We start from the raw sequence: 222,614 nt of genomic DNA on the forward strand, positions 1-222,614 counted from the left end.
AGGCCGGAGGTCTTCAGCATGGAGTCGATGATCTCCAGCGCGCTCATGCCGAAGCCCGGATGCTCGGCGCCGACGCGGCGGGCCAGCTCGGAAATCACCCAGTGGTTCTCGCGCGATTCGAACTGCGGCTCGATCACCTTGCGGCCGATCAGGATGTGCATCTGCCCGCCGCCACGGTAGAGGTCGTCATGCTCCAGGAAGGTGGTGGCGGGGATGACGATGTCGGCCAGCTGCGCCGTGTCGGTCATGAACTGCTCGTGCACCGCCACGAACAGGTCGTCGCGCAGGAAGCCGCGGCGCACGCGGGCGCTGTCCGGACAGATCGCCGCCGGGTTGGTGTTCTGGATCAGCATGGCGGTGATGGGCGGACCACTGGCGATGTCCTCCCCGGTCAGCACCGCGCCGATGCGCGACTGGTCGAAGCCGCGCACCGAGGTGTCCAGCCGGTCCAGCCCCTCCGACAGGGTGCGGTCGATGCTGTAGATGCCCGACGAGCAGTAGAGCGCCCCGCCGCCCTTGTGCGCCCAGGCGCCGGTGACCACCGGCAGGCAGGACACCGCGTGCATCTGCGCCGCCCCGTTGTGGGCGCGCGTCAGCCCATAGCCCAGCCGCAGATAGCTGCGCTTGGTGGTGCCGTAGAGGCGGGCGAAGCCGACGATCTCCTCCACCGTCAGGCCGGTGATCGCCGCCGCCCATTCGGGCGTGCGGGTGGCGAGATGCGCCTCGAACCGATCCGCCCCGGCGGCGTAGCGGTCGAGATAGGCACGGTCGGCCAGACCCTCGCGGAACAGGACGTGCATCACCGCGCAGGCCAGCGCCCCGTCGGTGCCGGGGCGCAGCATCAGATGCAGGTCCGACACCTCCGCCGTGCCGGTGCGGTAGGGGTCGATGGTGACCAGCTTCGCCCCGCGGCCCTTGCGGGCGCGGCTGACGTGGGTCATCACATTGACCTGGGTCGCCACCGGGTTGCCGCCCCAGTTCACGATCAGATCGCTGTCGGCCATCTCGCGCGGGTCGGCGCCGCGGATGTCGCCGTGGCCGGCCAGCCAGCCCGTGTTGGCCGGCGTGTCGCAGACCGTGCTGATCTGCCGGGAATAGCCCTTGGCGTGGCGCAGCCGCTGGATGCCGCCGCGCTGCACCAGCCCCATGGTGCCGGCATAGAAATAGGGCCAGACGGCTTCCGCGCCGTGGACCCGCTCGGCGTCCAGGAAGGCGTCGGCGATGCGGTCCAGCGCCTCGTCCCAGCCGATTTCCGCCCATTGGCCGGACCCCTTGGGGCCGGTGCGCCGCAGGGGCGTCCTCAGCCGGTCGGGAGAATGGACGCGCTCGGCGTAGCGGCTGACCTTCGCGCAGATGACGCCCGCCGTGTAGCTGTTGGCGGCGGCTCCGCGGACCTTGCCGATGCGGTCCGGCGCGACCTGTTCCACTTCGAGGGCGCAGGTGCTGGGGCAATCGTGCGGGCAGGCGGTCGGCAGGAAGACGGAGTTCACGGAAGGACGCCTCGGCGGGGGAAAACGGGGATCAGCTTATGTCCGGCGTTCGGCTTTCCGCAACCGGTCAGGATTGTTTAAGGACTGCCATCAGATTTCAATATTGCAGCCCTATCCTTGTGGAGGTGCATCGCGGAAAGATGTATGTTTTCAGAAAAATACTCGCATAAGGCGGCCTGTGCGCCGGCGCGAGCGCGGAACGACACAGCAAGGGGAAGCCGTATGATCGCGACTGTTGCCGGGGGCGCCCGGCGGACGCTGCGGGCCGGGGTGTTCGCCAGCCTGTTCGGAGCCATGGTCGGGGCCGTTGCCGGCATGGCCGCTCCGGGGATCGCCACGGCGCGGGCGGACGGGGTCAAGCTCGGCTATGTGGAATTCCCGCCCTACACCCAGACCGACGGCGGCGTCGCAAAGGGCAGCCTGATCGAGGCGTTCGACAAGGCCGCCAAGGCCGCCGGGATCGCCTACACCGCCGAATCGGCCCCGGCCCGCCGCCTCTTCTCCGGCATCGCGGACGGCGAGTTCAACATCTTCCTCGGCATCCGCACGGTCAAGGAATTCGACGGCTCCACGCTGATCAGCGCCGCCCCCATCGCCCGGATCGAGCTGAACGCCTACGGCATCGGCGAAGCTCCGGCGGTCAAGGCGAAGGAGGATCTGTCGGGCAAGGCGGTCATCGCGTTGAACGGCTATTCCTACGGCGGCTGGCGCGCCTGGATGGAGGACCCGGCCAACAAGGTGCAGATGGTCGACGCGCGCACCGCCGATCAGGCGCTTCAACTGCTCCAGGCCGGGCGGGCGCCGACGCTGCTGCAATACTCGCTGCCGATGCAGCAGGCGCTGGGTGGGAAGACGCTTTCCGACCTGAAGGCCACGTCGGTCCAGAGCCTGGACGTCTATATCGTCGTGTCGAAGAAGACCCCGGACGCCGCGGCGGTTCTGGCGAAGCTCGAAGCCGGGTTCAAGGCGACCCAATAGCGCCAAGGCGGGCGCCGACCGTTCGGCAACCGATTGTTCAGCAAGAGAAAAGGGCGGATCATGACGGTCAGCGGCGCGGCAGACGGGACGCGGGACAGCGGGAATCAAGGCGGCAGAAATGTAGGCGGCGGTCTGGGGCTGCGCCTGCGGGCGTTGCTGCTGATCGGCGGCGTGCTGCTGGTCTATCAGGTGCTGGCCATCGCCTGGGGCGTGCACAGCTCGGCCAACCAGGCGACGGAGACGCTGGCGGCGCGCGCCGACATGGTGGCGTCGCTGCAGGCCCGCGCGGCGGCGATCCCGCTCTTCGACTTTGACACCGAGCAGGTGCGCGAGGTCGCCAAGGCGCCGTCGTCCGACCCCGATTTCCTCGGCGCCCAGGTGCGCGACGACAAGGCCAAGGTGGTCGCCGAGGTCGGCGACACCAAGGCCGCGAAGGGCTTCATCGAGGTGGTGAAGCCCATCGTCGGCGGGCAGGCCGGGCAGCGCAAGACCATCGGCGAATTCGTCCTGCGCCTGCGCACCGACCGGGTGGAGGCGCGGGTGACCGCCGACGCGGCGACCCAGATCGCCGTCGGGGCGGTCGCTTTCCTCGCCATCATGGCGGCGCTCTACCTCGTCGTCTCGGCCATCACGCGCCCGCTGATGCAGATCACCGCGATGGTCGGGCGGCTGGCCCAGGGTGACTACGCGGTCGCCGTGCCCGCCCTGGAGCGCCGCGATGAGATGGGCGCCATGGCCCGCACCATCGACATGCTGCGCCAGAACGCCCAGCACCGCCAGCAGCTCGAAGCCGAGAAGCTCGCCCGGCAGGCGGAGGAGGCGCAGCGGGGCGAGCGGCTGACCCGCCTTGCCGCCGCCTTCGACCGCTCGGTCCAGGCGACGGTTGGCGAGGCCTCTACCGCCGCCTCGCAAATGAAGGGCAGCGCCGGCAGCATGCTGGAGAGCGCGCTGCGCGCCGACCAGTGCAACGCCTCGGTGGCCGGCGCCGCCGACGAGACCAGCCGCACCGTCCAGACCGCCAGCGCGGCGGCGGAGCAGCTCACCCAGTCGATCCGCAGCATCGCCGAGAGCGTGAAGCAGTCGGTCGCCATGTCCGCCCAGGCCATCGACCGCGCCGACGCCAGCCGCAAGACGGTGGAGGCGCTGGCCGCCGGCGCCGCCAAGATCGGCGAGATCACCAGCCTGATCACCTCCATTGCCGGGCAGACCAACCTGCTGGCCTTGAACGCGACCATCGAGGCGGCCCGGGCCGGGGAGGCCGGCAAGGGCTTCGCGGTCGTGGCGTCCGAGGTGAAGAATCTGGCCAGCCAGACTGCCAAGGCGACGGAGGAGATCGCCACCCAGATCGGCGCCATCCAGTCGGTCACCCAGGAGACCGTCTCCGCCATCGGCGCCATCACCGAAACCATCGGCCAGCTCAGCCAGCGTTCGGCGGAGATCGCCGCGTCGGTCCAGCAGCAGTTGGCCGCGACGGGCGAGATCGCCGAGAAGGTCCGCACCGTGGCCGGCGAGGCCGACACCGTGACCCGCAGCATCGCGGTCGCCTCCGGCGCCTCGTCGGAGGTGGCGACGGCGGCCCGCGAGTCGGTGGAGGTCGCCCAGACCCTCCAGGCGCGCTTCGTCGATCTGCGTGACGAGGTGCAGAGGTTCCTGGCCTCGATCAAGGCGGCGTAAACGGCCCGCGGCGACACGCAACTTGCCTGCGATGGGCGCGCATGCCCGCCGCGGGCAAGTTGCGTTTCCGCTTTTCGCCTCGCCGCACTAGGATGCCGCTCCCGAAAGGCGAGGATGATATGGACGACGGATTGAAGTGCCCGAAATGCAACTCCGAGCATGTCTATCAGGACGGCATGCTGTGGATCTGCCCCGAATGCGCCCATGAATGGAACCCGCAGGCCGAGGGCGGCGCGGGCGCGGGCGCGGAGGCTGCGGCGGATCAGGGGGTGCGGGACGCCAACGGGAACGTGCTGAGCGACGGCGACGCGGTGACGGTCATCAAGGATCTGAAGGTCAAGGGCTCGTCCCTGGTCGTCAAGGGCGGCACCAAGGTGAAGAACATCCGTCTGGTCGACGGGGCCGACGGCCACAACATCGCCTGCAAGATCGACGGCATCGGCGCGATGAACCTGAAGTCGGAATTCGTCAAGAAGGCCTGACGTTCATCGGCTCCCCCGGAAAAGGAAAACCCCTCGTCGGATCGCTCCGGCGAGGGGTTTTCCTTATGGGCTTTTGCCCGGCAACGAGGGATTACATCATCCCCAGCGCGCGCGGCAGCCAGGTGGAGATGATCGGCACGTAGGTGATCAGCACCAGGAAGCCGAGCATCGCCAGCAGCCACGGCCAGACGGCCACGGTCAGTTCGGTGATGCCCATCTTGGTGATGCCCGACGCGACGTAGAGGTTCAGGCCCACCGGGGGGTGGCACATGCCGACCTCCATGTTCACGACCATCATGATGCCGAAATGGACCGGGTCGATGCCCAGCTTCATGGCGACCGGGAACAGGATCGGCGCCATGATCAGCACGATGGACGACGGCTCCATGAAGTTGCCGGCCATCAGCAGGAGCAGGTTGGTCACCAGAAGGAAGGCGATCACGCCCAGACCCTGGCTGACGATCCAGTCGGCGATCGCCTGCGGGATGTTCTCCGAGGTCAGCACGAACGAGAACAGCACCGCGTTCGTGATGATGTAGAGCAGCATCGCCGACATGCTGGCCGAGGACAGCAGGACCTTCGGCACGCCGCGCAGCGGCATGTCCTTGTAGACGAAGACCGCGATGATGAAGGCGTAGACGGCGCTCATCGCCGCGGCTTCGGTGGGCGTGAAGACGCCGGAATAGATGCCGCCGATGACGATGACGATCAGCGACAGGCCCCAGATCGCTTCGCGGAAGGCAAGGCCTTGAAGCGCTCGCCCAGGCTGGCCTTGGGCAGGCGCGGATAGCCGAACTTGCGCGCGCGGTACCAGGTGACGCCGCCCAGCACGAAGGCCAGCATCAGGCCGGGGATGACGCCCGCCATGAAGAGCTGCCCGACCGAGGCGGAGTGCGCAGTGCCGCTGGTGGCGACGCAGTACATCACCATCACGATGGACGGCGGGATCAGGATGCCCAGCGCGCCCGAGGTGGTGATGACACCGGCGCCGAACTGCTTCGGGAAGCCCTGAGCGACCATCGCCGGAAGCACGATGGAGCCGATGGCCACCACGGTCGCCGGGCTGGAGCCGGACACCGCCGCGAACAGGGCGCAGCCCATCACGCCGGCAAGGCCGAGGCCGCCGTGCCAGTGGCCGACCATCGCCGTGGCGAAGTTGATCATGCGCCGGGCCACGCCGCCGTGCGTCAGGAAGTTGCCGGCCAGGATGAAGAACGGGATCGCCATGATCTCGAACTTCTCGATGCCGGTGAACAGCTTCAGCGCCACGGCCTCGATCGGCACATGGGTCATGGTGAAGAGGAAGGTCAGAACCGTCAGGCCCAGCGAGATCGAGATCGGCATGCCGGTCAGCATCAGAACCAGCAGAAGGCCGAAGATGATGGCGGCGTTCATCGGTCGTTCTCCTTCGGTCCCTTACCAATGACAGGGCCGTTGCCGGGCTTGCGGCCCTCGTGATGGGCGATGTCGTGCGGGTGCAGGTTGTCGTCCATCTCGTACCAGTTGACGTCCTGCGCGGCGCGCTGCGGGTCGGTGGTGTCCTCCTCCAGACCCTCGACATGGCCGTGGTCGTGGTGCGGCAGCTCGCCGGTGCGCAGGAAGTTCACCATCACCTGAAGGAAGCGGAAGCACATCAGGTAGGAGCCGAGCGGGATCGCCAGATAGATGATCCACATCGGCCATTCCAGGTCGGCCGACACCTGCTCGGTGTCCGACATGTGCCAGACGAAGGTGGACCCCATCGTGCCGACCACGCCGGTGAACGTGGCGCCGGCCAGCAGGCCGAACACGATGAATTTCGCGCGCAGGGGCGTGGACAGCTTGTTGATGAGAACGTCCACACCCACATGGATGCCGGTGCGGACACCGTAGGCGGCGCCGAACTTCGCCATCCAGACGAACATGTAGATGCACAGCTCCTGCGCCCAGGCCAGATTCCAGTGGAGGATGTAGTCCTGGATGATGGGGAAGCCGGCGGCGTAACGGTGGGCGACCGAGATGAAGATGATTATCGTCGCCGCTGCCATCAGGAAGGCGATAAGAATCTCCTCCAGATGGTCTAGGATTTTCATGGGCATGGTGGCTCCGCGCGCAGGAGGAAGCGCCCGCGTCAAGTGAGCGGGCGCTTGCCGAGGGCTGTGCGTTGGTCTTGCTTGATTGGACCGGGCGGCGGTGCCGCCCGATCAGACTCTCGTGATCACTCGCACTTGGCGGCGTCGGTCTCGGTCTTGATGCTCGCCAGCAGTTCCTTGCCGACGCGCGACGCCATGTCCTCGTGGACCGGCAGCATGGCCTGGCGCCACGACGCGCGCTCGTCCTTGGTCAGCTCGTAGAACTTGGTCTTGCCGGAGGCCTTCATCGCTTCCAGGGACTTGTCGTTCTCTTCCTGGGCGATGTTGTTGGCGTACTCGGTCGCCTCCTTCATCGCGCCGTCGAGCTGGGTGCGGACGTCGGCCGGCAGACCGTCCCAGAACTTCTTGTTCACGATGACCGCGTAGCCCAGATAGCCGTGGTCGGAGAGCGTGGCGTTGCTCTGCACCTCGTGCATCTTCTGGGTGTACATGTTGGACGGCGGGTTCTCGGTGCCGTCGACGACGCCGGTCTGCAGCGCCTGATAGACCTCGGAGAAGGCCATCACCTGCGGCAGGGCGCCGAGCGCGCGCATCTGCGCGTCCAGCACCTTCGACGACTGGATGCGCATCTTCAGGCCCTTGAAGTCCGCCGTGGCGTGCAGCGGCTTGTTGGCGCTCATGATCTTGAAGCCGTTGTCCCAATAGGCCAGACCGGTGATGCCCTTGTTCTCCAGCTTCTGGAACAGCTGCTTGCCGATCGGGCCGGTGGTGACCTTCACCAGGGCGGCCTTGCAGGGGAAGATGTAGGGCAGATCGAAGATCTCGAATTCCTTGGCACCCAGCGGGCCGAACTTGGCCAACGACGGGGCCAGCATCTGCACGGCGCCGAGCTGCAGGGCCTCCAGCTCCTCCTTGTCCTTGTAGAGCTGGCTGTTGGGGTAGACCTCGACCTTCACCTTGCCGGCGGTGCGCTGCTCAGCCAGCTGCTTGAACTTCTCGGCGCCCTTGCCCTTCGGGGTCTCCGGAGCGACGACGTGGCTGAACTTGATGACGATCGGCTCCTGCGCGGTGGCGGCGGTGGCGGCCATCAGGCAGCCGGCGGCGACGGTGGCGCACAGCAGCGAAACGAACCTCATAGGGGTCATCCTCCACTTGTTGTTGGTCAGACTGATGGTCCGGCCTTTGATATTCTTTCATTGTTCGATAATTTCTCCCCCGACGCTATTGTGGAAATCCGTAGCTGTGAACGTGACATATTGGTTGCCGTGCCAACACCTCTCCCCCCCATGACCGGCGGTGCGGCCAGCGCCGCCCATGGCCTTGGCCAGCGCGGCCCGGTGCAGGCGATGCCCATCGTGGCGATGGCGCTGGTCGTCCTTCTGTTCGGCGTCTTCCTGTGGGTGCTCCACCGCAGCGAGCGGGAGGAGGAGACGCTCACCCTCATCAAGGACGTGCTGTGGGTGGAGCAGAATCTCCACTTCCAGCTCACCTCCGACGAGGAGAAGCTGCAGTATCTCGCCGAATCGCTGGGGCGCGAGGACACCACACCGGTGAACTACTCGGTGATGGCGCGCCACATCGTGACGGTGAATCCGGCGATCCAGCGGGTGGTGCGGCTGGACCCGCAGGGCCGGCCGGTGCGGTCGGAGCCGCCGGTGGACGACGGCCCGGCGCTGGACGACGCCTTCGGACCCAGCCCGCGCGCCGACGCCTTCCTGATCGCCCGCTCCTCAGGCCGCCGGGCCTATTCGGCGCCCTACCGGCTGGGGGCCGCGGACACCGCCTTCGAGATCGTCATCCCCATCTTCCGCGGGGAGGAGTTCGCGGGCGCGCTCGCCGGTGTGCTGTCGATCGACGCCCTGCTGACCCATCACGTGCCCTGGTGGTTCGCCCAACGCTACCAGTTGGAGGTCATCGACCCCTACGGGGCGGTGCTGGGGACCAAGTCGCGCATCGCCATGCCGGAGCCGCGGCGCAGCCACGTCGTGCCCTTCGATCCGCCGGGGCATGGGCTGGCCCTGGTCGCCACGCTGCATCAGCTGTCCGGCAACCTCGGGCGCAACATCCTGATCGCGGCGATCTTCGCGCTGACCGTCTCGGCCCTGTGGAGCCTGTGGGCGGTGCGCCGCCACATCGCCCGGCGCATCCGGGCGGAGGAGGCCCTGCGCGCCGAACACGCCTTCCGCAAGGCGATGGAGGACAGCCTGACGGTGGGCATGCGCGCCCGCGACCTGGACGGGCGCATCATCTATGTGAATCCGGCCTTCTGCCGCATGGTCGGCTGGTCGGCGGAGGAGCTGGTGGGGGCCGGGCCGGTCATGCCCTATTGGTTGCCCGAGGATCTGGTCCACACCGAAGAGGTCTTCCGCGCCGTGCTGGCCGGCAACGCGCCGGCCAACGGCTTCGAGCTGCGTTTCCGCCGGGCCAACGGCGAGCGGTTCGACGCGCTGATCTACGAGGCCCCGCTGATCGACGCCAAGGGGCGGCACACCGGCTGGATGGGCTCCGTCCTCGACATCACCGAGCGCAAGCGGGCGGAGGAGCTGGCCCGCCAGCAGCAGGAGCGGCTTCAGCAGACGGCGCGGCTCATCACCATGGGCGAAATGGCCTCGACCCTGGCGCATGAACTGAACCAGCCATTGTCGGCCATCGCCAGCTACTGCACCGGCTGCCTCAACCGACTCCAGGCCGGCAGCATCCGGCCGGACGAGCTGGCGACGGCGCTGGAGAAGCTGTCCGGGCAGGCCAAGCGGGCCGGCCAGATCATCCGGCGGATTCACGACTTCGTGCGCAAGAGCGAGCCGAACGTCGCTCCCTGCTGCCTGTCGGAGATGCTGGAGGACTGTGTGGCGCTGATGGAGGCCGATGCCCGCCAGCAGGGGGTGAAGCTGGTGCTGGAATTGGGGCGCGGCCTGCCGGCGGTGATGGCCGACCGCATCCTGTTGCAGCAGGTGGTGATGAACCTGATGCGCAACGGCATCGAAGCCATGGCGGCGACCCGTCGCGACCGCCGCCGCCTGAGCGTCACGGTGCAGGCGATGGACGGGGCGGTCCTGACGCGCATCCAGGACCGCGGTTGTGGCATTTCGTCCGAAAATGCGGAAAAACTGTTTTCTCCCTTCTTCACCACCAAGACCGAGGGCATGGGCATGGGCCTGAACATCTGCCGGTCCATCATCGAGCACCATCAGGGGCGCCTGTGGTTCGAGCCCGCGCCGGATGGCGGCACCGTGTTCCTCTTCTCCCTGCCGGTCCTGTCGGAGCCGCCGATGACCGGCGTGGCGAATTCCCACGACGAGAGAGCCGCCGATGTGTGAGCCGAAGCTGCACATCGTCGATGACGACGAGGCGATCCGCGACGCCATGGGCTGGCTGTTCCAGTCGCGCAACGTCCCGGTGGCCTCCTGGCCGTCGGCAGAGGCGTTCCTCGTCGACTACGACCCTGCGATGACCGGTTGTCTTCTGCTGGACATCCGCATGGAGGGGATGAGCGGGCTGGAGCTTTTCGACCGGCTGACCGCCATGGGCTGCCGGATGCCCGTTCTGTTCCTGACCGGCCACGGCGACGTGCCCATCGCCGTGTCGGCCTTGAAGAAGGGCGCCCGCGACTTCGTGGAGAAGCCCTTCAACGACAACGACCTCGTCGACCGGGTGATCGAGGCGCTGGCCTTCGACGCCGGGGAGCGGGCGCGGCAGGCCGGGCAGGCCGGTGTGGCCGCCCGGCTGGCGACCCTGACCCAGCGCGAACGGCAGGTGATGGGTCTGGTGGTGGCCGGCAAGCTGAACAAGGTCATTGCCGACGAGCTGGGGATCAGCATGCGGACTGTCGAAGTGCACCGCGCCCATGTCTTCGAGAAGATGGGGGTCAAAACGGCGGTGGAACTCGCCCGGATTCTCGCGGCGGTGGGGTAAGCGAGGGGGGACGGACAACTCGCGGGCTTGACAGGCGGGCGGATGCGGGCGACCCATTGGTGGGGGAAGCGCTCCGCCTTTCCCCTTCCAGTCCGAACGCCATTCCGTTTCCGTCAACGGTCGGAGAGTGTCTTGCGACTGCCCTCATCGACGCTTGGCCTGGGGCTCGCCGCCATCGCTCCGCTGCTGGTGTTCCTGGTGGTGGTGGTCTGGATTCTGGATCTCCGGCAGCAGGACGTGCTGGCGGCGGAACTGGCGGCGCAGGCCCGTTCCGTGATGGTCGCCATCGACCGGGACCTGGAAAGCAAGGCCCGTCCTCTTGAGCTTCTGGCCGCGCTGAGCCGCAAAACGGTGAACGATCTCGCCTTGCTGAAATCGGAAGCCGCGGAGGCCGTGCGCAGTCAACCCGGCTGGCTGGCGATGGGACTGGTCAGGGTGGAGGACATGTCCTTCCTGTTCCACACCCAGTACCCGCTGGGCGCGTCCCTGCCACCGCCACGGCTGGACGATGTGACCCGGCAGGCGGCCGACCTGCGGCGGATGGTGCTCGGCGGTGTCCTGCCGCCGGGCGGGCCGCCGGGGCGTCCGGCGCTGATCGTCCGCGCGCCGATCCTGGACCCGGGCACTCCCGCGGAAACACCGGTCCGGCATGTGCTGTCGCTGGCGGTCGGGCTGGACGGGTTGGACGCCGTGCTGCGCGGGTCCGGAATCCCCGCGGCGTGGACGGTGTCGGTCGTCGACCCCGCCATGGTCATCGCCGCGCGGTCCCACGATCCGGATCAGCATGTCGGCCAAAGGGTGAGGGACATGATGGTGCCCCGGCTGATGGGGCAGACTCCGGGGCTGTTTTCGGCAACGACGCGGGAGGGGCACGAGGCGCTGGTTCTCGTTCACCGGTCGCAGCAGACCGGCTGGTCGATCATCATGGCCGTCCCGTTCGAGCAGATCAGCAGCCAACTGAACCGGACGCGCACCACCATCCTGGCCGGTGCGGCGGGCGCCGGTCTGGCGACGCTGGTGCTGTCGCTGGTGGTGACGCGCCACGTCCGCCGCCGCCGCCACGCGGAACGCGAGGCCCGCATCGCCCGCGAGGCCATGCTGGCGGAGCAGCGCCGCCGGCTGGAGGCCGAGAAGGATCATGCCGAGGCCGCCAATCTGGCCAAATCCGATTTCCTGGCCAACATGAGCCACGAACTGCGCACGCCGCTGAACGCGATCATCGGCTTCAGCGAGGCGCTGCTGTCCGGACTGTTCGGCCCAAGCCCGCCGAAGCACCAGGATTACATCGCCAGCATCCATGCCTCCGGCCAGCATCTGCTGTCGCTGGTCAACGACGTGCTGGACATGGCGAAGGTCGAGGCGGGACGGCTGGAACTCTATCCGGAGCCGGTGCGCGTCGCCGTGCTGTTGGGGGAGTGCCTGGAGTTGATGGAGGCGCTGGCCGGTCAGAAGGGCGTGCGGGTCGAGAGCGCGCCCGTCGAAACCGGCCTGACGGTGATGGCCGACGCCATCCGTCTGCGGCAGGCCGTGCTGAACCTGCTGTCCAACGCCATCAAGTTCACGCCGGCAGGCGGTTGCGTGCGCGCGGATGCGGTGCGCGACGAGGGGGGCTGCGTGGTTTTGACCGTCGCCGATTCCGGCATCGGCATGTCCCCGGAGGACATCCAGATCGCGTTGGAGCCCTTCCGTCAGGTGAACAGCTACATGACCAAGGCCCATTCCGGCACCGGGCTGGGGCTGCCGCTCGCCAAACGCTTCGTCGAGGCTCATGGCGGGCGGCTGGACCTGTGCAGCGCTCCCGGAGAGGGCACGGTGGTGCGCATCATCCTGCCCGGCGCGCCGGCTGCTGCTCCGGCGGCCGGACAGGGGACCGTCGTGCTGCTCAAGACCGATTAAATCGGCCCGGCCGCCGCGGTCAGGCCGCCACGCGTTTCAGGCGGGCTTCCATGCCGTCGAGGCCGTCGGCCAATTCGGCGGCAGCCTGATCGGCAATTGCCCGCGCAAAGGTCCAGGCGTCATCCGTGGCGCCGCGCGCCGCCTCGACGCGGGCGGACAGCCTGTTGTGCTGGCCGCGCAGGGCGTCCAGCGTGCGCTCCAACTCGTCCCGGCTCATGCCCTCGTGACCTTCAAGACCGAACCGCTCCACCTGCGACCGCAACCGGTCCAGCCGGTCGGCAGTCGCCTGAAGCAGGGTACGGCATTTGGCGTCATGGGCGTGCCGGTTGCGGCGGCTCATCTCTCGCTTCTCCCTTCTGATTGCCCGGGCCTTCGGATTGCTCCGGGACCCTTCGACTGGGCGTCCGATCGGTGTTCCAGGTTGGCGCCTTGCGTTGGGTTCCTGTTTTCAAAAAGTATGTGCATTGCAAAAATTCATTGCTGCGGCGCCAAAATAAGGAATCAATCCGGTTGCTTTTCATAGACGTATGAAAAGCAATTCCAGTTCCAGACGACTTGTTTTTTTGTGTGTCCCGTCCAGTCAGGAGCGCTCCATGCCGCTCCGAATGCTTCGGATTTCTTGAATCCGGGTTGGACTCTTTCTGCACGATCGGCCCCGCCCCGTCAAGCGGGCCAGGGGTATAAGTCTATGGCGATTTGTCGCAGCCAAAAGGAAGGGGTGAACCGCTATCGAACGGAAGAAAAAGGCGCGAAAAGGCTGTTCCGTTCCGAAATAATTCCATAGCGCCCCGGATTGAAAGAGCACTCGGCGGCAATCGGGCGGCGATTGCTGTGTTTCAACTGAGCGGAACTGCGGGGGTTATCGAAATAACTTGGTGGGGTGGGAAAGGGCGAGGCCCATCACTCCGCTGCGATGCCGTAGGGGAAGCTTTCGGCGTTGGCTGGCTCCGGCAGCAGGACAGGCTGCTGCGTCGCGGCTTGGCTGGGGCAGGCCTGGCACTGGTTTGCGCAATGGCTTTGGGCCATCTCCCGCATCATCGGAACGCATTTGCCGCACTGAACCTGACGCTCGTAATGCCGGAAGACGGAGGCCGGGGTGCGGGCGCCATTCTCCAGCGCCTTGGTAACCTGCTTGTCGTTCAGCGCGTGGCAGATGCAGACGTACATGGGCCCCCGGCAGCGGTGCGTGTTGTGCGGTCTTGCTGGGGGCCAATGTGCTGCGACTGAGAATGATTGTCAATTGATCTGAATCATGACAGCCAAATTTGAGCGGATTGCGGCGGAATGTCACAGCCCTGGCGAACGGGGGATGCGGCTACCTCCATCGTCGACGCCTTTCTTCAAGCGGTGGGAGGATGCGGTGCTGCGAATGGGGTGGCTGCCGATCGCTGGGGTCGTGGTCCTTTGGGCGGGCGCTGCCGCGGCGGAGGTGGGCATGCGCGCGCTGGCCTTCACCGACCCGGCGGACGGCGGCATGACCCGCGCGGTGGTCTGGTATCCGACGGACGCGCCGGAAACGCCGGTGCGGCGCGGCCCCTTCACGTTCCAAGTGGCGGAGGGCGGGCCGGTGGCCGAGGGGCGCCACCCGCTGGTGGTCGTGTCCCACGGGTCCGGGGGGAGCGCCTTCGGCCACGCGGACACCGCCATGGCTCTGGCCCGGCGGGGCTATGTGGTCGCGGCAGTTCATCACCGGGGCAACGCCTTCGACGACGACCGGGACGCCGGCACCGAGCGGATGTGGCGCAAGCGCCCGGCCCAGCTGTCCGCCACGCTCGACCATCTTCTGGCGGAGCCGGAACTGGCCGACCGCCTCGACGGCGAACGCGTCGGCGCCCTCGGCTTCTCGGCGGGCGGATACACGGTTCTGGTGGCCGCCGGTGGGGTGGCGGAGCTGGGACGCATCGCCGCCCATTGCCGCACCCCGCCCGCCGGTGAGCGCTTCTGCCATCTTGGGAACGAGGAGACGCAGGCTCGTGTCGACGCGCGCGACCCGCGCATTCGTGCCGCCGTCCTGATGGCGCCGGTCGGCGTTCCTTTCTCCAAGGACGGCCTCGCCGGGGTGACGATCCCCATCCGCCTGTACCGGGCAGAACGGGACGAGCAGATCGCGGCTTCCCAAGTCGAGGGCCTGCGTGACCGGTTGCCCATGCCACCCGAATACGAGGTCGTGCGCGACGCCGGGCACTTCGCCTTCCTGATGCCCGTTCCGGCCGCCATCGCGGCGGAGGTCGGGCCGCCCGCCTGGGACCCGCCGGGCTTCGACCGGACGGCCTTCCACAAGCGACTGAACACGGAGATCGCCGATTTCTTCGACCGCGCTCTTGCAATCGAACGCCAGGGGCGCTAGCCCCTCGGCATGAGCGACTCATCCGACACCTCGTCCGCCCGCGCGACCCCGGCGCAGACCCCGCTGGGGCAGACCATCTATCTGGCGTCCGAGGGCTTCGTTCAGGACCTCGTGGCCGAACTGGGCGACGTGGCAGCGGTGGAGGACCGGCTGGTCTTCGCCGACGGGCCGGCGCGTCCCGCCGCCTGGGCGCAGAACATCTGGCACGACCCGGTGCGGATCGAGTTCGCGTCGATCAAGGAGGGGGCGCGGGCGCTCCGCTCCATCCAACGCAACTGGGCGCTCTGGACGCTGCGCCATCACCGCCGGGCCAGCCTGATCCAGGAAAACCTGCCCCACGTCTCGGCCAAGCCGGTGGTCTTCCCGTCGCCGCTGCCGACCGCGCCGCTGGGCTCCTGGACGCTGCTGGACGAGAACACCATCGTCGCGGCGGCGCGCTGTTCCAGCCCCTACCGCCATGGCGAGGTCACCTTCGTCGAGAACCGCACGGTGCCGCCCAACCGCGCCTATCTGAAGCTGTGGGAAGCGCTGACCCTGTTCGGCGAACAGCCGGGGCCGGGCGACCGCTGCATCGACCTCGGCGCCTGCCCCGGCGGCTGGAGCTGGGTGCTGCACGAGCTGGGCGCCAGCGTGGTCAGCGTCGACAAGGCGCCGCTCGACCCGGCCATCGCCGCCCTGCCGCGCATCGAGTTCCGCCAGGAGAGCGCCTTCGGCCTGAAGCCGCAGGATGTCGGGCCGGTGGATTGGCTGTGCTGCGACGTGATCTGCTACCCCACGCGCCTGCTGCGGCTGGTGAACCAGTGGATGGAGAGCGGGCTGGCCAAGCGCTTCATCTGCACGCTGAAGTTCCAGGCCGAGACCGACCACGAGACGGCCCGCGCCTTCGCCGCGATCCCCGGCGGGCGGGTGCTGCACCTGAACCACAACAAGCACGAACTGACCTGGATGTGGCCGGCGGCTCCCGTCTGAGCGCAGCTATGCCCGGCGCAGGGCCAGTTCCAGCGCCGGCTTGAGGATCGAGGCGGCGCCGTAGCCGATCTCCACCACCTCCTCCGCGCGGTCGAACTCCAGGATGCCGATGTGGGCGAGGCGGGGCGCGATCAGCACGTCCGGCGGCTCGCCGGCGAGGCGGGAGCGGGTGATGCGGTCCTGCATGATGTCGATCGACCCGGCCATCACGTCCATCACGTTGGGCGGGACGTTGGAGGCCGGTGCGCGCGTCAGCTGGTCGGCGAGGAAGCGCGTACGCGCCGCCGGGCGCCGTCCCATCCAGGAGGCGATCTGCGAGGTCAGGGTGGAGAAGACGGGGGAGGTTGCATCCCCCGCCGGCGCCATCGCCACCTCCGGCACGGGCTGGGTCTGCTGCATCCGGGCCTCCTGCATCTGAGACGCCTGCATCTGGGCAGGCTTCGCCTCCGCCGCCTTGCGCAGCTTGGCGGCGCCGCGGCCGGAGGGGCGGCTCAGCGGCGACAGCTCGCTGTTCAGGTTGACCGCGATCACCACGTCCGCGCCCAGCGCGCGGCAGAGCGACACCGGGACCGGGTTGACCAGCGCGCCGTCCACCAGCCAATGATCGTCGCGCCGCACCGCCGGAAACAGCCCGGGCATGGCGGCGGACGCCTGCACCGCGCTGAGCATCGGCCCGTCGCGCAGCCAGATCTCCCGCCCGGTGCTGAGGTCGGTGGCGACCGCGGCGAAGGGCTTGCGCAGCTGATCGATGGTGACTTCGGTCCGGTGGTTGCGGAAGCGGTCGAAGGTGCGGTCGGCGGCCAGCAGCCCGCCGCGGCGGAAGGTCAGGTCGATGATGCCGAGCATGCCGAGCCAGCCCATGCTCTGTGCCCAGGCCTGCAACTCGTCCAGCTGGTCCGTCAGGTAGGCCGCGCCGACCACCGCGCCGATGGAGGTTCCGCAGATCACGTCGGGCTCGACCCCGATCTCCTCCAGCGCGCGCAGAACGCCGATGTGCGCCCAGCCACGCGCCGCCCCGCTGCCCAGGGCCAGTCCGATCTTCAGTCCGCTCACCGCCAGCACCTCATGTCTTGTGGGCTTGGTCAGGCTTGTCCGGCGCCGACGCGTCGATGGGTGTCCAAAGGGATTTGGGGCATCGGACCGTCGGTGGAAACCCTTCCATCCGGGGGACGCGGGTCGCGCCCGGGGGCCTCCTCATGGGGGATGCCGAAAATTGTACCCGCTTTTGCCCTCTATTTGACTTGCATCAGTTTTTCTTCCGATTACCTGTGGCATTGCGATGGATGAAAGAGTTTCCGGGCGACGTTAACCAAACATCAACTGGAAGCGTCCAATGTCGCTCTCAACACGGACAGTCAGGGATGGCGGAGGTTGCCATGGCCCAGGATCTCAAGAGTTTCAAGAAGGATTGGCAGCGCTGGTCGGCGGCGGAGAAGCTGACGGCGGTGGCCATTCTGATCGTCGCCGCGGTCGCGTTGGGCGGCCCGGTGACAATACTGTTCTGATTTGCTCCGGGTGACCGGCGTATCCCGTCCCCTTACAGGAGGGAGGCGAGGGCTGCGATCCCGAACACTCCGAGCACCGCACCCGAGACGCGGTTGATCCACAGCATGGCGGCGGGCGTGACCCGGCGCCGGAACGCCCCGACCGAGGCGCTGAGCCCCAACCACCACATCGCCGACCCGGTGAAGACGCCCGCGACGAGCAGGGCGGCCACGCCGGTGCTGCTCCCGTCCCCCGCCGATACGCCCAGCCCGCCGAACACCGCGGCGAAGCTGAGGATCGTCGCCGGGTTGGCGAGGGTCAGCGCGAAGGTGGAGGCATAGGCCCCGGCCAGGCCGCCACCGCCGCGGGCGTCCGCGGCGTGCTCCGCCGGGCGCGCGCGCAGGGTGCTCCAGCCCAGCCACAGCAGCATCAGCCCGCCGACCAGCTTCAGCGCCACCTGCGCGCCCAGCAGCGCGTCGGTGATCAGAACCACCCCGAAGCCGGCGATGGCGCCATAGACCGCGTCCGCGCTGGCAGCACCCAGCCCGCTGACGAAGCCATGCGCCGGCCCGTCGGCCAGGGTGCGCCGGATGCACAGAAGCCCGATCGGCCCGACCGGGGCGGCGATGCTGAATCCGATGATCAGACCCTTCAGCAGGGCAGGCAGCGTGTCCATGGCGGGTGCTCCGGGTGGGTCAGTCAGACACGATGGGAAGGATCGGCGTTTCCTTGACCGAGGAGAGCGCGATCACGGTGTGGGAGCGCACGACGCCGGGCAGTGCCTTCAGCCGGTCGGACAGGAAGCGCTCCAGCGCCTCGGTGTTCGCCACGCGCACCTTGAGCAGATAGGACCAGTCCCCGGTGACGTGGTGGCACTCCTGGACCGCCGGCGTGGTGCGCATGGCGTCGCGGAAAGGCGCGTCATGCTCCGGACGGTCGAGCAGCACCTCGACGAAGGCCAGCACGTCCAGCCCGGCGGCCTTGGGCGACAGCCGCGCCCCCCAACCCTGGATCACGCCATTGGCCTGCAGCTTCTTCAGCCGCTCGTTCACGGCGGACACCGAGAGTCCGGCCGCCGTCCCGATGTCGGCGTAGGAAGCGCGTCCGTCTTGCTGGATGTGCGCGATGATTTTGCGGTCTGTATCGTCCATAACGGCAATAATTGCCGATCATGGAGGTCATGGCAAGGTCAATTTTCCGATCAATCGCCCATCCGACGGAAATCCGGCTTGCCGGCGCCGCAGCGTGGGCAGAACCAGTCCGCCGGCAAATCCTGGAAGGCGGTGCCCGCCGGTGCGCCGTGCTCCGGGTCGCCGTCGTGGGGGTGATACTCGTAGCCGGGGCAGTCGCCGCCGCCGCACCGCCAGATTTCGGACAGGCGCGGGTCCTCGGCCCGCGTGGGGCGGACGAACAGGGCGAGGATGGCGGCGGGGATCAGGCGCAAGGCGTCCCGCCGTCGAAGGGGGCGGGGAAGGGTGGGCATGGCGGACCGTCCGGCGGATCGAGGTGCCGCACTATGCCCCGCGATCCTTTGCGGGATGATGACGTCGTGGAGCGAAGGGAAACGAAGGGAAGCGGCTCAGCGCCGCCGCGGCGCCTTGCCCTTGAGATGGGCGCGTTGGAGCTTCGCGCCGGCCAGATCCGCCCCGTCCAGGTCGGCGTTCTCCAGATCGGCGTCGGTCAGGTTCGCCTGAACCATGCGGGAGTCGGTCAGCATGGCCTGCCGCAGGTCGGCGCCCATCAGATTGGCCGCCCAGGAGCGACCCGTGGGACGCCCGCTGGGGTCCTTGATCTCCGCCGGGCCGAGGTTGACCCGCGTCAGGTCGGCCCCGGTCAGACGGGCGAAGCTGAGGTTGGCGCCGGACAGGTCGGCCCCCATCAGGTTCGCGCGCTCCAGATTGGCGCCGGACAGGTCGGCCATCATCAGCCGGGCGCCGGTCAGCGCCGCGTCGGACAGGTTGGCGCCGCGCAGCGAGGCCGCGCTGAGGTTGACGCCGCGCAGGTCGGCGCGGCTGAGGTCGGTGCCGTCCAGTTCGGCGCGCTCCCCGCGCTGGCCGACGCTGTCGATCCAGCGCTCATGGTCGAAGATCGCCCGCTGGATTTCCGACCCCATGCTGTCGATCGGGCGGGTCAGGCAGGCGGAGCCGAGCTTGGCCTGCGAGAGGTCGCAATCGACCATTCGCGTCCCGACCAGATCGGCGTTGTCGAAGGTGCAGCCGTCGAGCAGGGCGCCGGTCAGGTTGGCCCCGTTCAGCCGCGCGCCCGACAGGTTGGCGTCGGTCAGCACCGCGCCGGACAGGTCGGCGTTCTGGAGCACCGCGCCGCACAGGTCGGCATCGGTCAGGTTGGCGCCGGCCAGCACGGCGCCGGTCAGATCGGTCGGGATTCCACCCTCCGCCGTGACGCCGCCCTGAAGGCGGGCCAGGGCGGTCCGGTGGGTTTGCCGGGTGGCTTCGGCGTCCTGGACGTCTGGATGGGCGTCCGGACCGGCGCCGCGGCGGGCGGTGCCACCCGGCTCCATCGTTCCGGCGCGCAGGTCGGCGTCGCGCAGATTGGCGTTCGAGAAATCGGCGGAGCGCAGCCGGGCGCCGCGCAAATCCGTCTGCATCAGATTGGCGCGGGTGATGTCGGCGTCCCGCAGGTCCACGCCGAACAGATCGGCGCCGGCCAGATTGGTGCCGCTGAGCCGGCAGCGCGCCAGCTTGGCCCCGACCAGCCGCGCACCGCGCAGGTCGCGCTGCGACAGATCGGCGCCTTCCAGGTCCGCCAGAGCCAGATTGGCGCGCGCGCCGCCCGGCTGTCCCTTGATCCAGCGGGCGTGCCGGTCCAGAACCTCGGCCAATTGATCGGGCCGAAGATAGGAGGGTGCCGGCGCAGGGGCTGTGGCGACGGGGGACACGGGCAGGAATTTGACGGGGGTTGTTTCCACTATCCAAACTATGGGGGTAGATTCCTTACCGAAGGCTAAACGGTAAAGATCGCGGCAGTACCTCTTATGGTTGCCGTTTTTTGCCCTGACCTTGTCACGACCGGTTCCGGCGGGGACTCGGGCGAATCGGAAGCGCGCTCCGCTGTGTTTCATCCTTGTAACGCACTCCGCCGCCTTCCCCGCCGTCCTATGGCCGCCCCGGCAAGCCCAGCAAGTCTGGGCGTTTTAAAGACGTTAACCATTGGTTTCTTGACAGAAGCGGGGGCTCTGCCGCCAAAAGTCATCGGACAAAAAGGGGGTGCTCTATGCGCCGCCCCGTTCGGGACCCCATGGAGGCATGATGACCGAGGCCAAATTCCAACCGACCCCAGCAGCCAAGCTCGGCCGGAGGGAACTGTTGCGCATCGGTCTGGCGACGGCCGCCGCCGGGATGGTGATGGCCCCGGAGGTGTCGGAGGCGGCGTTGCGCGCCCCGCCGCGGCAGTTGGTCCTCCTCAACCTCCACACCGGTGAGCGGGTGCGGGCGGAATACTGGTCCAAGGGCCGCTACCAGCGCGACGGGCTGCGCGAGATCAACCACTTGCTGCGCGACCACCGCACCGGGGCCGTGCATCCCATTGACCCGAAGCTGCTTGATCTGCTGCACGCCCTGACCCGCAAGGTCGGCGGCAAGACGCCGGTGCACATCATCTCCGGCTACCGCTCTCCCGAATCCAACGCCTGGCTGCGCGAGCAGGACGGCAGCGGCGTGGCCCAGAACAGCTTCCATATGCAGGGCAAGGCCATCGACCTGCGGGTGCCCGGCCTGCCGTTGCGCACGCTGCAGCGCGCGGCGCTCAGCCTGCGCGGGGGCGGCGTTGGCTATTACCCGGACAGCAACTTCGTCCATGTCGACGTCGGTCCGAAGCGCCAGTGGGCGTCCTGACCGGCGTCCTTTGTGGGGTCCGGCATAACGTTTGATTTCACCCATCGGGACAATCTGGCGACCGCCATTCCCCGTCCATAGCTGTCCTGCCGGCCCGCCAACTCACTCATCGGTTCCGGACACGATGGAGCAGCGCGATGAATTCCTGCCGGTCGAGGAGTTCATCGTGATTGGTGTCGGCCTGCTTGAAGGCGGAATCGACGATTTCGAGAAACTCAAGAGTGTCGATCTTGCCATCGGCTCCGGCGATGCTCGCGAACACGTCGGCCGGCAGAAATGTCTCATCGGCGGTCAGGGCCAGGTCCTTGTTGCGATCCAGAATATAGAACACCAACATTTGGTTGTTCTTGAACTCCATCATGGAGACGCTGCCGTTCTGATCGTCGTCGAGAAGTTCGAAAATCCTGGCGTCGCGCGCATTTTCCACGGAAGCCGTCGCAGCGGCCGCCGTCATGGGCGTGAGCGCCGCCAGAATCACAATCGCCGTCAGAGCCACAGTCAATATGAACGCCATTCGCACCTTTGCGGCCATGGCCGATCTCCCCTTTCAGAGCTTCTCCCCGTCGGCCATCTGCGGCGGTGGAATGGCAAGACCGGCCTTGCGCAGGCCGTCAACGATCCGGACGATGATGTCCGGGTGGATGTTGCGACGTTCGAATTCGGCAATCACCTTGATCGGGAAGTTCGGGTCGAGCCGCAGGATTTCGGAGACCTCTTTCGCCGCCTCGGCCCGGTTTCCGGTCTGGCCGTGTATCATCGCCAGCGCGACATGGCCGAGAATGACCTCGCGCCCCAGATTGGCCCGCCGCATCTCTTCGAGCGCGTCGTCGTAGCGACCATTCATATAATGATAGGTGGCGATCACGATGCGGTACCAGCTCGGCTGCGCCGGGTTGCGCGTGAAGGCCTCGCGGATCAGCGGAATCCCGCGCTCCCACTCGCCGGTCAGGCTGTAGCAACGCCCCAGGTCGGCGAGGATCGCGCTGTCGTTCGGGTTTAGCGCGAGCGCCTGCTCGTAGGCGGCGATGCTGCGCTGCGGCTCTCGGCGCAGCCACCAGGCAAGCCCAAGCGCCTGATGCGACAACGCGCTGTCCGGGGCCAACGCCACCGCGCGTTCGGCCAACCGCAGCCCGTCATCGATCGGGTTGGGCCGGGCCGGACTGGGGTTGAAGCCGAGCCGGGCCTCGTCGATGGTGACCATGGCGAGCGCCGCCCAGGCCTCCGGATAGCCGGGGTCGCTCCTGGTCGTCCGTTCGAGGCAGTCCCTCACCTCGGCGTGAAGGGCGGCGCTGAACTGGCGCCAATATTGACGGGTGCGCAGAAGGCAGGCGTAGGACGACAGATCCTGTGGCGCATGCTCGCCGCTGGCCCGCGCTTCCTCGCGTTCGATCACGCCGTCCGATTGCGCCAGGGTGCGGGTGACCTGAACGGCGATGTCGTGGCGCAGGTCCAGCAGCTTGGTCGGCGTGGCAGCGCGACGGAAGCTGTCCGACCACAGGTAGCGATGGTCCTTGGCCGCGATCAGCGTGGCCGTCACCTGGATGTAGTCACCGGTCTGAGTGACGCTGCCCTTCAGAAGATAGTCGACACGGGTGGTCGGCACGGCCTCGCGCAACGCCGGTGCCGACGGGTAGCGGAAGCTTGTGTCGGCGCCGAAGACCAGAAAATCGTCGAAGCGGACGAGCGCCGCGACGAGATCCTCGGTGATGCCGTCGGCGACGAGGTCGAGCGTCGGGTCGCCGGAGCCGTTGGTGAACGGCAGAACCAACAGGGCCGGACCGCGCACCGCGCGTTGTGGTGCGGCCGGCGCCGCGGCGCGCTCCAGGGCGCTCCTCGACGGGTCGGGAGCGACGCCGCGCCACCCGGCGAAGAGTTCCAGACCGGCCACGGCCAGAAGCAAGAGGGCCAGACCCATGACTGTGGCCGCGATGGCCAGCCAGCGGAACGGGAGGTCGATGCGGCGTCCGAGGATCAGCGGCGCGCGAGGCAGGGTCAGCCTCGCACGGGTTGGCACCGATGCCGGACTGGAGGCTTCGTCCGGAAGGTCGGCGCCGGCCGTGACCGGCACCAAGGAGAATTGGGGGACGTAGCCGCCCTTGGGAATGGCGATGCGCAGGGGGTCGGCGGCGCCTTCGGTCAGATAATAATGCTCCAGGGCGCGGCGAAGGCGGCCAGCCTGGATGCGGACTACCGGGTCGAGCAGCGGGTCGAAGCTGGCGTCGCGGTCGAACACGTCCATGGCGATGGTGTAGGCCTTGATGCGGTTGGCGCGCCCGGCCAGAGCCTCCTGCACGATGAATTGCAGAAAGCGGCGGCCACGGGCGGAACCACGCAGGCTGCGGCTGACCAGCACGCGCGCCAACGCCGCATCGATGAGCGGTGCCGTGATGGCGGAGGCTGGTAAATCAGTGGCCTGCGGTTCCTCGGAGGCGTGAAGCACGAGCGCCCTCCTTCCGTTAAGTCCATCCGGCAACCGTGCCCACAGGGCAAGGGGTTGCTACACCATGCGGTCCATGCCGGGACGGTCTACATTGGCCAGGCGCTGGGGCCAGGCACTGGAAGCTGTAGACGTCATGATCACGAGGCGCACGACGCAAGATCGAGAAAATTCGTTCGAATACAAAACAAGTTTCTGGTCATGAGCGGTGGGTGCGATCATTGCAGAAACCCATGCCGGACAAGGGCAGGGTGCAGTTTATTCCTAAGAAATGGAGACTGGAACACTCACTGACGGTATAGCCGTTTCACGCCCACGCCCTGGCTTCATTACTTCGTCCGGAATGATAGCCCTTACCTTTTTCGTGACGCGCACAAAGCCGTTCTTTTTGCCTGTTACGGTATCAAAGCCAACCGTTTCACCCTTCAAGGCGGCGGACGATCCGGTGCAGGTTGGTCAAGAGCAAAGTCCGGAACAAGGCAGGCACCCCGGCGCTCTTCCAGAACCGGGGAGACTCGCCCATGTCGGACAAGCTGCGGCACGTCGTGGAGCGGTTCCCGGATTTGGAGGAGATGATCAAACAACACAGCGCGGACAACCGGTTCTTTCGCAGTCTCTGCGAAGACTACGGAGAGGCCGTCGAGATTTTGCGGGGTTGGGAGGCGTCGAACAGCGGGCGACGCTCGAAACGCACCGCCGCGTGCCGCGCGCTTATCGCGGATCTTGAGCAGGAAATTCTGCTCGAACTCCAGAGCCGGATCGATGGTGTATGACCATCCGCCAAGCTGCCGCCAAGTCTGTTCGCCGTTTTCTGCTCGCCGTTTCTGCCAATAAATCGCCAGTCCCGTCACGGATCACACCCAAAACCCGTCCGCGAGGATGATGAGCATGGCAAAGAAGCTGAAGACCGCCCATCGCGTGGAGTGCGCGCAACCAAAGCTCAAGCGGCGGGACTATGAAAGTGCGCTTGCGGAACTTCATGTCGAACTGGTGAAGCTGCAACAGTGGGTTGTTCACAAAGGCATGAAGGTCTGCGTCGTCTTCGAGGGGCGCGACACCGCCGGCAAGGGCGGAACCATCAAGGCCATCACCGAGCGCGTGAGTCCGCGCGTGTTCCGTGTTGTCGCCTTACCCACCCCGACCGAGCGCGAAAAGTCGCAAATGTACATTCAGCGCTACATCCCGCACCTGCCCGCCGCCGGGGAGGTCGTCATCTTCGACCGGAGCTGGTACAATCGCGCCGGAGTCGAGCGGGTGATGGGCTTCTGCACCGAGGAACAGGCGAAGCGGTTTCTCGACGCCGTCCCGAGCGTGGAGAAGGCCATCATCGAGTCCGGGGTGGTTCTGCTGAAATACTGGCTCGAAGTCAGCCCGAAAGAGCAGACGCGCCGCCTTGAGGCACGGATCAACGACGGGCGGAAGGTCTGGAAGCTGTCGCCGATGGATTTGAAGTCCTACGGCCACTGGTACGACTATTCGCGCGCCCGCGACGACATGTTCGTGGAGACCGACACCTCCTGGGCGCCGTGGTTCGTCGCGCGGTCGGACGACAAGAGGCGGGCGCGCCTGAACATCATCCGCCACATGCTCGACCATATCCCTTACGAAGAGCTGCCCAGGCAAACCGTGAAGCTGCCCAAGCGCCAGGACCCGGACGGCTACGAGAAGCCCAACTACCCGTTGAAGATCATTCCGGAGCTGCAATGGCCCACGGAGTGAGGCCGGCCGGTCATCCTCGGTCAGCGCCGCCGCCGAACAAGCCACAGGCGAACCGACCACAGGCCGGCGGCGAGAAGTGCGGCCATCACGGCTCCGAGAAGGGTGATGCCGCCGACACCCGGCCGTGGGAGACGACCGCCCTCCCACGCCGCGCGGACCTTCTCCAAATCCTCCCTCAGCGAGGGGAGGGGGAGCGCGGCGAGGTCGTCCACGGGGAGGGACCCCAGAACGCGCCGCGGGTCCGCCGCCGACCGCCACCGGCTGTCCAACGGCAGGCTCGCGGCAAGCCGGCCGACCTCGCCTGTGTCCGTGAAGAATTGCGGATCGAGCGTCAGCGGGAACAGGGTCGTTTCGCCCCGCATGCGCAGTTCGATCATCGCGTTCACGTCGTTGCAGACGCCCAGCGCGTAATAGCCGCCGAACGGTAGCTCCGGATGGCGCCGCTTGATCACATCGTAGGCGCGCACAATGACGCCGGCGAGGCGGATCACCTCCATAGCCTCCTCCCCGCGGTAGCGGTGCGCCACCCTGCCCATGACCCAGGCCTGATCGCGCGTCACGCTCGGGCGGAACACGGCCTGGCCGTCGATTCCGAAATAGAAGGACAGATCTGCGTTGACCACCGGGCCGCGGACGATGAGTTCGTGCTGGGAATGGCTGACCGGAACCAGAAGGTTGCGGTCCGTCCCGGGGACCGGCAGGCGGGTGTCGATCCAGAACGGCGTCAGGACGTCGCGGCCATGGTAGATCAGGTCGCCGAAATTGGCGAAATACCGTGAATCGCGGACCTCCACGTCGTGGCCGTTCCGCGCCAACGCTTCCATCAGGGCGCGGGGCGTGTCCAACCTCCGGCCGTCAGTTTGGCCTTCAACAAGGACGACCCGGTACCGCTCTCCGCCGCCCGGCGCGTTCAGGGAAAGGCGGTTGAGCAGTTCGGCCAGGCGCAGGCCATCGGCGTAGCGTTCGGCCAACGCGGGATCGACGCGGTCGCCGGCTTCCAACCCAAAGCCCAGCGGGCGCAGATAGGCATCCGGCGCCGGGGGGGTGCCGACGGCGGGAATGCCCAGCCCTTCCTCGACCATCTCCTTGGCCATTTCCTTGGCCGTCTGCTCGGCCGTCTGCTCGGCCGTCGCGGGATCTGGTGGGAGGTCATCATCGCTGGACCGGCTCAGCATGGCTCCGGCAAGCCGCACGGACCGGCCCATTCCCTGGACCGTCAGCCCGGGAAACCGGTCCAGCCCTTCGAAATCCTTGCCGAGGATCATTTCGCGCAGCCGCTTGATCTCGTCCGGTCCCAGAATGCCGCCCGCCTTCGGATCGCGCCCCAGGCGCCGGTACAGGGCTTCCACGAACTCGGGGTTCCGGGCCAGTTCGGACATGACCTGCGAGACGGGGAGCCATGGCGCCTCATCCGCACGCTGGTCCGCCCGCGAAGGCGCGGAGCAGAGCAGGGCGCCGGACAGGATAAGAGCGGAAACGGCGCGTCCCAGGCCCATCATGGCAAGAAGCCCATCATGGGGGCCACCGTCAACGGGTCCGGCTCGCGACGCGCGGGGCGCCGGCGCCCGGTGGTCCACACTCATTGCGTTTCGTGCAGGACTCATCCCAATGGAGGAGAAGGATGCGGCGCACCTCCTCGATCGTGCGCGGGTCGGACTGCGTCGAGTGGCCCGACCGCACGATGTACTCGGACTCGACCCCGTCGATGTGGGCGCTCTTGTACTCCACGACGCCGTCGTCGCCGGTTTCGACCGGCCCGTCGCCGCGCACCGCGATGATCGAGTGCGCCTTGACCCCCGCGGCGATGGGCGTGCGCGCCAGGGTCTGGACCAGCAGGCTGCCGGGGGTCATGGCGTGGACGCTGCCAAACCCCGTCTGTCCGGCAAGCGTGGTGCTGGCGTCGTCCAGCTTGCCGATTTCCGAACTCACTCTCAGCAGGCGTCCCGGCAACCGCACCAGACTTGCGACGAACTGGCTGATCCGGTTGCCGGCGACGTAGCTGCCGCCGTGCGGCGTGGCGATGAAGACGAGGCGTTTGACCGACGGAACCGGCTTTATGAACAGGGCGCGCGTCAGCAGGTCGCGCGTTTCCGGGTCGAGCTGAAGCTGGTCCGGCGGCTTGCGGAACGCCGCGTTCCACAGCCGGGCACCCGTGTCCACCGCCGTCAATTTGGTCAGCAGGCCACCCTGGCTGTGTCCGATGACGACCATCTCGTGCAGCGCCGGATCCCGCCCGGACGGGTCCAGGGTGGACACCGCCTCCTGCAGCGCGTCGCGCAGGAGAAGGGCGGAGTAGGGAACGGGGTTGCCCGTTTCGTAGCTGAAGAACCAGAACTGGAAGCGGTCGCGGATGCGCGGGTCGCTTCTCAGATCGTTCAGCATCTCGGCCCAGCGCACCGGGCTCGATGCCGTCCCGTGGACGAAGACGACGGGAATGCGGCCGGACCGGTACGGCTCCAGCGCGACGAGGCGGGACGGCATCTTGTCCAGCAGGCCGCCGCGCAGGAAGCCGCCGAACTCGAATTCCCAGACCGGCATGCCGTCCAGCATGTAGGCCAGCGTGGCGGTGTGCTCGACCTCCAGCGGCACCGGTTGGCGGTCGATCAGCACCGCTTCGGTTTCGGACGCGGGATAGAGTTCGAGTTGCGCGCGCACCTGCCCGCCCATGATCTGGCGCCTAGGATCGGGGATGCGCAGCAGCGCGGTCACGGGGGTCTTGACGCGCGGGGCGACCTGGAAGCCCTTCGCCAGGGTGCCCTGCGTGGTCCCCGCCGCCAAGGGAGCGCCGATGCCGGGTTGGCGATAACGGGCGTCGAGGCCGTGAACCTGCAGTTCGGCGACCGGAAAGAAGCCGGTCAGCTGGCGCCCGCCCCACACCAGTTCCCGAGAATCGAAGGCCACGTCCAACTCACCGAACGGCAGCGGGTGGCGGGCCTCCCGAATGGCGATGCCGGTTCGGTCCTCCGTCGCCAGCCCGGAGGTCAGGCTACGGTTGTACAGGTCGGTGGCCAGCCGGAACCGGGGATCGTAGGGGCTGGGCGGCTGGTCCAGTCCTCCCGGAAAGAGAAACGCGTAGGCGTAGAGGGCGGACGCCAGATAGTAAGGCGGCCCTCCCCGCTCCTCGGCGTGCAGGAACGACATCTCGGCCAAGGCGAAGATCTCGTCGGCGCCGCCATGCCCCTGCGTGACCAGCGCGCGGAGGTCGGCCATGGCGTTCTCCGGCTGCGTCAGGAAGCGGTCCGTCAGGGACCACCGGCGCAGCACGTTGTGGGTTGGATCGCTGAGCGCGTGCGCGGACAGAACGTTGTGCGTGAGCTGCTGGTGGACGGTGCCGTGGTCCACGCGTTCGACGCTGACCGCCGTCGCGCATCCGCCGGCAAGAAGCGTCCAGACCAGCAGGACCGCGACGGCGAAGCCCCTCGGAAGGGGCGGGTGCCTCATCCCGCGGGCTCCTGCGCCGCCCGTCGCCACCGGCCGGGCATCCTGGCTTGCGTGCACTCCCATGCCCTCCGCCCGTGCTTCTTGGCCCCGCCACTTCGACTGCGTTCGCGAGAACCGCCGTTCAGAACCAGCTCTTGCGCGCCGGCTCGATCGACACCGCGAGGGCTTCGCTGACGACAGCGGTGATCGTGTCGCCGACCTTCAGCGAGGGAAGCTTCGCCTGACGGGCGGGGTCCGTCACGTTGACGGTGTAGACCTCGCCGCCGTTGGGATTGACGAGGTCGATGCTGTTCGCGCCAAGGTCGATGCCGACGACCAGCCCGCTGAGCCGTGTCACCTGCACCCCGATGCCACCCGGCGCCTCGACCGAGCGCGCGACCGTCTGCTGGATCTCGTCCTCGGGCACGGGCGCACCGGGTTGGGACACCATGAAGGCCACGGAGCGGTAGAACTGCGCGTCGACGGTGTCTCCCACCTTCAGCATCTCCAGGCGCACCGCCGGCCCGGCCATGACGGTGACCGGCGTGCCCGACCGTCCGGCCAGCGTGACCTTCCGCTTGGCCGCATCGATGGCCGTGATTTTTGCGTGGAGCGTGACGGCGGCACTTTCCGGAATGACGTTCGTCAGAACGGGCCTGTCCTGCGCCGACGCCGGGTGCGGAACGGTGCCCGGCACCAGGAGTACGCCGCAGAGGATGCCCACTGCGGTGGCGGTGGCCGTTGGCAAGGTTGCACGACGCTTCATGCTGTCCTCCTGTTTTGCCTGGCATACCCCAGCGCCGTCTTCGAAACGCGAAGTTGGGGTGCGGAACTGGGGTCGTCCGGTGTGGTGCGTTGTCGTCCACAGCCAAGTCCTGTAGCCTGGGACGCCGTCTTTGACGAGTATTCTACGGTAGCTTGGCTTTCGCTGATCCCTGCCGCTGGACCGACTGTTCAGGACACACCCGGCCCGATGACGAGCCTAAGCATCGGACGGCTTTCGCGGTCTCGGTTACCGTAATGGATGTTACGGTAGCGTACTTGGCGCACTCGCCGTGGTCCGCCCAACAGGGCCTCGACCGGCTCCGGGCGCACCGGCAATTTGGACAGCGTTACCGTAGCGGCCTGCATCGACCGTGGCTGCTACTTTCAATGGTTCCGTTCCACGCGGCTCAATGACTCCAGGCCCCTCATCAATGCCGCCGGCGCAGCGTCCGGGGCAGGAAGCGGGGCAGGAGGGATGTCGATGAACGGACCCAGGTGGCTGATACGGTCGGCGCTGTGCCCGGCGCTCTGCATTTTCGCCCTGGTCGGGCCGGCTTTCGGGACCGAGGCGCCGCCGTCCGACAACCCGCCGCAAGCAGTCGAGCAGGACGAGCCGGATGACTCGCCGATCGACGACGAAGCGATGACCGTCCTGACGCGCATGGCCGACACGCTCGCCCAGGCCCAGCGCTTCACCGTGACCATCCGGGCCAGTTACGACGTGGTTCAGGACACGGGGGAGAAGATCACGTTCGGCGAGCGGCGCGCCCTCACCCTGAACCGTCCCGACGGGCTGCGGGTCGAAGCGCAGGAGAGCGACGGGAAGCGGTCGTTGGTGACGTTCGACGGCAAGGCGATCTCCGTGTTCAATGCGGACGAGAACGTCTATGCCCAGATCGAACGGGCCGGCACCATCGACGACGCCGTGCGCTATCTGGTCCAGGATCTTCAGGTGCGGCTGCCGCTGGCGCTGCTGCTGGTCAGCACGTTGCCGGATGAGTTGGAGCAACGCCTTCAAACGCTCGACTATGTGGAGCGGGACATGCTCACCTCGGTGCCGACTGATCACCTGGCGGGGCGGACCGAGGATGTCGACTTCCAGATCTGGATCGCCACCGAAGGCCCGCCGCTGCCCGAGCGTGTGACCATCACCTACAAGGGTGACGAGGGCGAGCCGCAGTACCGGGCCGACTTTTCCGATTGGAACCTCAACCCGGACGTCCAACCGGCGCAGCTCGCCTTCCATCCTCCCGACGGCGCGGAACGCATTCCGGTCATGATCCGTGTCCGCCGCAACGCGGCCGGTGGTTCGGAAGGAGCGCCGAAATGAACAGGTCGTCGTCACGGCAATCGTCACGGATTATCTTTTCCATCGCCGCATCCCTGTTGCTGGTGGCCGGATCGGTCGCGGATGCCTATGCCCGCGGCGGTGGTCGCGGTGGAGGCGGCGGCCGAGGAGGAGGGGGCGGCGGGGGATTCTCCCGATCCGGCCCGGCGGCGGGGGGCGGCTTTTCCGCTCAACGTTCCTCGGCGGGACGATCCACGGCGGGAGTGGGAGCCCGGCAGGCCGGCGCCACCCAGCGGTCGAGCCAGCGGACGGCCTCCGCGCAGACGGCGTCCCGGCAGTCCGGCGCTACGGAGCGTTCCGCGCAGCGCGCCGAGACGAAGCAGACGCGCACGGAAGCCCGGGCCGACACGCGGACTTCGGGCCAGCAGGAGCGGACCGAGCGGCAGGGCCAGCGCCAGCAGGGCCAGACCGAACGCACGGAAGCCCGCCAGCAAGGCCAGACCGAGCGCACGGAATCGCGGGCCTACGCGGCGCAGAACATCGCCAACGACTGGGACGGTCATCACTACTACGACGACGACGACGATTGGGGCTGGGCCCTCGCGGGTGCTGCGGTGGGAGCGACCGCCGGCTACATCGCCGGTGCGGCCACGGCGGGTCCCAACTACGTGACGGTGCTTCCCTGCACCCCCACCGTCGTGCCGTATGGCGGCGTCAGCTACTACGGCTGCAGCGGAACCTGGTACAACCGCAGCTATGTGAACGGCAGCGTCACCTACGTCACCGTCACGCCGCCTCCCGGTTACTGACCGTTTGGAGCGTGATCCGCCAGCTCGATCATGTTCCGGCCGTCAGGGTTTGAATGCGTGCGATGACGTGGTCGACATGCGGCCGCACCCCCAGCGCGAGATCGCTCCAATCCTCCCGCTCCTCGCCGAGATAGGCCGCTCGGGCGTGCGCCAGAACGCGCCGGTGCTCCTCGGGCAGACGCGCGAGCGCCCAATCGGCGGCCTGATCCTTCGGGAGGATTTTGCCGGTCGTGAGCGTCGTCCAGATGCGCGCCAGGGTCAGCAGCCCGTTTCGCCTGTCGTCCCCCTCTTCGATGCCCGGAATCAGGATCGGCACCATGTCCACCATGGCCCGGACGAGGTCTGCGCGCGGCACCGGATCGAGGACCGCGGCGACGGGCGGGCCGAAGAGCGGCAGGGCTCCGCGGCGGGCCGTTTCGATCAGGACAGCGACGTCGGGGTCTCGGCATGGCCATTCGGGCATGTCGCCCCGCTCGAACTCGGCGCGCATCCATTCGCCATACTGAAGCTCAAGGCAGCCGGGGTGGCGCCATGGGATCAGGGCCGGGCGGGCGAGGATGGTGAGTTCGATGGGGCGGCCCGGCACGCCAACGGTGGCGCTTCCCGAGATCGGCAAGAGCTGACGGATGATCGCGAAGCGCTCATTGTCAGACAGCGATCGCTCGGTGACGACGAGGATGTCGAGATCGCTGTTCGGGCGCAGGCCACCCGCGACCGCCGATCCGTAGAGCCACGCGGCTGAGGCGGCGGCGCCGAGAACGTCGCGGACAACCGCCGCCGCGGCGACGGTCTGCTCGCAGGATCGTGGTTCATGCGCCAGGAACGGTATCATCGCCATCAGAATGCCAGCCACGTCGCAGCATAGCAACGTCACGGCGTGACAGCGGCCGGCCAAGCTTCGCGATCGTCCTTTGCGCGGTCGTTGGCGATGCCCGTGACGAGGGCGCGCCTGCCATCCAGTGGGATCGGCGGCATGGCGAGAGCGTCCCCGTCGGCGCATGAAGGGTCACTGGGTGCCGCTTCGCTGGGTGGACCCCTGCTGGACGCCGCGCTGGTAGGCCGAGGCCTCGGTCCGCTTGTGATAGTCGTAGAGCAGACCGCCGGCCAGACCGGCGCCGGCGCCGATGGCCGCACCCATGCCGGCGTTGCCGGCGATGGCGCCGATCAGCGCTCCGCCGGCAGCGCCTCCGGTTGTGCCGGTGAGCGCGCGCTGCTGGGTCGGTGACATGTCGGAGCACGCCGCAAGGGGAAGCGCGACGATGGCGACGCGGAGGATTTGTGTGGGTTTCATGGTCTTTCCCATCCTGATTGGCCCATCCTGGTTGGCCTTTGATCGAAGGCCGTGGACCGCGGGGGAGGAAGCGGATGCCGGCGGGATCAGGCGCGGCAGGGGTAGCGCTGGGACAGGAAGCGGAACAGCCCATCCACCGGCGGCGTGTCCATCAGCTTGGGATTCTGCTTTGCCCAGGTGACGAAAGCGGAAACGGTGTCGTTGCGCGAGGGCGGTGGCGTCGGCGCGCACACCAGCTGGCGCTTGCCTTCGGCGGCCGTCACGACCTGATGGTATTGATAGGCGCCGATGGCGAAGCCGTGGCAGAAATGGAGCGCCGCGATGCCGGTCGGGTCGTTTGGCGTGGCTTCGCACAGCCGCACAAGGTCGCCCGTGGTCCGGACCTGAAAATTGGTTTCCGTGGGGGCCGGCGCCATCTGCGCGTTCGCGGCGGTGATCACCGTCGCCGTGAGGGCAACGGCCAGAGCGACCTTGGTTCGGTGTTTCATGGTTTGCTCCCAGCGCTTTTTGTGGGCGGCTTTTCGTACGCGGATTTTCAGGGACAGGAGACGCTTCCCCGACGAACCGGCCGGCCCGATGCGAAATCGATGGACCGCCGATCGGATGGACGGGGTGCACAGGTCGGGGCGAACTTAACTCGCAAGACATTGTGCTTTGGAAGGTAGCATTCCTCCAAGCCAAAGCGCAGTCATGCTACAGTAACGCCCACCGTAACGGTCATGTGAAGAGGGTCGTGTTCTGATTGAAGTATTGATGAGAAGACAGAATTTACCCCCTTGCAAGTGTCTTATTTCTTAATAAAAGAAGAATTATATAAAATAATTAAGAAAAATTGTACAAAGATCCGCCGAGTTGGGTTTCCCAAAATCCAAATCTCATTCAAGGAAAATCCAAGGCCCAAACCCCCACCGGAAGCTGGGAGCGCCGCATTGTTTCGGGAATGAGCCACCAAGGGAACGCGGCCTGATACGGTAACAGTGCCAACAGTTGCATGCTTCAACGCGGCGGATGATGCGGTGCAGTATTTCCCGCGTCTAAAGCCAGCGCCTTGGCCCCTCACATTCTCATCATGGGTCGGTATCCGCAGCGCCGGCGTCGCAACGCCTTCGCGGATGCAAAAGAAGCCGGTCGGCACAGCAACGCACAGCCGGCGCAGGAGCGTACAGCCAAAGAGGACATGTGATGAAAAATCGGCGGGTGCGTCCCCTGACGGAACAGCAGCCTCTGGCGAGCTGGTTTTCCGCCTGGACCGCAGCATTTCCCTTTCTCGGCCCCTTCGTCGAACCCGCAGAAAACGGGACCGCACTAAAGTCTGCAGGGACAAAATCAGCAGGGGCGAGACAGGCTGAGGCAAAGCCGGTCGAAGAGACGGCGGCCGGGAAAGGCGCGGATGGTTGGCAGACGCCCGCATTCCCCAACCCGTTCAATCTTCCCAACCCGTTTCAAGACGCTTTCGACTATGGCGTCGATGCCATGCAGCGCTGGGTCCTATTCCTGGATGTCCTGCGGCGCCGCGGCGACCAGTTCATGGACCATGCCGATAAAGGAAAGCCGCCCGTCCTGACCTTTCCCTACGAGGTCGTGATGGAAGGGCGGAAGTTGAAGCGGCCGTGCAATTACATGCTGCTTCACATCCTGCCGGACCCTGCTGTCGGCACGGACCCGGCCAAGCGCCCGTTCGTGATCGTCGATCCGCGCGCCGGTCACGGACCCGGGATCGGTGGGTTCAAGCCGGACAGCCAGATCGGCACCGCTCTGCGCGCCGGCCACCCCTGCTACTTCATCGGTTTCCATCCCGAACCGGAGCCGGGCCAGACCCTCGCCGACGTGGGTGAGGCGGAGGCCTTCTTCATCGAGCATGTCGGAAAACTGCACGACAATGCGGGCGGCAAGCCGTGCGTCATCGGCAATTGCCAGGCTGGCTGGGCGGTGATGGCGCTGAGCGCGGTCCGGCCCGACCTGATGGGGCCGATCATCATCGCGGGCTCCCCGCTGTCCTACTGGGCCGGCGTGAAGGGGCGGAACCCGATGCGCTACCTCGGCGGTCTCTATGGCGGAGCGTGGCTTGCCGCCCTGGCGAGCGATCTCGGCAACGGCCGCTTCGACGGGGCGCATCTGGTCGGCAACTTCGAGAAGCTGGACCCGGCCAACACCTATTGGAAGAAGGCGTACAACCTGTACGCCCATATTGACACGGAAGCGGACCGGTACCTTGAGTTCGAAAAGTGGTGGAGCGGTTTCTTCCTGATGAACGGGGAGGAGATCGAGGCCATCACCGACGAGCTGTTCGTCGGCAACAAGATGACCAGCGGCGGCATCGTCCGGAACGGGCGCCGGCTGGATTTGCGCAACATCCGCTCGCCCATCCTGGTCTTCGCGTCCTTCGGCGACAACATCACGCCGCCGCAACAGGCTCTGGGCTGGATCCTCGACCTCTACAGCGACGTCGAGGACATCCGGGCGCACGAGCAGACCATCGTCTACAACCTCCATCACGACATCGGGCACCTGGGCATCTTCGTGTCCGGCCGCGTCGCCCGCAAGGAGACGTCGGAGTTCGTCGAGAACATCGACTTCATCGACCTGCTGCCGCCCGGTCTCTACGAGATGATCCTTCAGCCGAAGGACCCGAAGGTCCCTGGTGCCGATCTGGTCGCGGGCGACTACGTGACGCGGTTCGAGCCGCGCACGCTCGACGATATCCGCGGGCTTGGCGGCAACACGCCGGAGGACGACCGGCGCTTCGCCGCGGTGGCTCGCATCTCGGACATCAACAAGGGCCTGTACGCCACCTTCGCCCGGCCCTCGATCCAAGCGACCGTCAACGAGCCCTTCGCCGAATGGCTGCGGATGATGAACCCGGCGCGCAGCCAGTATTACCTGTTCTCGCACCTCAACCCCTTCATGGCGCCGGTCGGTCCCATGGCCGACTGGGTGCGCGAGCACCGACGCCCGGTAAGCCCGGACAACCCGTACCTGAGCGCGCAGAACCGCGTCTCGGACGAGATCGTGCAGGGGCTCGACCGCTGGCGGGACGCGCGGGACGGCGCCGTCGAGCGCCTGTTCATGGGCCTCTACAACGCGCCGCTCCTTCAGGCTCTGGTCGGGCTGGCCGCGCCGGGCGAGGACGCGCGGCCGCCGCACGTCCGCGATGAGGCGTTCGAAGCCCTGGTCGAGAAGCGGATGGCCGAGATCATGGGCCGCGTCGAGGAGGGCGGGATGCGGGAGGCGCTGTTCCGCGTCCTGATCCACGCGCGGCGCGGCGAGGGCGCCCTCGACGAGCGCGCCTTCCAGATGCTGCGGAAAATCCGCGAGGAGCATCCCGGCACCCAGCACCTGTCCGTGGACGCCGTCCGCGCGGTCTTCCGCGAACAGGTTTTCCTGATGCTGATGGACGAAGACACGGCGATGAGCGCGCTGCCGAAGCTCCTGCACGGCGAGAAGGAGCGCAAGGAGGTGATGGCGCTGGCGGAACGCGTCCTGGAGGCCTCCGGGCCGCTGACCCCCGACCAGCGTGCCCGGCTCCGGCAGGTGGACGCCCTTCTGCACAACAAGGAGGAGCGCATCGAGGCCGAGCGCGAGCCGCCCCTGCGCGTGCTGCCTGGAGCCGGCGGAGCGTCGCTGGCCAAGGCCGCCTCCGACATCAGCCGGGCGGACGCGCCGCCCAGGGCGATGGGCACCGCGAAGGCCAAGTGAACCCGGCGCCGAGACAAGAGGCTGACAAGCAACAAGGGGAACGCGTCATGAGCAACATGGACCAGACCAGGGCGACCACAGCCGCCTCCGACATCGGTGACGACCTGATCTCGCCCGACGAACTCCGGAAGCTCGGCGAGGAGCATGAGATGGCACTGCTCCAGGAAGCCCTGGAGCGGGAAAAGAAGCACATGAAGGAACAGGACACCGTCCGTGAAGCCTTCATGAACCAGCACGTCCGCCCCGACGCCAAGGAGCGGTTCACGCGCGCGGTGCGCGACGCCGCGTCGCGCGGCGTGAAGGAAATCCAGGTGGCGCGCTTTCCGAGCAGCTACTGCACCGACGGCGGCCGGGCGATCAACAATTTCGAGCCGGACTGGCCGGATTCCCTGACCGGCTACGCCCGCGAAGCCTACGAGGTCTTCGACAAGAATCTGAGGGCCAAGGGCTACAAGCTGCGGGCGCAGATCCTGGACTATCCCGGCGGAATGCCGGGGGACGTCGGGCTGTACCTGCGCTGGTGAGGAGGGCGCGTCATGGCCGGCAGCCCGCCACCGTCCGCCCATCGGCATGAAAAGTACGAGCGGCTGGTCGCCGCCTGCCGCGAAATCCCCGCCGTCTCCACGGCGGTGGCGCATCCCTGCGACGCTTCGTCCCTGGGCGGCGCCGTCGATGCGGCCCGTCAGGGCTTCATCACCCCGATCCTGATCGGTCCGGCCGCGCGCATCCGGGCCGTGGCGGACGAGGCCGGTATGGACATCGCCCCGTACGAGATCGTGGACGTGCCGCACAGCCACGCCGCCGCCGCCACGGCGGTGGAGATGGTGCGCCAGGGGCGCGCCCAGCTCCTCATGAAGGGAAGCCTGCACACGGACGAGCTGCTCCGCGAGGTGGCCCGGAAGGACAGCGGGCTGCGGACGGAGCGGCGCATCAGCCACGTCTTCATCATGGACGTGCCGACCTACGCCAAGCCGCTGTTCATCACCGACGCCGCGGTGAACATCGCGCCGACCCTGGAGGACAAGCGCGACATCATCCAGAACGCCATCGATCTGGCGCGCGCTCTGGGGAATCCCCAGCCGAAGGTGGCGATCCTGTCGGCGGTCGAGACCATCAACCCGAAGATCCCCTCCACCGTCGAGGCCGGCGCGCTGTGCAAGATGGCCGACCGGGGGCAGATCACTGGCGGCCTGCTGGACGGGCCGCTGGCGCTCGACAACGCCATCAGCCCGGAGGCGGTGAGGATCAAGGGCATCGCGTCCCCGGTCGCCGGGCAGGCCGACATTCTCGTCGTGCCGGATCTGGAGGCGGGCAACATGCTCGCCAAGAACCTGACCTTCCTGGCGAACGCCGATGCCGCCGGCATCGTGCTGGGCGCGCGGGTGCCCATCGTGCTGACCAGCCGGGCCGACAGCGTCATGACGCGCATGGCTTCCTGCGCCGTGGCGGCGCTGTACGCGCACCGGCAGCGGATCGAGCAGCCGGTGAAGGGGTGAGGTCGCCATGACCGAGATGAGCATGACCGAGACGATCCTGGTCATCAACGCCGGTTCCTCCAGCATCAAGTTCCAGCTGTTCGACGCGGCGGACGGAACGCTGCCGGTGCGCCTGCGCGGCCGGATCGAGGGGATCGGCACGACGCCCCGGCTGATCGTTCAGGAGAGCGGCCAGGACGGCAGCCGGGACGGCGGCGTGCCCTTGCCGGCGGAGTCCGGCGACGGGGTTCCCGGCGCGCTGGCCTTTCTCGGCGCGTGGCTGCGGGAGCGGCTGGGCGGCGCCATGCCGGTTGCGGTCGGGCATCGGGTGGTTCACGGCGGGCCGGCCTACGACCGCCATGTGGCGGTGGACGACGCGGTGATCGGGACGCTGGAGACCTACGTTCCGCTCGCCCCGCTCCACCAGCCGAACAATCTGGCGCCGATCCGGGCGATCCGGAAACTCTTGCCGGACGTGCTTCAGGTGGCCTGTTTCGACACGGCCTTTCACCGCCACCATTCCGAACTGGCCGACCGCTACGCCATCCCGGACACCCTCCACCGGGAGGGTGTGCGGCGTTACGGCTTTCATGGCCTGAGCTACGAATACATCGCCAGGCGCCTGCCGGACCTCGCCCCTGGGATCGCCGGCGGGCGGGTCGTCGTCGCGCATCTCGGCAGCGGGGCCAGCATGTGCGCCATCCGGGACGGGCACAGCATCGACAGCACCATGGGCTTCACCGCGCTGGACGGTCTGCCGATGGGCACGCGGCCGGGGCAGTTGGACCCTGGTGTGGTCCTCTACCTGATGGACAAGGGCATGGACGCCCGCGCCATCGAACGGCTGCTCTACCACGACTGCGGCCTGAAGGGCCTGTCCGGCATCAGCAACGACGTCCGCGACCTGCTGGCCAGCACCGACCCGCGCGCCAGGCTCGCGCTGGACTGCTTCGTCTACCGGGCGAGCCTCGCCATTGGGGCGCTGGCCGCCGCCATGGAGGGCATCGACGGGCTGGTGTTCACGGCCGGCATCGGTGAGCGGGCACCGGCCATCCGCAAGGCCATCGCGGAGCGGGCGCGCTGGCTCGGCGTCGACCTCGACGAGGCGGCCAACACCGCGAACGCGCTGTGCATCACGACGCCGGACAGCCGGGTCAAGGGCTGGGTCATCCCGACCGACGAGGAACGGATGATCGCGCTCCACACCCGCGCCATCCTCAGCCGCCACCGCTCTGCGTGACACGGTCCCGAGAAGGAGAGAGGCACCATGTCCTGGTCATCCGGTTTTGGGTCATCCGGTTTTGGGTCTTCCAGATCGGCGGTCCTCGCCGGCCTCCTGCTTCTCGGCTGCGAGCAGCCGACGCCGCCGCCGGCCGAGGCGACGCTGATCCGCGCCCTGCCGGTGCAGGTGAGCCAGTTCGACCGCACCGCCGCGCTGACTGGTGAGATCCAGGCCCGCCACGAGAGCAATCTCGGCTTCCGCGTCAGTGGCAAGGTTGTCGAACGGCTGGTGGAGGTGGGGCAGACGGTCACGTCCGGCCAGTTGCTGGCGCGGCTGGACAATCAGGACCAGACCAACGCCGTGAGGTCCGCCGAGTCCGATGTGGCGGCGGCGCAGGCCGCTGTCGAGCAAAGCCGGACGCAGGAGGAGCGCCAGCGCTCCCTGCTCGCCAACGGCTTCACCACCCGGGTCCAGTACGACAACGCCCAGAAGCGCTTCCAGCAGGCGCAGGCCGAGCTGAACTCCGCCGAGGCGCAGCTCGGCTCGGCCCGGGACACGCTGTCCTACACCGAACTGCGGGCCGACCGCGACGGGGTCATCACGGCGAAGGCGGCGGAGCCCGGCCAAGTGGTCGCCGTCGGCCAGCCGGTGCTGCGGCTCGCCGACCCGAATGAGCGGGAGGCGGTCTTCCAGGTGCCGGGCGCCAGCATCCGGCTGGAGGGGCGGGAGGGCCTGCCGCCGGTCGAGGTGCGGCTCGTCAACGATGCCAAGACCGTCACCGAAGGAACGATCCGCGAGGTGTCTCCGGGGGTCGATCCGGTGACCCGGACCTACACCGTGAAGGTCTCCCTGCCCAACGCTCCCGACGCCTTCCTGCTGGGCTCCTCCGTCGTCGGGCGTGCCAAGCTGCCGGCGCGGCCGGTGGTCAATCTGCCGTCCTCGGCCCTGTTCCAGACGGGGAACGGGGAGCCGGCGGTCTGGGTCGTGGCACGGCCGGCCGACACGGTGAGCCTGCGCCCCGTCTCCGTCCTGCAATACGACACCGGCACGGTCACCGTCTCCAGCGGCCTCAGCGATGGCGATCTGGTGGTGGTCGGCGGCGTCCAGAAGCTGCGGCCGGACCAGAAGGTCACCATCAAGCAGGGGAGCGGCGCATGACCCGCATCGCGCGACCAACCACGCGGCTCCCAACCCTGCGGCCCCCAACCATGTGGCGGCCACCCGCGAAGCCGCTTCTCGTCGCGCTGCTGGCGCTGGCCCCGGCGCTGGCCGCCTGTCAGCCGCAGGGCGGCCATCACGCCGACGCGGCGCCGGTGATCCGCCCGGTGCGGACCGTCACCGTGGAGCCGGTGACCTTCCGGATGGGCGGTTCCGCCACCGGAACCATCGAGGCGCGGGCCGACGCCGACCTTGGCTTCCGCATCGCCGGAAAGCTGGTCGAGCGCAAAGTCGATGTGGGCAGTCTGGTCAAGGCCGGCGACGTGCTGGCGCGGCTGGACGACCAGGACCAGCGCAACGCGCTGCGGACCGCCGAGGCGAACCTCGCCTCCGCCAAGGCCGATCAGGTGCAGGCGCGCAACGAGGAGTCCCGCAAGCGGGAGCTGCTGGCCAACGGCAACGCCCCGCAGGCGCAGTACGATGCGGCGCTGCTGGCGATGCGCACCGCCGACGCCAAGGTCGTCGCCACGCAGGCGGCGCTGCAATCGGCCCGCGACCGGGTCGGCTACACGGAGCTGAGGGCGGACCGGGACGGCGTGGTGACCACCATCGGGGCCGAGCCCGGACAGGTGGTCGAAGCCGGACAGATGGTGGTGCGCGTCGCCCAGCCGGAGGAGCGCGAAGCCGTCTTCAACGTCGCCGAAACCGGCATCCGGGCGGCGCCGAAGGACCCGGTGATCGACGTCTCGCTGGCCGGCGCACCGGACATCGTGGCGGTGGGCCGCGTCCGCGAAATCTCGCCCCAGGCCGATCCCGTCACCCGAACCCACACCGTCCGGATCGCGCTGGACAACCCGCCCGACGCCCTGCGCCTCGGCGCGACCGTCGTCGGCCGCCTGAAGCAGCCGCCCGCCCCGGTGGTCGAGCTGCCGGGAACGGCGCTGTTCGAGGAGGCCGGGCGGAGCTTCGTCTGGCTCGTCGACCCGAAGGCCCAGACCGTCCGGCGCCAGCCGGTCGCGATCCGGCCCAGGGATGGTGATGGCCCGGTCATCGTCACCGAGGGCCTGACCCGCGGCGACGTCGTGGTCACCGCGGGCGTGCACAGCCTGAGCGAAGGCCAGCGGGTCCGGTTCAACCAAAAAATCGAAACGGCGGCGGCACCATGACCGGCTTCAATCTCTCCGAGTGGGCTCTGCGCCACCGCTCCTTCGTCTGGTACCTGATCATCTCGCTGACGCTGGCGGGCGGCATGGCCTACATGCGCCTCGGCCGCGAGGAGGACCCGGCCTTCACGATCAAGACCATGGTGGTCCAGGCCAACTGGCCCGGCGCCACCATCGAGGACACCATGAAGCTGGTGACCGACCCGATCGAGAAGAAGCTGGAGGAGATCCCCTATCTCGACTACGTCAAGAGCTACACCAAGCCCGGCATCTCGGTCGTCTACGTCAACCTGAAGGACTACACGCCTGCCGAGGCGGTGCCCGACCTGTGGTATCAGGTCCGCAAGAAGATCGCCGACATGAAGTCCACCCTGCCGCAGGGCGTGCAGGGGCCGGCCTTCAACGACGAGTTCGGCGACACCTTCGGCACGGTCTTCGCCTTCACCGCCGACGGCTTCAGCTACCGCGAGCTGAAGGACTACGCGGAGACCGCGCGGGCCGATCTGATGCGCGTGCCGGACGTCGGCAAGATCCAGTTCGTCGGCGTCCAGAACGAACGGATCTACCTCGACTTCTCCACGCGCAAGCTGGCCGCGATGGGGATCGACCGCGAGCAGGTCATCGCCGAGCTTCAGGCGCAGAACGCCGTGGCCCCGGCCGGCGTGGTCCAGGCGGGCGACGAGAAGATCTCGGTCCGGGTCAGCGGCGCCTTCACGTCGGAGGACAGCCTGCGCGCCATCAGCCTGCGCGCCAACGACAAATTCTATCGGCTGGCCGACCTAGCGGACATCCGGCGCGGCTACGCGGACCCGCCGTCGCCGCTGTTCCGCTACAACGGGCAGCCGGCCATCGGGATGATCATCTCCATGGCGGCCGGCGGCAACGTGCTGACCTTCGGCGAGGGCATCCGCGAGCGGATGCGGCAGGTCGAGGCGAACCTGCCGGTGGGCATCGGCGTCCACCTCGTCGCCAACCAGTCGGTGGTGGTCGAGGAATCGGTCGCCGGCTTCACCAAGGCGCTGAAGGAGGCGGTCGTCATCGTCCTGGTGGTCAGCTTCATCAGCCTGGGCCTGCGCGCCGGGCTGGTGGTGGCGACCTCCATCCCGCTGGTGCTGGGCATGACCTTCATCGGCATGGAGTTCTACGGCATCACGCTCCAGCGCATCTCGCTGGGCGCGCTGATCATCGCGCTCGGCCTGCTGGTGGACGACGCGATGATCACCGTGGAGATGATGATCACCAAACTGGAGGAGGGCTTCAGCCTCGATAAGGCGGCGACCTTCGCCTACACCTCCACGGCCTTTCCCATGCTGACCGGCACGCTGATCACCGTGGCCGGCTTCATCCCCATCGGCTTCGCCCAGGGCGGTGCGGCGGAATACTGCTTCACGCTGTTCGCCGTGGTGGCGATGGCGCTGCTGTTCTCCTGGATCGTGGCGGTCCTGTTCGCGCCCCTCATCGGGGTGAACGTGCTGCCCAAGACCATGAAGGCGAAGCATGGCAGCGAGCCGGGGCGCCTGATGCGGATGTTCCGGGGCAGCCTGCGCCTGGCCATGCGGGCGCGCTATGTGGTGATCGTCGCGACGCTGCTGCTGTTCGGCCTGTCGGTCTTCGGCCTGCGCTTCGTCCAGCAGCAGTTCTTCCCCGCCTCCGACCGTCCGGAACTGCTGGTCAATCTGACCCTGCCGCAGACGGCCTCGATCCGGTCGACCGAGGAGGTGGTGGATCGCTTCGAGAAGGTGCTGGCGGCCGATCCCGACGTCGATCGTTGGAGCTTCTACGTCGGCCAGGGTGCGGTGCGCTTCTACCTGCCGCTCGACGTGCAACTGGCCAACGACTACTTCGCGCAGGCCGTGGTGGTGACCAAGGGCTACAAGGTCCGCGAGGCTGTCCGCGCCCGGCTGGAGAAGGTGCTGAACGAGAACTTCTCCGATCTGAACACGCGGGTCAGCCCGCTGGAGATGGGGCCGCCGGTCGGCTGGCCGATCCAGTACCGCGTCTCCGGACCCGACGTGGGCGAGGTGCGGGCCATCGCCGCCCGGATGGCCGACACCATCGGCACCAACCCCTACACGCTGCTGATCAACTACGACTGGAACGAGCCGTCGAAGGTGGTGCGGGTCGATGTGGACCAGGACAAGGCCCGCCTGCTGGGGATCAGTTCCAAGTCGCTCAATCAGGCGCTGAACGCCACGGTGTCGGGTGCCGCCTTCACGCAGGTGCGCGACGACATCTACCTGATCGACGTGGTCGCCCAGGCGACCAACGCGGAGCGCAGCTCCATCGAGACACTGCGCAACCTCCAGATCGCCATTCCGGACGGCCGCACCGTGCCGCTGGGCGAGGTCGCGACCATGCGCTACGACCTGGAACAGCCGGTGGTCTGGCGGCGGACGCGCCTGCCGACCATCACCGTCCAGGCCGATCTGGTTCCCCCGTTGCAGGCCGCGACGGTGGTGCAGCAGCTGGCCCCGGCGGTGGACGAGCTGCGGCGCAGCCTGCCGCCCGGCTACACCGTCGAGGCGGGCGGCACGGTGGAGAACAGCGCCAAGGGCATGGCCTCGATCACCGCCGTTTTCCCGATCATGATCTTCGTCATGCTGACCATCCTGATGATTCAGCTTCAGAGCTTCCAGAAGCTGTTCCTGGTCATCAGCGTGGCGCCGCTCGGCCTGATCGGCGTCGTCGCGGCGCTGCTGCCGACTGGCACGCCGCTGGGCTTCGTCGCCATTCTGGGCGTGGTCGCGCTGATTGGGATGATCGTCCGCAACTCGGTCATCATGATCGCCCAGATCGACGAGCATCTGGAGGCCGGGGAGCATCCCTGGGACGCCGTCATCAACGCCACCATGCACCGCGTGCGGCCGATCCTGCTGACGGCGGCGGCGGCCAGCCTGGGCATGATCCCCATTGCGCCCGAGGTCTTCTGGGGTCCCATGGCCTACGCGATCATCGGCGGCCTGATCGTGGCGACCCTGCTGACGCTGCTCTTCCTGCCGGCGCTCTACGTCGCTTGGTTCCGGATCCGGGAACCGGCGGCGGAGGAGCGCGCCAAGCCCCGCTACGACGAGGCCATGCACCCGCCGGGCCCGGCGCCGACCAAGGGAGTGACGAGCGGCGTGTGACCACCCGATGATTTTCCGCAAGACCGGCGGTGCTCGGACCAGCGCGCGCTGAAGGGGACAGAAGCCATGGCGGACTTCATTCACGACCGGTTCATGCCGCAAGCCGACGCTTCGGAGGTTCCGGAGCGGCACGAGATGAGCTATGTCCGCAAGGCGCTCGTCCTGTCCATGATGCTGGTCCTGCTGATCGGCTGCTTCGTCGTGTTGCGCCCGTTCATCGCGGCGATTCTCTGGGCCATCATCCTGTCCTTCAGCACATGGCCGCTGCACCGGCGCATCGAGCGCGCGCTCGGTGGGCGCACGACGCTGGCGGCGGCGATCATGACGCTGGCAATCATGGCGATCCTCGTCGGCCCCCTGGTCGCGCTTGGAATAAAGCTGTCGGAAAATGTCGTCCGGGTCTTCGAAACGCTTCACGCGGCCATGGACCGGGGGCTTCCACCCCTGCCGGACTGGCTGGTCGGCCTCCCGATCCTGGGGGACCGGCTGCAGGAGATGTGGAGCGTGCTGGCGAGCGGCGAGTCCAACCTGCGCACGACGCTCCGGCCCTATCTCGGCCAGATCCGCGACGGGGTGCTGGCGAGCGGCGGGCATCTTCTCTCGGGGACGTCGCTGATCGCACTGAGCGTCCTGATCGCCTTCTTCCTCTATCGGGACGGCCGCACCGCCGTGCGCCGGCTGCACAGCATCGTGGGGCGGATCGCCGGTGCCCGTGCGCGGCAATCCCTCGACGTTGCCGCGGATACGATCAACGGGGTCGTCCATGGCGTGCTCGGCACCGCGCTGGTGCAAGCCATCGCCGCCACGGTGGGCTATTGGATCGCGGGGCTTCCCGGCGCCCTGCTTCTCGGCTTCATCACCTTTTTCCTGACGCTGGTGCCGATGGGGCCGGCGGTGATCTGGTTGCCCGCCGCGATCTGGCTGGCCAGCCAGGGCCGCACCGGCATGGCGATCTTTCTGGTGGCCTGGGTCGGCCTTCTGGTCGGCAGCCTCGAAAACATCCTGCGCCCGATCCTGATCGGTCGAAGCAGCGATCTCCCCTTCATCATCATTTTTCTGGGCATCGTCGGCGGTCTCGTCGCCTTTGGCCTGATCGGTATCTTTCTCGGCCCGACGTTGCTCGCCGTGGCCTACGGCCTCATTCGGGAATGGAGCGGGGGAAACGAGCCAGGCGATGCCGTGGCGGAGTAGGCGTCCGCAGCCGAAGCCATCGATCACCGGTGCGCAGGCCGAGGTGACGGTCGAGACGGGGCCGCGCAGGGGGATCGCAGCCTCATAGGCGGGAAGCCGGCCCGCCGCCTGTCCGATGCCGAGGAAACAGCGTTGCCGCCCCTGCCGGTCAGCCACCAGCCAGACGGCATCGCCGCCGATCCCGCAGAAATGCAGCGTGACGACGGACAGGCCATCTCTTTTCTCACGTGTGAAACCCGGCCGCTGTTCCGGCCGGGCTTCGTCCTGCGATCAGTCGGCCTTGTAGGCGAGCTTGCGGTCAGCCGCCGGCGGCAGGAACTGGCGGGTGAAGACCTGTTCCGGCTTGGGCGTGGCGGTCAGCTGATAGCCTTCGACCATGATGCCGATCGAGCGGGCGAGGCGGGCGTCGTCCACATCGCCAAGGCCGAGCCGGTCGACTTCGGGCGACAGGATGAGCTGCTCGTAGGAGAACTTCATGCGGGCGCGTTCAAGCTCTTCCTTGGCCAGATTGTCGTAGGCAAGGACCGCCTTGACCCCGGCCTCGGCGTCCACGCCGATCTCCACCGCCGCCTTGTTGACCGCGCGGACGAGGCCGGCCACGGCGTCCGGGTTCTCCTTGATCAGCTTCTGGGACACCATCATGCCGTTGGAATAGAGGTCGAGGCCGAATTCGCCGAACAGCAGCCAGTTGTAGTCCTTGGCGGGGTCCTGGCGGTTGTTGATCAGGTTGAACCAGCTGGTGATGTTGAAGACCAGGGCGCCATCGATGTCGCCCTTGATCAGCATCGGCTCCTGCAGGTTCGGCCCCATGTTCTCGATGGCGACCTTGGTCATATCGACCTTGTTGAGCGTGCCGAGCACAGTGACGAGGCGGGTGGTCGGGGTGCCCTGGGCGCCGCCCAGCTTCTTGCCGACGAGATCGGTAGGCTTGGTGATGTTGGTCGCCTTCTTCGAGACGATCGCAAAGGGCGGCTTGTTCCAGAGCTGATAGACCATGATCGGCACCTCGCCGGGGCGGGTCGCCGCGTTCTGGATGATCGCGTTGATGTCGCCGAAGCCGGCGTCATAGGCGCCCGACATGATGCGGGTCACGGTGGCCGCCGACCCTTCGCCCTGGTCGATGGTGACGTTCAGCCCTTCGGCCTTGAAGTAACCCTTCTGCTGCGCCAGCAGGAAGGGAGCGTCGGAGCCCTGGGTCTTCCAGCCGAGCGTGAACTTGATGTTGGTTTCGGCCAACGCCGGCCCGCTCAGGCCCGGCCCACTCAGACAAAGACCGAGCGCAAGCGTCGAGAGAAGCTTTTTCAACATGGTAGGCTCCGATTCGGGATGAAGGGTCAGGCGGAAGCAAAGCCCTGGCGACGGGTGGCCCAGCCGGTGACGCGCGCCTCGACCAGCGAGAAGGCGACGTAGAGCAGGATGCCGAGGGCGGCGAGCAGGAAGAGGCCGGCGAAGACCAGCGGCACGTCGAAGTTCGAGGAGGCCGTCATCATCACGTTGCCGATGCCCTTGTTGGAGGCGACGGTTTCGGACAGCACGCTGCCGACGAAGGCGAAGGTGACGGCGATCTTCAGCGAGGCGAAGAAGAAGGGCATGGTGCGGGGCAGCCCGACGTTCCACAGGATGTCGAGCTTGCTGGCGCCGAGCGACTTGAGGACGTCCTCCAGCTCCGGCTCGGTGGTGGCGAGGCCGGTCGCGATGTTGACGACGATCGGGAAGAAGCACATCGCCAGGGCGGTGAGGATGGCCGGAGTCGCGCCCGATCCGAACCACAGCACGAAGATCGGCACCACCGCGACCTTGGGGATCGAGGAGAAGCCGATCAGCAGGGGATAGACCGTGTCGTAGGCGGTGCGGGAGACGCCGACGGCCGCCCCGATCACCACCCCGACGGTGACGCCCAGGATGAAGCCGATCATCGTGGTCCAGAGGGTCTGCAGCACATGGGGCCAGAGGATGCCGAGGCGGGAGATCAGCGTCGCGAAGACCTGGGTCGGGCGGGGGAGGACCAGATCGGAGACCTGAAGGGCGAGGCAGAGGAATTCCCAGGCCGCGAAGAAGCCGAGGATGAGGATGGCGGCCCAGAGGCGGCGGCGCAGTTCGTAGCTCATGGCTCAGGCTCCGCGGATGGCGGTGTCGGTGCGCGCGTCGATGATGAGGTCGCGCAGGCGCTGATTGAGGGCGACGAAATCCGCATCGAAGGTCATCTGGATCGTGCGCGGGCGGGGGAAGTCGACGGCGCTGTCGTTGATGATGCGACCGGGGCGGGCGCTCATCACGCAGACGCGCGAGGCGAGGAACCCCGCCTCCTTCAGGTCGTGGGTGATGAGCAGGACGGTGGGTTTGCGCTTCAGCCACAGGGATTGCATCGTCCCCCACAGCTCCTCGCGCGTGAATTGGTCGAGCGCGCCGAACGGCTCGTCGAGCAGCAGCAGGCTCGGTTCATGGATGAGGGCGCGGCAGAGGTTCGCGCGCTGCAGCATCCCGCCCGACAGCTGCCAGGGATAATGGCCGGCGAACTTATCAAGCCCGACATCGGCCAGCAGGGCATGCACGCGGTCGCGGTATTCCGTCTTGCGCTTGGCGCGATAGTCGGAGCGGAAGGGCCGCACAATCTTCAGCGGCAGCATGACGTTCCGCTCGATGGTGAGCCAGGGCAGCATGGTCGGATTCTGGAAGGCCATGCCGATGCGCAGGGCCTTGGCCGCCACCTCGCGCCCGCCGACGAGGACGGCCCCCTGGGTCGGTTGCAGCAGGCCGGCGGTCAGCCGCAGGATCGTCGACTTTCCGCAGCCTGACGGGCCGACCAGAGCGACAAACTCGCCATCGGCAATCCGAAGGTTCGTCTCCTGCAGGGCTGCGAACGATTTGCCCGGCGCGCCGAACGAAACGGCGGCCTGGGAAAGCTCGACGGCGATGGCGGAACGGCCTTGCTGGATGGCTTGGGATGGGGACATGCGGCGCACCTCGTGACGGACTGGTAAACTGTATGCAACAGATGCGCCAGTTTCTGGGGCGGGCTGCGCGCCACGTCGGGGGTGGCCGGCTTTTGGCGAGAAAAAGTGTGTACAATTATTGCATGCATTTGATTTGTGCAGGGTGATGAGGCTGTTGCATTCAAATGCGGCACTTGGCGAGTTGAATTCCCGCCTGACCTCCCTTATGCAGAGCGGGATAGGAGAGGGCGGCGATGGTCGAGGAAAAGCGTTCGAGGAAAACCGGAGGCGACCGTGTCGCGGTGATCTGCACGGCCTTGCGGCGTGCCATCATCGAACGGGCGCTTTCGCCGGGCGACCGACTGCCGGAGGATTCGCTGGGCGAGCGCTTCGGCGTCAGCCGGACCATCGCACGCAGCGCGCTCGGGCAGTTGGCGGCGGAAGGCCTTGTCGATCTGCGCCGGAACCGCATCGCCGTGGTCGCCGTGCCGTCCTTCGAGGATGCACGGGACATCTTTGACATCCGGGTCGATCTTGAGCGTCAGGTCGTCCGGCATCTGGCCGGCAAGTTGACCGAGGCCCAGGTGAAGCAGCTGAAGGCCATCGTCGAAGCCGAACATCAGGCCCGGCATGGCGCCGAGGGGATTTCGATCCGCCTTGCGACGGAGTTCCATGTCCGGCTGGCGGAAATGACCGGCAAGCCCGTTCTGGTCCGCTATGTGACGGAGATCTGCTACCGCGCGGGACTGTCGCTGGCGGTCTTCAGCCGGCCCCATTCGTCCGAATGCGCGGTGAATGAGCATCTGGAACTGATCGAGGCGATCCGGACCGGCCCCGCCGACAAGGCCTGCGCCCTCATGGACGAGCATCTGGAGGCTGTGGCCGCCCGCGCGCTTCTGCAAAGCTCGGGCGCCAAGAGCCGCGACCTTATGGACATCCTGGCGCCCTACACCGAATAAGGGCGCCAGGCATTCATGTCAGGGCATTCAGGTCAGCGGGCGCAGGAGGGGTCGAGAATCCATTCGGCGCTGTCGTTCCAGACATCGGTTTCGACGATCAGCCCGTCCCGCACCACGAAGCGGTCGACGTAGCGGTTGTTGTCGAAGGGCGTGCCGTCCGGCCAGGCGCCGTACAGGAAGCCGAGGCTGTAGACGATGGTTTCCGTCTCGCCCGGCACCACGTCATAGCGCTCGATTCTCTTCTTCACCCACTTGTAGCGGGCGGCGTTGAAGCCGGTCGGGCCGCTCGGCGTGTCGAAAATGCGGTGCCCGGTGAAGCGGCAGACGAAACCCGGAGCCACATGCTTCGCCGCGCGCACGGGATCGGGGGCCATCGACGCATCCAGGTAGTCCTTCACGGCCTGCAGATCGCGTTCGGTCATCTCGCTCATTGGGAACTCCGCAAGTGTGGTCAGTCTGGCATTGAAAGTGCATACTGTTTATGCATGCAAATGTCACGCCGGATCTGAAATGCCGCAGAACCAGATTTTCGACCTTCTCCTGCGTAACGCCCGCCTGAGGGGAGGGCAAACCCTGCAGGATATCGCGGTCAGGCAGGGACGGATCGCCGCCATCGGCCCGGCCTTGACGGGGGCCGCCATCGTTGAGGCCGTCGTCGAGGAGGACGCCGGTGGGCGCTTGGTCTTGTCGGGGCTGGTCGATACGCACATCCATCTCGACAAATCCTGTCTGCTCTGCCGGTGCCGCGATGCCGGTGGTGGACTCAAGGGGGCAATCGCCGCGGTGTCCCGCCTGAAAAGAGATTTCACGATCGAGGATGTCTACGAACGCGGTGCCCGCACCCTGGAGCGCGCGATCACGCAGGGCACCATGCACATGCGGACCCATGTGGAACTCGATCCACTGGTCGGCCTGCGCAGCTTCGAGGCCATGAAGCGGCTCAAGCGGGAGTATGCCTTCGCCATCGACCTGTCGATCTGCGTCTTCCCGCAGGAGGGGATGACCCATGACCCGGCGGTCGAGCGGTTGTTGACCCAGGCCTTGGCGGAGGGGGCCGATCTCCTGGGCGGTTGTCCTTACACCGATGCCGATCCTTCCCTGCACATGGAGCGGATTTTCGCCCTGGCGGTGGCGCACGACGTCGATCTCGATTTCCATCTGGATTTCGATCTCGATCCCAGCTGGTCCCACTTGGAAGAGATTTGCCGGAGGACGATGGCGGCGGGCTGGCAGGGGCGGGTCGCCGTCGGCCATGCCACCAAGCTCGCCGCCATCGATGATGCGGCGCTGGAGCGGATGATCGCGCTCCTGGCCGATGCCGGGGTGGGGGTGACGGCGTTGCCGGCAACGGATCTCTATCTCAACGGGCGTGACGCCAACCATCGCGCCCCGCGCGGGGTGGCGCCGGTTCACCGGCTGGCGGAAGGCGGCGTTGCCGTCTCGGTCGCGACCAACAACGTCCTGAACCCCTTCACGCCCTTTGGCGACGGCTCGCTGATGCGGATGGGCAATCTCTACGCGAACCTCATGCATCTGGGGCCTGAGAGCTTCGGCGATTGCCTTGATATGGTCTCCAACGGGGCCGCCCGGCTGATGCGGATCGCGGACTATGGCATCGCGGTTGGCGGACAGGCGGACTTGATCGTGCTCGACGCCGACGACGAGGCCGAGGCCTTCGGCGGAATAGCCGCACCTCTCATGGGGTTCAAGCGCGGCCGCAAAAGCTTTGTCCGACCGGCAGCAACGCTGCTGAGGTAGCGCGGGCGTCCCTGCTGCCCGCAGGCGGTAAAAAGCCCCCGTCGCTAGGACGGGGGCTTTTTGTTTGGTGAACCGCCTTACTCGACGGTGACCGACTTGGCGAGGTTGCGCGGCTGGTCGACGTCGGTGCCCTTCAGCACGGCGACGTGGTAGGCCAGCAGCTGGACCGGGATGGCGTAGAGCAGCGGGGCAACCAGTGGATCGCAGGCCGGCAGCTCCAGCGACCAGCGAACCTTGTCGGACAGCTTGTCGATGCCCTTCTTGTCGGCGATCAGCAGCACCTTGCCCGACCGCGCGCAGACCTCCTGGACGTTGGACACGGTCTTCTCGAACAGGTTGTCCGACGGCACCAGGACGATGACCGGCACGCTCTCGTCGATCAGCGCGATGGGGCCGTGCTTCAGTTCACCCGCCGCGTAACCTTCGGCGTGGATGTAGCTGATTTCCTTGAGCTTCAGCGCGCCTTCCAGAGCCAGCGGGTACATGGCGCCACGGCCCAGATAGAGCACGTCGCGGGCTTCCGCGACCTCCTGCGCCAGCTCGTGCAGGCGCTCGTCGTGGGCCAGCACGTCGGCGGCGCGGGCCGGCACCTCGCGCAGGGCCTGGGCGATCTGCTGCATCCGCTCCGCCGGGATGACGCCGCGGTCGTGACCGACCGTGACCGCCAGACAGGCCAGCGTGGTGAGCTGGGTCGTGAAGGCCTTGGTCGAGGCGACGCCGATCTCCGGACCGGCCATGGTGTAGAGCACCGCGTCGGATTCGCGCGCGATGGTGCTTTCCGGCACGTTGACGATGGACAGGATCTTCTGACCCTGGCGCTTGCAGTAGCGCAGTGCCTCCAGCGTATCCAGCGTCTCGCCCGACTGGCTGATGAACAGGGCCACGCCGCCCTCGGGCATCGGCGCTTCGCGGTAGCGGAACTCCGAGGCGATGTCGACCTCGACCGGCAGGCGGGCCAGCGTCTCGAACCAGTATTTCGCCACGACGCCGGCGTAATAGGCGGTGCCGCAGGCGACGATGGTCAGCTTCGTCGCCTTGGCGATGTCGAAGCTGGTCTCCGGCAGGGTGACGCGGCCGGTCTCCGGGTTGATGTAGGCGTTCAGCGTGTCGCCGATGACCTGCGGCTGCTCATAGATTTCCTTGAGCATGTAGTGCCGGTAGCCGTCCTTGCCGATCAGCGCGCCGGACAGGGCGGTGGTCTTCACCGGACGCTCCACCACCGCGTCGGTGGCGTCGTGGATCACGGCGGCGGCGCGGGTCAGTTCCACCCAGTCGCCGTCCTCCAGATAGCAGATGCGGTTGGTCAGCGGCGCCAGCGCGAAGGCGTCGGAGGCGAAATACATCTCCCCCTCGCCGTAGCCGACGGCCAGCGGCGTGCCGTGGCGGGCGCCGATCAGCATATCCTCCTGGCCGGAGAACAGCAGCACCAGCGAGAAGGCGCCGGTGAAGCGCTTGAAGGAGGCGGCGGCGGCCTCGACCGGACCCAGCCCTTCCTTCTCCATGTAATAGGTGACGAGGTGGGCGATGACCTCGGTGTCGGTGGCGCTTTCGAAGACGTAGCCGTGCTCGATCAGCTCGGTCTTCAGCTCCTGGTAATTCTCGATGATGCCGTTGTGCACCACGGCCACACGGTGGGTGGCGTGCGGGTGGGCGTTGTTCTCGGTCGGGCCGCCGTGGGTGGCCCAGCGGGTATGGCCGATGCCGATCACGCCCGGCAGCGGCGCCTCGCGCAGCTTGGCGTCGAGGTTGATCAGCTTGCCCTCGGCGCGGCGGCGCTCGATGCCGCCCTTGACCAGCGTGGCGACGCCGGCGCTGTCGTAACCACGGTATTCGAGGCGGCGGAGACCCTCGACGAGACGGGGGGCCGCGTCATGCGTGCCGATGATGCCGATGATGCCACACATGAACCTGCAACTCCTGAATGATGGCCGGGGCCGGGTGAACGGTCAACCGGGGCAATCTTACGCCTTTTTCGCTTTCTCGTTTTGCTTCCGTTCGCGGAAACGCTTGGCCCAGCCGGTGTAAGCCTGCTGGCGCCCGCGCGCAACGACCAGAGCGTCGCCCTCCACGTCGGTGGTGACCACGCTGCCCGCTCCGACGATCGCGCCGCCGCCCACCCTGACCGGAGCCACCAGCGCGGTGTTGGAGCCGATGAAGGCCCCGGCCCCGATGTCGGTGTGGCTCTTGGCGTAGCCGTCGTAATTGCAGGTGATGGTCCCGGCGCCGATGTTGGCCTTCGCCCCCACCCGCGCGTCGCCGATGTAGGTGAGGTGGTTGACCTTGGCCCCGGCCTCAATCTTCGCGTTCTTGATCTCGACGAAGTTGCCGATGTGGGCGTCCGGGCCGATCTCCGCCCCCGGGCGCAGGCGGGCGTAGGGGCCGACCTGGGCGCCGCTGTCCACCCGCACCTGCTCCAGATGGCTGAAGGCCTTGATCTCCACCCGGTCGGCGACGACCACGCCGGGACCGAACACCACGTGCGGGCCGACGATCACGTCGCGGCCGAGACGGGTGTCCACGCAAAAGGTGACGCTGTCCGGGTCGGTCAGGGTGGCGCCGTTGTCCATGGCGGCCTTGCGCAGGCGGCGCTGGATCAGCTTCTCCACCTCCGACAGCTCGGCGCGGGAGTTCACGCCGACGACCTCCGCCGGGGCGGCCTCCACCACCGCGCAGGCCATGCCGTTGCTGCGGGCGATCTGCACCACGTCGGTGAGGTAGTATTCGCTCTTGGCGTTGCTGTTGCCGATGCGGTTGATGAGGTCGAACATCCGCGCCCCGTCGAAGGCCATCAGCCCGGCGTTGCACAGGGTGACCTGGCGCTCCTCCTCCGAGGCGTCGAGATACTCGACGATCTTCTCCAGCCCGCCGCGGGCATTCAGGATCAGGCGGCCATAGGCGCCGGGATCGTCGGGCCGCATGCCCAGGACAACGACCGCAGGGTCGTTCGGCTGGCGCCGCGCGGCGACCATGGCGCGCAGCGTGTCCGGCGTGACCAGCGGCGTGTCGCCATAGAGCACCACAACGTCGCCGTCGAAGCCCTCCAGCAGGCCGAAGGCGGCGCGCACGGCGTCGGCGGTGCCGCGCTGCTCGTGCTGGACGGCGGTGGGGTAGGGGGCGACGGCGTCGGCCACATTGTCCATTCCGGGGCCGACCACCACGACCACATGGTCGGGGTCGAGCGCCCTCACCGCGGACAGGACATGGCCGACCATCGGCTGGCCGGCGACGCGGTGCAGGACCTTCGGCAGGTCCGACTTCATGCGGGTGCCTTTGCCGGCGGCGAGAATGACGCAGGCGAGCGGGCGGTGCTGAGTCATCGGATATCCCTGCAGTATTGGAAACGGGTTATGGCGGACGGGCGGAAAAGCATGCGCATCAAAATCCGGACAATACGTCTGTCTTCAGCCATTCAGTGCCACATCCGGTGCCGGGACCCCAAGTCAACTTTTGTGTCAATCTGACATACACAAATCGCGGCTCGAGGGTGTACGCACCCCGCGCCGCCGGCACCGAAGGGCCTATGCCGGCGGTGGATTGCGGGAACGGGGGCTCGCCGCCGGGGGAAGGCCGTGCTATCGAAAGGGGTATCCGCCCGTCTTCGACTTGCCATGGGACTTCTGCCGATGTCTGCCGCGCCCGCTGCCATTCCCTTCTCCGCGGTCGTCTTCGACCTGGACGGCACGCTGATCGACAGCGCGCGGGACATGACCCGCGTCCTCAACCGCACCCTGTCCCGTTTCGCGCGGCCCACCCTGACGGAGGAGCAGGTGCGCGGCATGGTGGGTGACGGATCGGCCGCCCTCGTCCGGCAGGCCTTCGCGGCGACCGGCGACGCCCTGGCCGAGGATGCTCTGAAGACGGCCCTGGCCGACTATCTCGACGCCTATTTCCAGGACGACGAGCCTCCGGTGCTCTATCCCGGCGTCCAGGAAACCCTGGCGGTGCTGGCGGAGAACGGCGTGAAGCTGGGGCTGTGCACCAACAAGCCGGAGCGGATCACCCGCAAGCTGCTGGACGCGCTGGGCCTGTCGCCGCTGTTCGGCGCTTTGGCCGGCGGCGACACGCTGCCCGTGAAGAAGCCGGACGGGCGCCATCTGTCCTGGGTGGTCGAGGCGCTGGGCGGCGGCAGCGCTGCGATGGTGGGGGACAACCGCAACGACGTGAAGGCCGCCCGCGCCGCCGGGGTGCCGGTGGTGGCGATGACCTACGGTTATCCCCGCATGCCGGTGCAGGAACTGGGCGCCGATATCCTGCTCGACCGCATCGCCGATCTGCCGGACGCCCTGCGGCGGCTGGGCGCCTGAGTGCCGGCCGCGCGGCCGGGTCCAGCGAGGGCTTCGCCGTAGGTCTCCTTCTTGTCATGGTTAACGAGAGATTAACAGTGGCTAACGAAAGGTAAATGTAGTTGGATGGGTGCATCGAATGGTGGTGAGCGAAGGAGACACCCGATGGCCCAGATCCTTGCCTTCCCCGGTAAGACCCAGACCGGCAACACCCTCTCCGCCGACGTTCTGTCCATCGAAGGCCACACCGCCAATTTTACCCCGGCCAACAGCCAGATCGACTCGGCCACCGCCGACTTCGACCGGATGATGGCCCACCACAGCGACCTCCAGCGCAAGATGGCCGAGTTCAACCGCCTGTGCGAACAGGCGCTGGCCGAGCGGCCGATGGCCGAACTGCTCTATCATCCCACCGCCTGCAGCGGCAGCGTCGGGCGCGCCTGACCCGTCAACGAAGCGGTGACGGCGCCGGTTCGGCGGGACGCTCCGCCGTCTGATCGGTCTTGCGGGCGGCGATGAGGTGGACGACGACCCCGCCGAATCCGCTGTCGGTCTCCAGCCGGACGGGCAGGGGCGGGCCGGCCCCCTCCACCGGAGCGATCCACAGATCGACGGGCGGGCGCTCCTCCCGGCCTCCGCCACGCTGCCAGAAGGGTTGGCGCGGCGTGCGCTCGTAGCCGGCGATCGGCTTGTGGGACACCCGGCATTGCCGGGCTGCGCCCGAGAACACCGAATGGCGCGATGCCCCGACCGTGGTCATTCCCCGGTCCGTGAAGATCATGTCGTACCGGCGGCGCCCGTCATAAATCGGCACCGTGCGCTGGCATCCCTCGCCGTGAAGTCCGGCCAGCAGCAGTTCCACGACTCCGCTCAACGGATCGCGGGTCTGACGGGTGAGGTCCTCGGGGACGGGATCGCGGTCCTCCTCCTCCGGGGGCGGGGAGACCTGCGTGCGGACGCGGCCGGCCGGCCCATAGTCCAAGGTGACGGTCCGCGGGGAACCGCGCAGAACGCCGGACTGGGTGTGGCGGATCGGGGCGACGCCATCCGGGCCGACCGTGCCGACGCTCAGGGATTGCGTTTCCCAGGGAAACAGGCGCCCCAGAAAGCCGTCCGTCGCGGCGTTGACCTGGACGCTGTAGCGGCCCTCGGTCAGGATCAGTTCTGCCCGCGCGTCGAGCACGGCCACACCGCCGACATGGACGCGGTAGTCCAACTGCCAGCGCTGCGCCAGGGCGGGCAGGGGGAACAGCCCGGCGAACGCCGCGCACATTCCTGCGATGAGGGCGGCGACGAGGGCGGCCGGGGGGCGCTTGGCGGGAAACTGGGTGGGAAGCGCGGTCCGGTGCGTCATGTCCATTGGCTCATCGGGGGCTCCGGGCGGAAGGGCTTCTTTGATATTGGTGTGAAACAGGTGCTTGACAGGAGGGGGCGGGGCCTTTAGAAACCCGCCTCACCGCAGCGGCGGCAACGACGCGACAGCGAAACGAGCCTGATGCCGACGCGGTTTTACTGGGATGGGCGCATAGCTCAGCGGGAGAGCACACCCTTCACACGGGTGGGGTCGTAGGTTCAATCCCTACTGCGCCCACCATCCCAAAGTCCGGTGGTTCGAGGGCTTTGCGGATGGTACCATCCCTTCCACCATATGGGCCGGTCAAGATCGGGGTCCGTCGGGCTCCGCGTTGTCGTCTCTGTGGTGCGTCAGCGGTTGTTTCTTTGGGATGGGCGCATAGCTCAGCGGGAGAGCACACCCTTCACACGGGTGGGGTCGTAGGTTCAATCCCTACTGCGCCCACCATCCCAAACACCGCCTCTTCTCCCAGACATCGTTGAAATTCGCCAGTAATGGGTCGTCGCGCCGGTTGCGTGGCCCTGTGCTTGGACGCAACACCACAAAATACCTTTGCCCAGTCGCGTGTGCCTTTTTGAGACGAACGCCACCGCAGTTGATTCAGATCAGCTACAGCCCGTGGGGTTTTCGTTTATCGCTTCCAGCATCCGATTTGCTCAATCATCTGGAAGCAGTGACATGGAAGATACGCGCGTGACCCTTCTCGCCCTCGGCCTGCTGGTCGTGGCGCTCGTCGTGATCCTCGGTTCGGTGGTCCTGTCTCCGGCCACCCTGGTCCTCCTGGCCACGCTCGGCGCCTGGGTGAACCTGACCTATCTGGTCGTCGTCACGCTGATGCGTTGACCCGCCCGCGGGCGGGGTGGGCTTCGCGGTCCGACCCGCCCGCAGGATGGAAAAATTTCAAATTCGGGCTCGCCCGGTTAATTCCATGACTGGACAGCGCCGATCCGGCGGTTTATCCCAGCGCCGTTTATGACGCCTGTGGAGCACCCGCCATGACCTCCCTCGCCGCCGCCCGCCTGCCGGAGTCGGAACAGCCCCTGCCGGTCGTCCGCAGCGTGGACGATCTCCGCGCCCAGGTCTCCACCTGGCATCGCGACGGCAAAACGGTGGCCCTGGTGCCGACCATGGGGGCGCTGCACGACGGCCATCTCGCCCTGGTGCGCCGCGCGCGGGAACTGGCCGACCAAGTGGTCGCCAGCGTCTTCGTCAACCCGACCCAGTTCGCCCCGCACGAGGACTTCGACCGCTACCCGCGCGACGAGGCCGGGGATTCGCGCAAGCTCGCCTCGGCGGGCTGCCATCTGCTCTACGCCCCCACGGTGCGCGCGATGTATCCGGAGGGGTTCGCCACGGCCATCTCGGTCGGCGGCCCGGCGGAGGGGCTGTGCGGCACCTTCCGACCGCAGATGTTCGGCGGCGTCGCCCTGGTCGTGACCAAGCTGTTCCTGCAGGCCCAGCCCGATGTGGCGGTGTTCGGCGAGAAGGACTACCAGCAGCTCATGGTCATCCGCCGCTTCGCCCGCGATCTCGACATCCCGGTGCGGGTGGAGGGGCTGCCGACGGTGCGCGAGGCCGACGGGCTCGCCATGTCCTCGCGCAACGCCTATCTGTCCGCCGACGAGCGCGCCCGCGCGCCGGAGCTGAACCGCGCGCTTCGCGACGCCGCCACGGCGCTGGCCGGCGGGGCGGAGGCCGCCACGGCCCTGGAGGCGGTGCGGACGCGCATCACCGCCGCCGGATTCGGCTCCATCGACTATGTCGAGCTGCGCGACGCCGACACGCTGGTGCCGGTGACCCGCGCGGAGCGTCCGGCTCGCCTGCTGGCCGCCGCCTGGATGGGCAAGGCCCGCCTGATCGACAACGTGCCGGTCCTTCCGGCGTAAGTGCCGACCTCTCTTCCCCGGTCCGCGCGGCCTGCCCACACAACGGGAAGGATCGCAGAGCGGGCGAGGTGCCCTATACTCTCTGCCGAACGCGCGGCCGACCGCGAGGCCGCGCGCAAGAAACGAGGGAAGGAAGGCACCATGCCGTATGATTCCGTGGACACCGCCCGCCGTCTTGGGTTGAAGGACGCCGAGCTGCTGCGCTTCCAGTGCTTCGTCGATGGCCGGTGGATCGACGCCGACAGCGGCAAGACCGTGGAGGTGACCAACCCTGCCGACGGCAGCGTCCTGGGCAGTGTGCCGATGATGGGCGCGGACGAGACGCGCCGCGCCATCGACGCCGCCGAGCGCGCTTGGCCGGCCTGGCGCGCCCTGACCGCGAAGGAGCGCGCGAAGACCCTGCGGACATGGTTCGACCTGATGATGGCGAACCAGGAGGATATCGCCCGCATCATGACGGCGGAGCAGGGCAAGCCGCTCGCCGAGGCGCGGGGCGAGGTGGCCTACGCCGCGTCCTTCATCGAATGGTTCGCCGAGGAGGGCAAGCGCGTTTACGGCGACACCATCCCGCAGCATTTGCCGGGCCGCCGCATCGTCGTGACGAAGGAGCCGATCGGCGTCACCGCCGCCATCACGCCGTGGAACTTCCCGGCGGCGATGATCACCCGCAAGGCCGGTCCGGCGCTGGCCGCCGGCTGTCCGATGGTCATCAAGCCGGCGACCGCGACCCCGCTGACCGCGCTCGCCATGGCGGTGCTGGCGGAGCGGGCGGGCATTCCGGCGGGCATCCTCAGCGTCGTCACCGGCTCTGCCCGCGCCATCGGCGGCGAGATGACCGGCAACCCGACGGTGCGCAAGCTGACCTTCACCGGCTCCACCGAGATCGGCAAGGAGCTGATGGCCCAATGCGCCGGCACGGTGAAGAAGATCTCGCTGGAGCTGGGCGGCAACGCGCCCTTCCTGGTCTTCAACGACGCCGACCTCGACGAGGCGGTGAAGGGCGCCATCGCGTCCAAGTACCGCAACACCGGCCAGACCTGCGTCTGCGCGAACCGGCTGCTGGTGCAGTCCGGAGTCTACGACGCCTTTGCGGCCAAGCTGGCCGAGGCGGTGAAGGCGCTGAAGGTCGGCCCCGGCCTGACCACGGAGGGGGCGCAGCAGGGGCCGCTGATCGACATGGCGGCGGTGGAGAAGGTCGAGGACCACATCCGCGACGCCACGGAGAAGGGCGCCCGCGTGGTGCTGGGCGGCAAGCGGCACGAGCTGGGCGGCAGCTTCTTCGAGCCGACCATCCTCGCCGACGTGACTCCGGCGATGAAAGTGGCCCGCGAGGAGACCTTCGGGCCGGTCGCCCCGCTGTTCCGCTTCGAGACGGAGGAGGAGGCCGTGCGCATGGCCAACGCCACCGAGTTCGGTCTGGCCGCCTACTTCTACAGCCGCGACATCGGGCGCGTCTGGCGGGTGGCGGAGGCGCTGGAATACGGCATCGTCGGCATCAACGAGGGCATCATCTCCACCGAGGTCGCTCCCTTCGGCGGCATGAAGGAAAGCGGCATCGGCCGCGAGGGTTCCAAGTACGGCATCGAGGATTACTTGGAAATCAAGTATTTGTGCATGGGCGGCATCGGCGGCTGAAGGACGGGCGCTGATTTCAAGTAAAAAAGCGGGGCTGGTCGCGCGACGCGCTTTGACCGGCCCCGTTTTTTTATCTAGGATAAATCATCGTTAAATATGCCCATGCCCCATCCAGGGGAATGATGGGGGAAAGGCGGCCCGTGCGGTTCCTGCTGCGGCGCTCCGATGGGGAATCGGTGTCGTTGATGCCCGTCCTCGTCGCGGTGTTTCTGGTGCTGCTCGCCGCGCTGGGCACCTGGACGGTGGTCTCCGGCACATCCGGCACGCGAAGCGCCGGTGGCGACCGCAAGGCGCAGAAGACCTACGCGTCCCTGCCGACGATGACCTTCACGCTGGGCGGCAGCGACGCGCGTCTGGTGGACATCCGCATTCTGCTGGAGATCGAGCCCACGGGGGACCCGAACCCGGCCACGCCCTTCGTCCCCCGCATCGCCGACCAGATGGCCGACCGTCTGCGCCAGATCGAGCCTGGCCAGTTGAACGGGGCCGAGGGCGCCAACCTGATCAAGAGCACCGTGGCGAGCGTGATGAAACGCGAAGCGCAGGCCATTCGCGTGCGCGAGGTGCTGCTGGAGCGGATGGTGGTGCGGTAGGAGAGGGCGCTGCCCCCACCCTCCCACGCTTGCGCGTGGGTCCCTCCCTCCCCCGCTTCGCGGGAGAGGGAAAGTTGACCCCCTCTCCCGCGAAGCGGGGGAGGGTCGGGGGAGGGGGAAAATCGCCCCCAGGGAAACGCCTTACTCCGCCGCGGCGCGGCGGTCGGCGTCGCGCTTCAGGCGGGCGCGCTTCAGCTCTTCGGCCAGCAGGAAGGCCAGCTCCAGCGCCTGGCTGGCGTTCAGCCGCGGGTCGCAGGCGGTGTGGTAGCGCAGCGCCAGCTTGTGATCGGTGATCGCCTGGGCGCCGCCCGTGCACTCCGTCACGTCCTGGCCGGTCAGCTCGAAATGGACGCCGCCGGCGTGGGTGCCCTCGGCCTCGTGGACCGCGAAGAAGTCACGCGCCTCCGACAGCACCTTCTCCACCGGCCGGGTCTTGTAGCCGCTGGAGGACTTCACGGTGTTGCCGTGCATCGGGTCGCTGGACCAGACGACGACGCGGCCCTCGCGCTGCACCTTGCGCAGCAGGGGCGGGAACTTCTCCGCCACCTTGTCGGCGCCCATGCGGACGATCAGGGTCAGGCGGCCCGGCTCGTTGGTCGGGTTCAGCAGGTCGATCAGGCGGATCAGTTCGTCCGGATCGGTCGTCGGGCCGCACTTCAGGCCGATCGGGTTCTTCACGCCGCGCAGGAACTCCACATGCGCGCCGTCCAGCTGGCGGGTCCGGTCGCCGATCCACAGCATGTGGGCCGAGACGTCGTACCAGTCGCCGGTGGTGCTGTCGACGCGGGTCATCGCCTGCTCGAACGGCAGCAGGAGCGCCTCGTGGCTGGTGAAGAACTCGGTCTCGCGGATCTGCGGGGTGGTCTGGGCGGTGATGCCGCAGGCCGCCATGAAGCCCAGTGTCTCGTCCAGCCGGTTGGCGATCTCGCGGAACTGTTCACCGGCGGGGGAGCGCTCGACGAAGCCCAGCGTCCACTGATGGACCTTGTGCAGGTCGGCGTAGCCGCCCTGGGAGAAGGCGCGCAGCAGGTTCAGCGTGGCGGCGGCCTGGGTGTAGGCCTGCATCATGCGCTCCGGGTCGGGAACGCGGGCGTCCGGCGTGAAGTCGAAGCCGTTGATGATGTCGCCCCGGTAGGACGGAAGCTCGATCCCCTCCAGCACCTCGGTGTCGGCGGAGCGCGGCTTGGCGAACTGCCCGGCCATGCGGCCCACCTTGACCACAGGGATGGCGGCGCCGAAGGTCAGCACGACGGCCATCTGCAGCAGGACGCGGAAGGTGTCGCGGATGTTGTTCGGGTGGAACTCCGCGAAGCTCTCCGCGCAGTCGCCGCCCTGCAGCAGGAAGGCGTTGCCGGCGGCGGCGGCGGCGAGGCTGTCCTTCAGCCGGCGCGCCTCGCCCGCAAAGACCAACGGGGGATAGGAGGACAGGCGCTGCTCGACCGCTTCGACCTTGGACGGGTCCGGATAGGTCGGAAGCTGCTTCGCCGGCTTCGACCTCCAGCTGTCGGGGGACCAACGCTCAACCATGACGCCCGCTCTTTCCTTGTGCTAAGGGTTCCTCTCGATGGCCGGATGGCGGCCAGAGGGGTACTCTGTATAGCGGTCGCCGGGAAATTTTTCCATAGTTTCGACCGCAACTTCCGCAATGGATGATGCGGCGTCGCGCCCGAAAAAGCGCGCTGGCCGGGGCGTCCGGCTGGAGCTTATACAGACGGTTACGCAGGTGTGCGGAAGGGTTGAGCGGGTGAAACCATCCTCCTGGGGTCAGGCGGCCTCCGTCTATCTTGACCGGCGCGTTCTGGCCATTCTGTTCCTTGGGTTTTCCGAAGGGCTGCCGCTGGCGCTGACCGGGTCCACCCTGTCGATCTGGCTGCGCGAAGGCGGCATCAGCAAGACGGCCATTGGCCTGTTCGCGCTGGTCACCATGCCCTACGCCCTGAAGTTCGTCTGGGCGCCGCTGATCGACCGGCTGCGCCTGCCGGTGATGACCCGCCTGTTCGGACGGCGGCGCGGCTGGGCGCTGGTGGCGCAGGCCGGGCTGATGGCGGCCCTGATCGGGCTGGGCAGCACCAACCCGGTCACCGACCTGTGGTGGACCGCCATGCTGGCGGTGGTGGTCGCCTTCTTCTCGGCCAGCCAGGACATTGTGGTCGACGCCTACCGCGTCGAGGTGCTGGAGGAGCACCAGCAGGCCGCCGGTGCCGCCATCCTCGTGCTCGGCTACCGCTTCGGCATGCTGGCGGCGGGGGCGGGGGCCTTGTACCTCGCGGAGTTCTTCGGCTGGCACGTCGCCTACTACGTCATGGCCGGGCTGGTCGCGGTCGGTATGGTGACAATCCTGCTGAACCGCGAGCCGAAGGTCGCGGACACCGCGGAGTCCAAGGCGCGGGAGCAGCATGTGGCCGACTGGCTGGCCGCCCGCCCGCACCTGACGGGCTGGAAGGCGGACCTGCTGGCCTGGATTTACGGCGCCGTCGTGGCGCCCTTTGTGGAGTTCATGACGCGCCCGGCCTGGGCGGCGGTCCTGCTGTTCATCGCCTGCTACAAGCTGGGGGACGTGCTGGCCGGGGTGATGTCGGCGCCCTTCTACGTCGATCTCGGCTTCGAGAAGACGGAGATCGCCAACGTCACCAAGCTGTTCGGCCTGTGGGCGACGATCATCGGAGGGCTGATCGGCGGCGTGCTGGTCGGGCGCATCGGCGTGCTGCGCGGGCTGCTGGTCGGCGGGCTGATGCAGATGCTGTCCAATCTCGGCTACGTCATGCTGGCGCAGGTCGGGCACGACGTGTCGGCGCTGGCGGTGACGGTGGCGCTGGAGAATGTCTGCGGCGGCATCGCGACGGCGGCCTTCGTCGCCTATCTGTCGAGCCTGTGCAACACCGCTTACACGGCCACGCAATACGCGCTGCTCAGCAGCTTCTACAAGCTGGGCGGGGACCTGTTCGGGGCGTCGTCCGGCTGGCTGGCGGAGCGGATGGACTGGAGCAGCTTCTTCCTGCTGTCCACCGGTGGGGCGGTGCCCGGGCTGCTGGTTTTACTGTGGCTGATGACGCGGCCAAGGCGGGATGAGGCGGTTGTGAAGGTTTAGGTGGGGAAGTCGGCAATCCAACACTTGCCCCCACCCTGACCCTCCCCCGCTGGGCGGGGGAGGGGAATTGGGACGGTAGGGGTTACTTCACCGGGGTCATCTTGCCGGAGCCGGGGCCGGCGCCGAGGTCGGCACCCGTCACCGGGTTCACGTCGGTGCGCGACATGGTGCGCTTGGCGGCCTCGTTGACGGCCTTCATCTCTTCGGCCGCCAGCCGGACCGAGGGGTTGCCGTCACCGCCGCTGACCGGGCCCTGGTCGGGGGTGACGTTCACGAACTCCCACTGCTCGCCCTGGTTCCACGGGCCGCGCATGTCGCCGTCGCCCTGGCTCATGTTGTAGTACTTGTCGGTGTATTCCGGGTTGCCCGGCAGCTTGCCCGGCGGGAAGTTGTTCTCGATGGAATAGAGCGCCTTCTCGAACATCTTCTGGTGCGCCACCTCGCGGGTCATCAGGAAGGTCAGCGCGTCCTTGACGCCCGGGTCCGGGGTGATGTTGATGAGGCGCTCGTAAATGATCTTGGCCCGCGCTTCCGCGGCGATGTTGGAGCGCAGGTCGGCGGTCGGCTCGCCGATGCTGTCGATGTAGCCGGCGTTCCAGAGCTGGCCCGCGGAGTTGGTCAACGCCGGGCCGCCGCCGTAGAGCAGGGCCAGCGTGTGGCTGCCGTTGCCCTTGGCGATGTCGGCGTAGAGGTCGGTGACCTCCTCGGCGCCCTCGGCCAGCTTACCCTTCACGCCCTTGGTCAGCATGGCGACGATGCTGCCGATGATCTCCAGATGGCTCAGTTCCTCGGTCGCGATGTCGATCAGCATGTCCTTGCGGCCCGGGTCCTCGTCGGAAAGGCCCTGCGTGAAGTAGCGCAAGGCCGCCGCCAACTCGCCCTGGGGTCCGCCGAACTGTTCCAGCATCAGGCTGGCCAGCTTCGGGTCCGGTTCGGCGACGCGGACGGTGTACATCAGGTTCTTGTTGTGCATGAACATGCGTAGGAGCCCTCCGGGAGCCTTGATGAAGGATGGAAGGCGGTGGCTTCCGCGGGGGTGCTTGACCGCCGCCGTGAGTGCCGCCGCCATCGTCGTGTGCCCTCAACACAGGCTTCTTAGAAGCGTTCCAGGAAATCGGGCTCCTGACCTTTGGTTTTATGTCCGATCGTCAGGACACCTTCTCGCGCATCAGGACGAACTCTTCCGCGGTAGAGGGATGGAGGGCGATGGTCCGGTCGAAATCTCTCTTCGTGGCGCCGCAGTTCAGGGCGATGCCCAGCCCCTGGACGATCTCCGGCGCGTCCATGCCCATCATGTGGCAACCGAGCACGCGCTGGCTCTCGCCGTCCACGACCAGCTTCATCAGGACGCGCTCGTCGCGGCCCGACATGGTGTGCTTCATCGGGCGGAAGCCGGCCTTGTAGATGTCCACGGTGGCGTACTTCGCCCGCGCCTCCGCCTCGGTCAGGCCGACGGTGCCGAGCGGCGGGATGGAGAAGACGGCGGTCGGGATGTTGGCGTAGCTGATGCTGGTCGGGTTGTCGTTGAACAGCGTCTCCACGAAGGCGCGCCCCTCGGCGATGGCGACGGGGGTCAGGGCCATGCGGTCGGTCACGTCGCCGACGGCGAAGATGTTGTCCACGCTGGTGCGCGAATACTCGTCCACCCGGATCGCCCCGGCGTCGTCCAGCGCCACGCCGGCGGCCTCCAGCCCAAGGTCGCGCGTGTTCGGCCGGCGCCCGGTCGCCGCCATGACGAGGCCGGCGGAATGCTCCCGCCCGAGCTGGTCGGTGACGGTGAAGCCGCCGGGGCCTTCCTCGACCTTCACCGGCTGGGTGCGGGTGAGGATGGTGATGCCGCGCTTGCGCATCTCCTGTGCCAGCGCGACGCGGATGTCGTCGTCGAAGCCGTTCAGCAGCTCCTCGCCGCGGATCATGATCGTGACCTCGGCGCCCAGGCCGCGGAAGATCCCGGCGAACTCCACGGCGATGTAGCCGCCGCCGAGAATGATGACGGAGTGGGGCAGGGTGCCGAGCTGCAACGCCTCGTTGGAGGTGACGGCGTGCTCGATGCCCGGAATCTTGGGCAGCGCCGGCCAGCCGCCGGTGGCGACCAGGATGTTCTTCGCGGTGTAGCGCTGGTTCGCCACCTCCACTGTGTGGCGGTCGATCAGCCGCCCGAAGCCGGTGTGCAGGGTGACCCCGGAGTTCTCCAGCATCTTGATGTAGATGCCGTTCAGCCGGTCGATCTCGGCGTCCTTGCGCCCGATCAGCGTCGCCCAGTCGAAGGCCGGCATGGTGGTGGACCAGCCATAGGCGCTGGAGTCCTCGAAGGCGTCGCGGAACTGGGCGGCATAGACCAGCAGCTTCTTCGGCACGCAGCCGCGGATGACGCAGGTGCCGCCGACCCGGCTGCCTTCGCAGATGGCGACCTTGGCCCCCATGGCCGCGGCCCGCCGGCTGGCCGCGACGCCGCCGGAGCCGGCACCGATGGTGAACAGGTCGAAATCGAACTCGGCCACGGCCGTCTCCTTGCAATCCCAAGATCCGAACGGGAGGGGAGTGTTCCCCATTCCGGCTCCCCTGTCGAGCGTTGGAGGGCCGGCATCGGCATGGGCGGAGCGGGCCTTCCGTCAGCGCATGACGAGTTCCTGGACCAGCACCTGCCGGATCTTCATCGCGCCGAGTTCCTTCGCGGCGGTGCGCATCACCGCGTCCTTGATGTAGAAGGCGCCGTTGCGGCCGCGCAACTCGCCGGGGTCGGTTTCCAGCATCACGTTGGTCATGGCGCTGGCGATGCGCGGCCCATAGCTCTCCACCGTCTTGGCGGGGGCCGTCGGCTCCATGTCGAGCACCACGCGGACCCGCAGCTCGCGCAGCCGGTCGCCGTCGCTCAGCGTGAAGATCATCGCCGGCAGCCGCGCGTAGTTGGCGGCGGTGCGCAGCGTGTCCCCCACCACGCGCCCGGCCTGCGCCGTGCCGGGCTTCAGCAGGAAGGCGCCGCCGGTGCCCGCGGCGGCCAGACCGGCCATGGTGCAGAGAAGCCCGACCACCACCCGCCGGCTCAGGCGATCCAGCGTCGAGGGGGCTGCCGTCGAAGGACCCATCGTCGAGGAGCCTGCCGCAATGTTCGGCGCGTTCTGGCGGATTGTCCGGCTCATGCCGACCTCGTCGCTTTTCCCGGCACCGGAAGGGGGTGGTGCCTGTTCTTGGGTGTATGGTGGATGGGTAAAAGAAAGCCGTCAAATACAGGTATTTTATACTTTTTGGTGACAGCGCATTACAGTCAGGAATTGCGCATCTCTTCTCAGCTTCTTTGTGTTTGAAATGCGCCGGATTTCGTAGTGTATTTTCGGTAAATCACCATTGCTTGCGGCGGTTGGCCGAAGCGGATGAAGCCTCTTCCACCGGAGGGCCGGGGCGTATAATGCTGGTTTCTCAGTCGGATTGCCGTTCTCCCGCCGCGGGGGCGGCCTCCGGATGGGGCCATCGTGAAGGGCAAGAGCGGGAAGACAAGGACATCGCCATGGACGAGACCAGGAACCAGCCGCCGGCCAGTCACACGCCCGCCAGCCATCCGCCCGCGTCGGCCATCACCGAATGGACCGACACCTATTTCAAGCGGACCAAGGAGGCGGTCGGGAAATTCGGTGACAAGAAGGTCACCTACGCCATCTTCATGCGCCGCCCGGTGGTCTGCGCGCCGCGACTCGCCATCGAATGGCTGGAGGCGGTGGCGCGGGAGCGCGGGTTCGACCTCGACATCGTCCTGAACTATCCGGAAGGAAAGTGGGTCGGTGCGGGCGAGCCGATCCTCTACATCACCGGCTCCTTCTACCATCTGGTCGACACCGAGACGATCATCCTGCAGAAGCTCGGCCCCGCCTGCGTCGGCGCCTACAATGCCTTCACCATGTGCGCCGACCTGCCGAAGACCGCCTTCCTCGCCATGGAGGCGCGCCACTGCGCCGGCACGGAGATGGAGGAGATGATGGCCTACGCCGCCTCGGTCGGGTCGGACCGGGCGAAGCGCAAGGTCGGCGCCAAGGGCTTCATCGGCAACGCCACCGACGCCACCGCCCATTTCTTCGGCCAGAAGAAGGGCATGGGCACGATGCCGCACGCGCTGATCGGCTATGCCGGATCGACCGTGCGGGCGGCGGAGATGTTCCACGAGACCTTCCCCGAGCTGCCGCTGACCGTCCTGGTCGATTACTTCGGGCGCGAGGTGACCGACGCGCTGGAGGTCTGCCGCCGCTTCCCCGGTCTCGCCGCGCAGGGCAAGCTGGCGGTGCGGCTCGACACGCCGGGCGGGCGCTTCCTGGAAGGGCTGGACCCGCCGGGTTCCTACGCGGTGCTGGAGCGGCACGCGCCCCATTCCATCCGCGGCTACCGCGACGAGACGCAGCTTCGCTACCTGATCGGCACCGGCGTGTCGGCCGCGGCGATCCATTTCATGCGCGAGAAGCTGGACGAGGCCGGATTCCCGGCGGTGAAGATCGTCGCCAGTTCCGGCTTCGGCCCGGCGAAATGCCGCCTGATGGCGGAGGCCAACGCCCCCGTCGACATCATCGGCACCGGCAGCTATCTGCCCGAGCGCTGGACCGAGACCTACGCCACCGCCGACATCATCGAGTACGACGGCGAGAAGCGCGTGAAGGTCGGCCGCGAGTTCCTGTTCCGCAAGTAGCATCGTCGTTTCGCACACTGTCGTTCCGCAAGGAGAACGCCCCTCCGCCGGCTATGCCGCGGAGGGGCTTTTGCGTTCAGCCTTTGCGTTCAGCGGGTCAGCACCATCACCAGCCGTTCGACCGGCGTGTTGTTGACGAGGTGCGAGTTGACGATCTCGTCGATGTCGGCGGGCGTTTCCGGGCGGTACCACAGCCCCTCCGGATAGACCACCATCAGCGGCCCGGCGGAGCAGAAGCCGAGACAACCGGTCCAAGCCATGCCGACGTCCAGCAGCCCCTTGGCCTGGATGCGCTGGCCGAGCTGCTCCCACAGCGGGTGGGCGTTCTTCGCCGCACAGCTCCCGCGCGGGTGGCCGGGCGGGCGCTGCTGGGCGCAACAAAAGACGTGGTGGCGGAACACCTGAGGCAGGTCGAGAGACATCGAAGGCTCCATAGGCCATAATTTAATTATGGTTATAGAGCTTGCTGCGGTGCAGCGCTACCGTTTAAAACGATTCCAATGTCTCGGCTGTCCTATTCATCAGGCATCCTCTGCCAGCCGCAGGCCGGTGAAGGACAAACGGGATTCCGGCCGCAGGTAATGCCGGGTCGTCGGGTTGGCGTGGTCGAAGGGGGTGACGCAGCTGCCGCCCCGCAACACCATGCGGTTGATCATGAAGCGGCCATGGACGGCCTCGTCCACCCCGTCCGGCAGGCGGTAGCCGGGGTAGGGTGTGAAGGGGCTGCGCGTCCATTCCCACACGTCGCCGAACAATTGCCAGGGGCCGTCGCCGTGGCAGGTGCTGGGGCGCGGATGGCGGTGGCCGGTGCCCAGCAGGTTGCCCATGCTGTCGCAGCGCGACGCCACGGCCTCCCATTCGGCCTCCTCGGGCAGGCGCTTGCCGGCCCAGCGGGCGAAGGCGTCGGCCTCGAACCAGCTGACATGGCAGACCGGCTCGGCGGGATCGAGCGCGCGCATGCCGTAGAGGGTAAAGATCTGCCACGCGCCGTCGCGCCATTCCCAATAGAGCGGGGCCTGCCAACCCTCGGTCTGCACCGCCTCCCAGCCGTCGGCGAGCCAGAGCGAGCGTTTCGCGTAGCCGCCGTCCTCGATGAAGTCGCGGAAGGCGCCGCAGGACACCGGCAGGGCGGCGAGGCGGAAGGGCTCCAGATGGACGCGGTGGCGCGGCCCCTCATGGTCGAATCCGGCCCAGTCCTCCGTCCGCCCGATCTCGACGAGGCCGCCCTCATGCTCAATCCAGCGTTCCGGCTGCGGCGGGGCCGGCACGGCCTGCGGCGGCTGGTCGTAGGCGGGGCGCAGCGGGTTGCTCCAGAAGGCGTGCTTGATGTGGGTCAGCAGCCGTTCCTGGTGGCGCCGCTCGTGGGTGATGCCGACGATCACACGGTCGGCGATCTCCGGCAACTCTGTCTCGTCGGCTTGGTTCAGCAGGTGCAGCACCGCGGCGTTCACATGGTCGCGGTAGCGCATCACCTCCGCTGCGTTGGGCCGGGAAAGCAGGCGCAGGGTGGGAGAGGGAAGCTGGTGGCTGCCGAACCGGTCGTCGCGCGCGGCGAACAGCGTCAGGAAGGCCGGGTCGAAGGGGCGGTAACCGGGGTTGCAGGGCACCAGGACGGTGGTTTCGAACAGCCACGTCGTGTGGGCGAGGTGCCATTTGGCCGGCGCGCCATCGGCCACCGACTGGACCATCAGATCCTCCGGCGACAAGGGGGCCGCGAGTTCGGCGGTGCGGGCGCGGATCTTCTGGAAACGGGTGGAAAGGGCTTGGCGAAGGGCGTCGCCGGACGGCTGGGCGTGCGTGGCGAGATGGGTGTCGGGCACGGGGGAACCTCCCTGCGGGAGCGGGTTTTCCGCGGCGGGAACGGCGCGGGAACGCGCCCGGACTCCGCCGGAGAAACAACAGGTCCATTGTGCCGCATGGTCCAACCATCCTGGGTGGCGCATCGGAGGGGGGCTTTCTCCGAATTCGCGCATCGCACCCGCGGTGGGCTTGGGGTCAGGCGTCCACCACCAGATGCGGACGGAAGGCGCCTTCGAGCGTCAGGAGCAGGCGCAGATACACGGCGACGCGCCGCGATGTCGTCGTCCGCTGTTCCAGGCAATCGCGGAGCTGGTTGGCGAGCGCCACATTCTCCGCCGTCTGTCCGGGCGGAAGCGCCGGATGAGTCGGCGCCGCCATGTCGACGATGTGGTCGTGATCGACCGAGTGGGCCGCGACGGCCTTTTCGAGGAGTTCCGCCGCGATGCGTTCGATGTCCTCGTCCGCCGGCGGCGGCTGGGCAAGGTTGGGGGCGAGGTGCGGCGGCGGACGGCGGTTGGCGAGCTGCGCGCGTAGATTCTGCTTGATGCGCGCCCGCTGCCCGGCGTTCAGCGTGTCCAGCTCATCGATCTCGTCGAACAGCAGGTCGTAGAGGCGCCGCCGCTTGTGGTTGGCCTCGTCCTGGTCGCGGCGCTCCTGCTGCTCGCGTTCCTGCTGTTGCAGGTCCTGCCGATTCTGTCGCCGTTTCCTGCGGTCGGTCGCGCTGCCGGTGCGCTCCACCACGCCAGCCGAGCGGACCAGGGGTTCCGGGCGTCCGATCGATCCGTCGGTCATGGCGACCTCCACGACAAGTGGCTGGGACTGTTCAGTGTACCAACTGTCGTGATTCTGTCAAGGTGACGCTTTGGCCTGCGGCGGAGGCCCGGTTTCAGATGAGCGTTGCTCACCCGAACACGCGGCGTACTCGTTTGTCAGGGGCGTGGCTCGGGCTCGACAGTGGGGCATCCCAAACGCAGGACAAAAGGAACGCGCCATGTCCCTGACGACCAAACACGCTGACCCCGCCAACCCCGTGCTGTGCGTCACCGCCGGGGGAATCGCCACCCTCACCCTGAACCGCCCAGCCAAGCTGAACGCCATCAGCACGGCGCTGGCCGCCGCCATGCTCGACACGCTGGACGCGCTGGAGGCCGACGCGGCGGTGCGGGCGATCATCGTCACCGGCGCCGGGGAGCGGGCCTTCTCCGCCGGGGCGGACATCGCGGAGTTCACCCCGGCCGTCCGGCGGGGACCGGAGGCGGCGGTGCGCGCCTTCCGGCCCGGCCAGACCCTGTGCGCGCGGATCGAGGCCTTCCCCAAGCCCATCATCGCCGCGGTCAACGGCATCTGCTACGGCGGCGGTTGCGAGATCCTGGAGGCGGCACACCTCGCCGTGGCCAGCGAGCGGGCGACCTTCTCCAAGGCGGAAATCAAGCTCGGCATGATGCCGACCTTCGGCGGAACGCAGCGGCTTCCCCGCAACGCCGGGCGGAAGCGGGCGCTGGAATGGCTGCTGACCGGCGACGCCTTCCCGCCGGCGACGGCGCTGGCGGTGGGGCTGGTCAATCAGGTGGTGGCCCATGACGCGCTGCTGCCCGCGGCCTTCGAACTGGCCGGGCGGATCGTCCGACACTCCCCGGCGGCGGTGTCCGGCATCCTGGGGGCGGTGACCCGTGGGCTGAACATGACCATCGGCGAAGGGCTGGCGGTGGAGACGGAACGCTTCGCCCGGCTGGCGCCGGGGGCAGACCTGCGCGACGGGCTGGAGACGTGGCTGGCGCGCTGAATTACGCTCCTTCCGGGGGATCGTCCGGCGTTTCGGTTTGCGCGGGGGCGTGCCGGTGTGCAGGATGCGGGGGTGGATGTGGACCGCTCCGCCCCCTATCTTCCGGGGCCGGGGCTTTTTGGCGTGGATGGCATGAGCGACGAGAACACCCTGTCGGAGAGCGGCGAGTCCCTGGAAAACCGGCGCAAGCGGCTGCGCTTCCGGTCGTGGCACCGCGGCATGCGCGAGATGGACCTGCTGATCGGCAGCTTCGCCGACGCTCACGTCCCGGACTTCGACCACGCGCAGCTCGACCGCTACGAGGCGCTGCTCGAACTCAGCGACCCCGACCTCTACAACTGGTACGCCGGGCGCGAGCCGCTGCCCGCCGAGCATGACACCGACGTCATGCAGCTGTTGACCAAGTTCCGCTACACGCCCCGTCAGGGGTCCTGAGGCCCGATCCTTGCCCAGCTTCGAACAGTTGCAGCCGGGACGCTCCGGCCGCCTTCTGGTTGGCGGCGCCCCCGCCGGCCATGACGCCCGCGTCCTCGCCGACCTCGCCAAGCGGGCGGGGAGCGCCGGACTCCTCCACGTCGCGCTCGACGACACCCGCGCCGCCCAGCTGGCGGAGGCGCTGGCCTTCTTCGCGCCGTCGCTGGAGGTGCAGGTCTTCCCGGCCTGGGACTGCCTGCCCTACGACCGGGTGTCGCCCAACGGCGGCATCGTGGCGAAGCGCATCGACACGCTGACCCGCCTTATGGCGCGCAAGGCGGACGCGCCGCCGCTGGTCGTGCTGACCACCGTCAACGCCATGGTGCAGAAGGTGCCGCCCCGCGCCGCCTTCCGCGACGCGGTGTTCTCGGCGAAGCTGCGGGACCGGATCGATCTGGAGAAGCTGCAGCGCTATCTGGCCGGCAACGGCTACACCCGCGCCCAGACGGTGCGCGAGCCGGGCGAGTTCGCCGTGCGCGGCGGCATCGTCGACCTGTTTCCGCCGGGCACCGACGAGCCGCTGCGCCTCGACCTGTTCGGCGACGAGCTGGAGGCCGTGCGCAGCTTCGACCCGATGTCGCAGCGCACCACCGACAAGCGCGACGGCGTCGATCTGAAGCCGATGTCGGAGGTCTTCCTGGACGAGGCCGGCATCGCCCGCTTCCGCTCCGGCTACCGGGAGCTGTTCGGCGCCGTCACCGACGACGACCCGCTTTACGAGGCGATCAGCGCCGGGCGCAAGTACGGCGGCATGGAGCATTGGCTGCCGCTGTTCCACGAGACGATGGAATCGCTGCTGGCCTACATGCCCAAGGCCATCCTGTCGCTGGACCATCAGGCGACGGAGGCGCGCGATTCGCGCATCGCGCAGGTGGTGGACTTCCACGCCTCCCGCGAGAGCATGATCGTCATCGAGAAGCGGACGGGCTCGCCGGTCTACAAACCGGTGCCGGTCGGCATGATGTTCCTCGACGCCCAGGCCTGGGACGACCTGTTCGCCGCCCACGCCGTGGCGCAGCTCCAGCCCTTCGGCACGCCGCCGGGCATCAAGGGCACGCTGGACGCCGGCGGGCGGCGCGGCCACGACTTCGCCGAGGAGCGGGCGCGGCCCGACGTCAACGTCTTCGAGGCGGTGAAGGACCACATCCGGGCGCTGCGGGCCGACGGGCGGCGCGTGCTGGTGGCCGGCTATTCCGCGGGCTCCCGCGACCGTCTGATGACGGTGCTGGGCGACCACGGCATTCCGGGGCTGGAGCCGGCGGAGAGCGTCGAGGACGTCCGCCGCTTCGACCGCCACGTCATCGGCATGATCGTGCTGGGGATGGAGCACGGCTTCACCTCCGCCGATATGGCCGTCATCACCGAGCAGGACATCCTCGGCGACCGCCTCGTCCGCCCGGCGGCGAAGAAGAAGCGCAAGGCCGCCAACTTCATCGCCGAATACACGGCGCTGGCCTCCGGCGACCTCGTGGTGCACATGGACCACGGCATCGGGCGCTACGACGGGTTGGAGACGCTTGAGGTGTCCGGCGCGCCGCACGACTGCCTGCGGCTGATCTACGAGGGGGGCGACAAGCTCTACGTCCCCGTCGAGAATATCGAGGTGCTGACCCGCTACGGGTCGGAGGACGCGCACGCGCAGCTCGACAAGTTGGGCGGGGCCGGCTGGCAGGGCCGCAAGGCCCGCGTCAAGAAGCGCCTGAAGGACATGGCCGAGGCGCTTTTGAAGATCGCCGCCGAGCGCATGCTGAAGAAGGCCGATCCGGTCTATACGCCGGAGGGCGTCTATCAGGAGTTCGCCGCGCGCTTCCCCTATCCGGAGACGGACGACCAGCTGAAGGTGATCGAGGAGGTCTTCACCGACCTCGGCTCGGGCCGTCCCATGGACCGGCTGGTCTGCGGCGACGTCGGCTTCGGCAAGACGGAGGTGGCGCTGCGCGCCGCCTTCCTCGTCGCCATGAGCGGCCAGCAGGTCGCCGTGGTGGTGCCGACCACGCTTCTGGCGCGCCAGCATTTCAAGACCTTCACGACGCGCTTCGCCGGGCTGCCGCTGCGCGTCGTCCAGCTGTCGCGCATGGTGACGCCCAAGGAGCAGACCAAGGTCAAGCAGGAGCTGACGGAGGGCACCGCCGACATCGTGATCGGCACCCACGCGCTGCTCGGCAAGGGCGTGCAGTTCAAGCAGCTCGGCATGGTCATCGTCGACGAGGAGCAGCATTTCGGCGTGAAGCAGAAGGAACGGTTGAAGGAGCTGCGCGCCGATGTGCATGTCCTGACGCTGACCGCCACACCGATCCCGCGCACGCTCCAGATGGCGCTGAGCGGCGTGCGCGAACTGTCGCTGATCGCCACACCGCCGGTGGACCGTTTGGCGGTGCGCACCTTCGTCCTGCCCTACGACCCGGTGGTGGTGCGCGAGGCCATCCTGCGCGAGCATTACCGGGGCGGCCAGACCTTCTACGTCTGCCCCCGCGTGGAGGACCTGCCCAAGGTCGCCGAGCGGGTGCGCGAGCTGGTGCCTGAGGTGAAGATCGTCACCGCCCACGGCCAGATGCCGGCCAGCGAGCTGGAAGAGGTGATGACCGCCTTCGACGAGGGCAAGTTCGAGGTGCTGCTCGCCACCAACATCATCGAGAGCGGCATCGACATCCCCAACGCCAACACGCTGATCGTGCACCGGGCGGACATGTTCGGCCTAGCCCAGCTCTACCAGATTCGCGGGCGCGTCGGCCGGTCGAAGGTGCGCGGCTACGCTTACCTCACCTACGCGCCGAACAAGCCGCTGACCGGCACGGCGCAGCAGCGGCTGCACGTCATCGAGACGCTGGACAGCCTGGGCGCCGGCTTCCAGCTGGCCAGCCACGACATGGACATCCGCGGCGCCGGCAACCTGCTGGGCGAGGAGCAGTCGGGCCACGTCAAGGAGGTCGGCGTCGAGCTGTACCAGCACATGCTGGAGGAGGCCGTCGCCAACGCCCGCGCCAACATGGACGGGCAGGTGCCGAGCGGGGCGGAGGACCAGCCCTGGACCCCGCAGATCAACCTGGGCACGCCGGTGCTGATCCCGGAGGAGTATGTTCCCGACCTGACGGTGCGCCTGTCGCTCTACCGCCGCATCGCCGAGCTGGTGGACCGGGCGGAGATCGACGGCTTCGCGGCGGAGCTGATCGACCGCTTCGGCAAGCTGCCGGGCGAGGTGGAGAACCTGCTGGACGTCGTCACCATCAAGCAGCTCTGCCGTCAGGCGGGGGTGGAACGGGTGGACGCCGGGCCGAAGGGCGCCGTTCTGACCTTCCGCAACAACAGCTACGCCGAGCCGGCCAAGCTGCTGACCTACATCAGCCAGCAGATGAGCCTGATGAAGCTGCGGCCCGACCACAAGCTGGTCTACACCCGCGAATGGGCCGATGAGGCCCAGCGGGTGCGCGGCGTCAACCGGCTGATGAGCGATCTCGCCCAGATGGCCGGCGGTGGCGCCGTGCCGAAGGGCGAGGCGCCGCCACCCCCGCCGCCGCCTCCGCCGCCGCGCCCCAGTGCGCTGAAAGTCGGGTCGAAGTTCGGGCGGAATATCCCCTCGCGTCCCTTCGGGCGGCGCTGAGGCGATGAAAAAGGATGGGGGGCTGGCGAAGGCCCTGGCGCTCGGCGGTGACCGTCGAGCATTCGGTGACGTGCCGACGGTGGCGGAGGCGGTGGCCGCCGATCCCGCCCGTTTGCCCGAACTGGTCGCCTGCCTGTTCGACGGCGACGCCGGGGTGCGGATGCGCGCCGCCGACGCCCTGGAGCGGGTGTCGCGCGGCGATGCGCGTCCGCTGGACGCTTTCGCGGAACGGCTGCTGACCGACGCCGCGGCGATCGAGCAAGCGGAGGTGCGCTGGCACTTGGCGGCCGTCCTTCCCCGCCTGACCCTGACGGAGGAGCAGCGCGGGCGCGCTGTGGCGCTTCTGGAAGGCTGGTTCGAGAACCGGGCCAGCCGGATCGTGCAGAGCGCCGCGCTTCAGGCCATGGTCGATCTGGCGGCGGACGATCTGGAGCTTCGCCCGGTCGCGGCGGACATGCTGGGCCGGGCCATGCGCTCGCGCATCCCGTCGCTGGCCGCACGGGCCAAGCGCATTCTCAAACCGTTCGAGGTGGACCGCGCCACGCTGGACGCCGCCCTGCTGCCGGAAACCAAGCCGCTGACCCTGTCGGTCCTGCCCGACCGGCTGGCGGTGGCGCGGCTGGCGCCGGGGGACGGGATGCCCGGCTGGCTCGACTGGACCGACCCGCTGGTCAGCGCCACCCGCACGGGGGAGGAACTGTCCATCCTCTGCCGCGAGTCCCGCGTGCCGGAGGGCGTGACGGCGGAGCGGGGATGGCGCGCCTTCAAGGTGGAGGGGCCGCTGGACTTTTCCCTGTTCGGGGTGCTGGCGCGCATCGCCGTGCCGCTGGCCCAGGCGCGGGTGCCGATCTTCGCCATGTCCACCTACGACACCGATTACGTGCTGGTGCGTGACGAGGACGTGGAGCGCGCGGCCGACGCGCTGAAGCGCGTCTGCACCGTCGTGGCGCCGTCCTGACGTTCACGCCTGCGGGGCCTTCTCCGCTTCGACGGCGGCGAGCACGCCCAGCTCCTCCAACTGCGTGACGGCGCCGGTCAGGCTGGTGGCGACGCGGTCGGCGGTGGTCTGGGAGATGGCGTGCTCCGGCGCGTCCGCTTCGGGATGGGCGCTCCACAGGCAAAGCAGGATCGGCACGTTCGGGCCGAAATGCAGGCGCAGCCGGCGCACCAGCCGCCGGGCGTGCGACAGGGCGGACGGGTTCAGGTAGGACAGCACCACCGCCGACACGCCGGTCGGGGCCAGAGCGGCGATGGAGCGGACGGACACCTTCTCGCAGGGGATCACGTCGGCGCGCAGCCCGCGTGGGCGCAGCATGTGGCCGAGCAGAGCCGCCGCCGCCTCGTCCAGGTCGTTGCGGGCGCCGATGCACAGGACCAGCGGCGTGTCTTCCGCGGCAGGCGGCGAGGACTCCATCATCTCGTCCAGCAGCGTCGTCATGCCCTCGGCCACCGCCTGTCGCCCTTCCGGATTCAGGCGGTTGCGCTGGCGGTCCTGCTCGGCCAGCGACAGGGTGGGAATCAGCAGGCCGTGTCCCGCCTCGACCAGCCCCCCCTTGCTCATCTTCTCCTCGGCGATCTCCATGGCCTCGATGGGGTCGCGGGCGAGCAGACGCTGGTACAGCTTGGCCTCGTCGGGCAGGACCGGCCGGTCGCCCAGCATCACCTCCAGGAAATGAAGCTGCGGAACGTGCCGCCCCAGCACGACGAGGCAGACGGTCAACGGCGTCGCCAGCAGCAGCCCGACCGGCCCCCACAGCGTCGTCCAGAACACCGCCGCCACGATGATCGCCAGCGACGACAGGCCGGTGGCCGATCCGTAGAGCCAGGGCTCCACCACATTGTTGGAGAACAGCTCCACCGCCACGAACAGGGCGATGCAGAGCAGCGGCAGGGTCCATCCCGTGTCGACCGCGAAGGACAGCAGGATCGGGAAGGCTGCGGCGATCGCCGGCCCCAGAAAGGGGATGAAGCGCAGCACCGTCGCCAGCATCCCCCACAAGAGCGGGTTCGGCACGCCGAGCAGCCACAGCCCGATCCCGATGGGCAGGCCGTAGGTGACGTTGACCACGCACTGCATCAGCAGGTAGCGGCTGACCCGCTCGCCCGCGTCGTTCATCGCCTCCGTCGTGCGGCTGAGGTCGCCGGACCCGGCCAGCCGGATCAGCCGGTCGCGCAGATCCTCGCGCTGCAACAGCATGAAGATGGTGAAGACCAGCACCATGCCCGCCGTGGCGACCGGCGCCATGGCCGGCCCCAGCACGTCGCTGATGATGGTCAGCGCGTCGGAGCCGTCCTGCTCGATCCGCACCGGCACCGGCTCCCGCGCGGCGCCGGGGGTTGGCAGGGCGCTGGCCGGAGCCGTGGCGGCGGGCGGGGTGTCGCCGGTCACCTGCTCCAGACCCTGCTTCAGGTCGCGGAAGGCTTCGGTGGCCTGCTGCACCACCCCGCCGCTGCCCGCCGACGTGGCGCGGGAGCGCAGCGAATCCAGCTTGTCATGCACATTCTTCTGATAGCTGGGCAGGTTGTTGGCGAGGTCGGCGATTTGCCCGCCGACCACCATGCCGAAACCGGCGATGCCCGCGAAGACCAGCACCACCACCGCCAGGACCGAGGGCACCCGGCCCAGACGCAGCCGCTCCAGCCGGCTGACGATGGGCGCCAGGACGAAGGTCAGCAGCACCGCCAGCGCGATGGGGACCAGGATGTCGCTTCCCAGATACAGCGTCGCCACCACCAGCGCGATGACCAGCAGCGTCGTCTGGGTGGAGGCGGGAGGGGCGGCCTTCGGCACCGGAATGGGGCGGGCCTGCAACCGGCGGGCGGTGTCTTCGGCCATGATCTGCGGAGCCTCGGGGGAGAGTTGAGAGAGTGCAGAACGCGGCCGGACGCGGCGCGTTCCGGCGCGTCGGGCGTGATCGCCGCAAGACACCGTGACGATTGCGGTCGACGGCCTGTTTAAACCCGCGTGGTTATCTCGTCAGAAGGAGGGGGCTATGCGTAAGGTTGCTGTTCCGGTCCTGTCGGCGGTCGCGCTTTTGGCTTTGGGGGGCTGCGCCGAGACGTCGAGCTGGTTCGGTGGGGGAAGCGAGCAGGCATCCCGCCCGATGTCCGAGCAATCGCTCCAGACCGCCTCGCGGATCGAGCCGCAGGCCATGCTGGGCAAGTCGGTCGTCGCCTATGACGGGCAGAAGGTGGGGCAGGTCGAGGACGTGCTGTTCAACCGCAGCAACCGTCCGAGCCAGCTGGTGGTCTCGACCGGCGGCATCATGGGCATCGGCGGGCACAACGTCGCGCTGGACATCGACAACGTCCGCTACAACCAGCAGCAGGACGCCCTCGTGGCGACCCAGTTGACCAAGGACCAGTTCGCCAACCTGCCGGAGTTCCAGTATGGCGGGAACATGGTCTCGCTGAACCGTCAGAAGACCCCGCACTAAGCGGCGTCAGTCCTCCGGCTTGCCGGAACGCAGACGCTTGATGTCCGACCGCTGACCCTTGGCCTCCAGGCGACGCTTCTTGGAGCCAAGGGTCGGCTTGGTCGGGCGGCGGCTCTTTGGCACCACCGTCGCGTCGCGGATCAGGTCGATCAGCCGCTCCCGCACGTCCTCGCGGTTGCGCAGCTGGCTGCGGTAGGTGTCGCCGACGATGATCAGCACGCCCGCCGCCGTCATGCGCGAGCCGGCCAGCCGGACCAGCCGGGCCTTCACGTCGTCCGGGATGTTCGGCGAGGCCGCCACGTCGAAGCGCAGTTGGACGGCGCTGTCCGTCTTGTTGACGTGCTGGCCGCCGGGACCGGACGCGCGGATGAAGCTTTCCTGAAGCTCGCTCTCGTCCAGGCTGATGCGCGGGGTGACCCGGATCATCAATCGGCCGCCGCCGTCACGCCTTCCTGCTCCTCGACCCCGAGGTCGAGAAGCGGGAGGAAACTGGCGGGCTCCTGCGCGCCGGACAGCGCATAACGCCGGTTGAAGATGTAGCAGGGCACCGCCTGAAGGCCGAGCTGGCGCGCCGTGGCGTCGGCATTGAAGACCGCCGTGGTCTCCGCATCGCCGTTCAGAAGATTTTTGATCTCCGTGAAATCGAAGCCCAGGCCGGCGGCGGTCGCGGCCAGCGTGTCGCGGTCGCCGATGTCCAGCCCGTCCACGAAATAGGCGTGGAACAGCGCGTCGGCCATCCGGTCGCCCAGCCCGTGGCGGGTGGCGATGCGGATCAGCCGGTGACCGTCGAAGCTGTTGGGCGTGCGCCGGATGCGGTCCAGCCGCAGCGGCAGGCCGTCGCGCTCCGCCGTTTCCTCGACCACCAGATGGATCTGCCGCGCCCGCTCCGTGCCGCCGAACTTGGCCGCCAGATAGGCGCTGCGCTCCATGCCGCCCGCCGCCATGTCCGGGTTGAGCTGGAAGGGCTGCCAGCGCAGTTCCACCTGGACGCGGGGCCGGTCGGCCAGGGCGCGGGCAAGCCGCCGCTTTCCGATGTAGCACCAGGGGCAGATCAGGTCGGCATAGGTTTCGATCAGCATAGGCCCACTATCCCCCATTCCCGCCCCGCCGCGCAACCGCCCTGCCCATGGGGCGCCCTGCCGCGTTCGGGCAACCGCCTTTGCAACCCTTTGTTAACCCTTGCCGCCGGAAAGTCGCCCTGTTGCGCGGATGAGCGTCCGCGGCGGTCGGAGGCGTGTGGCGATGGCGAATTCCTATGTGGACGGCAAGGTGCGCGACGCGCTGGTGGCGGCCAAGGGGAGCCGGGCGACCGCGCAGAAGCTTCTGATGGCCTGGGCGGTCGAGGACCCGCAGCTCCTGCTGGGCATCTCGCAGCCTTTCCTGAAGGCCATCGCCGCGGCGGCGATCGAGCGGGGCGTCCGCCCGTCGGCGCCCAGCCGGTCTGCGCCCGCGCAGCCGGGCCGGTCCCGTGGTTCCGCGGATTCGGCGCTGAGCAAGGAGGCGCTGGCCGACGTGCTGAGCCGCCTCGGCCGCGATCCCGGTGAGGACGCACCGGCGCCGCGTGGCCGCGCCGGTTCACCCGCTCCGGTGAAGTCCGCCACCATGGTGGTTCCCGCCGGCAAGGGCGGGCAGGGCGGCGTCAGCCATGAAAAGGCGATGATGACCCTCGCCAAGGCCTTCGTGGCGAAGAAGATGCGCTGAGGAACGGCGCGGGGGCTTACTCCGCCGTCATCCGTTCGATCCAGCCCGGCTGCCGCGGTTCCGGCCGGATGTCCGGCGGCGGGCTCGCCAGGGCCGTGTGGCCGTTGCGGTGGGGGTCGGGGATGTGGTGGCAATCCACATCGGCCAGCGTCTTGTAGCAATAGACACGGGAACGGTCGACGTACACCTTCTCCGGGCAGTAATGCCCGGTTTCCGAGAAGGACACGGACGAGCAGTCGCGCCCGGTCGCGGCGGACACCAGATGATCGCCGAGCGTCTTCTTGGTGCTGGTGACGGACGCCAGATCGGCGCCGAGGCTGGCGACCATCATCGGCCCGCCGCAAGCGCCGAGCGGGACCACCGCCAACGCCAGCAACGCGATTGACTGAGCGAGCCTCATCACCCTTCACACCCCGTTCCGTGTTCGATCCGATTCCAGGCGAACCTCATTAAGAAGCCGTGAATCAGCGCAGCAGCGTGCAGATTCGCGACCGGCACTGCACCAGCACGAAGGTGTCCTTGTCCTCCGTGCAGCCCACCTTGAACACCGTCTGGCCGGAGCGGCCGGTGACGTAGCTCATCACCTCTACCTTGGCGGGCGTGCAGTTGCCCAGCGACTTGGCGGCCTCCTTCGCCTCGGCCTGCCCGGCGGAGACGTTGGCGGCCTGGACCGCCGGCGACGCCGACAGGCACAGCGCGAGGGCGCCGAGGGCAGCGAGGCGGAGAGCGATGACGCGCATGGCCGGATCGGTGGGCTGGTGGGTGCTGAGGGAGTTTATGGCACGGGTGTCGCGAATTCGGCTGTGCAAAAGTGGTAACCGCGGACTCACGCGCTTTTTGCGGGCTCGGCGTGCCGGTGAGACAGGAAGAAGCGCAGCATCTCCCGCGCGGCGTCCGGCCCCTGCGGGTCGGTGTAGGTGCCGTCCGGGCTGCCGCCAGACCAGGCGTGGCCGCTGCCGTGGACGATCCACTGCTCGAACAGCGTTGCTCCATCGCGGTCCTTGTGGACGGTGCGGGTGAAGCCGCGCCCGCCGGGTGCCTGTCCCTCCTCGGTCTTCGCGGTCAGCCCCTCTGCGTTGGCGGTGGCCTGCGCCATCACATGGTCGCCGTTGCGCGGGTGCACGACCTTGTCCGCGTCGCCGTGGAAGACGATGGCCGGAACCACCGGAGCCCCCGCCGCCGGGCGTTGGCCGGCCGAGGAGCCGGCCTTCATCGCCAGCAGGGCGGACGGCACGCCGCTGGCCGAGCCGTAGGGCAGGCCGGAATGGACGCCCACCGCGGCGAACAGGTCGGGGTGGGTCGTCACCAGGACCATCGCGGCGGACCCGCCCGCGGAAATCCCAGCGACGTAGACGCGCTGCGGGTCGGCCCCTTGCTCCGCCAGGACCTGCCGGGTGGCTCCGGCGATCAGCGCCGGTTCGCCGCGCTCGCGGCGCTGGTGGTCGGGGTTGAACCAGTTCCAGCACTTCTTGTCATTCGCCGCGGGGGTCTGCTCCGGATAGAGGACGAGGCAGCCGGCTTCCTCGGCCAGACGGTTCATGCGGGTTCCGACGGCGAAGTCCTCCGGCGACTGGGTGCAGCCGTGCAGCATGACCAGCAGTGGGCGGGGGCCCGCCGCCACACCCTTCGGCACGAACAGCCGATAGGCGAGCGAGCCGGAGTCGCCGGTGAAGATCCCGGATTCCATCGGCTCCGTCACGGGGACGGGCTTCGGCGGGGGCGGAGGGACGGGCGCGCCGCGGCGGAACAGCTTGCCGGCGAGGCGCCGGAGGAAGGCTGCGGCGCGGGCCAGGGCCGGGCGGGGCCGGGTGGTGTCGGTCACGATCGGCGGCTCCGGGATCGTTCGGGAGGGAAGGCGGCGGATGGTACGGGACGGAGGTGGCGGAGGACAACCGCCGATCTGCACTCCGGTCTGGCAACTCCATGGCGGTTTGCGCCGGGGCGCCAACTGCGCTAACCATCCGGTTCCGCAAGCGCCCGTCCGCCAAGCGTCGCCCAATACCCGCAAGCGCCCAGGTGAGCCGACCGTCATGAGCACCGACATCACCCTCGTCCTGGGCGGCGCCCGCTCCGGCAAGAGCCGCTACGCCGAGGGGCTGGTGACCGCATCGCCCGGCCCGCGGGTCTACATCGCCACGGCCCAGGTCTGGGACTCCGAGATGGCCGACCGCGTCGCCCGTCACAAGGAGGACCGCGGCCCCGGTTGGACGACGGTGGAGGAGCCGCTCGACCTGCCCGGCGCGCTGCGCCGCCACGCCGGTGCCGGGACGGGCGTGCTGGTCGATTGCCTGACGCTGTGGCTGTCCAACCTGATGATGGCCGATGCCGACGTGCCCGTCCGCTCCGCCGAGCTGCTGGCCGCTTTGGCCGGTGTGGAGGGGCGGGTGGTGCTGGTTTCCAACGAGGTGGGGCTGGGCATCGTGCCGGACAACGCGCTGGCCCGCCGCTTCCGCGACCATGCGGGGCGGCTGCATCAGGACATCGCCGCCGTGGCCCAGCGGGTGGCCTTTGTCGCCGCCGGGCTGCCGCTGCTGCTGAAGGGAGAGACACCATGACCGAAGACGCCGACCAGAACGAGCGCCACGCCGAGAAGATGAAGCGGCGCAAGGCGCTGCACGACCGGGTGATGGCCAGCAAGACGCAGGAGAAGGGCCTGCTGATGGTCAACACCGGCAACGGCAAGGGCAAGTCCACCGCCGCCTTCGGCCTGATCCTGCGCGCCGCCGGGCACGGCATGCGGGTGGGGGTGGTGCAGTTCGTCAAGGGCGCCTGGTCCACCGGCGAGACGGTGGCGCTGGAGCGCTTCGACGACCTCGTGGACTTCTTCACGATGGGCGAGGGCTTCACCTGGGAGACCCAGGACCGCGAGCGCGACATCGCCGCCGCCAAGGCCGCCTGGGCCAAGGCGCAGGAACTGATGGCCGACCCGAAATACAGCCTCGTCGTGCTGGACGAGCTGAACATCGTCCTGCGCATGGGCTATCTGCCGGTGGAGGAGGTGCTTCCGGTGCTGACCGGGCGGCGTGAGGGGTTGCATGTGCTGGTCACCGGCCGCACCGCCAAGCCGGAGCTGATCGAGGCCGCCGACCTCGTGACCGAGATGACGCTGGTCAAGCACCCCTTCCAGGCGGGCGTCAAAGCCCAGCCGGGCATCGAGTTCTGAGCCATGCCGCGCGCGATCATGCTCCAAGGCACCGGCTCCGACGTCGGCAAGTCGCTGCTGGTGGCCGGGCTGTGCCGGGCGCTGGTCCGTCGCGGCCTGACCGTGCGGCCCTTCAAGCCGCAGAACATGTCCAACAACGCCGCCGTCACCGCCGACGGCGGCGAAATCGGGCGCGCCCAGGCGCTCCAGGCGCGGGCCTGCGGGGTGGCGCCGTCCGTCCACATGAACCCGGTGCTGCTGAAGCCGCAGTCGGACGTCGGGTCCCAGGTGGTGGTGCGCGGCGTCGTGGCGGGCACGGCGCGGGCCGGTGACTACCAGTCGCGCAAGGGGCAGCTTCTCCCCACCGTGCTCGACAGCTTCGAGCGCCTGAAGGCCGAGGCTGACGTGGTGGTGGTCGAGGGGGCGGGCAGCCCGGCCGAGGTCAACCTGCGGGCCGGCGACATCGCCAACATGGGCTTCGCCACCGCGGCCGGCGTGCCGGTGGTGCTGGTCGGCGACATCGACCGCGGCGGGGTGATCGCCAGCCTCGTCGGCACCCACGCCCTGATTCCACCGGAGGAGCGGGCGCTGGTCGCCGGCTTCCTCATCAACAAGTTCCGCGGCGACGTGCGGCTGTTCGACGGTGGCCTCTCGGTCATCACGGAGCGCACGGGCTGGCCGAGCTTCGGCGTCGTGCCCTGGCTGGTCGATGCCGCCCTGCTGCCGGCGGAGGACGCGGTGGCGCTGGACACCTGGAAGACCCGCTCCGGGGGGCGGTTGCGCGTCGCCGTACCGATGCTGTCGCGCATCGCCAACTTCGACGATTTCGACCCGCTGGCCCAGGAGCCGGACGTGGCCCTGTCCATGGTGCCGCGCGGCCAGCCGCTGCCGGGCGACGCCGATCTGGTCATCCTGCCGGGCAGCAAGGCGACCATTGCCGATCTGGCGGTGCTGCGTGCCCAGGGCTGGGACGTCGATCTCGCCGCCCATCGCCGCCGCGGCGGGCGGGTGCTGGGCATTTGCGGCGGCTACCAGATGCTCGGCCGGCAAATCGCCGATCCGGACGGCATCGAGGGGCCGCCGGGCGAAGCCGAGGGGCTGGGCCTGCTGGAGGTGGACACCGTGCTGAAGGGGCCGAAGGTGCTGGAGGAGGCAACCGGGACGGAGGCCGCCACGGGGGCCGCGGTCGCCGGCTACGAGATGCACATGGGCCGCACGGAGGGGGCGGACCGCGCCCGCCCGATGCTGACCCTGGCGAACGGTCAGACGGATGGCGCGGTGTCCGCCGACGGGCGGGTGATGGGCTGCTACCTGCACGGTCTGTTCGGGGCGGACGGCTTCCGCGCCGCCTTCCTGACGGGGCTGGGGGCCGAGGCGTCCGGCCAGTCCTATGCGGCGACGGTCGAACAGGCGCTCGACCGCATCGCCGCCCGGCTGGAGGAGCATGTGGACATCGACACCCTCCTGGCCGCCGCCCGGTGAGCGGCAGCTTCATGAAACGGATTTCATGATCCCGCAACGCTGGAGTCAGGCGGGCGACGCTACAACTGCAGTCATTGACGACGTTTGATTACTGGCGAGTCATCCACCGGCGGTTCCCGCCGCCGGCCACACACGATCCGGAATGTTCCCGCATACCCTCGGATCGTTTCTTGCGGCGGTGTGCATTGGGTTTTTGCCTTGGATCGGCGTCCCCCGCCCAGGCTTCCCCCCAAACCCTTGCACACCGCCGTCTTCTTTTCCCTCTCCGGCCTTTTTCGGAAACCGCCGCGCTTGACGCGGAGCCCCCTCGGCGGGCTTGAATGGGTGCCACAGGCCCCCGTATCCCCGCTGCCGAGACTCCATTCCCGTGCGTCCCGTCGTTCTTTTCCCCCTGTTCCGCCCGGTGACGGCGCTCCCCGGCCTCGGTCCCCGGCTGGGCAAGCTCGTCGAAAAGCTGGCCGGTCCGCAGGTCGTCGACCTGCTGTGGCACCTGCCGTGCGGCGTCATCGACCGCCGCTACGCCCCGAAGATCGCCAAGGCGCCGAACGGGCGGATCGCCACCATGACGGTGTGCATCAATTCGCACGCCGCCCCGCACAATTCCCGCCATCCCTACAAGGTCCGCTGCACCGACGAGACGGGCGTGCTGGAGCTGATCTATTTCCATGTGAAGGGCGATTGGCTGGAACGGCAGATGCCGGTCGGCAAGACGGTGGTGGTGTCCGGCAAGGTCGAGTGGTTCCACGACACGCCGCAGATCACCCACCCCGACGCCGTGGTCCCGTTGGAGTCGAAGGACGAGATCGAGGCGGTGGAGCCGGTCTATCCGATGACCGCCGGGCTTCCGGCCAAGACGCTGCGCAAGGCCGTGCGCGCCATGCTGAACGACGTGCCGGAACTGCCGGAATGGCAGGACGCCGCGTGGCGGTCGCGCAACGGCTGGCCGACGTGGCACGAGTCGATCCGCCGCGCCCACACGCCGGAGGACGAGGCCGACCTCGCCCCGACAAACCCGATCCGCCGCAGGCTGGCCTATGACGAGCTGCTGTCGAACCAGCTCGCCCTGACGCTGGTCCGCATGCAGCAGCGCCGCCTGTCGGGCCGCGTCATCCAAGGCGACGGGCGGCTGCGCGCCAAGGTGGCCGCGGCGCTGCCCTTCTCGCTGACCAACTCCCAGGCCACATCCTTGGCGGAGATTTACGAGGACATGGCGGCGGAGCGGCGGATGCTGCGCCTGCTCCAGGGTGACGTCGGCAGCGGCAAGACGGTGGTCGCGCTGATGGCGATGCTGAACGCGGTGGAGGCCGGCCATCAGGCCGCCCTGATGGCGCCGACCGAGATCCTGGCCCGCCAGCACGCCGAAAGCCTCGCCCCGCTGTGCAAGGCGGCGGGGGTGGACCTCGCCCTGCTGACCGGGCGCGACAAGGGCAAGGCGCGGCAGGCTGTGCTGGACCGTCTGGCCTCGGGCGAGCTGCCGCTGCTGGTCGGCACCCACGCGCTGTTCCAGGAGGATGTTGCCTTCAAGGACCTTGCGCTGGCGGTGATCGACGAGCAGCACCGCTTCGGCGTCCACCAGCGGCTCCAACTCTCCGCCAAGGGGCGGGCGGTGGACGTGCTGGTGATGACGGCGACGCCGATTCCGCGCACGCTGACGCTCACCGCTTACGGCGACATGGACGTGTCGCGCCTGACCGAGAAGCCGGCGGGGCGCAAGCCGATCCAGACCGTGACCATCGCGCTCGACCGGCTGGAGGAGGTGGTCCATGGCATCCACCGTAAGGTGCAGGAGGGCGCGCGGGTCTACTGGGTCTGCCCACTGGTCGACGAATCGGAACAGACCGACCTCGCCGCCGCGACGGAGCGTCACGCCTTCCTGCGCGCCACCTTCGGCGACCGGGTGGGGCTGGTCCACGGCAAGATGCGCGGGCCGGACAAGGACGCGGTGATGGCCGCCTTCCAGGCCGGCAACCTGGACGTTCTGGTCGCCACCACGGTCATCGAGGTCGGGGTGAACGTGCCCGAGGCCACCGTCATGGTGATCGAGCACGCCGAACGCTTCGGCCTCGCCCAGCTTCACCAGCTCCGCGGCCGGGTGGGGCGCGGCGAGAAGCCGTCCTCCTGCCTGCTGATGTTCGACCCGCAACTGACCGAGACGGCGCGCGCCCGGCTGAAGACGATGCGCGACACCGAGGACGGCTTCGTCATCGCCGAGGAGGATTTGCGGCTGCGCGGCGCCGGCGAGGTGCTGGGCACCCGCCAGTCAGGCCTGCCGGAGTTCCGCATGGCCGATTTGGCGGTGCACGGCGACCTGCTGGCGGCGGCCCGCGACGACGCGAAGCTGATCGTGGATCGCGATCCCGATCTGGCTGGCGAGCGCGGTCAGGCGCTGCGAACGTTGCTGTACCTGTTCGAACGGGACGCGGCGGCCAAGACGTTGCGGTCGGGGTAAGTAAAGCGTGTCAGGACATTCTCACGCCCGCTTGCGCTCGTCCAGAAGCGCGGCCTTCACCTCGCGGGGCTTGCGGTCGGGTGGGGTGACGATGCCGCCGGACATCACCAGCTTCAGCCCGTCCTCCACCGTCATGTCCAGAACGGTCACCTCGCGCCGCGGCAGGATCGCCAGATAGCCGGCGGTCGGCGGGGCGCAGGGGATGAAGACGTGCACCATCTCCTCTTCGGAGATCTTCTGGATCTCCGGATGGGCGCCGCCGGTGATGAAGCCGAGCGACCACATGCCGTGGCGCGGGAACTCGACCAACACCACCTCGCGGAAGGCCTTGGACTTCTTGGCGAGCACCGTCTCGACAATCTGCTTCACCGCCCCGTAGACGGAGCGGACGACCGGCATGCGCTCCACCACGCCCTCGCCGATGCGCACCACCAGCCGCCCGACATAGCCGGCGGCGAAGGCGCCGATCAGGGTCAGCACGATGATCAGCGTCAGCACCCCGATGCCGGGGATCGAGAAGGGCAGGTAATTCTCGGGATTGTAGGCGGAGGGGATCAGCGGGCGCACATGCCCGTCGATGAAGGCCAGCAGCCACCAGCCGAGATAGACCGTGACCGCGATCGGCGCCGTCACCAGAACACCCGCCAGGAAATAGGCGCGCAGCCGCCCCATCAGCCCGATACCGGCGGGCCGGTGGGACGTGCTCTCGTCCGCCGCGCTCTGGCTGTCCTGCTCGTTCCGATCCACCGCCCCACCCCCGAAAATCCGACGCCCGCTATAGTGATACAGGACATGGCTCCCGCTCAATCCACAACGACGTATCGGACGACGGGAAAGAGTCGTCGGGGAGAAAGCGAAGGAACTCCCTCCGGAGGGCTGGTCCGCCACCCCCGCGCGCATCACATCGCTGAGAATGACCCACACCCCCCGCATCCTCTCGCTCGCCACGGCCCTGCCGCCCCATCGTCTCGGCCAGGACGAGGCGCTCGGCGTCGCGCGGGCCGTCTTCGGGCCGCGAATGCGCGACTTCGAACGGCTGGTGCCGGTCTTTGCCAACACCGGCATCGAAACCCGCCACGCGGTCATGCCCATCGACTGGTACATGGAACCGCGCGGCTGGCCGGAGCGCACCGCCGCCTTCCGAGACGGCGCTCTGGCCTTGCTGGAGGAAGCGGCGGGGCGGGCGCTGGCCCATGCCGGCCTGAGGCCGCAGGACGTGGACGCCATCGTCTGCGCCTCGACCACCGGAATCGCCACGCCCAGCCTGGAGGCCCTTCTGCTGGAGCGCATGGGCTTCCGCCCCGACACGGTGCGTCTGCCGCTGTTCGGGCTGGGCTGCGCCGGCGGCGTGCTGGGGCTGACCCGCGCCGGGCAGATCGCCCAGGCGATGGCGGGGCGGACGGTGCTGTTCCTGGTGGTCGAGCTTTGCACACTGGCCTTCCGCGCGGCCGAGGCGACGCCGACCAACGTCGTCGCCAGCGCCCTGTTCGCAGACGGCGCGGCGGCGGCGGTGCTGCGCGCCGATGCAGAGGGAGAAGAACCGCGCCTCGTGGATGGGGCGGAACACACCTGGCCGGGAACGCAGGACGTAATGGGCTGGCGGGTCGAGGATGACGGTCTCGGCGTGATTTTCAGCCAGAGCATCCCGGCGCTGATCCGCAACCGGCTGGAATCGGTGCTCGACGGCTTCCTGGATCGGCGGCGGCTGGCCCGCGGCGATCTCGTCGGGCTGATCGTCCACCCCGGCGGCGCCAAGGTGCTGCACGCGCTGGAGGAGGTCTGCACCCCGGTGTCCGCCGGGCTGGACGACGCCTGGGCGGTGCTGCGCCGCTGCGGCAACATGTCGGCGGCCAGCGTGATGTTCGTGCTGGAGCGGCGCATCGCGTCCGGCGCCCGCGGCCCGCATCTGATGACCGCGCTCGGCCCGGGCTTCACGGCTGCGATGGCCCAGGTCGACCTCTAGGAGCGCTTGGAATGGAAACGCTGCCGCTGGGCTGGCCCCACGTCATCCTGCTGCTGGTCGCCGCCCAGCGCTTGGGCGAACTCGTCGTCGCCCAACGCAACACGCGCCGCCTGCTGGCCGAGGGAGCGCAGGAGGTCGGGGCCGCCCATTACCCGCTGTTCGTCGGGCTGCACGCCGGATGGTTGGCCCTGCTGTTCGCCGTCGTTCCGGCGGACGCGCCGGTCAACGGCTGGCTGCTCGCCCTGTTCGTGCTGCTCCAGGCCGGGCGGGTCTGGGTGATCGCCACGCTGGGGCGGTTCTGGACCACCCGCATCGTCACCTTGCCCGGCGCGCCGCTGGTGCGGCGTGGGCCGTTCCGCTGGGTCCGCCACCCCAACTATCTGGTTGTGGCGGGCGAACTGGCCGTGCTGCCCCTGGTCTTCGGGGCGTGGTGGATCGCGGTGCTGGCCACGCTGCTGAACGTGCCGCTGACCCTGCACCGCATCCGTGTCGAGGACGGCGCGCTGTCCGGACGGCGCGCGCTCAGGTCAGCAGGAAGCACAGCATCGTGACGCAGCCGGCGATGGCCGCCCCGTCGAGATGGTTGGGGAAGGCGTGCCAGAAGGATTCGCGGGACTCGGGTTCCTCGCGGTCCATCTCGTCCAGCCACAGGCCGGCGGGCAGCCCGCCGTTGGCGCGCTCCGCCAGGGCACCGGACAGATGGGCCATCGACACCGCCAGATAGCAGAACTTCACGAAGTTCAGGACGAAGTACATCGGCCCGCCGGCCTCGGCGATGGGATCGGTCACGCCGCCCATCGCCGCCACGGCGGTCGCCATGGCGATGGCCGCGGCGAAGGGAATGGCGACGACCGACAGCAGGCGTTGCGAATCCACGCGGCCGGCGTAGGGGATCAGGCTGCGGGGAACGGGGCCGGAGGGCAGTTGGAACGACATGGCTCTCTCAATTCCGGTGGGCGCGTCCCGTCCGTTCTGCCGCTTTCAGGGTTAACGGGACGTTAGCGCCACCCGTTGGAGGGAGACGGTTCCACCTTTGCGCAGGCCCGGCTATGCTCCGCGCTGCGCTTGAGGGCGGTTGTCAGAAAAGGATGCGACCCCGTGCCTGCCGACGCTGGAGCTTCCCGGCTGGATGAAATCACGCTTCTCAGCCCGCTGTCCGCGGAGGAGCGCGCCGCCGTGGCACGCCAGTGCCGCTGGCGCCGCTTCCACGCGAACGAGCAGGTCATCGACCACCAGGGCGAGTCGCGGGACGTCGCGCTGGTGGTCCAGGGGCGCGTGCGGGTGTTGAGCCATTCCCCGGCGGGGCGCGAGATCAGCTTCGACGACATCGAGGCCGGCGGCTTCCTGGGCGAGATGGCTGCCATCGACGGGCTTCCCCGCTCGGCCTCCGCGATGGCCTTGGAGGAGGGGACGTTGATCGCCTTCCTGGCGCCCCGGCCCTTTCAGGAACTGGTGTCCGGTCACCCGGACCTCGCCATGGCGGTGATGAGGCGGCTGTGCCGGGTCGTCCGCATCGCCACCGACCGGGTGATGGAACTGTCGACGCTGGGCGCCAACAACCGTGTTCACGCCGAACTGTTGCGGCTCGCCAAGCGGGGGCGGGTGGAAGGGGCGACGGCGGTGATCGCTCCGATCCCCGTCCATGCCGACATTGCCAGCCGGGTCAGCACCGCGCGCGAAACGGTCGCCCGCGTGCTGAACGACCTCGCCCGTGATGGGTTGGTGGAGCGGCGGGCCGACGCGCTGGTCGTCCGCGACCTGGACCGGTTGGAAGCGTTGGTGGAGGACGTCCGGGCCGGCGCCTGACGGAACGCTGCCTGGAAACGGCCCCTCAGTCCTCCCGCCCCAGAACGGTGAGGATCAGGGCGCGAAGCGATTCGGGATCGTAGGGCTTGGGCAGGAAATGCCAGCCCGCGGCGCGGATCTCCGCCTTGGTGGCCACGGATTCATCGCCGGTGGTGATGATGACGGGCAGGGCGGAACCGACGTCCGCCAGAACCTCCCTGACCGATTCCGGCGCCTTGCCGTGACGTCCCAGATGGTAATCGGCGACCAGGATGTCGGGGAGCGCCCCGCCGTTCAGCGCGTCCAGCAGCGCGGCTGGCGTCGGGGCGCTGACCAACACCATTCCCCAATCCTCGAACAGGGTTTCCATGCACAGGCACAGCACCATGTCGTCCTCGAGAAGGGCGACGGTCAGTGTGCCGGAGCTTGCGGATCGGCCGGCGAGGGGGGCGTCGGTCATGCGTTATCCAATGAACAGCGGGGAAACCGGTGAACAGCGGGACGGCGATGCCGGTTGCCCGATACCGCCCGTCCGGCCTGTTTGGGAAAGCTGTTGCGGGGGTGGCCGCTGTCCGCTCCGTGGTCCGTCTGCTTGGTTATCTGTGCAGGTAATTAAGATTCTATATCGAACGGCGCGCCGACGCATTGTCATAGGTTAATCGGAAGGGGATATCGAAGAGGATCGCAAATCCGATCAGTCCCCCGCGCGCTTCCGGTCGGACTTGGCGTCCAAGGCGTGCTCCAGCTGTTTGGGCGCCTGGATCAGATGCAGGTACAGCTCGTCGAACTGGCCGACCGAGGCGAGCTGCTTCACATCGTGGACGGTAATCTGTTGCCCGGCCAGATCGATCAGCCCGATGTCGCGCAGCCGCCGGAGCGTCCGGTTGATGTGGACGATGCTGAGCCCCAGCGCGTCGGCCAGGATTTCCTGGGTGACCGGCAGGGTGAAGCGCCCCTCCTCGACCAGCCCGACGATGCTCAGCCGCCGCAACAGTTCCACGATCAGGTGGGCCGTGCGTTCCAGCGCGGTGCGGCGCCCGACGCTGAGCAGGCGTTCGGCGATGATCGCTTCCTCCTTGGCGCCCGACCAGGCGAGGGCGGCGGCCAGACGGGGGAAGAGCTTGAACAGTTCGATGATTCGTTCCGGCTGGAAGTTGGCGACCTCCGCCGGGGTCAGGGTGGTGACGCCATGGTCCGCCGTCTCGAACAGGTTGCAGTAAAAGCCGATGATATCCCCGGGCAGGACAAAATTGACGACCTGCCGCCGCCCGTCGGGAAGCGCTTTGTGACGGATTGCCCAACCTTTGCGCATCACCCGCACGCAACCGTAGCGTTCTCCCTGCTGAAGAAGATCAGAACGCGAACCGTGCCGGGTAACATTGCGCTCCAACTCGTTGAGGAAACTCTTCTCCTCGTCTGTCAGGCTCATGTAACTGGTTATCTTGCGCCCCAGTGGAGATGACGGTATGTTGGCCTGGGCGCGGGTCATTTCTGTTCCAGCCTTTGATCGTCCAATTGTTATGGCCCCGAAGCGAGTGCCACTGCCAGCCCAATTCCGGGCGGCCTCGAACGATTAAGCCAAACGATAAAACCATCTATAACATAGGTTAATGGGGGTTAGATTTTCTCGACCGGACAGGTGAGGGATCATATACAAAACTGTTGGTGGCATTGGCCGTATGGGGTTTTGAACGGCCGTCGGTGGTAACAGATGAGTGCGGGGGGCGGCATGGCGGCGGAGCGGGATGCGGCGGGACTGGCTGCCCTCTCGATTTGTGAATCCCTTATGCTCGCATTGGTGGAACGCGGTGTCTTACGGCTCGAGGAAGCGCATGCAGCGCTCGAGGACGCCGCTGCCGCCCACCAAAATCGCGATCCAAAGGGCGAGGACCCGAACCTGCATCGCTTGGCGTTGCAGATCGTCGAGCGCCTGATGATTCAGGTGAACGCCACCCATCCCGCATCGGTGCAGATCGGGATCGGGCAGATGGCAGACGGCGGTTCCCAGGACTGAGAACGCGCACGGGACGCCTTTCCGGGCGAAACGGAGAGAGCCCCGCCATTCCGGCGGGGCTCTCTTCATGCTTGCGATCCGGGCCGATGATCCGATGGGTGGGTGTGGTCAGTCCGCCCCGGCCTTGGCGGCTTCCGTGGGCTCCGGCCGTTGCTTGCCCAGCCCGATGTTGGGGAAGGCGTTGATCAGGGCGGTGATGAAGGCCGACAGGTAGGGCAGCGACTGCACGACCAGCAGGCCCGACCACATGAAGGCGTCGCGGTTCTCGTGACCGAACACCACCACGATGGCCAACGCGGCGCCCCACAGGCCCAGCAGCAGTGCGATCTCCTCCCGCGCCATCAGGAAGGCCTGCATCAGCGCCGGCTGGTTCTCGCACTTCGGCGTGCGGACGAAGGGGCGCCCGGAGGTGAGCATGCCCAGCCACATGGCGCGACCCACCGTGTGGGTCAGCGCCATGCCGGCGATGGCCGCCCCCACCTTGTCCCAGAAGCCGCACTTCACGCGCGCCTCGTACAGCCAAAGCGAAGCGCCGACCTTGAAGGCAAAGACGCTGAGCGTCGGGATCATGAAGACGCTGGGCGGGAACTCGAAATACTTCGGGAAGGCCAGCAGGCCGAGCGACCAGATGATGCCGGCGATGCCGAAGATCATGTGGGCGGCGTCGGCGAACCAGGGCAGCCAGCCGGTGACGAAGTGGTACTTCTGCCCGGCGGTCAGGCGCGTACCGCCCGGCAGCAGATCGCGCCAGTGGTGCTTGAGGATCTGAACGGCGCCGTAGGCCCAGCGGAAGCGCTGCGTCTTGTAGGCGGAGAAGCTGTCGGGGACGAGGCCCTTGCCGTAGCTCTCCGGCATGTAGACGGCCTCGTACTTGTGCTCGAACAGGCGCAGGCCAAGGTCGGCGTCCTCGGTGATGCACCACTCGCCCCAGCGTCCGACCTCCTCCAGCGCCGACTTGCGGATGATGGTCATGGTGCCGTGCTGGATGATCGCGTTGCGCTCGTTGCGCTGGATCATGCCGATATGGAAGAAGCCGGCGTATTCCCAGTTGATCATCCGCTGGAACAGGTCGTGGCTCCAGTCCCGGTAGTCCTGCGGGGACTGCACGAAGCCGACCTCCGGCCGGTCGAAATGCGGGATGGTCGCCTTCAGCCAGTCGGGATGGACCTGATAGTCGCTGTCGATGACGGCGATGTGCTGGGCGTCCGGCGCCGTCTGGGCCAGCCCGAAGTTCAGCGCGCCGGCCTTGAAGCCCGGCCAGTTGTCCAGGTGGAAGAAGCGGAACTTCGGCCCCAGCTTGCGACAGTACTCCTCGACCGGGCGCCACACCGCCGGGTCCTTGGTGTTGTTGTCGAGCAGCAGGACTTCGTAGTTCGGGTAGTCCAGCCGGGCCAGCGCGTCCAGCGTCTCCATGACCATGTGCGGCGGCTCGTTGTAGCAGGGCACATGGATGGACACCTTCGGCGCGTTGGGCAGGGGGGCGGCCGAGCAAGGCTGGAACTTGCGCTTGAAGCGGTCCTGCCAGACGACCTCCGTCAGTTCGAGCCCGTCGATCAGCATGACGGCGAGCAGGACGAGCTGGCAGAAGACCAGGATGCCCCAGGCGATTTCCGTGGTGGTGGCGAGGCCGGCGACGCTGGCCGCGGTGAAGGTGAAGACCAGCACCGACGACACGCCCTGGATCATCGCGCCGTAGAAGACCTGTCCGCCGAACTTCAGGTCGCCGCCGCGGCGCCACAAGAAGAAGACGAGCGGCAGGAAGCCCACCGCGATGGAGATGCCGCAGAGCAGCGGCCAGTTCCGCAGCTCCGTCACCTCGCCGATCATCGGGAACTTCGGCTTGCGCCACGCGTCCCACAGGCCCCAGCTGGTGCCGGCGGTGCCTTCGATCTCCCGCTTCCAGGGCTGGTCGAAGGCCTCCATGATGAAGTAGTCGAGCTTGTTCTGAGCCGCGACGTTCAGGAAGGTGCGGATGAACTTGGCCTGGTTGACCTGGCTCGCCTCGGCGCCGCGGCGCCACGGGCCATCGGCCGGCCAGCCGATTTCCGAGATCAGGATGTGCTTGTTCGGAAACTTGGTCTTCAGCTCGTTGTAGCGGAACATGGCGTAATCGACCGACTGGTCGGCGGGCACGCCTTCCCAATAGGGCAGCAGGTGGACGGCTAGGAAGTCCACCGCGTCGGCCAGTTCCGGATGCTCCAGCCAGACGTGCCACGGCTCTGCAGTGGAGACCGGGACGTTGACCTTCTTTTTCACGCGCTTGATGTATTCGATGGCCTGCGGGACGGTGACGTCGGCGCGCAGGATCGCCTCGTTGCCGACCAGGACGCGGCGGACGTTGTTGTTGTCGCGCGCCAGCTTGATCAGGCCGTTGATCTCCGGCTCGTCGATCTCCGGCTTGCCGGCGATCCAGGCGCCCGCGGTGATCGGAATCCCGTACTTGCGGGCGATGGGCGCCGTCTGCTCCGACCCGTCGGTGGTGGAGTAGATGCGCACGCCCTTGACCGACCCCTCCAGGGCCTTCATGTCCTTCTCGATGTCTTCCGCCGAGGCCTTGTCGCCCTTGGACGGGCTCTTGTCCGGGTGGAAGGGCGTGTAGCCGACGCCGCTGATGGCGCCGCCCCAGGACCGTTCGGCGACCGGGCGGTTCCACAGCGCCCAGACTCCGATGTTGCCCAGGATCACGAGAAGAAGAGCCGCGATCGCCGACTTGCGCATGACCGTCTTTCTTTGTCCCAAACGTCTGCCGGCCGTCCTGGCTTTGTCCGCCCCGGCCGGGCATCTTTCAATTCAGCGAAGGGGTTCAACCGGATCGGCACGCAGGGGACTCGCCGCCCCGACACCGCCTTCGGACCGAACACCCGTACCCACCACCCTGGTTGCAGGACACGCCTCAATCCGCCGCGCGATCCGTATAAGCCGGAAGACCGAACGCCTCCGACCGGAACATCACCGGACCGAATAAAGATCGTGCGGCAGTTTATACATTTTTCCTAGTCCCGCAACCAGTCCCACTCCGACGCGCCGGTGCCCAGACCTGCAGCGGCAGCAATCCCCACTGGACGAAGACCCCACTGGACGAACGTGCCGGATGGGCGTTTTCTTCCCCGGACACCGCAAGGAAATCCTTACGGGCCGAAGGGAAGTCAGCACAGGGAAGACACGGGACCCCATGACGATGTTCCATCTCCACGACCGTTTGCAGGCCGATACCGCCCCGATCGCCGAATGGCCGCTGTGCCGTGTCCTTTTGATGGACAACCGGGTGTGGCCCTGGCTGATCCTGGTTCCCGCCCGGCATGGCTTGACGGAGATCCACCAGCTGTCCCGAGAGGACCAGCACCGGCTGGTGGACGAGATCGCCCAGGCCTCGCGAACGCTGGAAACCCTGTTCAGCCCGGACAAGATCAACGTCGGGGCCCTGGGCAATCTGGTTCCGCAGCTTCATATCCACGTCATCGCCCGCTCCAGGACGGACCCGGCGTGGCCGGGGCCGGTTTGGGGGTCGGGCTTCGCGGAGCGCTACAGCCCGGAGGAGCGGGACAGGCTTATCCGAAAGATCGGGGAGGGGTTGGGCCAAAAGTGAGGCCAGACAAAGCCGAACGCGACGGTACCCTCTCCTTTTGCGATCAAGCGAAGGCGTGACGTTTCTCCTGCGGCCCTGTTTACGGTCGCTGAAACATTCACCGATCAAAGGAGAGGGCACCATGAACACCGATCGCATCACGGGTGCCGGCAAGGAGCTGAAGGGCGAAGTCAAGAAGCAGGCCGGCGACCTGACCGGCAACCGGGATCTGAAGGACGAGGGCCGCGCCGACAAGGCCGAGGGCAAGCTGGACAAGGTCGTCGGCAAGGTGAAGGACATCCTCAAAGGCGACAAGTGATGGGCACGGAGGAGCGGGGGCATCGCAAGGACGATGCCCCGTCCGACGCCGCGCAGCGGATTGAGGACAAGCTCATCAAGGAAACCGGGCAGGCCTCGGGCGACCCCGACAAGCCGGTCCAGGAGAAGTTCGACGAATTGGGCGAGAAGCCCGATATCAAGAAGAAGAGCTTGCGGGACTAGGAATCGCCCCCTTCCATCCGGAAGGGGGTTTTTCTTTGTCATTCATTTTTCTTTGTCAATCAACGGTGATCCGCGCCTCGACCCGCACCGGGAAATTCACCGAATTGGCGATGAAGCATTTCTCATGGGCCTCGTGGTGCAGGGCCACGGCCTTGGCGGAATCGCTTCCGGGGGCGAGGGTGACCTGGGGGCGCAGGACGACGTCGGTGAAGCGGCCCCCGCCGTGCGCCTCCTCGGCCATCGTTCCGCCGGCATCGTCCGTGTAGGCGGTCACGCTGACGCCGTTCACGGCGCACAGATGCAGGTACCACAGCATGTGGCAGGCCGAGAGCGAGGCCACGAGCATGTCTTCGGGGTTGTAGCGCGCGGGATCGCCGCGGAAGGCCGGGTCGGACGAGCCGGGGATCGGCGGCTTGCCGGGCGTGGTGATCTCAAGATCGCGGCTGTACGCCTTGTAGCCCGAGGTTCCGGTTCCCTGGTTGCCGGTCCAGGTCACCGTCGTGCCGTACTGGTGTTCGCGCCCTGACATTGGTCCCTCCGGATGTGTTTCCGGGAGGGTAACCGCGGTCACCGCCGCTGAAAAGAAAACGGGCCATAAAAAAGCGGGAGGGCCGAAGCCCTCCCGCGATCTCAACACTGCCTTGCCCGTCAGCCTCAGCTGGCTTCGGCGGCGCGGGCGTGACGCTTGCGCTCGTTCGGGTCGAGGTAGCGCTTGCGCAGGCGGATGGACTTCGGCGTCACCTCGACCAGCTCGTCGTCGCCGATGTAGGACAGGGCGCGCTCCAGCGTCATCTGGATCGGCGGGGTCAGGCGGACCGCCTCGTCCTTGCTGGTGGTGCGGATGTTGGTGAGCTGCTTGCCCTTGATGACGTTGACCTCAAGGTCGTTGCCGCGGGTGTGCTCACCGATGATCATGCCCTGATAGACCGGAACGCCCGGATCGATCAGCATCGGGCCGCGATCTTCCAGGTTCCACAGCGCGTAGGCGACCGCGGTGCCGTCGGCGTTGGAGATCAGCACGCCGGTGCGCCGGCCGGCGATCGTGCCCTTGTAGGGGGCGTAGCCGTGGAACAGCCGGTTCATGATGCCGGTGCCGCGGGTGTCGGTCAGGAACTCGCCCTGGTAACCGATCAGGCCGCGCGACGGGGCGTGGAAGACGATGCGGGTCTTGTTGCCGCCCGACGGACGCATCTCGATGAGGTCCGCCTTGCGCTCCGCCATCTTCTGCACGACGGTGCCGGAGAACTCCTCGTCCACGTCGACGACGACTTCCTCAATCGGCTCCAGGCGCTGGCCGTTCAGCGGATCGGTCTTGAACAGCACGCGCGGGCGGCTGATGGCCAGCTCATAACCCTCGCGGCGCATCGTCTCGATCAGGATGCCGAGCTGCAGTTCGCCGCGGCCGGCCACCTCAAAGGCGTCGCCGCCCTCGGTGTCGCTGACGCGCAGGGCGACGTTGCCTTCGGCCTCGCGCATCAGGCGGTCGCGGATCATGCGGCTGGTGACCTTGTCGCCCTCGCGGCCGGCCAGCGGGCTGTCGTTGACCGAGAAGGTCATCGCCAGGGTGGGCGGGTCGATCGGCTGGGCGGCCAGCGGCTCGGCCACTTCCGGCGCGCAGATGGTGTCGGCCACGGTGGTGGTGGTCAGGCCGGCCAGGGCGACGATGTCGCCGGCGTGCGCCTCGTCCACCGGAACGCGCTCAAGGCCGCGGAAGGCCAGCACCTTGCTGATGCGGGCGTTCTCGATCAGCTTGCCGTCGCGGCTCAGCGACTTGATGGCCATGTTGACCTTGACGCTGCCGGTCTGGATGCGGCCGGTCAGGATGCGGCCCAGATAGGGGTTCGCCTCCAGCGTGGTCGCCAGCATGGCGAAGGGCAGGTCCTCTTCCACCTTGGGCGGCGGGACGTGATCGCGGATCAGCTCGAACAGCGGGGTCAGCGTCTCGCGGGCGCCGTTCTCCAGGTCCGTGGTCGCCCAGCCGTTGCGGCCCGAGGCGAACAGGGTCGGGAAGTCGAGCTGCTCGTTCGAGGCGTCGAGCGAGGCGAAGAGGTCGAACACCTCGTCATGCACCTCGTGCGGACGGCCGTCGGGACGGTCCACCTTGTTGATGACGACGATCGGGCGCAGGCCCAGCTTCAGCGCCTTGCCCAGCACGAACTTGGTCTGCGGCAGCGGCCCTTCGGCGGCGTCGCAGAGCAGGACCACGCCGTCCACCATGGAGAGAATGCGCTCGACCTCGCCGCCGAAATCGGCGTGGCCGGGGGTGTCCACGATGTTGATGCGCAGGTCGTTCCACAGGACCGACGTGCACTTGGCCAGGATGGTGATGCCGCGCTCGCGCTCCAGGTCGTTGGAGTCCATGGCGCGTTCGGCGACCTGCTGGTTCTCGCGGAACGAACCGGCCTGCTTGAGGAGCTGATCGACCAGGGTCGTCTTGCCGTGGTCGACGTGCGCGATGATGGCGACGTTACGAAGATTCATGTGTCGGGGACTCTTAAATCCGCTCTGGGGCTTCCGTTGCGCAATGCCGCCCCGACACCGCGGCACGTCGGCCGCGCACAACAAAAAAACCCTCCGAGATCGATCGGGGGGCTCTGCCGGGGAAACTGTTGCGACGCAATATAATGATCCGGCTTCATAACGCAAGCGGCGTGGTGGGGGAAACTCGCCCAAAGCGCCTATGCGGAATTTCCTTGCGCCGCGGCGACCGAATCATTGGCGTCTGCGTCTCGGAATCCCACATGGTCCGGTGATGACCAGCCGCGTTTCCGCTTCCCGCCTCGCCGTCATTCTCCTGTCCAGCGCGCTCGTCGCCGTGCCGGGCGACCCGTTGCGCGCGCAGGACCCCGTTCAGGAGGCCGCTCCGCCGCCCGCGGCGCAGGACGGTTCCGGGCAGGATGACCCCACCCCCGACGCCCCCGGCCCGCAGATCCCCTACGAGGTGGAGTTCACCGGGCTGGAGGACGACGAACTGCGCGACCTGCTGCGCGACAGCTCCTCGCTGGTCAGCCTGAAGAACGATCCGCCGCCGTCGGTGCTGGGGTTGGAGCGGCGGGCCGACAACGACCGGGAGCGCCTCCAGACGGCGCTGCGCTCCGCCGGCTTCTACGACGCCGTGCTTGACATCCGGGTGGACGCGGCCCGGACGCCGGCCAAGGTGACCGTGGCGGTGACGCCCGGCACACCCTACCGCTTCAAGACCATCACCATCGCCTCCACCGACGGCGCGCCGCTGCCGGGTGGGGACGTGACGCCCGGCGACATCGGCCTGCCGGTCGGGGAGCGGGCGCGCGCGCCGCAGGTGGTGGACGCGCAGTCCACGCTGCTGCGCCGGATGACCGACCGCGGCCACCCCTTCGCCACCGTCGCCGAGCGGCGGGTGGTGGTGGACCACGACGACCACAGCATGGACGTCACCTACTCGGTCGATCCCGGCCCGCTGGTGATGTTCGGCGACACCAAGATCGACGGGCTGGCCAGCGTCGACGAGGGGCTGATCCGCGGGCGCCTGCCCTGGAAGCAGGGCGACATCTACAGCCCGGCCAAGGTCGACCGGGCGCGCCAGCAGATCGCCCAGCTCGACGTGTTCGACACGGTGCGGGTGCGGCTGGCCGAGGAGCCGGGGCCGGGCGGCGTCACGCCGGTGGACGTGACCCTGGCCGAGAAGCTGCACCGCTTCATCGGGGCCAGCGCCTTCTACTCGTCGGAGGATGGCGTGGGCGGCTCGGCCTATTGGGGCCACCGCAACCTGTTCGGCGGGGCGGAGCGGCTGCGGCTGGGCGTCGAGGTCGGGCGAATCGGCGGCGACAACGGTGCCGGGCAGGGGCCGCGCGGCAGCCTGGACCTCCCGGATATCCGCCTGTCCGCCAACTTCCGCAAGCCCGACTTCCTGGCGCCGCGCCAGTCGCTGATCCTGGATTTCCAGGTCGCGTCGGAGCAGCCGCCGGCCTACGACCGGGTCGCCACCATCGGCTCGGCCTCGCTGGAGCGGCAGGTGACCGACCAGCTCAAGATCTCTTACGGCGTGTCTGGAGAGCGGGGGCGAGTCCGCAACAACCTGCGGGAGTACCAGACCGGCTTCATTGGCGTGCCGCTGGGCATCGCCTGGGACGGTTCGGACAATCTGCTGAACCCGTCCAGGGGCTACCGAGCCTCGCTGCTCGCCACCCCCTGGTTTCCGTACGCCGGGGATACGGACTCGATCTTCACCAGCTTCCAGATCAACGCGTCGGCTTACCGCGATCTGTCCGACGACGGGCGCTACGTCGCGGCGGCGCGCATTGGCGTCGGCAGCACGGTGGGGGCGTCGCTGGACCAGGTTCCGCCGGACCATCGCTTCTACGCGGGCGGCGGCGGGTCGGTGCGCGGCTATGGCTTCCAGAAGGCCGGGCCGCGCGACATCTACGGCGACCCGACCGGTGGACGGTCGCTGTTCGAAGCCGGTTTGGAATTGCGCGTCAAGGTGACCGAGACCGTCGGCATCGTGCCTTTCGTCGATGCCGGCACCGTCTTCGACAGCGCCTTCCCGGACTTCAAGGAACCGTTGAAGGTCGGTGCGGGCATCGGCGCCCGCTACTACACCGATTTCGGGCCGCTGCGGGCCGACGTCGCCTTCCCGCTGAACGCCGATTCCGGCGATGCGAAGTGGCAGCTCTATCTCAGTCTGGGTCAGGCCTTCTGATTCGTCCTTTCAACCGGTGATGCCGGGCCGGGTCGCATTTTTGCCACTTGGATCGGGATCGCCCATGCTCTTTCCCGTTATACCATTCGGGGAATGCCGCAACGGGGTGCGTGGTGTCGGGTCTGCGTCGTCTGATCGTCCTTCTTCTGGCCTTCGCCGTCCTGACCGGGGCGGTCCTGACGGAGGCCGCCCGCGCGGCCGACACCGAAGGGGGCGGCTGGGGTCCGGCCAACGCCGTCCGGCGCTGGATCGCCCAGACCATTGAGAAGGTGGTGAACGGCCCCGACCTTCAGGTCCGGATCGGCACCATCGGCGGCGCGGTCCCCATCAACTTCACGATTTCAGACGTCACCGTCGCCGACCGCGAGGGCGTGTGGCTGCGGCTGGAGGATCTGCGCGTCAACCTCGCCCCGACCGCCCTGCTGACCGGGCGGGCCAAGGCCGACGCCATCGAGGCGCAGCGCGTCGTCGTGGAGCGCGCGCCGCTGCCCACCGAGGGGCCGGAGCCGCCGCCCGACCAGGGGCCGACCTCGCTGCTGCCCAGCCTGCCGGTGGGCGTCGCCGTGGACAAGCTGGCCATCGCCGAGTTGGTCCTGGCGGAGCCGCTGATCGGGCAGGAGGCGCGGCTGAAGATCGACGGGTCGCTCGACCTCGCCTCGGGCGGGTCGTCGCTGGAAGCGCATCTGAACGTGGACCGTCTGGGCGAGCAGCCGGGCACGGTGGCGCTCGACGTCGCCTTCAACCCCGACGACAAGCGGCTCGACCTGAACCTGAAGGCGTCGGAGCCGGCGGGCGGGCTGATCGCCACCGCGCTGAACATCCCCGGCGCGCCGCCGGTCAGCGCCTCGTTGGACGGGCAGGGCTCGCTGGACGACTGGAAGGGCACCTTCACCGCGGCGGCGGAGAACGCCGCCCGGCTGGCCGCCGACGCCACGATCAAGGCGGTGCCGGAAGGGCACGCCGTCTCCATCGCGGCGAGCGGCGACGTGGCGTCCCTGCTCGGCCCCGACATCGCGCCGCTGGCCGGGCCGCAGCCGGCGCTGAAAGGCACCGTGGTGGTCGCTCCGGACGGCGCCCTGACCCTGCAGCCGGTGGCCGTCGAGACCGCCGCCGCCACGGCCAATCTCTCGGGGCGTGTCGGCGCCGACCGCCGCAGCCTCGACCTGCGCTACGAGGTCCAGGCCGGGCCGGACTCCACCCTGCACGGCTTCGCCCCCGGCATCGCTTGGCGGGAGGGCACCGTGTCGGGCACCGCCCAGGGCACGCTGGACGCGCTGACCGTGGTGGTGGAGGGGCTGATCCACGACCTTGCCGCCGACGATCCCGCCTTGGCCTCGGTCGCCGGGCCGGAGGTGCGGCTGGACGGGCGGGCGCGGATCAACGCCGACACCGGGGCGGTGGGGATCGACGGGGTGACACTGACCACCGCGGCGGCCAGCGCCGGGGCGCAGGGCAGCGTGACCGGCTGGGGTCAGACCGCCGACGTGACGGTGTCGCTGAACGCCGACGACTTGTCGCGTCTCTCCGCCCTCGCCGGGCAACCGCTGGCCGGGTCGCTGGCCCTGGCCGGGCCGGTGCGCCGGCAGGAGGACGGCACGCTGACGGCGGGCCTCAGCGGCGCGCTGCGTGGTCTGCAAACCGGAACGCCCGCCGACGGCGTGCTTGGCCGCGACGTCAGCCTGGGCGCGCAGGCGGTGATGGAGCCGGGCGGCGCCATGCGCCTCACCGACCTGACGGTGGATGGCCGCAATGGACGGCTGACGGGTGATGCGGCCCTGGTGGACGGGGCGGTGGACGCCAAGACCCGGCTGGAGATCGCCGACCTCGCCCCGGTGGGCACCGCCGCCGGAACGGAGATGGCCGGCGGTCTGACGCTCGACGCGACGGCGAGAGGTCCGCTGGACGCGCTGGTGGCGGAAGCGGCGCTGCACGCGCGGAACCTCGCCGTGCAGGGGCGCCGCTTCGGCGACACGCGGCTGAACGCCACCGCGGAGAACCTGCCGGCCGCCCCGCAGGGGCGTGTGTCGGCCCGCACGGAACTGGCCGGCGCCGGGCTGACCGCCGACGCCGCCTACGCGCTGGAAGGACAGGCGCTGCGGATCAGCGACCTCGCGCTGGCGAACGGGCCGAACCGGATCACCGGTGCGGTGCGCGTCGCGCTCGACGCCATGACCGCGACCGGCAAGCTCGACGGCAACCTGCCGCAGCTCCAGGCGCTGTCGGAGCTGGCCGGCGTGCCGCTGACCGGAGCGGCGGGTTTCACCGTCGCGCTCGACGCGCCGAACGGCAAGCAGGCGGCCAACCTGACCGCCAACGCCACCAACCTCCGCGTCGAGGGGGAGGGCGGTCCGCTGCTCGCCGCGCGCCGCCTGACCGCCAACGCCGACGTCGCCGACGCGCTGGGCAACGCCAGCGGCAAGGCGCGCGTGGAGCTTCAGGATGGGGCCGCCGCCGGCAACGACCTGTCCCGGGTGACGGCCAGCGTGGACGGTTCGCTCGCCAAGGCGGCCTTCCGGGCGGAGGCGGCGGGGGCCGGAAGCGACCCGCTGGGGCTCGAACTGGCCGGGGAGTTCACCCAGAACGGCGCGCTGAACCGCATCCGGCTGGACCGGCTCCAGGGCCGCTACAGCGGCGAATCCTTCCGGCTGACCCAGCCCGCCGCCATCGCCCTGGGCGATCGGCGCTACGAGGTGTCCGGTCTGCGGCTGGTCAGCGGCAACGCCCAGCTCGCCGCCGACCTCGGCCTGAACGGGGAGCGGCTGTCGGGCGAACTGCGGCTGGACCGCGTGCCGATGGCGCTGGCCCGGTTGGCGAATCCGACCCTCCGGCTCGACGGCACGCTGAACGCGCAGGCGACTCTCGGTGGCACCGTCCGCCGCCCGCAGGCCGATGCCACGGTGCGCGTCGCCAACCTGAAGGCACAGCAGACCACCCAGGCCGGCGTGCCGGGCCTGAACGCCACCGTCAACGCCCGCTGGCGGGAGGCCCGCCTGTCGGTGGACGGCGACGTCGCCACCAGCAACAACGCCGGCCGGGTGACCCTGACCGCCGCCGCGCCGCTGGCGATGAACCCGGACACGCTGGCCTTCTCGGTGCCGGAGCGCGGCCGTCTGGAGGCGGCGCTGCGCGGCGCCATCGACGCCTCCCTCGCCAACGACCTGCTGGCGGCCAGCGGCGACAGGGCGCGCGGCACGCTGCGGCTCGACGTCAGCGTCGACGGCACCGTGGCGGCCCCGAGGCTGGGCGGCACGGTGACGCTGGCCAACGGGCGTTACGAGAACCGGGCGAGCGGCGCCATCATCAGCAACATCGACGCCCGCATCGTCGGCGACGGCGACGTCTTCACCATCCAGAGCTTTCGCGGGCGGACCACCAACGGCGGTGAGATCAGCGCCCGCGGCGTGATCCGCCCCGCCGCCGTGGACCTGCAGCAGCAGCTCGACCTCGTCATCCAGGCCGACCGGGCGCGGCTGGTGCAGAACGATCTGGCGGCGGTCACCCTCGGCACCAACCTGACGCTGACCGGCAGTTTCCTGAATCCGCGGCTGGCCGGTCCCGTGCGGATCGAGCGGGCCGAGATCCAGATTCCCAACCAGACCCCGCCCAACGTGGTAGACCTGAAGGTCGTCGAGGTCGGCAAGGGCCGCAAGGCGCAGCCGGTCAGCCTGAAGAACGGGCAGGCGGGCAATGGGCAACCCGCGGCGCCTGAGCCGGCCTTCGCGATGATCCTTGACCTGACGATCAACGCGCAGAACCAGATATTCGTCCGGGGCCGTGGGCTGGAGGCGGAGTTCGCCGGCCAGCTTGCCGTCACCGGCACCTCCAGCCAGCCGCTGGTCAGCGGCCGGCTGAACATGCTGAAGGGCGAGTTGGACCTTCTCGCCAAGACCTTCGTCTTCAAGCGCGGCATCATCGAATTCGACGGCGGCCCCACCATCGACCCGCGGCTGGATTTCCTGGCCGAGGCCACCGCCAACGATGTGACCGCCCAGGTTCTGGTCACTGGCACCGCCGGCCAGCCGAAGCTGGAGCTGACCTCCCCGCAAGGCTTGCCGCAGGATGAGGTGCTGTCCGCGGTGCTGTTCGGGAAATCGGTCGGCAACCTGAACGCGGTGGAGGCGGTCCAGCTTGCGCAGTCCGCGGCGACTCTGGCCGGCTTCGGCGGCGGAGGGCCCGGCCTGCTCGGCAACCTGCGCCGCGGCCTCGGTGTCGACCGGCTGGAATTCACCGGTGGTGCCGACGGCAAGGGCGGGGCGGTGGAGGCCGGGCGCTACGTCAGCGACCGCGTCTATGTCGGCGTGGAGCAAGGCATTGGCGCGAACCAGAGCCGCGCCACCGTCGAGGTCGACATCACGAAGAACATCAAGGCCCAGGCGGATGTCGGCGCCGATTCCGACACCCGCGTCGGCGTCAAGTGGGAGTGGAATTACTGATAGGTCCGACCTTCCAACCTGCTTGCGAGCCGCTTTCGGGCGCTGGTCATCGGCGCAAGAGCCCCCATATCGAGCAAGGATGAAGGCCGGGCCGCCAAGGCTCCGGTCATCGGCGAAGGGGGAGCGGTGCGCGCTGCCAGAAGGATTCCCTACGTCAACCAGGGCATCGTCATGGCCTGCACGCTGGCCTTCGTGCTGGGCCTGCCGCCGGAATCCCTCGCCTTTGTTCCCGCCTATTTCTTCGGAACGGTGGAGACGGCTGGGCCGCTGCCGACCTGGGCGGTGTGGCGCGGCCTGTTCGGCCATGTCCTGATCCACAGCGACATCGTGCATCTGGTCAGCAACATGCTGGCGCTCTGGGCCTTCGGCGGTGCGGTCGAGCTGGCGATGGGCAGCCTGCGCTACCTGCTGTTCTTTCTGCTCTGCGCGGCGTCGGGGGCCATGGTGGAGGGGGCCTTGGCCGTCGATCCCATGGCACCGCTGGTCGGAGCGAGCGGGGGGATCTGCGGGGTGATGGGGGCCTTTCTGCTGCTGCACCCGCAGGCGACGCTCGGCGTGACGCCGGGGCCGCGGGTTCCCGCCTCCTTCGTGGTGGGCAGCTTCCTGGCGATCAACGTGGCGATGACGTTGATGCCGCCGGCTCCGGGCTCCAGTCTGGGCGATGTGGCTTGGGCGGCCCATCTCGGCGGGTTCGGCGCGGGGATGGCGCTGGTCGCCCTGTTCCGCCGCCCCGGCGTGGCGCTGTGGAGCGTCGCGCGCCTCAGCACCGCGGCGAAGGCCGCCGTCTATCTGACGCTGGTGGTGGTTCTGCTGCGAACGCTGTGACCGCCTCCGCCGTGACCGTTGCCTTTGCCGGGCCGGGGCGGAATACTGCGCCCTCCCATTGACGGAGGCATGTGACTATGGCGCAAACCGGGTCCGCGCCGGTGCTCGGCGTGATCGGCGGCAGCGGCGTCTACGACATCGATGGCTTGGAGAATCAACGCTGGGTGAAGGTGGAAACGCCCTTCGGAGACCCGTCGGACGAGCTGCTGACGGGCGAGCTGAACGGCCAGAAGCTGGTCTTCCTGCCGCGCCACGGCCGCGGTCACCGCATCCCGCCGTCCGAGCTGAACTTCCGCGCCAACATCTACGCGCTGAAGGCGCTGGGCGTGACAGAGATCCTGTCGGTTTCCGCCGTCGGTTCGCTGAAGGAGCATCTTCCGCCGGGCACCTTCGTGGTGATCGACCAGTTCATCGACCGCACCTTCGCCCGCAGCAAGAGCTTCTTCGGCACCGGTCTGGTGGCGCATGTGGCGCTGGGCCATCCGGTCTGCGGGCGGCTGGGCGACCTGATCGAGGAGGCGCTGGTGGAGCTGAAGGTGCCGCACCAGCGCCGCGGCACCTACATGGTCATGGAAGGCCCCCAATTCTCGACCAAGGCCGAGTCCGAGCTGTATCGGAGCTGGGGCTGTGACGTGATCGGCATGACCAACATGCCGGAGGCCAAGCTCGCCCGCGAGGCGGAGATGTGCTACGCGACCGTCGCCATGGTCACCGACTTCGACTGCTGGCATCCGGAGCACGACCACGTCACCGTGGACGCCGTCATCCGGGTGGTGGTGGCCAACGCCGGCAAGGCCCGGTCGCTGGTCAAGACGCTCGCGCCAAAGGTCCAGGCGCGTGACGGGCTGTGCGCCCAGGGCTGCCACACCGCGCTCGATTACGCGATCATGACCGCGCCGGACAAGCGGGACCCGGAGATGCTGAAGGCTCTCGACGTCATCCTCGCCCGCGCGCTGGGCTGAGGACGCCAACGCAAAAAGCCGCGGGACCCGGCGTGCGTCCGGGTCCCGCGGCTTTTTCCTTGGGTCGCGTGGAAAGCCTCAGTGGCGGGTGCGCGCCGGGGTCACGTAGACGCCGTCCCAATCGACGCCGAACAGCGCGTCGTCGCCGGCCTCTTCCACCAGCTCGTCGTAATCGCTGATGTCGATCAGGCCAAAGATCGAGGCGGTGCCCGAAGCGTCGAGGTCGCAGGTGATGACGCGGCCGGCGAACTCGACGGAGGTGAAGAACACTTCCGGCAGTTCCATGCTGTCGAGGTCGGCGGACACCGCGCACTCGATTTCGTGGACGAGGCGGGAGGAGAGGGAACCCCGCAATTTCGCCGCCTGGGAGGCCCAGACGATCTTCTTGACCCGCGCAGCCGGGCGGTTGTCGGTGTCGCCGATGCCCTCGTCGGGCTGGGCGGCCATGGCGATCATCCGGGAAACCAGGTTCGACGGGCTGGGCGCACGCATAGAGACCTCCGCTGAAGAACGAGCGCAGATTCACCCGGCGTCGGTTAACGGGGACTTAAATCCGGACGTCACGGATGGCTTACCTCTTATGCGTAACGGCCTATGACCGGTCAGGAGGCCAGCGCCGCGTAGGCCGCCGCCAGCCGCGCCGCGGTCACGGCGTTGTGTCGGATCAGCGCCATGTTCGCGGTCAGGCTGCGCCCGCCGGTGATCCGCTCCAGCGCCGCAAGGAGAAAAGGCGTCACGGATTTTCCAGTGATTCCATGATGTTCCGCATCCTTTAGCGCCTGCGCGATGGCCCGCTCCATGACCTCGCCATCCAGCGCGTCGGCCTCCGGGATGGGGTTGGCGAGGACCACGCCGCCCTCCAGCCCAAGCTCCCATTTGGCCCTCAGGATCGCCGCGACCTCATGCACGTTGTCACAGCGATGAGAGACGGGCAGACCAGAGTTGCGGCTGTAGAAGGCCGGAAACGCGTCGGTGTCCAGACCCAGGACGGGGACGCCGCGGGTCTCCAGCACCTCCAGCGTCTTCGGAAGGTCAAGAATCGACTTCGCGCCCGCACAGACGACGCAAACTCTGGTGCGGGCCAACTCGTCGAGGTCCGCCGACACGTCGAAACTGGTTTCGGCGCCGCGGTGCACCCCGCCCAGGCCGCCGGTGGCGAAGACGGCGATTCCGGCCAGCCGCGCGGCGATCATGGTGGCGGCCACGGTGGTAGCCCCCAGCGCCCCGGTCGCCAGCGCGACGGGCAGGTCGCGGCGGCTCAGCTTCATGACGCTGGTGCCGCCCTTGGCGAGCCGCTCCAGAGACTCACCGTCCAGCCCGACGCGGATGCGACCGTCGAGAACGGCGACGGTGGCGGGCACCGCCCCCTCGGCCCGCACCGCGTCCTCCAGCGCCGTCGCCGTTTCCAGATTCTTCGGATAGGGCATACCGTGGGAGATAACGGTGGATTCCAGCGCCACCACGGGTCGGCCCTCGGCCAGGGCGGCGGCGACCTCGGGCGTCGGGGACAGGCGGTCGTGCATGGTCAGGGTCTCCCTCGTTCTCCCGCATCCTGCGCTGTGGTTCGCGCCGACGCAACCGCAGGAATCGGAATTTTGTCCTTTCGCGAGGACGGCCTATATTGCAGGGCATGCCTGCACAAAGCCCCGCCCGTCCCCCCGCCGAACGCTGGATGAAGGTCTGCCCCGAGGGGCTCTATGTTGAGCCCGGCGGCTTCTACGTGGACCCGCTGCGCCCGGTGGAGCGCGCGGTCGTCACCCACGGCCATTCCGACCATGCCCGGCCCGGCCACGCCCATGTGCTCGCCACCGCCGGGACGCTCGCCATCATGCGGCAACGGCTGGGCGAGGGGGCGGGGGCGGCGACGCAGACGCTCGACTATGGCGAGGCGATCCGCATCGGCGACGTGACGGTGCGTCTGGTCCCCGCCGGCCATGTGCTGGGCAGCGCGCAGGTGGTGCTGGAGCATGCGGGCACGCGGGTGGTGGTGTCCGGCGACTACAAGCGGCGCTTCGACCGAACCTGCGCCCCGTTCGAGCCGGTGCCCTGCGACGTCTTCATCACCGAAGCGACCTTCGGCCTGCCGGTCTTCCGTCACCCGCCGGATTTGGGCGAGATCGACAAGCTGTTGCACTCACTGTCGATCTTTCCCGAGCGCAGCCATGTCGTCGGGGCCTACGCGCTGGGCAAATGCCAGCGGGTGATCTCCCTGCTGCGCGCCGCCGGCTACGACCGGCCGATCTATTTGCACGGCGCCCTGGAGCCGATCTGCAAGCTCTACGAGGGCTTCGGCGTGCCCCTGGGCGAGCTTCGCCCGGCCACCGTGGCGGCCAAGGAGGAGCTGAAGGGCGCCCTGGTGCTTGCCCCGCCGGGCGCGGTGGCCGACCGCTGGGCGCGGCGGCTGACCGACCCGGTGGTGGCGATGGCCTCCGGCTGGATGCGGGTGCGTCAGCGGGCGCGCCAGCGCGGCGTGGAACTGCCGCTGGTCATTTCCGACCACGCCGATTGGGACGAACTGGTCCAGACGCTCGACGAGGTCGCCGCGCCCGAGGTCTGGGTGACCCATGGCCGGGAGGAGGCGCTGGTCCACCACGCGACCCAGCGCGGCATCCGCGCCCGCGCCCTGGCCCTGGTCGGCTTTGAGGAGGAGGGTGCGTGAGGAACTTCTCCGCACTGATCGACGGGCTGGTCTTCATGCCGGCGCGCAACGGGAAGATCCGCCTGCTGGCCGACTTCTTCGCCACCACGCCCGACCCGGACCGCGGCTGGGCTCTGGCGGCCCTGACGGAATCGCTGGTCTTCCACGAGGCCAAGCCGGCGGCGATCCGGCAACTGGTCGCCACCCGCGTCGATCCCGAGCTTTTTGCCCTGTCCTATGATTATGTGGGCGACCTTGCCGAGACGGTGGCGCTGATCTGGCCGGAGCGTCCGGAGCGCGCGAACAGCCTGCCGCCTTCCATGACCGAGGTGGTGGAGACTCTGCGCGCGGCCAAGCGCGGGCAGGTGATGGGTCTGGTGGAAGGCTGGCTCGACACGCTGGATTCCTCGGGCCGCTTCGCGCTGCTCAAGCTCATCACTGGCAGCCTGCGGGTGGGCGTGTCGGCGCGGCTGGCCAAGACGGCGCTGGCGGAGTGGGGCAAGGTCGATCTCGGCGATATCGAGGAGTGCTGGCACGGGCTGACCCCGCCCTACGCGGACCTGTTCGCCTGGCTGGAGGGGAGGTCCGACCGGCCGGCGGCGGGGAAGGGGGCGGGCTTCCGCCCGCTGATGCTCTCCCATCCGCTGGAGGAGGAGGACATGGCCGGGCTCGATCCGGCCGACTACACGGCAGAGTGGAAATGGGACGGCATCCGCGTGCAGCTGGCGGCTCGCGGCGGCGAGCGGCGTGTCTACAGCCGGACCGGCGACGACGTGTCCGGCGCCTTTCCCGACATCGCGGACCACATGACCTTCGACGCCGTGCTGGACGGCGAATTGCTGGTTGCCCGCGACGAGGGCGAGATCGCGCCGTTCAACGACCTTCAGCAGCGGCTGAACCGCAAGACGGTCACTGCGGCGATGCTCAAGGAGTTTCCCGCCTGGGTGCGGCTCTACGACATCCTGTTCGACGGCGAGGAGGATCTGCGGAGCCTGCCCTTCACCGAGCGGCGCGCCCGGCTGGAGCGCTGGCACGACGCGGTGCGGCCCCGGCGGATGGACCTGTCGCCGCTGGTGCCGTTCGAGGGCTGGGAGGCGCTGAAGGGCCTGCGCGAGGGCAGCCGGGAGAACAGCATCGAAGGGCTGATGCTGAAGCGCAAGGACAGCGTCTACGTCGCTGGGCGTCCCAAGGGGCCCTGGTTCAAATGGAAACGCGGGGCGCTGACCCTCGACACCGTGCTGATGTACGCCCAGCGCGGGCACGGCAAGCGGTCCAGCTATTACTCGGACTTCACCTTCGGCGTCTGGCGCGGCGAGGAGCTGGTGCCGGTGGGCAAGGCCTATTTCGGCTTCACCGACGCGGAGCTGGTGGAACTCGACCGCTGGGTGCGCAACCGCACCACCCGCCGCTACGGCCCGGTGCGCGAGGTCGAGCCGGGGCTGGTGCTGGAGGTCGCCTTCGACAGCGTGCACCCGTCGAACCGCCACAAGAGCGGTCTGGCGATGCGCTTTCCGCGCGTCCACCGCATCCGCTGGGACAAGCCGGCGGCGGAGGCCGACCGGCTGGAAACGCTACAGGCGATGGTGGTCGGCTAGAGCGTTGGGCCAAGTGGAGCCGCTTCTTCCATTTTGAACCGGGTCCGCGTTGACGGCGGCGGGACAACGCTTAGTCTTCTGCAACCGTTCGCTGCGGTCGAGCGGGGTGGAAGACATCAAGCCGGAGACCTGACCATGCCGTTCGCCGCCGCTCCCGAGTTCAAGAAGCACAAGGCGAAGTGCGAGGCCGAGGCGAAGAAGATCCCGAACTCGGGTGACGCCCTGGCGGTGGTGAAGAAGTCCGGTGATGTGGAGAAGGCTGCCGCGGCCTGGGACAAGGCCTACAAGGCCGGGGACGCCAAGGCGTTGCGCGCGGCGCTGGCCGATCTGCTCCAGGCGACCAAGATCTTCCGGGCAAAGCTCAGCGCGGTGATCGTCAAGGCGCAGAAGGCGAAAAACGAGGGCGCGGTTGAGGTGGCGGCCGACATGCTGGGCGGCGCCATGAACGTCGAGCAGATGGCCCAGCTGGAAAGCCAGTCCGTCCTGAAGAAGCTGGAGAAGGCCGGCAGCGCCAAGGAGATGCCCGCCACCACCTTCTTCGCCGACTGGACCTCCGCCAAGAAGATGTTCGAGGCGCTGACCGGCAAGAAGAAGCCCGCCGAGGGTTTCCTGCTCGCCTTCCGGGCGTCGAGCGGGCTGGAGAAAGCGACGAAGGCGCTGGACGCCGCCACGCGAGCCAATGACGTCGATGCCCTGCAGAAGGCCATCAAGGGATTCGAGAAGACCGGCAGCGAGTATTTCGCGACCGTGAAGAAGAAGGCCAAGGTCTCCGTCGCCGCCGACGACACCGACATCCCGGACGAGTTGGAGGAGGCATTCAACTACGATCAGGCGCTGGCGATCCTGCTGAAGAACCTGAACGTCATCCGCAAGGAAGCCGGCGATATCCTGGCCGAGGCCAGGAAATAGACAGGATTTTCCTCCCTATCGGCTCAACCGCATGTCGATGTGGTCGATGCCGACGTCGTCGTAAATCTCGCTGACGCGCCGGAAGCCGAAGCCGCCGTAAAAGCTCTCCAAGTAAAGCTGCGCGCTGATCTGCACGTCGTGCTCGGGCCATTCCTGGGCCAGCCGTTCCAGGCATTCCGCGACCAGCCGACGGCCCAACGCCTTGCCGCGCCACGCCGGAGCGACCGCCAACCGCCCGAACGAGGTCGTGCCGGTGTCGGCATCCGGACCGAAAATGCGGGCGTAGCCGACGGGTGTCGGTGTGTCGCCCTCATACAGCGCCAGATGCTGCGCCATCGGGTCACGTCCGTCGAGGTCGGGAAAGGGCGAGGCCTGTTCCACCACCAGCACGCTCTGGCGGAGGTGGAGCATGTCGTGGAAGGTGCCGGCGGACAGATCGGCGAAGCGGTACCAGCGGGAGTGCATGTCAGCCCCTAGAAGGAGAAGTCGGTGGGGTTCAGATGCTCCACCGTGAAGCCGAAACGGCTGTGGAGCAATTCGCCAACGCGGAGCCGGTGGCAGAGGTGCGGCGACGCCTCGAAGCAGAGCAGGCAGGCCGGGCGTTCCCGCGCCAGCGCGGCGGCGCGGTTCAGGTCATGCTCCGCTTCCGGGGCCTGCATCTTCGCATCGACGATCGACCAGAAACGGTCCAGGTCGCCCTGGTGGGCGGCGACGCGCCCCTCCTTGGGCGTGCCCAGCCCCTTCAGATGGACGTAGCCGATTCCGGCCTCCTCCAGCCCGGCGGACAGCGGCCTCTTGGAAAAGCCGGCGCGGCGGGACAAGGGCAACTCACGCACGTCGAGGAGGACCCCGACGCCCCGCGCCTTCAATGCACGCAGGACGGAGTTGAAGGAAGCTCCTTCGTAACCAATGGTGTAAAGTGGCGGGACGTTGCTGCTCATGACGGGGAGGGCAGGGCGTTGCGGATCATGTATTCACCGATGTCCTTCGGCTTCACCTTGATGTCGGTCAGCGGCTCGTCGGCGGACATCGCCTTGGCGACCAGAAGGCTGTTCTGCACGTTGGTCAAGGTGATGCGGAAGACGCCGGCAGCCCCCTTCAGCTTCGGGTAGTAGGTCGGATCGATGACCTTCTCCTTGCGCATCAGCCGCTCGATCAGCGTCTCCTCGTCGAGATCCGCCACGTCCTGGCTGTGGATCAGGCGCCAATCGCCTTCGCCCGCCCAGCCGGCGTCGATCGCGGTCTTGGCCTCGTCCTTGTCGGCGGCCACGCCCAGCTTGAAGATATGCTTTCCCTGCCCAACGTCGGACGCCCACTTCGTCAGCGCGGCACTGCGCGCCACATACACCACGGCCATTCTCGCGTTTCCTCACCGGTCAGGCGGCCATGCTGCCGCGAACCGCCCGAGGAGGCAACCACCGGAAGGAGGGTAGGGGGTCAGGGAAAGGAGGATTGCCGGGACAAGGGGGTGATGAGGATGCGGCTGACGACGTCCTTGCCGAACAGCTTGACGCTCTCCTCGTCGATCTTGCGGCGCAGAGCGGGCATGTTGGCGATGTTGCCGCGGACGATCCATCCCTCCTCAATGCCCAGATAGACGGCGCGCAGCGCGGCGTCGTGCAGCCGCGGGATGGCGACCTGGACTTCACCCAGCCGGGTGGCGTTCGCCACCTCCAGCATCACCTCGATCTGGGTGTAGCGCTCCACCTGCCCGCGGGTGACGATGGGGACCATCACCGGCTTGATGCGGACGGAAGGCGGCAGGGCCGCCGGCCCCTCCGCCGCCTGAACCACCGTGGACAAACCGGCGATGGTGGCGGCGATGAGAAGGGAGCCGATAATGGACGCGACCCTGCGCATGGGGGCACCGGAGAAATCGATTGGGTGGGCCCGATAGTAGGGGCTCGTCCGCCCGCCTTCAATGGTGCCCGCTGTAACAAGAGATTCGGCTTATGGCACGGCGCGCCGTTGTCAGGCCGCCTTTTGCCCGCTGGCCTGGATCGCCTTTTTGTTCACGTCGTTGATTGCCAGCATGTTCAGCTTCTTGTCGGTTTCCTTCTCTTCGTTCAGAGTCTGCTCCAACAGCTCCGCCACTTTGGTGAGCCCGCAGGCGGTGGCGTAGGCGTGGACGGTGCCGTAGCTTGCGATCTCGTAATGCTCCACCTTCTGGGCGGCGGCGATCAGGGCGGCGTCCTGAACCTCCGGGGCGAGACCCATCTCCATGATCTCGCGGGCCTCGCTGATCAGCCCCTCCATCGCGTCGCAATGCTTGCCGCGGGTGCGGGTGTCCAACTCGTCGAAGACCTGCTCCAGACGCTCGATCTGGCCGCGGGTTTCCTCCAGGTGGGATTCGAAGGCCGCGCGGAGCTGTTCGGAGTGCGCCGCCTTGGCCAGTTTCGGCAGGGCCTTGGTGAGCTGCTTTTCGGCGTGGTAGATGTCGCGAAGTTCTTCGATCAGCAGATCCTGCATGGTCTTGGCAGCCATGGTGCCGGTACTCCCTTGCTGAGTGCGTCGTCCGCCAACAACAGGACGTGGCAGACGGGGTTCCGGAGCGGTTGCGCTGTGCTAAGGTGGTAACGGGACCGGCGAAGGCCGGCGATGGAGAAGAAGCGATGGTGGGCAATCGGGCGCCTGGAAAGGGCCAGACGGCTGGAAACGGCACAAGAGGCGCTGTTGGCGAGGTGCTGTTCGAATTCCAGCGGGTCGGCAGCTATTTGAAGGTCATGGCCATCGACCCCGTCACCGCGACGGAAGTGTCGGTCGTCGGCCCGGCCACCGGCAGTCTGGAACTGCTGAAGCGGACCGCGATCAGCAAGCTCCAGTTCGTCATGAAGCGCGACGCCGTCAAACGCTGACTAGGTTTTGCCGCTGACCGGGTTTTGCCGCTGACCGGGTTTTGCCGCTGACCGGGTTTTGTGAGTACAGGCGCCAAGAAGCGCGCCCTCCCGGCGGTGCGGGGGGCGCGGCTAGTCTTGGCTTCTGCTGATGGTGAGCACTGACATCCCGGTGCCGGACCTGCGGAACCAGTCCAGGGGTGAACTGCTCAACTCCGACTCTAGACCTATGCCGCGCCGTGGGCACTGGTGCATCGGATGTAACGCCTGTAGAAACCGTTCCACGAACGAACGGACCGATGCGCTTCCTGGGCAGTGCGCTCCAGGCGCGTCGATCCTGACCGAATGCGGAGGGAGACGATCGCAATGCGTTGCGTGACGGTCTTGCGGAGAATGCCCGTGCTGTTGAGAGAGACCCTGAAGCCGGCGGCCACGCTGCTGGTGCTGGCCGTGGCGCTGCAAAGCCCGGCGGCGCGGTCGGAAACCACCATCATCTGCACGAAGCCCGGCGTTCCGCTCTGCATGAGCGACACTACCACCTTCGTCAGCGCGGACAAGATGGCCACCTGCCAGTTCGAGGTGAAGGAGTACGTGGACAAGACCATGGACTATCTGCGCTGTCTGAACGAGGAAAACACCAGCACAGGGCAGGAACTGACCCGCAATGTCGAACGCTTCAACTGCCGCCTGTCTGGCCGCAACTGCGGGTGATGGGAGGCGCTGGCGGGTTCGCTGAAGTCCGTCGGCGCCATGGTCCGGGATACAGGGCCCGGACGGTTCAGGGCCAGGAAAGACATGACGGCATAACGACTCAGGGCCGGCTTCCCATCGGGGAGGCCGGCCCTGTTCGTTCAGGACGGTGCTGGCGCTCAGCCGGCCTTGCGGCGGGTCTGGCGGCCGGAGCTGCGGCCGAGGCCGATCCGCTTCGCGAACTCGGAGCGCTGCGCCGCGTAGTTCGGCGCGACCATCGGATAGTCCGGCGGCAGGCTCCAGCGCGCCCGGTATTCGTCGGGCGACATGTTGTAGGTGGAGCGCAAATGACGCTTCAGCATCTTCAGCTTTTTGCCGTCCTCCAGACACACGATGTATTCGGGCGTCACCGACTTGCGGATCGGCACGGCGGGCTTCAGCGGCTCCGACGGAATTTCTCGGGGCTGCGTGTTCAGCCCGGTCAGCGACGAGTAGACCGTGTTGATCACCTCGGGAATTTGCTGCGCCGGCAGAACGTTCTTGCTGACATATGCGGAGACGATGTCCGCGGTCATCCGCAGAAGCTCGTTATCGGGCACATCGGCGCGAAGCTGGTCACTCATTGCCATTAGTCCTGATTTTTCATTTTGTCCCTAGCAACCAAGTTGCACAGCGTGATTTGGGTGTCAATATAATTTCGAGAGGAGCGAATTAAGTTATTTGCGATCTGCATGAAGTTACAAGGCGTGGCAAATCAGATGTCCCAGGAAATGGCCGGGCTGCGGCTGCACTGCCCCACGTTTAGGCATCGTCTAGTGCGGGGAAGCTAGGCAAGACCATGGGAATCGGGCACCGCAACTGACCGATTCGTGGTGCGAGACCGAATTGGCGGCTCTGCTTACTGGCCGTTAACGTCAACGGGGGCGGGAAATAGAGAAACATTTGTTCTCGGCATGCATCATGGATCATGGGGCCCGTGATCCGCGCCCATGCCCGGCCTCCCTCCTTTGCGGTTCTGTGCCCGGTGCAAAGCCCCTGTGCGTTGTGTCCTTCTGGCAGTCCGGGGCGATATCTGGTAGCTTGCGCGCCGTGCCGCCGTCCCCGCCGGGCCGGCGCCATTCGTATTTCGTGCACGGAGTTTTTCTTTCATGACCACCATCGCGATCGCGTCCGATCACGCGGGGTACGAGATGAAGGCCGAGATCGCCTCCTGGCTGGCCGGCGCCGGCTACGAGGTGCTGGACCTCGGCTGCAACGGTCCGGAATCGGTGGATTACCCGGATTTCGCCACGACGCTGGCCGGCGCCATCAACGACAAGCGCGCGGTGCGCGGCGTCTTGATCTGCGGCAGCGGCATCGGTATCAGCATCGCGGCGAACCGCCACCCGGGCATCCGTGCGGCCCTGGTGCATGACGTGACGACCGCCCGCCTCGCGCGCCAGCACAACGACGCGAACGTGGTGGCTCTGGGCGCCCGCATCATCGGCGCGGAGATCGCGAAGGATTGCGTGGACGCCTTTCTGAAGACCGATTTCGAAGGCGGTGAACGGCACAGCCGGCGAATCGCCAAAATGGGATGAGACGGCCCTTCACCCGGCCCGTGACTGCTTTCTGAACCAAGGACCTGCCCTGCCATGACCGTGACCAACGCCGACCCCCGCGCCGAGATCGGCCGCTTCTTCGCTGCCTCGCTCGCCGAGACCGATCCCGAACTGGCCCGCGCGGTGCGCGACGAGCTGGTCCGCCAGCAGGAGCAGATCGAGCTGATCGCGTCCGAGAACATCGTCTCCCAGGCGGTGCTGGAGGCCCAGGGCTCGGTCATGACCAACAAGTACGCCGAAGGCTATCCGGGCCGGCGCTACTACGGCGGTTGCGAGTATGTGGACGTGGCCGAGACGCTGGCGATCGAGCGCGCCTGCAAGCTGTTCGGCTGCGGCTTCGCCAACGTCCAGCCGAACTCGGGTTCGCAGGCCAACCAGGCGGTCAACCTCGCCCTGCTCCAGCCGGGCGACACCATCCTCGGCATGTCGCTGGCGGCCGGCGGCCACCTGACCCACGGCGCCGCCCCGAACCTGTCGGGCAAGTGGTTCAAGGCCGTGCAGTACGGCGTGCGCCGTGACGACCACCTGATCGACTTTGACGAGGTCGAGCGCCTGGCCCGCGAGCACAAGCCGAAGCTCATCATCGCCGGCGGCTCCGCCTACCCACGCGTCCTCGACTACCAGCGCTTCCGCGCCATTGCGGACGAGGTCGGCGCCTACTTCATGGTGGACATCGCCCACTACGCCGGCCTGATCGCCGGCGGCGTCTATCCGAACCCGTTCCCCTACGCCGACGTGGTCACCACCACCACCCACAAGACGCTGCGCGGCCCGCGCGGCGGCATGGTGCTGACCAACAGCGAGGAGATCGCCAAGAAGATCAACTCGGCGGTGTTCCCCGGCCTGCAGGGCGGCCCGCTGATGCACGTCATCGCCGCCAAGGCGGTGGCCTTCGCCGAGGCGCTGCGTCCGGAGTTCAAGAGCTACGCCAAGAGCGTCCTCGACAACGCCCGCGCCCTGTCGAAGGTGCTGATCGAGGGCGGCCTGGACATCGTGTCCGGCGGCACCGACAGCCACATCGTGCTGGTCGACCTGCGTCCGAAGAACCTGACCGGCAAGGCCGCCGAGGCGAGCCTGGAGCACGCCGGCATGACCTGCAACAAGAACGGCGTCCCGTTCGACCCGCAGAAGCCGATGATCACCTCCGGCGTCCGCCTGGGCAGCCCGGCGGCCACCACCCGCGGCTTCGGCGTGGCCGAGTTCGAGCAGGTCGGCCGCCTGATCGTCGAGACGCTGGATGGGCTGGCTGCCAGCAACTCCGGCGACAACGCGGCGGTCGAGGCGAAGGTGCGGGAAGAGGTGCGCGAGCTGTGCCGCCGCTTCCCCATCTACCCGACCCTGTAATCATCAAGACCGACTAAGGGGAAAGGCCGGACATGCGCTGCCCGTTCTGCGGACACGAGGACACCCAGGTCAAGGACTTCGCGACCGACCGAGGACAACTCGGCGATCCGCAGACGGCGGTTCTGCCCCAGTTGCAGCGCGCGCTTCACCACTTTCGAGCGCGTTCAGCTCCGTGAGCTGACGGTGGTGAAGAGCACCGGCCAGCGGGAGCCTTTCGACCGCGAAAAGCTCCTGCGCTCCATGCGCATCGCCCTGCGCAAGCGCCCGATCGACGCCGACCGCATCGACCGGGTGGTGAACAGTCTGGTGCGCCAGCTCGAATCCTCCGGCGAGAGCGAGATCCCGTCGAAGCAGATCGGCGAGATGATCATGGTGGCGCTCCAGACGCTCGATCAGGTCGCCTACATCCGCTACGCCTCGGTCTACAAGGACTTCCGCGAGGCGTCGGACTTCAACGAGTTCGTCGAGCAGCTCGCCCCCGAAGCCCAGAACGGGTGAGGGGGCGGGCGGCGCCCATGGCGAAGCAAGCCATTCCCCCCGACGACCTCCGCCACATGCGGGCCGCGCTGGCCCTGGCGGCGCGCGGGCTCGGCAACACATGGCCGAACCCGGCGGTGGGCTGCGTCATCGTGCGCGACGGCGTGGTGGTCGGGCGCGGCTGGACCCAGCCGGGCGGGCGGCCGCACGCCGAGACGGAAGCGCTGGCCCGTGCCGGTGGGGCTGCGCAGGGCTCCACAGCCTATGTGACGCTGGAGCCCTGCAACCATTACGGGAAAACGCCGCCCTGCGCTCTGGCCTTGGTGGAGGCCGGGGTGGCGCGGGTGGTGGTGGCCTGCGGCGATCCCGACCCGCGGGTGGCGGGGGGCGGACTGGAGCGGCTGCGCGCCGCCGGGATCGCGGTGGACACCGGCGTCTGCGAGGACGCCGCCTGGACTCTCAACGAGGGCTTCTTCCGGCGCATCCAGGACGAGCGCCCGCTCTACACGCTCAAGGCGGCGACGACGCTGGACGGGCGCATCGCCACCCACAGCGGCCAGTCGCAATGGATCACCGGGCCGACGGCGCGGGCCTGGGGGCACCGGCTGCGCGCCACCCACGACGCGATCATGGTCGGCATCCGCACCGCCCTGGCCGACGATCCGGAACTCACCTGCCGCCTGCCGGGGCTGGCCCATCGTTCGCCTGTACGGATCGTAGTGGACAGCCGGCTGCGCCTGCCGTTGACCGGGAAGCTGGCCGTGGGGGCGCGCTCCGTGCCGACCTGGGTGGTCACCCGCGAGGATGCGGACCCGAGCCGCCTGGCCGTCTTCCAGGATTGTGGACTCGAGGTGATCCGTGTGCCGGCCGACTCCGCCGGCCTGCCGGATCTGGCCGCGGCGAGCGTCGCCCTGGCCCGCCGGGGCCTGACCCGCGTGCTGGTGGAGGGTGGCGCCACGCTGGCGGCCTCGCTGCTGCGGGCCAATCTGGTGGATTGCTTGGAATGGTTCCGCGCCGCCTCTGTCATGGGGGGCGACGGGTTGCCGGCGGTCCATGCCTTCGGGGTGGACGGATTGGAGCGCATGTCGCGATTCCGCCGAACCGACCTGCGGCAGGCCGGGGACGACCTCGTGGAAAGCTACGTCCGGCGCGGTTGAGCGGCGCTGGTTTTCATGGTGTCCGGCACCGTGCGGCGCGCAACAGTCCGTTGCGTGCCACGCCGTGCGGATGAATCTTTCACACGATTGAAAACCTGCTAAATTGCCGGCCCATGTTCACCGGAATCATCACCGATGTTGGGCGCGTTCGGGCCGTGGAACGGCAGGGCGACACCCGGTTCACCGTCGAAACCGTCTTCGCTATGGAGACGGTTCCCATCGGCGCGTCCATCGCCAACAACGGCGTCTGTCTGACCGTGGTCGAGAAAGGGCCGGGCTGGTTCGCCGTCCAGGCCTCCGCCGAGACCCTGTCGAAGACGACGCTGGGCGGCTGGGCCGAAGGCACGCGCATCAATCTGGAGCGGGCGCTCAAGGTCGGCGACGAGCTGGGCGGGCACATCGTGTCCGGCCATGTCGACGGCGTCGCCACCGTCGTGGAGGTCCGCGCCGACGGCGAGTTCGAAGCGCTTCACCTTCGAGGCCCCGGCCACCCTGGCGAAATACATCGCCTCCAAGGGGTCGGTGGCGCTGGACGGCGTGTCGCTGACGGTGAACGAGGTCGATGGTGCGCGCTTCGGCGTGAACATCATCCCGCACACCCAGGATGCGACCACCTTCGGCGCGCTGAAGGCCGGGGACCGGGTGAACCTGGAAATCGATATGCTCGCGCGGTATGTGGCGCGGCTGGCAGGGCAGGAATGACGTCCGAGTTTCACGAGTATCTGTCGCGCCCTGAGGAGATCATCGAGGAAGCGCGCCAGGGCAAGATGTTCATCCTCGTCGATGACGAGGACCGCGAGAACGAAGGCGATCTGGTCATCCCGGCCCAGTGCGCGACCCCCGAGGCCGTGAACTTCATGGCCAAGTACGGGCGCGGCCTGATCTGCCTCGCCATGGACCAGAACCACATCGAGCGGCTGCGCCTGCCGCTGATGGCGCAGCAGAACGGCACCCGCCACCAGACCGCCTTCACCGTCTCCATCGAGGCGCGGGAGGGTGTGACGACCGGCATCTCCGCCGCCGACCGCGCCCGCACCATCCAGGTCGCCATCGACCCGACGGCCGGGCCGGACGCCATCGTGACGCCGGGCCACGTCTTCCCGCTGCTCGCCCGCGACGGCGGCGTGCTGGTCCGCGCTGGCCACACGGAAGCCTCGGTGGACATCGCCCGCATGGCCGGCATGACCGCGGCGGGCGTGATCTGCGAGATCATGAACGACGACGGCACCATGGCCCGCCTGCCGGATCTGGTGAAGTTCGCGCAGTTCCACGGGCTGAAGGTGGGCACCATCGCCGACCTGATCGCCTACCGCCGCCGCACCGAGACGATCGTCGAGCAGAAGCTGGCGGCGGCTCTGGACAGCCGCTTCGGCGGGCGTTTCCAGATTTACGTCTACGTCAACAAGGTGGCTTACGCGGAGCACATCGCGCTGGTGCGCGGCGACATCTCCGGCGACGAGCCGGTGCTGGTGCGCATGCACGCCCTGTCGGTGCTGGACGACGTGCTGGGCGACAGGAGCGCCGCGCGCGACGGCGAGCTTCAGGCTTCCATGGAGATGATCGCGCGGGAAGGCCGCGGCGTCATCGTCCTGCTGCGCGAGCCGATGGCGAACAGCCTGACCGAATCGGTGATGGCGCGGCTGGAAGGCCACGAGAATCCGACTCCCGCCCTGCGGGATTATGGTGTCGGCGCGCAGATCCTGCTGGACCTGGGCGTGCGCGACATGGTTCTGCTGTCGAACCGCAAGAAGTCCATCATCGGGCTGGAGGGGTACGGCCTGACCGTGCTCGGCCACCGCCCGATTCCCCTGCAAGACCAGTAACCGCCAGCCGAGCGACCCGAGATGACCGAAAAGCCCCATCTGATGATCGTGGAAGCCCGCTTCTACGAGGACATCGCCGACGAGCTGGTGAAAGGCGCCATCGCCGAGATCGAGAAGGAGGGCGCCACCTACCAGCGCGTCTCGGTCCCGGGGTGCCTGGAAATCCCGGCGGCGATCCTGTACGCCCTGCGTTCCATGGACTTCTTCACGGCGCGCAAGCGCTTCGACGGCTATGTCGGGCTGGGCTGCGTGATCCGTGGCGAGACCACCCATTACGACATCGTATGCAACGAGAGCGCCCGCGGTCTCCAGGACCTCGCGCTGCGCTACGCGCTGGCCATCGGCAACGGCGTGCTGACCGTGGAGAACCGCGAGCAGGCCTGGGCGCGGGCCTCCGTGACGGCCAAGAACAAGGGCGGTTTCGCGGCGCGCGCCTGCCTTGACATGATCGAACTCAAGCGCCAATTCCGCCTCTATCCGCGGTGACCCCGCGGTGCAATTCCTGACAGACTGAGCATCATGAGCAACGACGACGCGGCTGGCCGCGCGAAACAGAAGCGCGGCTCCCGGAACCGGACGGGTGGCGGATCGGCCAAGGCCCGGCGCAAGGCCGCGCGCCTTGCCGCCGTTCAGGCCCTGTACCAGATCGACCTGAACCAGATCGAACCGACCGGCATCGCCGTGGAATCCGTGATCGGCGAATTCGTCAATCACCGGCTGGGTGAGGAGATCGACGGGGCGAAGTTCGTCGCCGCCGACCCGCAGCTGTTCGCCGACATCGTCCGCGGTGCCGCGCACCGCCGGGCGGAGGTCGATGGCATGCTGGCCTCGGCGCTGGAGCCGCGCTACGCGCTGGACCGGCTGGAACTGCTGATGCGCGCCATCCTGCGGGCCGGAGCCTACGAGCTGTTCGTCCACAACGACACGCACCCGCGAATCCTCATCAGCGAGTATGTGGACGTGGCGCACGCCTTCTTCGCGGCGCGCGAGCCGGGCATGGTGAACGGTGTGCTCGACCACGTGGCCCGTGCGCTGCGGCCGGACGAACTGGCCCAGCCGGACCCCAGCCGTGACCAGCCCAAAGACCGCTAGGGCAGACACCGGCAAGCCGCTCGGCGAGTTCGGGCGGATCGACCGCTATTTCAGGCCGTTGGCGTCCGGTTTTCCGGGCGCCCGCGGGCTTGCCGACGACGCCGCCGTGTTCGGCGTTCCGCCGGACCAGGAGCTGGTCGTCACCACGGACGCCATGGTGGCGGGTGTCCACTTCTTTCCCGACGACGCGCCCGGCGACATCGCCGCGAAGCTGCTGCGCACCAACCTGTCGGACCTCGCCGCCATGGGGGCGGCCCCCTACGCCTACACGCTGGTCACCGCTCTGCCGAAGACGGTGGGGGAGGACTGGCTGGCCGGCTTCGCCGCCGGTCTTGGCGAGGATCAGGCCCGGTTCGGCATCGCGCTGGCGGGCGGCAACTCGGTCTCGACCTCCGGACCCATCACCCTGTCGGTGACCGCCTTCGGTCTGGTGCCGAAGGGCGGGGCGGTGCCGCGTTGGGGTGGACGCCCCGGCGATCGCGTCTACGTCACCGGCAGCATCGGCGACGCGGCGCTCGGCCTGCGGATCGCCTACGGAACGCTCGAGGTGGCCGACAACTCGGCGCGCGCCGCGCTGCTGGGGCGCCTGCGGCGGCCCGATCCGCGGACCACGCTTGGGCCGCGTCTGGTCGGGCTGGCGACCGGTTGCCTGGACGTGTCCGACGGTCTGGTCGCGGATCTCGGCCATCTGTGCGAGGAATCGGGCTGCGCCGCGGTTCTGGAGTCGAGGCGGGTGCCCCTGTCGAATGCAGCGAGGTCGGTGATCGGCGACGATCCGGTGCGCTTCGCCATGGCTCTGACCGGCGGCGACGATTACGAGCTGCTTTTCACCGCCGCGGAGGACGCCGCTCCGGCGCTCGCCGCCCTGTCGGCGGAGACCGGCGTGCCGGTGACCGCCATCGGCCATTTGCTGGACGGGCCGGCGGGTGAGGTGACGGTGACCGATGCGCGGGGGCGGGTTCTTGACCTGCCAACTCGTGGCTGGGACCATTTCTGAAAGCCCCCTCGTCGCCCGACTCCGCTTAACGCAATCGAAAGCAGGGCGGCGCTAGGCTCGATCCGTTCCGTATCCGGGAAGGGATGGGCGTGATCAAGGCCGTCATACTGCTGGTTTTGGGCCTGCTGCTGCTGGGCGGCGCGGGCTTCGGCGGCTGGATGATCTACAACAAGTATTTCGTCGAGCATGAGGAGTCGGCCCCCAAGAAGGAGGAGCCGCCGCCCAAGCCACCCACCGGCTTCGTCCGCATGGCTCCGCTGGTCGTCCCGGCCATCGGCACGCAGAAGGTGGAGCAGTTCGTGACTGTGGTCGTCACGCTGGAAGTCGTTCTCGACAAGGTTCCCTATGTCCAGGCCCGCCAGCCGCTCGTCTACGATCGCTGCCTGTCGACCCTCTACGCCGCTGTCGACGACCGGTCGGTGATGACCGGCAACTTGGTCAACATCATTGCCGTAAAAGAAAAGCTCGCCGCCGCCGCCGCGAAAGTGGTGGGAGAAGGGGTGGTGCAAAATGTTCTTGTTCAGGTGGTTACACAGCGCAATTTGTAACCGTTCTTAAAAAAGCCTATCCGAAAGTCAGGAGCGCCTCGGCCAAATCGCCGCGCCTATTCGGGCGTGGCGGCTGTTGCATTGTGCCATTCTCTTCGGCATCCTTTTCGGGAACAACTCGCCCGTCATCCACCTTCGTTTGTACGGGTCGTTTTCACGACAAGGCGGTAATCGGGCCCGAAACCATAAGAATTTGGGGGAACCGATGGCAGCAGCGTTCGTCATCATCATCGCCAGCGGCCTGTTGGCCCTGGCGTATGGGTACTACGCGGGCAAGCAAGTCATGGCGGCCTCCGCCGGTTCCGACCGCATGCAGGAAATCGCTGCGGCCGTGCAGGAGGGCGCCCGAGCCTATCTGAATCGCCAGTACACCACCATCGCCATCGCCGGTGTGGTTCTTCTCATCATCCTCGGCGCCTTCCTCGGCCTGCATGTGGCCATCGGCTTCCTGATCGGATCGGTCCTGTCGGGGGCCGCCGGCTATGTCGGCATGAATGTGTCGGTGCGGGCCAACGTGCGCACGGCCCAGGCGGCGACCCAGGGCTTGGCCCCGGCGCTCGACATCGCCTTCAAGGCGGGGGCGATCACCGGCATGCTGGTGGTCGGTCTGGGTCTGCTGGGGGTGGGTGTCTACTACGGCATCCTGACGATGATCTACCGCGTGACCGACCCGATCGAGGTCCGCGCCGTGCTGGAGGCTCTGGTCGCCCTCAGCTTCGGCGCCTCGCTGATCTCCATCTTCGCGCGGCTGGGCGGCGGCATCTTCACCAAGGGGGCGGACGTCGGCGCCGATCTGGTGGGCAAGGTCGAGGCCGGCATTCCGGAGGACGATCCCCGTAACCCTGCGGTGATTGCGGACAATGTCGGCGACAATGTCGGCGACTGCGCCGGTATGGCCGCCGACCTCTTCGAAACCTACGCCGTCACCATCGTCGCCACCATGCTGCTGGCGGCGATTTTCTTTTCGGGCGAGGTGATCCGCCTGCTGCTCGTCTACCCGCTGGTCATCGGCGCGGTCTGCATCGCCGCCTCCGTCGCCGGCACCTTCTTCGTGAAGCTGGGCAGCAACAACAACATCATGGCCGCCCTCTACAAGGGGTTGGCGGCAACCGCCGGCATCTCGCTGGTGCTGATCCTGATCGTGACTGCGATCATGTTCGGCTTCACCCGGCCGATTCCCCTGAACGGCGGCGGCTATGTGACCGGCGGCAACCTGTTCGTCTCGTCCCTGGTCGGGCTGGGCGTGACCGGCCTGCTGGTGTGGATCACCGAGTATTACACCTCCACCGCCTTCCGCCCGGTGCGCAGCGTCGCCCGCTCGTCGGAGACCGGGCACGGCACCAACGTGATCCAGGGTCTGGCGGTGTCGATGGAGGCGACGGCGCTTCCGGTCCTGGTCATCTGCGTCGGCATCATCATCGCCTACGGGCAGGCCGGCATCTTCGGGATCGGCATCGCGGCGACCACGATGCTGGCGCTGGCCGGCATGGTGGTGGCGCTCGACGCCTATGGTCCGGTGACCGACAACGCGGGCGGCATCGCGGAAATGGCCGACATGCCGAAGGACATCCGCGTGACGACCGACGCGCTGGACGCCGTCGGCAACACCACCAAGGCGGTGACCAAGGGCTACGCCATCGGCTCCGCCGGTCTTGCCGCTCTGGTGCTGTTTGCCGCCTATGTGCAGGATCTGAAGCATTATTTCCCGAACGTGGCGGTCGAGTTCCGGCTTGACGATCCCTATGTGGTCGTCGGGCTGCTGATCGGCGGCCTGCTGCCCTACCTGTTCGGGGCGATGGGCATGACCGCGGTCGGGCGTGCCGCCGGCTCGGTGGTGGTGGAGGTGCGCCGCCAGTTCCGCGAGATCAGCGGCATCATGGAGGGCACCGCCAAGCCGGACTATGGCCGCGCCGTCGACATGCTGACCCGTGCCGCGATCAAGGAGATGGTCATCCCGTCGCTGCTGCCGGTCCTGGCGCCGGTCGTGCTGTACATCGTCATCGCCGCCATCGCCGGCCAGGCGCAGGCTTTCGCCGCTCTGGGCGCCATGCTGCTGGGCACCATCGTGACGGGGATCTTCGTCGCCATTTCGATGACCTCGGGCGGCGGCGCCTGGGACAACGCCAAGAAGTTCATCGAGGAGGGGAATCACGGCGGCAAGGGCTCCGACGCGCACAAGGCGGCGGTGACCGGCGACACCGTCGGCGACCCGTACAAGGACACCGCCGGCCCGGCGGTCAACCCGATGATCAAGATCACCAACATCGTGGCGATCCTGCTGCTGGCGATCCTCGCCCAGATCGGCTGAGCCGGATCGACGAAAGTCGGGACGGCACCAAAAGAAAAGCCCCGCGGAAGCGGGGCTTTTCACGTCTATGCAGGCCGGTTGGCGTCAGCGGCCGGGGCCCCGGTTGCGCGAGTCCTTGGCGGAGAAGCGCCCGACATTGCCGAGCATCTGTTCGAGGAAGCTCAGCTCGCGGCCGGCGGTGGGGGTGCTGCGATCGACGATGTCGATCTGCTGCCCGTCGGTGGCGTCGAGCTGCTTCATCTCCGTCACCACGCCCGCGTCGTCGAAATGGACGACGACGACACGGCGCTCCATCACGCTCGGCTGGAAGAAGGCGACCTTCTCCGTCTTCTGACCGATGTAGTACCAGACATTCTGGTCGAAGGTTCCCACGGAGGTCGGCGTGCCGAGGATGTCCGCCACATCCTCCCGCCGCGACTGGCCGGCCTTGATCTCGGCGATGCGGTCGGGGTCCGCCATGTTGCCGCGGGTCGCCACGGTGGGCGAGCACGCGGAGACGGCGAGACCCAGAAAGGCGAAGGCGCACAGCGCCGAAGGAATCGATCTCGTCATGGTGCTCAGGCTATGATGGCGCGGGCGGACCGCCGGACCCTTGCGGCAGGCCGGACTCCGCCCGCAATGCCGGGACAATCGCATCGCGCGGTTTGTCCTGTCAACGAAACTCCGATCGAGAGAGAAACCGTGCTTGACCGCCTGTTCCGGCGTCGGCGTGAAGCCCGCGCCGTCGCCGATTTCTATCTCACCATCGCAGCACAGGCACGCCGGCCGGCCTTCTACCGTGACCTTGGCGTTCCCGACACGCTGGACGGGCGCTTCGACATGGTGGTGCTTCACGTCTTCTTGGTGATGCGCCGCCTGAAGGGGCAGGGGGCTGCCGCCGCGGACCGCTCGCGCCTGCTCTTCGAAGCGATGATCGACCATTTCGAGAAGTCGTTGATGGAGCAGGGGGTGGGCGACAGCGGAGTCGGGCGGCGCATCAAGACCATGGCGCGCGGCATCGCCGGCCGGATCGAGGTCTATGACCGTGCGCTCGCCGACGAGGGGGAGCAGGCGTTGGAGGTCGCCCTCGACAACAACGTCTATGGCACCGTGTCGGAGGTGCCGCCGGAGCGGCTGGCCGTCATGGCGGCCTATGTCCGGCGCGAGGCCGCCGGGCTGGAGACGCAACCGCTGGAGTCGCTCATGGCCGGGGAGGTGCGCTTCGGTCCGCCGCCCGGCGCCGGGACCGACTGACCGCGTCCATCGAGTCTCTCCTTATTATAGGGGTGGCGATTGGACTTGCCTTTCCTGGCGTCCAAATTCATCTGACAGTGAGACGAAGGCGCCCGCTTCAGAACGGGTGCTGTGACAAGGAACTGCTCGACATGCGCAACACGACCCAGCCCTCCGCCAGCCCAGCACCGGAATTCTCGCGCATCGTCCGCGCCGACGCCGTCCATCGCGACGGCGATCTGGTCGAAACCATCGAGGCGACGGAAGCCGAGCGCAAGGCGCTGGCCGAACGGTTCGAGCTGGAGGGAATCGGACGCCTGACCGCCCGGGTTCGCCTGCGCTCCGTGCGCGGCGGCCAGATGGTGCGCGTCGAGGGTGAACTGGAGGCCGACGTGGTGCAGACCTGCGTCGTCACGCTGGAGCCGGTGCCCGCCGAGGTCTCCGACCGCTTCGGCGCGCTGTTCGCGCCGGAGTCGATGGTCCCCGGGGAAGAGGATGAAATCGAGATCGACCCGAACATCGCCGAGGAGGACATCCCGGAGGCCATGACCAACGGGCGCATCGACATCGGTGAATTGACCGCCCAGCATTTGTCCCTGGCGCTCGACCCCTATCCTCATGCAGAAGGCGTGGCGTTCGACGGATACAGCGAAGGCGAAGAGGAGGAGGAGGCTGTGGCCCCCGCCGATGATGATGCCAGCGCCGATCCGGAGAAGCCGAACCCGTTCGCCGCGCTGGAACGTCTGAAACGACAGAATTGAGGGCGGAACGGGCTTGCCCTTCGGGGGCAATTGCCGTATTGAATGCCGCTCGCGTCAGGCGGCCCCTCTTCGGGCCGCCTTTTACAATGAAGAGAGTTTACGGCCATGGCTGTTCCGAAGAAGAAGACCTCCAAGTCGCGCCGCAACATGCGTCGCTCGCACCACGCTCTCCCGACCTCGTCCTACGCCGAGTGCTCGAACTGCGGCGAGCTGAAGCGCCCGCACCATGTCTGCGGCTCTTGCGGTCACTACGACCAGCGCGAAGTGGTTCAGAGCGCTCCGGCGGCCTGATGGCGGTTTGGTTGGCCGCCCTACGTCCTAGCCAGGGAGCCTGTCCGCGGTGAGCCAGCGCCTGACCATTGCCCTTGATGCCATGGGCGGTGACAAAGGACCCGACATGGTGATTGCCGGGGCGGATATCGCCCGCGAGCGTCACCCGCAGGTGCATTACCTGCTGTTCGGGGACACCGCCCGCATCGAGCCGCTGCTTGCGCAGCGGCCCGCCTTGAGAGCGGTGGCCGAGGTGCGCCACACCCCGGACGCCGTGGCCGGCGACGCCAAGCCGTCGGTCGCGTTGCGCGCCGGACGCCAGTCGAGCATGCGTCTCGCCATCAACTCGGTGGCGAGCGGGCAAGCCGCCTGCGTGGTCTCCGCCGGCAACACCGGCGCGCTCATGGCCATGGCCAAGTTCGTGTTGAAGACGATTCCCGGGATCGACCGCCCGGCCATCGCCTCCTTCTTCCCGACCCTGCGGGGGGAGAGCGTCATGCTCGACCTCGGCGCCAACACCGAATGCCAGCCCGAGAACCTCGTGCAGTTCGCCGTGATGGGCGCGGTCTTCGCGCGCACCGCGCTGAACCTGTCCGAGCCGACCATCGGCGTGCTGAACATTGGTTCGGAAGAGGTGAAGGGGAACGAGGTGGTGCGCGCCGCCGCGACCCGTCTGCGCGAAATGCCGCTGCCGGGGCGTTTCCACGGATTCGTCGAGGGCAACGACATCGCCACCGGTACGGTGGACGTGATCGTCACCGACGGCTTCACCGGCAACGTCGCCCTGAAGACCGCCGAAGGCACGGCGAAGCTCTTCACGGAGTTCCTGCGCCGGACGTTCCAGTCCTCTTGGACGGCGCGTCTCGGCTACCTGCTGGCCCGCGGGGCCTTCAAGCGGTTGAAGCAGCGCACCGACCCGCGCCGCTACAACGGCGCCATGTTCCTGGGGCTGCGCGGCGTCTGCGTGAAGAGCCACGGGGGCACCGACGCCATCGGGTTCGCCAACGCCATCGGTGTGGCCTACAATCTGGCGGCAAACGGTTTCAACGACCGAATCAAGGAAGAGATGCAGCGTCTCGCCGACGCCAAGCCTCTTCCCGACACGAAGGCGGCGGCGGTCTAACATCATGGTCAAGCGTTCCCGAGTTCTCGGCTGCGGTTCCTACCTCCCGGCCAACGTCGTCACGAATCGCGACCTTGAAGCCCGCGTGGACACCTCGGACGAGTGGATCGTCCAGCGGACCGGCATCAAGTCGCGCCACATCGCTGCCGACGGGGAACTGACCTCCGACCTCGCCATCGCCGCGGCGACCCGCGCGCTGGAGCATGCCGGGGTGGACGCCGCCAGCATCGACTGCATCGTGCTGGCAACGACGACTCCGGACAACACCTTCCCGGCGACCGCGACGAAGGTGCAGGCGGCGCTGGGGACCAAGGGCTTCGCACTGGACATCCAGGCGGTGTGCGCCGGCTTCGTCTACGCCATGTCGATCGCCGACAACTTCATCCGCATTGGGCAGGCCAACCGCGCCCTGGTCATCGGTGCGGAGACCTTCTCCCGCCTGCTCGACTGGAAGGACCGCACCACCTGCGTCCTGTTCGGTGACGGCGCGGGGGCCGTGGTGATGGACGGCTACGACGCCGCCGGGACCTCGGCGGACCGCGGCGTTTTGTCCACCCACCTGCATTCGGACGGCGCCCAGTACGGGCTGCTCTACGTCGATGGCGGCCCGTCCACCACCGGCACGGCCGGTCATGTGCGGATGAACGGCCAGGACGTGTTCCGCCACGCCGTCAGCAAGCTGTCCTCGGTCGTCGAGGAGGCCCTGGCGGCCAATGGTCTGGAGCCGTCGGCGGTGGACTGGCTGGTGCCGCATCAGGCCAACCAGCGGATCATTGACGGCATCGCCCGCAAGCTGAAGCTGCCGTCGGACAAGGTCGTTCTGACGGTGGACCGCCACGGCAACACCTCCGCCGCGTCGATCCCGCTGGCGCTGTGCGAAGCGGTGCATGACGGCCGCGTGAAGCGCGGTGACCTGATCCTCATGGAGGCCATCGGCGGTGGCCTGACCTGGGGTGCCGCGATGGTGCGCTGGTAAGCGGCGCGCCCGCTTCGTTTTTCCGCAGGGTGGCGTTTGCTGCGCTGCTCACAACGACGCGATCCAAGCTTTTGAATTGACCGGGTTCTTTCCCCGGATTACGGTTTTTCCCCTATGGTTTCGGGGGGGAAGCGAACCATGTCACAGAACACCGTCACCCGCGCGCAGCTCAGCGAAGCGGTCTACCAAGAGGTCGGCCTGTCGCGCAACGAATCCGCCGATCTGGTCGAAAGCGTCCTGGAGGAGATCTCCGACGCCCTGGCCCGCGGCGAGATGGTCAAGATCTCGTCCTTCGGCAGTTTCCAGATCCGACAGAAGGGGCAGCGGGTCGGCCGCAATCCGAAGACCGGCGAAGAGGTTCCGATCCTGCCCAGGCGCGTCCTGGTCTTCCGGGCGAGCCACGTCCTGAAGAACCGCATCAACGAGGTCGTCGAGGCGGAGGAAGCCGAGGCGCAGCGCGTGAAGGCGGTCTCCTGATCCGCCGCACGAACCGGCCGACAACAAGGGTTTCCCGGATATGAAGGCGCGCGGCACCACGAAGTCCGCCACGGCGTTCCGCACGATCAGCGAGGTGTCGTCCGACCTGGACGTGCCGCAGCATGTGCTGCGTTTCTGGGAAGGCAAGTTCCCGCAGCTCCGCCCGCTCAAGCGCGGTGGAGGGCGGCGCTACTACCGCCCGGAAGACGTGGACCTGCTGCGTCAGATTCAGAACCTGCTGTATGGCGAGGGCTACACGATCAAGGGTGTGCAGCGCCTGCTGAAGGACGGGAAGGTGGACGACGATCCGGACGCCCGCAGGGTAGAGGAAACGCCGGAGGAACCGGATGTCCCCGACACCTTCGAGGCGGTTCCTGACGAAGCGGCCATGGCCTTGCTCGACGGGGAGGAGGGCGCACCGGTCGTTGCGCTCGACGGCCTGTCGGACACCATCCGGCAGGCCATCGCCCAGGTGCTCGACGAGTTGAAGGAGGCGCGTCTTCTGCTCGCGGTGGGAGAGGAAAAAGAAATTCGAGAGGTGTGAAAAAAAGTGAACTGTAGCGCTTGCGTTGGACCAAGGTCCCGGCTATAGTCCCGCTCCCTTCCAGAACGAAGGGCGGTCCGTCGAACGGAGCGTAGCGCAGCCTGGTAGCGCATCAGACTGGGGGTCTGGGGGTCGCAGGTTCAAATCCTGTCGCTCCGACCAAGTTCTGGAAGATGAAAAGGCCTTGGAGCTGATCGGCTCCAAGGCCTTTTCTTTTGCTGTTCTCCAGCGGCCTGTTTGGGGAAGGCGCCGGGCCTCTGCTGGAGAGGCCGGCGGTGTTCCGTTTCAATGCGCGTCCGTTCAGGCGGCGCTTTCCGATGCGGCCACGGCCTCGTCGGTGGCGGCGTCCTGCTGGTTCATCTTGCGCCGTTGCGCGGCCATGTCGATCAGGGCGGTGCGCAGCGCCGGATGGCGGGCGGTGAACTGGTTGAAGTCGCGCCGCTCCAGCACCTGAAGCTGGCAATAGTCGACCGCGGCGACGTCGGCGTTGCGCCGCTGGCCGCTCAGCAGGGCCATCTCGCCGAACATCGTGCCGGCGCCCAGGCGGATGGTCTGGCCTTCCATCAGCACCTCCACGGCGCCGGACGAGATGAAGTACATGGCGTTGGCGCGGTCGCCCTTGCGGATGATCCGCTCGCCAGGCACCGCCGACTTGGGCCGGAACAGCATCATCAGCCGCTCCTGCTCGTGCGCGTCCAGCAGCGACAGCACCGGGAAGGTCTTGGCGAGCGCCTGGATCTGCAGGTCGTGCTCCTTCTCGCGCTCCTCGGCCTGGTGGCGGGCGTCGGCGAGGCTGCTCTGGAGCTGCTCGAACTGCTCCCAGCCATAGGGCGGCACGCCGGCGGCGCGCTTGGCCTGGAGATGCTTGCGCAGTGCCGCGACGGCCGCGAAGACCGCCGGATTCAACGTGATCGACAGCAGGGCGCCGGCCAGCACGAGGTCGCGCCCTTCCTCCGGCAACAGGCCGAGCGACATGCCCAGGCCGACGAGGATGAAGGAGAATTCACCGATCTGCGCGAGGCTGGCCGACACCGCCAAACCCATGCCCACCGGGAAGCGCAGCAGGATCACGATGCCGAAGGCGATCAGCGACTTGCCGACCACGATCAGGGCCACCACCGCGATGACCGCCAGCGGGTCGCGCAGTAGGATCGACGGGTCGAACAGCATGCCGACCGACACGAAGAACAGAACGGCGAAAGCGTCCTGCAACGGCATCGAATCGGTGGCCGCCTTGTGGCTGAAGCGCGATTCGTTCAGCACCACACCGGCGAAGAAGGCGCCGAGCGCGAAGGACACGCCGAACAGCACCGCCGAGCCGTAGGCGACGCCGAGCGCGATGGCGAGAACGGACAGGGTGAACAGCTCGCGCGAGCCGGTGCGCGCCACGTTGGTCAGGATCACCGGGACAACGCGTGGGCCGAGCACGATCGCCAGAACGGAGAAGGCCGCGACCTTGCCCAGCGTCAGGGCCAGCGTCAGCCAGATCGGGCCGTCCGAGCCGGCGCCATGGCCCCCGGTGGCGCCCCCTGCGGCGCCCGGCGCGTGGCCGCCCAGGACCTCCGCCAGGGCCGGCAGCAGGACGAGCGCCAGGACCATCGCGAGGTCCTCGACGATCAGCCAGCCGACCGCCACGCGGCCTTCGGCGGTGTTCAGCATGTCGCGCTCTTCCAGGGCCTTCAGCAGCACGACCGTGCTCGCCACCGACAGGCTGAGGCCCAGCACGAGGCCGGCGCCGAGACTCCAGCCCCACAGCCAGGCCAGTCCGACGCCCAGCGCGGTGGCGAGGCCGATCTGGCCGACCGCGCCGGGAATGGCGATTTTCCGGACCGCCAGCAGGTCCGAGGGCGAGAAATGAAGACCGACGCCGAACATCAGGAGAATGACGCCGATTTCGGCCAGCTGGGCGGCCAGGGCACCGTCGGCGACGAAGCCCGGCGTGAAGGGACCGATGATGACGCCGGCGACCAGATAACCGACGAGGGGAGGCAAGCGAATGCGGTCGGCGAGGTATCCGAAGATGAAGGCCAACCCGAATGCGATGGCGATCATGGAAATAAGCGGAACGTCATGGGACATGCGAGAATCCTGGCTGCATCGGCGCGATGCCGCATAGTACGGATTTTGGCTGGCCATGTGAGGAATGTTGTCGGGATTTTTCCCGCCGTTCGCCCGCATTCGCGGGAACTGACGTTGGATTGCCGCAAATTCGCCTCAATTGCCCAATGCGTCGGCATGAGGGTCGGAAACCATGCGGTGTGACTTTGCTGGCCTGCCGCGTTCCGGGGGTGGATAAGCCGGCCGGGACCGCTATGCTCCGCAGGCGGATGGTGAGGGAAGGGCTATGGCGAGCAAGAGACGCAAGGCATCCAGGAAGACCGGCCGGGGGCGCTCCGCCACGGGGCGTTCCCTGGCGGGCGAATCGATGGTTCTTGAGGGGCGGGCGCCGCTACCGCAGGTCCGGACCTCCCCGGTCGTACGAAGCCGGGGCAATGCGAAACGCTCCGTCTCTCTGGACGGCGATTCGGGGGCCTTTCTCGGGCCGGAGCAACAATATCTGCTGAGAAAGCGCCAGGAGGTCGAACGGCGCGAGGCCCGGTTGCGGCGCACCGTGGCCGGGGTGCTGGTCGCGCTTGCCGCGGCGGCGGCGGGCGGCCTGTTCTGGGCGTTTGGCGGGGTGTGAAACCGCGCCGCGCCCGCGCCCATGACATTGGGACGCGGGCGCCGGGCGAAGCGTGTCAGGACCCCAGGCGGCGGCGCAGAAGCGACAGCGGCTGCGGGTCGTCCAGCGACGGCTGGAAGGCGACGGTGATCTCCGTCAGGGCGTGCGCCCAGCTCTCCGGGTTGGTGTTCTCCGGCGCCTCGGCGGAGGTGAAGCCGGTGCGCAGGAGGAAGCGGTACTGGTCGGGGATGACGTGTCCGACGGCCCGGATTTCACCCTGATAACCGAAGCGCTCCCGCAGCTCGCGCGCGGTGGAGAAGCCGCGGCCGTCGCGGAACTTGGGGAACTCGATCGCCACCAGGGCGAAGCGGTCCAGGTCCGGCGCGACGGCCGGGGCCAGGGTCCCGCTTTTGACCCGGACGCCGAGCGCCGCGTTGCGGCCGTCGAAGTTCGCGCGCTCCGCCTGCCAGCGCTCGAAGGTGACGATGGCGGGACGGTCGGCGGGAACCGGGTCGCCGTCGGCGACCGCGACCCACTCGTCCTCGACGATGCGGCCGTCCTTAATGAGCGGCATAGACTCTCTCCTTGAACGGGCCGTGGCCGACGCGCTTCAGCGTGTCGATGAAGCGTTCCCCGTCGTGCCGGTTGGACAGATAGACCTCAACGATGGCTTCGATGGCGTCCACCGTCTCGTCGGCGGTCACCGCCGGGCCGAGGATGTCGCCGATGGCCGTGGTCAGGGTCGGGTCGCCGCCGACGGTGATCTGGTAGAACTCCTCGCCCTTCTTATCCACGCCGAGGATGCCGATGGCGCCGACATGGTGGTGGCCGCAGGCGTTGATGCAGCCGCTGATCTTGATGCCCAGCTCGCCGATGGTCTGCTGCCGCGCCGGGTCGGCGAAGCGGGCCGAGATGGCCTGGGCCAGCGGGATCGAGCGGGCGTTCGCCAGCGCGCAGTAGTCGAGACCGGGGCAGGCGATGATGTCGCCGATCAGCCCGGCGTTCGGCGTGCCCAGTCCGTTGGCCTCCAGCGCCGTCCACAGGGTGAACAGTTCGTCCTGCCGGACATGGGCGAGGACGAGGTTCTGGGCGTGGCTGACGCGGAGTTCGCCGAAGCTGTGCGCGTCGGCCAGATCGGCGATCAGCTCCATCTGCTCCGACGTGGCGTCGCCGGGAATGCCCCCGGCGGGCTTCAGGGAGATGGTGGCGGCGGCGTAGCCGGGGACCTTATGGGCCAGCACGTTGACCGCCACCCAGCGGGCGAAGTCCGGGTTCGCGGCCTTGGCGGCCTGGAAGGACTCCGGCTCGTCGGTCAGCGTCTCATAAGCCGGACCGCCGAAGCGGCGGCGGATCTCGTCGACGACCTCCGGCGCGAGGCGGTATTTCGGGCCGCGCAGGCGGGCGAACTCCTCCTCCACCTCCTGGGTGAATTTCTCCTGGCCCAGCTCGTGGACGAGGATCTTGATGCGCGCCTTGTAGATGTTGTCGCGCCGGCCGTACTGGTTGTAGACGCGCAGGATGGCTTCGAGATAGGCGACGAAGTCCTCCTCCGGCACCCAGTCGCGGATCAACTTGCCGATGAAGGGCGACCGGCCGAGGCCACCGCCGACGTAGAAAGTGAAGCCGACCTCGCCCCGCTCGTTGCGCTTGGCGAAGACGCCGACGTCATGGACGCGGATGGCCGCACGGTCGGCGTCCGACCCCATGATGGCGATCTTGAACTTGCGCGGCAGAAAGGTGAATTCGGGGTGCAGAGTCGTCCACTGCCGCAGGATCTCGGCGTAGACGCGCCCGTCCACCACCTCGTCCCGCGCCGCACCCACGAACTGGTCGGTGGTGACGTTGCGCACGCAGTTGCCGCTGGTCTGCAGCGCGTGCATGTCCACCTCGGCCAGCTCATGCAGGATCGCCGGGGTGTCCTCCAGCTTGATCCAGTTGAACTGGAGATTCTGCCGGGTGGTGAAGTGGCCGTAGCCCTTGTCGTACTTCCGCCCGATCTCGGCCAGCTTGCGGAGCTGCCGCGCGGTCAGGACGCCGTAGGGAACGGCGATGCGCAGCATGTAGGCGTGGAGCTGGAGGTAGAGGCCGTTCATCAGCCGCAGGGGCTTGAACTCGTCCTCGGTCAGCTCACCGGACAGGCGGCGCTCGACCTGGGCGCGGAACTGCTCCACGCGCTCCGCGACGAAGCGGCGGTCGATGTCGTCGTAGCTGTAGACCCCGGCGTTGCGGCCGGGCGCGATGTGGTTCATGGAACTCGCCCTTGTCAAAAAAGTGGCCGCCCGGTTCAGGCCGCAGCCTGCTTGCCGAGATCGATGCGGACGGTGGGGCCGAGCGCCCGGATGCGCTCCCGCGTCTTGACCGGCACCCGCTGCCCGTCCACGACGCGCAGGTCGAAGGCGTAGACGTCCACGGCGAACTGCTCGCCCTCCGCCTGCGCCTTGGCGGCGGCCAGGGCGGTGTCAGCGGCGGCCGCGTCCTCGAACAGGGCGGCGTCGTCCAGACGCTCCACCCAGCCGAGGCCGGGGCCGGGAGCGAGGAAGATCACCTCGCCGTCGCGCAGGCGGTTGGCGGTGATGGCCTTCAGCACCGCCTCGTTCCTGGACTTATCGTTCAACGCCATGCCTTCAACTCCTAAAACGAACGCTCACGCCGACACGGCGATGGAAAACGGGTTCTGGCCGGTGGTCTGCTGCCACGCGCTGATCAGGGCGCGCAGCCGCACGACCTCACCGACCACGACGATCGCGGGGCGCTTGGCCTGTAGCCGCACGACGTCCCGGGCGCAATGGGCAAGATTGGTCTCGATGACGCTCTGCGCCTCGGTGCTGGCGCTCGACACGATGGCGACCGGGGTCATCGGCGGCTTGCCGGCGGCTTCAAGCCGTTCGGCGATGGTCCCGATGGTGCCCAGCGCCATGTAGAACACCAGCGCGCCGGGCAGCCGCGCCAGGACGTCCCAGTCCAGATCGGCGGGCAGGCCGCCGGCCTTGTCGTGGCCGGTGACGAAGGTCGCCGTGGTGCCGAAGCCGCGGTGGGTCACCGGGATGCCGGCGTAGGCCAACCCGCCGATCCCCGCGGTCACGCCCGGCACCACGCGGAAGGGAATCTCGGCCTCGGCCAGCGCCAGGCATTCCTCGCCGCCGCGCCCGAAGACGAAGGGGTCGCCGCCCTTCAGCCGCAGCACCCGCCGGCCTTCGCGCGCCAGCTCCACCAGCCGCGCGTTGATCGCCTCCTGCTTGGGGGAGGGGTGGCCGGCGCGCTTGCCCATGTCCACCAGAAGGGCGTGGGGGTTGGCGGCCTCCAGGATGCCGCTGCCGACCAGCGCGTCGTGGACGATGGCGTCGGCCTCGCCCAGCGCCTTGGCGGCCAGCAGGGTCAGCAGGCCCGGATCGCCGGGACCGGCCCCGGCCAGCCAGACGCTGCCCGGCTCGAAGGCGGGCAGGCGGGACAGAAGAGTTCTGGGACAGAAGAGACGATGCGATCATGGCAGCCATCCTTTGGCGGCGATCATATCCCGGCAGGCGCGCAGCACCTCGGGTCCCTTGGCGCCCGTGGCGCGCAGGCGGTCGCGGAGCGCGGCGAGTTCCGCCAGCCGGTCCGCCCAGACGGCGGGGAACAGAGTCTCCAGCCGTTCGCGGAGCACCTGGGCCAGCGCCGGGCTCCGGCCGCCGGTGGAGACGGTCATCAGAAGGTCGCCGCGCCGTATCACAGACGGCGCGTGGAAATCACAGAGCGGAATCACATCCTCGACATTGACCAGGATGTTGCGGTCGCGCGCCTGACGGGCCAGCGACTCCGCGGCGGGGTCGTCGATGCCGACGACGAACAGCACCTGCACGCCCTCCAAGTCGCCGGGCGAGGGCAGGGCGCGGCGCAGGTCCGCACCCGACAGGGCGATCAATTCCGCATCCGGTTCCGGTGAATAGACCGCCGGTGCCGCGCCGCCTTCCAGCAACTGCGCGAGACGGCGCTTCGCCAGCGGTCCCTGACCGACCAGCGCGATCTGCACATGCGTCGGGTCGAGCGCGACCGGGATCACCGCGGCCACCCGAAATGCACACCGGAGCTATCGTGAAAAGGCATCATGGGCGCATTTAAGCGCGATGGCGGGGTGCAATCAACAGATTTTACAAACTCTCTTAAACCTATAATACAAGTAGACAATGTATATGCATTGCAACGCCGTGAAACTGGTGTTAATGTGCAATTCAGAACAAATACTCCACTTCGTGGATAGGCAATTAGGTCATGCTTGATGGACTTGCCCAGGCTGTGAAACGCGACCGCGTGGCCGATCTGACCGAACGTTACGGGCGGCTGAACGGGGCGGTGCTTCTGAACGCCCTTCTGCGTGATGAATTCGACGGCCGCGTTGCTGTGGTTTCGTCCTTCGGAACGGAATCGGCGGTGCTGCTCGCCTTGGCGGCGGAAGCCGACCCGTCCTTCCCGGTTCTCTTCGTCGACACCGGGAAGTTGTTCGGGGAAACGCTGCGCTACCGCGACAAGCTGGTGTCCGCGCTCGGCCTGACCGGCGTGCGCACGATCGGCCCGACCGACGCGGATCTGGCGGCGGAGGATCCCGACGGGCTGCTGTTCACCCGCTCGCACGACGCTTGTTGCCATCTGCGCAAGACGGTGCCGCTGGACCGCGCGCTGGAGGGCTTCGACGCCTGGGTGACCGGGCGCAAGCGCTTCCAGGCATCGACGCGCGCCGCCCTTCCGCTGTTCGAGGCGGAGGAGGGCACGGGCCGCATCAAGATCAACCCGCTCGCCCACTGGGACCGCGAGCGGATCGACCAGGAATTCGCGCGGCGCAACCTGCCGCGCCACCCGCTTGAGGCCGACGGCTTCCTGTCCATCGGCTGTTTCACCTGCACCGAGCGTGTCGCTCCCGGTGCGGACCCGCGGTCGGGCCGCTGGGCCGGAACCGCCAAGACCGAATGCGGCATTCACACCTTCAAGAAGACCGGAACCGCACAATGACCGCCGATCTCGATTACCTTGAGAGCCAGAGCATCTACATCCTCCGCGAGGCCTACAACCGCATCGACAAGCTGGCTCTGCTGTGGTCGATCGGAAAGGACAGCAACGTCCTGCTCTGGCTCTGCCGCAAGGCGTTCTTCGGGCGCGTTCCGTTCCCGGTCGTTCAGCTCGACACCGCGATGGAGCTGCAGGAGGTCTACGACTTCCGCGACCGCATCGCTGGGGAGTGGGACCTCGACCTGCGGGTGGAGCAGTGCCCGCCGGAAGCGGACATGGACCAGACCCTGCCGCCGCTGACCCGCGCCGCCGCCCGCAAGACGGAGGGGCTGAAGAACCTCCTGCGCACCGGCAAGTACCAGGGCATCATGGTCGGCATCCGCCGCGACGAGCAGGCGACCCGCGCCAAGGAGCGCGTCTTCTCCCCGCGTTCGCTGGAAGGCGACTGGGACGTGAAGGACCAGCCGGCGGAGTTCTGGGACCATTACAAGACCCGCTTCGACGAAGGCACCCACGTCCGCATCCACCCGCTGCTGCATTGGACCGAGCTGGACATCTGGCGCTATTCCAAGCGCGAGGGGATTCCCATCGTCCCGCTGTACTTCGCCAAGGACGGCAAGCGCTACCGCTCGCTGGGCGAGAAGAACATCACCTTCCCGGTGGACAGCACCGCCGGCACCATCGACGAGATCATCGCCGAACTGGTCGTGACCCGCATTCCGGAGCGCGCCGGCCGCGCCATGGACAACGAGGCCGAGGACAGCTTCGAGCGCCTGCGCAGCTCGGGCTACATGTAAGAAGCGGGGATTGGGACCATGGACATCCGGAACGAACTGAACGGCCAACTCCGCATCGTCATTGTCGGCCATGTCGACCATGGCAAGTCGACGCTGATCGGGCGCCTGCTGAACGACACCGGCAGCCTGCCCGACGGCAAGGTGGAGCAGGTCCACGAGATGAGCCGCAAGCGCGGCATGCCCTTCGAATGGGCCTTCGTGATGGACGCGCTCCAGGCCGAGCGCGACCAGGGCATCACCATCGACACCACGCAGATCCACTTCAAGACGGAACAGCGCCCCTACGTCATCATCGACGCGCCGGGCCACACCGAGTTCCTGAAGAACATGGTGACCGGCGCCTCCCAGGCCGACGCCGCTCTGCTGGTGATCGACGCCGCCGAGGGCGCCTTGGAGCAGTCGCGCCGCCACGCCTTCCTGCTGCATCTGCTGGGCGTGCGTCAGGTGGCCGTCGCCGTCAACAAGATGGACCGCGTCGACTTCGACCAATACCGGTTCGAGGCGGTGTCGCAGGAGATCCGCACCTATCTGGCGGAACTTGGCCTGCACACCTCCACGGTGATCCCGATCGCGGCGCGCCACGGCGACAACATCGTCACCCGCTCCGACAAGGCGCCCTGGTACGAGGGACCGACCGTGGTGGAGGCTCTGGACGCCTTCCGTCCGCAGCAGGCGCCGACCGAACTGCCGCTGCGCTTCCCGCTGCAGGACGTCTACAAGCCCGACGACCGCCGCATCCTGGCCGGCCGCATCGAGAGCGGGCGCCTGCGCGTCGGCGACACGCTGCGCTTCTCGCCGACCGGCGCCACCGCCACGGTGGTCAGCATCGAGGGGTGGAACCACAGCCAGCCCATCGTCGCCGCCCAGGCCGGGCAGAGCATCGGCATCACGCTGGACAAGCGCATCTTCGCCGAGCGCGGCCATGTCGCGCACCATGAAGAGGGCGCGCCGCACGTCACCCACCGGCTGGGCGTGCGCGCCTTCTGGCTGACCTCGGAGCCGCTGGCGGTCGGCAAGACCTACACGCTGAAGATCACGACGGGCGAGCACCGCGTGACGGTGGAGAGCATCACCGCCGTCATCGACATCGAGGACCTGTCGAGCACCCCGGCCAAGGCGGTCCACCGCAACGAGGTGGCCGAGGTCGTCCTGCGCTCCCGCTCGCCGATCGCCGTCGATCTCGCCTCGGCGCTGTCGCGCACCGGGCGCGGCGTGCTGATCGACGGCCACGACGTGGTCGGCGGCTGCATCGTCGTCGAGGTGGACGAGGGGCCCGCCGCTTCGGCCAACACGACCGAGGTCTCGCACGCCGTCACGGCGGACGAGCGCAACGCCGCCAACGGCCACAAGGGTGGCGTCCTCTGGCTGACCGGCCTGTCCGGGGCCGGCAAGTCCACGCTGGCCATGGCGCTTGAGCGCGCCCTGTTCGACCGCGGCTGGCAGGTCTTCGTGTTGGACGGCGACAACGTCCGCAACGGGCTGAACGCCGGGCTGGGCTTCTCGGCGGAGGACCGGGCGGAGAACATTCGCCGCGTCGCCGAAACGGCCAAGCTGTTCGCCGATGCGGGCATGCTGGTCATCGCCTCGCTGATCTCGCCGCTTCAGGCCGACCGGGCGCGGGCGCGGGCCATCGGCGGCGAGCGCTTCCACGAGGTCTATGTGGCCGCCGATCTCGCCACCTGCGAATCGCGCGACCCCAAGGGGCTATACCGCCGGGCGCGCGCCGGTGAGATCCCGGAGTTCACCGGCGTCTCCGCCCCTTACGAGGCCCCGGAGTCGGCGGAGCTGACCATCGACACCGGCGCAGTCACCCCGGTGGAAGCGCTGGGCGAACTGCTCGACTATGTGGACGGCGCGTTCGGCCGGAACGCCCTGAAGCGCGACCGGGTGTAACGCGGACGGGCATCACGAGGGGCGTCGGCTTTCCGTTTCCTTCGGGAAGGGAAGGCCGGCGCCTCAGTCCTTTGCCGCCTTCAGCAGGTTGATGAGGTTTGCCGCCAGATCACCGGCGTGCTGGGACACGTATCCGGCCTGATTCTTCGACTGGATCATGAACAGCGGGGACTCGCCGGGTTCCGCGCTCGGGTCGAAATAGGCCATGCGCGCTTTCGGGGTCCGGAATTCCGGATGCCAAGCGGCGTTCTCAGCGAAGGCCTTCCCGAAGATGCCGTTGTCGATAGCGGCGTTCGCCGCAGCCGCCTTGCCGTCGCCCTTCATCAGGTCGACGAGGCTGGATTTGACATTCTGCGCCGACAGGTCGGTGAGCTTATCCAGGGCCTTGTTGTCGAGCCACAATTCAACCTGTCCGCCACCCTGGTCCTCCGGCATGTACAGTGTGATCAGGGAGGTCCCCTTCATCCCCGGCCCCGGTTCCTTCTCCGGTTCGGACGCGCTGCGCGCCTCGCGTTCCTCCTTCATCGCCTTGATTGAGGCGGGCATTTCCGGCTCGACGATGCCCGCCTTCGCCGCCGCCTTCTTCATGACATTTATGATGTCGCCGGTGAGTCCAACCCCCGTCACGCCCGCCCGATCGCCCAGGCCGAGGGTCTTCTTTGTAAAATTGTTCAGATCCTCAAAATACTTCTGCATTTTTGCGAAATAATCGTCCGTCGGGTCGCTGCTCGCCGGCGGGGTGCCCGTGATGGCGAACTCCGTCGGTCCTCCCTTGGCCGGAATCGCTTCCAAACCTCCGGCCATGAGGCCTTTGGCCTGCGCGGACAAGGTCACCTGATCGCCTGCGGGGCTGGAGCCGTTCCCCGGGATGGTGGGTTGAAGCTTCGTCGGACCGGTTCTGGTCCATTGGGAAAGGGCAGATGCGAAGGGCTGCGCCTTTGTGGAGTCGATGGCGGTCATGTTCCCTCTCCCGCTGTGGGTCATACCGGATGATTGGGTATTGGTTGCTAATCTTTTATAAATGTTAATTAGAGGTTGAACTAATCGCGGCGGCAAAGTTCGGAGGCCGGAAAACCGCTTTGCCTGGGCCTTTTTGACGGTCAAAAGAACAAATTTTCATAGTTTAATAGGGCATTGCATCATGCAAATTTGTGCAATTCGCTCTTCCTTCCGATAGGGGATGTGCTAAATAGGCCGGGTATTTCCAGCGAGGATGGATTCATGACCGCCCTGACCCGACGTTCCGCGATGCTGGCTGTGGCCGCCGTCGCATCCCTGACCGCCGCGTCCCTGACCGCCTTCACGCCCGGCGCGGCCCGCGCCGCCGATCCGGTGAAGCTGGAGGTCGGATACATCCCCATCCTTGCCGCCGCTCCGCTGTTCATCCTGGAAGGGGAAGGCTGGGCACGCGAGGCGGGCATCGATCTGAAGCTGACCAAGTTCGAATCCGGCCCGCACGCGATCCAGGCGATGGCCGCCGGCAAGATCGACCTGCTCTACGCCGGCGTCGCTCCGGTCCTGGTCGCCCGCTCGAAGGGCGCCGATGTGTCGGTGATCGCCAATTCGGCGGTCGAGGAGATGGTCGTCGCCAGCCGCGGCGAGTTCGCCAAGGCGCTGGGCGGCAAGGCCACCGCGGAGTCCATCGCGAAGTTCGTCGCCGACAGCGGCCGCAAGGTCAAGATCGGCACGCAGCCGCCGGGCTCGGTCCCGGACACGGTGCTGCGCCACTGGCTGTTCAAGGTCCTGAAGGCTGACCCGGCCAACCTGGAGATCATCTCCATGGGCATCGAGAAGACCCAGCAGGCGCTGCTGGCCGGCGCCCTCGACGCCGCCACCATTCGTGAGCCGACGGTGACCGTGACCCAGAAGGTCGACCCGAACGTCGGTCTGCTCGCCACCGGCGCGGAGATGTTCCCGAACCAGCCGGGCACCGTCATCGCGGTCCGCGGTCCGGTCGCCAAGGAGCATGGAGAGGCGCTGACCCGCCTGCTCAAGGCGCACATCCGCGCCGTCGACCAGATCGCCAAGGACCCGGCCCGTTCCGCCAAGGTCGCCAACGAGTATCTGGGCAAGGGTCTGATGGAGCCGGCCACGCTGGAGGCCGCCTTCCGCTCGCCGGGCTCCAAGTTCGTTGCCGACCCGCACGGCGTGGTCCCGGCGGTCGAGCAGATGATGGCTTACGCCAAGGAGATCGGCTCCGCCGAGGGCACCATTCCAGTGGCGGAAGCGTTCGACTTCCGCTTCTACGACGCGGCCGCCGCGAAGTAAGCGTGATGCGTCAGCCGCTGAAGCTTCACAGCTCCATCGCCCTGTCGGCGCTCGGCGTCGGCGCTTTCCTGCTCGCCTGGGAAGCGCTGGCGCGCAGCGGTATCGTGCCCGCCGGGCTGCTGCCGTCGCCCAGCGCCGTGCCCGGCGCCTTCCTGGCGGAGTTCCGGTCCGGCACTTGGCAGGCGATGGTCTTCGCCAGCCTGTCGCACTACCTGTCGGGGCTGGCGCTCGGCACCGTCCTGGGCATCACCTTCGGCACGGCGGCGGCAACCTGGGGGGTGTGGGACGCCTTTCAGGCCTGGGTGGTGCGCATGCTGCGCCCCATCCCGTCCATCGCCTGGATTCCCTTCGCCATCATCTGGTTCGGCGTCAGCAAGTCGGCGGCGACCTTCCTGATCGCGCTGACGGTCTTCTGGATCAACTACTACGCCACCTACAGCGCGGTGCGCGGGGTGGACAAGGACCTGATCGAACTCGGCCACGCCTTCGGTCAGGGTGGGCTGATTCCGCGCCTGTTCAAGATCGTCCTGCCCGGCGCGCTGCCGGGCATCCTGGCTGGCGTGCGTGCCGGGTTGGGGCAGGGCTGGATGACCGTGGTGGCGGCGGAGCTGTTCGGCATCTCCGGCCTGGGCGCGCGCATGTCCGACGCCTCCGGCCTGCTCGCCACGCACATCGTCGTGCTCTACATGGTCACCATCGCGGCGCTCTACGGCGTGTGCGACTTCCTGTTCATGCAGGTTCAGCAGCGGGTGCTCGCATGGCAAAAGTAAACGGCTCCGCTGTGATCGATTTGAAGGGCGTCGCCATCGGCTACGGCGCCGAGGCCCCACCGGTCCTGGTGGACGTCGACCTGTCCATCGAGCGGGGCAGCTTCGTCGCCATCGTCGGGCCGTCCGGCGTCGGCAAGTCGACCCTGCTGCGCGTCGTTGCCGGGCTGCACACGGCGCGCGCCGGTGCCGTGACCATCCACGAGACGAAGAAGCCGGGCCACCGTCCGGTCAGCCTCGTCTTCCAGGACGCCCGCCTGCTGCCCTGGCGGCGGGTCGCCAAGAACGTCCGCTTCGGCCTGGAGGGGCTGCCGATCTCCACCGCCGAGCGGGAGGAGCGGGTGGCCGCCGCGCTGCGCCTCGTCCGGCTGGACGATTACGGCCGGCGCTGGCCCTATGAGCTGTCGGGCGGCCAGCGCCAGCGCGTCGGCATCGCCCGCGCCCTGGCCGTCGATCCCGACATCCTGCTGATGGACGAGCCGTTCGGCGCGCTCGACGCCATCACGCGGCACGGCCTTCAGGACGAACTGCTGCGCATCCACCGCGAGACCGGCAAGACCGTGCTGTTCGTCACGCACGACCTGGAGGAGGCGGTGCATCTCGCCGACCGCATCATCGTGCTGGGCGGCAGCCCGGCGCGCATCGTCCAGGATGTCCGCAACGAGCCGGGCCGCGACAGCGGCGGTTTCCGCGAGCAGGTGGAGCAGCTGCGGTCGGGGATCGCGGACAATTACAGCATTTGAGAGTAGGGGTGGTCGTGTAGGGCCCCCCTCCCGACCTCCCCCCGCTCTCGGCGGACCGAAGGTCCGCCTGCCGCGTCAGCGCAAACCTCCGGTTTGCGCGAGAGCTCCGCAGGGGGAGGAGAAAAGCCCTCCCTTGCGAAGCGGGGGAGGGTTGGGTGGGGGCCCGACGCGCCCACTGAAGCTCCTACGGCGCCACCCGCCGCACGTCCCGTGCCGTCAGATGGACGTTCGCATCCGGATCGAGCTTGCGGTCCATGATGCGGGCCTCCACTGCCTTGTCGAAGACCGGGCGGTTCAGGCAGACATACTGAAGCGCCTCGTCCGGCTTCGGCAGATGGCCGGCGAGGGTTTGCAAAGCGCGGCGCGGGACGAAGACCCGCCCGTGATACTCCCCGACCTCCACCGCGAACTCGACGGCGTCGGCTTCCTCGTTCCAGGACGGGTCGTCGGGGAACACGAACAGCGGCATCACACCCTCACGCAGAACACATCTCAGTCCAGGATGTAGGTAACATCGTAGCCGCTGCGCTTGAAGCGGGTCTTCAGCAGCGTGCCCTGCGCGTCGAACCACAGATCGCGCTCCACGTCGCCGGAGATGCGGTGATGCTGCGCCGGCACCGCGCGCCCGCCGACGGTCAGCGTCTCGGTGCCGACGAGGTCGGTGCGCACGCTGTAAGGCTTGCCGTCGATGACTGATAGCAGGGTGGGGCGCTTCAGCACCTCCGGGGTCCACAGCGTCAGGGGCAGGGTGTTGGCGCCGGTTTCGCCCGTCTTGCCATCCACCGTGACGGAGTAACCGCCGCCGGTCCGCATCATGCGGATGGTGTGGGGCGTGCCGTCGTCGTCGGTCTGGGCGCTCATGGATTCGAGCGTCCGGCCCTTCCACACCTCTTCCCGCTTGTGATCGTAGCGGAAGTTGATGAACAGCACCTTCACCCGCGTCGAGGCGGTGACGGCGACCTTGGTCACCTCGCCCTGGGGCTCCAGCCGGACGGTTTCGCTGCCCACCGGATCGTCGCCCATCAGAATCCGGTAGGTCAGCGTGCGTGGCTCAGCCGCTTGGGCCGCGGCCGCGGAGAGCAGCAGGCCGGCGGCCGCAAGCGCCGCGCGCAGGGCGTGCGTCATGGATGTTCCCTCCCTGTGTTCGTTGTGCGGCGGCGGCTTATGGTGCCGCCGTCCGGTTCCGTCGCCCGGTCGCAGGCGCTCAGTCGTCGAGAAGCTGCGCCAGTTTCATGGCGACGCCCATCGAGCCGTCCACCTTCAGCTTGCCCATGGTGAAGGCCAGCATCGGGTTCAGCCGGCCGTCCATCAGCTTCTTCAGATTCTCGGCGGAGATGCGGATGGTGCAGTCGGGATCGTCGTCCCCAGCACCCTCCCGCGCGATGGCGACGGGCGTCTCGCGGGCATTGACCCGCACCGCCTCGCCATCCTCCAGCGCGAAGCGGACGTCGGCCTTCAGGCTGCGGAAGCTGGTGGAGCGGGACTGGAGTTCGCGCAGGATGTCCTCAACCATGGATCGGTCTCTCTCCCCTGGATTCGTGTTTGTCGGATCTTGACAGTAAGCAGAGTTTACGTTTACGTCAACGTCATAACCAAAACGTTTCCGGCGCCTCAACGATCCGGGAACCATCAAATCAATTCGAGGGGAGTGAAACCATGCAGACCGCCGCCGCGCCCGGAATCCCGTTGCCCCGCACCGCCTTCCGCCGTCGCCTGTCCTGACCGCCGCGCAGCCGGGAGGATCGGAGATGACCGAGAATCTTGCGCGCCGGGGCAGCATCGGGGACGACACGCCGGCCCATCCCTGGCTGGCCCGCTACCCCGAGGGAATCGCCTGGGACCAGCCGATCGCGGTGACCCCACTGGCCGAGCTGTTCGAGGAGGCCGCCCGCCGTTACGCCGACCGTCCGTGCCTGGACTTCCTCGGCCGCCGCTACCGCTACGCGGAGGTGTTGGGACTGGTGAACCGGGCGGCCAAGGGCTTCGCGGCGATGGGGGTGAGGCCGGGTGTGCGGGTGGGACTGTGCCTGCCGAACACGCCGACCTATGTGATCGCCTATTTCGCGATCCTGAAGGCCGGCGGCACGGTGGTGAACTACAACCCGCTCTACGTCGAGCGGGAGCTGGAGCACCAGATCGAGGATTCCGGGACCGAGATCATGGTCACGCTCGATCTGAAGCAGATCCATCCGCGCATCGAGGCGATGCTGGACCGCACGCGGCTGAAGACGGTGGTCGTCTGCCGCATGGCCTCCATCCTGCCGCCGGTGAAGAGCGTGCTGTTCCGCGTGCTGAAGCGCAGCGAGCTGGCCAGCATTCCCCAGGACGGGCGGCATGTGGACTTCGACGCGCTGCTCGCCAACGACGGTGTAATGCCGCCGGTGCGGCTGGACCCGCGGCGCGACGTGGCGGTGCTGCAATACACCGGCGGGACCACCGGCGTGCCCAAGGGGGCGATGCTGACCCACGCCAACCTCGTGGCCAACGCCCGGCAGGTGCAGGCTTGGTTCCCCGGCATGGCACTGGGGGAGGAGCGGATGCTCGCCGTCCTGCCCTTCTTCCACGTCTTCGCCATGACGGTGATCCTGAACATGGGGCTGGCGGCGGGGGCGGAGCTGGTCATGCTGCCGCGCTTCGACACGCTGCAGGTGCTGAAGACCATCGCGCGGCGCAAGCCCACGCTGCTGCCCGGCGTGCCGACCATGTACAAGGCGCTGCTGAGCCACCCGGACGTGGCGCGCCACCCGATGCGGTCGATCCGCTACTGCATCTCCGGCGGGGCGCCGCTGCCGATGGAGCTGAAGCGCCAGTTCGAGGAGGCCACCGGCTGCGTGCTGGTCGAGGGCTACGGCCTCAGCGAGGCGTCGCCGGTCTGCGCCTGCAACCCGCTGACCGGGGTGAACAAGGAGGGCTCCATCGGCCTGCCTCTGCCCGGCATCATGGTGCAGATCCGCGCGCTCGACGATCCCGACCGCGTGTTGCCGCCCGGCGAGAAGGGGCAGGTCGTGCTGTCCGGACCCAACGTCATGGCCGGCTACTGGAACAAGGACGAGGAGAGCCGGCGCACCATCGTCGGCGGCTGGCTGTTCACCGGCGACGTCGGGGTGATGGACGAGGACGGCTACGTCTTCCTGCTCGACCGGCTGAAGGACCTGATCCTCTGTGGTGGCTACAACGTCTATCCGCGGGTGATCGAGGAGGCCATCTACCAGCACCCCGACGTGGTCGCCGTCTGCGTCATCGGCATCCCCGACGACTACCGCGGCCAGAGCCCGAAGGCTTTTGTCCAGCTCCGGCCCGGCGCCAGCCTGACCGCGGAGCAGTTGAGGGATTTCCTGCGCGACAAGATCTCGCGGATCGAGATGCCGAAGCGGATCGAGTTCCGCGCCGAGCTGCCCAAGACGGCGGTCGGCAAGCTGTCCAAGAAGGAGTTGATCGCCGAATCGTTGCAGCAGCCGGAGGGGTGACCGGGAAAAGGCGCACGGCTTTGTCACATCGCGGCGTGTGTGGTAGGAACGGAGACGCCGTCCGGCGGCGTGGAGCGAGCGGCCATCGCTTCCCCCACGCCGCCGCGGCGCGACGTGACGGAAGGCGTGCCCCCCACCATGGAACAGCTCTACACGGTCAATCAGTTGGCGGAAGAACTGGGCATCACGCCGCGCGCCCTCCGCTTCTACGAAGTGAAGGGGCTGCTCTCGCCCAACCGACTGGGCAACAACCGAGTCTACACCAAGCGCGACCGCGCCCGGCTGAAGCTGATCCTGCGGGGCAAGCGGCTGGGCTTCTCGCTGGCGGAGATTCGCGAGTATCTCGACCTCTACAACGTCGATGGCGGGGTGGAGCAATTGAAGGTCCTGCAGAAGCGCATCGACGCGCGGCTGAAGGACCTGGAGCAGCAGCGCCAGGACCTGGAGGCGACCGTGGGCGAACTGCGGGAGATCGGGGCCCAGGTGCAGGCCGCGCTGGACGAGCGCGGATTGGCGTCCAAGAGCGCCTGAGCCGGTGCGGTCCCATCCGCCCGGCCGGGCCGGAGGGGATAAGTTTATGAATTTGCTGTTCCGCCTGATCGCCGTCATCGCGTCCGCTCTGACCGGTCGACCGGTGGGGTTCCTGGAACCGGCGCGGCTGCGCTTCCGGGTGTGGCCGACCGACCTCGACCTCAACATGCACATGACCAACGCCCGCTACTTCAGCGTCATGGACCTGGGGCGGGTCGATCTGATGCTGCGCTCCGGCATGGGGCGGTCGATCCTGCGTCACCGCTGGCAACCGGTGATCGGCGCCGCCAACCTGCGCTTCCGTCGCCCGCTGGCGCCCTTCCAGCGCTTCGAGCTGGCGACCCGTGTGCTGTGCTGGGACGATAAGTATTTCTTCATCGAGCACCGGGTGGAGACCGCCACGGGCACGGCGGCGCTGGCCGTGGTGCAGGGCGCCTTCGTGGCGCGAGGCGCCGTGGTTCCCCCGGCGGAAATCCTGGCGATCCACGGCGAGCATGGGGAATCGCCGCCCATGCCGGACGTCGTCGCCGCGTGGCGCGAGCGACCGCTGGCGCCCTGACCCTTGCGCCCTGACTCTTGCGCTGCGCCGCCCCCTTGCACTATGGCTGGCCGAACGCGAAAAGCCGGCAAAGCGGAGGGCCAAGGGTCATGGGCGCACACGGAATCAACGGCATCGACCATCTCGTCATCGTCGTCCGCGATCTGGAGAAGGCGCAGGACGCCTATCGCCGCATGGGCTTCACCATCTCGCCGAAGGGCCGGCATGGCGAGCTGAAGTCGGCCAACCACACCATGATGTTTGGGGCGGGCGACTATCTGGAGCTGCTCGCCATCGAACAGCCGCACCCCTTCACCGCCTTTTTCAGCGACGTGTTGAAGACCCGCGAGGGTATCGCCGCGGCGGCGCTGAAGACCGACGACGCGCGGGCGGCGCAGCGGCTTCTGGTCGAGGCCGGCTATCCGGCGGGCGAGCCGGTGGAGTTCGGCCGTCCCGTCGAGCTGCCGGGCGGCGCGCAACAGGCGCGCTTCACGACGACCCCGATCGACGGCGTGTCGGAATGGGGCGGGCGGGTCTTCCTGTGCCAGCACCACACCCCCGAGGTGGTCTGGCGTCCGGAGCTGATCCAGCACGACAACACGGTGACCGGCCTCGCCGCCCTGGTCGTCGCCGCCGACGATCCCAACGCCACCGCCGCCTCCTACGCCCGGCTGTTCGGCACGGCGGTGGAAACGCGGGGGCCGGCGCGCGTCGTGCCGACCGGCAGCGCCCCCATCGTGGTGGCCGATCCGGCCGCGCTGCATTGGGGCTGGACCGGCGACCCGGCGCTGGCGGTTCCGCGCCCCTTCCTGGCCGGCATGGTGCTGACGGTGGCCGATCTGGAGCGTGCCCAGCAGGCGCTTCAGAAGAGCAAGTTCCCGACGGTCGTCGGCAACGGCGTGCTGCGCGTGTCGTCCGCCAGCGCCTGCGGCGCCATGCTGGCCTTCGCCAAGGACTTCGACCTCGGCGCGCTGATCCCCTGAGCCCGCTGGGCACCCTGTTGTCATAAGCGGCCGGTTGTCATAACGGAATCATATTGCTGCACTGCGTCCGATCCGTTGGACAGGACGCCGTTGCGGGCGCACATTCCCCTCTTGCGTGCATGTTGCGGCGCATCATGGGGACGGACCGACGTGGCGGACGGCGATTTCGGCAGGGTTCGGATCGAACCGGCGGGGCAGGGGGCGGCTGAACCGGGGGCGGAGTATCTCGTCGCCGGCACGCCGGCCTACAAGCGGGCGAGCCGCATCCTCTTCGTGGCCGGCTTCTCCACCTTCGCCGCGCTCTACTGCGTGCAGCCGCTGATGCCGGAATTCACGCGGGAGTTCGGCGTCACCCCGGCGCAGTCGAGCCTCGCCCTGTCGGTGTCCACCGGCGTTCTGGCCTTCGCGCTGCTGGTCGCCGGGGCGGTGTCGGACCGGTTCGGGCGCAAGGCGATCATGGCGCTTTCCCTGCTCGCCTCCGGCACGCTGGGCATCAGCGGCGCGATGGCGCCGGACTGGGCGTCGCTGCTGCTGGTGCGGGCGCTGGAAGGAATGGCGCTCAGCGGTCTTCCCGCCGTCGCCATGGCCTACGTGTCGGAGGAGGTGGACCCGCGCTCCGCCGGGGTCGCCATGGGCCTGTACATCGGCGGAACGGCGCTTGGCGGCATGTCGGGGCGGGCGCTGACGGCGCTGGTGGCCGATGTCGCGTCCTGGCGCATGGCGATGGGGGTGATCGGCACGCTGGGAATCGCCGCCGCACTGGCGGTGTGGTTTGCGCTTCCCGCATCGCGCCATTTCCAGCGGCGGCCGGCGGGCGTGCGGGAATTGGCCGAGGCGTGGCGTGGACACCTGATGGACCGCGGGCTGCTCGCCCTGTTCGCCATGGGGTTCCTGTCCATGGGGGCCTTTGTCACCGTCTTCAACTACATCGGCTTCCGCCTGCTGGCGCCGCCCTTCGACCTGCGCCCGGCGGCGGTCGGCGCCGTTTTCACGGTCTATCTCTGCGGTGTCGTCAGCTCGCCGCTGTTCGGCGGGCTGGCGGTGCGGCTGGGGCGGGGCAGGGTGCTGGCCGTCGCCGCGGCGATGATGGCGGCCGGTCTGGCGCTGATGACGCCCGACAGTCTGTGGACGATGGTTCCGGGCATCGCCCTGTTCACCTTCGCCTTCTTCGGGGTCCACACCATCGCCTCCGGCTGGATCGGGCAGCGGGCGCCGGTCAACCGCGGGCAGGCGTCGGCGATCTATCTGTTCTGCTATTACATGGGCTCTACCATCGCCGGGACGCTGGGCGGCGTCTTCTGGTACGCCTTCGGCTGGGCCGGAGTCGGCGGATTCGTCGGGCTTCTGCTCGCGGTTGGGCTGATCGTGTCGCTGGGGCTGGCAATCCGCCGCTGATTCGTTCGTTGCGCGCATACTGAGGTATGAATTCAACCGTTTCGGTTGCGCCGGGCGCCGCTTCGTCTCATTCTGAGTGCACCTGCACAACGAGGCGACCATGGCCCGTTTGTCCGTCTACAGCGACACCGATCCCACCGTTGCGGAACTCTCATCCGCCGACCCGGCGCTGGTCACCGCCCATCTGGCGCTGGCCGGCGTGCTGTTCGAGCGCTGGCCAGCGCCTCAGGCCATTCCAGACGCCGCCGACGCCCATGCGGTGCTGGAAGCCTACGCCGGGCCGGTGACGGCCCTGAAGGACGCGCGCGGCTTCCAGTCCGCCGACGTGGTGCGGATGCCGCGTGGTCAGCCGGATGCCGCGGTCCGCCGCGCCGCCTTCCTTGCGGAGCACACCCACGACGAGGACGAGGCCCGGTTCTTCGTGCAGGGAAGCGGCGCCTTCTATCTGCATGTGGACGGAAAAGTGTTCCGCCTCGTGTGCGGGGCGGGTGACCTGTTGAGCATCCCGGCGCGGACGAAGCATTGGTTCGACATGGGACCGGACCCGGAATTCACCGCCATCCGCTTCTTCACGCGCCCGGATGGCTGGGTGGCGTCCTTCACCGGTGACGTGATCGCCGACCGCTTTCCGAAGTTCGAGTCGGAAACCGGTAACGTTTCATGACCCGCCCAACATGACCCGGCTGCCGCCGTTACCTTTCGCCGCAGCCGATTGCGGGCGAAAAGCGGCGCTGTTACAAGCCCTTCGGTATCGGCGCCGATCCAAGGGCGGCGCGCCACCCGCTTCGGAGGCTCCATGACCACGGATGGCCACTCCATCCCGTGTACGGGCAACGGCTTCATCGACGCGGCCCATACGTCGCTGATGGACCATATCGAGGCCATCCGCTGCGCGTGCGCGGACGGCGCTTCCCGTGACTCCATGGTTCCTCGATTCAGCCGGTTCGCGGACGAAATGCGCATGCATTTCGACCATGAAGAGGTCATCATCCGCGCCGCCGGCTTCACCCGGTGGGAGGAGCACGCCGGCCACCACGCGATGCTGGACCAGCAGTTCGGCCGGCTGATCGACTATGTGCGCGACTGCGAGGTCACCTCGGATTTCCTGTGCACGGTGGCGGGCACGCTGGATGCCGCTCTGTGCGGACACGAGATCCGGCACGACGGCGATTACACCGCGCTGGTGCGCGACGCCTCCAGGACGCCGGAAGGGCGGACCCTGATCGCCTGGAACAGCGCCTTCGACGTCGGAGTGGGGCCGCTCGACGCGCAGCACCGCCAGCTCGCCGACCTCATGAACGAACTGGACCTGATGAGCCGCCAAGGGGCGCCGATTCACGAATCCCTGGACCTTCTGGGAATGCTGCACGACCATGTGCACGCCCATTTCGCCATGGAGGAAGGGGTGCTGCGCCGTGTGGCGCCGGGCCGTTTCGTGGCTCACCGCAACCACCACCGGTTGCTGGAGGGGCAGTTCGCCCGCATCCGCCAGCAGGTGGAGAGCGGCCGGCTCGACACCGGCGTCGCGGTGCGGGGGTTCCTGCGCTTCTGGCTGATGGACCATGTGCTCGGCTCCGACCGTCCGGCCTTCGCCGAGACGGCGGATGCGGCGCCCCGCTGACCGCCGCCATCGTTGCGATCCCGGGCCGATCCCGGACCGATCCCGACCTGTCATCAAAAAATCACTTGAATCGCCGGGAAAAAAGCGTAATTCATCGGGGACGACGCACTCGCACGTGCCAATGGCCCTCTGTGGTTATGCAACGACGTACCGCGTCCTTTTTGGCAGAACCGGTCATCAGTGGGCCGGTCCCGAGAGGGAGGTAGGCATGTTGGCTCTCCACGGCAGGGCTCTCAGACGGTAGCCCATAGCCGGACATCGACGCTTTGAACCTGCGGAGCTGTTAGCCCGCTCGTGAGCGTTTGACCCGGCTTTTCTCCGTCGCCTTTCACCACAACCCGAATTCCGATCCGCGGCTTTGACGGCCGTGTCGGATTCCCGTCTGTTCGCTGGACCGCCCCGCGCCGGGTGGCCCAGGGTAAGGAGTGCGCCATGGGCTTCATCCGTTCCCGTTCCGCCGTCGCCCCGCTGCGCCGCGGCGTTTCCATCTCCGCCCCGTCCTTCGGCGCTTCGCCGGTGTCGGACCGCCGCACCTCCGTCCATCAGGCGGTGGCGATGGCCCGTCCCGAGGAGCCGATGCACTGCATCCGTCCGGGCGTCCTGGCCGACACCGCGTCCAGCTTCGTGGCCGCCTTCGACGCCGCCGTGTCCGGCGACGTGCTCTACGCCGTGAAGTGCAACCCGGAGCCGGCGGTGCTGCGCGCCCTGTCGGCCGGCGGCGTGCGCCACTTCGACGTGGCTTCGCCCGGTGAAATCCGTCTGATCCGCCAGATGTTTCCGGACGCGGTGCTGCATTACATGCATCCGGTGAAGGGGCGCGAGGCGATCCGCACCGCCTATCAGCACTACGGCGTGCGCGACTTCGTGCTCGACAGCATGGAGGAGCTTCAGAAGATTCTGGAGGAGACGGGCGACGCCCAGGACCTCGGCCTCGTCGTGCGTCTAGCCCTGCCGAAGGGCAACGCGGTCTACGACCTGTCCGGCAAGTTCGGCGCCCCGGCGACGGAGGCGGTCGAACTGCTCCAGGCCGTGCGCATGGTGGCCCCGAAGGTCGGCGTGTCCTTCCATGTCGGCTCGCAGATGCTCGATCCGTCCGCCTACGAGCGGGCGCTGGAACTGGCCGGCCGCATCATCGCGGAGTCGGGCGTGGTGATCGATGTTCTGGATGTCGGCGGCGGCTTTCCCGTCTCCTATCCGGGCGTCACCCCGCCGCCGCTCGGCGACTTCATGGAGGCCATCGCCCGCGGCGTGGCGAAGCTCGACCTGCCGGCCCACTGCCGCGTCTGGTGCGAGCCGGGCCGCGCGCTGGTCGCGCCGGGCGTGTCGTTGGTCGTGCAGGTGGTGAAACGCCGCGGCAACGAGCTGTTCATCAACGACGGCGTCTACGGCGCGCTGTCGGATGCTGGTGTCCCCGGCTTCCGCTTCCCGGCCCGCATGATCCGTCCCTTCGCGCCGATGGGCGACGAGCCGGTGGAGGCCTTCGCCTTCTACGGCCCGACCTGCGACAGCGCGGACCGCATGAACGGCCCGTTCCACCTGCCGGCGGACATCCGCGCCGGCGACTGGATCGAGCTGGGCCAGCTGGGGGCCTACGGCTCCTGCCTGCGCACCGCCTTCAACGGGTTCGACCAGGCCCGCGTGGTCGAGGTTTCGGACGCGCCGCTGCTGGAAACGCCCGGCTACGTCCTCAAGAGCTGCGTGGCATAAGTCCCGCATCGCGGGAAAGCTGTGGATATCCCTAAAAAATCACCGTAAACCATCGTTGGTCCGCCACCCTCCGCCTTTGCAAGAGGCGCGAGGGTGACGGGCTGTATTTCTGTCACGCCAACCACGGGGGACCGTCTTAGATGACCCTGGACACCAAGCACATCACCTTCACCGGCCGCATGGTCATTGTCGGCTTCGGATCGATTGGCCAGGGAGTGTTGCCCCTGATTTTGCGCCACATCGGAATCACGAAGGACCAGATCACCATCGTCACCGCCGAGGAGCGCGGTCATGCCGAGGCGGATGAGCTTGGCGTCAAATTCATCAACCTGCCGCTGACGAAGGAGAATTACGCCCAGGTGCTGGAGCCCATGCTGGGCAAGGGCGACTTCCTGGTCAACCTGTCGGTGGACGTGTCGTCCGTCGCCCTGTTCGAGTTCTGCCACAAGGTCGGCGCGCTCTACATCGACACCTGCGTCGAGCCGTGGGCCGGCGGTTACACCGATCCGTCCCTGTCGCCGTCGCTGCGCTCCAACTACGCCCTGCGCGAGACGGCGCTGTCGCACCGCGCCACCTACGAGGGCGGGCCGACCGCCGTCCTGACCCACGGCGCCAACCCCGGCCTCGTCTCGCATTTCGTGAAGCAGGCGCTGCTCAATGTCGCGGCCGACACTGGCGAATCGACGGAGGTCCCGAAGGACCGCGCCGGCTGGGGCGCTCTGGCCGCCAAGCTGGGCGTCAAGGTGATCCACATCGCCGAGCGCGACACCCAGGTGTCCAACGAGCCGAAGAAGGTGGGCGAGTTCGTCAACACCTGGTCGATCGACGGCTTCGTCGGCGAGGGCTGCCAGCCCACCGAACTCGGCTGGGGCAGCCACGAGAAGCATTTCCCGGCCGATGGCCGCCGCCACGAGTTCGGCTGCGACGCCGCCATCTATCTGATGCGGCCGGGCGCCTCCACCCGCGTGCGCACCTGGACCCCGCTGGAGGGGCCGTTCCACGGCTTCCTCATCACCCACAGCGAGGCGATCTCCATCGCCGACTACTACACCCAGCGCGACGGCAACCACGTCACCTACCGCCCGACCGTGCATTATGCCTATCACCCCTGCGACGACGCGGTGAAGTCGGTGCACGAGCTGGCCGGCAAGAACTGGTACATGCAGCCGAGCCAGCGCCTGATGATGCACGAGATCGTCAGCGGCACCGACGAGCTGGGCGTGCTGCTGATGGGCCACAAGAAGGGCATCTACTGGTTCGGTTCCCGCTTGGGCATCGACGAGGCGCGCGCCCTGGTGCCCTACAACAACGCGACCTCGCTGCAGGTCACGGTGGCGGTTTTGGCCGGCATCATCTGGGCGCTGGAGAATCCGAACCGCGGCATCGTCGAGCCGGACGAGATCGACTTCCAGCGCATCCTGGAAATCGCCAAGCCCTATCTTGGCGAGCTGGTCGGCGCCTACGGTGACTGGACTCCGCTGCAGGACCGCGAGCGTCTGTTCCCCGAGGACATCGACCACGACGATCCCTGGCAGTTCAAGAACTTCCGGGTTGTCTGAAGCCGGGTTGTCTGATTGGGAAAGGGGCTCTTCGGAGCCCCTTTTCCTTTGGCGCGGTCAGAGGGTCAGCGCCAGCAGCAGCGCGCCGGCCACCAGGGCGATGCAGGCGCGCCGGTAGAGGTGAAGGGCGCGGGTGATGTCCTGCGCGGTGGCGGCGGTGCGGCCCGGCCCCATCCAGGCGTCCTCGATCCGCACCTCGCCATAGACCCGCGGCCCGCCGAGCCGGAGGTCGAGCGCCCCGGCCATCGCCGCCTCCGGCCAGCCGGCGTTGGGCGAGCGGTGGCGGTGGGCGTCGCGCCGCACCGACCGCCAGGACTCGGCGGCGTCGGCTCCATCGGTGAAGCGGGCGGCGGCCCAGATCAGCAGCGCCGACAGGCGGGAGCCGGGCAGGTTGACCAGATCGTCCAGCCGCGCCGCAGCCCAGCCGAACGCCTCGTGCCGGGGCGTGCGGTGGCCGATCATGCTGTCTGCGGTGTTGATCGCCTTGTAGAGCGCGATCCCCGGCAGCCCGCCGACCAGCAGCCAGAAGGCCGGGGCGACGACCCCGTCCGAGAAATTCTCCGACAGGCTTTCGATGGCGGCGCGGCTCACCCCATGCTCGTCCAGGCTCGCCGGGTTGCGGCCGACGATGCGCGACACCGCCTCGCGCGCCGCCTCCAGCCCGCCGTCGCGAAAGGCGGCGGCGACCGCCGCGACATGGTCGTGCAGGCTGCGCTGCGCCAGCAGGGTGGAGGCCAGCGCCGCTTCGAGGAGGCCGCCGAGCGGCAGGTGCCGGCAGAGCCCGGCGACTGCCGACGCCGCACCGCCAACCACCAGCAGCAGGACGAGCAGGGCCAGCACCCCCGCCGCCTTGCGGATGGCAAAGGAATCGCGCTCCCGGTTGAGCGCGCGGTCAAGCTGGGCGATAAGCGCCCCGATCCACACCACCGGGTGGCGGATTTGGGCGTAGAGTGCGTCCGGATAGCCGGCGGCGGCCTCGATGAGGAGAGCGGCGGCGAGCACGGACGGATGAAGCTCCACGGGATCGAATCCTCTGGGGAAGGGAAGGGGCGGGATGATGGCGGAATCGGCGGCGGGGTCCAAGAGGATCGTCCATGAGGAGATCGTCCATGAGAGAGGCGTTCAGGGCGAGATCATCCATGGCGGCGACCTCGGCGCGGCGCGGGCGGCCTTTCCGGGGGCGCCGGAGCCCTGGGTGGACCTGTCCACCGGCATCAACCCCTGGCCCTACCCGCTGCCGCCCATCCCGGCCGATGCCTGGGCGCGCCTGCCGGATCGCGCGGCCGAAACGGCCCTGCGCGAGGCTGCGGCGGCCTGCTACGGCGCGCCGTCGGCGGACCGCGTCGCCGCCGGGGGCGGTTCCCAGGCGCTGATTCAGATTCTGCCGCGGCTGCGCCGTCCGGGGACGGTCGCCGTGCTCGGGCCGACCTACGCCGAGCACGCGGCGGGCTGGGCCAAGACCGGCCATCGCGTGACCGAAGTGGAATCGCTGGAGGGATGCGACGCCGACGTGGTTGTGGTCGTGAACCCGAACAACCCGGACGGCCGCATCGTCCCGCCCGAAACCTTGCTGGCCCTGGCGGAGCGGCAGACGGCGCGGGGCGGCTGGCTGGTGGTGGACGAGGCCTTCGCCGAGGTCACCCCGGAGCGCAGCGTGGCGTCGGAGGCCGGGCGCGCCGGTCTGGTCATCCTGCGCTCCTTCGGGAAGTTCTTCGGGCTGGCCGGAGTCCGGCTCGGCTTCCTGCTCGGCGAGCCGGCGCTGGTCCGGGATCTGCGCGCCGCCGTGGGGCCGTGGGCGGTGTCGGGCCCAGCGCTGGCCGTCGCGACCGCGGCGCTGTCGGATTCGGCGTGGATCACCGCCACCCGGCGGCGTCTGACCGAGGCCGCGGCCCGCTTCGACGGGCGTCTGGCGGTGGCCGGGCTCCGCGTCGCTGGAGGGACGTCGCTCTTTCGTCTGATAGATGACCCCCAGGCCGCCGGGCTTTACGACGTGTTGGGCCGGGCCGGGGTGCTGGTCCGCCGGTTCGACTATCGGCAGGATTGGTTGAGGGTGGGGTTGCCGGTGGACCGGACGGTGGAAGACCGTGTGATGGTTGCGTGTGAAACATTCAGAAATCGATAGATTTTGCGCTTAAAATAGGCGATCACCACCATAGCGCGACAAGATGGCACACAGGGGCAAAAAGGCGCATCGGCTAACGTACTCGCGGTTTGCCCTATCGTGGCGCAAGAATCTTCCATGACGCTGTGGGGGCCATGCTGGATTCGGTTGGTTCAATGAGTCCTTCTGGGGATGCGGAGGAAACCCGGGCTGCGCTGTGGCGTGCGTTCGACACGCTGCCGTCGGGGGTCTGCGTCACCACGGACACGGGGACCATCCTGTATGCCAACCCGGCCCTGCACGGCCTGCTGCGGTATGCCCAAGGCGGTCTGACCGGCCTCGATCTCGCGGCGCTGGAGCCGGAGGACGCTTTTCTCCCGTCCCTGCCGGACGCGTCGGGAGAACGGCCATTGCGGTGCCTGGATGGCGGAACCGTTTGGGTGTCCGAGTCGATCGGCCCCCTCACCGGGCTGGCGGGAGAGCGGCAGTCGCTGCGAGTCTACACCGACGTCAGCCACCATCGGCTGGCGCAGGCCGCGTTGCGCGATCAGCTTCTGATGAAGGAGGTGCTGTTCGAGACGCTGCCGGTTCCCGTCTTCGTGAAGAACGCGGCGGGCGAATACACCGATTGCAACGACGCTTTTGAGCGCTACACCGGTCTGGAGCGCCGCAGCATCGTCGCCAAGACCGCCTTCGCCGTGATGGACCCGCGCATCGCCAAGGCGCACGCCGACCAGGATCGCGAGCTAACCGTCCACTGGGGGCAGCGCAGCTACGAGGAGGCGGTTCCCTTCGTCGGCGGCACCACCCGCCTGTCCAGCCTGACCAAGGCCGTCTTCTGCGACAGCACCGGGAACCTGGGCGGCATCGTCGGAGTGATTCACGACCTGACGGAAGGGCTCCCCAGCGAGGAGCGGCTCCAGGCCATTCTGGAGCAGAGTCCGATCGGCGTGTCTGTGTCGCGCCGCGACGACGGCAGGATCATCTTCGTCAACACCCGCTTCGCCGAGTTGATCGGGCTGAAGCGCGAAGATCTGATTGGCCGCCAAGCCCGCGACTATTACCTGGACCGGCACCAGCGCGAGCGGGTGATCGATCGCCTGCGCTCCTTCGGGTCGGTGACCAACATGGAGGTGCAGTTCCGCCGGGCCGACGGGTCGTCCTTCTGGACGCTGTTCACTGTCAATCAGGCGGTGATCCAGGGCGTTCAGGTGAATCTGGCCTGGATCTACGACTACACCGACCGCCGGAACATGGAGGAGGCGCTGCGGGACATGGCGTCCCGCGATCCGCTGACGGGAATCTACAACCGGCGTTCCTTCATGGAACTGGCGCGCTCGCAACTGGCCCGCGCCCACCGCTTCAACGAGCCGATGTCGGTCTTCGTGCTGGACGTCGACCATTTCAAGCGCATCAACGACAGTTACGGCCACGCCACCGGCGACGACGCCCTGCGCATGGTGGCCGGCGGCTGTCAGGCCATCCTGCGGGAATACGACATTCTGGGACGTCTGGGCGGCGAGGAGTTCGTGGTGGTCCTGCCCGGCGCCACCGCGGAGGAATCCCGCGTGGTGGCGGAGCGGGTGCGCCGCCACCTGTCCCGCATGGCGATTCCGGGACCCGAGGGCCGCTTCCACCTGACCAGCAGCATCGGCATTTCCGCGATCGAGGGCGCCTACGACACGCTGGAGAAGGCGATCCATCGGGCCGACCTCGCCCTCTACCGCGCCAAGCGCGAGGGACGCAACCGGGTCGCCGTTTACGAACCGGGATTGTGATCCACTATCTTAGAGGGAAAATTTCCACCAGTCCGCCCAAGGGGTGACTGGATCGTTCGCCTCGGACTCCGCGGGGCGCGCTTTTCCGCAACCCCTTATGCGCGCGACGCATGTGGTACAATTTGTCGCAGCTCGTCCCTGTCCGTTTTTAAAGCCAACCGATTATTACGTACGCTATGAGTCAATCAACAAAAGATATTACCAACGGTCAGGTTGGTGACTTGTTTGTCGAATGTTTGAGTTCACCGCGCGTTTGAGAGGCGGACGGTCATGGCGGTCAGCATAGGCGGCACACACAACAGCTTGACCGGACAAGAGCGGACATTTCACCGCGACGAGATCATCGTCTCCAAGACCGATCTCAAAGGCCGCATCACTTACGCCAACGATGTGTTCCTGCGCATCAGCGGGTACAGCGAGTCGGAACTTCTGGGACGGCCGCACAACATCGTGCGTCATCCGGACATGCCGCGTTGCGTCTACAAGCTGTTGTGGAGCCGCATCGAGGCCGGAAGCGAAATCTTCGCCTATGTGATCAACCGGGCGAAGGACGGCGATCATTACTGGGTGTTTGCCCACGTTACACCGGTTTTCGGCAACCCGGACAGCGGGAATGGGCGGACCATCACCGGTTATCACTCCAGCCGCCGTGTTCCGGCGCGGCCGGCGGTGGACGCGGCGGCGGGCCTCTACGCCGCGCTGCGCGCGGAAGAGGCGCGGCACGCCGACCGGAACGCGGCCATGGCGGCCTCCGGCGCCATGCTGGAAAAACTCCTGCGCGACAAGGGCACGAGCTATGACGAGTTTGTCTTCAGTCTCTAAGGCGCTTGCCGCCGCCGCATCGGCCGCCATGCTGTCGGCGGCGCAGGCGGTGTACGGTCTCGCCACCGGCGACGTGGCCGCCGCCGTGCTCGGTCTGCTGGCGGTGCTTCCCTGTCTTGCCGCCATCCGCTGGCTGGCGCTCACCAACCGGACCATCCGGAAAGCCATGACGGTGATCGCCGCGGCAGAGAAGGGCGACCTGCAGCCGCGCATCCTGAACATCCACGGCACCAGCCCCATCGCGGACATGCTGCACACCATCAACCGCCTGCTCGACCGTGTGGAATCCTTCGGCAAGGAGGCCAACGCCGCCATGCAGCACGCGGCGGAGGGGCAGTATTACCGGCGCATCGTGATGACCGGCATGGTCGGGGAGTTCGGGGCCTACGCCCGTCAGATCAACGACGGTCTGGCCGCCATGGACGGCAAGAGCCGCGAATTCGTGGAGAGCGCCACCCGCATCGGCGCCAACATCAAGGAGGTGGCGCAGAGCCTGTCGGCCAGCGCCGCCCAGCTCGAAGCGTCCTCCACCGCCATGACGGCGACCGCGGCCACGGCCAGCGAGCAGTCCTTCTCGGCGGCGTCCGCGGCGGAGCAGGTGTCTTCGAACGTGGACGGAGTGGCCGCGGCGACCGGCGAGGTGTCGGGCGCCATCGGCGAGGTGGCCCAGGGCGTGTCCCGCACCGCCGATCTCGCCCGGAGCTCGGTGGAGAAGGTGCGGGAGGCCGACGCGACCATCCGCTCCCTTCTCGCCGCGTCCGACCAGATCGGCGCCGTCGTTCAGCTCATCAACGACATCGCCAGCCAGACGAATCTGCTGGCCCTCAACGCGACGATCGAGGCGGCGCGGGCGGGCGAGGCCGGCAAGGGGTTCGCCGTGGTGGCGACCGAGGTGAAGAATCTCGCCAACCAGACGGCCCAGGCGACGGAGGACATCACCCTTCAGATCGCCCAGGTCCAGTCGGTGACCCGTGATACGGCGGCGGTGATCCAGCGCGTCGGCGGCATGATCCACGACATTGACGAGATCGCCGTCGGCATCGCCGGTGCCGCCGAGCAGCAGAGCGCGGCCATCGACGAGATCAGCCGCTCCATCCGCGAGGCGTCGGCCGGCGTTCGCACCGTGGCCGACGCGGTGACCAGCGTGTCTTCCGGTGCTCAGGACGCCAGCGCCGCCGCCAGCCAGGTGCTCTCGTCGGCGGGGGAACTGGCGCGCCGCGCCGTGACGCTGAACGGCGACATCGACAGCTTCGTTGCCCGTGTCTGCGGCGGGCAGCGCTGAGCATCGGTGAAGAAGGGACGCGCTGGGTGCCTGGTTTCACCAGGGGGTGAAGCCCATGGATCGCGGGGGCCCGCAACGGACGTGGGCCGTTCCGGAAGGCTACGCCCCTCCGGGCCTCCTGTCCGCCGGAAGCTCCGCCGTCTCCAGCGCAATCCGAGCATTGTCCTTCGAGGTGTCGACGCGCTCGGCGTCTTTCAGGGCGGCGGCCAGGGCCTGGATCCGGTTTCCGCCGATGCCTGACACATCCCTGTTGCGGGCCGCCGCCACAAGTTCATCGGCCAGCGCGGACGCTTGGGCAAATCCCACGTTGCCGGTCGAGCCCTTCAGGATGTGGGCTTCGCGTTCCACCGTCGCGAAATCCCCGCTCTGGGCCGCCTGCCGGAGCCGGTCGAGATGGCCGGGCGTTTCGTGGAGAAAGGTTTCCATCAGCATGGCGAACCCCTCGTCGCCGATCGCCTCGCGCAGGTCCTGGCGCTTGGCGTGGTCGATCCGCGGCGGCGTCCCGGCCTCGTGGCTCATTTCCGGCTTGTCGGGCCCGCTCTCTTTCGGATAACCGCTCCACCGGGCAACGGTTCGCAATAGTTGGTCGACGGCGATGGGCTTGGGCAGGTAATCGTCCATTCCTGCGGCCAGACAGACCGCCTGATCGCCTTCCATGGCGTTGGCGGTCATGGCGACGATCGGAACACGGGCGGCGGAACCGCCCATCCGGCGGATCGCCCGCGTTGCCGCCAGACCGTCCATTTCCGGCATCTGGACATCCATCAGGACGAGGTCGTAGGGCAGGGCGGCGACGGCGTTGACTGCCTCCAGACCGTTTGACACGGAATCGACCGCATGGCCGGCCCGGCGCAGCAGGGCCAGGGTCACCTGAAGGTTCACCGGATTGTCCTCCGCCACCAGGATGCGGCGGCGGGCGGTGCCGGACGCCACCGCTCCGGAAGAGGGCCTGCTCACGGAAGCCGGCGCCCGCGGTGCGATCCTTGGCGGTGGCGCGGTGAACAGGCGCGAGATGGCGGCCTGCAGCGCTGCGGCGCGGATCGGCTTGACGATCCTCACCGCCACGCTGGCGGCGTCCCCCTCCATATCGCCCATGCGGTGGGAGGTGGCCAGCGCCAGCGGCAGGGTCCCCAGCGCCGGTTCGGCACGGATGCGGACGGCCAGCTCCGGCCCGGTCAGGCCCGGCATGCAATGATCGAGGATGGCGGCGTCGAACGGCCGTCCCGCCGCGTTCGCGGCCAGAAGCTGGCGCAAGGCGTCCTCTCCCGTGGAGGCGGATTCGGTTTCCAGCCCCATCGCGGCGAGCTGACGGGCCAGCAGGTCGCGGTTCACCGCCAGATCGTCCACCAGCAGAACGCGCCGTCCGGCCCAAGCACCCACTTCTTCCCCGGCCACAACCATGGTTTCCGTCGCCGTGCCGCGCCACAGGGGGCCGCGCCACAGGGGAATGACGACCCAGAACACGCTGCCCTCTCCGGGCACGCTGTGCACGCCGATCCGCCCGCCCATCAGTTCGGTGAGGCGTTTGCAGATGGCAAGGCCAAGCCCGGTTCCGCCGTGACGCCGGGCCGACGATCCGTCCACCTGGCTGAACATGGAGAACAGGCGCTTGTGGTCCGTCGTGGCGATGCCGATCCCCGTGTCCCGGACTTCGAAACGGACGGTCACCAGCGTGTCCTGCGGAGCGCCATCCTCTGCGTCGCGCGCCGGCGCTCCGTCCCCTTCGGAGGGGAGGCTGTTCGGCTCGATCGACATCACGATGGTCACGCTGCCCTGATCGGTGAACTTGACCGCGTTGCCGGCGAGGTTGATCAGGATCTGGCGCAGCCGTCCGGGATCGCCGCGCAGCGGGCCATGCAGGGCCGGCGGCACGTAGCTGGCCAGTTCCAGCCCTTTCGCCGCGGCGCGCGGGGCCAGAAGTTCCACCACGCTCTCGACCAGCGGCACGGCTTCGAAGTCGCTCACCTCCAGCGTGAGGCGTCCGGCGTCGATCTTGGAGAAGTCCAGGATGTCGTTGATGATGGTCAGCAGCGATTCCGCGGAATCGCGGATGGTGTCGGCGTAGCCCCGCTGCTCCTCGTCGAGCTTGGTTTCCTGAAGAAGCCCGGCCATGCCGATCACCCCGTTCATGGGCGTCCGGATCTCATGGCTCATGGTCGCCAGGAACTCCATCTTGCTGCGCTGCCCGGCTTCCGCCTTCTCCTTGGCATCGGTCAGCGCCCGCTCCACCCGCTTGCGCTCCGAAAGGTCACGGAAGAAGGCGGCGAAGAGGATGCCCTGCTGGGTCCGCACCTCGGCAATGGACAGGTCGAGGGGAAAGACCTCCCCATCCATTCGCAGGCCATCGACCTCGCGGGAGAAATTCGGGCCGATCCGGCGGGAGCCCGCGGCGATGGTCTCCATGATGCGGCTGTGAGCCGCGTGATGATGCGGCTCCATCAGTTCCTGCACATGACGCTCGATCAGATCGCCGGGCGGGTAGCCGAAAATACGGTGGGCGGCACCGTTCGCGGATTCGATGACGCCGTCCCCGCGCACCGTGAGGATGCCCTCCACGGCGGTTTCCAGAAGCGCGTTGAAGCGGGCGTTGCCGTCCTCCAGCTGGGCCTCCTTGCGGCGCAGCAGGATCAGGGCGCCCGTGAACAGCAGGATGACCAGACTGGAGCCCAAGGCGACGGCAGCGATTTCCAGCTGGTTGGTCCACCAGCCCGCCAACTCCTCGTCCTCGCTACGGCTGATCGCCAGAACCAGCGGCCAGATCGGCGTGGCGCGATAAGCGGTGATGCGCGCCTGTCCATCCGGGGCGGTTTCATGGAACACGCTGCCTTCCGACACTGGAAGATGGACCCGGAACAGATCCGTCCCCGCCATCAGGCTGCCGATGCCCTCCCCACCATCCTGCGGAAGCCGGGTCAGGAGCAGGCCATCCCGGCGGTAGAGCGACACCGTTCCGTGCAGCCCGTTGCGCACCGCCCGGAAGACGCTCTGCAGATACTCGGGATTGACCGAGGCGATCGCGACGCCTAGAAGCGTCCCGTCCGCCCCGCGAATGGCCCGGCTCATCGGCAGGACCCATTTGCCCGACCGGTCCTCCGAGGCCCCGGCCGGCGTCAGAAAACGGCCCCGCACCGGGCTCCCGACCTGCAGCCCCTTGCTCTGACCGGACAGGTGGGCGCGGAACAGATCGAACTCCGCCAAGGAGGTGCCGAGCAGCCGCGGGTCCTCCGTCGTTGCCACCAGGATACCCCGGCGGTTGAGCACCCAAAGGCCACGGATGTGCGGCGACCGGCGCAGGCGTTCCTGAAGCAGGGGGGCCAGCGCCCCATCCTCGTGGCCCGGTGTCGGCTGACCACTCAGCAGATTGCCGAAGCTCACCGCATCGCCCACCGAGGCGAGGGTGACGTCCACCGTCTGGACCGTGCGGCTGACCGAGGATTCCAGGGCGCTCGCCAAGTCGTCGATGTTTTCCGCCGCCTGCTTCAACGCCAGGGCGCGGTCGGCATGGATGTCGTAGGTGAATTCGAACAGAAGCGCCATCACCGACAAGAAAGCCAACGCGAGAAGGGCGCCCCGATGCTGCAACAGGGCAAGCTTGGCCATCACGCGCGGCTCCGTGCGGTGTGCTGATATCATGCGAATCTTAACAGCGGGCGGGCGAATTGCAAGCCCGCGTTGTGCAGACTGGGCGTGTGGTGCTATCCTGCCGCAGTGGTCGGTTGGTTTTCAGGGGGCAAGGCGGTGCGGCGTCTATCCATCGCGCTGTCGGCGTTGGCGTTCCATGCGGCGTTCCATGCGGCGCTCCAGTCGATGTTCCTGGTGTCCGGCACGGCGCCGGCCTTGGCGGAAAGCCGGCTCGACCGGGTGCAGCGCACCGGGCTGGTGCGCGTGTGCATTTGGCCGGACTATTACGCCATCTCCTTCCGCAATCCCTACAGCGGCGAGCTTCAGGGCCTGGACGTCGACATGGCACGGGCCTTGGGCCAGGACCTGGGCACGCGGGTCAGCTTCGTGGAAAGCGGCTTTTCGAGCTTCATCGCCGATTTGCTGAGCGACCGTTGCGACATCGGCATGTTCGGCATCGGCGTCACCGCGGCCCGCGCCGAGAAAGTCGCGTTCAGCCAGCCCTATCTGAACAGCGGCATCTACGCCGTTTCCTCCCAGGCGCACCCGCGCATCCTGCGCTGGGACGATCTGGACCAGGACGGCATGGTGGTCGCGGTTCAAAAGGGCACCGTCATGGACGATTACGCCAGCCGCGCCCTCCGCAAGGCCAGTGTCCGCATCGTCTCCGGACCTCAGGAGAGGGAGGAGGAGGTGCAGTCCGGGCGCGCCGACGCCTTTCTGACCGACTATCCCTACGGTCAGCGGATCCTCAGCGTCCACCAATGGGCGCACCTGATCACGCCGGAGATTCCGGTGCAGTCCACGCCCTATGCCTACGCGGTGGCGCCGGGAGACCCGTTGTGGCTGGACCGGGTCAACCGGTTCGTCGACGCGGTCAAGCGCGACGGGCGGCTGGAAGCCGCCGCCGCGCGTTTCCGCCTGACCCCCATCGTGGCGCGCGACTGACGGTCAGATCTCCACCTGCGTGCCCAGTTCCACCACCCGGCCCGGCGGAATGCAGAAGAACTCCGTGGCGGACAGGGCCGTCTTCGAGAGCAGGATGAAGGCGGGCTCGCGCCAGCTCGGCAGGCCGGTCGAACGCGACGGGATCAGCGTCTCGCGGCCCAAGAAAAACGACGTCTCCATCATGTCCAGATGCAGGCCGAAGCGGCGGCACCTTTCCAGCGCGCGGGGAATGTGCGGCTGTTCCAGATAGCCGAAGCGCAGGACGACCCGGAAGAATCCCTTGCCCAGTTTCTCGACCAGGACAGCGCGGTCCGGGGAGACGCGGGGCACCTCCTCCATGATGACCGTCATGACGACCACCCGCTCGTGCAGCACCCGGTTGTGCTTGATGTTGTGGAGCAGGGCGTGGGGGACGACGTCGGGGTTGCCGGTCATGAAGATGGCGGTCCCGGCGACGCGCTGCGGCGACTGCGGCGTGACGCGCTGCAGGAACAGGTCCATCGGCAGGGCGTCGGCGTAGAGCCGCTCGGCGAGGATGCGGCGGCCCCGGCGCCATGTCGTCATCAGCGTGTAGACCGCCGCGGCGATCAGCAGCGGGAACCAGCCGCCGTCCGGCACCTTCAGCAGGGTCGCCCCGAACAGCGCGAGGTCGATCACCAGCAGCGTGGAGAAGGCGGCGACCACCAGCAGGGGATTCCAGCGCCACAGCCGCCACGCCACCACCGCGGCCAGGATCGTGTCGATGGCCATGGCCCCCGTCACCGACACGCCGTAGGCGGCGGCCAGATTGCTGCTGGACCCGAAGCCGATCACCAGGATCACCACGCCGATCAGCAGCAGCCAGTTGTTGCGCGGGATGTAGACCTGCCCGACCTCATGCTCCGAGGTGTGGCGGATTTCGCGCCGCGGCAGATAGCCGAGTTGCACGGCCTGCCGGGTCAGCGAGAAGGCGCCGGAGATCACCGCCTGGCTGGCGATGACCGTGGCCGCCGTGGACAGCAGGACCAGGGGAAGCTGCGCCCAGTCCGGCGCCAGATGGAAGAAGGGGTTCTCCAGCGTCTCCGGCTCGTGCAGCAGCATGGCGCCCTGCCCGAAATAGTTCAGCAGCAGGGCCGGCAGGACGAGGTAGAGCCAGGCGATGCGGATCGGCGCTCGCCCGAAATGGCCCATGTCGGCGTAGAGCGCCTCGGCCCCGGTGACCGCCAGGACCACGGCGCCCAGCGTCAGGAAAGCCACCCAGCCGTGGTTGACGAACAGCGCCGCCCCGTACAGCGGGTTGAACGCGCGCAGCACATCCGGCCAGTGCAGCACCTGCATCAGGCCCAGCACGGCCAGCGTGGCGAACCACACCCCCATGATCGGGCCGAAGAAGATGCCGACGCGGCCGGTGCCCTGCCGTTGGAACAGGAACAGCAGGGTGAGGACCGCCAGCGTGATCGGAACGATGTAGGGGGACAGGGCGGGGGTAACGACCTTCAGCCCTTCGACCGCGCTCAGCACCGAGATGGCCGGGGTGATCAGGCTGTCGCCGTAGAACAGGGCCATGCCCAGGATCGCCAGCGCCATGATGGCGCGGTTGCCCGCTCTGGAGCTGAGCCCCCGGTGGGCCAGCGTGCCGAGCGCCAGGACGCCGCCCTCGCCCTTGTTGTCCGCCCGCATGACGAGCAGGACGTATTTCAGCGTCACGACGATGATGAGCGCCCAGGTCGCCAGCGACAGGATGCCGAGGATGGTCGGCTCGTCGAGCGGCAGGCCGGTGTGGGTGAAGGACTCCCGCATGGTGTAGAGCGGGCTGGTCCCGATGTCGCCGTATACGACGCCCAGCGCCCCCAGGACGAGAGCGGGCATGCGGTTGGCTTGAGGGGGGTGGCCCGGGGAGGTGGGAGCGGGGTTGGCGGCCGGAGCGGCGCCGTTCGGTCCGTCGCCGGTTTGCTGGTTGGCGCTGTCCATGATGGTCCGTTCGTTCGGATCGCGGTCCGGTGTCGGGGGTCCCTCCTTGCGGGCGGAACGCTTCGGCCGCGAACCTTCTCCTTACATCAACCGCTCACCACAAGACCATATGGTTCCGGTGGTGCGGGGCCGCCAGCCACAGCGTGCAAGGCGGCGTGAATCGTCGCAATCGGATTTGATGCCGGCTTCGAACGCACCATCGAGCCAAGGGGTCTGGAGTGGAACAAAAAACGAACAACCCGCTTGTCGTTCATTTTTTGTTCTGATACGTTTTCCTTCGTCGACGTTGTCGCCAAGCTGCCGTCCGGCGTTTCGACGTCGCCCGTCGTGTCCCCGCCAACCGATCGAGGAAGATTGCCATGTCGATCCTGGTTTTCCTGCGCGAGCTTGCCGGACTGACGGCCCTGTTCGGCACCCTGTTCGTCTGGACCCTGTTGGGCCACGCCGCCGGATTCTGAGGTGCCGGACCACCCGGAAGGAGTCGCCATAAGGGTTGGACCTCCTCTGGATAATAATCCGAAATCCCAGGCAACCCTTGCCGTCGCATCGCTTACATCCGGAATGCGTCCACCGCAGCCGCCGGGCAACTCCAGCCAAGCCGGGGCCAGCCGGAGCGGGGCGGGCGACGCGACGATCAGACCACCGGTCAAGGCCGGCTGGTGACGACAACGCGGAATTCTGGGAATCGGGACGGATGCGAAACTTCTTTCGGAAGCGGCGGGCGACCGCCGATGCGGATGACCGGATGTCCATGGGTGGCGGCATCACGGGTGGTGGAGCGGCCGGACCGGGCTCCTCCCCGGGCAATGCGGCTCAAGGGCATCCGCCGATGCAATCCCAGAGCCCCCTCGCGGGCCGTCCGGCACCGCATCTGCGACCGGTTGGCGGCGCGGCGGGGACGGGGCATGGCGGCGGGCTTGGCGAGACGATGCGCGGCCCGTCGGGGTTGCGGCACGATCCGCTGAACAGCCCGCTTGGCGGCGGTGCCGGTGGTGGGTTGGGCGGTCAGCGTGGCCAAGCTCCCGTCGACACGGATCTTCCGCGCTTCACCATGACCGTCAACGGCGGCCTGCGTGGACCGGGTGCGGTCGGTGCGCCGGCGATGCTGAAGGGGCTCACCCCCGAACTGAACGGCCTGCTGCGCGAAGCCTTCACGCCGACGCGGCCCAAGCAGCAGCTGAACTCGCTGTTCATCGGCCGGACCGACACGCTGAAGCGCATCATCTCCGCCATCGAGGAGGAGCGGGCGCACGTCATCCTGTTCGGCGACCGCGGCCGCGGCAAGACCTCCGTCGCCAACGCCATCGAGAAGATCGCCGGTCAGGCCGGCTACCTCTCGCTGAAGCTGACCTGCAGCGCGGAGCTGAGCTTCGAGGACATCTTCCGTCATTTCCTCAAGAAGATCCCCTCGACCTACTACCGGTCGGGGATCGACAACCCCTTCGCCTCGCGACGCAGCTTCACCAGCTTCAACGAGCTTCTGCCCGAGGGCGGATTCAGCGTGACGGAGCTGAACGAGGTCCTGTCGGGCATCCACGCCACCCATGTCCTGCTGATCCTCGACGAGTATGACCGCGTCACCGACGAGGACTTCCGCAACAAGCTGGCCGAGCTGTTCAAGAACCTGACCGACAGCTCGATCCCGGTGACGCTGCTGGTGGTCGGCGTGGCCGAGAACCTCGACCAGCTGCTGGGCAAGCACCCGTCGATCCAGCGCTCGCTGGTGCCGGTGCATTTGCCGCTGATGACCGATGTGGAGATCGGACGCCTCATCAACGCCGGTGCCGAGAACGCCGGAATCGCCTTCGCGCCGGAAGCCGTGGACCGCGTCTGCGAGTTCGTCCGCGGTCTGCCCTACTACGCGCAGCTTCTCGGCCTGCACGCCGCCCGCAGCGCGGTCAGCCGCGGTTCGACGGTGGTGGAGCGGGACGACCTCGCCTACGCCGTCACCCGCTGTCTCCAGGAGGCGGAACGCGGCATTGTCGACTCCTACGCCCGCGCGCTGGCCGCCGAACGCCGTGCTGAGCTGGAAGACGTGCTGCTGGCCTGCGCCTTGTGCCCGGCGGACTCCTACGGGACCTTCGACCCCAAGGAGCTGGCCGGACCGGGCGGCGTTCCGCCGACCAAGGAGGCGCTGGGCATCCTGGAGCGGCTCTGCCGCGAGGAGTATGGCGGCGTGCTGGCTCCGGTGGTCGAGCCGGGTTGGACCCGCTACCGCTTCCGCAACCAGATGATGCGCCAGTATGTGCTGATGCGTCAGGCCCACGAGCGCGGCCAGATCTGACCGTCCATCCACGGCAGACCGGTCCGGGGAGGCCCCTTTCCGCTGTCAGGCGGGGAGGGGCCTTCATGCATTCCGGCGTGCATTCCGGCCTGCGCTTTTCCGAGGGTCAGCGCGAATCGAGCAGCATCGCGGTGAGGACCGCGCCGGCGACCAGCGCGCACAGGGCGAGCACGATGGCGAGGCTGCGCAGAAACTGGCGCATTTCCCCCTGCTTCCAGGCGCTTCGGGCCAGAAGCAGAAGATAGCCGGCCGCCGCCGCCCCAATCATCGTCCACATCGAACCGCGCACCGCCTCTGTCGGGAACGCTCCCTCCGCATGGTTTTATGACCTACGGTGAGGGGGCGGCGGCGATCATAGGACGCCCACGGCAAGGGGTGGATGCGCTTCTTCGGCATGAGTGCCTCCTGTCCGTTTGGGGTCGGGAACTTTCGGCAACCCATATGCACCGGGCATCGCCATCGCGCATCCAAAGCGTGCGCGCCTCCGCAAGAAAGTGGTAGAAAATTCAGAAAGTATCCATTCGATTGGGGGTGATGGATACTTTAAAAGAGATGCAGTAATCCATGATTAAAAGTAGCTTTGCGCATATGCCCAATGCGTTCTTCTTTTAATCCCACAGAGTGGTACCGTGTTGCACGACACAGGGGTAAGGTCATCCAAAATATCGGCACGTCAATGCCATCGGTGGGGCACGGGTGGGGAAACCTCGGGTGATTGGTAGCCTACAAGATTGCCCAGGGAGTCAGAGCAATTTTCCAAAAATCGCGGGAGCTGACCAATGGAACCAGTGCGTGCTTTTCTGATCGACTCCAATAAGCTGTTCCGCGAAGGCCTGAAGAGGCTTCTCGACGATTCACCCTTCCAGATCGCGGCGGAGGCGGGGAATCTGCGCGAGGCGCTGAACTCCGTGGAGAACGGCCTGCGTCCGCAGCTCATCCTGCTCGATCTGGTGAACGGAGGCGAGGAGGAGGCCGATGGCATGCGGCGCCTGCGCGCCCAGCTTCCCGACGCGCGCATGGTCATCCTGACCAGCGACCTGTGCACCCGCCGCCTCGCCAACGCTCTGGAGGCCGGGGCCGACGGCTACCTGATGAAGGATCTGTCGTCCGACGCGCTGGCCCAGTCGCTGCGCCTGGTCATGATGGGCGAGAAGGTGTTTCCGACCCATCTCGCCGCTCTGCTGATCTCCGGCCGGGTGAACGGGAACGGCACCGACATGCCGGTGTCGCGCAAGGGCCTGTCGCAGCGCGAGGTCCAGATCCTGCGCTGCCTGCTGAACGGCGACAGCAACAAGATGATCGCCAACCACCTGAACATCACCGAGGCGACGGTGAAGGTTCACTTGAAGAGCCTGCTGCGCAAGATCAACGCGTCGAACCGCACCCAGGCGGCGATCTGGGCATTGAACAACGGCATCGGCGGGGAATTGGCCGGGGCCGGGGCGGTGACCGCGGCGGCCGCCCACCAGTAACCGCTCTCCCGCGGTCATCTCCACCGGTGCAGGCGCCGGACCGGCCCGCCATACCCGTTCGGGGTGGCGGGCCGGTCCGGCGTTTGCGCGTCCGGCCAAGGGCGGGGGCCAAGGGCGGGGCATGCACCCGCTTGGCGCCCAAAGGGAAACCAGAGCGCAGACAGAAAATATCCCGGCGCGGTGGCCGGGATTCTTGCGGTTGGAAGGTGAGGGGCGTCCGACGTAGCGTCAGGACGTGCCGGTCCGATGGGCCGGGGCCGTGTGCATATGCGGCGGCACCATGCCTTCCCGGGCGGACTGCAACGCGCCCTGCTGTCGCGCGGCGAAGACGCCGGCTTCCGTTCGGTTGCGGAAGTGCAGCTTGGACAGAACACTGCGCACCATCGACTTGATGACCGCCTCGGACAGATCGAGCTGGTTGGCGATCGTCCGGTTGTTCAGCCCCTGGCCAAGCAGGCGCAGGGTTTCGAACTCCGGTTCCGACAGCCGCGGCAGCAAGGTCAGCCGGATCTCATCGACGCCCAGCCGGGACAGGAACTGCTTGGGCATCAGACAGTGCCCCTCCAGCCCCAGGTCCAGCAGTTCGTTGATGCGATCCACGTTGATGTCCTCGAACACCCACGCATCGGCGAAGGCCAGGATGTGTGCGGCGTCCAGCAATTCCCGCGACGACAGCACCACGACGATCCGCGACCGGCGTGACAGCCGCAGATAGACCATCGGTTCGTTCTCGCGCAGCGCGGTGAACTGCTGAAGGCCGATCAGGATCGCATCGGGCGTCAGCGTGCTCTGCGTCAGTTCCGATATGTCGTGGAAGACGGTCACACGATGGCGACCGGCCCGGTCGAGCGCCTGCACCACGGTGTCGGTCAGGGAATTGTTGTCGAGAATCAGGCAGACGTGCATGGGGGTCACCGCGTTCCGGGTCGAGTGCGATGCTTTCTCTTGGGCGTACTCATGGTTCATGTGCATGGGTCAGCTCTGTTTGGAGGAGGCATCCACGGCAGGCCCTTGTCGGGCGTTATCGCCGCCTGTGTTTTAGGCTTGTCTCGTGCTCTCTATCCGTCGGCGCTCTGTGTCTTCGCTTAAGTGACTTCGTTTAAAGACTGCATCGAATTTCTGGTATATATCCATCAAACCTGGAAAAAAACTTGACACTGTGACAAACAGTTTATAAATTAGGCGTGTAACACGTAAATCAAACGATAGATGATCACTCAAGATCGTCAAGCGCATCTGAATGGCGACCGGATCGCTCCAAGCGATAACTCTTTTGTGACGGACCGCACTGAAAGGCCAGTACAGGTGTGTGTCGCAAAGTGGGGCATTCCCGCAGGAAAAGTGCCGGCCATTCGTACAGGACGGCACACCGATCGGATAGGTTTTCACGCATTTCGATCATTGGCGCTAATCCTTTGCGCGCATGGGATGTTCCGTGGCGGGACGTCGCCAAGGCATTCGTTTTGAACAACCAAACATGGAAAAAATTCCGCTGCCGCTTTCTTTCGTGCTGAAGCATAGATGAAAAGTCATAGTTCCCGTTTTGTTCAGTCGGCCTTTGCTGTATAGGTGATTGTTTCGCGCCGCAAATGACCTATGGCCCTTGTCCGGATATTGCCTCTCTTCCGAATGTGGTAGCAGTTCTTCAAGCCACGGGGCGAAAGGGTAGTTGGATCGCCAACGGGGTGGCCCGGTTAGTCCGGGGAGGGCTGATCCGAAGCAACGGGAAAAACGAAGGCGGACGGGGCCATGAAAATTCTGATCGGTGACGACCATCTCCTTTTTCGTGAAGGCCTGCGCCGTCTTCTGGAGCAGCTTCACGGGGACGCGATCTTCGTCGAGGCGGGCACCTTCGACGAGGTTCTTCAGCAGTGCCGCGTCGGCGGCGGGTTCGACGTGGTGCTGATGGACCTGCACATGCCGAACTGGCCGGGTTTCGACGGGCTGCGCGAGGTGCAGAGCCTCCAGCCGGGCGTGCCGGTTGTGGTGATCTCCGCCTCCGAGGCGCTCAACGACATCCGCGGCGCGCTCGACCACGGGGCCACCGGCTACATTCCGAAGTCGAGCAGCGTCAAGGTGATGATGGGCGCGCTGAACCTCGTCTTCTCCGGCGGCATCTACGTGCCCCCCGGTGCGCTCACCGCCGCGACCGCGGCCTCCGACGCCGCGCCGCGCCGCGGTCGCCTGGACGGCGCGGACCGCAGCGCCTACGGCCTGACCCAGCGCCAGCGCGAAGTCCTGGATTGCCTGCGGGCGGGCAAGTCGAACAAGCAGATCGCCTACGAACTCGGCCTGTCCGAGGGCACGGTAAAGATCCACGTCACGGCGATCTTCAAGTCGCTGGGCGTCAAGAACCGCACCCAGGCGGTGATCGCCGCCGCCGCCATGGCCTCGTAAAGGGGCGGGTTCGAAGGTCACGGGGCAGGGCGGGAAACAAAGAAAACCGGGTTGGAGACCGACAGGCCGCGAGCAGGCACGAACAAGGTGCCGCCGCGGCCTTTTCGATTCCGGCTTTCGCCTCACCTCATATACTCATGCCCGAACCCGCGCCGGCGGCGCGTCCGAGGGTCCAGAAGGAGGAACGACAGCGATGGCGGCGGAAACCCCGGTGTGCGACTTCGGCCGGAAGGCGGAGGATTTCAGCCTGAAGGGAACCGATGGAAAGACCTACAGCTTGGCCGACGTCCAGGGACCGAGCGGCACGCTGGTCATGTTCATCTGCAACCACTGCCCCTATGTGAAGGCGGTGATCGGGCGAATCGTCGAGGAGGTCGACGCGCTGAGGGCCCACGGCATCGGCGCCGTCGCCATCATGTCCAACGACACCGACGCCTACCCCGACGACGGCTTCGACAACATGAAGCGCTTCGCGGCGGAGCATGGCTTCACCTTCCCCTATCTGCTCGACGAGACTCAGGAGGTGGCGCGGGCTTACGGCGCGGTCTGCACACCCGACTTCTTCGGTTTCAACGCCGACCTTTGCCTGCAGTACCGCGGGCGGCTGGACGCCTCCAAGCGCGAGCCGATCCCCGATGCCCCGCGCGAACTGTTCCACGCGATGGTCCGCATCGCCCAGACGGGGCAGGGGCCGACCGACCAGATCCCCAGCATGGGCTGCTCCATCAAATGGCGGAATCCCGCCTGAATCCGCCCAAAGCGCGGCCTTAATGCCGCATTGGGCGCCGTTGCGCCTTGACCGCGTGCGGCGCCCAATGCTATCCGGCCCTTTGAACCATCAGAACCGCCCGCCGCAGCCGCGCGCGGGCGCAATCCCCGCTGTAACGGTTTTCGTGCCGTAGGATGCCGCTGTAGAGCCATGAGCGATATTTTCCGCGAAGTCGACGAGGATCTGCGCCGCGACCGCATGGAGCGCGTGTTCAAGCGCTACGGCGGCATCATGCTGGCGGCCGCGCTGGCGGTCGTCGCTGCGACGGGCGGCACGGTCGCCTGGCGCAACTGGCAGCAGTCGCAGAAGGAGAGCGGGACGACGGCCCTGGCCGCCGCCCTTTCCCAGGCCGCCCAGGGGCCGGACAAGGGCGTCGAGGCCCTGGCCGCCTTCGCCGCCAAGTCCGACCCCGGCATGGCCGCGCTGGCCCAGCTGAACGCCGCCGCCCTGCTGGCCCGCGAGGGCAAGACGGCGGAGGCGGTGACCGTCTACGACACGCTGTCCAACAACGCCGGCGCCGCCGCGGTCTACCGCGAGCTGGCGGCCCTGCTGTCGGTGATGCACCAGCTCGACTCCGGCGATCCGGCCCAGCTTCAGGCGCGGCTCCAGCCTTTGACGGCGGATGCCAACCCCTGGCGCTTCTCCGCCCGCGAGATGAGCGCCGTGCTCGCCGCCCGCGCCGGGGACAAGGAGCGCGCGCGCACCCTGTTCCAGCAACTGGCCGACGACTCGCAGGCTCCGGCCGGCGTCCGGTCGCGCGCCGCCGATCTCGCCACCCTCTACGGCAAGAGCTGATGACCCGCATTCCCATGGCCGTCCCGACCGCGCACCCGACCGCGAAGCGCCGCTCCCTGCGCGCCGCCCTGCTTTCCGCCCCGCTGCTGGCCGTGCTGCTCAGCGGCTGCGACACCGTCAGCGGGTGGTTCGGCAAGACGCCCGATCCGCCCCTGCCGGGTGAGCGGGTGTCCGTCCTGACCCGCGAGCGCAAGGTGGAGGTCGACCAGCGGCTGGTCGGCACGCCGGTCGCCCTGCCGACCGCCGTGGCCAACCCGGCCTGGGCGCAGTCCGGCGGCACGCCGGAACACGCCGGCGGCAACCTTGCCTTGTCGGCCACGCCCGCCGAGGCGTGGCGTGGCGACGTCGGCACGGGGGCCAGCAGCTCCCGCTCCCTTCTGGAGGCGCCGATCATCGCCGACGGCCGCATCTTCGCCATGGACGCCGACTCGCACGTCGCCGCCCTCGACGAGCGGACTGGCCGCCAGCTCTGGCGAATCGACACCAAGCCGGAGAAGGAGCGCGGCGGCGCCAGCGGCGGCGGCGTCGCCTACGCCGACGGGCGCGTCTTCGCAGCCACCGGCTTCGGCGAGGCGATTGCGCTCGATCCCGCCAACGGCTCGGTCATCTGGCGCAAGCGCGTTCCGGGTCCGGTGCGCGGCGCCCCGACCGTGGAAGGCGGGCGCGTCCTCGTCCTGACGCTGGACAACCAGCTCACCGCCCTGTCGGCCTCCGACGGCGCCGTCCAGTGGTCGCACCAGGGCATTCTGGAGACGGCGGGCCTGCTGGGCGCCGTCAGCCCGGCGGCATCGCCGACCCTGATCGTCGCCCCTTACTCCTCCGGCGAGCTGTACGGCCTGCGTCCGGAGAACGGGCGCGTGGCGTGGCAGGAGAGTTTGGCGGCCATCCGCCGCAGCGGCGCCCTGAGCAGCCTTGCCGACATCCGCGGCCTGCCGGTGATCGATCGCGGCGTCGTCTACGCGATCGGCCATTCCGGCCGCATGGTCGCCATCGACGAGCGCATCGGCATCCGCCTGTGGGAGGCCGAGATCGGCGGCACCCAGACCCCCTGGCTTGCCGGCGACTACCTGTTCGTGGTCACCAACGATTCGGAGCTGGTCGCCCTGACCCGTCAGGCCGGTCACGCCCGCTGGGTCACCCAGCTCGCCCAGTTCACCGATCCGGAGGACAAGAAGGGGCCGATCACTTGGTCGGGTCCGGTCCTGGCCGGCGGCAAGCTCTACGTCACCGGGTCGAACGGCCAGATGCTGGCCCTGTCGCCCGCCGACGGGCAGGTGCTGACCCGCTATTCGTTGCCGGCCTCCACCTATTTGCCTCCGGTCGTGGCGAACAACACCCTATATGTCCTGGGCGAGAACGGTACGCTGGTGGCGTACCGCTGATCGCCGCCCCTGGTTCTTTATAAGGCCCCCGGCCCGATGTCCTTCACCGTTGCTCTCGTCGGTCGGCCGAATGTCGGCAAATCGACTCTCTTCAACCGTTTGGCCGGCAAGAAGCTGGCGCTGGTCGACGACACGCCCGGCGTGACGCGCGACTGGCGCTCGGCCCCCGCCCGTGTGGGCGGGCTGTCCTTCACCGTGGTCGACACCGCGGGCCTGGAGGACGTCACCGACGACAGCCTGGAGGCGCGCATGCGTCGCCAGACCGAACGCGCCCTGGAACGCGCCGACGTGGCGCTGTTCATCGTGGACGCTCGCAGCGGCATCACGCCGCTGGACCGCCATTTCGCGGCTCTGCTGCGCAAGAGCAAAACCCCTGTCATCCTCGTCGCCAACAAGGCCGAGGGCAAAGTGGGGATGACCGGCCTCTACGAGGCCTTCGAGCTTGGCCTGGGCGACCCCCTGGCTCTGTCGGCGGAGCATGGCGAGGGCATGGCCGATCTGGTCGAAGCCTTGCTGCCCTACGCCCCGCCGGAGCCGGAGGCGGTCGAGACGGCCCCGGCCCCCCTCAAGGGGGAGAATGGCGAGGAGTTGCCCGTCGGCGACCAGCCGGAAACCGACGAAGAGCGCGCCCGTCCGATCCAGATCGCCATCGTCGGTCGTCCGAACGTCGGCAAGTCGACCCTGCTCAACGCCCTGATCGGCGAGGAGCGCGTGCTGACCGGCCCCGAGGCCGGCATGACGCGCGACGCCATCAGCGTCGATTGGGAGTGGCGCGGCCGCAAGTTCCGGCTGGTCGACACCGCCGGCATGCGCCGGCGCGCCCGCGTCGATGCCAAGGTGGAAAAGCTGGCCGTCGCCGACGCCCTGCGCGTCGTCCGCATGGCCCAGGTCGTCCTTCTCGTCGTTGATGCGAACCAGATCCTCGACAAGCAGGACCTGACCATCGCCCGCACGGTGGTCGAGGAAGGCCGCGCCCTGGTCATCGCGCTGAACAAGTGGGACGCCGTGGACGACCGCGCCATGGCCTTGCGTCAGGTCGAGGACAAGCTCCAGGCCGCCCTGGCCCAGATCAAGGGCGTGGAGGTCGTGACCATCTCCGCTCTGCAGGGCAAGAAGCTCGACACGCTTCTGGATTCGATCCTGTCGACCTACGGGCAGTGGAACCGCCGCATCCCGACCGCCCAGCTCAACCGCTGGATCGAAGGCGTGCTGGATCACCACCCGCCGCCCCTGGTCGAGGGCCGTCGCGTGAAGATTCGCTACGCCACGCAGGTGAAGACCCGCCCGCCGACCGTGGCGCTGTTCGTGAACAAGCCGCTGGATCTGCCGGAAAGCTACCAGCGCTATCTGATCGCGCATCTGCGTGAGACGTTCGACCTGCCGGGCGTGCCGGTGCGGCTGCTGCTGCGCAAGCAGAAGAATCCCTACGCGGACGACTGAGAGGCTCGGCATTGGCCCCCTCCCGGTCTCCCTTTCCGCTTCTGTAACGAGTATCCTCGTCATTTCCGCGAGGGCGAGGATTCAGTTTTCCGCAGATGAGCATTTGATTGGACTGATGCGGTTGGAAAATGATCGCATTCATCATTTTCCAACCATCAAATCCCGGCAGATCAATGCGTTAGCATTTATCGAGAAGGTCTTGTCGGCGGCACCTTCTCGTGCCGACAGGATGCATTCCGGCCAAGGCGGGAATGACGAGTGAGGAAAGCGGCGGTAGACGTCATCAAGACGCCGTTCGTCGCCACGCTGCGGTCATTATCCCCGCCCCGATGAGCATCGCTCCTCCTGTCCGATTGAAAATCCGCCGGATCGAGGGGCGTTGCACCGCTTGTCCCGCCGCCGAGGCCAGAAGTGCGTACAACGTGGCGTTCAGGGTCGCCAACACCAGGAAGGTCGCCTCCATGATCAGTATTTGTGGCAAAAGCGGCTGAGTGGAATCAACAAACTGCGGTAGAAAGGCAACGAAGAAGACGATGCTTTTGGGATTCAGTGCCGTCACGGCATAGGTATGAAGGGCCATGCGGAAGGGGGGCACGGCGGGAGCCGGCTCGGTTGATGTGGCCTCGACAACCGGGGATCGCCACAACTTGAGGCCGAGATATACGAGGTAGGCTGCCCCAACCCATTTCAATGCGGTGAAGAGCAGGGACGAGGCGGCCAGCACCACGCCCAAACCCAGCATGGATGCGGTCATGGCGGTGAAGTCGCCGAGCGCAACGCCGACGACGGTGGCGAGCCCTGAACGCCGGCCCTGACCGAGCGCATAGGATACCACAAGCAGAATCGTGGGGCCTGGGATGATCAACAACACCGCGGATGCTGCGGTAAAGGCAAGCCAAGCTTCTATCGGCATCATCACCTCCCTCTGGATAGCCGTCGACTGATCCATAAATCTGGCCGGCTTACAACGTCCGATTTTCCGAGGACGGCCTTGTAGACCCGGACCAGCGGTGGGAAGGGTGAGGAACGCCTTCGACTTATCGGGGCAGGGGAAAGCCTTTGGTTTCCGCGCCGTGCGGCATCGGGTTCGTGCTGAAGCGTGGCATCCCTTGGAAGATGCTGCTGCAGGAGTTGGGCTACGGCTCGGACACCCAGCCCGGCTTCCTCACGCTCGTCGGCGCGCTGCTCTCATTCCGTTTTTCGTTAAGACGTCTCTAAGCTTACCCCTGCGCCGACACGACCTCGCCGTGACGGGTGCAGGACGCCTCCGCCAGGGCCACGAACGCTTCGGTCACGTCCTCCGGCTGGGCCAGCTTGGTCTGGTCTTCGCCGGGGAAGGCCTGCATGCGCAGCTTGGTCGCCACGATGCCGGGATCGACCAGATTGACGCGCAGGTTCGACGAGGCGATTTCCATCGCGTAGGTTTTCACCATCATCTCCAGCGCCGCCTTGCTGGCCCCGTAAGGGCTCCAGTAGGGGTAAGGCGCGTTCGCGGCGCCCGACGTCACGAAGATGGCGCGCCCCGCGTCGGACGCGCGCAGCAGGCGGTCGAAGGAGCGGATCAGGCGGAAGTTGGCCGTGACGTTCACGTCCATCACGCGCTGCCACAGCTTCGGATCGTAATGGGCGACCGGCCCCAGCGCTTCCAGGACGCCCGCATTGCTGACCAGGATGTCGAGCTTCCCGAAGCGCTCGAAGATCGAGTAGCCGAGCTGGTCGATCTTGTCGAACTGGCGCAGGTCCAGCGGGACCAGCGTGGCGTTGCGGCCCGTGGCCTGGAAGATCGCGTCGTCGGTCTCCTCCAGGCCGCCGACGGTGCGGGCGGCGAGGATGACGTGGGCGCCTTCGGCGGCGAAGCGCTTGGCGACGGCGGCGCCGATGCCGCGCGAGGCGCCGGTGATGAGGGCGGTGCGGCCGGAAAGACGGGACATGGCGGCGACTCGACGATGTTCGGTAGCGGGATTGGCAAACGGGCCGGTCCGCTGGGTTGCGGCCGGCCCGTCGCGGCGGTGGTCAGGCGGTCAGGCGCGGATGCGGACGTTCGCCTCGACCGGCGGGTGGTCCAACGCGTCGGTCAACGCGATGGGGTAGTCGCCGGTGAAACAGGCGTCGCAGAAGGTCAGCTTCTGCGGGTCGCGGCGCTCGGCGCCCATGGCGCGGTAGAGACCGTCCAGCGAGATGAAGGCGAGGCTGTCGGCCTGGATGAAGTCGCGCATCTCCTCCACCGACATGCGGTGGGCGAGCAGCTTGCTCTGCTCCGGCGTGTCGATGCCGTAGAAGCAGGGGTGCGAGGTTGGCGGGCTGGAGATGCGCATGTGCACCTCCTTCGCCCCGGCGGCGCGCACCATCTCGACGATCTTCTTGGAGGTCGTGCCGCGCACGATGCTGTCGTCCACCAGCACCACCCGCTTGCCCTCGATCATGGCGCGGTTGGCGTTGTGCTTCAGCTTCACGCCCAGATGGCGGATCTGGTCGGTGGGCTCGATGAAGGTGCGGCCGACATAATGGTTGCGGATGATGCCCAGCTCGAAGGGCACGCCGCTCTGCGTGGCGTAGCCGAGGGCCGCCGGCACGCCGCTGTCGGGCACCGGAACCACCACGTCGGCCTCGATCCCCGATTCGCGGGCCAGCTCGGCGCCGATCCGCTGGCGGGCGTTGTAGACGGAGGACCCCTCCATCACGCTGTCGGGCCGCGCGAAGTAGATGTATTCGAAGATACAGAAGCGGCGGCCCTGCGGCTGGAAGGGGCGGAGGCTCTGCACGCCCTGCTCGTTCAGAACGACCATCTCGCCCGGCTCGACGTCGCGCACATAGTCGGCGCCGACGATGTCCAGGGCACAGGTTTCGCTGGTCACGATGTAGGTGTCGCCCAGCTTGCCCAGGACCAGCGGGCGGACGCCCAGCGGGTCACGGACGCCGATCACCTCGTTCGGGGTCAGCGCCACCAGGGAGAAGGCGCCCTCGACCTGCCGCACCGCCTCGATCAGCCGGTCCACCGGCGAGCCGCCGCGGGCGATGGCCATCAGATGGACGATGGTCTCGGTGTCGGTGGTGGACTGGAACAGGCAGCCGCGGCGGACGAGCTGGCGGCGCAGCGTGTGCGCGTTGGTCAGGTTGCCGTTGTGGGCCAGCGCGAAGCCGCCGAACTCGAAGTCGGCGTAGAGCGGCTGGACGTTGCGGATCGTCGTGTCGCCCGTGGTGGCGTAGCGGACGTGGCCGATGGCCTGCGGGCCCTTCAGCTTGCCGATGATGGCTTCCGACGAGAAGTGATCGCCGACGAGGCCCAGGGTGTGCTCCAGATGGAAGCGGTCGCCGTCGTGGCTGACGATGCCGCAGGCTTCCTGCCCGCGATGCTGCAGCGCATGCAGGCCGAGCGCGGTGATGGCCCCCGCCTGCGGATGGCTGTGGATGCCGAACACGCCGCACTCCTCGCGCAGCTTGTCGTCGTCGAACGGATGCGTCGTCAGCATCGAAAGATCCTCGTCATACACAGCATCACCAAAGGGCATTGCCCCGGCGGCCTCTTTGCCAGCGGGGCGTTACTCACAGGCACTCTGCACCATGCGGCGTTCAGCGTGCGTTCTGGATCAGTCGCTCAAGGTCGCCGCGGTCCCGGTCCTTATAGCCGGTATCGGATTGCGACGCACCACCGGTCTTCGGCGCTCCGGGAACCGGCGTGGACAGGCGGTCCAGCGCTTCCTTGGCCTCCACCGCCTGCCGCGCGCGCTCCCGCGCCATGTCCATCTGGCCCAGCCCGTCCTTGCGCAGCGACTCCGGCATCACCTCGTAGATCATGGCGGCCCCGGAGACCAGCATCGGCCGGGTCTTGGCGCTCTGCAGCCACGCCGGGTGTTCCGCCGGGTTCGGCACCAGCCAAGCGAAGAAGAGATAGGCGACGGAGGCGAGGATTGCACCCTTCAGCAGGCCGAAGACGAAACCCAGCGAGCGGTCGAGCGCCGAAAGGCCGGAATTCTGCACCCCACGCGACACGACGCGGCCCAGGATTGTCAAAACCACAAGGCTGACGACGAACAGCGCCACCGCCGACGCGGCGTAGGCGGCCATCTCGACATGGATGTAGGTCTGCGCGATGGGCAGAACGTGGGGCAGGGCGTTCAGCGTGACCAGCGCCGCACCGACCCAGGCCGCGACCGACAACACCTCGGCCACCATGCCACGGGTGAAGGCCAGCAGGGCCGACAGCAGAAGCACCACGATGACGGCCAGATCCGCCGGGTTGATCGGGAAGGTGTCCATAACGCCGCTACGCCTCGTGCGCTTTCGCTTCAGATGCTTGTGTCAAATCAGACGCTTCAATCCCGGCCGCGCGGCGGACGGGGTCCCGATCCGGCCTGGAACAGCGGCAGCAATTCGCTGAGCTGCTGCAACTCGACCGATTTCAGGCCGGTGTCGCCGCGCCCCGGCTTCTTGCCGTTCCGTCTAGCCGGAAAGATCGCCGTTGAAAACCCCAGCTTCGCGGCTTCCTTCAGCCGGGCGTCGCTCTGGCCCACGGCGCGCACCTCGCCCGACAGGCCGATCTCGCCAAAGACCACGGCGTCGGCGGGCACCGGCTCCCCGGTCAGGGAGGAGACCAGCGCCGCGGCGACCGCAAGGTCCGCCGCCGGCTCGGTGATGCGCAGCCCGCCGGCCACGTTGAGATAGACGTCGTTGGCGCCGATCTGCACGCCGCAGCGCGCCTCCAGAACGGCCAGAACCATGGCGAGACGCGCCGAGTCCCAGCCGACCACCGCGCGCCGCGGCGTGCCGAGCGGGGAGGGGGCGACCAGCGCCTGAACCTCGACCAGCACCGGGCGGGTGCCCTCCATGCCGGCGAAGACCGCGGCGCCCGACACGTCGCCGCGCCGTTCCGCCAGGAACAGGGCGGACGGGTTGGCGACCTCGCCCAGCCCGCCGTCGGTCATCTCGAACACGCCGATCTCGTCCGTCGCGCCGAAGCGGTTCTTCACCGCGCGCAGGATGCGGAACTGGTGGCCGCGCTCGCCTTCGAAATAGAGCACCGTGTCCACCATGTGCTCCAGCACGCGGGGGCCGGCGATGGTGCCTTCCTTGGTGACGTGGCCGACCAGCAGCAGGACGCAGCCGCGCCGCTTGGCGACGCGGATCAACTCCTGCGCGGAGGCCCGCACCTGGGCGACGGTGCCGGGGGCGCTGTCCAGATTGTCCACATACATGGTCTGGATCGAGTCGATGACGACCACCTCCGGCCCATCGGTGCCGTCGAGCGAGGCGACGATGTCGCGCACGCTGGTCGCCGAGGCCAGCTGGACCGGTGCGGCGGCGCAGCCCAGCCGGACGGCGCGCAGCCGCACCTGATCCACCGCCTCTTCGCCAGAGACGTAGGCGCAGCGGTGTTCCTGCGATAGGCGCGCCATGGCCTGGAGGAGAAGGGTCGATTTGCCGATGCCGGGGTCGCCGCCGATCAGGATCGCCGATCCGGGGACGAGGCCGCCGCCGCAGACGCGGTCGAATTCCTCGATGCGGGTCATGCGGCGCGGCGGCGCCTCGCTGGACCCGGCCAGCCCGACGAAGTCCAGCCGGCGTCCGCGCGCCACGCCCAATCCCTTGGGGGCGGCGTCCGGGGCGGCTTCCTCGACGAGGGTGTTCCATTCGCCACAAGCGTCGCAGCGACCCGCCCATTTCGGGAAGGACGCGCCGCAAGCCTGACAGACGTAGCGGGTGGTTGGCTTTGCCAAAGGTCTAGCGATTGGTTGGAGCGGCAGCGCCCCACATATAGCAAGCTGACGTTCTAAATCCTATGGCAGAGGTGATAAAAAGCTGGGGCTTTTCTCGGCCGTTCCGGTGATAGGTTCTGTCCCGGAATTCATGATGAACAACGGATGTGAGGTGACACGGTGGCGGAAAAGGACGCGCGGAAGATCCCGCTGCACGGCCCGGAGGAGTTCGAGGCGATTCGCAAGGCCGGGCGGCTGGCCGCGGCGACGCTCGACCACATCACGCCCCAGGTGGTGCCGGGGGTCAGCACGGGCCATCTGAACCGGCTGATCGAAACCTTCATGCGGGACAACGGCGCCATCCCCGCGACCCTCGGCTATCACGGTTATCCGGCGGCGAGCTGCATCTCGCCGAACCATGTGGTGAATCACGGCATTCCGTCCGACGACAAGACGCTGGTCGACGGCGACATCGTGAACGTCGACGTGACGGTGATCCTGGACGGCTGGTACGGCGACACCAGCCGCATGTTCTTCGTCGGCGACAAGATCGGGGTGAAGGCGCGCAAGCTGGTGGACATCACCTACAAGGCGATGATGGCCGGCATCGCTCAGGCCAAGCCGGGCAACCATTTGGGCGACATCGGACACGCCATCCAGACCCTGGCGGAATCCCACCGTTACGGCGTGGTGCGCGATTTCGGCGGGCACGGCATCGGGCGGGTGTTCCACGACGCGCCCCATGTCGACCATTTCGGCAAGCGCGGCACCGGGGTTCTGCTGGTTCCGGGCATGGTCTTCACCATCGAGCCGATGCTCAACGCCGGCAAGCCGGACGTGAAGATCCTGTCGGACGGCTGGACCACCGTCACCCGCGACCGCTCCCTGTCCGCCCAGTTCGAGCATCAGGTCGGCATCACCGAGACGGGCTGCGAGATCTTCACCCTGTCGCCGGCGGGCTTCACCCAGCCGCCCTACGGGACCGTTGCCGGGGCCGTCGCGGCATGAGCGGGGACTTGACGCCCTGGACGGTCCTGGAGCGCCGAACCCTGCTCGATGCCGGGCCTTTCCTCAAGGTGCACGCCGAAACCATCGAGACGCCGGAGGGCCGGCGCGTGGACAATTTCTATCAGGTCGAGCAGATGGACTTCGTCCAGATGTTCGTCGAGGATGCGGATGGGCGCGTCCTGATGCTGCGCACCTACAAGCACGGCCCGCGCCGCGTCAGCCAGACCTTTCCCGCCGGCGCCCTGAACCCCGGTGAGGAGCCGCTGGCCGCGGCGAAGCGGGAATTGCTGGAGGAAACCGGCTACGCCGCGGAGGACTGGACCGCGCTCGGCTCCTACGTGGTGCAGGGCAACCAGCGCGGCTGCGTCTGCCACATGTTCCACGCCCGCAACGCCCGAAAGGTGGCCGAGGCGGATTCCGGGGACCTGGAGGAGATGCGGTTGGAGCTGCTGACCCGAGCGGAGCTGATCGCCGCGGCGGCAGAGGGCGATTACGCCTTGCTGCCGGTCATCGCCATGCTGGGCGCCATCCTGCTGCCGGAACTGCGCGACAACCTCGCACGGTCGGCGGCGCGTCCGGCGCCGTGACGGTCACTTCCCGTCGGTCGGGCCGGCGAAGAAATGGGCGAGCGCGTCGGCCGCTTCGAGCGACAGCTGGTTGTCGTTCTTGAGGAGCTGCTCGTGGGCGTTCTTGATGGTCTGCACCGTCTCTTCGTTGGTCAGCAGCCCCTTGGCCTGGAGCGTCTCCAGAATCTTGGCGCTCAGCATGAAGCTCGCGAAGGCCAGTCCGTTCGTGGTGATGTCCGCCATGCTCGTCTCTCCGATGGGACGCCGGCCTGTGGTGGCCGGCGTTTGTTCTGGCCGACCCTACCGGGCGGCAGGTTAATTTTGCACGAACCGGCGCTGCGGCGCTTTACAGCGCCCGCACCTGCATCTTGATCGGCCCTTCGCCCCGGCCATGGACGAACTGGTCCACATAGGGGTTGCCGGAGTTGTCGATGTCGTTGGCATGGCCGGTCCAGATGATCCGGCCCTGGTAGATCATCGCCACGCGGTCGGCGATCTTGCGGGCCGAGGCCATGTCGTGGGTGATGGTCACGGCGGTGGCGCCGAGGTCCTTCACGCACTTCACGATCAGCTCGTTGATCACGTCGGCCATGATCGGGTCGAGGCCGGTCGTCGGCTCGTCGAAGAAGATGATCTCCGGCTCGTCGGCGATGGCGCGGGCGAGGCCGACGCGCTTCTGCATGCCGCCCGACAGCTCCGACGGGAACAGCTCGCCCACCTCGGGGCCGAGGCCGACCGCGCCCATCTTGGCGATGGCGATGTCCTTGGCCTTGGGGCGCGGCATGTGCTCGCCCTGGATCAGGCCGAAGGCGACGTTCTCCCAAACCTTCAGGCTGTCGAACAGGGCGGCACCCTGGAACAGCATGCCGAACTTGTGCAGCAGCTTCTCCCGCTCGCGCGGGCGCAGCTTGGTCGTCTCCTCGCCGTCGACGCGGATGGAGCCGCTGTCCGGCGACAGCAGGCCGAGGATGCATTTCAGCATGACCGACTTGCCGGTGCCCGACCCGCCGATGACGACCAGCGATTCGCCGCGCCCGACCTCCAGGTCGATGCCGTTGAGCACGACCTTCTGACCGAACGCCTTGTGCACGTTCTTCAGCGAAATCTTCGGCGGATGAGCGGGGGGAACCTGGGACATGGAGGCGCTCACTTCGTCGAGAAGAAGATGCCGGTGATGAGGTAGTTCCACACCAGGATCAGGATGGAGGCCGAGACCACCGCGTTGGTCGTCGCCGCACCCACGCCCTGGGCGCCGCCGCGCGAGTGGTAGCCGTGGTAGCAGCCCATCAGCGACACCATGAAGCCGAACACCGCCGCCTTGACGAGGCCGGAGATCACGTCGACCGGCTCCAGGAACTCCCAGGTCCGGCCGATGTAGGAGGCCGGGTTGAAGTCCAGCCGGTAGACGCCGACCAGGAAGCCGCCGAACACGCCGATGATGTCCGCCACCAGCACCAGCAGCGGCAGCATGGCCAGCCCGGCGATCAGCCGTGGCGCCACCAGATACTTGAAGGGGTTGGTCGACAGGGTCGACAGCGCGTCGATCTGCTCGGTCACGCGCATGGTGCCGATCTCGGCGGCCATGGCAGCGCCGATGCGCCCGGCGACCATCAGGCCGCCCAGCACCGGCCCCAGTTCGCGTGTCACCGACAGGGCGACCACCGTGGCGATGGCGCCCTCCGCCTGGAAGCGGGAAAAGCCGGAGTAGCTCTGCAGCGCCAGCACCATGCCGGTGAACAGCGCGGTCAGCCCGACCACCGGCAGCGAGTAGTAGCCGATGTCGATCATCTGGCGCAGGATCTGCCGCGGGTAGAACGGCGGACGCACGCAGTGCGACAGGGCGGCGCCGGTGAACATGGCGAGCTTTCCGGTGGCTTCCAGAAAGATCAGGAAGGCCCGTCCGGTGGTGGCAAGGAAACCCATCAAGCGACCTCAGGCGGCGGTGGGTCGCGGTAGACCCTGTGGTAACGCGCGCCCAGCGAGGTCAGGATCTCGTAGCCGATGGTGCCGCCCTCGCTCGCCACGGTGTCCACCGGGCGGTTCGGGCCGATCAGCTCCACCAGCCCGCCGGGCGTCACCGCCGCGTCGGGGAGGTGGCTGACATCCACCGTCACCAGATCCATCGAAACACGCCCAACCACCGGAGCGGCCACGCCGTTGACGAAGACATGGCCGCGCCCGCTGAGCGAGCGCAGATATCCGTCGGCATAACCCACTGCGATGGTTGCGATTTTTCCTCTCGCCGCAACGCGGTGCGTGGCACCGTAGCCAACGGTCATAGGGCTGTCAACGTTGCGCACCTGAAGCAGCCGGGCGTCGAGCCGGATCGTGCCCCGCATCGGGTTCTCCGCGGCGGGCGTCGGATTGACGCCGTAGAGCGCGCAGCCGGGCCGCACGAGGTCGAAATGGAAGGCCGTTCCGTGAAAGATCCCGGAGGAATTGGCGAAACTCGCCTCGGCCGCCGGCAGCCGTCCGATCGCCGAACGGAAGCGCCCGAGCTGCTGGCTGTTCATCACCGAATCTTCGTCGGCGCAGGCGAGGTGGGTCATCCACACCCGGACATCCACCCCCTCCAGCCGGGAGAGGTCGCCGACCAGCGTGTCCAGCTCGTCCGGACCAAGCCCGAGTTGGTTCATGCCGGTGTCGATGTGAACGACGGCGGGCAGGGCCGTTCCCTGCGCCCTGGCGTGGGCCTGCCACGCCGCGATGTCGCCCAGATGGTTCAGCACCGGCAGGATGCGCTGGGCCGTGAAGTCGGGCGCGGTGCCGGCGGGCAGGCCGCCCAGCGACAGGACGCGGGCGTCGGCCGGCGCCACGGCGCGCACGGCCAGCGCCTCCTCGAACTGGGCGACCACGAAGGTCCGGCAGCCGGCGGCGGCCAGCGCCGGAACGACGCGCTCCACCCCCAGGCCATAGGCGTTCGCCTTGACGACGGCGGCGCATTCCGCCGGGGCCACCCGGTCGCGGAGCTGCGTCCAGTTGGCGACCACGGCGCCGAGGTCGATGGTCAGGACGGCGCCGGCGCGGGCCAGCGGATCACTCAGTGGGGCCGAAGTCATGGGTCGTGTCGAGGTCGCCGAATTTCGTGAACTGTCCGTCGAAGAACATGCGGACGCTGCCGATCGGGCCGTGGCGTTGCTTGGCGATGATCGCCTCCGCGGTGTTGTGCACCTCGGCGTAGCGCCTCTGCCAGTTGGCGTAGCGGTCGTTGTACTTGTCCTCCGACTCCTCGGGCCGGCGGGCCGGCTCGCCGCGCTCAAGATAGTACTGTTCGCGGTAAACGAACATCACCACGTCGGCGTCCTGCTCGATGGAGCCCGATTCACGCAGGTCGGCGAGCTGCGGCCGTTTGTCCTCGCGCATTTCCACCGCGCGGCTGAGCTGGGACAGCGCCAGCACCGGCACCTCCAGCTCCTTGGCGATGGCCTTCAGACCGCGGGTGATCTCCGAGATTTCCTGGACGCGGTTCTCGTTGCCCTTGGTCGAGCTGCCGCGCAGCAGCTGGAGATAGTCCACCACCACCATTCCCAGCCCGTGCGTGCGCTTCAGCCGGCGGCAGCGGGTGCGGACCGCGGCGATGGTCAGGGCCGGCGTGTCGTCCACGAAGAAGGGGACACGGCTGAGTTCCTGGCTGGCCGCCACGAATTTGGGAAAGTCGCTGTCCTTGATCTCGCCGCGGCGGATCTTGTCGCCCGACACCTCGGCCTCGCCGGCCAGGATACGGGTGGCGAGCTGCTCCGCCGACATTTCCAGAGAGAAGAAGCCGACCGGCGCGCCCTCGCCGCCGTTGGTGCGCATGTGCGCCTTGGCGGCGTTGAACGCGATGTTGGTGGCCAGCGCCGTCTTGCCCATGGAGGGGCGCCCGGCGAGGATGATGAGGTCCGACGGGTGCAGGCCGCCCAGCTTGCGGTCCATGTCGCGCAGGCCGGTGGTCACGCCGGTGACGTGGCTGGAGCGGCGGAAGGCCGTCTCCGCCGTGGCGATGGCCGCCTTCAGCGACTCGGAGAAGGCGATGAAGCCGCCGCGCACGTCGCCGGTCGAGGCAAGGTCGAACAGCTGCTTCTCCGCCGTCTCGATCTGGTCCATGGCGTCGATGTCGAGGTCGTGCTGATACGCCTCGTTCACCATGTCCGTGCCGACCTCGATCAGCTGACGGCGCAGGAAGAGGTCGTGGATCGTCTTGCCGTAATCGCCCGCGTTGACCACCGTCACGACGTTGGCGGCGAGCTGCGCCAGATAGCCGGCGCCACCGTCCGGCGCCAGCTCGACGTCGTTGTCGAAATAGGCCTTCAGAGTCACCGGGTTGGCGATCTGTCCACGCTCCACCATCTTGGCGATGGCCGAGAAGATGCGCTGGTGCGCCGGGTCGTAGAAATGCTCGGCGCGCAGGAACTCGCCGACCTTCTCATACGCCTTGTTGTTCACCAGGATGGCGCCGAGCAGCGCCTGTTCGGCCTCCTCGTTGTGCGGCGGCGTGCGGTATTCCGCCGTCGGCTTCACGGCAGCGGCACGGGACAGCCCGCCGTCGAGGGGGCGCGGCTCGAAAAGCTGGGTGGTCTTGTCATCCATGGCGGCACTTTAGCAAAGGGCGGGACGCAAAGCTGTGCGATCGGGGTAAATCTACCCACATTCCTGTGAGTAACTTTTGCCCACAGCCGGTGAAAGCTGGGGGTAAGGGAGAATTTAAGCGTTCTATCAAGAGCTTGGTCCAGAGCAAAACCTGTGGGTCGATGTGACGCGGACACCTCGGGTCACGCGTTGCTGGCGCCGACGTTCCGACCCGTCCGCAAGGGCGGCGGCACGGCCTCGGCCAGGGCCGTCTCGGTGCGCTGCATGTAATCGCGGACGAGCGGGACGGCGCCCAGCGAACGGGCGAGCTGCATCTGGAAAACCATGTGCCCCTGGTAGCGGAAGCTGATCTCGGCCCCCGCCAGATAGAACTCCCACATGCGGCAGAAGCGCTCGTCGTACATCGCGCGGGCGTCCTCCCGCCGGGCCGCGAAGCGCTCCCGCCAGTGGCGCAGCGTCTCGGCGTAGTGAAGGCGCAGAATCTCGACGTCGGTGTTCCACAGCCCGGCCTTCTCCACCGCCGGGATCACCTCCGACAGGGCGGGCGAGTAGCCGCCGGGAAAGATGTATTTGCGGAACCACGGGTTGGTGGAACCCGGCCCGTCCGATCGGCCGATGGCATGAAGCAACGCGACCCCGTCCTCGGCCATCAGGTCGCGCAACTTGGCGAAGAAGGCCGGATAATGGGGCACCCCGACATGCTCGAACATGCCGACCGAGACGATGCGGTCGAAACGTCCCTCCATCTGCCGGTAGTCGCGCAGCTCGAAGCGGACCTGACCGGCCAGCCCGGCATGCGCCGCCCGCTCCCGCGCCACGGCGAGCTGTTCGCGGGACAGGGTTATTCCGGTGACCTGGGCGCCGGTCATGCGGGCGAGATAGAGCGCCATGCCGCCCCAGCCGCAGCCGATGTCCAACACCCGCATGCCCGGCCGAAGCAGCAGCTTCGCCGCGATGTGCCGCTTCTTGGCCTCCTGCGCCTCGTCCAGCCCGGTGTCCGGGGTGGGGAAGTAGGCGCAGGAATATTGCAGGTCGCGGTCGAGGAACAGCTCAAAGAAGGACCGCGACAGATCGTAATGATGAGCGACGTTGCGCCGCGATCGCCGCAGGGGATTGCTCTGCTGGATGAGCCGCAGCGCGGGCGAGAGGGTTTCCCGCAGATTGCCCAGAACGCCCTGGACATTGTCCGTCCCGGCGCTCAGCAGCGCCAGGAAATCATAGACCGAGCCCCCCTCGATGGACAGGTGGCCGTCCATGTAGGCCTCGCCGAAGCGCAGCCGCGGATTCATCACGAGGTCGCGGTGCAGCGCCTTGTCGTGCAGACGCAGCGTGAGGGACGGCGTGCCGACCCCCACGCGGTGCCTCAGCCCATCGGCGCCGACGAGGTCCAGAGCGCCGGCGGTCAGGGCCGGGCTGAGCAGGCGGGCAAGCAGCATCGCGCATCTCCGCATCCGTCGAACACGACTCGGTCCGGTTCCTTCGCCGCGAGCGAATCACCAGGAACGAGAGTCGGAGTTCGGAGCGGGGGGAGGCAACCCACCGGACGGGGCAGGGAGCGGGGCGTCCGGCGCATCCGGAAGGGTGAGGGGCCGGATGTGGTGGAGTGCGGAAAACGGAAAAGCCGCCTCGCCCCTTTTGGGGGCGGGCGGCTTCCGGACGAGCGGACTGGTCTCGTTGAGCGGGCGGTCAGCCCTCCTCGGAAACCTCGGCCTCGGCGGCCTCGGGGGCCTCCTCGATCTCGTCCTCGTCGTCGCGCAGGTCGGCCGCGGTGACCATGCCGCCGCGGGAGAGCTGCAGTTCAGCCTCTTCCTGCGAGCGGGCGACGTTCACCGTGACGGAGATGCTCACCTCGGGGTGCAGGACGACGCGCAGCTTGAACAGGCCCAGCGTCTTGATCGGGGTCTCGATCGACACCTGCTTGCGGTCGACCTTGTAGCCGGCGGCGTCAAGGGCGTCCGCGACGTCGCGCGGCGTCACCGAACCGTACAGCACGCCGGTCTCGCCGGCCTGACGGATCACGACGACCGTCACGTCGTTCATCTTGGCGGCAACCTGCTCGGCGTCCTTGCGGCGCTCCAGGTTGACGGCCTCCAGGTGGGCCTTCTGCTTCTCGAAGAACGCCATGTTCGCCTTGGTGGCGCGCATGGCCTTCTTCTGCGGCAGCAGATAGTTGCGGGCGAAGCCGGGACGCACCTTCACGACCTGGCCCATCTGGCCGAGCTTCTCGACCCGCTCCAGCAGAATAACTTCCATCACTCGTCCTCCTGATCGGGGCCGGCGGGCCGGAGACGGCGACGCAGCCCAATCCATTGCTCGATCATGCCCAGACCGACCATCAGCACGATCGGCCAACCGAAAAGAAACAGGAACATGTAGAACCCGATGAGGATCGGCAGCTTAGCCGATCGGCGTCGGGCGAACACATGCACCACCGAAAGCCCGGCAAAGGCGAATGGCAGGGACAGGATCAGCGCGGCGTTGACCGCGAGGAACCCGACCGGGTCCGACGCCAGCGAGGCGGCCACCATGGTCAGCAGGAACGCGGTGGCGAGCCACCGGGGCAGCTCCACGTCGTCCAGCCGCATGGCAGGGCGCCGGTTGCGGCCGAACCGCATCAGGACGCCCTGCGCCAGGGCTCCGTTGACGATCGTCATGACCAGCCATGAGATCACCGCGAAGCCCGGCAACACCTCGGCCATCCAGATGTCCTGCGGGTCCGGGGCCTGTTGGCCCTGCGCGGAGAACATCTGGTCCGCCATGCGGCTCAGCGTTTCCCGCACCGCGCCCTCCAGCCCGCCGGGCTGATCGAGCGTCAGAACCGCGGCGCCCAGAAGGCCCGCCAGTCCCATTCCGGTCAGCGCCATCAGGAGCCGGCCCGGAGGATACCATTCAACACTCCCGTCGGGAGCCGCCCGCGCCAGCAGCGCCTGCCGCACCACCAGGATGACCGGGACAGCCGCGGTCACCAGATAGGCGAGAGACACCAGGACGCTGGACGACACCGCCAGGACCGCCACCGTTCCCACCGCACCGGCGAGAAGGGAGGCGGTGGAGCCGAGCCACAGTCCCGCGAGGAACAGCGGCAGCGGCGCCAGATAGCCCAGGATCAGCGCCCCGAACCCGCCGAACAGAACGGCGAGATAGAAGAAAGCGCTGACCACGCCGACACCGATGGCAGCCGCCAGAGGGGCGGCCAGGGGCGAGGCCATGGGATTGCCTTTGCCTGTTGTCCGCTTCGGTCCTTACTTCACCACGTAGGGAAGCAGGGCCAGGAAACGGGCGCGCTTGATGGCGCGGGCGAGTTCGCGCTGCTTCTTCGCGGAAACCGCGGTGATGCGGCTCGGCACGATCTTGCCACGCTCGGAGATGAAGCGGGACAGGAGCTTGACGTCCTTGTAGTCGATCGCCGGGGCGTTCGCGCCCGAGAACGGGCAGGTCTTGCGGCGGCGGAAGAACGGACGGCGGGGACCGCCACCGGTGCGGGCCGGAGCGCCCGAGGTCTGCTTGTCGGACATTTAGGCGTTCTCCCCTTCGGCAACGGTGGGCTCCTGGCGACGCGGCGGGCGCGGGCCACGATCCTCGAAGCGGCGCGGGCCGCGGTCGCCGCGATCGCCGCGGTCACCACGCTCGCCGCGGCTCTGCATCATCACCGACGGGTTGGCGTCCAGCGCGTCGACGCGGACGGTCATGAAGCGCAGCACGTCCTCGTTGATGCCCATGTTGCGCTCCATCTCGAGGACGGCGGCGGCGGGGGCGTCAAGGTTGAACAGGGTGTAGTGACCCTTGCGGTTCTTCTTGATCTTGTAGGTGAGCGTCTTCAGACCCCAGTATTCGGTCTTGGCGACCTGGCCGCCGTTGTCGCGAATGATCTGGGCGAACTGCTCGCCAAGCTGCTCGGCCTGGGCGGCCGAAATGTCCTGGCGCGCGATCAGCACGCACTCGTAAAGAGCCATTGTACTCCCCATGGCTGTTCATGGTCCGGCGCTGCGCCCCATCCCCAATGGACAGGATCAGCCGCCCGGGCCTAGCCGACGGCACGCGGGCCACCGGCAAGGAGTTATGAAGCGGCGCAGTATGCACAAAAGCCCTATCCCGACAAGCGGAAACACGAGCCGGCCGACGATTCCCGCGCTCCTGCCTTTGATATGCCTTTGAATGACCCTTTTCTCCGTTCGCCTTTGCATCGCACCAATGAAAAAACGCCGAAAAAGCAACAGAAAGGCACCAATTCGACCTCGTCAACGTTGAGCATCGCTTGACTTGCCCGAAAGGCCGGGTATGACTGTCGCCGAATTCAACGGCAGCGCCGCGGGTGGCGCGCCTTATTACTAGGGTTCCCAGACAGCATGACCAGGGCGTTCGTCTTTCCGGGCCAGGGCAGCCAAGCCGTCGGCATGGGCCGTGAGCTGGCCGAGGCGTTCGAGGTCGCGCGGCTCACCTTTGAAGAGGTGGATGACGCGCTGAACCAGCGCCTGTCGCGCCTGATGTTCGAAGGCCCCGAGGCGGACCTGACGCTGACCGAGAACGCCCAGCCGGCCCTGATGGCCGTCAGCGTCGCCGTTCTGCGGGTGCTGAAGGACCAGGGGGGCCTCGACCTGACCAAGCACGCGGCCTTCGTCGCCGGCCATTCGCTCGGCGAGTATTCGGCCCTGTGCGCCGCCGGCGCCTTCACGCTGGCCGACACCGCGCGCTTGCTGAAGCTGCGCGGACAGGCCATGCAGAAGGCCGTGCCGGTCGGACAGGGCGCAATGGCCGCCCTGCTGGGCGCCGAGCTGGAGCAGGCCCAGGCCATCGCCGCCGACGCCGCCAAGACCCCCGCGGGCCAGACCGAGGTCTGCACCGTCGCCAACGACAACTCGTCGGGGCAGGTGGTGATCTCCGGCCACGCCGAGGCTATCGACCGTGCCATCGTGATCGCGGCGGAGCGCGGGCTGAAGCGCACCGTGCGCCTGCCGGTCAGCGCGCCCTTCCATTGCCCGCTGATGCAGCCCGCCGCCGACGCCATGGCCGAGGCCCTGGCCAACGTGACGATCGGCGCGCCGGCGGTTCCGGTGGTCGCCAACGTGACCGCGTCGGCCGTGTCGGACCCCAACGAGATCCGCCGCCTTCTGGTCGAGCAGGTGACCGGCATGGTTCGCTGGCGCGAGAGCGTGCTCTATATGAAGGAGCAGGGCGTCGACACGCTGATCGAACTCGGCTCCGGCAAGGTGCTGTCGGGTCTCGCCAAGCGCATCGACAAGGAATTGGCCGGCACCTCCGTCCAGGGCCCGGCCGACGTCGAATCGTTCCTGAAGACCCTGTGAGGCATTCCATGTTCGACCTGACCGGAAAGAAGGCGCTGGTCACCGGCGCCTCGGGTGGCATCGGGGCGCAGATCGCCCGCGCGCTGCACGCGCAGGGCGCCACCGTCGCCTTGTCCGGCACCCGCGTCGCCCCGCTGGAGGCGCTCGCCGCCGAGCTGGGCGAGCGTGCCCTGGTGGTGCCCGGCAACCTCTCCGACGCCGCCGGGACCGAGCAACTCGCCAAGGACGCGGAGGCCGCCCTCGGCCAGATCGACATCCTGGTGAACAACGCCGGCCTGACCCGCGACCAGCTGGCCATGCGCATGAAGGACGACGACTGGCAGTCGGTGCTGGACGTCAACCTGACCGCCGCCTTCCGCCTGTCGCGCGCCGTGCTGCGCGGCATGATGAAGCGCCGCTGGGGCCGCATCATCGGCATCACCTCGATCGTCGGCGTCACCGGCAACCCCGGGCAGGCCAACTACGCCGCCTCCAAGGCCGGCATGATCGGCATGTCGAAGTCGCTGGCCGCGGAGGTCGCGTCGCGCGGCATCACCGTGAACTGCGTCGCGCCGGGTTTCATCACCACGGCGATGACCGACGCCCTGAATTCCGAGCAGAAGGACAAGCTGCTCACCGCCATTCCTTCCGGCCGCATGGGCGAGCCGGGGGAAATCGCCGCCGGAGTCGTGTACCTGGCGAGCGATGAGGCCGCCTATGTCACCGGCCAGACGCTGCACATCAACGGCGGCATGGCCATGATCTGAGGCGGATTCGCTGCCTGAACCACAGGTTCGGACCGGCGCCCGCGGGCGCTGGTCAAGGCTGTAAAAATGTGTTATCGGACGGGGCTTTTTGTGGCAGGAAAGCACGCAGCCGCGTGTTGAGCCGGCCGAATTCGCCCGAGCGGTCTCAAGGATTGGAAGGTCTTAAAAAATGAGCGATGTCGCCGAGCGCGTTAAGAAGATCGTTGTGGACCACCTCGGGGTCGAGGAGTCGAAGGTGACGGAGAACGCCTCCTTCATCGACGATCTCGGCGCCGACAGCCTCGACACGGTCGAGCTGGTTATGGCTTTCGAGGAAGAGTTCGGCTGCGAGATTCCGGACGACGCCGCCGAGAAGATTCTGACGGTGAAGGACGCCATCGACTTCATCAAGGCGAACGCCGCCGCCTGATCAGGCGCTGGCGTGAGAGGCCAGGCAGCTTTCCAAAGTGGCCTGGCCGTCGCTGAGTTTTCCGAGGAAAGGTCAAGGAATACCCCATGAGACGTGTCGTCGTTACCGGCCTTGGTCTGGTCACGCCGCTCGGTGTCGGCCATAAGCTCAACTGGGAGCGTCTGACCGCCGGCCAATCGGGCATCCGCGCCATCACGGGTTTTGACGCCTCCGATCTGGCCTCGAAAGTTGCCGGGCAGGTTCCGCGCGGGGATGGCGACGGGTTGTTCAACCCCGATGCCTTCGTTCCGCCGAAGGACCAGCGGAAGATGGACGATTTCATCATCTTCGCCATCGCCGCCGCCCACGAAGCGATCAAGGATTCCGGCTGGGTTCCCCAGACCGAGGAAGAGCGCGAACTCACCGGCGTCATGGTGGGCTCGGGCATCGGCGGTCTGCCGGGCATCGCTGAGGGTGCCGTCACCCTGGCTGAGAAGGGCCCGCGCCGCATCTCTCCCTTCTTCATTCCGGCCTGCCTCATCAATCTGGCGTCCGGCCACATCTCCATCCAGCACGGCTTCAAGGGTCCGAACCACGCGGTGGTCACGGCCTGCTCGACCGGCGCGCACGCCATCGGCGATGCTTCGCGCCTGATCATGCTGGGTGACGCGGACGTGATGGTCGCCGGCGGTACGGAAGCGGCGGTCAGCCGCCTGGGCGTCGGCGGTTTCGCCGCCATGCGCGCCCTGTCCACGAATTTCAACGACACGCCGGAAAAGGCGTCGCGCCCCTATGACAAGGACCGCGACGGCTTCGTGATCGGCGAGGGCGCCGGTGTCGTCGTCCTCGAAGAGTTGGAGCACGCCAAGAAGCGCGGTGCCCACATCTACGCCGAAGTGATCGGCTACGGCATGTCCGGCGACGCCTACCACATCTCCGCCCCGGCGGAGGACGGCAACGGCGGTTTCCGCGCCATGCGCAACGCGCTGAAGCGGGCCGGGCTGGAGCCGTCGGACATCGACTACGTCAACGCGCACGGCACGTCGACGCCGCTCGGCGACGAGATCGAGCTGGGCGCGGTGAAGCGTCTGTTCGGCGCGGCGATGGACAACGTCGCCATGTCCTCCACCAAGTCGGCCATCGGCCACCTGCTGGGGGCCGCCGGTGCGGTCGAGGCGATCTACTCGATCAAGGCGATCAACCACAGCCTGGTTCCGCCGACGCTGAACCTTGAGAACCCATCGGAGAGCTGCCTCGGCGTCAACCTCGTTCCGAAGGTTGCGCAGGAGCGCCGCGTGAGGGCCGCGCTGTCGAACTCCTTCGGCTTCGGCGGCACCAACGCCTCGCTGATCTTCAAGGAATTCGCCTGAGCGGCGAAGCATCGCGGAGACCGCCGATGGGTTGGGGCCTCCGAATCGCGGCGGGGGCGTTGACCGTCCTCACCGCGGGCAGCGGCTTGGTGTTCTGGGGTGCCCTCCGAGTGATGGCCCCCGGACCGCTTGAGCATGCCGAGACGGTGGTCATTCCGCGCGGCAGCGGGCTGGAAGCGATCGCGCTGACATTGGAGGATGCGGGGGTCGTCGACTCTCCGATCCTCTTCCTGTTCGCCGCGAAGCTCCAGGGTCCGCTGAAGGCGGGCGAGTATGCGTTCCCGGCGGGAATCAGTGTCGACGGCGTGCTGGAGATGCTGCACCAGGGCAAGACCGTGGTCCGCCGCTTCACGGTGCCGGAGGGGCTGACCTCCGCGCAGGTGGTGGCGCTGCTCGATGCCGAACCGGCGCTGACAGGCGAGTTGAAGACGGTTCCGAAGAACGGGACCGTACTGCCTGAAACCTATCACTACTCCTACGGCGATTCGCGTTCGGCCCTGATCGAGCGGATGCAGCACGCCATGACCCAGGCGCTGAACGACGCCTGGAAGAACCGTGGTCCGGACCTGCCTTACGAGACTCCGCAGCAGGCGCTGACCATGGCCTCCATCGTGGAGAAGGAAACCGGTGTCGCGGCTGAGCGCGCCAAGGTCGCAGGCGTCTTCGTCAACCGCCTGGAGACTGGCATGAAGCTCCAGTCGGATCCGACGGTGATCTACGCGCTGACCGATGGCAGCGGGGAGTTGGGGCGGGCCTTGACCCGCAACGACTGGAAATTCGAGTCGCCCTACAACACCTACGTCGCGGCAGGGCTTCCGCCGGGGCCGATCGCCAACCCGGGGCGGGCGTCCATCCAGGCGGCTTTGCACCCGGAAAAGCACGACTTCCTGTATTTCGTCGCCGATGGCACCGGCGGGCATGTCTTTGCGAAGACTTTGCCGGATCACAACCGGAACGTCGCCAAGTGGCGCGAGGTGCAGCGTCGGCAGTCGGGTGGTGCGGGCAACGGGGACACGCCGCAGGATTAGCGGTCCCCTGTTCCCGAACGAAAGCCCGACCCGAACGCAACGCCCTTGGTCAGGCGGCGTTCGACGCCACCACGTCCAGGGCGACGACACCGCCCAGGGCGCCGTAGCTCTTGCGGGCAGCCCGCATCTTCTCCAGCGATTCCATGAGGCTTTCCTCGGCGAAACCAGGGGCGAGTTGCGCCAGCTCCTGTTCCGTCAAGGTGATGAAGGCGTCTAAAAGGCGCGCGTGGATGCGGCACGCCTGGCGGACTTCATCGGCGACCATCGGTGCTGGCATGGTAGGCTCCCAATCACGGAATAAAGAGAAACACGGTCCGTCCGTGCGTGGGAATTCTGTCGGGTTGTGGTTAATAGAGCATTAAATGCAATTCATCTTCTGGGCAGGAAGAAGAGTTACCACTTCAGACGAAAACGTCAAAAATTGGACGATTTCGATTTTGGTATGTGACAGAGATGAGCCGGCTTTTGTGACTTTCGAATATTCGTTTTTGAGCGATGCGACGGTCCCCCTTCCGGGGGGGCGAGGGACCGTGGGGACTTCATCGCCGAATTTCCTTGTCCAGATTCAGCTCCGCCTTGGCACCCTGGATGCGCGCACGGTAGACCAGCATGGCCTCCATGACCCGCTGCACGTAGTTGCGGGTTTCGTAGATCGGAATCAGCTCCAACCAGTCCACGGCGTCGATGGCTTCACCGCGCGGGTCGCCGTAGGTGTCGATCCATTGGCGCACGCGGGTCGGGCCGGCGTTGTAGGCGGCGATGGCCATGATGTAGGAGCCGTTGAACCGGTCGATCATGTCCGCCAGATAGGTCGAACCGAGCCGCACGTTGTAGTCCGGGTCGCTGATCAGCTTGGCGGTGTCGTGCTTGACGCCCAGCTTGCCGGCGACGAGTTGCGCCGTTCCGGGCATCAGCTGCATCAGGCCGCGCGCCCCGGCCGACGACACCACGCGGGTGTTGAAGGTGCTCTCCTGCCGGATGATGGCGTGCACCAGGGCGATTTCCGGAGCGGCCGGCCGGCTCTCGATCATCGGATAGCCGGCTTCCACCAGGAACACGTCGTTCTGCGCGGCGTCCTTCGCGGCGGCGACGGCGAGGTCTCGGCGCCCGACCTCGCGGGCCAGCTTGGCGGCCAGCACGTAATCCGCCGGCTCCTTGGCGTCGAGGCTGATGCGGCGCAGGAAGGCGGTCACCCGCTCGTCGGTGTTGCCCTCGATCTCGGCCAGCAGCTTGGTCACGCGGACCACCTCCCGCCGTTCGAAGGCGGTGGCGTCGGCGTTGGACACGCGCGGCTCGGCGGGCAGGGCGATGCGCCCGTTCCCGGCGTGGCGGGCGGCGAGCTGGCCGTAGAAGGTCGTCCCGTACTGGGCGGCCTTGGCGTACCAGTCCTTGGCCTGCGCCGTCTGGCCCAGCGCCTCCGCCGCGCGCCCGCACCAGTAGGCGCCGCGCGCCTTGCTGATCGGCGCGCCGACCGAGCGGTAGAGCTTGTGGAAGTGGTTGAAGGCGCTCGACGGGTCGTCGAGGAAGCGCAGCGCCAGGAAGCCGGCGAGGAATTCCGCCTCCGCCGCGCCGCTGCCCTCGGTCTGCCCATGCGCCGTCACCAGACGGTAGGCGAGGTTGTGGTCGCCGTTCACCATGGCGCGGCGGGCCAGGATGTGGCGCTCCGTCCACCAGGCCTGCGGGCGGCCCATGTCCTTGGGCGCCTGGGCGATGATCTCCAGCGCCCCCGCGTCGTCGCCCTTGCGGCGGCGGTAGCGGGCGCGGTCGAACAGCAGGCCGGGATCGTTGCGCAGGGAGGCGGGGACGCGGGCCAGCGCCGCGTCGGCGTTCTTGGCGTCGCTGTCCAGCGCGATCCGTGCCTCGATCAGCAGGTCGTAGGCCTCGTCGAAGAAGGGGAGCATGCGGCGCACCGCGGCTTCCTGGCGCTCCCACAGCAGCCGGTCGATGCGCGCCTTGTGTTCCTGCTGGCGCAGGTGGGAGCGGTAGCGGGCCAGGAACTGCTCCTCGTCCGCCGACGTGAAGTTCGCCTCCACCCAGCGGTCGCGCACCATGCGCACCGCCCGCTCGGCGTTGCCGGTTGCCAGCAGCGTGTCGGCGTGGCGCATGAAGCCTTCGTTGGACAGGGGCGGGTACTGCTTGAACCAAGCGAGCACCCGATCCTCGTCCAGGTCGATGGGCATCGCCTTTTCCGCCTGACGACGAAGCTGCGCCTGGTTGGGCCAGTCGCCGTTTTCGCGGATGAAGGCGGCGATCTCGTCGAAGCTGCCGCCGCCGGGAGTCGCCAGGGCCATCCAGCGGATCACCTTGGCCGGCAGCTTGTTGGATGCCTGGGCGGCGATGCGCAGCGCCTCGTCGTGCCGGTCGTTGTCGGCGGCCTTGAAGGCCTGCCGATAGACGGCGAGGTCCTGCGCCGTCAGGCTGGCCGCCCCGGCGGGCTGGGCCAGCACGATCAGCCCCAGCAGGGCGGCGGCAATGGCGGAACGGGTGGCGGAACGGGTGGCATGTCGGATGATCATCCGGGCGCTCTTGCTCGGGGGAACGGGTGCGGCTAAGGTGCGCGACACTTTTCTTGAAGTCCGTCGGAGGTGGCAGGCATGTTGTACGGTTCCATCGTCGCTCTTTTGACCCCGTTTAAAAACGGGAAAGTGGACGAGGCCGCCTTCCAGTCCTTCGTCGAGTGGCAGGTTGCGCAGGGCACCCACGGTCTCGTGCCTTGCGGCACCACCGGTGAGTCGCCGACCCTCTCCCACGAGGAGCACAACCGGGTCGTCGAGCTGTGCATCGAAGCCGCGGGCGGGAAGGTTCCGGTCGTCGCCGGCACCGGGTCGAACTCCACCGAGGAGGCGATCTCGCTGACCCAGCACGCCAAGAAGGCCGGCGCCGCCGCGGCGCTGGTCGTCACGCCCTATTACAACAAGCCGACGCAAGAAGGTCTGTACCAGCATTTCAAAGCGATCCATGACGCGGCGGATTTGCCGATCGTTATCTACAACATTCCCGGCCGCAGTGTCGTGGATATGTCGGTGGCAACGATGGCCCGTCTCGCCAAGCTGCCGAACATCGTCGGCGTGAAGGACGCCACGGCGGATCTGGCCCGCCCGGTCCGCCTGCTGCAGGAGGTCGGTCCCGACTTCATCCAGCTCTCGGGCGAGGACGCGACGGCGCTGGCCTTCAACGCGCAGGGTGGCGTCGGCTGCATCTCGGTGACGGCGAACATCGCGCCGGCCCAGTGCGCCGCGATGCAGGACGCCTGGCGGAAGGGCGATCTCGCCACCGCCTACAAGTACCGCGACCTGCTGACCCCGCTGCACGATTCCATGTTCGTGGAGACGAGCCCGGCCCCGGTGAAATACGCCGCCAGCCTGCTCGGCAAGTCCTCGGACGAGGTTCGCCTGCCGCTGGTCGCCGCGTCGGAAAGCACGCGGACCACGGTCCGCGACGCGATGAAGAAGGCCGGGCTGCTGTCCTAAGGGACGGCAGCATCCCGCCTCAGGGAAGGAGGATACGTGGCCGCCCGCGAGCCCGAACCAAGGCGCATGGCGGCACAGAACCGCCGCGCACGCTTCGACTATTTCATCGAAGACACCATGGAGGCCGGTCTGATCCTGACCGGCACCGAGGTGAAGTCGTTGCGCGGCGGCCGTGCCAGCATCAACGAGGCGTACGCCGGCCTCAAGAACGGGGAGCTGTACCTGTTCAACGCCTACATCCCGGAATACGGGCAGGCGGGACGCTGGCTTCAGCACGAGACCAAGCGGCCGCGCAAGCTGCTGGTGCACCGCCGCGAGCTGAGCAAGCTCATGGGCGCCATCAAGCAGAAGGGGATCACGCTGATCCCCATGTCCGTCTATTTCAACGACCGCGGCATCGCCAAGGTCGAGGTGGGCTTGGCCGCCGGCAAGAAGAAGCACGACAAGCGTGAGTCCGAGAAGGAACGGACGTGGCAGCGCGACAAGGCGCGCCTGATGCGCGACCGGGGATAAAAGGAAGAAACCTGTGAGCCGATTGTCCAACCGCGCGACCGACCGCGATTCCACCGTGGCCGGCGTCGCCGCGGAGGCCCTGGCCGAGCGCCGCCCGCAGGGCCGCATCCTGGTGGCCGGTGACACCGACGGCGCCATGGAAGAGGCCCTGGCCGACGGCGGGGCGGAGGTCGTCTCCTGGCACCGGCTGGCGCTGGTCGGCAAGGCGGCCACGCCCTGGCCGGCGGACGGCGCCTTTGACGGCGCGGTTCTGCGCCTGCCGCGCGGCTGGGCCGCCTTCGAGATGGCGCTGCACGCCCTGGCCGCCCGCCTGCCGGCGGGGGCGCCGCTGTGGATCGCCGGCAGCAACGACGAGGGCATCACTTCCGCGCCGAAGCGCTTCGACGGGCTGGCGGAGGGGGTGGAGACCCTGACCATCAAGCGCCGCGCCCGTCTGCTGGAAACCCGCCGGACCAGCGATTCGGCCAAGGGCAATCTGGAGGATTGGCGGGAGACCGTGGCCCTGCCGTTGCCGGGGCGCGACGGGGCGCTGGATCTGGTGTCCTACCCCGGCCTGTTCGCCCATGGCCGTCTCGACACCGGCACGGAATGCCTGCTCCAGGTCCTGCCGGAGATCGCGGCTGGCACCGCCGTCCTGGACTTCGGCTGCGGCGCCGGGGTGATCGCGCGGGCGGTGCGGGAGCGCACGCCGGACGCCCGGCTGACCCTGCTGGACATCGACGCGGTGGCTCTGCACGCCGCCCGCCAGAACGTGCCGGACGCGGAATGCGTGTTGAGCGACGGGCTGGCCGGGCTCGGCGCGCGGGAGCGCTTCGGGCTGATCGTCTCGAACCCACCGCTTCATCGCGGCAAGGACGAGGACTTCGGGATGCTGGAGGCGCTGGTTGCCGGCACCAAACAGTATCTGAAGCTGCGCGGCTCGCTGGTCGCGGTGACGCAGCGGACGGCGGGGGTGGGCAAGCTGTTCAAGACGGCCTTCGGCCACGCCGACCTGCTGCTGGAAACCCCGCAGTTCCAGGTGTGGAAGGGCACGCCGAAGTAATCAGCGACCATCGCCACGCAGGTCCGACGGGTTCGCGCCCGTGACGGCCCGAACCCGTCGGGCGAAGTGGGAGCGGGAGGTGTAGCCAACCGCCTCCGCCGCTTCCTGCACGGACAGCCCGTCGCTTTCCAGCAACCGACGGGCGTGAGCGACACGCTCCACCGTCAGGATGCGCCGTACGGAGGCGTCTTCATCGGCAAGGCGTCGGCGCAAGGTCCCCGTGCTGAGACCCATCTCGACAGCGACGCTCCTGGCTGTCCAAGGCTGGTCGGGATAGGCGCGGACCAATTGGCGGACCGCGTCGGCCGTGCCACCGGGCATTCCGTGCCCGAGCCACCACACACAGTCGTCCAGAAGGGCCAGCAGGACTTCCATGCAGCGGTGCTCGACGAGGCGTGGGCTGAGCGTGGAACCCACGGCCAAGCCGGCGGCGGCATGCTCCACCGCGCTGGCCAGAGCGGGGGTCAGGGCCACGCGAAAGTCGTGCGGATGTTGCCGGTTGCCGACCCGTGCGGTGGGATGTGCGTCGAGAAGCCGCCGGACCATGTCCCCCGGAAATTCCAGGATCAGGGCGCGGTAATGCCCGGTCGCCTCGCTCGGGGCGTTCACCACCGTGCCGATCCAGCCGGGCGGCAGCAGCATCGCCGAACCCTTCGGAAAATGGTGGGTGCCTCGGGTGTCGGTGACCTCCTTGGCACCGTCGATCACCACGATCAAGGCCGTGCGTTCTATGCGGATGTCCGTGATGCGTTCGCGGTCGCGCGCCACGAACGCCCACAGTTCGGGACGGTGCGGGCGATCGCCGGAGCCCGGTCGGAGGTCGCGGGCGGCGTAGCGGGACAATGCGGGAAGGAGGTCCGGTGTCATGGCGGCGTCCAGTCTAGGAGGCGCCGGGACGCGCGGGCAAGGTCCGCAGCGGCCCATCTGCACGCTCATCGACCGTAACGCGCGGTCAGCGTGGCCTTCTCCAGGCGGTTGGCGTTCAGTAGAAAGCCGACCATGGCGCCCGACGAGTTCGCGTCGAGCGGAAGGCTGTCCGTCTTCAATGCGTGGACGGTGAAGACGTAGCGGTGCGGTGTGTCGCCGACCGGCGGACAGGCACCGCCGTAGCCCGGCGTACCGAAGTCGGTGCGGCTTTGCAACGCTCCGGCCGGAAGCAATCCCGTGTCCGGATTTCCAGCCCCGGCCGAGAGCCGCAGGGTGGTGGCGGGAAGGTTAAAGACGATCCAATGCCACCAGCCGCTGCCTGTCGGCGCATCGGGGTCGTAGGCGGTGACAGCGAAGCTGCGCGTGCCGGCCGGTGCGTCCTTCCAGGCCAACGCAGGCGAGACATTTTCCCCTGTGCAGCCGAAGCCGGCGAAGACATGCCGCTCGCCCAGGGGCGCCCCGTCCTTGATGTCGGGGCTGGTCAGCTCAAAAGCGGTGGCCGGGGCGGCGCCCATGGCAAGGATGGCGGCGAGCAGGAGAGCGGAGCGATTGTGCATGGGGAAACTCCATCGGTCGGCGATGGCCACATGCTATAAAAGCGTCCGCACACCCGTGCGCCCGAACAGCTCAAAGACGAGCCCGAAGGGCTCAGCCCTCCTGCAGCCGCCGCGCCGCATCGACGGCGCCGTAGGTCAAAATGGCGTCGCAGCCGGCGCGCTTGAAGCCGGTCAGGGTCTCCAGCAGCGCCTTGTCGTAATCCAGCCAGCCGTTCTGCGCGGCGGCGCGCAGCATCGCGTATTCGCCGGAGACGTGATAGGCGAAGGTCGGAACGGCGAAGGTGTCCTTCACCCGGCGGATGACGTCGAGATAGGGCAGGCCGGGCTTCACCATCACCATATCCGCACCCTCCTGGAGGTCGAGGGCGACCTCGTGCAGGGCCTCGTCGGTGTTGGCGGGGTTCATCTGGTAGGTCTTCTTGTCGCCTTTCAGGAAGCCGCCGGAATTCACCGCATCGCGGAACGGGCCGTAGAAGGCCGAGGCGTATTTGGCGGCGTAGGAGCACAGCCGCACCAGCTCGTGCCCATGGCTGTCCAACCTGTCGCGGATCAGGCCGATGCGGCCGTCCATCATGTCTGACGGGGCGACGATGTCCACGCCGGCGTCGGCCTGCGACAGCGCCTGCCGGGCCAGCACCTCGACCGTCTCGTCGTTCTGGATGTAGCCGTCGCGCAGCAGGCCATCGTGGCCATGGGTGGTGTAGGGATCCAGCGCCACGTCGCCCAGGATGCCAACATGCGGCACCGCGGTCTTCAGCGCACGGATGGCGCGGTTCATCAGGTTGTCGGGGCGGTAGGCCTCCGCAGCGTCCTCCGACTTGCCCTCGGCGCCGACGACCGGAAACAGGGCGACGCAGGGGATGCCGAGGTCGCCGGCCGCGGCCACCGCCTCGGTCAGCAGGTCGATGGTCAGTCGCTCCACGCCGGGCATGGAGGCCACGGGCACCCGCTGGTTCTGCCCCTCGATGACGAAGACCGGCCAGATCAGGTCGTCCACGGTCAGGCGGTTTTCGGCGACGAGGCGGCGGGTCCAGGCGTCGGCGCGGTTGCGGCGCAGCCGGGTGCGCGGGAAGGACGCCGGGGACCGGAAATGCGAAGCGGACATGCGGGGGACCTGATGTGCTCTTAAAACTTGCGGCGCGATCCTACGCCGCATGGCCGCCGTGACTCAAGCCGCACCGCTCACAGGTCTGAATCCCGAGTCCTGCATCTCCATGACCCAGCGGTGCCCGTCCTTGCGCCATTGCGAGACGAGGCCGCCGGTGAAGGCCGCCCCCTCCCAGGACCGCACCTCGAAGGTGACGCGCGGCGGCTCGATGGCGATGAGGTTGTAGGCGTTGGCCTCGTTGCGCAGGCGCGTGGAGGTCGCGGTGGAGGCCTGGGCGACCAGGATGGAGCGGGCCACCTGGGTGTGGTGGGTCATGATGTCGCCGGAATAGGCGCGGTGCAGGTGCCCGGCCAGCAGCAGGTCCACCCCGCAGCTTTCCAGCGCCGGCAGGGCCAGCTTGTGCCGCCCGACCAGCTTCGTCTTCGGGGCGTCGGGCGGCGGCAGAAAGGGGTGGTGGGTGAACAGCACCTTGAAGACGGTGTCCGGTACCTCGCAGAAGACCTCGCGCACGCGCTTGATCTGCGCCTTGTTCATGCGCCCTTCGGAAAAATCCGTGATGACCGAGCGCGCCGTGTTGATCCCCAGAACGGCGATTTCCGAATCGATGTGGAAGGGGCTGAGGTCGGTGGTGATGTAGCGCTTGTAGTTGCCGAACGGGTCGAGGAAGCGGCGCACCACGTTGTAGACCGGGATGTCGTGGTTGCCCGGCACGACCAGATAGGGGAAGGGCAGCTTCTCCAGGAAGGCACGCGCCTCCAGGAAATGGCGGGCCTTGGCGCGCTGGACCAGATCGCCGGAGATGACGATCAGGTCGGGCCGCGCCGCCGTCAGGTCGGCCAGCAGGCCGTCGACCACCAGCGGGTCGATCCGCCCGAAATGCAGGTCCGAGATGTGGGCGAGCTTCTTCACGACACCTCCCCGGCAGTCATTCGCGTCACGCGCCGTCTGCCGCGCCGTCGGCTTCAGGCGCCGCCTTGGGCAGCAGGACCTTCAGCGCCTTGTGACGGATGCGGTAGTTCAGCGGCGGCTCCATCTGCAGGATTTCACCGTCGTTGACCATCTTCAGTCGCCGCCGCCGGCTGTGCACCGTCAGTTGCGTGGCCGTCAGCGTTTCCAACTCCTCATCATGCTGCCAAGTTCCGAGCATGGTGCGCCCCATCAGCCGCAGCAGCCCCCAGGGGTCGCGCTGCCGCGCCACATAGACGCCGAGCTTGCCGGAATCGAGCCGGGCACGGCGCAGGAGCATGCTGCCCGCCTCGCCGTCGAAGGGGTTGTTGGAGACCACCAGAATTGGGGTGCGCACGCGGCGCGGCCCCTCGCCCCAGTCGATCCGGACGTCGAGCAGGGGCAGGCGGCGGAAAGTGCGGACCATGGCGAGCGCCATTGCCGGCCATTTCAGCAGCCGGTGCCGCTTGCGCTTCTCCTCGCGCTCCTGGACCACCTGCGGGTAGAAGCCGAGGACGGAGCTGTTCAGATAGACCTCGCCGTTCACCTCCGCCACGTCGATGCTGCTCACCTCGCCGGCGGCCAGGGCCTCGTAGGCCTCGTCGAGGTCCAGCGGCGTCTTCAGGTCGCGCGCCAGCAGGTTCATGGTGCCGAGCGGCAGGATGCCCAGGATCTTGCCGGTGGGCAGGATCATGTTGACCGCGGTGTGGATGGTGCCGTCGCCACCGCCCACGATGACCAGCTCCGCGTCGGAGTCGATCGCCTTGCGGATTTCCGACGCGCAGTCGGCCGGCTCCACCGCGGTCAGCGACACCTCCGCCCCGTGCCGCTCGAAGGCGCTGCGGATCGCCGCCACCGTGTCGTCGATCGGCTGTCCGGCCAGCGTTCCCGCGGACCGGTTGAGGATGATGGCCGTCTTGCGGCCCGCTCCCTCCTGACGTGACGCTTGCGCTGCTGAGGTTGCCATCATGGAACTGTCCCGCTCATGACTGTGGGTGCGGCAACGGCTGGGGCCGGGGCGGTGTTCCGCGACGCTGCGCTGCGAAACCGCGGTTTGACACGCCGCCCACCACCCGTATCATCGCCCGAAACCGATCAATTCGCCCCACAAACGAACAAATGGAAACGACCCAAACCATGAGCGACCCCGCCCAGACCCAGATCGCCGAAACCCAAAACGCCGAGATCCTGTTCGAACGCCGCGGCTCCATCGGGCTGGTGACGCTGAACCGCCCGAAGGCGCTGAACGCCCTGACGCTGGGCATGATCCGCCTGTTCGATCCGCAGTTGCGCGCCTGGATCGCCGATCCCGAGGTCAAGGCCATCATCGTGCAGGGCGCGGGGGAGAAGGCCTTCTGCGCCGGCGGCGACGTGGTGAACCTGTACGAGACGGGCAAGGCCGCCAAGGCGGGGCAGGACGACGGCGCGTCCATCCGCGCCTTCTTCAGCGAGGAGTATGTCCTCAACCGCCTGATCCACACCTGCCCGAAGCCCTATGTCGCGCTGATCGACGGCATCAGCATGGGCGGCGGGGTCGGCCTGTCGGTGCACGGCTCCCACCGGATCGTGACCGAGCGGACGATGTTCGCCATGCCGGAGACGGGCATCGGGCTCTATCCGGACGTCGGCGGCACCTATTTCCTGCCGCGCCTGCCTGGACAGGTCGGCATCTGGCTGGGCCTGACCGGTGACCGGTTGAAGGCGGCCGACATGATCGAGGTCGGCGCCGCCGACGCCTTCGTGCCCAGCGCCAAGCTGGAGTCCCTGATCGCCGATCTGGCCGACGGCGTGCCGGCCGACGAGGCGGTTGCGCGCCATCGCGAGGAAGCCGGCGAACCGCCGGTCGCGGCCAACCGCGCGGCCATCGACCGCTGCTACGCCCACAACGAGGTGGAGGCTATCGTCGCCGCCCTGGAGGCCGAGGGCACGGAGTGGGCCGCCGGCCAGCTCGCCACGCTGAAGCGGGTGTCGCCGACCAGCCTGAAGGTGACGCTGGAGGCGCTGCGCCGCGGCGCCAAGCTGGACTTCGACGGCTGCATGATCCAGGAGCTTCGCCTCAGCCTCGCCTTCCTCACCCGCCATGATTTCTACGAAGGCATCCGCGCGGCGCTGGTCGACAAGGACCGTAATCCGCGCTGGTCGCCGGCCTCTCTGGCCGAAGTGACGGCTGAAGAGGTGGCCGGTTACTTCGCCGAACCCGTTGGCGGGGATTTGCGCTTTACCGAATGAAGAGGCCCGCTCTCCTTTATTGCATCCAGGACGTGCACGGATGCGGGCACATTCCGCGCGTTTCTGCGTTAGTATCGGGGAAATCCTTGCGGGACTTGTCTCAAACCTGACCGTTGTTGTTGCCTGACGGTTTTTGTCGGGGGTCGGATGAGACGGGTCGGCTTGCCGCCCGGTTTGCCGGGCGGGGACGCCGCCGGGGTGCCTGGATTCCAGGCATCTCCTGGCACGCGACGGGGCTTGGCACGGCAGGACGGGGATATTCCGCAGGGCCAGGCTGTTCTACAACCCGGGCTGTGCTTTTGGGGCATTATTGAGGTGATTGCCGGACAATGATCGGTTAATCTCCCCTTAAGGACCCCGGAAAGGCCACAGGTCGGCCCATGTCCGGTACGAGCCAAAGGAGACCGCGGTGCGCAAACCCTATTATGAAAGCATCCTCTTGATCGAACGGCTTCACCGCCACTTTCTCGAGGTGCTGAAGACCGAGCTTGACCGGCTCGGTATCCAGGACATCAACAACGTTCAGAGCCTGATCCTGTACAACATCGGCGAAGACGAGATGACCGTCGGCGAACTGACGGCGCGCGGCTATTATCTCGGCTCCAACGTGTCCTACAATGTGAAGAAGATGGTCGAGAACGGTTATCTCGGGCAGGAGCGTTCGCCGCACGACCGCCGGTCGGTGCGCGTCCGCCTGTCGGAGAAGGGCCTCGATCTCCGCGAGAAGATCAGCCGCATGTTCGAGCGCCATCTGACGGCGCTGGAGAAGGCCGGCTTCAGCGACGAGGAGCTGGTCAAGGCGAACGAGACCCTGCGCAAGCTCGAACGCTTCTGGTCCGCGTCGCTCGACTACAGCGGCTTTCCGCTGACCTCGGCGGCCTGATCCGCGGCCACCTGAGTCGTATCGGTACCGCGGTTTCCGGCTCCTGCGTCGAAAGAGAAAGGCACGCCTCCGGCCTTGAACCGGGGGCGTGCCGCGAGTCGGTGTGCGGCCCTGCGTGGCCGCTTTTTTCATGCCCGCGTTTCGGCCACCCACAGCCCCCTTTTTGCCGGCGGTTCTGCCGTCCGGCCACGCTTTGTCATGCCTTCGATGCTTCCGGATGGACGGGATTAAGTTCTTTCCGTAAGCTGTACGTGTGACAGATTGCTGATAACCTGAACCAAACAACAGGCGGTCTCGCGGAAGGCTGCTGAAAACAGGGAATGGGGAGGATATGGCAAGTGACGTCATTCTGGAGACGCGCGGACTGACCAAGGAATTCCGGGGTTTCGTCGCCGTCCGCGACGTCAGCCTGCGGGTGAAACGGGGGTCCATCCATGCGCTGATCGGTCCCAACGGGGCCGGAAAAACGACCGTTTTCAATCTGCTCACCAAGTTTCTTCAACCCAGCAATGGGAACATCCTGTTCAACGGGCGCGACATCACCGCGGTGAAGCCGGCGGACGTGGCGCGGCTGGGCATCATCCGTTCCTTCCAGATTTCGGCGGTGTTCCCGAATCTGTCGGTTCTGGAGAATGTACGGGTCGGGCTGCAACGGCCGCTCGGCAACTCCTTCCACTTCTGGAAATCGGAATCGGTGCTCGACCGGCTGAACGGGCGGGCGATGGAGCTGCTGGAGGATGTCGGGCTGGCCGGCTACGCCCATCGTCCGGCGGCGGAGCTTCCTTATGGCCGCAAACGCGCGCTGGAGATCGCCACGACGCTGGCCCTGGAACCGGAAATGCTGCTGCTGGACGAGCCGATGGCCGGCATGGGGCACGAGGACATCGATCGTATCGCCGCGCTGATCAAGCGGGTCTCGGCCAACCGCACGATCCTGATGGTGGAGCACAACCTGTCCGTGGTTTCCAACCTGTCGGACTGGATCACCGTGCTGGCCCGCGGCGAGGTTCTGGCCGAGGGGCCCTACGCCGAGGTGTCGCGTCACCCGAAGGTCCGGGAAGCCTACATGGGGAGCGGTCATGCCTGACGGCGCAACGGTGAAGACCGCGATGCTGGAGGTTTCCGATCTCCAGGCCTTCTACGGCGAAAGCCACGTCCTGCACGGGGTGAACCTGGAGGTCCGCCAGGGCGAGGTGGTGACCCTGCTGGGCCGCAACGGCGCTGGCAAGACGACCACCATGCGTTCCATCATGGGCATCGTCGGCAAGCGCACCGGCTCCATCCGATTCCAGGGGCAGGAGCTGATCGGCATGGCGCCGCACAGGATCCCACGCCTGGGCATCGGCTACGTGCCGGAGGAGCGCGGGATCTTCGCCTCGCTCAACGTCGAGGAAAACCTGACCTTGCCGCCCGTCGTGAAGGACGGCGGCATGACGGTCCAGCAGATCTACGAGCTGTTCCCCAACCTTCAGGGCCGGGGCTCGACCCAGGGGACCCGCCTGTCGGGTGGCGAGCAGCAGATGCTGGCCATCGCGCGCATCCTGCGCACCGGCGCCACCATGATCCTGCTCGACGAACCGACGGAAGGGTTGGCCCCGGTGATCATCGAACAGATCGGGGTGGCCGTCCGCAAGCTGAAGCAGCGCGGCTTCACCGTCCTGCTGGTCGAGCAGAACTTCCGCTTCGCCGCCACCATCGCCGACCGCCATTACATGATGGAGGAAGGCCGCGTGATGGACATGATCCCGAACAACCAGCTCGCCGCCAACATGGAGAAGCTGCACACGTATCTGGGTGTCTGAATCAACAAGCAGAAACGCTCGAATTCGAACGGGGAGGAATGGAATGATTGCACGTCTGCTTGCCGGAGCGGCGCTCGCCGCGCTGGCCGTCGGTTCTGCGCAGGCCCAGCAGGGCAAGGTCTCGGGCGACGTCGTGAAGATCGGCGTCCTCAACGACCGCTCCGGCCTCTACGCCGACCTGGGCGGCGAGGGTTCGGCGGTTGCCGTCCGCATGGCGGTCGAGGAGGTGGGCGGCAAGATCCTGGGCAAGCCCATCGAGGTCGTCTCGGCCGACCACCAGAACAAACCGGACATCGGCTCAAACCTCTCCCGCGAATGGATCGACCGCGACGGGGTGGACGTCATCGTCGACGTGCCGAACTCCGGCGTTGCCCTGGCGGTGCAGGAGGTGACGCGCGAGAAGAAAAAGATTTTCCTGATGCAGGGGCCGGCGACCTCGCGCCTGACCGGCGACGCCTGCTCCCCCACCGGCTTCCACTGGGCCTACGACACCCGCGCTCTGGCCGTCGGCACCGGTCAGGCCATCGTGAAGGAGGGCGGCAAGAGCTGGTTCTTCCTGACCGCCGACTACGCCTTCGGCCACCAGCTCGAAACCGACACGGCGGCGCAGGTGAAGAAGGCCGGCGGCACGGTCGTGGGCGCGGTGCGCGCGCCGTTGAACACGGCGGACTTCTCCTCCTTCCTGCTGCAGGCGCAGTCGTCGGGCGCGCAGGTCATCGGCCTCGCCAACGCCGGCGGCGACACCATCACCTCGATCAAGCAGGCGTCGGAGTTCGGCCTGACACAGAGCGGGCAGCAAAAGCTGGCCGGGCTGCTGATCTTCCTGTCGGACGTGCACGCGCTGGGGCTCCAGGTCGCCCAGGACCTCGTCCTGACCACCGGCTTCTACTGGGACATGGACGACGAGAAGCGCGCCTGGTCGGAGAAGTACAAGGCGAAGACCGGCAAGATGCCGACCATGGTGCAGGCCGGAAGCTACTCCTCGGTGAAGCACTACCTGAAGGCCATCGAGGCGGCGGGGACTGACGACGGGCCGACCGTCGCCGCCAAGATGAAGGAGATGCCGGTCAACGACATGTTCGCCAAGAACGGCAAGATCCTGCCGAACGGGCGCATGGTCCACGACATGTATCTGGCCCGCGTGAAGAAGCCCAGCGAGTCCAAGGGACCGTGGGACTATTACCAGATCATCCGCACCATCCCCGGCGACGAGGCCTTCGCCACCATGGCGGAAAGCGGCTGCAAGCTGCCGGGCTGATCCCCGCCCGCCCCGGCGATCCGTCCGCCGCGTGCGGGGACGGGCGCCGGGGCGGTCACCCGCCGCGCAAAACGGTTGGAGAACGGCCGGAGGCGAACCACCATGTCCACCATCTTCGGCATCCCGCCCCAGGCGCTGTTCGGGCAGCTACTGCTGGGGCTGATCAACGGGTCCTTCTACGCGCTGCTCAGCCTCGGGCTGGCGGTCATCTTCGGCATGTTGAACGTTATCAACTTCGCCCACGGCGCGCTCTACATGCTGGGGGCCTTCGTGGCGTGGCTGCTGCTGACTACGGCGGGGATCGGCTACTGGTGGGCGCTGCTGCTGGCGCCGCTGGTCGTCGGCGCCTTCGGCGTGCTTCTGGAGAAGACGCTGCTCAGCCGCCTCTACAAGCTCGACCATCTCTACGGGCTGCTGCTGACCTTCGGCCTCGCGCTGATCGTGGAGGGGGCGTTCCGCCATTTCTACGGCGTGTCGGGCCAGCCCTATCCCATTCCCGACCTGCTGCGCGGCGGGCAAAATCTGGGCTTCATGTTCCTGCCCAACTACCGCGGCTGGGTCGTCGTCGCCTCGCTGGTCGTCTGCCTCGCCACCTGGTACGCCATCGAGCGGACGAAGCTCGGTGCCTACCTGCGCGCCGCCACCGAGAATCCGGTTCTGGTCCAGGCCTTCGGCATCAATGTGCCGCTGATGATCACGGCCACCTACGGGTTCGGCGTCGCTCTGGCCGGGCTGGCCGGCGTTCTCGCCGCGCCGATCTATCAGGTGTCGCCGCTGATGGGCTCGAACCTCATCATTGTCGTCTTCGCCGTGGTGGTGATCGGTGGCATGGGGTCGATTCTGGGGGCGGTGCTGACCGGATACGGTCTGGGCCTGTTGGAAGGTCTGACGAAGGTGTTCTATCCGGAGGCGTCCAACATCGTCGTCTTCGTCATCATGGCCGTGGTGCTGCTGATCAAGCCCGCCGGCCTGTTCGGGCGGGAGAGGTAACCCATGGCGACCGAAATCCACGCCGTTCGCCGCGAAACCGCGGCCCCCGCCACTGGGCGACCGGCCATGCCGGGCCTGCTGGCCCTGGCCGTGCTGTTGCTGGTCCTGATCGCCGCGCCCTACGTGCTGTACCCCGTCTTCGTGATGAAGGTGCTGTGCTTCGCGCTGTTCGCCTGCGCCTTCAACCTGCTGATCGGCTTCGCCGGTCTGCTCAGCTTCGGCCACGCCGCCTTCTTCGGCGGGGCGGCCTACATCACCGCCCATACGGTGAAGGTCTGGGGGCTGCCGCCGGAACTCGGTATCCTGCTGGGAACGGCCTTCGCGGCGACGCTCGGTCTGGCCTTCGGCGCGCTGGCGATCCGCCGGCAGGGGATCTACTTCGCCATGATCACGCTGGCCCTGTCGCAGATGGTCTTCTTCATGGCGCTCCAGCTCAAGTTCACCGGTGGCGAGGACGGCATCCAGGCGGTGCCGCGCGGGCATCTGTTCGGGGTGATCGACCTCAGCCAGTCGATGGCGATGTACTACACGGTGCTGGCGGTCTTCCTGTTCGGCTTCGCGGTGATCTGGCGCACCGTCCATTCGCCCTTCGGTCAGGTCCTGAAGGCGATCCGCGAGAACGAGCCGCGCGCCATCTCGCTCGGCTACCGCACCGACCATTACAAGCTGATGGCCTTCGTCCTGTCCGCCACGCTGGCCGGATTGGCCGGGGGCACCAAGGCCATCGTCTTCCAGCTCGCCACGCTGACCGATGTGCAGTGGCAGATGTCCGGCGCGGTGGTGCTGATGTCCCTGCTGGGCGGCATCGGAACGCTGTTCGGCCCGGTGGTCGGGGCGGCGCTGGTGGTGACGCTGGAGAATTATCTGGCGGCGAGCAACCTGCCGGTGCCGGTGGTGATCGGCGTCATCTTCGTCGCCTGCGTGCTGCTGTTCCGCCGCGGCATCGTTGGGGAGATCGCCGCCCGCTTTGGCGGAAAACGCTCGTGAGCCAGCAGAGAATTGCAGCTGTTCATTTGGGAGCACCGAATGGTTGAGACGGTCCATCCATTTTACGAGGATCATCGCAGCGCGATGGAGGCCGCCATGCGCCATCGCCTCGACCTTGCCGAAGCGATGTTGGGCGAGCACGTTCATCCCTCCAGCCTTGATGGGATCAAGCGGGAGGTGATGGACGAGTTCGCCATCGTGCTCACGCAAATGCCCTATGTCGGCGGTGCGGAGAGTCGCATGAGCGACTTCTTCATGCGTCTCCTCGGCTTCATGGCGATCAGCCGGGTGCTCCGGCGGCACGGCGTGCCGCTGTCCGTGATCGGCGACATCGAGCGGGACACCTACAAGGCCCAATTGCTCACCGTGCCCGAAGCGGAGCGTCTCGCCTCGGGGCGTCAATTCATGTCACCAGAGAATCAGGCGTTTCTCCGTGAGCAGGCGGCGAAAAGCCATCAGGAGCAGTTTCCTGAGGATTTCGTCTACGACTTCGTCGAGCCGGGTCCGGGCGACGATTTCGAGTTCGGCATCAACTACAAAGCCTGCGGTTTCTGCAAATTCGCGGCCCGCCATGGCGACAAGGACATTCTGCCGAACATCTGCGGTCTCGATTTTGACGCCTACGCGACACGCGGCATCCATCTGGAAAGAACGCAAACCCTGGCCGGCGGGGCCAGTCACTGCGATTTCCGATTCTCGCGGCTCCGGTCGGCCTGAGTGACCGTTCCCGGAGAGGGTGATTGCGGTCGCCCCCTCCGGGAGCGGAATTCAAAGCCGCAGCGCCTCCTCCGCCGGTTGGTAACCCAGCCCCTGAGCGTCGGCCACCGCCTTGCAGGTGACCGCCCCGGCGTGGATGTTCAGCCCCGCCCGCAGATGCGGGTCGCGCGCCAGCGCCGCGCGGTATCCCCGGTCGGCGAGCGCCAGCGTGAAGGGCAGGGTGGCGTTGTTCAACGCGAAGGTCGAGGTGCGCGCGACCGCCCCCGGCATGTTGGCGACGCAGTAATGGACCACCCCGTCCACCAGATAGGTCGGGTCGGCGTGGGTGGTGGGGTGCGAGGTTTCGAAGCAGCCGCCCTGGTCGATGGCGACGTCCACCACCACGGCGCCCCGCCGCATCCGCTCCACCATCGCCTTGGTCACCAGCTTCGGCGCCTCGGCCCCCGGCACGAGGACCGCACCGATGACGAGGTCGGCGTCGAGCACATGCTCCTCGATCGTGTCGACCGTCGAATA

The 222,614-nt window shown here is 67.7% G+C and carries 211 protein-coding genes, 3 tRNA genes and 4 pseudogenes (2 of these 218 cut by a window edge); 125 read left to right on the forward strand and 93 right to left on the reverse strand.

The genetic code is table 11. From position 1 onward, the window contains the following. Positions 1-1,490, reverse strand: partial view of a molybdopterin oxidoreductase family protein gene (locus tag ACWPN7_RS24185; RefSeq protein ID WP_459196522.1) — the 5' portion only. It extends 562 nt beyond the left edge of the window; the window shows 1,490 of its 2,052 coding nt (coding positions 1-1,490); the start codon lies at positions 1,488-1,490; the stop codon falls past the left edge of the window. Between the two features lie 222 nt (positions 1,491-1,712). Here ACWPN7_RS24185 and ACWPN7_RS24190 point away from each other — a divergent pair, with 222 nt between their 5' ends. The 3 genes from ACWPN7_RS24190 to ACWPN7_RS24200 all read left to right on the forward strand — a co-directional run bounded on the left by ACWPN7_RS24190 (position 1,713) and on the right by ACWPN7_RS24200 (position 4,624). Continuing rightward, on the forward strand, positions 1,713-2,468 hold the full coding sequence (locus tag ACWPN7_RS24190; RefSeq protein ID WP_459196523.1) for a hypothetical protein: 756 nt from the start codon (positions 1,713-1,715) through the stop codon (positions 2,466-2,468). Between the two features lie 60 nt (positions 2,469-2,528). Then, positions 2,529-4,142 (forward strand): methyl-accepting chemotaxis protein, encoded by a 1,614-nt coding sequence (locus ACWPN7_RS24195; protein WP_459196524.1) that lies wholly within the window; start codon positions 2,529-2,531, stop codon positions 4,140-4,142. Between the two features lie 119 nt (positions 4,143-4,261). Then, complete coding sequence (locus tag ACWPN7_RS24200) at positions 4,262-4,624, forward strand: zinc ribbon domain-containing protein YjdM (RefSeq protein WP_103038946.1); 363 nt, start codon at positions 4,262-4,264, stop codon at positions 4,622-4,624. A gap of 91 nt (positions 4,625-4,715) precedes the next feature. Here ACWPN7_RS24200 and ACWPN7_RS24205 read toward each other — a convergent pair. The 3 genes and pseudogenes from ACWPN7_RS24205 to ACWPN7_RS24215 all read right to left on the reverse strand — a co-directional run bounded on the left by ACWPN7_RS24205 (position 4,716) and on the right by ACWPN7_RS24215 (position 7,832). After that, positions 4,716-6,019: pseudogene (locus ACWPN7_RS24205) on the reverse strand (TRAP transporter large permease). After that, positions 6,016-6,702 carry a TRAP transporter small permease gene (locus tag ACWPN7_RS24210; protein ID WP_137103095.1) on the reverse strand — a complete coding sequence of 229 codons (687 nt, stop codon included), beginning with the start codon at positions 6,700-6,702 and terminating at the stop codon, positions 6,016-6,018. The pseudogene ACWPN7_RS24205 and the gene ACWPN7_RS24210 overlap by 4 nt, the downstream one beginning before the upstream one ends. Positions 6,703-6,821: 119 nt before the next feature. Beyond that, entirely contained in the window at positions 6,822-7,832 is a 1,011-nt protein-coding gene (locus tag ACWPN7_RS24215) for a TRAP transporter substrate-binding protein (RefSeq protein ID WP_459196525.1), read from the reverse strand. A 150-nt stretch (positions 7,833-7,982) separates the two neighbouring features. On the opposite strand from ACWPN7_RS24215, the gene ACWPN7_RS24220 reads away from it, so the two are divergent. The 3 genes from ACWPN7_RS24220 (at position 7,983) to ACWPN7_RS24230 (ending at position 12,504) form a co-directional block, all read left to right on the forward strand. After that, positions 7,983-10,013, forward strand: a complete 2,031-nt coding sequence (locus ACWPN7_RS24220) for a sensor histidine kinase (RefSeq protein WP_459196526.1) — start codon at positions 7,983-7,985, stop codon at positions 10,011-10,013. After that, complete coding sequence (locus tag ACWPN7_RS24225) at positions 10,006-10,608, forward strand: response regulator transcription factor (protein WP_038527465.1); 603 nt, start codon at positions 10,006-10,008, stop codon at positions 10,606-10,608. The genes ACWPN7_RS24220 and ACWPN7_RS24225 overlap by 8 nt, the downstream gene beginning before the upstream one ends. Positions 10,609-10,740: 132 nt before the next feature. Next, positions 10,741-12,504: a sensor histidine kinase gene (locus ACWPN7_RS24230; protein WP_038527468.1), complete on the forward strand. Its 1,764-nt coding sequence runs from the start codon at positions 10,741-10,743 to the stop codon at positions 12,502-12,504. Positions 12,505-12,523: 19 nt separating this feature from the next. Here ACWPN7_RS24230 and ACWPN7_RS24235 read toward each other — a convergent pair whose 3' ends face one another. Both ACWPN7_RS24235 and ACWPN7_RS24240 read right to left on the reverse strand, forming a co-directional pair. Then, positions 12,524-12,844, reverse strand: a complete 321-nt coding sequence (locus tag ACWPN7_RS24235) for a hypothetical protein (protein ID WP_456525056.1) — start codon at positions 12,842-12,844, stop codon at positions 12,524-12,526. A 560-nt stretch (positions 12,845-13,404) separates the two neighbouring features. Then, positions 13,405-13,671: a (2Fe-2S)-binding protein gene (locus tag ACWPN7_RS24240; RefSeq protein ID WP_459196527.1), complete on the reverse strand. Its 267-nt coding sequence runs from the start codon at positions 13,669-13,671 to the stop codon at positions 13,405-13,407. 202 nt (positions 13,672-13,873) lie between these two features. Between ACWPN7_RS24240 and ACWPN7_RS24245 the strand changes: the two genes are divergently transcribed. Both ACWPN7_RS24245 and ACWPN7_RS24250 read left to right on the forward strand, forming a co-directional pair. Continuing rightward, entirely contained in the window at positions 13,874-14,851 is a 978-nt protein-coding gene (locus ACWPN7_RS24245) for an alpha/beta hydrolase family protein (RefSeq protein ID WP_459196528.1), read from the forward strand. 9 nt (positions 14,852-14,860) lie between these two features. Further along, entirely contained in the window at positions 14,861-15,820 is a 960-nt protein-coding gene (locus ACWPN7_RS24250) for an SAM-dependent methyltransferase (RefSeq protein WP_459196529.1), read from the forward strand. Positions 15,821-15,826: 6 nt separating this feature from the next. Here the strand turns inward: ACWPN7_RS24250 and ACWPN7_RS24255 are convergent, their stop codons facing one another. Continuing rightward, entirely contained in the window at positions 15,827-16,882 is a 1,056-nt protein-coding gene (locus ACWPN7_RS24255) for a patatin-like phospholipase family protein (RefSeq protein WP_103038953.1), read from the reverse strand. Between the two features lie 314 nt (positions 16,883-17,196). On the opposite strand from ACWPN7_RS24255, the gene ACWPN7_RS24260 reads away from it, so the two are divergent. Beyond that, positions 17,197-17,325: a hypothetical protein gene (locus tag ACWPN7_RS24260; protein ID WP_256380053.1), complete on the forward strand. Its 129-nt coding sequence runs from the start codon at positions 17,197-17,199 to the stop codon at positions 17,323-17,325. Between the two features lie 32 nt (positions 17,326-17,357). Here ACWPN7_RS24260 and ACWPN7_RS24265 read toward each other — a convergent pair whose 3' ends face one another. The 4 genes from ACWPN7_RS24265 to ACWPN7_RS24280 form a co-directional block, all read right to left on the reverse strand. Then, positions 17,358-17,981, reverse strand: coding sequence for a LysE family translocator (locus ACWPN7_RS24265; protein ID WP_459196530.1), 624 nt, complete (start codon positions 17,979-17,981; stop codon positions 17,358-17,360). Between the two features lie 19 nt (positions 17,982-18,000). Continuing rightward, positions 18,001-18,456 carry an Lrp/AsnC family transcriptional regulator gene (locus ACWPN7_RS24270; RefSeq protein ID WP_038527484.1) on the reverse strand — a complete coding sequence of 152 codons (456 nt, stop codon included), beginning with the start codon at positions 18,454-18,456 and terminating at the stop codon, positions 18,001-18,003. A gap of 50 nt (positions 18,457-18,506) precedes the next feature. Beyond that, on the reverse strand, positions 18,507-18,788 hold the full coding sequence (locus ACWPN7_RS24275; protein WP_103038955.1) for a rubredoxin: 282 nt from the start codon (positions 18,786-18,788) through the stop codon (positions 18,507-18,509). Between the two features lie 96 nt (positions 18,789-18,884). After that, positions 18,885-20,147, reverse strand: a complete 1,263-nt coding sequence (locus ACWPN7_RS24280) for a pentapeptide repeat-containing protein (RefSeq protein ID WP_247875150.1) — start codon at positions 20,145-20,147, stop codon at positions 18,885-18,887. A 427-nt stretch (positions 20,148-20,574) separates the two neighbouring features. On the opposite strand from ACWPN7_RS24280, the gene mepK reads away from it, so the two are divergent. Continuing rightward, a complete protein-coding gene (mepK, locus tag ACWPN7_RS24285; RefSeq protein WP_247875149.1) occupies positions 20,575-21,159 on the forward strand; it encodes a peptidoglycan L,D-endopeptidase MepK in 585 nt (194 codons plus the stop codon). A 106-nt stretch (positions 21,160-21,265) separates the two neighbouring features. Here the strand turns inward: mepK and ACWPN7_RS24290 are convergent, their stop codons facing one another. Further along, on the reverse strand, positions 21,266-21,691 hold the full coding sequence (locus ACWPN7_RS24290) for an EF-hand domain-containing protein (RefSeq protein WP_103038957.1): 426 nt from the start codon (positions 21,689-21,691) through the stop codon (positions 21,266-21,268). A 15-nt stretch (positions 21,692-21,706) separates the two neighbouring features. Further along, positions 21,707-23,599, reverse strand: a complete 1,893-nt coding sequence (locus ACWPN7_RS24295; protein ID WP_459196531.1) for a tetratricopeptide repeat protein — start codon at positions 23,597-23,599, stop codon at positions 21,707-21,709. A gap of 518 nt (positions 23,600-24,117) precedes the next feature. Between ACWPN7_RS24295 and ACWPN7_RS24300 the strand changes: the two genes are divergently transcribed. Further along, positions 24,118-24,369: a hypothetical protein gene (locus tag ACWPN7_RS24300; RefSeq protein WP_014239554.1), complete on the forward strand. Its 252-nt coding sequence runs from the start codon at positions 24,118-24,120 to the stop codon at positions 24,367-24,369. Positions 24,370-24,484: 115 nt separating this feature from the next. Then, entirely contained in the window at positions 24,485-25,315 is an 831-nt protein-coding gene (ppk2, locus tag ACWPN7_RS24305; RefSeq protein WP_459196532.1) for a polyphosphate kinase 2, read from the forward strand. Positions 25,316-25,335: 20 nt separating this feature from the next. Here ppk2 and ACWPN7_RS24310 read toward each other — a convergent pair whose 3' ends face one another. The 3 genes from ACWPN7_RS24310 to ACWPN7_RS24320 all read right to left on the reverse strand — a co-directional run bounded on the left by ACWPN7_RS24310 (position 25,336) and on the right by ACWPN7_RS24320 (position 29,501). Next, positions 25,336-26,814, reverse strand: coding sequence for a hypothetical protein (locus ACWPN7_RS24310; RefSeq protein ID WP_492273468.1), 1,479 nt, complete (start codon positions 26,812-26,814; stop codon positions 25,336-25,338). Positions 26,815-26,842: 28 nt separating this feature from the next. Continuing rightward, a complete protein-coding gene (locus tag ACWPN7_RS24315) occupies positions 26,843-28,756 on the reverse strand; it encodes an esterase/lipase family protein (RefSeq protein WP_407823793.1) in 1,914 nt (637 codons plus the stop codon). A 121-nt stretch (positions 28,757-28,877) separates the two neighbouring features. Further along, positions 28,878-29,501: a hypothetical protein gene (locus ACWPN7_RS24320; RefSeq protein ID WP_137103079.1), complete on the reverse strand. Its 624-nt coding sequence runs from the start codon at positions 29,499-29,501 to the stop codon at positions 28,878-28,880. A gap of 480 nt (positions 29,502-29,981) precedes the next feature. Here ACWPN7_RS24320 and ACWPN7_RS24325 point away from each other — a divergent pair, with 480 nt between their 5' ends. Further along, on the forward strand, positions 29,982-30,830 hold the full coding sequence (locus ACWPN7_RS24325; protein WP_051658071.1) for a DUF2092 domain-containing protein: 849 nt from the start codon (positions 29,982-29,984) through the stop codon (positions 30,828-30,830). A 221-nt stretch (positions 30,831-31,051) separates the two neighbouring features. After that, positions 31,052-31,597, forward strand: a complete 546-nt coding sequence (locus tag ACWPN7_RS24330) for a hypothetical protein (protein ID WP_051657816.1) — start codon at positions 31,052-31,054, stop codon at positions 31,595-31,597. A 28-nt stretch (positions 31,598-31,625) separates the two neighbouring features. On the opposite strand, the gene ACWPN7_RS24335 is transcribed toward ACWPN7_RS24330, so the two are convergent. The 3 genes from ACWPN7_RS24335 to ACWPN7_RS24345 form a co-directional block, all read right to left on the reverse strand. Then, positions 31,626-32,450: an aminoglycoside adenylyltransferase family protein gene (locus ACWPN7_RS24335; RefSeq protein WP_451992196.1), complete on the reverse strand. Its 825-nt coding sequence runs from the start codon at positions 32,448-32,450 to the stop codon at positions 31,626-31,628. Between the two features lie 153 nt (positions 32,451-32,603). Further along, positions 32,604-32,888 carry a YMGG-like glycine zipper-containing protein gene (locus tag ACWPN7_RS24340; protein ID WP_038530771.1) on the reverse strand — a complete coding sequence of 95 codons (285 nt, stop codon included), beginning with the start codon at positions 32,886-32,888 and terminating at the stop codon, positions 32,604-32,606. An 86-nt stretch (positions 32,889-32,974) separates the two neighbouring features. Next, positions 32,975-33,376 (reverse strand): Rap1a/Tai family immunity protein, encoded by a 402-nt coding sequence (locus ACWPN7_RS24345; protein WP_038527504.1) that lies wholly within the window; start codon positions 33,374-33,376, stop codon positions 32,975-32,977. Between the two features lie 985 nt (positions 33,377-34,361). Between ACWPN7_RS24345 and ACWPN7_RS24350 the strand changes: the two genes are divergently transcribed. The 8 genes and pseudogenes from ACWPN7_RS24350 (at position 34,362) to ACWPN7_RS24385 (ending at position 45,918) form a co-directional block, all read left to right on the forward strand. Then, on the forward strand, positions 34,362-36,584 hold the full coding sequence (locus ACWPN7_RS24350; RefSeq protein ID WP_247891477.1) for a DUF3141 domain-containing protein: 2,223 nt from the start codon (positions 34,362-34,364) through the stop codon (positions 36,582-36,584). 47 nt (positions 36,585-36,631) lie between these two features. Further along, positions 36,632-37,108, forward strand: a complete 477-nt coding sequence (locus tag ACWPN7_RS24355; protein WP_459196534.1) for a hypothetical protein — start codon at positions 36,632-36,634, stop codon at positions 37,106-37,108. A 42-nt stretch (positions 37,109-37,150) separates the two neighbouring features. After that, positions 37,151-38,080: pseudogene (locus tag ACWPN7_RS24360) on the forward strand (bifunctional enoyl-CoA hydratase/phosphate acetyltransferase); the annotation flags it as partial. A gap of 7 nt (positions 38,081-38,087) precedes the next feature. After that, complete coding sequence (locus ACWPN7_RS24365; protein ID WP_459196535.1) at positions 38,088-39,299, forward strand: acetate/propionate family kinase; 1,212 nt, start codon at positions 38,088-38,090, stop codon at positions 39,297-39,299. A 27-nt stretch (positions 39,300-39,326) separates the two neighbouring features. Next, entirely contained in the window at positions 39,327-40,439 is a 1,113-nt protein-coding gene (locus ACWPN7_RS24370; protein WP_051657818.1) for an efflux RND transporter periplasmic adaptor subunit, read from the forward strand. Further along, positions 40,436-41,605 (forward strand): efflux RND transporter periplasmic adaptor subunit, encoded by a 1,170-nt coding sequence (locus ACWPN7_RS24375; RefSeq protein ID WP_459196536.1) that lies wholly within the window; start codon positions 40,436-40,438, stop codon positions 41,603-41,605. Before ACWPN7_RS24370 ends, ACWPN7_RS24375 begins: the two co-directional genes overlap by 4 nt. Beyond that, positions 41,602-44,727, forward strand: a complete 3,126-nt coding sequence (locus ACWPN7_RS24380) for an efflux RND transporter permease subunit (protein WP_459196537.1) — start codon at positions 41,602-41,604, stop codon at positions 44,725-44,727. Before ACWPN7_RS24375 ends, ACWPN7_RS24380 begins: the two co-directional genes overlap by 4 nt. Before the next feature lie 66 nt (positions 44,728-44,793). Further along, positions 44,794-45,918, forward strand: coding sequence for an AI-2E family transporter (locus tag ACWPN7_RS24385; RefSeq protein WP_200475218.1), 1,125 nt, complete (start codon positions 44,794-44,796; stop codon positions 45,916-45,918). Between the two features lie 270 nt (positions 45,919-46,188). Here the strand turns inward: ACWPN7_RS24385 and ACWPN7_RS24390 are convergent, their stop codons facing one another. From ACWPN7_RS24390 to ACWPN7_RS24400, 3 genes are read right to left on the reverse strand one after another with little or no spacing between them, the layout of a single operon-like run. After that, entirely contained in the window at positions 46,189-47,226 is a 1,038-nt protein-coding gene (locus ACWPN7_RS24390; protein WP_200475219.1) for an ABC transporter substrate-binding protein, read from the reverse strand. Positions 47,227-47,252: 26 nt separating this feature from the next. Continuing rightward, positions 47,253-48,026, reverse strand: a complete 774-nt coding sequence (locus ACWPN7_RS24395; RefSeq protein WP_038527523.1) for an ABC transporter permease — start codon at positions 48,024-48,026, stop codon at positions 47,253-47,255. 3 nt (positions 48,027-48,029) lie between these two features. Continuing rightward, positions 48,030-48,872 carry an ABC transporter ATP-binding protein gene (locus ACWPN7_RS24400; protein WP_038527526.1) on the reverse strand — a complete coding sequence of 281 codons (843 nt, stop codon included), beginning with the start codon at positions 48,870-48,872 and terminating at the stop codon, positions 48,030-48,032. A gap of 233 nt (positions 48,873-49,105) precedes the next feature. Between ACWPN7_RS24400 and ACWPN7_RS24405 the strand changes: the two genes are divergently transcribed. After that, positions 49,106-49,810, forward strand: coding sequence for a GntR family transcriptional regulator (locus ACWPN7_RS24405; protein WP_038527529.1), 705 nt, complete (start codon positions 49,106-49,108; stop codon positions 49,808-49,810). 32 nt (positions 49,811-49,842) lie between these two features. Here the strand turns inward: ACWPN7_RS24405 and ACWPN7_RS24410 are convergent, their stop codons facing one another. Beyond that, complete coding sequence (locus tag ACWPN7_RS24410) at positions 49,843-50,241, reverse strand: nuclear transport factor 2-like protein (RefSeq protein ID WP_038527532.1); 399 nt, start codon at positions 50,239-50,241, stop codon at positions 49,843-49,845. A 79-nt stretch (positions 50,242-50,320) separates the two neighbouring features. On the opposite strand from ACWPN7_RS24410, the gene ACWPN7_RS24415 reads away from it, so the two are divergent. Continuing rightward, positions 50,321-51,568, forward strand: coding sequence for an amidohydrolase family protein (locus ACWPN7_RS24415; protein WP_456529822.1), 1,248 nt, complete (start codon positions 50,321-50,323; stop codon positions 51,566-51,568). Positions 51,569-51,645: 77 nt separating this feature from the next. Here the strand turns inward: ACWPN7_RS24415 and glmS are convergent, their stop codons facing one another. Both glmS and glmU read right to left on the reverse strand, forming a co-directional pair. Continuing rightward, complete coding sequence (gene glmS / locus ACWPN7_RS24420; protein WP_038527538.1) at positions 51,646-53,472, reverse strand: glutamine--fructose-6-phosphate transaminase (isomerizing); 1,827 nt, start codon at positions 53,470-53,472, stop codon at positions 51,646-51,648. Between the two features lie 57 nt (positions 53,473-53,529). Then, positions 53,530-54,885, reverse strand: a complete 1,356-nt coding sequence (gene glmU, locus ACWPN7_RS24425) for a bifunctional UDP-N-acetylglucosamine diphosphorylase/glucosamine-1-phosphate N-acetyltransferase GlmU (protein ID WP_459196538.1) — start codon at positions 54,883-54,885, stop codon at positions 53,530-53,532. A 306-nt stretch (positions 54,886-55,191) separates the two neighbouring features. On the opposite strand from glmU, the gene gph reads away from it, so the two are divergent. Together gph and ACWPN7_RS24435 are read left to right on the forward strand one after the other, a co-directional pair. Beyond that, entirely contained in the window at positions 55,192-55,872 is a 681-nt protein-coding gene (gene gph, locus ACWPN7_RS24430) for a phosphoglycolate phosphatase (RefSeq protein ID WP_456529823.1), read from the forward strand. Between the two features lie 144 nt (positions 55,873-56,016). Continuing rightward, positions 56,017-56,295: a hypothetical protein gene (locus tag ACWPN7_RS24435; protein ID WP_200475224.1), complete on the forward strand. Its 279-nt coding sequence runs from the start codon at positions 56,017-56,019 to the stop codon at positions 56,293-56,295. Positions 56,296-56,299: 4 nt separating this feature from the next. Here ACWPN7_RS24435 and ACWPN7_RS24440 read toward each other — a convergent pair whose 3' ends face one another. Further along, entirely contained in the window at positions 56,300-57,205 is a 906-nt protein-coding gene (locus ACWPN7_RS24440; protein WP_176025204.1) for a DUF3108 domain-containing protein, read from the reverse strand. A 165-nt stretch (positions 57,206-57,370) separates the two neighbouring features. Between ACWPN7_RS24440 and ACWPN7_RS24445 the strand changes: the two genes are divergently transcribed. The 6 genes from ACWPN7_RS24445 (at position 57,371) to ACWPN7_RS24470 (ending at position 61,319) form a co-directional block, all read left to right on the forward strand. Next, positions 57,371-57,445 (forward strand) — tRNA-Val (locus tag ACWPN7_RS24445). 132 nt (positions 57,446-57,577) lie between these two features. After that, positions 57,578-57,652, forward strand: a tRNA-Val gene (locus ACWPN7_RS24450). 231 nt (positions 57,653-57,883) lie between these two features. Further along, positions 57,884-58,048, forward strand: a complete 165-nt coding sequence (locus tag ACWPN7_RS24455; protein WP_014240656.1) for a hypothetical protein — start codon at positions 57,884-57,886, stop codon at positions 58,046-58,048. A 152-nt stretch (positions 58,049-58,200) separates the two neighbouring features. Further along, positions 58,201-59,091, forward strand: a complete 891-nt coding sequence (gene panC / locus ACWPN7_RS24460) for a pantoate--beta-alanine ligase (protein ID WP_349619979.1) — start codon at positions 58,201-58,203, stop codon at positions 59,089-59,091. A 141-nt stretch (positions 59,092-59,232) separates the two neighbouring features. Next, on the forward strand, positions 59,233-60,726 hold the full coding sequence (gabD, locus tag ACWPN7_RS24465) for an NADP-dependent succinate-semialdehyde dehydrogenase (protein ID WP_149648649.1): 1,494 nt from the start codon (positions 59,233-59,235) through the stop codon (positions 60,724-60,726). A gap of 140 nt (positions 60,727-60,866) precedes the next feature. After that, entirely contained in the window at positions 60,867-61,319 is a 453-nt protein-coding gene (locus tag ACWPN7_RS24470; RefSeq protein WP_038527547.1) for a flagellar basal body-associated FliL family protein, read from the forward strand. A gap of 141 nt (positions 61,320-61,460) precedes the next feature. Here the strand turns inward: ACWPN7_RS24470 and ACWPN7_RS24475 are convergent, their stop codons facing one another. Then, complete coding sequence (locus tag ACWPN7_RS24475; RefSeq protein WP_014240660.1) at positions 61,461-62,846, reverse strand: class II 3-deoxy-7-phosphoheptulonate synthase; 1,386 nt, start codon at positions 62,844-62,846, stop codon at positions 61,461-61,463. 217 nt (positions 62,847-63,063) lie between these two features. On the opposite strand from ACWPN7_RS24475, the gene ACWPN7_RS24480 reads away from it, so the two are divergent. After that, positions 63,064-64,407 carry an AmpG family muropeptide MFS transporter gene (locus ACWPN7_RS24480; RefSeq protein ID WP_038527549.1) on the forward strand — a complete coding sequence of 448 codons (1,344 nt, stop codon included), beginning with the start codon at positions 63,064-63,066 and terminating at the stop codon, positions 64,405-64,407. 82 nt (positions 64,408-64,489) lie between these two features. On the opposite strand, the gene ACWPN7_RS24485 is transcribed toward ACWPN7_RS24480, so the two are convergent. The 3 genes from ACWPN7_RS24485 to ACWPN7_RS24495 all read right to left on the reverse strand — a co-directional run bounded on the left by ACWPN7_RS24485 (position 64,490) and on the right by ACWPN7_RS24495 (position 67,547). Then, positions 64,490-65,386 (reverse strand): manganese catalase family protein, encoded by an 897-nt coding sequence (locus tag ACWPN7_RS24485; RefSeq protein WP_459196539.1) that lies wholly within the window; start codon positions 65,384-65,386, stop codon positions 64,490-64,492. A 169-nt stretch (positions 65,387-65,555) separates the two neighbouring features. After that, complete coding sequence (gene gor, locus ACWPN7_RS24490) at positions 65,556-66,908, reverse strand: glutathione-disulfide reductase (RefSeq protein ID WP_201044640.1); 1,353 nt, start codon at positions 66,906-66,908, stop codon at positions 65,556-65,558. A gap of 111 nt (positions 66,909-67,019) precedes the next feature. Continuing rightward, on the reverse strand, positions 67,020-67,547 hold the full coding sequence (locus tag ACWPN7_RS24495) for a flagellar basal body-associated FliL family protein (RefSeq protein ID WP_081862892.1): 528 nt from the start codon (positions 67,545-67,547) through the stop codon (positions 67,020-67,022). 365 nt (positions 67,548-67,912) lie between these two features. On the opposite strand from ACWPN7_RS24495, the gene ACWPN7_RS24500 reads away from it, so the two are divergent. Then, on the forward strand, positions 67,913-69,076 hold the full coding sequence (locus ACWPN7_RS24500) for a nicotinate phosphoribosyltransferase (RefSeq protein ID WP_014240665.1): 1,164 nt from the start codon (positions 67,913-67,915) through the stop codon (positions 69,074-69,076). 89 nt (positions 69,077-69,165) lie between these two features. Here the strand turns inward: ACWPN7_RS24500 and ACWPN7_RS24505 are convergent, their stop codons facing one another. The 3 genes from ACWPN7_RS24505 to ACWPN7_RS24515 all read right to left on the reverse strand — a co-directional run bounded on the left by ACWPN7_RS24505 (position 69,166) and on the right by ACWPN7_RS24515 (position 71,668). Then, on the reverse strand, positions 69,166-69,498 hold the full coding sequence (locus ACWPN7_RS24505; protein WP_492273469.1) for a (2Fe-2S) ferredoxin domain-containing protein: 333 nt from the start codon (positions 69,496-69,498) through the stop codon (positions 69,166-69,168). A 99-nt stretch (positions 69,499-69,597) separates the two neighbouring features. After that, the gene (gene egtB, locus ACWPN7_RS24510) at positions 69,598-70,896 is read right to left on the reverse strand and encodes an ergothioneine biosynthesis protein EgtB (RefSeq protein WP_038527557.1); all 1,299 of its coding nucleotides are present in this window, start codon (positions 70,894-70,896) and stop codon (positions 69,598-69,600) included. Between the two features lie 175 nt (positions 70,897-71,071). Beyond that, the gene (locus ACWPN7_RS24515; RefSeq protein ID WP_038530793.1) at positions 71,072-71,668 is read right to left on the reverse strand and encodes a hypothetical protein; all 597 of its coding nucleotides are present in this window, start codon (positions 71,666-71,668) and stop codon (positions 71,072-71,074) included. Positions 71,669-71,867: 199 nt separating this feature from the next. Here ACWPN7_RS24515 and ACWPN7_RS24520 point away from each other — a divergent pair, with 199 nt between their 5' ends. The 4 genes from ACWPN7_RS24520 to ACWPN7_RS24535 all read left to right on the forward strand — a co-directional run bounded on the left by ACWPN7_RS24520 (position 71,868) and on the right by ACWPN7_RS24535 (position 77,689). Beyond that, positions 71,868-72,659, forward strand: a complete 792-nt coding sequence (locus ACWPN7_RS24520; RefSeq protein ID WP_200475230.1) for a crotonase/enoyl-CoA hydratase family protein — start codon at positions 71,868-71,870, stop codon at positions 72,657-72,659. A gap of 132 nt (positions 72,660-72,791) precedes the next feature. Then, a complete protein-coding gene (locus ACWPN7_RS24525) occupies positions 72,792-73,094 on the forward strand; it encodes an FAD assembly factor SdhE (RefSeq protein WP_038530795.1) in 303 nt (100 codons plus the stop codon). Positions 73,095-73,104: 10 nt separating this feature from the next. Continuing rightward, positions 73,105-76,731 carry a transcription-repair coupling factor gene (gene mfd, locus ACWPN7_RS24530; protein ID WP_459196540.1) on the forward strand — a complete coding sequence of 1,209 codons (3,627 nt, stop codon included), beginning with the start codon at positions 73,105-73,107 and terminating at the stop codon, positions 76,729-76,731. 4 nt (positions 76,732-76,735) lie between these two features. Beyond that, positions 76,736-77,689 (forward strand): ACT domain-containing protein, encoded by a 954-nt coding sequence (locus tag ACWPN7_RS24535; RefSeq protein WP_459196541.1) that lies wholly within the window; start codon positions 76,736-76,738, stop codon positions 77,687-77,689. 3 nt (positions 77,690-77,692) lie between these two features. On the opposite strand, the gene ACWPN7_RS24540 is transcribed toward ACWPN7_RS24535, so the two are convergent. Then, positions 77,693-79,567, reverse strand: coding sequence for an AI-2E family transporter (locus ACWPN7_RS24540; RefSeq protein ID WP_456522144.1), 1,875 nt, complete (start codon positions 79,565-79,567; stop codon positions 77,693-77,695). 157 nt (positions 79,568-79,724) lie between these two features. Between ACWPN7_RS24540 and ACWPN7_RS24545 the strand changes: the two genes are divergently transcribed. Next, positions 79,725-80,168 (forward strand): PRC-barrel domain-containing protein, encoded by a 444-nt coding sequence (locus tag ACWPN7_RS24545; RefSeq protein WP_014240674.1) that lies wholly within the window; start codon positions 79,725-79,727, stop codon positions 80,166-80,168. A 6-nt stretch (positions 80,169-80,174) separates the two neighbouring features. Here the strand turns inward: ACWPN7_RS24545 and arfB are convergent, their stop codons facing one another. Together arfB and ACWPN7_RS24555 are read right to left on the reverse strand one after the other, a co-directional pair. Continuing rightward, complete coding sequence (arfB, locus tag ACWPN7_RS24550) at positions 80,175-80,594, reverse strand: alternative ribosome rescue aminoacyl-tRNA hydrolase ArfB (protein ID WP_014240675.1); 420 nt, start codon at positions 80,592-80,594, stop codon at positions 80,175-80,177. Beyond that, positions 80,594-81,247 (reverse strand): DsbA family oxidoreductase, encoded by a 654-nt coding sequence (locus tag ACWPN7_RS24555; RefSeq protein WP_200475234.1) that lies wholly within the window; start codon positions 81,245-81,247, stop codon positions 80,594-80,596. Before ACWPN7_RS24555 ends, arfB begins: the two co-directional genes overlap by 1 nt. 163 nt (positions 81,248-81,410) lie before the next feature. Here ACWPN7_RS24555 and ACWPN7_RS24560 point away from each other — a divergent pair, with 163 nt between their 5' ends. Continuing rightward, complete coding sequence (locus tag ACWPN7_RS24560; RefSeq protein WP_038527569.1) at positions 81,411-81,869, forward strand: hypothetical protein; 459 nt, start codon at positions 81,411-81,413, stop codon at positions 81,867-81,869. Positions 81,870-81,885: 16 nt separating this feature from the next. Here ACWPN7_RS24560 and ACWPN7_RS24565 read toward each other — a convergent pair whose 3' ends face one another. The 3 genes from ACWPN7_RS24565 to ACWPN7_RS24575 all read right to left on the reverse strand — a co-directional run bounded on the left by ACWPN7_RS24565 (position 81,886) and on the right by ACWPN7_RS24575 (position 83,691). Further along, positions 81,886-82,269 (reverse strand): hypothetical protein, encoded by a 384-nt coding sequence (locus ACWPN7_RS24565; protein WP_149648655.1) that lies wholly within the window; start codon positions 82,267-82,269, stop codon positions 81,886-81,888. Between the two features lie 64 nt (positions 82,270-82,333). After that, positions 82,334-82,609 carry a hypothetical protein gene (locus ACWPN7_RS24570; RefSeq protein WP_149648656.1) on the reverse strand — a complete coding sequence of 92 codons (276 nt, stop codon included), beginning with the start codon at positions 82,607-82,609 and terminating at the stop codon, positions 82,334-82,336. An 86-nt stretch (positions 82,610-82,695) separates the two neighbouring features. Continuing rightward, positions 82,696-83,691 (reverse strand): extracellular catalytic domain type 1 short-chain-length polyhydroxyalkanoate depolymerase, encoded by a 996-nt coding sequence (locus ACWPN7_RS24575; RefSeq protein WP_459196542.1) that lies wholly within the window; start codon positions 83,689-83,691, stop codon positions 82,696-82,698. A gap of 208 nt (positions 83,692-83,899) precedes the next feature. On the opposite strand from ACWPN7_RS24575, the gene cobU reads away from it, so the two are divergent. The 4 genes from cobU (at position 83,900) to recG (ending at position 88,942) form a co-directional block, all read left to right on the forward strand. After that, the gene (gene cobU, locus ACWPN7_RS24580) at positions 83,900-84,424 is read left to right on the forward strand and encodes a bifunctional adenosylcobinamide kinase/adenosylcobinamide-phosphate guanylyltransferase (RefSeq protein WP_038527575.1); all 525 of its coding nucleotides are present in this window, start codon (positions 83,900-83,902) and stop codon (positions 84,422-84,424) included. Beyond that, the gene (gene cobO / locus ACWPN7_RS24585; protein ID WP_200476215.1) at positions 84,421-85,032 is read left to right on the forward strand and encodes a cob(I)yrinic acid a,c-diamide adenosyltransferase; all 612 of its coding nucleotides are present in this window, start codon (positions 84,421-84,423) and stop codon (positions 85,030-85,032) included. The genes cobU and cobO overlap by 4 nt, the downstream gene beginning before the upstream one ends. 3 nt (positions 85,033-85,035) lie before the next feature. Beyond that, complete coding sequence (locus tag ACWPN7_RS24590) at positions 85,036-86,493, forward strand: cobyric acid synthase (protein WP_492273470.1); 1,458 nt, start codon at positions 85,036-85,038, stop codon at positions 86,491-86,493. Between the two features lie 367 nt (positions 86,494-86,860). After that, positions 86,861-88,942, forward strand: coding sequence for an ATP-dependent DNA helicase RecG (gene recG / locus ACWPN7_RS24595; protein WP_492273471.1), 2,082 nt, complete (start codon positions 86,861-86,863; stop codon positions 88,940-88,942). A 21-nt stretch (positions 88,943-88,963) separates the two neighbouring features. Here recG and ACWPN7_RS24600 read toward each other — a convergent pair whose 3' ends face one another. Next, entirely contained in the window at positions 88,964-89,689 is a 726-nt protein-coding gene (locus ACWPN7_RS24600) for a DUF502 domain-containing protein (RefSeq protein WP_051657822.1), read from the reverse strand. Positions 89,690-89,855: 166 nt separating this feature from the next. On the opposite strand from ACWPN7_RS24600, the gene ACWPN7_RS24605 reads away from it, so the two are divergent. Together ACWPN7_RS24605 and ACWPN7_RS24610 are read left to right on the forward strand one after the other, a co-directional pair. Then, positions 89,856-90,905, forward strand: a complete 1,050-nt coding sequence (locus ACWPN7_RS24605; protein ID WP_038527582.1) for a type III polyketide synthase — start codon at positions 89,856-89,858, stop codon at positions 90,903-90,905. An 11-nt stretch (positions 90,906-90,916) separates the two neighbouring features. Further along, the gene (locus tag ACWPN7_RS24610; protein WP_103038979.1) at positions 90,917-91,456 is read left to right on the forward strand and encodes an isoprenylcysteine carboxyl methyltransferase family protein; all 540 of its coding nucleotides are present in this window, start codon (positions 90,917-90,919) and stop codon (positions 91,454-91,456) included. Here the strand turns inward: ACWPN7_RS24610 and ACWPN7_RS24615 are convergent. Continuing rightward, positions 91,428-91,841: a hypothetical protein gene (locus tag ACWPN7_RS24615; protein ID WP_014240695.1), complete on the reverse strand. Its 414-nt coding sequence runs from the start codon at positions 91,839-91,841 to the stop codon at positions 91,428-91,430. The two genes, ACWPN7_RS24610 and ACWPN7_RS24615, sit on opposite strands and share 29 nt — an antisense overlap. 162 nt (positions 91,842-92,003) lie before the next feature. Between ACWPN7_RS24615 and ACWPN7_RS24620 the strand changes: the two genes are divergently transcribed. Continuing rightward, positions 92,004-92,711, forward strand: coding sequence for a Crp/Fnr family transcriptional regulator (locus ACWPN7_RS24620; RefSeq protein WP_407823473.1), 708 nt, complete (start codon positions 92,004-92,006; stop codon positions 92,709-92,711). Between the two features lie 25 nt (positions 92,712-92,736). Here the strand turns inward: ACWPN7_RS24620 and ACWPN7_RS24625 are convergent, their stop codons facing one another. Further along, positions 92,737-93,150 carry a response regulator gene (locus ACWPN7_RS24625; RefSeq protein WP_038527588.1) on the reverse strand — a complete coding sequence of 138 codons (414 nt, stop codon included), beginning with the start codon at positions 93,148-93,150 and terminating at the stop codon, positions 92,737-92,739. 234 nt (positions 93,151-93,384) lie between these two features. After that, entirely contained in the window at positions 93,385-94,119 is a 735-nt protein-coding gene (locus tag ACWPN7_RS24630) for a Crp/Fnr family transcriptional regulator (protein ID WP_246653612.1), read from the reverse strand. 300 nt (positions 94,120-94,419) lie between these two features. Between ACWPN7_RS24630 and ACWPN7_RS24635 the strand changes: the two genes are divergently transcribed. Then, on the forward strand, positions 94,420-94,704 hold the full coding sequence (locus ACWPN7_RS24635) for a hypothetical protein (RefSeq protein WP_144243463.1): 285 nt from the start codon (positions 94,420-94,422) through the stop codon (positions 94,702-94,704). 108 nt (positions 94,705-94,812) lie between these two features. On the opposite strand, the gene ACWPN7_RS24640 is transcribed toward ACWPN7_RS24635, so the two are convergent. Further along, entirely contained in the window at positions 94,813-97,422 is a 2,610-nt protein-coding gene (locus ACWPN7_RS24640) for a glycosyltransferase family 2 protein (RefSeq protein ID WP_038527590.1), read from the reverse strand. Between the two features lie 454 nt (positions 97,423-97,876). On the opposite strand from ACWPN7_RS24640, the gene ACWPN7_RS24645 reads away from it, so the two are divergent. The 3 genes from ACWPN7_RS24645 to ACWPN7_RS24655 all read left to right on the forward strand — a co-directional run bounded on the left by ACWPN7_RS24645 (position 97,877) and on the right by ACWPN7_RS24655 (position 98,770). Next, the gene (locus ACWPN7_RS24645; RefSeq protein WP_459196545.1) at positions 97,877-98,290 is read left to right on the forward strand and encodes an HIT family protein; all 414 of its coding nucleotides are present in this window, start codon (positions 97,877-97,879) and stop codon (positions 98,288-98,290) included. Between the two features lie 121 nt (positions 98,291-98,411). After that, entirely contained in the window at positions 98,412-98,588 is a 177-nt protein-coding gene (locus ACWPN7_RS24650; protein WP_014240705.1) for a CsbD family protein, read from the forward strand. Then, positions 98,588-98,770: a hypothetical protein gene (locus ACWPN7_RS24655; protein ID WP_103038981.1), complete on the forward strand. Its 183-nt coding sequence runs from the start codon at positions 98,588-98,590 to the stop codon at positions 98,768-98,770. The genes ACWPN7_RS24650 and ACWPN7_RS24655 overlap by 1 nt, the downstream gene beginning before the upstream one ends. Positions 98,771-98,825: 55 nt before the next feature. Here the strand turns inward: ACWPN7_RS24655 and ACWPN7_RS24660 are convergent, their stop codons facing one another. Continuing rightward, on the reverse strand, positions 98,826-99,299 hold the full coding sequence (locus tag ACWPN7_RS24660) for an OsmC family protein (protein WP_459196546.1): 474 nt from the start codon (positions 99,297-99,299) through the stop codon (positions 98,826-98,828). Between the two features lie 125 nt (positions 99,300-99,424). Beyond that, positions 99,425-101,251 carry a translational GTPase TypA gene (gene typA / locus ACWPN7_RS24665; RefSeq protein WP_014240708.1) on the reverse strand — a complete coding sequence of 609 codons (1,827 nt, stop codon included), beginning with the start codon at positions 101,249-101,251 and terminating at the stop codon, positions 99,425-99,427. Between the two features lie 271 nt (positions 101,252-101,522). Between typA and ACWPN7_RS24670 the strand changes: the two genes are divergently transcribed. From ACWPN7_RS24670 to ACWPN7_RS24685, 4 genes are all read left to right on the forward strand, one after another. After that, positions 101,523-103,451 (forward strand): autotransporter assembly complex protein TamA, encoded by a 1,929-nt coding sequence (locus ACWPN7_RS24670; RefSeq protein WP_459196547.1) that lies wholly within the window; start codon positions 101,523-101,525, stop codon positions 103,449-103,451. Between the two features lie 113 nt (positions 103,452-103,564). Further along, positions 103,565-107,884, forward strand: a complete 4,320-nt coding sequence (locus ACWPN7_RS24675) for a translocation/assembly module TamB domain-containing protein (protein ID WP_459196548.1) — start codon at positions 103,565-103,567, stop codon at positions 107,882-107,884. A gap of 126 nt (positions 107,885-108,010) precedes the next feature. After that, positions 108,011-108,709 (forward strand): rhomboid family intramembrane serine protease, encoded by a 699-nt coding sequence (locus ACWPN7_RS24680; protein WP_137114590.1) that lies wholly within the window; start codon positions 108,011-108,013, stop codon positions 108,707-108,709. 77 nt (positions 108,710-108,786) lie between these two features. Beyond that, on the forward strand, positions 108,787-109,671 hold the full coding sequence (locus ACWPN7_RS24685) for an S-methyl-5'-thioadenosine phosphorylase (RefSeq protein ID WP_459196549.1): 885 nt from the start codon (positions 108,787-108,789) through the stop codon (positions 109,669-109,671). 78 nt (positions 109,672-109,749) lie between these two features. On the opposite strand, the gene ACWPN7_RS24690 is transcribed toward ACWPN7_RS24685, so the two are convergent. Then, the gene (locus ACWPN7_RS24690; protein ID WP_038527598.1) at positions 109,750-110,163 is read right to left on the reverse strand and encodes a hypothetical protein; all 414 of its coding nucleotides are present in this window, start codon (positions 110,161-110,163) and stop codon (positions 109,750-109,752) included. A gap of 110 nt (positions 110,164-110,273) precedes the next feature. Beyond that, positions 110,274-111,194 (reverse strand): pseudouridine-5'-phosphate glycosidase, encoded by a 921-nt coding sequence (locus tag ACWPN7_RS24695; protein WP_459196550.1) that lies wholly within the window; start codon positions 111,192-111,194, stop codon positions 110,274-110,276. Positions 111,195-111,343: 149 nt separating this feature from the next. On the opposite strand from ACWPN7_RS24695, the gene ACWPN7_RS24700 reads away from it, so the two are divergent. The 3 genes from ACWPN7_RS24700 (at position 111,344) to ACWPN7_RS24710 (ending at position 114,813) form a co-directional block, all read left to right on the forward strand. After that, complete coding sequence (locus tag ACWPN7_RS24700) at positions 111,344-112,330, forward strand: ligase-associated DNA damage response exonuclease (RefSeq protein ID WP_103038984.1); 987 nt, start codon at positions 111,344-111,346, stop codon at positions 112,328-112,330. After that, on the forward strand, positions 112,327-113,904 hold the full coding sequence (locus ACWPN7_RS24705) for a cisplatin damage response ATP-dependent DNA ligase (RefSeq protein ID WP_456522134.1): 1,578 nt from the start codon (positions 112,327-112,329) through the stop codon (positions 113,902-113,904). Before ACWPN7_RS24700 ends, ACWPN7_RS24705 begins: the two co-directional genes overlap by 4 nt. Before the next feature lie 135 nt (positions 113,905-114,039). Then, a complete protein-coding gene (locus tag ACWPN7_RS24710; RefSeq protein WP_492273472.1) occupies positions 114,040-114,813 on the forward strand; it encodes a hypothetical protein in 774 nt (257 codons plus the stop codon). A gap of 15 nt (positions 114,814-114,828) precedes the next feature. On the opposite strand, the gene ACWPN7_RS24715 is transcribed toward ACWPN7_RS24710, so the two are convergent. From ACWPN7_RS24715 to ACWPN7_RS24735, 5 genes are all read right to left on the reverse strand, one after another. After that, positions 114,829-115,278: a GNAT family N-acetyltransferase gene (locus ACWPN7_RS24715; protein WP_459196551.1), complete on the reverse strand. Its 450-nt coding sequence runs from the start codon at positions 115,276-115,278 to the stop codon at positions 114,829-114,831. Positions 115,279-115,286: 8 nt separating this feature from the next. Then, positions 115,287-115,754: a DUF488 domain-containing protein gene (locus ACWPN7_RS24720; protein ID WP_492273473.1), complete on the reverse strand. Its 468-nt coding sequence runs from the start codon at positions 115,752-115,754 to the stop codon at positions 115,287-115,289. Beyond that, a complete protein-coding gene (locus ACWPN7_RS24725; protein WP_137103025.1) occupies positions 115,751-116,170 on the reverse strand; it encodes a hypothetical protein in 420 nt (139 codons plus the stop codon). Before ACWPN7_RS24725 ends, ACWPN7_RS24720 begins: the two co-directional genes overlap by 4 nt. Before the next feature lie 80 nt (positions 116,171-116,250). Further along, on the reverse strand, positions 116,251-116,673 hold the full coding sequence (locus ACWPN7_RS24730) for a hypothetical protein (RefSeq protein ID WP_038527613.1): 423 nt from the start codon (positions 116,671-116,673) through the stop codon (positions 116,251-116,253). A gap of 111 nt (positions 116,674-116,784) precedes the next feature. After that, the gene (locus ACWPN7_RS24735; RefSeq protein ID WP_038527615.1) at positions 116,785-117,297 is read right to left on the reverse strand and encodes a YciE/YciF ferroxidase family protein; all 513 of its coding nucleotides are present in this window, start codon (positions 117,295-117,297) and stop codon (positions 116,785-116,787) included. A 128-nt stretch (positions 117,298-117,425) separates the two neighbouring features. Here ACWPN7_RS24735 and ACWPN7_RS24740 point away from each other — a divergent pair, with 128 nt between their 5' ends. Together ACWPN7_RS24740 and ACWPN7_RS24745 are read left to right on the forward strand one after the other, a co-directional pair. Beyond that, positions 117,426-117,668, forward strand: coding sequence for a DUF6898 family protein (locus tag ACWPN7_RS24740; protein WP_459196553.1), 243 nt, complete (start codon positions 117,426-117,428; stop codon positions 117,666-117,668). 378 nt (positions 117,669-118,046) lie between these two features. Beyond that, positions 118,047-118,358: a hypothetical protein gene (locus tag ACWPN7_RS24745; protein ID WP_236778081.1), complete on the forward strand. Its 312-nt coding sequence runs from the start codon at positions 118,047-118,049 to the stop codon at positions 118,356-118,358. Positions 118,359-118,516: 158 nt separating this feature from the next. On the opposite strand, the gene ACWPN7_RS24750 is transcribed toward ACWPN7_RS24745, so the two are convergent. Further along, complete coding sequence (locus tag ACWPN7_RS24750) at positions 118,517-118,960, reverse strand: Ros/MucR family transcriptional regulator (RefSeq protein WP_014240726.1); 444 nt, start codon at positions 118,958-118,960, stop codon at positions 118,517-118,519. Between the two features lie 525 nt (positions 118,961-119,485). Here ACWPN7_RS24750 and rpiB point away from each other — a divergent pair. The 11 genes and pseudogenes from rpiB (at position 119,486) to ACWPN7_RS24805 (ending at position 129,684) form a co-directional block, all read left to right on the forward strand. After that, positions 119,486-119,917: a ribose 5-phosphate isomerase B gene (gene rpiB, locus ACWPN7_RS24755; RefSeq protein ID WP_459196554.1), complete on the forward strand. Its 432-nt coding sequence runs from the start codon at positions 119,486-119,488 to the stop codon at positions 119,915-119,917. A gap of 54 nt (positions 119,918-119,971) precedes the next feature. After that, positions 119,972-121,282: a serine hydroxymethyltransferase gene (glyA, locus tag ACWPN7_RS24760; RefSeq protein WP_200475806.1), complete on the forward strand. Its 1,311-nt coding sequence runs from the start codon at positions 119,972-119,974 to the stop codon at positions 121,280-121,282. Between the two features lie 32 nt (positions 121,283-121,314). Then, positions 121,315-121,780, forward strand: a pseudogene (gene nrdR, locus ACWPN7_RS24765) (transcriptional regulator NrdR). A 17-nt stretch (positions 121,781-121,797) separates the two neighbouring features. Then, entirely contained in the window at positions 121,798-122,916 is a 1,119-nt protein-coding gene (gene ribD / locus ACWPN7_RS24770; protein WP_459196555.1) for a bifunctional diaminohydroxyphosphoribosylaminopyrimidine deaminase/5-amino-6-(5-phosphoribosylamino)uracil reductase RibD, read from the forward strand. 113 nt (positions 122,917-123,029) lie between these two features. Further along, positions 123,030-123,618 (forward strand): annotated as a pseudogene (locus ACWPN7_RS24775) (riboflavin synthase). Continuing rightward, complete coding sequence (ribB, locus tag ACWPN7_RS24780) at positions 123,615-124,739, forward strand: 3,4-dihydroxy-2-butanone-4-phosphate synthase (RefSeq protein ID WP_459196556.1); 1,125 nt, start codon at positions 123,615-123,617, stop codon at positions 124,737-124,739. The pseudogene ACWPN7_RS24775 and the gene ribB overlap by 4 nt, the downstream one beginning before the upstream one ends. Before the next feature lie 21 nt (positions 124,740-124,760). Further along, positions 124,761-125,225: a 6,7-dimethyl-8-ribityllumazine synthase gene (locus ACWPN7_RS24785; protein WP_014240735.1), complete on the forward strand. Its 465-nt coding sequence runs from the start codon at positions 124,761-124,763 to the stop codon at positions 125,223-125,225. 33 nt (positions 125,226-125,258) lie between these two features. Beyond that, a complete protein-coding gene (nusB, locus tag ACWPN7_RS24790) occupies positions 125,259-125,831 on the forward strand; it encodes a transcription antitermination factor NusB (protein ID WP_137114577.1) in 573 nt (190 codons plus the stop codon). After that, a complete protein-coding gene (gene thiL / locus ACWPN7_RS24795; RefSeq protein WP_492273474.1) occupies positions 125,809-126,828 on the forward strand; it encodes a thiamine-phosphate kinase in 1,020 nt (339 codons plus the stop codon). Before nusB ends, thiL begins: the two co-directional genes overlap by 23 nt. A gap of 83 nt (positions 126,829-126,911) precedes the next feature. Continuing rightward, positions 126,912-127,376, forward strand: a complete 465-nt coding sequence (locus tag ACWPN7_RS24800) for a hypothetical protein (protein WP_038527626.1) — start codon at positions 126,912-126,914, stop codon at positions 127,374-127,376. Between the two features lie 205 nt (positions 127,377-127,581). Continuing rightward, positions 127,582-129,684 carry a sodium-translocating pyrophosphatase gene (locus ACWPN7_RS24805; RefSeq protein WP_038527628.1) on the forward strand — a complete coding sequence of 701 codons (2,103 nt, stop codon included), beginning with the start codon at positions 127,582-127,584 and terminating at the stop codon, positions 129,682-129,684. An 84-nt stretch (positions 129,685-129,768) separates the two neighbouring features. Here the strand turns inward: ACWPN7_RS24805 and ACWPN7_RS24810 are convergent, their stop codons facing one another. Next, positions 129,769-130,236, reverse strand: a complete 468-nt coding sequence (locus tag ACWPN7_RS24810) for an outer membrane protein assembly factor BamE (protein WP_014240740.1) — start codon at positions 130,234-130,236, stop codon at positions 129,769-129,771. 129 nt (positions 130,237-130,365) lie between these two features. On the opposite strand from ACWPN7_RS24810, the gene ACWPN7_RS24815 reads away from it, so the two are divergent. The 8 genes from ACWPN7_RS24815 to ACWPN7_RS24850 all read left to right on the forward strand — a co-directional run bounded on the left by ACWPN7_RS24815 (position 130,366) and on the right by ACWPN7_RS24850 (position 135,209). Beyond that, positions 130,366-130,917, forward strand: coding sequence for a ubiquinol-cytochrome C chaperone family protein (locus tag ACWPN7_RS24815; RefSeq protein ID WP_038527630.1), 552 nt, complete (start codon positions 130,366-130,368; stop codon positions 130,915-130,917). Positions 130,918-131,048: 131 nt separating this feature from the next. Continuing rightward, on the forward strand, positions 131,049-131,657 hold the full coding sequence (locus tag ACWPN7_RS24820) for a YceD family protein (protein ID WP_456522130.1): 609 nt from the start codon (positions 131,049-131,051) through the stop codon (positions 131,655-131,657). Positions 131,658-131,762: 105 nt separating this feature from the next. Continuing rightward, complete coding sequence (gene rpmF / locus ACWPN7_RS24825) at positions 131,763-131,948, forward strand: 50S ribosomal protein L32 (RefSeq protein ID WP_014240744.1); 186 nt, start codon at positions 131,763-131,765, stop codon at positions 131,946-131,948. 49 nt (positions 131,949-131,997) lie between these two features. Further along, on the forward strand, positions 131,998-133,050 hold the full coding sequence (gene plsX, locus ACWPN7_RS24830) for a phosphate acyltransferase PlsX (protein WP_492273475.1): 1,053 nt from the start codon (positions 131,998-132,000) through the stop codon (positions 133,048-133,050). 4 nt (positions 133,051-133,054) lie between these two features. Further along, positions 133,055-134,026, forward strand: a complete 972-nt coding sequence (locus ACWPN7_RS24835) for a beta-ketoacyl-ACP synthase III (RefSeq protein WP_014240746.1) — start codon at positions 133,055-133,057, stop codon at positions 134,024-134,026. 138 nt (positions 134,027-134,164) lie between these two features. Next, entirely contained in the window at positions 134,165-134,503 is a 339-nt protein-coding gene (locus ACWPN7_RS24840; protein WP_014240747.1) for an integration host factor subunit alpha, read from the forward strand. Between the two features lie 40 nt (positions 134,504-134,543). After that, positions 134,544-135,047 carry a MerR family transcriptional regulator gene (locus ACWPN7_RS24845; protein ID WP_200475801.1) on the forward strand — a complete coding sequence of 168 codons (504 nt, stop codon included), beginning with the start codon at positions 134,544-134,546 and terminating at the stop codon, positions 135,045-135,047. Between the two features lie 85 nt (positions 135,048-135,132). After that, positions 135,133-135,209 (forward strand) — tRNA-Pro (locus ACWPN7_RS24850). A 138-nt stretch (positions 135,210-135,347) separates the two neighbouring features. On the opposite strand, the gene ACWPN7_RS24855 is transcribed toward ACWPN7_RS24850, so the two are convergent. Beyond that, positions 135,348-137,126: a cation:proton antiporter domain-containing protein gene (locus ACWPN7_RS24855; RefSeq protein ID WP_459196558.1), complete on the reverse strand. Its 1,779-nt coding sequence runs from the start codon at positions 137,124-137,126 to the stop codon at positions 135,348-135,350. Positions 137,127-137,391: 265 nt separating this feature from the next. On the opposite strand from ACWPN7_RS24855, the gene ACWPN7_RS24860 reads away from it, so the two are divergent. Then, positions 137,392-137,730: a hypothetical protein gene (locus tag ACWPN7_RS24860; RefSeq protein WP_459196559.1), complete on the forward strand. Its 339-nt coding sequence runs from the start codon at positions 137,392-137,394 to the stop codon at positions 137,728-137,730. A 55-nt stretch (positions 137,731-137,785) separates the two neighbouring features. Here ACWPN7_RS24860 and ACWPN7_RS24865 read toward each other — a convergent pair whose 3' ends face one another. The 5 genes from ACWPN7_RS24865 to ACWPN7_RS24885 are packed head-to-tail and all read right to left on the reverse strand — an operon-like array spanning position 137,786 to position 141,757. Next, on the reverse strand, positions 137,786-138,283 hold the full coding sequence (locus tag ACWPN7_RS24865; protein WP_456525023.1) for a DUF934 domain-containing protein: 498 nt from the start codon (positions 138,281-138,283) through the stop codon (positions 137,786-137,788). Further along, the gene (locus ACWPN7_RS24870; protein ID WP_038527642.1) at positions 138,270-139,958 is read right to left on the reverse strand and encodes a nitrite/sulfite reductase; all 1,689 of its coding nucleotides are present in this window, start codon (positions 139,956-139,958) and stop codon (positions 138,270-138,272) included. Before ACWPN7_RS24870 ends, ACWPN7_RS24865 begins: the two co-directional genes overlap by 14 nt. A 35-nt stretch (positions 139,959-139,993) precedes the next feature. Further along, a complete protein-coding gene (locus ACWPN7_RS24875; protein WP_207197996.1) occupies positions 139,994-140,329 on the reverse strand; it encodes a DUF2849 domain-containing protein in 336 nt (111 codons plus the stop codon). Positions 140,330-140,353: 24 nt separating this feature from the next. After that, positions 140,354-141,160: a uroporphyrinogen-III C-methyltransferase gene (cobA, locus tag ACWPN7_RS24880; protein ID WP_492273492.1), complete on the reverse strand. Its 807-nt coding sequence runs from the start codon at positions 141,158-141,160 to the stop codon at positions 140,354-140,356. Positions 141,161-141,190: 30 nt separating this feature from the next. Beyond that, the gene (locus tag ACWPN7_RS24885; protein WP_456529846.1) at positions 141,191-141,757 is read right to left on the reverse strand and encodes a precorrin-2 dehydrogenase/sirohydrochlorin ferrochelatase family protein; all 567 of its coding nucleotides are present in this window, start codon (positions 141,755-141,757) and stop codon (positions 141,191-141,193) included. Positions 141,758-141,957: 200 nt separating this feature from the next. Here ACWPN7_RS24885 and ACWPN7_RS24890 point away from each other — a divergent pair, with 200 nt between their 5' ends. From ACWPN7_RS24890 to cysC, 3 genes are read left to right on the forward strand one after another with little or no spacing between them, the layout of a single operon-like run. After that, positions 141,958-142,692, forward strand: a complete 735-nt coding sequence (locus tag ACWPN7_RS24890; protein WP_103038988.1) for a phosphoadenylyl-sulfate reductase — start codon at positions 141,958-141,960, stop codon at positions 142,690-142,692. Then, positions 142,689-143,486 (forward strand): sulfate adenylyltransferase subunit CysD, encoded by a 798-nt coding sequence (cysD, locus tag ACWPN7_RS24895; protein WP_014240756.1) that lies wholly within the window; start codon positions 142,689-142,691, stop codon positions 143,484-143,486. Before ACWPN7_RS24890 ends, cysD begins: the two co-directional genes overlap by 4 nt. Before the next feature lie 18 nt (positions 143,487-143,504). After that, positions 143,505-145,379, forward strand: a complete 1,875-nt coding sequence (cysC, locus tag ACWPN7_RS24900) for an adenylyl-sulfate kinase (protein ID WP_459196561.1) — start codon at positions 143,505-143,507, stop codon at positions 145,377-145,379. A 63-nt stretch (positions 145,380-145,442) separates the two neighbouring features. Here cysC and ACWPN7_RS24905 read toward each other — a convergent pair whose 3' ends face one another. Beyond that, a complete protein-coding gene (locus ACWPN7_RS24905) occupies positions 145,443-146,339 on the reverse strand; it encodes a hypothetical protein (RefSeq protein ID WP_459196562.1) in 897 nt (298 codons plus the stop codon). Positions 146,340-146,600: 261 nt separating this feature from the next. Here ACWPN7_RS24905 and ACWPN7_RS24910 point away from each other — a divergent pair, with 261 nt between their 5' ends. From ACWPN7_RS24910 to ACWPN7_RS24920, 3 genes are read left to right on the forward strand one after another with little or no spacing between them, the layout of a single operon-like run. Beyond that, positions 146,601-147,647 carry an ABC transporter substrate-binding protein gene (locus ACWPN7_RS24910; protein ID WP_038527650.1) on the forward strand — a complete coding sequence of 349 codons (1,047 nt, stop codon included), beginning with the start codon at positions 146,601-146,603 and terminating at the stop codon, positions 147,645-147,647. A 5-nt stretch (positions 147,648-147,652) separates the two neighbouring features. Further along, on the forward strand, positions 147,653-148,417 hold the full coding sequence (locus ACWPN7_RS24915) for an ABC transporter permease (RefSeq protein WP_038527652.1): 765 nt from the start codon (positions 147,653-147,655) through the stop codon (positions 148,415-148,417). Then, positions 148,405-149,157 (forward strand): ABC transporter ATP-binding protein, encoded by a 753-nt coding sequence (locus tag ACWPN7_RS24920; RefSeq protein WP_014240760.1) that lies wholly within the window; start codon positions 148,405-148,407, stop codon positions 149,155-149,157. The genes ACWPN7_RS24915 and ACWPN7_RS24920 overlap by 13 nt, the downstream gene beginning before the upstream one ends. A 184-nt stretch (positions 149,158-149,341) precedes the next feature. Here the strand turns inward: ACWPN7_RS24920 and ACWPN7_RS24925 are convergent, their stop codons facing one another. From ACWPN7_RS24925 to ACWPN7_RS24935, 3 genes are all read right to left on the reverse strand, one after another. Next, complete coding sequence (locus tag ACWPN7_RS24925) at positions 149,342-149,626, reverse strand: DUF1488 family protein (protein WP_038527656.1); 285 nt, start codon at positions 149,624-149,626, stop codon at positions 149,342-149,344. Between the two features lie 23 nt (positions 149,627-149,649). Beyond that, positions 149,650-150,282, reverse strand: coding sequence for a DUF6134 family protein (locus ACWPN7_RS24930; protein ID WP_145699983.1), 633 nt, complete (start codon positions 150,280-150,282; stop codon positions 149,650-149,652). A 79-nt stretch (positions 150,283-150,361) separates the two neighbouring features. After that, on the reverse strand, positions 150,362-150,670 hold the full coding sequence (locus ACWPN7_RS24935; protein ID WP_119508228.1) for an SCP2 sterol-binding domain-containing protein: 309 nt from the start codon (positions 150,668-150,670) through the stop codon (positions 150,362-150,364). 235 nt (positions 150,671-150,905) lie between these two features. Between ACWPN7_RS24935 and ACWPN7_RS24940 the strand changes: the two genes are divergently transcribed. From ACWPN7_RS24940 to ACWPN7_RS24980, 9 genes are all read left to right on the forward strand, one after another. After that, positions 150,906-152,624, forward strand: coding sequence for a long-chain-fatty-acid--CoA ligase (locus ACWPN7_RS24940; protein WP_459196563.1), 1,719 nt, complete (start codon positions 150,906-150,908; stop codon positions 152,622-152,624). A 138-nt stretch (positions 152,625-152,762) separates the two neighbouring features. Continuing rightward, entirely contained in the window at positions 152,763-153,155 is a 393-nt protein-coding gene (locus ACWPN7_RS24945) for a MerR family transcriptional regulator (RefSeq protein ID WP_014240764.1), read from the forward strand. Positions 153,156-153,201: 46 nt separating this feature from the next. Continuing rightward, entirely contained in the window at positions 153,202-153,714 is a 513-nt protein-coding gene (locus ACWPN7_RS24950; protein WP_459196564.1) for a thioesterase family protein, read from the forward strand. Between the two features lie 89 nt (positions 153,715-153,803). Then, entirely contained in the window at positions 153,804-154,676 is an 873-nt protein-coding gene (locus tag ACWPN7_RS24955) for a VOC family protein (protein WP_451992096.1), read from the forward strand. Positions 154,677-154,826: 150 nt separating this feature from the next. Beyond that, complete coding sequence (locus tag ACWPN7_RS24960) at positions 154,827-156,071, forward strand: MFS transporter (RefSeq protein ID WP_459196565.1); 1,245 nt, start codon at positions 154,827-154,829, stop codon at positions 156,069-156,071. A 100-nt stretch (positions 156,072-156,171) separates the two neighbouring features. Continuing rightward, positions 156,172-156,735 carry a 1,2-dihydroxy-3-keto-5-methylthiopentene dioxygenase gene (locus tag ACWPN7_RS24965; RefSeq protein WP_459196566.1) on the forward strand — a complete coding sequence of 188 codons (564 nt, stop codon included), beginning with the start codon at positions 156,172-156,174 and terminating at the stop codon, positions 156,733-156,735. A gap of 132 nt (positions 156,736-156,867) precedes the next feature. Next, complete coding sequence (locus tag ACWPN7_RS24970) at positions 156,868-157,692, forward strand: hemerythrin domain-containing protein (RefSeq protein WP_459196567.1); 825 nt, start codon at positions 156,868-156,870, stop codon at positions 157,690-157,692. A 432-nt stretch (positions 157,693-158,124) separates the two neighbouring features. Next, the gene (locus tag ACWPN7_RS24975) at positions 158,125-159,399 is read left to right on the forward strand and encodes a type III PLP-dependent enzyme (RefSeq protein ID WP_459196568.1); all 1,275 of its coding nucleotides are present in this window, start codon (positions 158,125-158,127) and stop codon (positions 159,397-159,399) included. Between the two features lie 140 nt (positions 159,400-159,539). Continuing rightward, positions 159,540-160,958, forward strand: a complete 1,419-nt coding sequence (locus ACWPN7_RS24980; RefSeq protein ID WP_103038996.1) for a homospermidine synthase — start codon at positions 159,540-159,542, stop codon at positions 160,956-160,958. 57 nt (positions 160,959-161,015) lie between these two features. Here ACWPN7_RS24980 and cbiB read toward each other — a convergent pair whose 3' ends face one another. Then, complete coding sequence (cbiB, locus tag ACWPN7_RS24985; RefSeq protein WP_149648690.1) at positions 161,016-161,978, reverse strand: adenosylcobinamide-phosphate synthase CbiB; 963 nt, start codon at positions 161,976-161,978, stop codon at positions 161,016-161,018. Between the two features lie 34 nt (positions 161,979-162,012). On the opposite strand from cbiB, the gene cobD reads away from it, so the two are divergent. The 4 genes from cobD (at position 162,013) to ACWPN7_RS25005 (ending at position 166,941) form a co-directional block, all read left to right on the forward strand. Further along, positions 162,013-163,080, forward strand: coding sequence for a threonine-phosphate decarboxylase CobD (gene cobD, locus ACWPN7_RS24990; RefSeq protein WP_459196569.1), 1,068 nt, complete (start codon positions 162,013-162,015; stop codon positions 163,078-163,080). Between the two features lie 155 nt (positions 163,081-163,235). Continuing rightward, positions 163,236-164,837: a sensor domain-containing diguanylate cyclase gene (locus ACWPN7_RS24995; RefSeq protein WP_459196570.1), complete on the forward strand. Its 1,602-nt coding sequence runs from the start codon at positions 163,236-163,238 to the stop codon at positions 164,835-164,837. Positions 164,838-165,107: 270 nt separating this feature from the next. Then, the gene (locus ACWPN7_RS25000) at positions 165,108-165,659 is read left to right on the forward strand and encodes a PAS domain-containing protein (RefSeq protein WP_456529853.1); all 552 of its coding nucleotides are present in this window, start codon (positions 165,108-165,110) and stop codon (positions 165,657-165,659) included. Continuing rightward, the gene (locus ACWPN7_RS25005; protein ID WP_146041786.1) at positions 165,643-166,941 is read left to right on the forward strand and encodes a methyl-accepting chemotaxis protein; all 1,299 of its coding nucleotides are present in this window, start codon (positions 165,643-165,645) and stop codon (positions 166,939-166,941) included. The genes ACWPN7_RS25000 and ACWPN7_RS25005 overlap by 17 nt, the downstream gene beginning before the upstream one ends. Positions 166,942-167,040: 99 nt before the next feature. Here the strand turns inward: ACWPN7_RS25005 and ACWPN7_RS25010 are convergent, their stop codons facing one another. Beyond that, positions 167,041-170,541: a response regulator gene (locus ACWPN7_RS25010; protein WP_459196571.1), complete on the reverse strand. Its 3,501-nt coding sequence runs from the start codon at positions 170,539-170,541 to the stop codon at positions 167,041-167,043. Between the two features lie 138 nt (positions 170,542-170,679). Here ACWPN7_RS25010 and ACWPN7_RS25015 point away from each other — a divergent pair, with 138 nt between their 5' ends. Beyond that, positions 170,680-171,510, forward strand: coding sequence for an ABC transporter substrate-binding protein (locus tag ACWPN7_RS25015; protein WP_307832426.1), 831 nt, complete (start codon positions 170,680-170,682; stop codon positions 171,508-171,510). A 3-nt stretch (positions 171,511-171,513) separates the two neighbouring features. Here the strand turns inward: ACWPN7_RS25015 and ACWPN7_RS25020 are convergent, their stop codons facing one another. Beyond that, positions 171,514-173,460 (reverse strand): potassium transporter Kup, encoded by a 1,947-nt coding sequence (locus ACWPN7_RS25020; protein ID WP_492273476.1) that lies wholly within the window; start codon positions 173,458-173,460, stop codon positions 171,514-171,516. Positions 173,461-174,289: 829 nt separating this feature from the next. On the opposite strand from ACWPN7_RS25020, the gene ACWPN7_RS25025 reads away from it, so the two are divergent. After that, positions 174,290-175,744 (forward strand): ATP-binding protein, encoded by a 1,455-nt coding sequence (locus ACWPN7_RS25025; protein WP_247874711.1) that lies wholly within the window; start codon positions 174,290-174,292, stop codon positions 175,742-175,744. 106 nt (positions 175,745-175,850) lie between these two features. On the opposite strand, the gene ACWPN7_RS25030 is transcribed toward ACWPN7_RS25025, so the two are convergent. After that, positions 175,851-176,021, reverse strand: a complete 171-nt coding sequence (locus ACWPN7_RS25030; RefSeq protein WP_175428589.1) for a hypothetical protein — start codon at positions 176,019-176,021, stop codon at positions 175,851-175,853. 502 nt (positions 176,022-176,523) lie between these two features. Between ACWPN7_RS25030 and ACWPN7_RS25035 the strand changes: the two genes are divergently transcribed. Next, positions 176,524-177,216, forward strand: coding sequence for a LuxR C-terminal-related transcriptional regulator (locus tag ACWPN7_RS25035; RefSeq protein WP_038527688.1), 693 nt, complete (start codon positions 176,524-176,526; stop codon positions 177,214-177,216). A 228-nt stretch (positions 177,217-177,444) separates the two neighbouring features. On the opposite strand, the gene ACWPN7_RS25040 is transcribed toward ACWPN7_RS25035, so the two are convergent. Next, positions 177,445-178,188 (reverse strand): response regulator transcription factor, encoded by a 744-nt coding sequence (locus tag ACWPN7_RS25040; RefSeq protein ID WP_247894607.1) that lies wholly within the window; start codon positions 178,186-178,188, stop codon positions 177,445-177,447. A 777-nt stretch (positions 178,189-178,965) separates the two neighbouring features. Between ACWPN7_RS25040 and ACWPN7_RS25045 the strand changes: the two genes are divergently transcribed. The 5 genes from ACWPN7_RS25045 (at position 178,966) to der (ending at position 183,999) form a co-directional block, all read left to right on the forward strand. Further along, complete coding sequence (locus tag ACWPN7_RS25045) at positions 178,966-179,613, forward strand: response regulator transcription factor (RefSeq protein WP_114856818.1); 648 nt, start codon at positions 178,966-178,968, stop codon at positions 179,611-179,613. 193 nt (positions 179,614-179,806) lie between these two features. Next, on the forward strand, positions 179,807-180,361 hold the full coding sequence (locus ACWPN7_RS25050) for a thioredoxin family protein (RefSeq protein WP_349619933.1): 555 nt from the start codon (positions 179,807-179,809) through the stop codon (positions 180,359-180,361). A 171-nt stretch (positions 180,362-180,532) separates the two neighbouring features. Beyond that, positions 180,533-181,177 (forward strand): tetratricopeptide repeat protein, encoded by a 645-nt coding sequence (locus ACWPN7_RS25055; RefSeq protein ID WP_038527696.1) that lies wholly within the window; start codon positions 180,533-180,535, stop codon positions 181,175-181,177. Continuing rightward, a complete protein-coding gene (locus ACWPN7_RS25060; RefSeq protein ID WP_051657833.1) occupies positions 181,177-182,559 on the forward strand; it encodes an outer membrane protein assembly factor BamB family protein in 1,383 nt (460 codons plus the stop codon). The genes ACWPN7_RS25055 and ACWPN7_RS25060 overlap by 1 nt, the downstream gene beginning before the upstream one ends. A 36-nt stretch (positions 182,560-182,595) precedes the next feature. Next, complete coding sequence (der, locus tag ACWPN7_RS25065) at positions 182,596-183,999, forward strand: ribosome biogenesis GTPase Der (protein ID WP_038527698.1); 1,404 nt, start codon at positions 182,596-182,598, stop codon at positions 183,997-183,999. Between the two features lie 283 nt (positions 184,000-184,282). On the opposite strand, the gene ACWPN7_RS25070 is transcribed toward der, so the two are convergent. The 5 genes from ACWPN7_RS25070 to radA all read right to left on the reverse strand — a co-directional run bounded on the left by ACWPN7_RS25070 (position 184,283) and on the right by radA (position 189,713). After that, positions 184,283-184,948 (reverse strand): LysE family translocator, encoded by a 666-nt coding sequence (locus ACWPN7_RS25070; protein WP_425601787.1) that lies wholly within the window; start codon positions 184,946-184,948, stop codon positions 184,283-184,285. Positions 184,949-185,219: 271 nt separating this feature from the next. Continuing rightward, a complete protein-coding gene (locus tag ACWPN7_RS25075) occupies positions 185,220-185,930 on the reverse strand; it encodes an SDR family NAD(P)-dependent oxidoreductase (protein WP_459196573.1) in 711 nt (236 codons plus the stop codon). A 90-nt stretch (positions 185,931-186,020) separates the two neighbouring features. Continuing rightward, positions 186,021-187,469: an amidophosphoribosyltransferase gene (gene purF, locus ACWPN7_RS25080; protein WP_014240365.1), complete on the reverse strand. Its 1,449-nt coding sequence runs from the start codon at positions 187,467-187,469 to the stop codon at positions 186,021-186,023. Positions 187,470-187,569: 100 nt separating this feature from the next. Continuing rightward, positions 187,570-188,256 (reverse strand): CvpA family protein, encoded by a 687-nt coding sequence (locus ACWPN7_RS25085; protein ID WP_137102981.1) that lies wholly within the window; start codon positions 188,254-188,256, stop codon positions 187,570-187,572. Between the two features lie 56 nt (positions 188,257-188,312). Then, positions 188,313-189,713 (reverse strand): DNA repair protein RadA, encoded by a 1,401-nt coding sequence (gene radA, locus ACWPN7_RS25090; protein WP_200474506.1) that lies wholly within the window; start codon positions 189,711-189,713, stop codon positions 188,313-188,315. 159 nt (positions 189,714-189,872) lie between these two features. Between radA and map the strand changes: the two genes are divergently transcribed. Both map and ACWPN7_RS25100 read left to right on the forward strand, forming a co-directional pair. Then, positions 189,873-190,700 (forward strand): type I methionyl aminopeptidase, encoded by an 828-nt coding sequence (gene map, locus ACWPN7_RS25095; RefSeq protein ID WP_200474505.1) that lies wholly within the window; start codon positions 189,873-189,875, stop codon positions 190,698-190,700. Then, entirely contained in the window at positions 190,697-191,287 is a 591-nt protein-coding gene (locus ACWPN7_RS25100; protein ID WP_459196575.1) for an NUDIX hydrolase, read from the forward strand. Before map ends, ACWPN7_RS25100 begins: the two co-directional genes overlap by 4 nt. 3 nt (positions 191,288-191,290) lie before the next feature. On the opposite strand, the gene ACWPN7_RS25105 is transcribed toward ACWPN7_RS25100, so the two are convergent. The 10 genes from ACWPN7_RS25105 to rpsF all read right to left on the reverse strand — a co-directional run bounded on the left by ACWPN7_RS25105 (position 191,291) and on the right by rpsF (position 199,788). Next, a complete protein-coding gene (locus tag ACWPN7_RS25105) occupies positions 191,291-191,509 on the reverse strand; it encodes a hypothetical protein (RefSeq protein WP_035673594.1) in 219 nt (72 codons plus the stop codon). A 103-nt stretch (positions 191,510-191,612) separates the two neighbouring features. Then, the gene (locus tag ACWPN7_RS25110) at positions 191,613-192,404 is read right to left on the reverse strand and encodes an ABC transporter ATP-binding protein (RefSeq protein WP_459196576.1); all 792 of its coding nucleotides are present in this window, start codon (positions 192,402-192,404) and stop codon (positions 191,613-191,615) included. A gap of 8 nt (positions 192,405-192,412) precedes the next feature. Continuing rightward, the gene (locus ACWPN7_RS25115; RefSeq protein ID WP_492273477.1) at positions 192,413-193,189 is read right to left on the reverse strand and encodes an MlaE family ABC transporter permease; all 777 of its coding nucleotides are present in this window, start codon (positions 193,187-193,189) and stop codon (positions 192,413-192,415) included. Beyond that, positions 193,189-194,325: an alanine racemase gene (gene alr, locus ACWPN7_RS25120; protein ID WP_492273478.1), complete on the reverse strand. Its 1,137-nt coding sequence runs from the start codon at positions 194,323-194,325 to the stop codon at positions 193,189-193,191. The genes ACWPN7_RS25115 and alr overlap by 1 nt, the downstream gene beginning before the upstream one ends. After that, positions 194,303-195,835: a replicative DNA helicase gene (locus ACWPN7_RS25125; RefSeq protein ID WP_014240374.1), complete on the reverse strand. Its 1,533-nt coding sequence runs from the start codon at positions 195,833-195,835 to the stop codon at positions 194,303-194,305. The genes alr and ACWPN7_RS25125 overlap by 23 nt, the downstream gene beginning before the upstream one ends. Positions 195,836-196,017: 182 nt before the next feature. Then, positions 196,018-197,271, reverse strand: a complete 1,254-nt coding sequence (locus ACWPN7_RS25130) for a cyclopropane fatty acid synthase (protein WP_459196578.1) — start codon at positions 197,269-197,271, stop codon at positions 196,018-196,020. A gap of 250 nt (positions 197,272-197,521) precedes the next feature. Beyond that, positions 197,522-198,088 carry a 50S ribosomal protein L9 gene (gene rplI / locus ACWPN7_RS25135; RefSeq protein WP_014240377.1) on the reverse strand — a complete coding sequence of 189 codons (567 nt, stop codon included), beginning with the start codon at positions 198,086-198,088 and terminating at the stop codon, positions 197,522-197,524. Beyond that, the gene (locus tag ACWPN7_RS25140) at positions 198,088-199,044 is read right to left on the reverse strand and encodes a DUF2232 domain-containing protein (protein WP_014240378.1); all 957 of its coding nucleotides are present in this window, start codon (positions 199,042-199,044) and stop codon (positions 198,088-198,090) included. Before ACWPN7_RS25140 ends, rplI begins: the two co-directional genes overlap by 1 nt. A 33-nt stretch (positions 199,045-199,077) precedes the next feature. Next, positions 199,078-199,350 (reverse strand): 30S ribosomal protein S18, encoded by a 273-nt coding sequence (gene rpsR, locus ACWPN7_RS25145; RefSeq protein ID WP_014240379.1) that lies wholly within the window; start codon positions 199,348-199,350, stop codon positions 199,078-199,080. After that, on the reverse strand, positions 199,351-199,788 hold the full coding sequence (rpsF, locus tag ACWPN7_RS25150; protein WP_014240380.1) for a 30S ribosomal protein S6: 438 nt from the start codon (positions 199,786-199,788) through the stop codon (positions 199,351-199,353). It lies immediately after the preceding gene. Positions 199,789-200,181: 393 nt separating this feature from the next. Here rpsF and fabD point away from each other — a divergent pair, with 393 nt between their 5' ends. From fabD to mltG, 5 genes are all read left to right on the forward strand, one after another. After that, positions 200,182-201,138: an ACP S-malonyltransferase gene (gene fabD / locus ACWPN7_RS25155; protein ID WP_038527723.1), complete on the forward strand. Its 957-nt coding sequence runs from the start codon at positions 200,182-200,184 to the stop codon at positions 201,136-201,138. 8 nt (positions 201,139-201,146) lie between these two features. Next, the gene (gene fabG, locus ACWPN7_RS25160; protein ID WP_149648701.1) at positions 201,147-201,884 is read left to right on the forward strand and encodes a 3-oxoacyl-[acyl-carrier-protein] reductase; all 738 of its coding nucleotides are present in this window, start codon (positions 201,147-201,149) and stop codon (positions 201,882-201,884) included. A gap of 169 nt (positions 201,885-202,053) precedes the next feature. Continuing rightward, on the forward strand, positions 202,054-202,293 hold the full coding sequence (locus tag ACWPN7_RS25165) for an acyl carrier protein (RefSeq protein ID WP_014240383.1): 240 nt from the start codon (positions 202,054-202,056) through the stop codon (positions 202,291-202,293). Between the two features lie 86 nt (positions 202,294-202,379). Beyond that, entirely contained in the window at positions 202,380-203,642 is a 1,263-nt protein-coding gene (fabF, locus tag ACWPN7_RS25170) for a beta-ketoacyl-ACP synthase II (protein WP_038527727.1), read from the forward strand. Between the two features lie 26 nt (positions 203,643-203,668). Further along, positions 203,669-204,670, forward strand: coding sequence for an endolytic transglycosylase MltG (gene mltG / locus ACWPN7_RS25175; protein WP_137102973.1), 1,002 nt, complete (start codon positions 203,669-203,671; stop codon positions 204,668-204,670). A gap of 49 nt (positions 204,671-204,719) precedes the next feature. Here mltG and ACWPN7_RS25180 read toward each other — a convergent pair whose 3' ends face one another. Together ACWPN7_RS25180 and ACWPN7_RS25185 are read right to left on the reverse strand one after the other, a co-directional pair. Next, positions 204,720-204,947 (reverse strand): hypothetical protein, encoded by a 228-nt coding sequence (locus ACWPN7_RS25180; RefSeq protein ID WP_038527730.1) that lies wholly within the window; start codon positions 204,945-204,947, stop codon positions 204,720-204,722. A gap of 262 nt (positions 204,948-205,209) precedes the next feature. Next, the gene (locus ACWPN7_RS25185; protein ID WP_038527732.1) at positions 205,210-207,186 is read right to left on the reverse strand and encodes a lytic transglycosylase domain-containing protein; all 1,977 of its coding nucleotides are present in this window, start codon (positions 207,184-207,186) and stop codon (positions 205,210-205,212) included. A gap of 78 nt (positions 207,187-207,264) precedes the next feature. Between ACWPN7_RS25185 and dapA the strand changes: the two genes are divergently transcribed. From dapA to ACWPN7_RS25200, 3 genes are all read left to right on the forward strand, one after another. Beyond that, positions 207,265-208,140, forward strand: coding sequence for a 4-hydroxy-tetrahydrodipicolinate synthase (gene dapA / locus ACWPN7_RS25190; RefSeq protein WP_349619925.1), 876 nt, complete (start codon positions 207,265-207,267; stop codon positions 208,138-208,140). 66 nt (positions 208,141-208,206) lie between these two features. Continuing rightward, positions 208,207-208,653 carry an SsrA-binding protein SmpB gene (smpB, locus tag ACWPN7_RS25195; RefSeq protein ID WP_459196580.1) on the forward strand — a complete coding sequence of 149 codons (447 nt, stop codon included), beginning with the start codon at positions 208,207-208,209 and terminating at the stop codon, positions 208,651-208,653. A gap of 13 nt (positions 208,654-208,666) precedes the next feature. Continuing rightward, the gene (locus ACWPN7_RS25200) at positions 208,667-209,695 is read left to right on the forward strand and encodes a class I SAM-dependent methyltransferase (RefSeq protein ID WP_456525005.1); all 1,029 of its coding nucleotides are present in this window, start codon (positions 208,667-208,669) and stop codon (positions 209,693-209,695) included. Here the strand turns inward: ACWPN7_RS25200 and ACWPN7_RS25205 are convergent, their stop codons facing one another. The 5 genes from ACWPN7_RS25205 to ACWPN7_RS25225 form a co-directional block, all read right to left on the reverse strand. Continuing rightward, complete coding sequence (locus ACWPN7_RS25205) at positions 209,696-210,562, reverse strand: helix-turn-helix transcriptional regulator (protein ID WP_459196581.1); 867 nt, start codon at positions 210,560-210,562, stop codon at positions 209,696-209,698. Positions 210,563-210,627: 65 nt separating this feature from the next. After that, positions 210,628-211,179, reverse strand: a complete 552-nt coding sequence (locus tag ACWPN7_RS25210; RefSeq protein ID WP_149648707.1) for a YbhB/YbcL family Raf kinase inhibitor-like protein — start codon at positions 211,177-211,179, stop codon at positions 210,628-210,630. Positions 211,180-211,270: 91 nt separating this feature from the next. Beyond that, on the reverse strand, positions 211,271-212,284 hold the full coding sequence (gene hemB / locus ACWPN7_RS25215; protein ID WP_103039014.1) for a porphobilinogen synthase: 1,014 nt from the start codon (positions 212,282-212,284) through the stop codon (positions 211,271-211,273). Positions 212,285-212,347: 63 nt separating this feature from the next. After that, positions 212,348-213,196 carry a metallophosphoesterase family protein gene (locus ACWPN7_RS25220; RefSeq protein ID WP_014240394.1) on the reverse strand — a complete coding sequence of 283 codons (849 nt, stop codon included), beginning with the start codon at positions 213,194-213,196 and terminating at the stop codon, positions 212,348-212,350. A 25-nt stretch (positions 213,197-213,221) separates the two neighbouring features. After that, positions 213,222-214,202, reverse strand: coding sequence for a diacylglycerol/lipid kinase family protein (locus tag ACWPN7_RS25225; protein ID WP_459196582.1), 981 nt, complete (start codon positions 214,200-214,202; stop codon positions 213,222-213,224). A 167-nt stretch (positions 214,203-214,369) separates the two neighbouring features. On the opposite strand from ACWPN7_RS25225, the gene ACWPN7_RS25230 reads away from it, so the two are divergent. The 8 genes from ACWPN7_RS25230 to ACWPN7_RS25265 all read left to right on the forward strand — a co-directional run bounded on the left by ACWPN7_RS25230 (position 214,370) and on the right by ACWPN7_RS25265 (position 222,098). Beyond that, on the forward strand, positions 214,370-215,461 hold the full coding sequence (locus ACWPN7_RS25230; RefSeq protein ID WP_407823432.1) for an enoyl-CoA hydratase/isomerase family protein: 1,092 nt from the start codon (positions 214,370-214,372) through the stop codon (positions 215,459-215,461). A gap of 409 nt (positions 215,462-215,870) precedes the next feature. Next, positions 215,871-216,344, forward strand: coding sequence for a MarR family winged helix-turn-helix transcriptional regulator (locus tag ACWPN7_RS25235; protein ID WP_014240398.1), 474 nt, complete (start codon positions 215,871-215,873; stop codon positions 216,342-216,344). Positions 216,345-216,675: 331 nt separating this feature from the next. Then, a complete protein-coding gene (locus tag ACWPN7_RS25240) occupies positions 216,676-217,431 on the forward strand; it encodes an ABC transporter ATP-binding protein (protein ID WP_137114529.1) in 756 nt (251 codons plus the stop codon). After that, a complete protein-coding gene (locus ACWPN7_RS25245; protein ID WP_103039015.1) occupies positions 217,424-218,146 on the forward strand; it encodes an ABC transporter ATP-binding protein in 723 nt (240 codons plus the stop codon). Before ACWPN7_RS25240 ends, ACWPN7_RS25245 begins: the two co-directional genes overlap by 8 nt. A 43-nt stretch (positions 218,147-218,189) precedes the next feature. Then, positions 218,190-219,404, forward strand: a complete 1,215-nt coding sequence (locus tag ACWPN7_RS25250; protein WP_137102963.1) for an ABC transporter substrate-binding protein — start codon at positions 218,190-218,192, stop codon at positions 219,402-219,404. A 102-nt stretch (positions 219,405-219,506) separates the two neighbouring features. After that, the gene (locus tag ACWPN7_RS25255; protein ID WP_059398778.1) at positions 219,507-220,394 is read left to right on the forward strand and encodes a branched-chain amino acid ABC transporter permease; all 888 of its coding nucleotides are present in this window, start codon (positions 219,507-219,509) and stop codon (positions 220,392-220,394) included. Between the two features lie 3 nt (positions 220,395-220,397). Further along, positions 220,398-221,381 (forward strand): branched-chain amino acid ABC transporter permease, encoded by a 984-nt coding sequence (locus ACWPN7_RS25260; protein WP_200474491.1) that lies wholly within the window; start codon positions 220,398-220,400, stop codon positions 221,379-221,381. Between the two features lie 39 nt (positions 221,382-221,420). After that, positions 221,421-222,098, forward strand: a complete 678-nt coding sequence (locus tag ACWPN7_RS25265) for an L-2-amino-thiazoline-4-carboxylic acid hydrolase (protein ID WP_459196583.1) — start codon at positions 221,421-221,423, stop codon at positions 222,096-222,098. A 51-nt stretch (positions 222,099-222,149) separates the two neighbouring features. On the opposite strand, the gene ald is transcribed toward ACWPN7_RS25265, so the two are convergent. Further along, positions 222,150-222,614 carry the end of an alanine dehydrogenase gene (ald, locus tag ACWPN7_RS25270; RefSeq protein WP_137102960.1) on the reverse strand. The gene runs 654 nt beyond the window's last position, so only the last 465 of its 1,119 coding nucleotides appear in the window; the start codon falls outside the window, past its right edge; it ends in the stop codon at positions 222,150-222,152.

It is taken from the genome of Azospirillum sp. UENF 312511, from assembly GCF_058780635.1.

Excerpts from the sequence above, each read along its gene's own strand:
- ACWPN7_RS25130 (WP_459196578.1), bottom strand. The coding sequence starts at position 197,271 with ATGCTGCTTGCCCGCCTGCTCAGCCCGGCCCTGACCGCCGGCGCTCTG.
- cobD (WP_459196569.1), top strand. The coding sequence starts at position 162,013 with ATGATGGCGGAATCGGCGGCGGGGTCCAAGAGGATCGTCCATGAGGAG.
- ACWPN7_RS24545 (WP_014240674.1), top strand. The coding sequence starts at position 79,725 with ATGCGTAAGGTTGCTGTTCCGGTCCTGTCGGCGGTCGCGCTTTTGGCT.
- hemB (WP_103039014.1), bottom strand. The coding sequence starts at position 212,284 with ATGTCCGCTTCGCATTTCCGGTCCCCGGCGTCCTTCCCGCGCACCCGG.
- ACWPN7_RS25245 (WP_103039015.1), top strand. The coding sequence starts at position 217,424 with ATGCCTGACGGCGCAACGGTGAAGACCGCGATGCTGGAGGTTTCCGAT.
- ACWPN7_RS24855 (WP_459196558.1), bottom strand. The coding sequence starts at position 137,126 with ATGTCCCATGACGTTCCGCTTATTTCCATGATCGCCATCGCATTCGGG.
- der (WP_038527698.1), top strand. The coding sequence starts at position 182,596 with ATGTCCTTCACCGTTGCTCTCGTCGGTCGGCCGAATGTCGGCAAATCG.
- ACWPN7_RS24950 (WP_459196564.1), top strand. The coding sequence starts at position 153,202 with ATGAATTTGCTGTTCCGCCTGATCGCCGTCATCGCGTCCGCTCTGACC.
- ACWPN7_RS25075 (WP_459196573.1), bottom strand. The coding sequence starts at position 185,930 with ATGTCCCGTCTTTCCGGCCGCACCGCCCTCATCACCGGCGCCTCGCGC.
- ACWPN7_RS24500 (WP_014240665.1), top strand. The coding sequence starts at position 67,913 with ATGGACGAGACCAGGAACCAGCCGCCGGCCAGTCACACGCCCGCCAGC.
- ACWPN7_RS24645 (WP_459196545.1), top strand. The coding sequence starts at position 97,877 with ATGACGATGTTCCATCTCCACGACCGTTTGCAGGCCGATACCGCCCCG.
- typA (WP_014240708.1), bottom strand. The coding sequence starts at position 101,251 with ATGAATCTTCGTAACGTCGCCATCATCGCGCACGTCGACCACGGCAAG.
- ACWPN7_RS24225 (WP_038527465.1), top strand. The coding sequence starts at position 10,006 with ATGTGTGAGCCGAAGCTGCACATCGTCGATGACGACGAGGCGATCCGC.
- ACWPN7_RS24200 (WP_103038946.1), top strand. The coding sequence starts at position 4,262 with ATGGACGACGGATTGAAGTGCCCGAAATGCAACTCCGAGCATGTCTAT.
- glmU (WP_459196538.1), bottom strand. The coding sequence starts at position 54,885 with ATGACTCAGCACCGCCCGCTCGCCTGCGTCATTCTCGCCGCCGGCAAA.
- ACWPN7_RS25185 (WP_038527732.1), bottom strand. The coding sequence starts at position 207,186 with ATGATCATCCGACATGCCACCCGTTCCGCCACCCGTTCCGCCATTGCC.
- ACWPN7_RS24810 (WP_014240740.1), bottom strand. The coding sequence starts at position 130,236 with ATGACGAGATCGATTCCTTCGGCGCTGTGCGCCTTCGCCTTTCTGGGT.
- ACWPN7_RS24660 (WP_459196546.1), bottom strand. The coding sequence starts at position 99,299 with ATGTCAGGGCGCGAACACCAGTACGGCACGACGGTGACCTGGACCGGC.
- fabF (WP_038527727.1), top strand. The coding sequence starts at position 202,380 with ATGAGACGTGTCGTCGTTACCGGCCTTGGTCTGGTCACGCCGCTCGGT.
- ACWPN7_RS25180 (WP_038527730.1), bottom strand. The coding sequence starts at position 204,947 with ATGCCAGCACCGATGGTCGCCGATGAAGTCCGCCAGGCGTGCCGCATC.
- cobO (WP_200476215.1), top strand. The coding sequence starts at position 84,421 with ATGACCGAAGACGCCGACCAGAACGAGCGCCACGCCGAGAAGATGAAG.
- ACWPN7_RS24970 (WP_459196567.1), top strand. The coding sequence starts at position 156,868 with ATGACCACGGATGGCCACTCCATCCCGTGTACGGGCAACGGCTTCATC.
- ACWPN7_RS24455 (WP_014240656.1), top strand. The coding sequence starts at position 57,884 with ATGGAAGATACGCGCGTGACCCTTCTCGCCCTCGGCCTGCTGGTCGTG.
- ACWPN7_RS24390 (WP_200475219.1), bottom strand. The coding sequence starts at position 47,226 with ATGTTGAAAAAGCTTCTCTCGACGCTTGCGCTCGGTCTTTGTCTGAGT.
- glyA (WP_200475806.1), top strand. The coding sequence starts at position 119,972 with ATGACCGTGACCAACGCCGACCCCCGCGCCGAGATCGGCCGCTTCTTC.
- ACWPN7_RS24395 (WP_038527523.1), bottom strand. The coding sequence starts at position 48,026 with ATGAGCTACGAACTGCGCCGCCGCCTCTGGGCCGCCATCCTCATCCTC.
- ACWPN7_RS24720 (WP_492273473.1), bottom strand. The coding sequence starts at position 115,754 with ATGAGCAGCAACGTCCCGCCACTTTACACCATTGGTTACGAAGGAGCT.
- ACWPN7_RS24905 (WP_459196562.1), bottom strand. The coding sequence starts at position 146,339 with ATGACCGCCATCGACTCCACAAAGGCGCAGCCCTTCGCATCTGCCCTT.
- ACWPN7_RS24945 (WP_014240764.1), top strand. The coding sequence starts at position 152,763 with ATGGAACAGCTCTACACGGTCAATCAGTTGGCGGAAGAACTGGGCATC.
- ACWPN7_RS24940 (WP_459196563.1), top strand. The coding sequence starts at position 150,906 with ATGACCGAGAATCTTGCGCGCCGGGGCAGCATCGGGGACGACACGCCG.
- ACWPN7_RS24730 (WP_038527613.1), bottom strand. The coding sequence starts at position 116,673 with ATGCGCAGGGTCGCGTCCATTATCGGCTCCCTTCTCATCGCCGCCACC.
- ACWPN7_RS24590 (WP_492273470.1), top strand. The coding sequence starts at position 85,036 with ATGCCGCGCGCGATCATGCTCCAAGGCACCGGCTCCGACGTCGGCAAG.
- ACWPN7_RS24385 (WP_200475218.1), top strand. The coding sequence starts at position 44,794 with ATGGCGGACTTCATTCACGACCGGTTCATGCCGCAAGCCGACGCTTCG.
- ACWPN7_RS24320 (WP_137103079.1), bottom strand. The coding sequence starts at position 29,501 with ATGAAGCGTCGTGCAACCTTGCCAACGGCCACCGCCACCGCAGTGGGC.
- ACWPN7_RS24415 (WP_456529822.1), top strand. The coding sequence starts at position 50,321 with ATGCCGCAGAACCAGATTTTCGACCTTCTCCTGCGTAACGCCCGCCTG.
- ACWPN7_RS24630 (WP_246653612.1), bottom strand. The coding sequence starts at position 94,119 with ATGAGCCTGACAGACGAGGAGAAGAGTTTCCTCAACGAGTTGGAGCGC.
- ACWPN7_RS25115 (WP_492273477.1), bottom strand. The coding sequence starts at position 193,189 with ATGGGTTTCCTTGCCACCACCGGACGGGCCTTCCTGATCTTTCTGGAA.
- ACWPN7_RS24785 (WP_014240735.1), top strand. The coding sequence starts at position 124,761 with ATGACCGAAAAGCCCCATCTGATGATCGTGGAAGCCCGCTTCTACGAG.
- ACWPN7_RS24560 (WP_038527569.1), top strand. The coding sequence starts at position 81,411 with ATGGCGAATTCCTATGTGGACGGCAAGGTGCGCGACGCGCTGGTGGCG.
- ACWPN7_RS24845 (WP_200475801.1), top strand. The coding sequence starts at position 134,544 with ATGAAGGCGCGCGGCACCACGAAGTCCGCCACGGCGTTCCGCACGATC.
- ACWPN7_RS24275 (WP_103038955.1), bottom strand. The coding sequence starts at position 18,788 with ATGCCCACCCTTCCCCGCCCCCTTCGACGGCGGGACGCCTTGCGCCTG.
- ACWPN7_RS24270 (WP_038527484.1), bottom strand. The coding sequence starts at position 18,456 with ATGGACGATACAGACCGCAAAATCATCGCGCACATCCAGCAAGACGGA.
- ACWPN7_RS25025 (WP_247874711.1), top strand. The coding sequence starts at position 174,290 with ATGCAATCCCAGAGCCCCCTCGCGGGCCGTCCGGCACCGCATCTGCGA.
- ACWPN7_RS25020 (WP_492273476.1), bottom strand. The coding sequence starts at position 173,460 with ATGGACAGCGCCAACCAGCAAACCGGCGACGGACCGAACGGCGCCGCT.
- alr (WP_492273478.1), bottom strand. The coding sequence starts at position 194,325 with ATGACTTCGGCCCCACTGAGTGATCCGCTGGCCCGCGCCGGCGCCGTC.
- ACWPN7_RS24610 (WP_103038979.1), top strand. The coding sequence starts at position 90,917 with ATGGAAACGCTGCCGCTGGGCTGGCCCCACGTCATCCTGCTGCTGGTC.
- glmS (WP_038527538.1), bottom strand. The coding sequence starts at position 53,472 with ATGTGTGGCATCATCGGCATCATCGGCACGCATGACGCGGCCCCCCGT.
- cysD (WP_014240756.1), top strand. The coding sequence starts at position 142,689 with ATGACCGCCGATCTCGATTACCTTGAGAGCCAGAGCATCTACATCCTC.
- ACWPN7_RS24890 (WP_103038988.1), top strand. The coding sequence starts at position 141,958 with ATGCTTGATGGACTTGCCCAGGCTGTGAAACGCGACCGCGTGGCCGAT.
- ACWPN7_RS24325 (WP_051658071.1), top strand. The coding sequence starts at position 29,982 with ATGAACGGACCCAGGTGGCTGATACGGTCGGCGCTGTGCCCGGCGCTC.
- ACWPN7_RS24240 (WP_459196527.1), bottom strand. The coding sequence starts at position 13,671 with ATGTACGTCTGCATCTGCCACGCGCTGAACGACAAGCAGGTTACCAAG.
- ACWPN7_RS25250 (WP_137102963.1), top strand. The coding sequence starts at position 218,190 with ATGATTGCACGTCTGCTTGCCGGAGCGGCGCTCGCCGCGCTGGCCGTC.
- ACWPN7_RS25050 (WP_349619933.1), top strand. The coding sequence starts at position 179,807 with ATGGCGGCGGAAACCCCGGTGTGCGACTTCGGCCGGAAGGCGGAGGAT.
- ACWPN7_RS25210 (WP_149648707.1), bottom strand. The coding sequence starts at position 211,179 with ATGCACAATCGCTCCGCTCTCCTGCTCGCCGCCATCCTTGCCATGGGC.
- smpB (WP_459196580.1), top strand. The coding sequence starts at position 208,207 with ATGGCGGCACAGAACCGCCGCGCACGCTTCGACTATTTCATCGAAGAC.
- ACWPN7_RS24290 (WP_103038957.1), bottom strand. The coding sequence starts at position 21,691 with ATGGCCGCAAAGGTGCGAATGGCGTTCATATTGACTGTGGCTCTGACG.
- ACWPN7_RS24370 (WP_051657818.1), top strand. The coding sequence starts at position 39,327 with ATGTCCTGGTCATCCGGTTTTGGGTCATCCGGTTTTGGGTCTTCCAGA.
- ACWPN7_RS24190 (WP_459196523.1), top strand. The coding sequence starts at position 1,713 with ATGATCGCGACTGTTGCCGGGGGCGCCCGGCGGACGCTGCGGGCCGGG.
- rpmF (WP_014240744.1), top strand. The coding sequence starts at position 131,763 with ATGGCTGTTCCGAAGAAGAAGACCTCCAAGTCGCGCCGCAACATGCGT.
- ACWPN7_RS24670 (WP_459196547.1), top strand. The coding sequence starts at position 101,523 with ATGACCAGCCGCGTTTCCGCTTCCCGCCTCGCCGTCATTCTCCTGTCC.
- ACWPN7_RS24860 (WP_459196559.1), top strand. The coding sequence starts at position 137,392 with ATGGCGAGCAAGAGACGCAAGGCATCCAGGAAGACCGGCCGGGGGCGC.
- ACWPN7_RS25045 (WP_114856818.1), top strand. The coding sequence starts at position 178,966 with ATGAAAATTCTGATCGGTGACGACCATCTCCTTTTTCGTGAAGGCCTG.
- ACWPN7_RS24535 (WP_459196541.1), top strand. The coding sequence starts at position 76,736 with ATGAAAAAGGATGGGGGGCTGGCGAAGGCCCTGGCGCTCGGCGGTGAC.
- rpsR (WP_014240379.1), bottom strand. The coding sequence starts at position 199,350 with ATGTCCGACAAGCAGACCTCGGGCGCTCCGGCCCGCACCGGTGGCGGT.
- ACWPN7_RS24800 (WP_038527626.1), top strand. The coding sequence starts at position 126,912 with ATGGGCGTGATCAAGGCCGTCATACTGCTGGTTTTGGGCCTGCTGCTG.
- ACWPN7_RS24405 (WP_038527529.1), top strand. The coding sequence starts at position 49,106 with ATGGTCGAGGAAAAGCGTTCGAGGAAAACCGGAGGCGACCGTGTCGCG.
- ACWPN7_RS24715 (WP_459196551.1), bottom strand. The coding sequence starts at position 115,278 with ATGCACTCCCGCTGGTACCGCTTCGCCGATCTGTCCGCCGGCACCTTC.
- ACWPN7_RS24315 (WP_407823793.1), bottom strand. The coding sequence starts at position 28,756 with ATGAGGCACCCGCCCCTTCCGAGGGGCTTCGCCGTCGCGGTCCTGCTG.
- ACWPN7_RS24865 (WP_456525023.1), bottom strand. The coding sequence starts at position 138,283 with ATGCCGCTCATTAAGGACGGCCGCATCGTCGAGGACGAGTGGGTCGCG.
- ACWPN7_RS25060 (WP_051657833.1), top strand. The coding sequence starts at position 181,177 with ATGACCCGCATTCCCATGGCCGTCCCGACCGCGCACCCGACCGCGAAG.
- ACWPN7_RS24925 (WP_038527656.1), bottom strand. The coding sequence starts at position 149,626 with ATGCCGCTGTTCGTGTTCCCCGACGACCCGTCCTGGAACGAGGAAGCC.
- ACWPN7_RS24690 (WP_038527598.1), bottom strand. The coding sequence starts at position 110,163 with ATGCGTGCGCCCAGCCCGTCGAACCTGGTTTCCCGGATGATCGCCATG.
- ACWPN7_RS24495 (WP_081862892.1), bottom strand. The coding sequence starts at position 67,547 with ATGAGCCGGACAATCCGCCAGAACGCGCCGAACATTGCGGCAGGCTCC.
- ACWPN7_RS25230 (WP_407823432.1), top strand. The coding sequence starts at position 214,370 with ATGAGCGACCCCGCCCAGACCCAGATCGCCGAAACCCAAAACGCCGAG.
- ACWPN7_RS25030 (WP_175428589.1), bottom strand. The coding sequence starts at position 176,021 with ATGTGGACGATGATTGGGGCGGCGGCGGCCGGCTATCTTCTGCTTCTG.
- ACWPN7_RS24515 (WP_038530793.1), bottom strand. The coding sequence starts at position 71,668 with ATGACCGACGGATCGATCGGACGCCCGGAACCCCTGGTCCGCTCGGCT.
- rpsF (WP_014240380.1), bottom strand. The coding sequence starts at position 199,788 with ATGGCTCTTTACGAGTGCGTGCTGATCGCGCGCCAGGACATTTCGGCC.
- ACWPN7_RS25070 (WP_425601787.1), bottom strand. The coding sequence starts at position 184,948 with ATGGATCAGTCGACGGCTATCCAGAGGGAGGTGATGATGCCGATAGAA.
- mltG (WP_137102973.1), top strand. The coding sequence starts at position 203,669 with ATGGGTTGGGGCCTCCGAATCGCGGCGGGGGCGTTGACCGTCCTCACC.
- ribB (WP_459196556.1), top strand. The coding sequence starts at position 123,615 with ATGACGTCCGAGTTTCACGAGTATCTGTCGCGCCCTGAGGAGATCATC.
- ACWPN7_RS25140 (WP_014240378.1), bottom strand. The coding sequence starts at position 199,044 with ATGGCCTCGCCCCTGGCCGCCCCTCTGGCGGCTGCCATCGGTGTCGGC.
- ACWPN7_RS24310 (WP_492273468.1), bottom strand. The coding sequence starts at position 26,814 with ATGATGGGCCTGGGACGCGCCGTTTCCGCTCTTATCCTGTCCGGCGCC.
- ACWPN7_RS24930 (WP_145699983.1), bottom strand. The coding sequence starts at position 150,282 with ATGACGCACGCCCTGCGCGCGGCGCTTGCGGCCGCCGGCCTGCTGCTC.
- ACWPN7_RS25125 (WP_014240374.1), bottom strand. The coding sequence starts at position 195,835 with ATGGATGACAAGACCACCCAGCTTTTCGAGCCGCGCCCCCTCGACGGC.
- ACWPN7_RS24340 (WP_038530771.1), bottom strand. The coding sequence starts at position 32,888 with ATGAAACCCACACAAATCCTCCGCGTCGCCATCGTCGCGCTTCCCCTT.
- ACWPN7_RS24805 (WP_038527628.1), top strand. The coding sequence starts at position 127,582 with ATGGCAGCAGCGTTCGTCATCATCATCGCCAGCGGCCTGTTGGCCCTG.
- ACWPN7_RS24525 (WP_038530795.1), top strand. The coding sequence starts at position 72,792 with ATGAGCGACGAGAACACCCTGTCGGAGAGCGGCGAGTCCCTGGAAAAC.
- gph (WP_456529823.1), top strand. The coding sequence starts at position 55,192 with ATGTCTGCCGCGCCCGCTGCCATTCCCTTCTCCGCGGTCGTCTTCGAC.
- ACWPN7_RS24750 (WP_014240726.1), bottom strand. The coding sequence starts at position 118,960 with ATGAGTGACCAGCTTCGCGCCGATGTGCCCGATAACGAGCTTCTGCGG.
- ACWPN7_RS25225 (WP_459196582.1), bottom strand. The coding sequence starts at position 214,202 with ATGATGGCAACCTCAGCAGCGCAAGCGTCACGTCAGGAGGGAGCGGGC.
- ACWPN7_RS24875 (WP_207197996.1), bottom strand. The coding sequence starts at position 140,329 with ATGGCGTTGAACGATAAGTCCAGGAACGAGGCGGTGCTGAAGGCCATC.
- ACWPN7_RS24195 (WP_459196524.1), top strand. The coding sequence starts at position 2,529 with ATGACGGTCAGCGGCGCGGCAGACGGGACGCGGGACAGCGGGAATCAA.
- ACWPN7_RS24835 (WP_014240746.1), top strand. The coding sequence starts at position 133,055 with ATGGTCAAGCGTTCCCGAGTTCTCGGCTGCGGTTCCTACCTCCCGGCC.
- ACWPN7_RS24260 (WP_256380053.1), top strand. The coding sequence starts at position 17,197 with ATGGCCCAGGATCTCAAGAGTTTCAAGAAGGATTGGCAGCGCTGGTCG.
- ACWPN7_RS24345 (WP_038527504.1), bottom strand. The coding sequence starts at position 33,376 with ATGAAACACCGAACCAAGGTCGCTCTGGCCGTTGCCCTCACGGCGACG.
- ACWPN7_RS24695 (WP_459196550.1), bottom strand. The coding sequence starts at position 111,194 with ATGCACGACCGCCTGTCCCCGACGCCCGAGGTCGCCGCCGCCCTGGCC.
- ACWPN7_RS25265 (WP_459196583.1), top strand. The coding sequence starts at position 221,421 with ATGGTTGAGACGGTCCATCCATTTTACGAGGATCATCGCAGCGCGATG.
- ACWPN7_RS24570 (WP_149648656.1), bottom strand. The coding sequence starts at position 82,609 with ATGCGCGTCATCGCTCTCCGCCTCGCTGCCCTCGGCGCCCTCGCGCTG.
- ACWPN7_RS24505 (WP_492273469.1), bottom strand. The coding sequence starts at position 69,498 with ATGTCTCTCGACCTGCCTCAGGTGTTCCGCCACCACGTCTTTTGTTGC.
- cysC (WP_459196561.1), top strand. The coding sequence starts at position 143,505 with ATGGACATCCGGAACGAACTGAACGGCCAACTCCGCATCGTCATTGTC.
- ACWPN7_RS24355 (WP_459196534.1), top strand. The coding sequence starts at position 36,632 with ATGAGCAACATGGACCAGACCAGGGCGACCACAGCCGCCTCCGACATC.
- mepK (WP_247875149.1), top strand. The coding sequence starts at position 20,575 with ATGACCGAGGCCAAATTCCAACCGACCCCAGCAGCCAAGCTCGGCCGG.
- ACWPN7_RS24365 (WP_459196535.1), top strand. The coding sequence starts at position 38,088 with ATGACCGAGATGAGCATGACCGAGACGATCCTGGTCATCAACGCCGGT.
- ACWPN7_RS24555 (WP_200475234.1), bottom strand. The coding sequence starts at position 81,247 with ATGCTGATCGAAACCTATGCCGACCTGATCTGCCCCTGGTGCTACATC.
- ACWPN7_RS24565 (WP_149648655.1), bottom strand. The coding sequence starts at position 82,269 with ATGAGGCTCGCTCAGTCAATCGCGTTGCTGGCGTTGGCGGTGGTCCCG.
- ACWPN7_RS24915 (WP_038527652.1), top strand. The coding sequence starts at position 147,653 with ATGCGTCAGCCGCTGAAGCTTCACAGCTCCATCGCCCTGTCGGCGCTC.
- ACWPN7_RS24540 (WP_456522144.1), bottom strand. The coding sequence starts at position 79,567 with ATGGCCGAAGACACCGCCCGCCGGTTGCAGGCCCGCCCCATTCCGGTG.
- ACWPN7_RS25260 (WP_200474491.1), top strand. The coding sequence starts at position 220,398 with ATGGCGACCGAAATCCACGCCGTTCGCCGCGAAACCGCGGCCCCCGCC.
- ACWPN7_RS24735 (WP_038527615.1), bottom strand. The coding sequence starts at position 117,297 with ATGGCTGCCAAGACCATGCAGGATCTGCTGATCGAAGAACTTCGCGAC.
- ACWPN7_RS24935 (WP_119508228.1), bottom strand. The coding sequence starts at position 150,670 with ATGGTTGAGGACATCCTGCGCGAACTCCAGTCCCGCTCCACCAGCTTC.
- rpiB (WP_459196554.1), top strand. The coding sequence starts at position 119,486 with ATGACCACCATCGCGATCGCGTCCGATCACGCGGGGTACGAGATGAAG.
- ACWPN7_RS24650 (WP_014240705.1), top strand. The coding sequence starts at position 98,412 with ATGAACACCGATCGCATCACGGGTGCCGGCAAGGAGCTGAAGGGCGAA.
- ACWPN7_RS24300 (WP_014239554.1), top strand. The coding sequence starts at position 24,118 with ATGTCGGACAAGCTGCGGCACGTCGTGGAGCGGTTCCCGGATTTGGAG.
- ACWPN7_RS24235 (WP_456525056.1), bottom strand. The coding sequence starts at position 12,844 with ATGAGCCGCCGCAACCGGCACGCCCATGACGCCAAATGCCGTACCCTG.
- ACWPN7_RS25165 (WP_014240383.1), top strand. The coding sequence starts at position 202,054 with ATGAGCGATGTCGCCGAGCGCGTTAAGAAGATCGTTGTGGACCACCTC.
- ppk2 (WP_459196532.1), top strand. The coding sequence starts at position 24,485 with ATGGCAAAGAAGCTGAAGACCGCCCATCGCGTGGAGTGCGCGCAACCA.
- rplI (WP_014240377.1), bottom strand. The coding sequence starts at position 198,088 with ATGGAAGTTATTCTGCTGGAGCGGGTCGAGAAGCTCGGCCAGATGGGC.
- ACWPN7_RS24980 (WP_103038996.1), top strand. The coding sequence starts at position 159,540 with ATGACCCTGGACACCAAGCACATCACCTTCACCGGCCGCATGGTCATT.
- ACWPN7_RS25100 (WP_459196575.1), top strand. The coding sequence starts at position 190,697 with ATGAGCGGGGACTTGACGCCCTGGACGGTCCTGGAGCGCCGAACCCTG.
- ACWPN7_RS24655 (WP_103038981.1), top strand. The coding sequence starts at position 98,588 with ATGGGCACGGAGGAGCGGGGGCATCGCAAGGACGATGCCCCGTCCGAC.
- ACWPN7_RS24245 (WP_459196528.1), top strand. The coding sequence starts at position 13,874 with ATGGGGTGGCTGCCGATCGCTGGGGTCGTGGTCCTTTGGGCGGGCGCT.
- ACWPN7_RS25085 (WP_137102981.1), bottom strand. The coding sequence starts at position 188,256 with ATGGACACCTTCCCGATCAACCCGGCGGATCTGGCCGTCATCGTGGTG.
- ACWPN7_RS25205 (WP_459196581.1), bottom strand. The coding sequence starts at position 210,562 with ATGACACCGGACCTCCTTCCCGCATTGTCCCGCTACGCCGCCCGCGAC.
- ACWPN7_RS24700 (WP_103038984.1), top strand. The coding sequence starts at position 111,344 with ATGAAGGTCTGCCCCGAGGGGCTCTATGTTGAGCCCGGCGGCTTCTAC.
- cobU (WP_038527575.1), top strand. The coding sequence starts at position 83,900 with ATGAGCACCGACATCACCCTCGTCCTGGGCGGCGCCCGCTCCGGCAAG.
- ribD (WP_459196555.1), top strand. The coding sequence starts at position 121,798 with ATGGCGAAGCAAGCCATTCCCCCCGACGACCTCCGCCACATGCGGGCC.
- ACWPN7_RS25110 (WP_459196576.1), bottom strand. The coding sequence starts at position 192,404 with ATGTCCCAGGTTCCCCCCGCTCATCCGCCGAAGATTTCGCTGAAGAAC.
- ACWPN7_RS24625 (WP_038527588.1), bottom strand. The coding sequence starts at position 93,150 with ATGACCGACGCCCCCCTCGCCGGCCGATCCGCAAGCTCCGGCACACTG.
- ACWPN7_RS24685 (WP_459196549.1), top strand. The coding sequence starts at position 108,787 with ATGGCGCAAACCGGGTCCGCGCCGGTGCTCGGCGTGATCGGCGGCAGC.
- ACWPN7_RS24440 (WP_176025204.1), bottom strand. The coding sequence starts at position 57,205 with ATGACGCACCGGACCGCGCTTCCCACCCAGTTTCCCGCCAAGCGCCCC.
- panC (WP_349619979.1), top strand. The coding sequence starts at position 58,201 with ATGACCTCCCTCGCCGCCGCCCGCCTGCCGGAGTCGGAACAGCCCCTG.
- ACWPN7_RS24210 (WP_137103095.1), bottom strand. The coding sequence starts at position 6,702 with ATGCCCATGAAAATCCTAGACCATCTGGAGGAGATTCTTATCGCCTTC.
- ACWPN7_RS24920 (WP_014240760.1), top strand. The coding sequence starts at position 148,405 with ATGGCAAAAGTAAACGGCTCCGCTGTGATCGATTTGAAGGGCGTCGCC.
- ACWPN7_RS24840 (WP_014240747.1), top strand. The coding sequence starts at position 134,165 with ATGTCACAGAACACCGTCACCCGCGCGCAGCTCAGCGAAGCGGTCTAC.
- ACWPN7_RS24475 (WP_014240660.1), bottom strand. The coding sequence starts at position 62,846 with ATGGTTGAGCGTTGGTCCCCCGACAGCTGGAGGTCGAAGCCGGCGAAG.
- ACWPN7_RS25255 (WP_059398778.1), top strand. The coding sequence starts at position 219,507 with ATGTCCACCATCTTCGGCATCCCGCCCCAGGCGCTGTTCGGGCAGCTA.
- ACWPN7_RS24635 (WP_144243463.1), top strand. The coding sequence starts at position 94,420 with ATGGCGGCGGAGCGGGATGCGGCGGGACTGGCTGCCCTCTCGATTTGT.
- ACWPN7_RS24380 (WP_459196537.1), top strand. The coding sequence starts at position 41,602 with ATGACCGGCTTCAATCTCTCCGAGTGGGCTCTGCGCCACCGCTCCTTC.
- ACWPN7_RS24740 (WP_459196553.1), top strand. The coding sequence starts at position 117,426 with ATGGTGGGCAATCGGGCGCCTGGAAAGGGCCAGACGGCTGGAAACGGC.
- ACWPN7_RS25105 (WP_035673594.1), bottom strand. The coding sequence starts at position 191,509 with ATGGCGGACATCACCACGAACGGACTGGCCTTCGCGAGCTTCATGCTG.
- ACWPN7_RS24870 (WP_038527642.1), bottom strand. The coding sequence starts at position 139,958 with ATGAACCACATCGCGCCCGGCCGCAACGCCGGGGTCTACAGCTACGAC.
- ACWPN7_RS24520 (WP_200475230.1), top strand. The coding sequence starts at position 71,868 with ATGTCCCTGACGACCAAACACGCTGACCCCGCCAACCCCGTGCTGTGC.
- ACWPN7_RS25040 (WP_247894607.1), bottom strand. The coding sequence starts at position 178,188 with ATGCACATGAACCATGAGTACGCCCAAGAGAAAGCATCGCACTCGACC.
- arfB (WP_014240675.1), bottom strand. The coding sequence starts at position 80,594 with ATGATCCGGGTCACCCCGCGCATCAGCCTGGACGAGAGCGAGCTTCAG.
- ACWPN7_RS25240 (WP_137114529.1), top strand. The coding sequence starts at position 216,676 with ATGGCAAGTGACGTCATTCTGGAGACGCGCGGACTGACCAAGGAATTC.
- ACWPN7_RS24605 (WP_038527582.1), top strand. The coding sequence starts at position 89,856 with ATGACCCACACCCCCCGCATCCTCTCGCTCGCCACGGCCCTGCCGCCC.
- ACWPN7_RS24410 (WP_038527532.1), bottom strand. The coding sequence starts at position 50,241 with ATGAGCGAGATGACCGAACGCGATCTGCAGGCCGTGAAGGACTACCTG.
- ACWPN7_RS24640 (WP_038527590.1), bottom strand. The coding sequence starts at position 97,422 with ATGCGCAAGTCGGCGATCGCGGCTCTTCTTCTCGTGATCCTGGGCAAC.
- nusB (WP_137114577.1), top strand. The coding sequence starts at position 125,259 with ATGAGCAACGACGACGCGGCTGGCCGCGCGAAACAGAAGCGCGGCTCC.
- purF (WP_014240365.1), bottom strand. The coding sequence starts at position 187,469 with ATGCTGACGACGCATCCGTTCGACGACGACAAGCTGCGCGAGGAGTGC.
- ACWPN7_RS24435 (WP_200475224.1), top strand. The coding sequence starts at position 56,017 with ATGGCCCAGATCCTTGCCTTCCCCGGTAAGACCCAGACCGGCAACACC.
- ACWPN7_RS24215 (WP_459196525.1), bottom strand. The coding sequence starts at position 7,832 with ATGAGGTTCGTTTCGCTGCTGTGCGCCACCGTCGCCGCCGGCTGCCTG.
- fabD (WP_038527723.1), top strand. The coding sequence starts at position 200,182 with ATGACCAGGGCGTTCGTCTTTCCGGGCCAGGGCAGCCAAGCCGTCGGC.
- ACWPN7_RS25000 (WP_456529853.1), top strand. The coding sequence starts at position 165,108 with ATGGCGGTCAGCATAGGCGGCACACACAACAGCTTGACCGGACAAGAG.
- ACWPN7_RS24910 (WP_038527650.1), top strand. The coding sequence starts at position 146,601 with ATGACCGCCCTGACCCGACGTTCCGCGATGCTGGCTGTGGCCGCCGTC.
- ACWPN7_RS24265 (WP_459196530.1), bottom strand. The coding sequence starts at position 17,981 with ATGGACACGCTGCCTGCCCTGCTGAAGGGTCTGATCATCGGATTCAGC.
- fabG (WP_149648701.1), top strand. The coding sequence starts at position 201,147 with ATGTTCGACCTGACCGGAAAGAAGGCGCTGGTCACCGGCGCCTCGGGT.
- ACWPN7_RS24400 (WP_038527526.1), bottom strand. The coding sequence starts at position 48,872 with ATGTCCCCATCCCAAGCCATCCAGCAAGGCCGTTCCGCCATCGCCGTC.
- ACWPN7_RS24965 (WP_459196566.1), top strand. The coding sequence starts at position 156,172 with ATGGCCCGTTTGTCCGTCTACAGCGACACCGATCCCACCGTTGCGGAA.
- ACWPN7_RS24820 (WP_456522130.1), top strand. The coding sequence starts at position 131,049 with ATGCGCAACACGACCCAGCCCTCCGCCAGCCCAGCACCGGAATTCTCG.
- ACWPN7_RS25010 (WP_459196571.1), bottom strand. The coding sequence starts at position 170,541 with ATGGCCAAGCTTGCCCTGTTGCAGCATCGGGGCGCCCTTCTCGCGTTG.
- ACWPN7_RS25055 (WP_038527696.1), top strand. The coding sequence starts at position 180,533 with ATGAGCGATATTTTCCGCGAAGTCGACGAGGATCTGCGCCGCGACCGC.
- ACWPN7_RS24220 (WP_459196526.1), top strand. The coding sequence starts at position 7,983 with ATGACCGGCGGTGCGGCCAGCGCCGCCCATGGCCTTGGCCAGCGCGGC.
- ACWPN7_RS24975 (WP_459196568.1), top strand. The coding sequence starts at position 158,125 with ATGGGCTTCATCCGTTCCCGTTCCGCCGTCGCCCCGCTGCGCCGCGGC.
- ACWPN7_RS24615 (WP_014240695.1), bottom strand. The coding sequence starts at position 91,841 with ATGTCGTTCCAACTGCCCTCCGGCCCCGTTCCCCGCAGCCTGATCCCC.
- ACWPN7_RS24725 (WP_137103025.1), bottom strand. The coding sequence starts at position 116,170 with ATGGCCGTGGTGTATGTGGCGCGCAGTGCCGCGCTGACGAAGTGGGCG.
- ACWPN7_RS24375 (WP_459196536.1), top strand. The coding sequence starts at position 40,436 with ATGACCCGCATCGCGCGACCAACCACGCGGCTCCCAACCCTGCGGCCC.
- ACWPN7_RS24710 (WP_492273472.1), top strand. The coding sequence starts at position 114,040 with ATGCCGTTCGCCGCCGCTCCCGAGTTCAAGAAGCACAAGGCGAAGTGC.
- dapA (WP_349619925.1), top strand. The coding sequence starts at position 207,265 with ATGTTGTACGGTTCCATCGTCGCTCTTTTGACCCCGTTTAAAAACGGG.
- ACWPN7_RS24485 (WP_459196539.1), bottom strand. The coding sequence starts at position 65,386 with ATGTTCATGCACAACAAGAACCTGATGTACACCGTCCGCGTCGCCGAA.
- gabD (WP_149648649.1), top strand. The coding sequence starts at position 59,233 with ATGCCGTATGATTCCGTGGACACCGCCCGCCGTCTTGGGTTGAAGGAC.
- ACWPN7_RS24350 (WP_247891477.1), top strand. The coding sequence starts at position 34,362 with ATGCAGCGCTGGGTCCTATTCCTGGATGTCCTGCGGCGCCGCGGCGAC.
- ACWPN7_RS24955 (WP_451992096.1), top strand. The coding sequence starts at position 153,804 with ATGGGCGCACACGGAATCAACGGCATCGACCATCTCGTCATCGTCGTC.
- ACWPN7_RS24995 (WP_459196570.1), top strand. The coding sequence starts at position 163,236 with ATGAGTCCTTCTGGGGATGCGGAGGAAACCCGGGCTGCGCTGTGGCGT.
- ACWPN7_RS24250 (WP_459196529.1), top strand. The coding sequence starts at position 14,861 with ATGAGCGACTCATCCGACACCTCGTCCGCCCGCGCGACCCCGGCGCAG.
- ACWPN7_RS25035 (WP_038527688.1), top strand. The coding sequence starts at position 176,524 with ATGGAACCAGTGCGTGCTTTTCTGATCGACTCCAATAAGCTGTTCCGC.